This is a genomic window from Curtobacterium sp. 8I-2, from assembly GCF_902506155.1.
Classification (GTDB): domain Bacteria; phylum Actinomycetota; class Actinomycetes; order Actinomycetales; family Microbacteriaceae; genus Curtobacterium; species Curtobacterium poinsettiae.
Genome location: NZ_LR732827.1, coordinates 1,879,704 through 2,084,501 on the forward strand (window position 1 = coordinate 1,879,704; position 204,798 = coordinate 2,084,501).

Consider the following 204,798-nt stretch of genomic DNA (forward strand, 5'->3'; position numbering starts at 1 on the left):
GGACCTCAGCGGGCGTGTCCCGCGACCCCGCGACCCTGCGACTCCGCTGCTGGAGCGTCAGCGCGCGTCGACCGTCACCGTGTGCCAGCCCGTCGCCCCGTTCGGCGCCGGCGGCCGGTCCACGCTCGTCTGCACCTCGCCGTCCGCACTGGTCGCGCGCACCTCGATGCGGTGCGAGCCGGAGGTCGGCGTCCACCGCACCACCCACTGCCGCCAGGTGTCCGCGGAGACCGAGTCGGCGAGTTCGGCGCGCTGCCAGTCGCCGCCTCCGACGCGGACCTCGACGGCCTTCACGCCCTTGTGCGGCTGCCATGCGACCCCGGCGATCGCCACCGGCTTGCCCGCGGTCACGGTCGACCCGTTCCGCGGTGTGTCGATGCGCGACTCGAGCTTGACCGGGCCACGCTCCGACCAGCCGCGCGGGGTCCAGTAGCCCTGCGCGTCGGCGAAGCGGGTGACCTCGAGCTCGGTGACCCACTTCGTCGCCGAGACGTACCCGAACAGCCCCGGCACGACCATCCGCACGGGGAACCCGTGCTCGGTCGGCAGGGGTTCGCCGTTCATCCCGACCGCGAGGAGCGCCGCGGTGCCGTCGTCCTGCAGCACGTCGAGCGGGGTGCCGGCGGAGAACCCGTCGATGCTCCGTGAGAGCACCATGTCGGCGTCGCCCGTCGGACGCGCCCGGGCGAGGAGTTCGCGGATCGGGTAGCCCAGCCAGCGGGCCGTCCCGATGAGGTCACCGCCGACCTCGTTCGACACGCAGCTCAGCGTGGCGACGTGCTCCTCGAGCGGCAGGGCGAGCAGCTCGTCCCACGTCAGCGTGATCTCGTTCTCCACCGCTCCGTGGATCCGGAGCGACCAGTCGGCGGGGTCGACCATGGGCACGCGCAGGGCCGTGTCGATCCGGTAGAAGTCAGCGTTCGGCGTGATGTACGGGGTGATGCCGTCGACGTCGAGCGACGCACCGGCGGGGACCGCCGGTGCAGCGGTCGCCGCCGCGGGCAGCCGGATGGCCCGCCGGGCAGCAGCGGCCGCCTGCATCGCGGACGACCCCAGCCGGGAGGCGGTGCCCACCACGACCGCGAGGGTCGCCGTCGCGACACCCCAGATCAAGAACGTCCGGCGCTCCGCCGAGGCGGGTCGCGGGGCCGCTGACGGCACGGCAGCCGCTGCTTCCCACCGTCGCAGCCGCTGGAGCAGCAGGCGCAGGACGACCACGGCCGCGGCGATCCCGAGGACCGTCGGGGCGCCGTCCAGGCTCCCGCTGCCCGAGCGGGTGCTGACGGCCAACAGCGCCAGCACGCCACCGGCGGCGAACACGAGCGCACCGAAGGGCGGGCGTGCGCGCTCGACGACTCCGGCACCGGCACTGATCGCGATGACGATCACCGTCATGAGCACGAACAGGGCGACCTTGTCCCCGGTGCCGAACACGGCGACCATGAAGTCCTTCGCACCCGGGGGAGCGAGGTCGATGACCGCTGAACCGACGGCGACCAGGGGGCTGCCCGCCCCGCCGAGCAGCAGTGCGCCGAACTCGGCGACACCGAGGAACGCGGCGGCGGCCACGACGCCGACGATCGCGGCGATCAGCGTCCAACGTCGGTTCGAAGGTGCATCGGGCCCGCGCGTCCCGGAGGACGGATCCGCCGTCGGTCGGCCGATCGGTTCGTCCGTCGTCTCGGTGGTCACCGCCCGAGCGTAGGTCGTCAGGCCGCTCGTGGGCTGTGTGCGGGCTTCCCCGCGCGTTCACCGGGTCCGGCCAGCAGGTGGCGCGCGCCTCGTGGGAGGATCGGACCGTGCTGCAGCGTCCTGATGGTGTCCCGCGCTCCGGTCGTGCCCGCGGCGCCGCGCGGACACCGATGTCGCCGGCACGTCGACTCGCCACCCTGCGCTGGGTCATCGTCGCCGTCTGGCTGGCCCTCCTGATCACCCGGATCGTCGTCGTCTCGACGGCACCCGGCGTCGACCTGTCCTGGTACGGCATCGTCGAGTTCGGTGCGATCGGACTCGGTGTCGTGGTCATCGTGATCGCGGTGGTGCGGACCGCGACGGCACGGCGGCGGCAGGCGGACGAGGCGCTCGCGCTCGCCATCCGTCGGATCGACCCGACGGTGTGGCTGGTGCCGGCGGCGCCGACGCCCGAACTCCGCGGCGTCATCGACGAAGTCCGTCCGGACACCCACCTCGGTTCGCGCGTGACGTGGGCCTTCGGCGCCACCGAGGCCTCCCTGTGGGAACTCGACGAACGGCGGGCGACCCGGCTGCTCGTGATCCGGTGGAGTCGGGTCGTGCACGTCGGGCTCGAGGACGTGCCGGAACGGACGGACGGCTCGGGTGCCTCGCGCCGCTCGGGTGGCTCGGGTCGCGCTGGCGGCTCGGACGGTGCTCGCCGAGCCTGTGCGGTGGCGATCCACCACGTGCGGCCGGACGACACCCCGGCCGTCGCGACCTTCTTCGTCCGGACTGCACCGGGTTCGCGGCGGCTGCTCGGGCGTGGTCCGCGGCTGGACCGGCTCGTCGCCGACCTGGCACGGGAGCGCATCGTCGCCTGATGCGACGAAGGGCCCCGCGTTCGGCGAGGCCCTCCGTGCTGCGCACGCACCGACGTCGGTCGTCGGCGGGTGCGGTTCGTCAGTGCGTCGACGGCTCCTGCTCGACCTCGCGGCGGTCGTCGTCGGACCACAGCGTGTGGAAGGTGCCGTCCTTGTCGATGCGCTGGTAGGTGTGCGCTCCGAAGAAGTCGCGCTGGCCCTGGATCAGCGCTGCGGGCAGCCGGTCGGACGCGAGCGAGTCGAAGTACGACAGCGCGGACGAGAAGCCCGGCGCGGGGACACCGGATGCGGCGGCGATCCCGACGATGCGCCGCCAGGCTGCTTCGCCCTCGGCGACGGCGTTCGCGAAGTACGGGTCGACCAGCAGCGACTCGAGCTTCGGGTTCTCGTCGTACGCCTCGACGATGCGGTTCAGGAACTGCGCCCGGATGATGCAACCGCCTCGCCAGATCTTCGCGACGTTGCCGAGGTCGATGTCCCAGCCGTACTCCTTCGCCCCGGCGATGATGAGGTCGAACCCCTGCGCGTACGCGACGACCTTCGAGGCGTAGAGCGCCGCACGGACGTCGTCGGCGAAGGTGTCCGGCACCTCGGCGATCTGCGGACGGTTCTTGACCGACTGCTGCACGGCGGCACGCTGCGTCGGCTTGGACGACACCGCACGGGCGAACACGGCTTCGCCGATGCCCGACACCGGGATGCCCAGACCCACCGCGTTCTGCACGGTCCAGACGCCGGTGCCCTTCGAGCCGGCCGCGTCACGGATGACGTCGACGAGCGGCTTGCCGGTGTCGGCGTCGCGCTGCTTGAGGACCTCGCCGGTGATCTCGATCAGGTAGGACTCGAGGTCGCCCTTGTTCCACTCGTCGAAGACCTGCACCAGGTCCTCCACCGAGAGCCCGCCGACGCGACGGAGCAGGTCGTACGACTCGGCGATGAGCTGCATGTCGGCGTACTCGATGCCGTTGTGCACCATCTTGACGAAGTGCCCGGCGCCGTCGGTGCCGATGTGGGTCACGCACGGTTCACCTTCGGCCACCGCGGCGATCGACTTGAGGATCGGCCCGAGCGTCTCCCAGGCCTCCTTCGAGCCACCGGGCATGATCGACGGGCCCTTCAGCGCGCCCTCTTCACCACCGGAGATGCCGGTGCCGACGAAGTTCAGCCCCTGCTCGCGCAGATCGTGCTCACGGCGGATGGTGTCGTGGAAGTTCGCGTTGCCCCCGTCGACGATGATGTCGCCCGGCTCGAATCGTTCGGCGAGCTGCCCGATCACGGCGTCGGTGCCCTTGCCGGCCTGCACCATGATGATCGCGGTGCGGGGCTTCGACAGCGACGCGACGAACCCGTCGATGTCCTCGGACGCGATGAACCCTGCGTCGCCGTGCTCCTGGAGCAGTTCCTCGGTGCGGGCGTACGTGCGGTTGTAGACCGCCACCGTGTTGCCTTCGCGCGATGCGAGGTTGCGGGCAAGGTTCGAGCCCATCACTGCGAGTCCGACGACTCCGATGTTCGCCTGACCGTTGTTGTCTGCCACGAGGGTCTCCTTTGTCCTGACGTTGGCGCCCAACCTACGACCGGTGGTCTGGGACCGCACAGGAGTTCCGGGAACTGGGGACCAGAGTTCACCGGATCAATACTGTGGAGGGATGAGCGAGTTCGCTGTCCACCCGCCCGTCCTCGTCATGGGAGTCTCGGGCTCCGGCAAGTCCACCATCGGCCAGACCCTCACCGACGCACTGGTCGCGCAGGGCGAACCCTGTGTCTTCGTCGATGCCGACGACCTGCACCCGGCCGCCAACAAGGAGAAGATGCGGCAGGGCACGCCGCTCACCGACGAGGACCGCTGGCCGTGGCTCGACGCCTGCGCCGAGCGGATCGCCGCGGTCGAGGCCGACGGGTCCCGGTGCGTGATGGCGAACTCAGCGCTCAAGCGCGTCTACCGGGACCGTCTGCGCGCATCCGCACCGGGGCTCGTCATCGCCTTCCTCGACGGGTCCCGCGACCTCATCGCCGAGCGGCAGTCCCACCGTCACCACGAGTACATGCCGACGACCCTGCTCGACTCGCAGTTCGCGACCCTCGAGCGGCCGCAGCCCGACGAGGCGGCGGTCGCGGTGTCGATCGACGGATCGGTCGACGACACCGTGCGGGAGATCCTCGCCGCGCTCGCGGTCACCACCGACTGACGAACGTCGACGACCTGCGACGGATCCTGGCAGTTCCTCCACAGGGCGCAGCGCGGCCGTCGTCATCCCCATCCGACCCCTGGTCTCGTCTGCGTCGACGGGGACGCTCGTACCGTCGTTCCATGACCACGATCACTGGGGCCCGTTCAGGTACCACCGTTGATACCATCGACTCCATGGCCATGACCCTCCGACTCGACGATGCCGAGGCAGCGGCGTTGCGCAAGCGTGCTGACCTCGAGGAGCGCTCGATGCAGGACGTCGCCCGCGCCGCCATCCGCGAGTACGTCGAGCAGCACAGCCGCAGCGACCTGATCGACGGCATCCTCGACCGAGAACTCCCGCGCTACGCCGAGGCGCTCGAACGACTCGGCAAGTGATCCACCTCACGACCGACGAGGCGTTGCACATCGCTCGTCGGACCCTGGGGGCTGACTCCGTGATCCGCGACGTCGGACTGCTCGAGGCGGCGGTCGCGCGACCCGCCGCGTCGGTGGGCGGGAACGACGCCTACCCGGCACTGGTCGAGAAAGCGGCGGCGCTCGTCCACTCCGCCATCCGGAACCACGCCTTGGTCGACGGCAACAAGCGCCTCGGGCTGATGCTGCTCGTGGTCTTCCTCGGCGTGAACGGTGTCCGGCTCCACGCCTCGAACGATCAGGCGTACGACTTCATCGTCGCGATCGCGGAAGGGGAACTCGATGCCGTGACGGAGATCGCCGCTGCTCTGAGCGCGATGGTCTCGGACGCCTGACCGGCCGCTCGGACGGACGGCGGTCAGCGGTCAGCGATCAGCGATCAGCGGCGCACCGCACTGATCGCCCCGTGCGGCCGGTGCTCCGGAGCCGTGCGGGTGTGGACGTCCGCGACGTCGAACCCCGCTTCGTCCAGCAGCGCCGCCAGGGACGCGACCGGCCAGCGGTACGCGGTGACGACCGCGTGGTCGAAGGCCTCGACCGCGGCGCCCTCGAAGAACCCGAGCAACAGCCCACCGCCGGGGGCGAGCACCCGACAGAACTCGGCGAGTGCCCCACCGATCTGCGATGGGTCGTGGTGGATCACCGAGTACCACGCGAGGACCCCGTCGACGCTGCCGTCCACCAGCGGCAGCGCGTCGAGCGACCCGACCCGGAAGTCGAGGTCCGCGTCCACAGCGCCGTGCGTCCGTCGTGCGTGCTCGACGAACTGCGGCACCGCGTCGATGCCGGTGACGCGGTGCCCCTGCCGTTCGAGGTGCGCCGTCCAGTGCCCGGGACCGCACCCGGCGTCGACCAGGGGACCGCTGCGACCGGCTGCCCAGGCGTCGACGAGTCCGCGGTCGTCCGGGTGGACGGCGCTCATCGACCCGAGCAGTGCCGCGTACTCATCGGCCCGAGCGCCGTACGCCGCCGTCACCCGCTCCGTCATGTGCCCGACGGTACCGGCGCATCACCGAACCGTGCGAGGTTCCGTGTTCCGTGCGACCCGACAACCTCGCACCAGGCACGGAACCTCGCACCACGCGGCCACCAGCGCGCCGCTCAGAGCTTGAACGTCGCCTTCGGGATGTCGGACACGATGCGCCGTGCCGTGTGCACGGCGTCCTCCTCCGAGATCTGGTGCGTGACCACGAGTGACGCCAGGTACGCCGCGTCCGCCCGCCGAGCCATGTCGTGCCGCGCCGGGATCGAGCAGTACGCGCGGGTGTCGTCGATGAACCCGGAGGTCTTGGTGAACGACGCCGAGTCGGTGACGGCCGAGCGGTAGCGCCCGATGGCCGCCGGGGTGTCGATGAACCACCACGGCGCGCCCGCGTACACGGCGGGGTAGAAGCCCGCGAGCGGCCCGATCTCGCGCGAGAAGACGGTCTCGTCGACGGTGAAGAGCACGAGGTGGAACCCGGGAGCGGTGCCGAAGGACTCGAGCAGCGGCCGGAGCGGCTCGGTGAACGACCCGACGGCCGGCAGGTCGTGGCCGGTGTCCGGCCCGAAGCGCTCGAGCGTCGGGGTGTGGTGGTTCCGGATCACCCCGGGGTGCAGCTGCATGACGAGGCCGTCCTCGACGCTCATCTCGGCCCAGCGGTAGAGCATGTCGTGGCGGTACGCCGTCGCCTCGGCATCCGTGACCGAGGACGCATCCCGCAGCGCCGCCGCGTGGATGCGTTCCCGCTCGCTCGACGACAGTGGGGCGGAGCCCGCGTCGAGCACCCCGGTGTCCGTGGCGGTCGCGCCGTGCTCGATGAAGTGGTGGCGACGTGCGCGGAGCGCCGCCAACAGTCCTGCGTGGGTACCCGTGTCGATGCCTGCGGCCTCGCCGATCGACGCGACCACGGGCCTCCAGTCCGACCGCGTCGGGTCGAACACGGCGTCCGCGCGGAACGTGGGGAGCACCCGGCCGGTGAAGCCGGGGTCCGCGGCGAGCTGCGCGTGCGCAGCGAGGTCGTCCGCCGGGCCGTCCGTGGTGGCGAGGACCTCGATCCCGAAGGCGTCGAAGAGCGCGCGTGGCCGGAAGGCGGGGGATGCCAGCAGGCCGGCGATGTGGTCGTACTGGTCGTCCGCGTTCGCCGCGGACGGTGCCTGGTCGAGCCCGAACACGTCGTGGAGCTCCGTCTCGAACCAGTAGCGCACGGGGGTCCCGAGGAAGTCGTCCCAGTGCTCCGCCAGCTGCCGCCAGACGGCACGGCCTGGCGGCGTCGGCTCAGCGGCATCGCGCCAGCGATGCGCCGACGCCGCCGGGCGAGCCTGCGAGCCCGGGCGGGGCCCCGACAGGTCCGCGCGTCCCAGCGCGGCCAGGTCCACCCCGTTCGCGTGCAGCAGGCGGAGCACGTAGTGGTCGGGCGTGATGAGCAGCGACGCGGGGTCGCTGAACGGCTGGTCCGCAGCGATCAGTGCTGCATCGACGTGCCCGTGCGGCGAGATGATCGGGGCGTCCTTGACCGCCTCGTACACGGTGCGTGCCACGGCTCGGGCCCCGGGGTCGGCGGGGAACAGCCGGTCGGGGTGCGGCGCGAGCCGGGTGGGGGTGCTGGTGCGGGTCATCATCGACTCCTTCGGGGCGGCGAGTTCGGGGCGGTGAGTTCTGGGGGCGTGCGGGATCAGGCGGTGCCGGCCAGGGGCGCCGGCCCGGTCGACTCGCGCACGGTCAGGTGGGTGGGCAGGGCGACGGCGCCGGACATGTGCTCCCCCGGCAGCTCGTCGGCGGGCAGGGCACCGAGGCGTCCGAGCAGCATCCGGATCGCGACCCGGCCGGCCCGTTCGATCGGCGAGGTCATCGTGGTGAGCGGCGGGTTGCAGAAGTCGGCGCCGAAGATGTCGTCGCAGCCGACGATGCTCATGTCCCGGGGGACGCGGACCCCGCGCTCCCGCAGTCGGGCGAGCATCCCGATGGCGATCAGGTCGTTGAAGGCGATGCACGCGGTCGCCCCGGCGTGCACGGCGGCGTCGGCAGCGGCGGCACCGGAGTCCACGAAGGGCGCGTGCGGGCCGATCCGGGCGACGCGGACGCCCAGGCGCTTGGCGACCTGCACGAGTGCTCGCCACCGTCGCTCGTTCGACCACGAGCTGTCTGGCCCGGCGACGTACAGGATCTCCCGGTGTCCCAGCGACACCAGGTGCTGGACCGCCTGCTCGACGCCGCCGGGGGTGTCGATGAGCACCGAGGGCACGCCTGCGGGCCTGCGGTTCACGACGACCAGGGGGATCCGCTCGGCGAACCGGGCGATCTGCGCGTCGGACAGTCGTGACGCGGTGAGCACGACCCCGTCGGCCTTCGCCCCGACGGCGGTGAGCGCGGCCATCTCGGCGTCTGCGGACTCCTCGGTGTCGACGAGCAACTGGGTCCAGCCGGCCCCGGCGAGCTGGTGCTGCGTGCCGCGGATGACGTCGAAGTAGAACGGGTTCGTGATGTCGGACACGAGCACGGCGACGGCGCGGGTGCGGCCCGAGGTCAGTGCCCGGGCCTGCGAGTTGGCGACGTACCCGAGTTCGCGGGCCGCCTGCTGGATGCGCTCCTGGGTGACGGCGTTGACCCGGTCGGGCAGGGACAGGGCGCGGGAGACGGTGGAGGCGGCGACCCCGGTCGCGTCGGCGATGTCGCGGATGGTGACGCGACGCGCGGCACCAGCGGCGGCACCGGCACCGGCACCGGCAGCGCGAGCACCAGCGGCGCGAGTACCGGCAACGCGAGCACCAGCGTCGCCCGCGCCAGCGGCGCTACCAGCAGCGCCAGCGGCACCGCCCGTGCGCCCGCCGCCGTCCGTCGAGAGGTCCTTCACGAGGCCGAACGTATTCGCGTCTGGCAACAAGTGGCAACCGGTTGCCGCATGTTGCCAACGGCGGAACAGTGGTGCCACCGAGCAGCGCCGCTCGGAGGAGGTCTCGAGGAGGAAACCCCCGTGAAGACGCGAAGACTGCAAGTCCGCACCCTCGTCGGTGCCGTCGCCGTGGTCGCCCTCGCCGCACTGTCCCTGCAGGGATGCGCCGTGGTGAACGGCAGCGGCGACGACCCGAACACCCTCCGCGTGATGATGGGCGCGGACACCACCTACCCCAAGGAACGCAAGCAGTGGCAGCGGGACACCGCCGCCGAGTTCAAGCGCACCACCGGTGCGGACATCCAGTGGGAGACCTACTCGTCCGCGCAGGAGGAACTGACCGCGATCCAGACGAGCGTCATCTCCGGCCAGGGCCCTGACGTCTACGCGATCGGCACCACGTTCACCCCGACCGCCTACGCCACCGGCGCCTTCGTCGAGATGGGCACGAAGGAGTGGGACGCGATCGGCGGTAAGGACCAGTTCGACCCCGCGTCGTTCGGCATCTCCGGTCCGAGTGCGTCGAAGCAGATCGGGATCCCGTTCGCCAGCCGGCCGTTCGTGATGGCCGTGAACAAGGACCTGCTCGCGAAGGCCGGGATCACCGACATGCCCACCACCTGGGACGAGCTGACCGCCGACGCGAAGGCCACCACGGGTGACGGACGGTACGGCATGGCGATCGCCTACGCCGACGGCTTCGACCCGTGGAAGTTCGTGTGGGGGATGGCCCAGAACGCCGGCAACACGATCGTCGACGGCTCGAAGGCCGAGATCGACAGCAAGGCCGTCGAGAACGCCTACCGCACCTACTTCGACTGGGTCACCAAGGACGGTGTCGTCGACCCGGCCGCGATCGGCTGGAACAACGCCCAGGCCCTGGCGCAGTTCACCGAGGGCAAGGCGGCGTTCTTCCCGATGACCACCACCACCGCGATCAACTCGTTCAAGGGCACCAAGGTCGACGGCGACTACGAGTTCGCCCTGCTGCCCACCGTCCCCCCGGGTGCGACCGAGCGGCCGTCCGACGGCATCGAGGCCGCCAGCATCCTGTCCGGCGACAACTGGGTCGTCGCCGACTACGGCACCAAGCAGAAGCTGTCGTTCGCGTTCGTCAAGCAGCTCAGCGCCCCGAAGGCGCAGCTCGAGTACTACGACCTGTTCGGCAACCTGCCGACCAACGCATCGGCCGCCGCCGACCTGGCCGCCGACAACCCGCAGCTCAAGCCGATCATCGACGCCGGCCGCCTTTCCAAGCCGACCGCGTTCACCGGCGCCTGGTCCGACATCCAGCTCGCCCTGGTCGACGTGGTCGTGCAGTCGATCCCGTCGCTGAAGTCCGGCGAGGTCACCGACGACCAGCTCCGCAAGCGCCTGCAGGACGCCCAGAAGGACGCCCAGGCCACCCTCGACCGCCAGAAGAACGGAGGTCTGTGATGACCAGCACGCAGACCAGGCCCCGCACCGATTCGGCGCCGCCCCGCCCGGTCCGTCCGGCCGGCAAGACGCCCCTGTACAAACGCGAGCGCCCGCTGTGGATGCTCCTGCCCGGCGGGCTCCTCATGCTCGCCGTCATCGTGGTGCCGCTGGTGGTGGGCTTCTGGATCGCGATGCTCGACCTCGACCAGTACACGCTCCGCCAGTGGTTCAGTGCCCCGTTCGTCGGGTTCGCCAACTTCACCGAGGCGTTCACGAACTCGCCGCTGCTGCACTCGATCTGGATCTCGGTGTCGCTGTCGGTGCTCGTCACCGCGGTGACCGTGCCGATCGGCGTCGCCGCCGCGATCTCGACGCAGAACCGGTTCCCCGGTCGCGGGCTCGTCCGCTCGATCTACCTGATCCCGTACGTGCTCCCGGCATTCGTCGTCGGCACGTTCTTCCGCACGATGCTCCAGCCGCAGGGAGTCGTGAACTCGATCCTGCACACCGACGTGCTGTGGCTGAACGGCTCGGCGTCGTACTGGGCGCTCGCCGGCGTGATGATCTGGACGAGCTGGCCCTTCGTCTACCTGCTGTCCCTGGCCGGGCTGCAGGCCGTGGACAACGAGGTGCACGAGGCCGCCGCACTCGACGGGGTGACCTGGTGGGCGAAGCTGCGGTACATCATCTTCCCGTACCTGCGCGGCCCGCTGAGCCTCGCGGTGATCATCTCGATCCTGCACAACATCAACAACTTCACGCTGCCGTTCGTGCTGTTCGGCATCCCGCTGCCGTCCAGCGTCGAGGTGATGCCCGTCCTGACGTACATCGCGAGCTTCCAGTCGTTCCGCTTCGGCCTGTCCGCGGCGATGGCGATCTGCTCACTCGTGATCGTCGCGATCCCGCTGTTCGTCTACCTGCGGGCGGTCAAGCTCGACACCGGCGACGACGCCGGCCCCAACCGGAAGCAGCGTCGCGCCGACCGCGCCACGCTCGCCGCCGCCCCGACCGCCGCCGACATCGACGGAGCACGCGCATGACCACCCCGAGCACGTCCTTCAGCACCCGCACCCGCCCCACCGCGACGCTCACCGAGAGCATCACGACCGGCAGCGGCGGACGACGGACCAAACGTCCCTACGACACCGACGTCACCCGGCTGCTGCCGCGCTGGCTGCTCGTCACCGTCATCGCGGTGATCATCGCGTTCATCGCCGTCCCGGTGCTCTACATCCTGTTCGGCTCGGTCAACTCCGACGTCGCCGTCGCCCGCGGCGAGTACTTCCCGTCCGAGTTCACCCTGTCGAACTACGTCGAGATCTGGTCCACCGTCGCCCTCGGCGAGGGACTGGTGAACTCGATGCTCACCGCCGGAGCCGTCGCCGTCGCGAGTGCCGCGCTCGCCGTGTCCACGGCCTACGTGCTGGTGCGGTTCCGGTTCCTCGGCCGCCTGACGATCCTCCGCGGACTCCTCGCCCTGCAGTCGATCCCCGGCACGCTCCTGCTGCTGCCGGTCTTCGTGGTGTTCTCGAACATCGCCAGTGCCACCGGCGTGCAGATCATCGGCACCCGGTGGGGCCTGTTCGTCACCTACCTGACGTTCGCCCTGCCGTTCTCGACGTGGGTCATGGTCACGTACCTGCGCGGCCTGCCGAAGGAACTCGAGGAGGCGGCGCGCATCGACGGCGCCAGCTCGACGAAGATCCTGACCAAGATCGTGCTCCCGCTGTCGTGGCCGGGCATCGTCGTGTCCGCGATCTTCGCCTTCCTGCTCGGGTGGAACGACGTCCTGTTCTCCACGATCATGACGACCCCGAACACCCGGACGGTCGCCGTGGTGCTGCAGGTGCTCGGCACCACGCAAGAGGGCGGTGCCGTCCCCATCTACGGCCAGATGATGGCCGCCTCGATCGTGTGTGCCGTCCCCGTCGTCGCCCTGTACCTGATCTTCCAGCGCTACCTGGTCGGCGGTCTGACCGCCGGCTCCGTCAAGTAGGCCGCAACCCAGAACCGGACTGGAGGCCCGTGGCGGCCCCGCCACGCGCCTCCCGTCCGAACGAAAGGACACCATGACCGACCAGCCCACGTGGGAACTCTCCGGTTTCGGCGACGAGATCGACGCCGACCCGGTCGTCCAGGTCGCGGTCCTGCAGGCGCTCGGCGCGAGCGCCATCGAGGTCCGCAGCGCCTGGGGCGTCAACGTCGTCGACCTCGACGACGACCAGCTCGCCGGACTCCACCGGCTGCTCGACGAGCGTGGGCAGACCGTGTCCGCGATCGCCTCGCCGATCGGCAAGGTGCCCGTCGACGAACTCGTCGAGCACGAGGTCGCACGCCTCGCCCGCGCGATCCGTGCCGCGCACGCCCTCGGCACCACGAACATCCGGATCTTCTCGTTCTACTTCGAAGGTCGGCAGCCGGACGACGTCCGTGACGACGTCCTCGTCCGGATGCGGGCGCTCGCCGACCTCGCCGAGCGCGAAGGGGTGACCCTGCTGCACGAGAACGAGAAGGACATCTACGGCGACGTCCCCGCGCGCGTGCTCGACATCGTCGAGAGCGTCGGTTCGTCCGCGCTCCGACTGGCCTGGGACAACGCGAACTACGTGCAGTGCGGCGTCCGGCCCTTCACCGACGGCTGGGAGCAGCTCGCCCCGTACGTCGACTACCTGCAGGTCAAGGACGCCCTCGCCGCCGACTCGTCGGTGGTGCCGGCGGGCGAGGGCGACGGTGAACTGCTCCAGACCCTCACCGCGCTCCGCGACGCCGGCTACTCCGGGTACGCCTCGCTCGAGCCGCACCTCAGCGACTTCACCTCCCTCGGCGGGTTCTCCGGCCCCGCGGCCTTCGGTCGTGCCGGCCGGGCCTTCCGCACCCTCACCGACCAGATCGGAGTCACCCTGCGATGACCACCCCACTGAAGTTGGCAGTCGTCGGCGCCGGCGTCATCGGCCGCCACCACGCCACCGTCGCCGTGCACCACCCCGACCTGCAGGTCGTCGCCTTCGTCGACGCCGTGCCCGAAGCCGCCACGAGCGCGGCCGACGCGGTCGAGGCGATGGGCGTCGCCCGTCCGATCACGACGTCCACCATCGGAGAGGCGATCGACCAGTCCGACATCGACGTCGTCGCGATCTGCTCGCCCTCGGGCATGCACGTGCAGCTGGCCGAGGCCGCCCTGGCCGCCGGCAAGCACGTCGTCATCGAGAAGCCGCTCGACACCACGATGCCCCGGGCGCGGCAGATCGCCGCGCTCGCCGCAGCCGCTCGCGACCGCGGGCTCGTCACGAGCGTCATCAGCCAGCACCGTTTCGACCCGGCCTCGGCGGCCGTCGCCCGGGCGGCGCACGACGGCGGGTTCGGCACCGTGACCTCGGGCCTGGCGAGCGTGGCCTGGTACCGGTCGCAGGGGTACTACGACTCCGGTGACTGGCGCGGCACCTGGGCGCTCGACGGCGGCGGCGCGGTGATGAACCAGGGCGTGCACACCGTCGACCTGCTCGTCTGGGCGCTCGGCCGTCCGGTCGAGATCTCGGCCCAGACCGGGCTCCTCGCCCACGACCGCATCGAGGTCGAGGACACCGCGGTCGCCACCGTCCGGTTCGCCGGCGGGGCGCTCGGCGTCGTCCACTGCACGACCGCCGCGTACCCGGGGCTCTCCGCCCGGTACGCCGTGTACGGCACACACGGGTCCGCGATCGTCGACGACGACCGGCTCGCCTACTTCCACATCGCCCCGGACACCGCGACGCTCGAGTCCGCCGCGACCACGTCGAACGCCAGCGCGGTCGCCGGAGCCGTCGACCAGAAGGACGACGTCGTCCCGCCCGAGCACGTCGTCGGCGGCCCGGCCGAGCCCGACCACTTCGCCGCCGGGCACGCTCGGCAGTACACCGACATCGTCGACGCGATCCGGCAGGGCCGCGAACCGGGCGTCACCGTCGACGCCGCCCTGGTCTCGCTCGCCACCGTCCGCGGGCTCTACGTCAGCGCGACGCTCGGACACCCCGTGCGCATCGACGACGTGATCGAGGGCACGTACGACGACGTGGTGCCGGTCGTCGGCGGGGCTGACCGAGGGCAAGGCAGCGCCAGCCCAGCCGACGTGGTGCCGGTCGTCGGCACCCCCGCAACCGCCGCCGCGACCGAAGGAGCCACCCGATGAAGTTCTCCGTGTTCACCGCCTCCACTCCCGACTGGACCCCCGCCGAAGCCGCCGAGACCCTGGCGGCGCAGGGCTGGGACGGCATCGAGTGGCGCGTGGTCGACGACCGCCCGGCCGCCGGCGAAGCCATCCCCGCCGAGCGGTCGTTCTGGGCGGGCAACAACTCGACGTGGCAGTACACCGGCATCCGCGACCGGGTGGGCGACATCGCCCGGATCACCGACGGTGCCGGACTCGAGTACTCGGGCATCGGCGGCTACCAGCCGGCCGCGGACCACGACGGCGTCGAGACGATGCTCCGCGTGACGAGCGAACTCGGGGCCCGCCAGGTGCGGGTCACGATGCCGCACTACCGAGCCGAGAAGGAGCGCACGGGGGAGACGTACGGTCAGCTGTTCGACCGCACCCGGGCCGACCTCGAGTGGGTCGCGGCGCGTGCGTCGGAGCTCGGCGTGAAGGCACTCGTCGAGCTGCACCACATGACGATCACGCCGTCGGCCTCCGCAGCACTGCGGCTGATCGACGGTCTCGACCCCGCGCACGTCGGCGTCATCCACGACCTCGGCAACCTCGTGATCGAGGGGTACGAAGACCACCTCGCCGCCTTCGAACTGCTCGGGCCGTACCTGGCACACGCCCACGTGAAGAACGCCCGCTGGGTCGACACCGGCGACACCCGTGCCGACGGCAGCTCGATCTGGCAGCACGAGTGGGCACCCCTGCGCACCGGCCAGGCGTCGGTGTCCGAGTACCTCGACGCGCTCCGCCAGGTGGGCTACGACGGCTGGGTCACCATCGAGGACTTCTCCACCGACCTGCCGCTCGAGGCCCGCACCGCCGACAACCTCGCCTACCTCCGCTCGCTCGTCCCGGTGACCGCATGACCGATCGCCGACCGGGCATCGTCCACGTGGGGGTGGGCGCGTTCGCGCGCGCCCACCTCGCCTGGTACACCGCCCACACCGACGGCGAACCGTGGGGGATCACCGCCTTCACCGGGCGCTCGCCCGACGTCGCCGACGCCCTGACTGCCCAGGGCTGCCGGTACACGCTGGTCACCCGCGCCGCGTCCGGCGACAGCGCCGAGGTGGTCGACACGATCACGGCAGCCCACCCGGGCAGCGACGACACCGCCTGGAGGCACGTGGTCGCGTCCCCCGAGACGACCATCGTCACGCTGACGGTCACCGAGCAGGGCTACCGGCCCGGTTCCGACGTGCCGGCCCGGTTGGTCGCAGGGCTCGATGCCCGCCGCACCGCCGGCTCCGGGCGCATCGCGCTGGTCAGCCTCGACAACCTGACGCACAACGGGGCGGTCCTGCGCGACGCCGTGCTCGACGCCGTCACCGACGACGCCCTGCGCGACTGGATCGAGGCGAACGTCACGTTCCCGAGTTCGATGGTGGACCGGATCACCCCGGCCACCACCGACGACGACGTCGCGCACCTGCCGGAACTGCCGGGTGCGCTCGCCGGCGACCGGGTCCCCGTCGTCACCGAGCCGTTCGCGGAGTGGGTGCTCGAGGACGCCTTCGACGGGATCGACCGCCCGGCGTGGCAGACGGCGGGCGTCCGGATCGTCGACGACGTCACCCCGTACGAACAGCGGAAGCTCTGGCTGCTGAACGGCTCGCACTCGCTCCTGGCCTACCTGGGTCTGCAGCTCGGCCACGACACCGTGGCCGAGGCGATGGACGACCCCGTCTGCCGCACCGCCGTCGAGCAGCTCTGGGACGAAGCCGCGCTCGAGCTGCCCCTGCCCGAGGCCGAGGTCACCGACGCCCGCGCGGCCCTGGTCGAGCGGTTCGCCAACCCGCGCATCCGGCACACCCTGCGGCAGATCGCGTCCGGCGGCTCGCAGAAGCTGCCCGTCCGCATCGTCGACGTCGTGCGGCACCGGCTCAGCCGCGACCCCTCGGCCGGCATCGGCGCCGGGGCGGCCACCGCCCTCGCCGCGTGGTGGCTGCACGTCACGGGGCAGCCCGACCTGGTGGGCGACCCCGGCGCCCCCGGGCCAGACTCGGACGTGCACGACATCCTGGCCGTCGTCGCCCCCGAACTCGACACCACCCCCGTGGTCACTGCCGTGACGGCGGCGGCCCAGGGCATCCGCACCGCCGCGGCAGCAGCCCGCCAGAGCTCCAACGGAGGAGTCCACGCATGACCGACACGAACACCACGAACCCCGCGGCCCCGGTCCCCGGCGCCACCGACCGCGGGCCGGCCGAGACCACCGCCGGCCGTCCGGACACCTGGGCCTCGGCGGACCGCGGGCAGCTGATCGAGCGGGCCGAGGTCATCGTGACCAGCCCGAACCGGAACTTCGTGACGCTCAAGCTCACGACCGCCGACGGCGTCACCGGACTCGGCGACGCCACCCTGAACGGCCGGGAACTCGCCGTCTCCGCGTACCTGTCCGAGCACGTCGTCCCGCTGCTCGTCGGCCGTGATGCCAGCCGCATCGAGGACGCCTGGCAGTTCCTGTACCGGTCGTCGTACTGGCGCCGCGGACCGGTCACGATGGCCGCGATCGCCGCCGTCGACATGGCCCTCTGGGATATCAAGGCGAAGGTCGCCGGGATGCCGCTCTACCAGCTGCTCGGCGGGGCGTCGCGCACCGGGCTGATGGCGTACGGCCACGCCTCGGGCAAGGAACTGCCCGAGCTGTTCGACTCCATCCGAGAGCACCAGGAAGAGGGCTACCGCTCCATCCGTGTGCAGACCGGTGTCCCCGGCCTCGAGTCCATCTACGGCATCGCGTCGAACACGACCACCGAGGGCAACGCCGGCGTCCGCTACGACTTCGAACCCGCCCAGCGCGGTGCGTACCCGGCGATGGAGGACTGGGACACCCGTGCCTACCTGCGCCACGTGCCCACCGTGTTCGAGGCCGTCCGCAACGAGTTCGGCCCGGAGCTGCCCCTGCTGCACGACGGTCACCACCGGATGACCCCGCTGCAGGCCGCGAAGCTCGGCAAGTCGCTCGAGCCGTACGACCTGTTCTGGCTCGAGGACTGCACCCCCGCAGAGAACCAGGAGGCCCTGCAGCTCGTCCGGCAGCACACCACGACGCCGCTGGCGATCGGGGAGGTCTTCAACACCATCTGGGACTTCAAGGACATCATCCGCGACCAGCTCATCGACTACGTCCGCGGTGCCGTCACGCACATGGGCGGCGTCACCCCGCTCAAGAAGACGATGGAGTACGCGGCGCTGTACCAGGTCAAGTCCGGGTTCCACGGGCCGACCGACATCTCCCCGGTGGGGCTCGCCGCGCAGATGCACCTCGGGCTCGCGATCCACAACTTCGGCATCCAGGAGTACATGCAGCACGGACCGCAGACCAACCAGGTGTTCCACCAGACGTTCACGTTCACCGACGGCTACCTGCACCCGGGGGACGAGCCGGGTCTCGGGGTCAGCCTCGACGTCGACGAGGCCGGCAAATACCCCTACGAGCAGGCGTACCTGCCGTTCAACCGCCTGGCCGACGGCACCGTCCACGACTGGTAGTCCCCGAAGCCGCGGGCAGGGTGCTGCGCGGGCAGGGTGCTGCGCGGGCACGGTGCTGCGCGGGCACGGTGGTGAACGGGCACAGTGGTCGCATGGAGTTCGCCGACGTCGCCAGGGAGCTGCTGCTCGTCGCGCCGCCGGACTTCGTCGCCGAGCGCACCGCACGGCAGCGCGCGGTGCGGCCGGACGACCGTGCCCTCGCGACGGCGATCGGGAAGCTCCGGAAGCCCTCACCGGCCGCCTGGGTGATCGACCTGCTCGCCCACGACGGTGCCCTCGACGACGCCGTCGACCTCGGACCGGCGCTCCGCAAGGCCCAAGCCGACGCCGACCCCGACGCGATCCGGACCCTCCGTCGGCAGCGCGCCGAGGTCGTCGACGCCCTCGCGCAGGCCGGTGCGGACCTGGCGTCCGACGCCGGACATCCCGTCACCCCGGCGGTGCTCGAGCAGGTCCGGTCGACGATCGAGGCGGCGATGGCGGATCCGCACGCCGGCGCGGCCGTCCGGTCAGGGCTGCTCGTGACGGCGCTCGAGAGCGTGGGGTTCGACGCGGTCGACCTCGACGGGGCGCTCGCGGATCCGGACGCGGTGCCCGATGCCTGGTCCGGCAGCGATGCCCCACCCATCCCCATCTCCCAGGCGAGGGGTGCGCGGAAGGCGAGCCGTGCCTCCAGGCCCGCGCAGCGCGACGCCGCGGAACCGGACGCCGAACCCGAACCGGAACGCGACCCTGCCGCCGACCGCAAGGCGGCACGCCAGGCCGAGACCGCGGCGCGCACGGAGTCGCGCGACGCCGACGCAGCGCTCGACACCGCCGAGGCCGATCTCGAACGGGTGGAGGAGCGCCGCGCGGAGCTCCAGCGTGCCCTCGAGCAGGCCGAAGCCGAGATCACCCGGCTCGAAGCAGCCCGCGACCAGGCCGAGGCGGCGAGCGACCGGGCCCGCGACGTCCTCCACGCCGCGCAGGAGCACCGTCGGAAGGTCCGTCGCTGAGCGAACCGACGCGTCCTCATCACCTCGGATGAAAAGCGGTCGCGCGGCTCGGTCCCCGTGCAGCGCGGCCCATACGCTCGCGTCATGACCTCCTTCCTCCGCCGGTACCGGCACCTGCTGGCCCCGGCCGCCGGTGCCGTGTACCTCGTGCTCTGGATCGTCGCCGAAGCCGGACGTGCGGGACTCGCCGACCACGTCGTCGTGGTGTCGGCCTTCGCCGTCGCCATCGGCCTCGCCGCGTGGATGCCCGCGACCGCGCTCGGACTGGTCGTCGGCATCCCGCTCCTGCAGGCTGCCCGGCTGCTCACCCGGCCGACCGACACGACCTGGCCGGAGTACCTGGCGATCGCGATCGTCGTCGGCGTCGTCGGCGCCGGTCGGTCCGACCTGCTCCGCTACCTCGCGGTCCCCGTGCTCCTGCTCGCGAGTGCGGCGGCCGCCTGGGCGATGGCGGTCCCGACCGCTGCCGACCAGGACGTCTGGGGCAGCTGGGTGGGGAACGCGGGCGGGACCCGGTCGGACCTCGTCACGATCACGTTCGCGTTCGTCGGGGTCAGCGGTGTCGCCTGGGCCGTCGGCGTGGCCATCGGTGCCGCGTGGCGGATCGGCCTCGCCCGGGTCCGTGTGGTCGAGGCGCAGCGCCGCACCGAGGTGACCACGACCGAGCTCCGCGCCGAGCAGGACCGTGCCCGCATCGCCCGCGACGTGCACGACTCGCTGGCCCACTCGCTGGCGGTCGTCGTGTCCCAGGCCCAGGGGGCCGCAGCCATCGCCGTGCGGGACGAACACGCTGCCCGGGCGCTGGAGGACATCGCTGACGTGAGCCGCTCGGCACTGGGCGACGTCCGGGCCCTGGTCGAACGCATCCAGGCGAGCGACGACGCCGACCGTCACGGCTTGCTCGATGTCCCCGACCTGGTCGAGGACATGCGGGAGCTCGGGATGACCGCGACGTTCGAGGAGCACGGCGCAGCCGGTCAGGTCCCCGCGGGCAGCGCCAGCGCGGTGCACCGGATCGTCCAGGAGAGCCTGACGAACGTGCTGAAGCACCAGGGGCGGACAGCGACGGCCCGGGTGGCGCTCGACTGGCGCGGGCCGGGGCTCGGCGTCGTCGTGACGTCACGGGGCAGCGAACCGCTCGTCGAGCTCGACGGTTTCGGGTCCGGTGTCGCCGGGATGCAGGAGCGTGCACGACTGGCCGGCGGCTGGCTGCGTGCCGGTGTCGGCGACACCACGGACGAGTGGGTCGTCACCGCGTGGCTGCCGACGACCGCCGCCGTGCCGACGCACGACACCGACACCGACACCGCGGCCGTCCGGCCGGAGCGCGTCCGATGAGCGCCGTCCGCGTCGCCGTCGTCGACGACCAACGACTGTTCGCCACCGGGATGCAGATGCTCGTGGACGCCCAGGACGACATGACCTGTGTCGGGACCGCCGGCGACGGTGCCGCCGCCCTCGAACTCTGCGCCGCCGAACACCCCGACGTCCTGCTGCTCGACCTGCGGATGCCGGTCATGAACGGCATCGAGACCCTGACCCGGCTCGCCGCGTCGACCCAGGACCGCCCGCGGGTCGTCGCGCTCACGACCATCCGCCGCGACGACGCCGTGCTCGCCGCACTCCGCGCCGGCGCCGCAGCGTTCCTGACGAAGGACGCCCTGCCCGATGTCGTCACCGCGACCATCCGCGACGTGCACGCGGGCCGACCGGCACCGACGGAAGCGGAGGCGCTCGACCTGCTGCGCGCGCAGGGCACCCCGGCCGTCACCGATCGGCGTGACGAGGTGCTCGACTCGCTGACGGCTCGCGAGCGCGAGGTCTTCATGCTCGTCGCGAAGGGGCTCAGCAACGCCGAGATCGCCGAGTCGGTCTTCCTGAGCGACGCCACCGTGAAGACCCACGTCCGCGCCGTCCTGACGAAGCTCGGCCTCCGGAACCGGATCCAGGTCGTCATCACCGCACACGAACGCGGCCTCGTCCGCGCCTAGGGGGAACCATGCAGATCACGAACCGCGTCGCGAAGACCGGCACCCTCGTCGTCGTCCTCGCCGGACTGGCCACCGCGGTCGTCCACGGGTTGCCCGAACGCGCCGACGTCGCGGTCGCACCCACCGTCGAACAGGACAGCACCGCGTGGGCGATGCCGCTCGACGCCTTCGTCGCACCGGCCTCGTCGAAGACCACGTACGCAGAGGACCTCGTGGCCGAGCCCTGCCTGCGGAAGGCCGGCATCGACGATCCGGCGCCCTGGGCGACCGCGGCCGGGCTGCAGGCCGACGACGACGCGGCAGACACCGCCGCCCGGGCGAACCCGTCACCCGCACTCGCGACCACCCGGCCCCTCACCGCGGCGCTCGCCGAGACCCGCGGCTACCACGGGTCGTCCGTGGCCGGTGCGAACCAGGCGGGCATGCGGAAGTGGGGGTACGACCCCGACCGCCAGGCGGCGTTCGCGGCACTCCCGGACGACGTGGCCGCCCGCTGCTGGAAGGCCGCCCGGAAGACCCTCGGTACCACGCTGCGCGGCACCGAGCAGGCGGCCTCCGAGCTCGCCCAGCGCCTGACGTACCTGGCTGCGTTGGACGCACGTCAGGACGACACGGTCCGGACGGCGGCGGCCGAGTGGCGCACCTGCATGGCGCCGTCCGGTGTGCCGGACCTGCCGGAGGGGCCGGAGGGCATGCCGACCCCCTCGATGCACGTCAGCGTCCGTGACGGCGACCAGGTCGTCCTGTTCTCGGACGACCCGGGGAAGGCCGAGGTCGCCGTCGCCGAACGGGACGTCGCGTGCCAGGAGTCCTCCGGCTACCGCAGCGCGCTGTACGCGGCGGAGTGGGAACGGCTGCTGCACGTCACCGCGACCGACGCCGCCGTGCTCCGGAAGGGGTCGACCCAGCAACCGCAGGTGGATGCCCGCCTCGACCGGGTGATCGCGCGGCTCGCGCCGGCGGCGCCGGCCGGGATCGACTGACGCGGCGGTCGCGGGGAGCGGTCCTGGGGGGAGCGCCCCGCGCCCGTCGCATGGGGACGACGGACAGGAGGCCCGTGGCGGGACAGCCACGGGCCTCCTGTCCGTCCCGGTTGGCGTCCGGACCGTGCCGCGCGACACGCCCGGACGGTACTGCTAGACTCGGTCCCTGACTTCGGCGAGGGCTGCGTACGCGCGGCCGTGATCGACGCGGTGGGATACCCGGCAAGACCCTGGGATCGTTCCTCACGCGTGCACGCGTTCGAGTTGCAACACCACAGACCCCCACGATGCCGGCACCCCGGCGTCGTCCCCGACACCAGGAGGCACCATGGCCGACTACACCAAGCTCGCAGCGGAAGTCCGCACCAAGTTCGGCAAGGGCGCTGCTCGCAAGCTCCGCGCGGCCGACAAGATCCCCGCCGTCGTCTACGGCCACGGGACCGAGCCGAAGCACATCTCGCTGCCCGGTCACGAGACCATGCTGCTCGTCCGTACCGCCAACGCGGTCGTCGACCTCGACATCGAGGGTGCTGCCCAGCTCGCCCTCGTCAAGGACGTCCAGCGTGACCCGGTGCGTCAGATCATCGAGCACATCGACCTCGTGGTCCTCCGCCGTGGCGAGAAGGTCACGGTCGACGTGCCCGTCGTCATCGAGGGCGAGTCCTTCTCCGGCACCATCCACGTGCAGGACCTCAACACGATCTCGCTGCTCGTGCTCGCCACCGACATCCCGGAGCACGTCTCCGTGAACGTCGAGGGCCTCGAGGACGGCGTGCAGATCCACGCCTCGCAGCTCGAGCTCCCCGAGGGCGCCGAGCTCGAGACCGACCCCGAGGCGCTCGTCGTCGCGATCGTCACCCCGCGTGGCACCGCTGACGACGACGCTGCGGACGAAGCCTCGGCCGAGGCCGGCGCCGAGTCGGGTGCCGAGGGCGCCGCGGACTCCGAGTAACACCCCCTTCGAAGACATCTGGTCGACGCTGTGACGGACAACATCCTCGTGGTGGTCGGGCTCGGGAACCCCGGGCCCGACTACGCGGGCAACCGCCACAACGTCGGCCAGATGGTCCTCGACGAACTCGCGTCCCGCATGGGTGCGACGTTCAAGAAGCACAAGACGCCGAACCAGGTCGCCGAGGGGCGCCTGGTGCCCGGCGGCACACGACTCGTGCTGGCGAAGCCCGGGTCGTTCATGAACACCTCGGGCGGACCGGTCTCCTCGGTGCTCGGGTTCTACAGCGCCACCCCGGCCGACCTCGTCGTCGTGCACGACGAGCTCGACCTGCCGTTCGACACCGTCCGCCTGAAGGGCAGTGGCGGGCACGGCGGGCACAATGGGCTGCGCGACATCATCAAGGCCACCGGGACGAACGAGTTCATGCGCGTCCGGGTCGGCATCGGGCGTCCGCCCGGTCGGCAGGACCCGGCCGACTACGTGCTGCGTGACTTCTCCGCAGCCGAGAAGAAGACGCTCCCGATCTTGCTGGCCGACGCCGCCGACGCGGTCGAGGCGATCGCCGAGGTCGGCCTGCTCGCCGCACAGCAGCGCGTGCACGCTCCGTCCTGAGTGTTCCGCGCTGTTCGCCCGTCGCGCACGGCGCGGTCGGCGTCGGTGGTGGCCGGTACCATCTCCTGAGTGACGATCTCGGGCATCATCCCTGCGCTCTCGCGCGCCTCCGCCTTCGATCGCGTGCTGCGCGCCGCACCGCGCGACGCCGACTTCTCCGTCGTGGACGGCCTGCGCGTGCCGCTGCTCGGTGCGCTGCTCGCCGAGCGCAACGGTCCGCAGTGCGTCCTCGTCATCACGGCGACTGGGCGTGAAGCCGAAGCGGTCCGCGAAGCGTTCGGCAGCTACGTCCCCGACGCCGAGGTGCTCGAGTTCCCCGCGTGGGAGACCCTGCCGCACGAGCGTCTCAGCCCGAGCCCCCAGACCGTCGGCACACGCATCGCGACGCTCCGCAAGCTCGCTGCGTGGCAGGCGACGGACCCGACCGAGCGGCGCCAGACCGTCGTCGTCGCGAGCGTCCGAGCCGCGCTGCAGCCGATCGCGAGCAACCTGACGTCCCTGGCGCCGGTGGTGCTCCGGACCGACTCGCGGGGCAACGACCTGGCGGCGATCTCGGCGCAGCTGGTGGACCTCGCCTACTCGCGCGTCGACCTCGTCACCCGCCGTGGTGAGTTCGCGGTGCGCGGTGGCATCCTCGACGTCTTCCCGCCGGCGGCCGACCACCCGGCGCGTGTCGACTTCTTCGGCGACGAGATCGAGGCGATCAAGGCGTTCTCCGTCGCCGACCAGCGCACCACCGAGGACGACCTCGGTTCGGTCGAGCTGACCGCCTCGCGCGAGCTCCTGCTCAGCGACGAAGTCCGGCAGCGGGCCCGCGAGATGCTGCACGAGTTCCCGAACCTGTCGCAGATGCTCGCGAAGATCGCCGAGGGCATCCCGGTCGAGGGCATGGAGTCGCTCGCTCCGGCGCTCGTGCAGGACCTCGTTCCGATGACCTCCTACCTGCCGGACGACGCCACCATCGCGGTGTTCTCGCCCGAGCGGGTGAACGGCCGCGCGAACAGCCTGGCCGAGACGAACACCGAGTTCCTGCAGGCGGCCTGGAGCGCAGCGGTCGCCGGGGCACAGGCCCCGATCGACCTCGACGCGGGCAACTTCCTGACCGTGCAGCAGCTCAAGAACACCCGCGGGCAGCGCACCTGGTGGACGGTGTCGCCGTTCGACTCCGGCCTCGACGAAGGGGACACCGAGCGCGTCCTCACCGACGCCGAGGCCGCTGCCGAAGCCGGCGAGTACATCCGCGTCCGGGCCGAAGCGGTGCCGAGCTTCGCGGGCAGCGCCGACGGGGCGATCGCGCACGTCAAGTCGCTGACCGACGACGGGTGGGCGGTCGTGGTGACCGCGCAGGGGCAGGGCCTCGTCGAACGTGCGGTGCAGGTGCTGGCCGACGCCGGGGTCGCCGCCCATGCCGCAGCGGTCGACGCGCCGCCCGAGCCGGGGTTCGCCGTCGTGACGACCGCGACCGTCGAGCACGGCTTCGCCATCCCCGACCCCCGCATCGCGGTCCTGAGCGAGGCCGAGTTCTACGGCCGCAGCGTCCAGCAGGGGGCCCGCACCGTCAAGAAGCTCGCGAGCCGGCGCAAGAACGTCGTCGACCCGCTGCAGCTCAAGCCGGGCGACGTCGTCGTGCACGCGACCCACGGCATCGGCAAGTTCGTCGAGCTCGTCAGCCGCGAAGTGAGCTCGGGTGGACGCAACGCGGTGAAGACGCAGCGCGAGTACCTCGTGCTCGAGTACGCGCCGTCGAAGCGCAACTACCCGGGCGACAAGCTCTTCGTGCCGACCGACCAGCTCGACCAGCTGTCCCGCTACGTCGGTGGTGAGTCCCCGACCCTGTCGAAGATGGGCGGCTCGGACTGGTCCGCCGCCAAGTCGAAGGCGCGCAAGGCCGTCCGCGACATCGCCGTCGACCTGGTCAAGCTGTACTCGGCGCGGATGGCGTCGAAGGGGCACGCGTTCGGTCCCGACACCCCGTGGCAGCGCGAGCTGGAAGAGGCGTTCCCGTTCGCCGAGACCGCCGACCAGCTCACCACGATCGACGAGATCAAGCGCGACATGGAACGGCCGATCCCGATGGACCGCCTGCTCTCCGGCGACGTCGGCTACGGCAAGACCGAGGTCGCGATCCGCGCCGCGTTCAAGGCCGTGCAGGACGGCAAGCAGGTCGTCATGCTCGTCCCGACGACCCTGCTCGTCCGCCAGCACATGGAGACCTTCCAGGAGCGCTTCGCCGGGTTCCCGGTGCACCTGCGCGCCCTGAGCCGGTTCCAGACCGAGAAGGAGTCGAAGGAGACCATCGCCGGGCTCGCTGACGGCACGGTCGACATCGTCATCGCGACCCACCGGATCCTGTCGCAGGGCATCACCTTCAAGGACGTCGGTCTCGTCATCATCGACGAGGAACAGCGGTTCGGCGTCGAGCACAAGGACCAGCTCAAGAAGTTCAAGACGAACGTCGACGTGCTGGCGATGTCGGCGACCCCGATCCCGCGCTCGCTCGAGATGGCGGTCACGGGCATCCGCGAGATGTCGACCCTCGCCACCCCACCAGAGGACCGCCACCCGATCCTGACCTTCGTCGGGCCGCAGTCCGACTTGCAGGTGGCGGCGGCGATCCGTCGCGAGCTGCTGCGCGAGGGCCAGGTGTTCTACGTGCACAACCGGGTGAAGGACATCCAGTCGGTCGCCGCACACCTGGCCGAGATCGTGCCGGACGCCCGCATCGCCGTGGCGCACGGGCAGATGTCGGAGACCACCCTCGAGCAGGTCATGGTCGACTTCTGGGAGCGTCGCTTCGACGTCCTCGTCTCGACGACGATCATCGAGACCGGTCTCGACATCGCGAACGCCAACACGCTCATCATCGACAAGGCCGACAAGTACGGGCTGTCGCAGCTGCACCAGCTGCGCGGTCGGGTCGGCCGTGGCCGCGAGCGCGGGTACGCGTACTTCCTCTACGACTCCGACAAGCCGCTGTCCGAGACCGCGCAGGACCGCCTCGAGACCATCGCCGCGAACAACGAGCTCGGTGCGGGCATGCAGGTCGCCATGAAGGACCTCGAGATCCGCGGGGCGGGCAACCTGCTCGGTGGTGAGCAGTCCGGCCACATCGCGGGTGTCGGGTTCGACCTGTACCTCCGGATGATCGGCGAGGCGGTGTCGCAGTTCCGTGGCGACGTCGCCGAGGGGCAGACCGAGCTCCGCCTCGAGATCCCCGTCGACGCGCACATCCCCGAGGACTACGTCGAGTCCGAGCGGCTCCGGCTCGAGGCGTACCAGAAGCTGTCGGCGGCCTCGGCTCCGACGGCGCAGCCGAACGCGATCGACATGGTGCTCGACGAGCTCACCGACCGCTACGGGCAGCCGCCGCAGGCCGTGCAGACCCTGGTCGAGGTCTCCCGCCTGCGTCGGATGGCGCAGCAGGTCGGCTTGTCCGACGTCGTCGTGATGGGTTCCAACCTGCGGGTCGCCGGCACGGAGCTCGCCGACTCGTCGCAGGTGCGCCTGAAGCGCATGTTCCCGGGGGCGCGCTGGTTCCCGCAGCAGAACGCGTCGAGCATCCCCGTGCCGCGCCCGCACGACCAGGCGCTGCCGGACGACGCCCTCATCCAGTGGGTGGAGAGCATCCTCACCGCCGTGTACGGGGCGACGACCCCGGCGGAGGCGCCGGCCGCGTAGACGCGGCCCGTCGCGGCCACGTCCACGGCGCGCACGCCGCCCGCGACGATCCACGCGTCGAACGACGCGTGCCGTGTCGCGGAACGGGTGCGAAGCCGCTACTCGGTGTCCTCGGCCTCGGACAGCTCGCGGCGCGCGCGGTACGCCCGCGCACGCAGGGTGACGACGACCGCCGACGCGACGATGGCGATGCCCGATCCGACGAGCACGGCGAGGACGCCCTCGTCGAGGATTTCCTCGTTGCGGGCGAACGCCAGCTCGTTCATGAGCAGCGACACCGTGAACCCGATGCCGCCGAGCACGCCGACGGTGATGATCGAGAAGAACGACAGCGACGAGCGGCCGGGCGAGCGGAAGATCCGCGTGGCGATCGTGCCGAACAGCGTGATGCCGATGACCTTGCCGACCGGCAGGGCGAGGACGACCGCCCAGAACGTGGGCGAGAGCTCGCTGATGCCGACCGCGGGGATGATGACGGCGGCCGACGCGAACGCGAACACCGGCAGCACGATGGCGTTCGACCACGGCTCGACGTTCTCGTGCAGGGTGTGGCCCGGGCGGCGGGGCAGCACGAGCCCGAGGGCGACGCCGGCGATGGTGGCGTGGACGCCGGAGTGGTAGACGAGCCACCAGGTCAGGAGCCCGACGACGACCATCGCCACGATGATGAGCGTCTGTCCGGAGCGCCCCGGACGGAGCATCCGGCCGAGCAGCCAGAACGCCACGAGCGTGACGACGGCACCGGCGAGGGCCAGGAAGTCGGTGTCGTGGGCGAACACCACGGCGATGATGATGATCGCGATGAGGTCGTCGAGGACGGCCAGCGCGAGCAGGAACACCCGGATGCCGCTCGGCAGCCCGCGACCGAACATGGCGAGCACCCCGAGCGCGAACGCGATGTCCGTCGCCGTCGGGATCGGCCACCCGTGCGTGTACTGCGTGCCCGCGGTGACGAGCAGGAAGATGCCGGCCGGGACGAGCACGCCGCCGACCGCGGCGATGGCGGGGATGATCGCGGTCTTGGGGTTCGACAGCTCACCGTCGACGAGTTCCTGCTTCAGCTCGATCGCGACGAGCAGGAAGAAGACCGCGAGCAGGCCGTCGCTGATCCAGTGCGCGATCGACAGGTCGAGGCCCAGCGCACCGAGCGGCAGGTGCGCGTCGAGGAGCCGTTCGAGGCCGGGGCCGATCGGGGAGTTCGCCACGACCAGGCCGAGCACGGCGGCGGTGAGGAGCGCGATGGCGCTGAAGCGGGGGGAGCGGACGAGGGACGACATGGATCTCCGTCTCGAGGGGTCGGGTGAGTGTCCGTCGACCAGACTTCCCGACACACCACTGCCAGTCTACGGGAGTGGGACCATGGCCGGATGACCGCCGTACCGGACCTCGTGACCGTCGTCGACCGCCTGCTCGCCGAGGACGGCGGGTGCGTCTGGAACCGGGCGCAGACCCACGCCTCACTCGCCCGGTACGCCGTCGAGGAGTCGTACGAACTCGTCGACGCCATCGACGACGGCGACCCGGCCGACGTCCGCGAGGAACTCGGCGACCTGCTCTACCAGGTGGTCCTGCACGCGGGGATCGCCGCCCGGGCGGGGGACTTCACGCTCGAGGACGTCGCCGCCGGGGTGCGGGACAAGATGACCAGGCGGCACCCGCACGTGTTCGGTGACGAGACGGCGGACACCGTCGAGGACGTCGTGCGGGTCTGGCGTGCGGCGAAGGCGTCCGAGAAGGCGAGCCGGCGGAGTGCGTTCGACGGGGTGCCGCGGGCGATGCCGCCGCTGGAGCGTGCGGTGAAGCTGTTGGAACGGCTGCAGGAGCGTGGGGACGCCGACGCGGTCGTCGCCTCCGTCGTCGGGGCCGGTTCCGGCGTCGGCCTGGAGGCCCGTGGTGCGTCCGCCGCGCTGGCGGCGGACGACGGGGTGGGCACGGCCGACCCCGTGTGGGGGCGAGCGGTGCTCGGGGAGATCGCGGCTGCAGCGGGGCGCGGGGTGGACCCGGTCGCGAGTCTGCGGGCCGCGGTGACGGAGCTCGAGGAGGCCGGTCGCGCTGCAGAGTGATCCCCGGTGCGCGAGGTCGCTCCGGGCTCGGAGGATCCGGGCGGGAGAGAACGGGCGCCCTCCCAACCCGAAAAAGAGAGGGCGCCCGTGAGCGGGCGTCGGCTCCACCAGGGAGAGGGGCCGACAGGGAATCCCGCTCGAACCGCGGGACGCACTGCAGCACGTCGCCCCGCGAACGATCCGGAACGTGGATCAGGCACGATCCGGACCGAGGTTCTGCATGCAGTATGCCAGTGGATCGGAAGGCGCGCAAGCCGGGGACGGCCGTCTGCCAGAATTGGCCGCATGGCAACGACCGTGACGGCACCCCGTGGCATGCGTGACTTCCTCCCGGCGGACAAGGCCCGGCGCGAGCACGTGCTCGGTGTCGTGCGGGACGTCTACTCGCGGCACGGTTTCGACGAGATCGAGACCCCGGTGGTGGAGGACGCTGCGCGGCTGCACTCCGGGCTGGGTGGCGACAACGAGAAGCTGGCGTTCGCGGTGATGAAGCGCGGGCTGACCACCGAGGACCTGCAGGGCGCCGTGGCCCCGCTGGACCTCGCCGACCTCGGTCTGCGGTTCGACCTGACCGTTCCCCTCGCACGCTTCTACGCCTCGCACCGTGCGGAGCTGCCGTCGGTCTTCCGTTCCGTGCAGATCGCCCCGGTCTGGCGCGCTGAGCGCCCGCAGAAGGGCCGCTACCGCCAGTTCGTGCAGTGCGACATCGACATCCTGGGGGAGCCCGGGCAGCTCGCCGAGATCGAGCTCATCCGCGCGACGACGGCGGCCCTCGACGCCCTCGGTGTCAGTGGCACGACGATCCGGATCAACGACCGCCGGATCCTCCTGGCACTCCTCGCGTCGTGGGGGATCACCGAGCCCGCTGCTGCCGACCGCGCGCTCATCACGATCGACAAGCTCGACAAGATCGGCGCGGACGGCGTCGCGGCAGAGCTCCGCAGCACCGTGGGCGCCGACCTGCCCGGGCTCGAGGACACCATCCGCGCGCTCGAGGCCGCGGACTGGACGTCGGTCGAGGGCGCGCCGTGGCTGGACGCCGAGGCCTTCGCCGACCTGCTCCGCCTGCGCGAGGCGCTGCCCGGGGTGGACCTGCGGTTCGACCCGACGCTCGTGCGCGGCATGGGCTACTACACGGGCACGATCTTCGAGGTCGCGCACCCCGACTTCGGCTACAGCCTCGGTGGCGGTGGCCGGTACGACGGCATGATCGGCCGGTTCCTCGGGCAGGACGTCCCCGCCGTCGGGTTCTCGCTCGGCTTCGAACGGCTCGTCGACCTGGTGACCCTGCCGGAGTCCGCCGAGGCCGACGCCGTCGTGCTCGTGTACGACAAGGACGTCGACCCGGTCCGGCTCGCCGCGCTGAAGACCGAGGCGCTGGCGTCCCACCGGCGCGTCCGGCTCGAGCGCCGCACGAAGAACACGAAGAACCTGCTCGCCGGCCTCGCCGCGCAGGGCTTCACGGCGTTCGCGACCGTCTCGGCCGACACCGCGTCGCTCGAGGGCGTCGCGTTCCGCCCGCTCGACTGAGCACCCTGTCCCCGTTCCAGCACGGACTCGTCCACAGGTCGGCGTCACGGCCGACGTCGTGTTCACCTCCGCTCGCTAGGATCGACACCGCAATCACCACAACCAATGTGTAGGGAGTACCCCGTGGCCCTGATCGATGCCGTAGGCGCACGCGAAGTCCTCGATTCCCGAGGCAACCCGACGGTCGAGGTCGAGGTCCTCCTCGACGACGGCGTCGTGTCCCGCGCGCTCGTCCCGTCCGGTGCATCCACCGGCGCGTTCGAGGCGTACGAGCTGCGCGACGGCGACGCCTCGCGCTACGGCGGCAAGGGCGTGCTCAAGGCCGTCGACGCCGTCCTCGACGAGATCGGCCCGGCGCTCGAGGGCTTCGACGCCACCGACCAGCGCCTCGTCGACGCCGCGCTCATCGAGCTCGACGGCACCGAGAACAAGTCCCGCCTCGGCGCGAACGCGATCCTCGGTGCCTCGCTCGCCGTCGCCCGTGCCGCAGCCGACTCGGTCGACCTGCCGCTGTTCCGCTACCTCGGCGGCCCGAACGCGCACACGCTGCCCGTCCCGCTGATGAACGTCGTCAACGGCGGTGCCCACGCGGACACCAACGTCGACATCCAGGAGTTCTTCCTGGTGCCGTACGGCGCCGAGTCCTTCTCCGAGGCACTCCGCTGGGGCGTCGAGACCTACCACGCCCTCAAGGGCGAGCTGAAGAAGCAGGGCCTGGCCACCGGCCTCGGCGACGAGGGTGGCTTCGCGCCGGAGCTCGCGTCGAACCGCGCCGCGCTCGACTTCCTGCTCACCGCGATCGAGAAGGCCGGCTACACGCCCGGCAAGGACATCGCCGTCGGCCTCGACGTCGCGTCCACCGAGTTCTTCTCGGACGGCAAGTACCAGTTCGAGGGCAAGCAGCTCTCGAGCCAGGAGTTCACCTCCTACTTCGCCGAGCTCGTCGCGAACTACCCCCTCGTCACCATCGAGGACCCGCTGGCCGAGGACGACTGGGAAGGCTGGTCGCACCTGACCGCCGAACTCGGCGACAAGGTCCAGATCGTCGGCGACGACCTGTTCGTCACGAACCCGAAGCGTCTGCAGCGGGGCATCGACGAGAAGGCCGCGAACTCGATCCTCGTCAAGGTCAACCAGATCGGCACGCTCACCGAGACCCTCGACGCGGTCTCGCTCGCGCACCGTCACGGCCTGACCTCGATCCTGTCGCACCGCTCCGGCGAGACCGAGGACACCACGATCGCGGACATCGCGGTCGCGGTCGACGGTGGTCAGATCAAGACCGGCGCCCCGGCCCGCTCGGACCGCGTCGCGAAGTACAACCAGCTGCTCCGCATCGAGGAAGAGCTCGGCGACGCCGCGGTGTACGCCGGCCGCTCGGCCTTCCCGCGCGCCGCGTCGCTGTAACCAGCCGGGCCAGCAGCACCCGCACCACCGAGACGCCGTCCTCCTCCACGAGGACGGCGTCTCGTCGTGTGTGCGGCCCCGGACTGCCGAGCGGTCAGCATGCGCCGTGCGGTCAGCACGTGCCGCGCGCGCTGCGTCGAGTGGTCACGAGTCGTCGGCTGGCCCGGGCCCGGCCGACAGGACGTGACCACCGGACGTGCGTCGGGCGGTGTGTGGTGACCACTCCGAGTGCGGGGCGGACGGACGGGCCGGAGCCGTGCCTCCCGGCTGCCTCGATCGGACCCGGACCCGCCCGCCGCCGGCGTCACGCCGTCGTGTCAGCCTGACGCCGCGAAGTCCGTGAGACGCCGTCGAATCCGGAGGCGTCTCGACGAGACGACGGCGTCTTCTGCTGGGCAGCACCGTGGGACGCGAGACGCTGAGAGGGCGCCGAACGGCCGCGTGCCGGGCTGCCCGACCGACCAGCCCGGGTTATCGTCGGACCGTGCCCAGCCAGAAGCCCCGCGTCCGCCGCGTCCCCGTGGCGATGCCCGACGGCAGCACGCCCGCGCACCCCTGGTACCGCTCGATCCACTTCTCCGGGTTCAGCCTGCTCATGCTCGCGATCATCGTGCTGTTCGTGGTGGTGCTCGCGCCGTCGCTCCGGACGCTCATCCAGCAGCAGGAGCAGATCGCCCAGCAGCAGCAGGAGGTCGCCAACCAGAAGGCCGACGTCACGCAGAAGAAGCAGGACGTCGCGCGCTGGGACGACCCGGCCTACATCGAGGCGCAGGCCCGCGACCGGCTGCTCTACGTGTACCCGGGCGAGGAGAGCTACCTCGTGATGGGCACCGAGGACAAGCGGGCCGCGAAGACCCCGACCACCGAATCCGGCACCCCCGTGAGCGCCAAGGTGCAGACCCCCAAGGTCGACTGGGTGCAGGCGATGCTCTCGTCGGTGATGCAGTCCGGACTGACGGACGAGCGTGCTGCCGACCTCGTCGCCCCCGACGTCTCCGGTACGGGCGACAGCAAGTAGTCCGAGGCGCGGAGCCGTCCGGGCCGACGGTGCGCGGGGTTCCGCTTCTCCGGTAGGCTCACGTTCCCGTGACGACCCCTCCCTTCGACCCGCCCTCCGACCGCGACGTCCAGGTCGTGTCGGCGCAGCTCGGCCGACCGGCACGTGACGTCATCGGGATCGCGGCACGCTGCGTCTGTGGCAACCCCACCGTCGTCTCCACGAAGCCCCGGCTGTCGAACGGCACCCCGTTCCCGACGTTCTACTACCTGTGCCACCCCGCGGCCACCGCTGCGGTCAGCACCCTCGAGGCCAACCAGGTCATGCCCGAGCTGGCAGCCCTGCTCGAGGACCCCGCAGTCGCCGCGCAGTACCGCGCGGCCCACCAGGCCTACCTGGCCGACCGCGAGTCGATCGAACACGTCGACGAGATCGACGGCATCAGCGCCGGTGGCATGCCCACCCGCGTGAAGTGCCTGCACGCCCTCGTCGGACACGCCCTCGCCGCCGGACCCGGCGTCAACCCCATCGGCGACCTCGCGCTGGAGCGCGCGGACTGGTCGCCCTCCCGGTGCGTGTGCCGGGCGTATGATGACGGTGCAGACGCTGGAGTCGGGGCGGGTGGCGGCGAAGTCTGACCCGACTCCCGCACACCCCCCATCCAAGGAGATCATCCCCCGTGCCCAAGATCCTCGTCGTCGGCGGCGGTTACGCCGGTTTCTACACCGCATGGAAGCTCGAGAAGCACCTTCGCCAGGGCGAAGCCGAGGTCGTCATGGTGGACCCGCTGCCGTACATGACGTACCAGCCGTTCCTGCCCGAGGTCGCCGCCGGTTCGATCGAGCCGCGTCACGCGGTCGTCGCGCACCGCCGTCACCTCAAGAAGACGCGCGTCGTCACGGCGAAGGTCACCAAGGTCGACCACGCCACCAAGACGGCGACGATCACCCCCACCGAGGGCGAGGCGTGGGAGGAGTCCTACGACCAGATCGTCATGACCGCCGGCGCGGTGTCCCGCACGTTCCCGATCCCGGGCGTCGCGGACGAGGCCATCGGCCTGAAGACCATCGAGGAAGCCGCGTCCATCCGTGACCGCATCCTCAGCAACTTCCACAAGGCGGCGAACCTGCCGGCCGGTCCCGAGCGCGACCGCCTGCTCACCGTCGTCGTCGTCGGTGGTGGCTTCGCCGGCATCGAGGTGTTCGCCGAGCTCCGCTCCTTCGTCACCGACCTGCTGAAGAGCCACCCGCAGCTGTCCTTCGACGACACGCACTTCCACCTGGTCGAGGCGATGGGCCGCATCATGCCCGAGGTCTCGCTCGAGACCTCGCACTGGGTGCTCAAGAACCTCGCCGAGCGCGGCGCGACCGTGCACCTCGAGACGCAGCTGGCCTCGGCCGTCGGCGGCGTCTGCGAGCTCAAGACGAGCGACGGCGCGATCGAGACGATCCCGTCCGACCTCATCATCTGGACCGCCGGCGTCATGGCGAACCCGATGGTCAAGGGCACCGACTTCCCGCTCGAGCAGCGCGGTCGCATCCGCGTGCAGCCCGACCTGCGCGTGGTTGACGACAACGGCGTGATCGCCGACGCATGGGCCTGCGGCGACGTCGCAGCCGTGCCGGACCTGACCGGGGGCGGTGTCGGCGGGTTCTGCGTGCCGAACGCCCAGCACGCCGTGCGCCAGGCCAAGCAGCTCGCGAAGAACGTCGTCGCGACCATCCGTGGCGAGGCGACGACCGACTACAAGCACGAGAACCTCGGTGCCGTCGCGGGCCTCGGCCTGGGCACCGGTGTGTTCCAGTCCGGCAAGTTCGCCATGAAGGGCTTCCTGGCCTGGGGCGCACACCGCGGCTACCACGGCCTGGCCATGCCGTCGTGGGAGCGCAAGTGGCGCGTCATCGGCGACTGGGTCGGTGGCTTCTTCCTGGGCCGCGACATCGTGTCGCTCGACGACCGCGAGACACCGCGTGCCGCGTTCGAGGCGTTCGCGTCCCGTCCGAAGCCCGCTGCCGAGGCCCCGGCTGCGCCCGCCGCAGCCCCCGCTCCGGAAGAGGGCAAGGTCGCCGGTGCCGCCGGCCCCGTCTACGGCGAGCCCGCGAAGGACGTCTCGAACGCCCCCGAGTCGGTGACGGCCCCGGCCGACGCCAAGTAGCACCGCTCGCCACGAAGGCGGTCACCCCGTGCGGGGTGACCGCCTTCGTGCATCGGTAGGCTGTTGCGGCCCGCCCCCGTGGCCCAATCGGTAGAGGCACGCGACTTAAAATCGCTGAGTTGTGGGTTCGAGTCCCACCGGGGGTACCGAAGACCGAGCACCCCGCGGAACCCGCGGAATCCGCGGAACCCGCACGACCAGTAGCATCGACGATCGTGGTCGGACTCGGAAGCGCACTCGCCAACCTGCAGAACGCCCTCCGCCGACCGGAGGCCCACGTCGAGGTCGTCGACGGCGAGAGCGTCCCGGTCGGCATGCTCCTCGGCACCCTCGGTGCGCTGCTCCTGGACGCCGGTAGCTCCGTCACCGACGTCCGGTCGGCGCTCGAGAAGGCCCGGGATGCCGCCGGGGTCGGACCGACGCTCGCGATCGGCGTCCTGCCCGCCCTGGTGATGGTGAGCGAGGTCTCCACCGGCGCCGCCACCATCGTCAACGCCGAGGGCATCGAACTGTCCTCACGCCAGGCGGCTCGTGCGAACCGCGTGGTGCTCGGGCTCGAGAGCGGCTCCATCGCCCTCGCCGAGATCCCCGCCCGCGTCCGGGCCATCCGCGCCGGCACCGTCCCGCCGCCCGCCCTGCCGTGGATCCTCGGCAACGCCCTGACCTCGGCCGGCCTGGCCGTCGTGTTCCGCTGCCCGTGGTGGGCGATCGTCCTGGCGCTCGTCGTCGGTGGGCTGGTCGGGGTGATCGGCCTGGTCCTCCGGCGCTTCCGTGAGGCAGTGGCGATCATCCCGTTCCTGGCCGCGTTCGTGTCGACGGCCATCGTCGGCCTCGTCGCCGCGGGTGCCGGGTTCGAGCAGGTCCCGCTCTTCGCCGTGTGCGCTCCGGTGGCGGTGTTCGTCCCCGGCGCCCTCATCACCAATGCCCTGCTCGAACTCACCGCCGCGGACATCGTCACCGGGTCGTCGCGACTGGTGCAGGGCCTCATCATGCTCGGCTTCATGGCCGCCGGCATCGCGTCGGGCAGTGCCCTGACCGGGCTGCACGTGGACCCGTCGTCGGCAGCGCTCGTGGGCGAGGTCGCGGGCGTCGGCACGGACCTGGCCGGCTGGGAGGCCGTGCCGGTCTACTGGGTCTCGTGGGTGGCGGTCGTGGTGCTCGCGGTCGGACTCGGCCTGGTGTTCCGGTCCGGGTGGCGCCTGACGCTCGTGTCGGTGGCGGTCATGGTCACCGCCTACGCCGTGGTGAGCGGGACGACGCCGCTCTGGGGCAGTGTCGTCGCGACCGGCGCCGCAGCGGCGCTGCTCTTCGTCGCGACACGGTTGCTCGAGCGGCTGGTGCCGGCGATCCCGGCGACGGTGTCGTTCTTCCCGGCGTTCCTGCTGCTCGTGCCGGGGACGGTCGGTCTGGTGGCGGTGGCCACCTTCGACCCCGAGGCGCTCGCCACTCCGCTCGCGACCTTCGTCAGCCTGTGCATCGGGACGAAGATCGGCGGGCTCCTGCCCGGCCTCTTCGCCCGCAACGCGCCGCGGCGCGCGGTGGACGCGACCGGCTGACGGACGGCAGGCGCGGGGCGGCGTCACCACGGGCCTCCAGGCCGTCGCCGTCCGAGCACCGTAGTGACGCGACCAGTGGACCCGGTCGGGAGGCCCGGCTCGTTTCAGACGCGCGCCGCGCGCCGCTCGGTGCGCAGCCAGACCAGGGCCGCGATCGCGGCCGCCACGCACGCTGCGGCGATCCCGACGAGCAGTACCGGGGCAGCGTGCGTCCCGGTGGTCCCCGAGTAGACGGCCGTGGTCAGCGCCACGGCGACCACCGCGAGCGCGACGTACCGACCGCGCGAAGCGGCGAGCAGCGCGCTGCCGGCGGACCCGGTGACGGGCAGCAGGGTCGCGACCACGGCACCCAGGCCGCCGACGCACAGCGTGATGGCGAACTCCGACCCGAGCGACACCCAGAAGCCCCCGCCGGCGAGCAGGCTGTGCAGCACCCAGCCGACCGCCGCGAGACCGAGCAGGGCCAGCACCCGCCAGGTCGCTCCCCGGGCGCTCGCGGCGATCCCGGTGCCGAGGCGGAGCGGGCCGGTGCCCAGACCGGGCCTGCCCGACGGGACGAGGACGACGCCGACGATGAGGGCGGGGGAGAGGTCGGCCACGCGCGTGATGCCGCAGGCCACGAGCGCCGCGAGCACCAGCCACGGCGACACCCGGAAGCCGATGGTCCGGTGGTCGGTGCCCGCTGCCCACCGTGTGGCGAACACGACCGCGGCGGTCAGGACCGCGGTACCGGCGAGGACCGCGATCGCCAGACGGGCGTACCGGGCCTCGAGCTCGACACCGACGCCGAGCAGGGTGCAGAGGGCCGCGATGGACACCGCGATGGTGATGGATGCCCAGGTCGGCAGGACGTCGTCGCCCCGGGCACGGTCGGACCGGGAGCGGTTGCGGCCGAGGAGCCCGGCGAACGGCGACCGGAGACGGCCGCGGGCGACGGCGGCCACCAGCGCCAGCGGCGCGGCGATCAACAGGAGGAACCCGGCTGCGACGGCGGTGGCGACCAGGACGGTCCGCCACGAGAACGCGGCCTGGATGGTCGGGACGGTGCCGTCGTAGGAGGTCGCCGCGGTCCAGTCGCCGGCGGGGCCGGACCAGTCGGGGTGTCCTCCGGCGCTGCCGACGCCGGCCGGACTGCCGGTGCCGGAGCCACTGCCGCTGCCTGAGCCACCGCCGGCCGTGGGGCCGTTGCCACCGTTGCCGTGGTTGCCGCTGTTCGTTCCGGTTCCGGTGCCGCTGCCGGTGCCGGGCGTGCCAGCGCCGGGCGTGCCGTCGACGCCGGTGCCCGCCGTGCCGGGGGTGCCCGCCGTCGCGTCGGAGCCCGGCGTCGGCCCTCCGGGGCCCCCCGGGGTGTCCGTCGCGCCCGGGGTCGGTGTGCCGGTCGGCGCCGTCGTCGCGGATCCCGCCGTGACCCGCACGGCGGCCGAGGACCGGGAGTAGTTGCCCGCAGCGTCGTGCTGCGTCGCGGTGAGCCGGTGCTCGCCGGCGCGCAGGGTCGATCCCGCGGTGGAGCACGACCACGAGGCGTCCGTCCCCACCACCACGCCGCACACCGGAGCACGATCGACGTACACCGTCACGCGAGCGCCGGGCTCGCCGGTGCCGGTCACCGTCGTCGACCGGGTGCCGATCCGCTGGCCGTCGTCCGGCGTCGTGATGCGCGGGGCAGCCGGTGCGGTGCGGTCGACCGTGACCGTCGCGGGCGCCGATGCCGCGCTCCGCAGGTCGGACCGGTAGCCGCGCGCGGTACTGGCCGTCTGCGAGGCGGTCACGGTGAACCGGCCGTCCGCTCGGGTGCCGAGTGTTGCGACCCACCGACCGTCCGGGCCGACCGGGGCGGTCTGCTCGGTCGTGGACCCGGACACCGACAGCGTCACCGTCGATCCGGGGAACCCGGTGCCGGACACGGTGCCGCCGGTGGGGCCGGCAGCCTGCAGGGTCGGCGGGACGATGACGTCCGAGGCCGGAGCGTTCGCGACGGGGAGTCCGGTGGCGACGAGGTCACGCACCGTGAAGACCTGCTGCGGGCCGGACCGGACGGTGCCGAGGCATGCCCAGGATCCGTCGGACCCCACCCGAGCCGTGCACCCGGACGAACCGGTCGCGGTCGGACCGGACACCCGGACGCTGTGCCCCGGCGTGCCGGTGCCGTGGAAGCGGGTGGTGCCCGTCGTGACGTCACCGGGATCCGCGATCGTGGGCCGCACGGCCGGACGCGTGGGGGTCGGCAACGGATCGCCCGGTCGGCCCGTGCTCGGCGGCGCGATCTCGCTCGGATCGGGACTCGCCGTCGGCTCGGCGGCGGTCGGGGACGCGTCGGAGGGAGCCACGGCGGCTCGGGGTTCCGCAGCCGCGGCGGCCTGGGGCTCCGCAGTCACGGCGACCGCGACGGCCGGTGCTGCCGCGGCACCGAGGAGGGCCGCGACGAGGACCGTCGTCGCCGCTGCGAGCAGGGCGAAGCGGGGTCGACGACGAGGGCCGTCGCCCCCGACGGCCCCTTCGTCCACGTTGTCCCCGCGCGTGTTCACCGGACCCATCCCACGGGATCGAGCGCCTCTGGTCAATACACCTCGCGGATGAGGTTGCGGATCGGGCAGCAGTCCGAATGCGCGGTGTGCGTGACTCGGGAATCGGCCGTGAACACTGCTCAGCGAACGGAGCATGCAGACTGCCTCGATAGACTTCACGACGGCCGTTCAGGCCATCGCAGCACCGCGGATCCCGACGCGCAAAGGAGTACGCCCGCATGGACACCGGACTCGTCACGACGCTCATCGTCGTCGGGGTGGTGGTGGTCGTCCTGGTGATCATCGGGATCTACCTCTGGGTGACGTACAACGCGCTCGTCACGCTCAAGGTCCGGGTCGACGAAGCCTGGAGCGACATCTCGGTGCAGCTGAAGCGCCGCGCCGACCTCATCCCCACGATCGTCGACACCGTCAAGGGGTACGCCACGCACGAGAAGGCGGTCTTCGACGACGTGACGAAGGCCCGCGCCGAGACCCTGTCGGCCGGTGACGCCGACACGGCCTCCGCTGCCGAGGGACACATGCAGAAGGCACTGAAGAGCGTCTTCGCGGTGGCCGAGGGGTACCCGCAGTTGCAGTCGAGCCAGAACTTCCTGCAGCTGCAGTCCGAGCTCGTCGACACCGAGGACAAGATCCAGGCCGCTCGACGGTTCTACAACGGTGGCGTGCGCGAGCTGAACACGAAGATCCGGGTGTTCCCGAACTCCACGTTCGCGAAGAACCGCGGCTTCACCGAGGCCACGTTCTTCGAGACGAACGAGCCGGCGGCCATCGCCGAGCCGCCGCGCGTCCAGTTCTGACCCCAGCGTCGGAGCCGACGTGTACAGCGCCATCGCGCGGAACAAGCGGAACACCGTCGTCATCGTCCTGGTGTTCCTGCTGATCATCGGTGCGCTCGGGGTCCTCGGCGGGTACCTCGCCGGGAACGTCTCGATCGGGTTCATCGTCCTGGCGGTCGCACTGGGCTACGCCGTGCTGCAGTACTTCCTGGCGGCACGACAGGCCACCGCCATCGCGGGTGGGATCGAGATCGACCGGGCCGCCGAGCCGCGACTCTGGCGCACCGTCGAGAACCTGGCCATCTCGACCGGCATGCCGATGCCCCGGGTGTTCGTCATCCCCGACCCCGCCCCGAACGCCTTCGCCACCGGGCGGGACCCCGAGCACGCGGTCGTCGCGGCGACGACCGGGCTGCTCGAGCTCATGGACGACCAGGAGCTGCAGGGCGTGATGGCGCACGAGCTCGGGCACGTCCGCAACTACGACATCCGGGTGTCCACGATGGTCTTCGGTCTCGTCGTGGCCGTCGGATTCATCGCCGACATCCTGCTCCGCATCTCGGTCTTCAGCGGTCTGTCCGGCGGGCGGAACCGCAACTCGGACAACGGCGGCAGCGCCAACCCGGTCCTGTTGATCGCCGGCATCGCCGCCGTCGTCGTGGCCCCGATCGCCGCGGCGGGCGTGCAAGCCGCGGTGTCCCGGCAGCGCGAGTACCTGGCGGACGCGACGGGCGTGATGACCACGCGGTACCCCGAGGGCCTGGCGCGGGCGCTCGAGAAGCTCGGGGCGTACGGCCGTCCGGTGCAGACGCAGAACTCCTCGATGGCGCACCTGTGGATCGCCGACCCGATGCGCCCCGGGGTGATGGACCGGCTGTTCTCGACGCACCCGCCGCTGCCCGACCGCATCGCTCGTCTGCGCGCGAACGCCGAGCGGTTCTGACGGGTCAGCGAGCGTCACCAGCGTCGTCGACTGCCGCGTCCTGCTCGGCACGCGCGACCGGCTGAGCCGCATCCGTGTCGTCCGCGGACACGTGCGGCACCAGGGGGAGACCGAGCGCTCCGGCAACGGCAGGTGCTGCGGTGCCACGATCGGTCACCTCGATCGCCCCCAGGCCCTGCCAGCTCGCGGTCCGCCGCAGGGTCTCGGCGAGTCGCTCGGGGTCCAGGTGCTCGCCGGGTTCCTGCCACGCGGTCCGGACCCGGAGCACGCCCCGCTGCCGGTCGCTCTTCAGGTCGATCCGACCGACGAGCCGGTCGTCCTGCAGCACCGGGAGCACGTAGTAGCCGAACACCCGCTTCGGCGCCGGCGTGTAGATCTCGATCCGGTAGTGGAAGCCGTACATCCGCTCGGCCCGCCGTCGGAACCAGACGACCGGGTCGAAGGGGCTCAGCACCGCGTCCGCCGTCAGCTGCCGGGGTACCCGCGCATCGGCGTGGAGCCAGGCCCGCTCGCCCCAGCCCTCGACCCGCACCGGGACGAGTTCCCCGGCGGCGGCGAGTGCGGCGATCGCGGCGGCGGTGTCGTCGGAGCGCAGTCGGTAGTAGTCCGCGATGTCCGCTCGGGTGCCGACACCGAGCGCGCGCGATGCCCGACGCACGAGTTCGAGCACGGCGTCGGCGCGTGCCGGAGCGGTCTCGAGGAAGCCGTCGGGCAGCACCTGCTCGGGCAGGGCGTAGACGCGCTCGAACCCGGCGCGTCCGGCGCTGACCGTCTCGCCCCACCGGAACATCTGCTCGAGCCCGAGCTTCACGTCGCTCCACCCCCACCAGGGGCCACGTCGCACGTTCGACTCGTGCTCCACCGCGCTGGCGGGCATCGGCCCCTCGGCCCGCAGCAGGGCGTGCAGCTCGCGGCGGACGGCAGCGGTCCGGGTGACCCCGTCGATCCGGGTCGGTCCGGCGTCGCGCTCCCGCAGGGCATCCATCCGCCACCGGAACAGCCGCAGGTCGTCGCGGGGGATGAACGCGGCCTCGTGCGCCCAGTACTCGGTGTACGGGCCGGACCGCCCGAGCGTCAGCCGGTCGAGCGTCGACCGGTCGTAGGTGCCGAGCCGGGCGAAGAGCGGCAGGTAGTGGCTGCGTTCGAACACGTTGACGGAGTCGATCTGCAGCAGCCCGAGCCGCCCGAACGCGGCGTTCACCGCACGTGTCGACACCGCGTTGGCGGGTGGTCGTCCGAACCCCTGTGCGGCGAGTGCGACCCGACGGGCCTCGGCGGCGGAGAGCGTCGACCTGGGCATGCGGCGACGCTACCGAAGGCCGCCGACACGAGGATCCATGCACGTATGCCGCATCTGGCACCTGACCGGAAGCACGTCGGTACAATCAGGCCATGGCATGGGGAAGCAAGCAGACTCATCCCGACCCCGTGGTCGAGGAATCGGTCCCGATCGGCGTCCGCATCGCCGGTGCGTGGTCGTGGCGAGCGCTCGTCGTCGTGGGTGTGATCGCCGTCTTCATCTGGCTGGTCACGGTCTTCAGCGAGATCCTCATCCCCTTCCTGGTCGGGATCGTCGTCTCGGCGCTCCTGGTGCCGATCTCGAACTGGCTGCAGCGGCACCACGTGCCGAAGTGGCTCGCGGTCGTCATGAGCCTGCTCGGCGGCGTCGCGGCCCTGGGTGCCCTGGTCTGGCTCGTCGTCGACCAGGTGATCGCGTCGTACCCGTCCCTGCGTGACCGGACGATCGACCAGTACGCCAACATCAAGGACTTCGTCCTGAACTCCGGGTTCGGCATCAGCCAGACCGACGTCAACGGCTGGCTCGACGACGGCACGAAGTGGCTGCAGGACAACTCCGCGTCGATCCTGTCCGGTGTCGCCAGTGCCGGGTCGGGTGCAACCCATGCGTTCGCAGCGCTCTTCATCACCCTGTTCACCACGATCTTCCTGCTGATCGACGGCAAGAACGTCTGGCGCTGGTCCGTCCGGCTGTTCCCGAAGAAGGCGCGCGCAGCGGTCGACGGCGCCGGTGTCGCCGGCTGGATCACCCTGACGAGCTTCATCCGGGTGCAGATCTTCGTCGCCTTCGTCGACGCGGTCGGCATCGGCCTGGGGTCCTTCATCGTCGGGCTCTTCTTCGGTGGCATGCCGCTCGTGATCCCGATCGCGGCCTTCGTCTTCCTCGGCGCCTTCATCCCGGTCGTCGGCGCCATCGTCACGGGCTTCCTGGCGGTGTTCGTCGCACTGATCTTCAACGGCCCCCTCGCCGCCGTCCTGGTGCTCGGTGTCGTGCTCCTCGTGCAGCAGATCGAGGGGCACATCCTGCAGCCCCTCGTCATGGGCAACGCGGTCAAGGTCCACCCGCTCGCGGTCGTCCTCGGCGTCACCGCGGCGTCGGGTCTCGCCGGCATCGCCGGAGCCTTCTTCGCCGTGCCGCTGATCGCGACGCTGAACGCCATGGTCACCACCATCGCAAGCGGCCGCTGGCGCCGGCTCGACTCCGACCACGTGCTCGAAGCGACGCCGAAGCGCGGGCAGCACGGCCAGATCCAGTTGCTCCGGCGGCGCCGGCACAAGGTCGGCGACGACGTCCCGGCCCCGGGTGTCGACGCTGGTCCCTCGGCCGAAGAAGGCACCGCCAGCACCAACTGAGCGTCACACGAGTTCGCCGCCGCGGCTCGGAACGACGATGATGGGGGAGTGACCGACACCAGCGCATCCCCGCACACGCTCACCGCGATCCCGACCCTCGCGGACATCGAGGCGGCGCGCGAGACCATCAAGGGCGTCGCGCGAGTCACCCCGATGGAGACGTCGCAGTTCCTCGCCGAACTGCTCGGGTCCCCGGTGCACCTGAAGTGCGAGAACCTGCAGCGCACCGGTGCGTACAAGGTGCGCGGTGCCTACAACCGGCTCTCCACCCTGTCCGCCGAACAGCGCGCCAAGGGCGTCGTCGCCGCCAGTGCCGGCAACCACGCGCAGGGCGTCGCGCTCGCTGCGCGCGAGCTCGGGATCCCCGCGACGATCTTCACGCCGGTCGGGGTCGCCCTGCCGAAGCTGCAGGCCACCCGCCACTACGGCGCCGACGTCGTGCTGCGGGGCCACTCCGTGGAAGAAGCGTTGAGCGCCGCGAAGGACTTCGCCGCCCACACCGGTGCCGTGTTCATCCCGCCGTTCGACCACCCGGCCGTCATCGCGGGGCAGGGCACGCTCGGCCTCGAGATCATCGATCAGGTGCCGGACGTCGACACCGTGGTGGTGCCGATCGGTGGCGGCGGTGTCATCTCCGGCATCGCACTCGCGGTCAAGGGCATGGCCGAACGGCTCGGTCGGCCGATCCGGGTGATCGGCGTGCAGGCCGAGAACGCCGCTGCCTACCCGTCGTCGATCCGCGCCGGTGAACCCGTCACGATCACCACGAAGCCGACCATCTCCGACGGGATCGCGGTGGCGCGGCCCGGCGACCTGAACTTCCCGATCATCCGCGACCTGGTCGACGACATCGTCACCGTCTCGGACGACGACACCGCCCGCGCCCTGCTCGTCCTGCTCGAGCGCGCCAAGCTCGTGGTCGAGGCCGCGGGGGCCGTCGGCGTCGCCGCGATCATGTCCGGCGCCGTCCGCGACACCGGCCGCACCGTGGTGCTGCTGAGCGGCGGCAACATCGACCCGCTGATGATGGAGCGCGTGATCACCCGCGGTCTCGTGGCAGCGTCCCGGTACATCGGGATCCGCATCATGCTGCCGGACCGCCCGGGCCAGCTGTCCCGCGTCGCCCAGGTCATCTCGGACGCCGGCGCGAACGTGGTCGAGGTGCTGCACACCCGCCACGGGCAGGGCCTGGTCATCAACGAGGTCGCGCTCGACCTGTCGATCGAGGCCCGCGGCCCCGAGCACGCGCAAGAGGTCATCCAGCGTCTGCACGAGGTCGGGTTCCGCCCCGAGCTCCTGGAGCACTAGTCCGCGACGGGCTGACGCGACGATGAACGCTGTCGTGCGACAGCGTTCATGTCGTTCCGCGTCCGCCCCGCGCCCTGGGCGCGACCAGCGGACAGACAGGAGGCCCGTGGCGGTCTCGCCACGGGCCTCCTGTCTGCAGTGGGCCGGGTCTACGGCTCGTAGCGCTCGATCTTGACGACCTCGACGGCGATCTCCTTGCCGTTCGGCGCCGTGTAGGTGGCCTTGTCGCCGGCCTTGAGGCCGACGATGGCCGCGCCGACGGGGCTGACCGGGCTGTAGACCGTCAGGTCCGAGCCCTCGGCCACGATCTCGCGGCTGCCGACCAGGAAGGTGGACTCGTCGCCGGCGATGACCGCCGTGACGACGGTGCCCGGCTCGACGGTGCCGTCGAACTCGGCTTCGCTGACGGTGGCGTGCTTGAGGAGCTCGGTGAGGACGCGGATGCGGGCCTCGATCTTGCCCTGCTCGTCCTTGGCGGCGTGGTAGCCGCCGTTCTCCTTGAGGTCGCCCTCTTCGCGAGCGGCCTCGATGCGGCGCGCGATCTCGGCACGGCCCTCGCCGCTCAGCTCGTCGAGCTCCGCCTTGAGACGGTCGTGCGCCTCCTGGGTCAGCCAGGTGACCTGCGTGTCGTTGCTCATGTTCTGTCCCTTCGACCATGAAAAAACGAGACCGGCCGAGTGGTCGGTCTCGAGAGGCGAATCAGGACAGTCTAGGGAATCCAGCAGTCGTGGATCAACCCGGTCACGCCCCGCGTCGTCGTGGTGACCTGCGTGGAGATGCTCCGACTGCGCTGTTCGGACGCCGGCACGGTGATCTCCTTCCAGCCCACGATCGAGTAGCTCTTGTCGAGCACCTGGACGGCGCACTTCGCCTCGACGCCCGGATCGACGGACACCTGCGAGTGGACGACGGTGCTGTGCTCGGACAGGACCTCGTACCCGATGACGTCCTGGTCGAGGCCACGATCGGACTGGTCGAGCCCCGCCCAGATCACCCACGCCCCGAAGACCACGACGACCGCGATGGCCGCGACGATCGCGAAGAGGCGGCTGCGGCGCTTGCGGGCCGGGGTGCGGCCGTAGCGCTCGTCGAGCGTGGCGGTCTGGTGCTGTTCGGACAGTTCGGGGCTCCCGGGGTGGATATCCTGATCCCAGGGTAGTTCACGCGATGCTGTGCGCTGCCCGCGTCCGACGCCGCTCACCCGCAGTGAGGAACCCCACGTGCCCTACCGCCTGCTGGCAGTCCACGCCCACCCCGACGACGAGTCGAGCAAGGGTGCCGCGACCGCCGCGAAGTACGTGGCCGACGGGCACCAGGTGCTCGTCGTGTCCTGCACCGGCGGCGAGGCCGGCGACATCCTGAACAACCAGCTCGGCGAGCCGGCGACGAGCCGTGCGCACCGCGACATGGCCGGGTACCGCCGCACCGAGATGGCCGCGGCGCAGCAGGCACTCGGCATCGACCACCTGTGGCTCGGGTACCACGACTCGGGGTTGCCCGACGCCGAGAAGGGCGAGACGGTGCGGCCGGGCACGTTCTCGACGGTCCCGCTCGAGTACAGCACCGAGGCGCTGGTCCGCGTGATCCGCCGGTTCCGCCCCCACGTGCTCGTCACCTACGACGAGAACGGCGGCTACCCGCACCCCGACCACATCCGCACGCACGAGGTGTCGATGGCCGCGTGGTCCGCCGCCGCAGACCCGTCGGCGTACCCGACCGCCGGTGCACCCTGGTCGATCGCGAAGCTCTACTACGAGCGCACGATGAACCCGCGCCGCTTCAGCACGATCTTCGAAGCCCTGCAGGAGCGCGACCCGGACAGCCCCGCGGTCGAGCAGCTGCGCGAGTGGGTCGAGCGGTTCGCCGACCGGCCCGACCTCGCCACCACCCACGTGGACGTGCACGAGTACTTCGACCAGCGTGACGCCGCACTCCGCGCGCACGCCAGCCAGGTCGCACCGGACAGCGCCTTCTTCTACTGGCCGAACGACCTCCTCGCGACGGTGTGGCCGACCGAGGACTACCAGCTCGTGGAGGCACGCGTGCCGACCGAGCTCCCGGAGACCGACCTGTTCGCCGGGATCCCAGCCGACAAGGAACCGACCTCGTGAGCACCATCGCGGCGGCACTCGCCGCCACCCCCAGTCCCAGCCCCTCGGTCGTCCCCGACGTCGACGTCACCCCGGGTGTCGTCGGGTTCATCGCGATCGCGCTCGTCGCCGTCGTGACGATCCTGCTCGTGGTCGACATGACCCGGCGCATCCGCCGGACCCGCTACCGCGCCGAGGTGCGGGAGCGGCTCGAGGCCGAGGCGAACGGCACCGCGGGTGACGGCACCGCGACGGACGAGCCGGAGCGGCGGGCGGCCGAAGACGGCCGGGCCGACGTCGGCGACGACACCGAGCGCGGCTGACGCGACCGGGTAGGGACTGGAGGCCCGTGGCGGCATCGCCACGGGCCTCCCGTCCGCCTTGTGCGCGCGCCGACCGGAACCGGGCGCGGGCGCACCAGGAACGTGCGACGGTCAGCGCACGGGGTCCAGCGCGACGATGAGCACGCCGACCCACTGCGCACCGAACGCCACGACGGTCAGGGCGTGGAACACCTCGTGGAACCCGAACTGCGTCGGCACCGGGTTCGGCCGCTTGAAGCCGTAGACCAGCGCCCCGATGATGTACGCGACGCCGCCGGACAGGATGAGCACGGTCATCGGGACGCTCGCCGCGAAGAACTGCGGTAGCAGCGCCAGGGCAGCACACCCGAGCACCAGGTAGATCGGCACGTACAGCCAGCGGGGCGCGTTGATCCAGAGCACCCGGAACGCGATGCCGAGCGCTGCGCCCGACCACATCACCCACAGCACGACGACCATCAGCGTGTGCGGCAGGGCGCAGATCGCGATCGGTGTGTATGTGCCGGCGATGAGCAGCAGGATGTTCGTGTGGTCGATGCGCTTCAGCACGGCCTTCACCTTCGGTCCCCACGGGAACCGGTGGTAGGTCGCCGAGACGCCGAACATCGCCAGCGACGTCGCCATGAACACCGCACTGCCGACCTTCGCCGCGGTGCTGTCGGCGAGGGTGATCAGGACGACCCCCATCGCGATCGCGAACGGGAACGCGCCGAGGTGGATCCAGCCGCGCCAGGCGGGACGGGGCTCCGACGTGGGGGCCGTCGCCTCTTCCGTGAACGGGACGTGGGGGAGGGTGCCGGTCTCGTGCTCGTCCTGCATGGACCCGACCATAGGGCCTGATCCCGAACGACCGCCACGTGTCCGCAGAGCGGGCACCCCCAGGGCTCTCGTCCAGGTGGTGCACTACGCTCGGTGCGTGACCGGGACGGCGGGATGGACAGGGCGGGGGATCCTCTACCGCGCCTACCAGCGCCGGATCCGCCGCCAGCTCGAAGGGGCCGCGAAGCCCAAGCACGTCGCCATGATCGTGGACGGCAACCGCCGCTGGGCGAAGCAGCTCGGGCTCGAGTCCGCCGCACACGGCCACCGCGCCGGCGCCGCGAAGATCCCGGAGTTCCTGACCTGGTGCGACGACCTCGGCATCGAGGTCGTGACGCTCTACCTGCTGTCCGCCGACAACCTGACGGGTCGTGGCGGCGAAGAGCTCGAGGAACTCGTCGGGATCATCGCCGACCTCGCCGGGGTGCTGGCCGACAACCGTGACTGGCGCGTGCAGCACGTCGGCTCGAACGAGGGGCTGCCGGACAACCTGGTGACCGCGCTCGAACGGGCCGAGCAGCGCACCGCCGGACGCACGGGGCTGCACGTCAACCTGGCCGTCGGGTACGGGGGCCGTCGCGAGATCGCGGACGCCATGCGCAGCATCGTGCAGTCGCACGGCGCGGGTGGCGGCACCATCGACACCCTGGCCGAGGTGCTGACGCCGGAGCTCATCGGCGACCACCTGTACACGCAGGGCCAGCCGGACCCCGACCTGGTGATCCGGACCTCGGGCGAGCAGCGGCTGTCCGACTTCATGCTGTGGCAGAGCGCGCACAGCGAGTTCTACTTCGTCGAGGCGTTCTACCCCGACCTGCGCGAGGTCGACTTCCTTCGTGCGGTCCGCGACTTCGGGCTCCGCTCGCGTCGCTTCGGCGGCTGAGCGTCGCTTCGTCCGTTGAGCGTCGCTTCGGCGGCCGAGCGCGGCTGAGTGCGGTCGGGCGCGGCTGGTCGCCCAGCCACCTGCCGCACCGGGTTCGTCGGCGGAGCCACGTCCCAGTAGGCTCTCAGGGTTCAACCCTGTGAAAGGTGCACCACCTGTGAACATCGACGAGTACGCCGCCGGCTTCTCCGAAGACCCCGGTTACCTCGACCACGCTGCGTTCGGCCCCGTGCAGACCGCCGTGCTCGAGGAGCAGCGTGTGCTCGGCACGATCCAGGCTCACATGCGGTTCGGCGCGATGGAGACCCTCGACGAGCAGGACGCCCGCGTCCGCGCCGTCGCCGCGCGGCTGGTCGGCCGCCGCGAGGACCAGGTCGTCTCGCAGCCCGCCACGACCCCCGGCCTGCTGCACACCGCCTTCGGCCTGACCGGGGGTGTGCTCGTGTCCGCCGACGAGTACCCGTCGCTGCCGCTCGCACTGGCCAGCGCCGCGTCGGCCACCGGAGGACGGGTGCAGCCCGTCGTCATCGAGTCGGGTGCCGGCTGGGTGACGCCGGAGCTGATCCGTGAGCGCCTGACCGACGAGGTGACCGCCGTCGCGGTGTCGCTGGTCGACTGGCGCACCGGCTACCTGACCGACCTCGCCGCCATCCGCGAGGTCATCGGCGACCGCCTGCTCATCGTCGACGCCATCCAGGGTTTCGGTGTCGTCGACGCCCCGTACGAGGTCGCCGACGTGGTCGCCACCGGCGGGCAGAAGTGGCTGCACGCCGGGTGGGGCACCGGGTTCGTGGCCTTCAGCGACCGCGCCCTGAACCGGATCCGTCCGGCGCTGTCCGGTCCGCACGGCACGTCCGGCTGGCCGACCGAGGTCCCCGCCGTCCGTCCAGCAGCCGCCGGCTTCCAGATGTCCCGCATCGACCCGGTCGCGCAGGCCCGGCTCGCGGTGTCGCTCGAGCGCCTCACCGCCGTCGGTGTCGCCGCCGTGCAGGAGCGAGTCGCCGACCGCGTCGAGCGCGTCTTCGCGATCGCCGACGAGTTCGGGCTCGAGGTCGAGTCCAGCCGCGACCCGGCAGAGCGCGCCGGCATCGTGGTGCTGCGGCCGACGCAGGGTCGCGTGACCGCCTTGTCCGCGGCGATGCACAACCACGGCGTCACCGCGACCACGCGGCTCGGGGTCGCGCGCGTGTCGGTGTTCCCGTCGACCACCGACGAGACCCTCGACATGTTCCGCGACGCCTGCGTCTCGTACGCCACCATGCAGTAGCAGCGCGGCGCCGCGCTGCGGGTTCGCGGCCCGCGGGTGGTCACGACGCCCCGCTCACGTCCGCCGGGTGGTCACCACCTGTCGGCTGGCGCCGCAGCGGCCGACAGTTCGTGACCAGTCGACGTCGCGCGCGCGACGAGTCGCGACCAACGGACGGCCTGGAGGCGCGGTGCCAGGCCGCCACGGGCCTCCCGTCCGGCGTCTGCGCGCGGTCACGACACCCCGCTCACGTCCGCCGGGTGGTCACCACCTGTCGGCTGGCGCCGCAGCGGCCGACAGTTCGTGACCAGTCGACGTCGCGCGCGCGACGAGTCGCGACCAACGGACGGCCTGGAGGCGCGGTGCCGGGCCGCCACGGGCCTCCCGTCCGCCGCTCGCGCGCGGTCACGACACCCCGCTCACGTCCGCCGGGTGGTCACCACCTGTCGGCTGGAGCGGTCGCAACAGACAACTCGTGACCAGCCGCGTCACGAGCTGCGGTCGCGTTGTTCACGCGACCGTAACTCCAGAAACCGCGTGTCGCTGGCGGGGTGTCGGGGGCCGGACGTACGTTGTCCCCATCGGGCACCGCGCCCGATCGAAGCGGCCACAGTCGGTGCTTCGGGACCCGCTCCGTGGCCGCGTTCGAGGACAGGACCGGGCCCGTCGCGGCCCGGGGATGGAGTGGTCGTGACCTCTCAGAACGTCTCTCGCGGAACACAGGAACAGCACACCGCGGACTCGTCCACATCGGTCGCCCAGCGCACGTACGTGCTCGACACATCGGTGCTCCTCAGTGATCCGCGGGCCTTGTTCCGCTTCGCCGAGCACGCCGTGGTCCTGCCCGTGGTGGTCGTCAGCGAACTCGAAGCGAAGCGCAACGACCCGGAGATCGGGTACTTCGCCCGGCAGGCCCTCCGGCTGCTCGACGAACTGCGCATCGAACACGAGCGGCTCGACTTCCCGATCGCGATCGGCGACGGCGGCTCGTTCCGCGTCGAACTGAACCACTCCAACCAGTCCGTCCTGCCGTCGGGCCTGCAGCTCGGCGACAACGACTCCCGCATCCTCGCCGTCGCGTCGAACCTGAAGAACGACGGGCTCGACGTCGTCGTCGTGTCGAAGGACCTGCCGCTCCGGGTCAAGGCGTCGTCGATCGGCATGGCGGCCGAGGAGTACCGCGCCGAACTCGCGGTCGACTCTGGCTACACCGGCATCGCCGACCTGCAGGTGTCCGGCGAGCAGATGTCCGACCTGTACGAGAAAGAGGAGATCCGCTCCGCGAAGCTCGACGGCGTCCCCGTGAACACCGGGGTCGTGATCCACTCCGAGCGTGGATCGGCGCTCGGCCGTGTGCACGTCGCCGGAGCAGTCGCCCTGGTGCGCGGCGACCGTGAGGTCTTCGGCCTCCGCGGGCGCTCGGCCGAGCAGCGGCTCGCGATCGACGCGCTGCTCGACTCCGAGATCGGCATCGTCTCGCTCGGCGGCAGTGCCGGCACCGGCAAGTCGGCGCTCGCCCTGTGCGCCGGACTCGAAGCGGTGCTCGAACGGCAGCAGCACAAGAAGATCATGGTGTTCCGGCCGCTGTACGCCGTGGGCGGGCAGGACCTCGGCTTCCTGCCGGGTGACGCCGGCGAGAAGATGAACCCGTGGGCGCAGGCCGTCTACGACACCCTCGGTTCGGTGGTCTCGGACAACGTGCTCGACGAGGTGATCGAGCGCGGCCTGATCGAGGTGCTGCCCCTGACGCACATCCGTGGCCGCTCCCTGCACGACGCCTTCGTGATCGTCGACGAGGCGCAGTCGCTCGAACGGAACGTGCTCCTCACCATGCTCTCGCGCATCGGCCAGAACTCGCGGGTGGTGCTCACCCACGACGTCGCGCAACGCGACAACCTGCGGGTCGGCCGGCACGACGGGATCGCGTCGGTCATCGAGCGGCTCAAGGGGCACCCGCTCTTCGCGCACGTGACGCTGACGCGTTCCGAGCGCTCCGCGATCGCCGCTCTGGTCACGGACCTGCTGGACTCGCCCGATCTGGTGTAGCGCGCGTCGGGCCGCCACGTGACGGACGGGAGGCCCGGTGCCAGCTGGCACCGGGCCTCCCGTCCATCCTGGGGATGTGTCAGGAGCGTCGCGTCAGTTCGGGTGGGTCATGCTGAGGACGTCGAGCGCCTCGTCGAGCTGCGCCTCGGTGACCTCGCCGCGCTCCACGTGGCCGAGGGCCACGACGGCCTCGCGCACGGTGATGCCCTCGGCGACGGCGTACTTCGCGACCTTCGCCGCCGCCTCGTAGCCGATGACCCGGTTGAGCGGGGTGACGATCGACGGCGAGGACTCCGCGAAGGCGCGGGCACGCTCGAGGTTCGCCTGCAGCCCGTCGATGGTCTTGTCCGCGAGCACGCGCGAGCTGTTCGCCAGCAGGCGGATCGACTCGAGCAGCGCCGTGCCCATCACCGGGATGGCGACGTTCAGCTCGAACGCACCCGATGCGCCCGCCCAGGCGATGGTGGCGTCGTTGCCGATGACCCGGGCGCCGACCATCAGGGTGGCCTCGGGGATCACCGGGTTCACCTTGCCGGGCATGATCGAGGAACCGGGCTGCAGGTCGGGGATGTGCAGCTCGCCCAGCCCGGTGTTCGGACCGGAGCCCATCCAGCGCAGGTCGTTGTTGATCTTCGTCAGGCTGACGGCGAGCACCTTGAGGGCACCGGACGCCTCGACCAGGGCATCACGTGCGCCCTGTGCCTCGAAGTGGTCGACGGCCTCGGTGATCGGCAGGTCGGTGTCGCTCGCGAGCTGGGCGATGACCCGCTGCGGGAAGCCCTTGGGAGTGTTGATGCCGGTGCCGACCGCGGTGCCGCCGAGCGGGACCTCGGCGACGCGGGGGAGCGTCGCCTGCACCCGCTCGATGCCCAGGCGGATCTGGCGGGCGTAGCCGCCGAACTCCTGCCCGAGGGTGACGGGCGTGGCGTCCATCAGGTGCGTCCGGCCGGACTTGACGGCGTCGGCCCACAGGGTGGCCTTCGCCTCGAGCGATTCGGCGAGGTGCTCGAGCGCGGGCACGAGGGTGCGGATGAGCGCTTCCGTCACGGCGACGTGCACGGAGGTGGGGAAGACGTCGTTCGACGACTGCGAGGCGTTGACGTGATCGTTCGGGTGCACGGCGGAACCCGCGATGTCGGACGCCAGTGTCGCGAGCACCTCGTTCATGTTCATGTTCGACGACGTGCCGCTGCCGGTCTGGTAGACGTCGACCGGGAACTGGTCGTGGTGCTGCCCACCGATGATCAGGTCGGCCGCACCCGCGATGGCGTCGGCGACGGCGGGCTCGACGATGCCGAGCTCACCGTTCACGATGGCCGCGGCGCGCTTGATCCGCGCGAGCGCCACGATCTGCGCCGACTCGAGCCCGGTGCCCGAGATGGGGAAGTTCTCGACGGCGCGCTGGGTCTGGGCACGGTAGAGCGCCGACTTCGGCACCCGTACCTCGCCCATGGTGTCGTGCTCGATGCGGAACTCGGTCGGGGTGGTGTCGGTCACGTCGTCGTGGTCCTTCCTGGGGTGCTCGCCGGTCGCGGTCGCGCCGGCCCGTGCCTGCGCCCCGGGGTCGCCGGGGCGGTCGTCGTCGGGGTCGGTGTCGGCGTCGGTCAGACCTGGCCGACGACGGTGTCGATGGTGACCTCTCCGGTGGCGAGGTCGTAGGTCGCCCCGACGACGGCCAATCTACCCTCGGCCACTGCGTCGGAGACCGCGCCGGAGCGCTCGATCACCTGGCGGAGGGTCGCTTCGAGGTGTGCGGCGCCGACGGCTTCCTGCGGCAGCTCGGCGTCGGTGCGCCGGACCTTCTCGACGCTCGGGGCGATCGCGTCGACGAGGGCCTGCAGGTGCGGGGCGGGGACGGGCTCACCGGAGCGCGCGGCCGCGACGGCACCGCACCGGGTGTGCCGGAGCACGACGACCAGGGGGGTGCCCAGCGCGACCACCGCGAACTCGATCGAGCCGAGGACGACGTCGTCGACGATCTGGCCCGCGTTGCGGATGGCGAACAGGTCACCGATGCCGGCGTCGAAGACGTGCTCGAACGGCACCCGCGAGTCCGAGCAGCCGAGGACGGTCGCGAACGGCGACTGCGATCCTTCGAGTTCGGTGCGGCGGTCCGGGTCCACGCGGCCCATCCGGCGCTTGTCGGCGGCGAAGCGGGCGTTGCCGTCGACGAGCAGGCGCAGGGCGTCGGACGGGGTGGAGGCGGCGCGGTCGGGCATGGGACTCCTCGGTTCGGATGGGACGCAGCGGGGCGGGTGCGGTGGTGACGGGCGGCGGTCGTGCCGGTCGTTGGCTACTCGGTCAGTTGTCGGGAGACGGCGGTGGCCACGGTCCGGAAGGCCTTGTCGTCGGCGGTACCGGAGAGCACGATCGTGTCCTTGCCGAACGTCGAGACGAGCGAGTACGCGTGGTTGCCGGCGTCGGTGCCCTCGGCGCGGCGGTCGTAGACGGTCCACTCCGTGTCGCCGATGGTGCGGTCACCGGTGGACGGACGCTGGTCGAGCTGGTTCGACACCCACGAGGCGTTGGCGTCGATGCCCTGCTGCAGACCGAGGTACTGCTTGTCCGGGGTCACGAAGCCGACGGTCCAGACGTCCACACCGTCGGTGGTCTTGTTCGCGAAGTCCGCTCGGTTGGCGCTGTAGCCGTCGGGCAGCGGGGGCGCCACCAGGGTGACGTCGTCGACCTGGGCCTTGGCCGCGATCTGCTGGTAGTCGACGGTGCGGTCCACGGTGGTGTCGGGCCGGACGACGACGGCGACCAGGAACAGCACGATGCCGAGCGAGGCGATGAGCGCGATGACCAGGTTGAACGCGGTCTGGTGCTGCCGGCGGGCGGTCCGGGCGGCGTCCTTCCGCGCCCAGGTCTCCTCTGCCGTCTCGGGGCGACCGAGCTCGGCGACGATCGGACGGCCGTTCGGGTCGGTCATCGGCCGGAGCCGTCCTGGGCATCGCTGGCGGCACGGGCCGCGTCGAGTCGCGCGCGGGCACCGACGAGCCACTCTTCGCACCGGGCGGCGAGGGCTTCGCCCCGCTCCCACAGCGCCAGTGAACGTTCGAGGGTCGCGGAGCCCTGTTCGAGCTCGCTCACGACGCGCACGAGTTCGTCGCGGGCCGCTTCGTAGCTCAGCGACTGGACGTCGGTCTGCTCGGGTTCCTGCTGGGATGGCACGGGACGATCCTACCGAGCGTCCACCGACGATCCGCCGCCCGGACCCAGGCTGTGGAGAACACCCGTCGTGCTCAGGAGCCGTCCGGGCCGGGGCCGTCCGGTTCGAGCGTGCCCGTGGCCGTGCCGGCACCGAGCGTGACGTGCACCGGCGTCGCTCCGGACAGGTCGTCGGTGCCCCGGACGACACCCCCGTCGGCCCGCTGCACGATGGCGTACCCGCGGCGCAGGGTGTCGCGCGGCGAGAGCGCCCGGAGGCGAGCGGTCAGGTGCCCGACCTCGGAGTGTCCGCGCTCGAGCCGGCGGTCGAGCAGCTCGCGGGCGCGGGACAGGTCGCGCGCGACCTCTTCCGCACGGGTGTCGACGAGCCACGCGGTCGACGCCAGGGCCGGCCGCGACCGCAGCGCGGCGAGCCGGTCGGCCTCGACCGACAGCGTGTGCGAGAGCCGCAGCCCGAGCCGGGCGCGGGCGGCCCGCACGTTGGCGAGCTCCTCGGCGACGTCGGGCACGACCCGCTTGGCGGCGTCCGTGGGGGTGGAGGCGCGCAGGTCGGCGACCTCGTCGAGGATCGGGCGGTCGGCCTCGTGCCCGATCGCCGAGACGATCGGGGTCGACGCCGCCGCCGCCGCACGGACGAGTCCTTCGTCGCTGAAGCCGAGCAGGTTCTGGAAGTCGCCGCCGCCACGGGCGATGATGATGACGTCGACCTCGGGGTCGGCGTCGAGCTCGAGGATCGCCGCGGTGACCTCGGCGACGGTCCGTTCGCCCTGCACCGCGGTGTGCACGGTGCGGAACTCCACCTGGGGCCACCGCAGCTGCGCGTTCCGCTTGACGTCCTTCTCGGCGTCGGAGTCCTTGCCGGTGACCAGGCCGATGCGGTGCGGCAGGAACGGCAGACGCTGCTTGCGAGCCGGGTCGAACAGGCCTTCCTCGGCGAGGGTGCGACGGAGGCGCTCGAGGCGTTCGAGCAGGTCACCGAGCCCGACGTGCTTCATCTCGACGACCTGCATGGTCAGCGAGCCGCCCTTGACCCAGTAGTTCGGCTTGAGCGCCGCGACCACCCGGTCGCCCTGCTTGATGTCGGCCGGCACCCGGGAGCGCACACTCGACCAGATGGAGAACGACACGGTGGCGTCGACCTCGACGTCCTTGAGCTTGCCGTACACGTTGCCGCCGGCGACGTTCCACTGCGTGATCTCGCCCTCGACCCAGGCGGTGCCGAGCCGGTCGATCCAGTCGCGGAGCTTCGCGCCGAGGAGCGCCACCGGCCACGGGTTGTCGGCCGTCGGCGGGCCCTGTTCGATCGCCATGTCGCTCCTCGTCCTGCTGGGACGTCCATCGTGCCCGAGACCGGTGACAGGGGACGGACGTCGTGTTGTCCACAGGCACCGCACGCGCCCAGGTCGCGTGCGTGCCGCTCACCTATCATCGGGGACGTGACGATCACCAACGGCCACACGGTCCCGCTCGCCCCACCGCGTGTGCACGCGGCACGGGGCCGACTGCGTGACGAGCCGGTCGCCGGCCCCAAGAAGGTGCTGCTCGCCGCGCCCCGTGGCTACTGCGCCGGGGTCGACCGCGCGGTCGTCGCCGTCGAGAAGGCGTTGGAGCAGTACGGCGAGCCCGTCTACGTCCGCAAGCAGATCGTCCACAACGTGCACGTGGTCTCGACGCTCGAGCAGCGCGGCGCCGTCTTCGTCGACGACGTCGCCGAGGTCCCCCGCGGCTCGCACGTGGTCTTCAGCGCGCACGGTGTGTCGCCGGCCGTCGTCGCGGGTGCCGCAGACCGCGACCTGCACGCCATCGACGCCACCTGCCCCCTGGTCACCAAGGTCCACCGCGAAGCCACCCGGTTCGCCAAGGCCGAGCGCACCATCATCCTGATCGGGCACGCCGGTCACGAAGAGGTCGAGGGCACCATGGGACACGCCCCGGACCGCACGATCCTGGTGAGCGGCCCCGCCGACGTCGCGGCGCTCTCGGTGCCGGACCCGGACAACCTCGTCTGGCTGTCGCAGACCACGCTCAGCGTCGACGAGACGATGGAGACCGTGCGGCTGCTGCGCGAGAAGTTCCCGGCCATCCAGGACCCCCCGTCGGACGACATCTGCTACGCCACGCAGAACCGCCAGGTCGCGATCAAGAAGGTCGCGCCCGGTGCCGACCTGGTGATCGTGGTCGGCTCGGCGAACTCGTCGAACAGCGTCCGCCTGGTCGAGGTCGCGCTCGAGCACGGTGCCCGCGCCGCGCACCGCGTCGACTACGCCGAAGAGATCCAGCAGGAGTGGCTCGACGGCGTCGAGACGGTCGGCGTGACGAGCGGTGCGTCCGTGCCGGAAGAACTCGTGGCCGAGGTGCTCGAACAGCTCGCCGACGCCGGCTACGCCGCCGTCGAAGAAGTCGTCACCGCACACGAAGACCTGATGTTCTCGCTCCCCAAGGAACTCCGCACCGACGCATCGGGCAACCCGACGCGCGCGCTCGGCGGGCGTCGGGCATGAGCAGCGCGGACGGCTGGTCCTCGGTGCCGCGCCGCCACCCGGCGAACCACGGCGACGCCGGTGTCGGTTCCGGCCAGGAGGCCCGGGGAGCGTCCCCGACGTCGCCTGCCGGTCCCGCGAACGGTCGGCCACAGGGCCGTCCCGCCCCGGGCTACGGCGAGTACGCGCCCGAAGGCTGGGTGAACCCGGTCCTCGTCGAGCAGGAGCGGCAGGAGCGGCAGGACCGCGAGCGACAGGACCAGGCCAAGGCCGTCGGCGGGCGCGACGCTGCTCCGCGCGACAGCGTCCGCACCGACCACGCTCGTCCGGACGCTCGCTCCGGTGCGGCCCCTGCCGGGGTGCAGCGGACGATGCCACGGAGCCGGTTCGGTCGCACGCCGGCCGATTTCGTGCTCACCGTCGGGCTCCTGGCCTTCGGACTCGTCTCCGTGGTGCAGTCCCTGTCGGTCGGTGACGTCGCCTCGACCGTGCGGCGCACCCTCGAGACCCAGTACACGGCGCTGAACGACCCGAGTGCCCTGAGCACGGCCGCCGTCATCGCCGCGATCACCAACGTGGTCGTCTTCGCCCTGGTCGCCTGGTGGTCCATCCGCCGGCTCCGGGCACGGAAGCGGACGTTCTGGGTGCCGCTGGTCGGCGCGGTCGTCGCCACGGCCATCAGCACGATCGCGTTCGTCGTCGTGGTCCTGCAGGACCAGGCCTTCGTCGACTTCATGCTGCGACAGTCCGGCGCCTGACCGCCTGACCGCCTGACCGCCTGACCGCCTGACCGCCGGGCTGCTCGCCGCGCCCGCCCTCGGCCGTCGAGTGGTCGCAACGTGCCGCGTTCCCGCCGTCGAGTGGTCGCAAAGTGTCGTCCGGCATCGGCGCGACCGACACTTCATGACCCCTCGGCCTTGCGCGCGCGGGGAGTCGTGACCACTCGGCAGCTGGTCCGTCGGCCAGTCGGCCAGCCGCGGTGCCGGTGCCCTTCCGGCGATCGTCGTCAGCCTCGCGGACACGCGCAGCACCCACCGTCAACCGGTCGCAACACGCCGCGGGCCCGCCGTCGAGTGGCCAGGAAGTGTCGTCCGGCATCAGCGCAACCGACACTTCGTGACCCCTCGGCCTTGCGCGCGCGGGGAGTCGTGACCACTCGACCGCGGGCGCGGTCCCGCCGTCGAGTGGTCAGGAAGTGTCGTCCGGCATCGGCGCGACCGACACTTCGTGACCGCTCGGCGACACGAGCGCGGGAAGCCGCGACCACCCCGGCCCGCCGACGACGCCGCCCGGAGGTCAGCCGGCCAGGAAGGCCGCGACCGCGCCGTGCAGGGCGGCCAGGTCGTCGACGTGCACGAGCTCCCGGATCGAGTGCATCGACAGCAGCCCGACGCCGATGTCGATCGTCGGGATCCCGAGTCGGGTCGCCGCGATCGGGCCGATCGTCGAGCCGCCGGGGATCGTGTTCACGTTGACGAACGGCTGCCACGGCACACCGGCGGTCTCGCAGGCGGCGGCCCATACGGCCTCGCCCTTCGCCTCGGTCATGTAGCGCTGGTTCGCGCTGATCTTCAGCAGCGGACCGGCTCCGGGACGCGGACGGTTCGTCGGGTCGTGCTTCTCCGGCTGGTTCGGGTGCACCAGGTGCCCGGCGTCGCTCGACAGCAGCCAGGACGCACGGAACGCCCGGGCTGCTTCGGATCGGGTGGCGCCGAGGCCCTCCTGCACACGGCCGAGGACGTCCTCGAGGAACGGACCCCCGGCACCGGACGGCGTCGACGAGCCGATCTCCTCGTGGTCGAACGCCGCGAACACCGGGATGTGGTCACCGTCGGTGGGAGCGTCGACGATGCCCCGGAGTCCGGCGTGCACGCTCGTCAGGTTGTCCATCCGGCCGGACGCCAGGAACTCCCGCTCGATGCCGATCCGGGCCGGCGCCTGGGTGTCGGCGAGGAACAGGTCCCACGACACGGCACCCTCGCCGAGCCGGGCGAGCAGCCACTCCACGACAGAGGTCCCACCGGCGTCGCCGTCGACCCCGACGATCGGCAGGGTGTGGCGCTGGCGGTCGATCTCCTTGCCGTCGTTCACCCCACGGTCCAGGTGGATCGCCAGGTTGGGGATCCGGGCGACGGCATCGGTGCTGACGAGCCGCACGCTGCCGTCGGCGTCGACGACCCGGCCGGCGATCCGGAGGTCGCGGTCGAACCAGGTGGACAGGAGTGCGCCGCCGTAGACCTCCACGCCCAGCTGCTCCCAGCCCCCGGTGCGGACGCCGGGGTTCGGCTTGATGCGGAAGCCGGGGGAGTCGGTGTGGGCGCCGAGGATCCGGAACGGCGTCGTCGGGTCGGCACCGTCGGGCAGACGCCACGCGATGACGGCGCCGTCGCGGACCACCACGTACGCACCGGGTTCGGTCGGCCAGGCGTCGAGCTCGGACAGCTCGGTGAACCCGGCAGCGACGAGACGGTCACGGGTCGCCGCAGCCGCGTGGAACGCGGTCGGCGACTCGGTGACGAACTGGGCGAACTCGGAGGCGATGGCGTCGACGGTCACCCGACCATCGTGGCACGTGACGAGCGTGGCGGAGGCGAGCCGTGCCTCCAGGCCGTCCGTCGAGACGCCGGCGTCATCGCAAGACGCCCCCGGAAACGCGAGACGCCGCCGGAATCCGCGGTGTTTCGCGGACACGACGGCGTCTCGCGACGGGTCGGACGGGACGGACCTGCTCAGCCCTTGGCGTGACCGGCCGAGCCGAGGACCTTCGCGGCCTCGACGACGCGAGCCGCCATGGCGGTCTCGGCGACCTTGCCCCAGGCGCGGGGGTCGTACTGCTTCTTGTTCCCGACCTCGCCGTCGATCTTCAGCACGCCCTCGTAGTTGCGGAACATCGAGTCCGCGATCGAGCGGGTGAACGCGTACTGCGTGTCCGTGTCGATGTTCATCTTGATGACGCCGTTGCGGACGGCCTCGTGGATCTCGTCGTCGGTCGAGCCGGAGCCGCCGTGGAAGACGAGGTCGAGGGGGTTCTCGCCGGTGCCGTGCTTCGCCGCGACGGACGCCTGGATCTCGCCGAGGAGCTCGGGACGGAGCTTGACGTTGCCCGGCTTGTAGACGCCGTGCACGTTGCCGAAGGTGAGCGCCGCGATCCAGCGGCCCTTGTCGCCGAGGCCGAGCGCGTCGACGACCTTCTCGACGTCGTTCGGTGTGGTGTAGAGCGCGTCGTTCGTGCCCTCGTGCTGGACGCCGTCCTCTTCGCCGCCGACCACCCCGATCTCGACCTCGAGGATCGCGTTGATGTTCCGCGTCTTCTCGATCATCGTCTTCGCGATCTCGATGTTCTCGTCGAGCGGCACGGCCGAACCGTCCCACATGTGCGACTGGAAGATCGGGTTGCGTCCCTGCCGGACCTCTTCCTCGCTCGCGGCGATGAGCGGCAGGACGAAGCCGTCGAGGGCGTCCTTCGGGCAGTGGTCGGTGTGCAGGGCGACCGTGATGTCGTAGTTCTTCGCGACCTCGTGGGCGAACTTCGCCATCGCGAGGGCACCCGCAGCGCGGTTCTTGATGGTGTGGCCGGCGAAGTAGTCGGCACCGCCCGTCGTGACCTGGAGGATGCCGTCGGAACCGGCTTCCTGCAGGCCCTGGAGGACCGCGTTGATGGTCTGCGAGGAGGAGACGTTGACCGCGGGGTACGCGAACTTGCCCGCCTTCGCGCGTTCGATCATCTCGGCGTACTGTTCCGGCGTTGCGATGGGCACGTGGATCTCCTTCGACTTCGGTGATGTCCCCGCCGATCGTAGTCAGCCGGACTGGAGGCGCGGTCCGGGTTACGCGGTCGGCTCACGTCCGGCGTGCACATGCGTGCACGGGCCCGGTGTCCGGACCGTGGGTCGGCCGGCGGTCGGTAGGCTCGGGTCGTGACTCCCACGACTGAGACCGGCTCCCTGTTCCTCCAGCCCGACCGCAACCTCGCGCTCGAGCTCGTGCGTGCGACGGAGGCCGCCGCGATCCGTGCGCAGCCGTGGGTCGGGCGTGGTGAGAAGAACCTCGCCGACGGTGCCGCGGTCGACGCGATGCGCAAGTTCCTCGGCACGGTGAACTTCGACGGCGTCGTCGTCATCGGTGAGGGCGAGAAGGACAACGCCCCGATGCTCTACAACGGCGAGCACGTCGGCAACGGTCACGGCCCGGCCTGCGACATCGCTGTCGACCCGATCGACGGCACCTCGCTCACCGCCGCCGGCCGCCAGAACGCCATCTCCGTCATGGCCGTCTCGGACCGTGGCTCGATGTACGACCCGTCCGCCGTCTTCTACATGGACAAGATCGCCGCCGGCCCCGAGGGGCGCGGTGTCCTGGACCTCGAGAAGCCGATCGGTGACAACATCCGCGCGCTGGCGAAGGCCAAGGGCAAGGACCTCGAGGACATGGTCGTCGCCGTGCTCGACCGCCCGCGCCACGACGAGCTGATCCGCGCCATCCGCGCGACCGGTGCCGGCACGCGACTGCTGCTCGACGGTGACGTCGCCGGTGGCATCGCCGCCGCCCTGCCCGGCTCGACCATCGACATGTGCGTCGGTGTCGGCGGCACCCCCGAGGGCATCATCACGGCGTGCGCGATCAAGGCGCTCGGCGGCGTGATCCTCGGCAAGCTCCAGCCGAAGGACGACGAGGAGCGCGAGCGCGCCATCGCCGCCGGCCACGACCTGGACAAGGTCCTCGACCAGGACGACCTGGTCACGGGGGACAACACGTTCTTCGTCGCCACCGGCGTCACCGACGGCGTCCTGGTCGACGGCGTGCGTCGTTCGCGCGGCGTCATCCACACCGACTCGCTCGTGCTCCGCTCTCGCTCGAACACGATCCGCCGCATCCAGGCGGACCACCGTGCGGAGAAGTGGTTCTAGGCCGGACGATCGTCCGCCGCTTCGGGGCGTCGCCGGTCTTCCGGCGGCGCCCCGTTGTGCGAGCCCTTGCGTAGGCTCGACGCATGACTGCGACAACGGCACGGATCGTCGGACTGGACACCGCGGGCATCCGCACGCTGCACGCGCAGGCGGACGGCACGGCCGACCGGCTGCCGCACGTCGTGCCGGTGGCGCCCGACCTCGGCGTGATCCTGGCGGACGAGGACGGTGCGATCCTCACCGCGCCGGCGCTCGCCGAGATGGGCTGGGCGGACGACGACGTCCTGCGTGCAGCCGTCGCCGCCGCGCAGGAGCAGGCCGGAGGCGACGTGGCGGTGATCCAGCCGGGCACGATCGTCATCCAGGACCCCGACCTCGCGGTGGTGCTCGTACTCGCACCGCAGGCGTTCCAGGGCATCGAGTTCCACGGCAGCGCAGTGGTCTTCCCGGTCGCGCCGACGACGTTCATCGTCACTGGCGACCAGGACGAGGACGGGCTCCAGGTCGCGGCCGGTGTCGCCCAGCAGATCCTGGCCGACGACGAGGGCGAGGTCCTGAGCGGACCGCCCATGGTGCTGCGCGGTGACGGGTGGGTCCGGTTCGAGCACCCGTCGCTCGACGGCGAGCTCCGGACGATCCGCGCGCTCTGGACCGCGACCGCCGCCAACCTGCAGCAGGACGCCCTGCAGGAGTCGTTCGACCGTCGGGGCGAGGACGTCCAGGTCGGGACGGTCTCGGTCGCCCGACTCGCTGAGGACGACCCGGCCTTCTCGTACTCGTCGTGGACCGAGGACGTCGAGACCGTCGTCGCCGAAGTCGACACGATCGTGCTCGTGACCCTCGACGGGCAGACGCAGCCCGTGCCGTTCGGTCGGCTGCGGGAGCTGGCGTCCGGATTGATCGAGGAACTCGAGGTCCGGCCGACGCGCTACCGGCTCCGTGGGTTCCCGGATCTCGAGACGGTCCGCGCGGCCCTCTGACCACTCGACCCCGGTCGGTGGCACTCGTCCCCGTCGCTGCCCCCTGATATGGTCACACTCGCGCGCTTGTGGACAACGGCGCGAGAGACCGGACCTGGGGAGGAATGATGGGACGACCGTCGGGGTGGGACGTTGTCGATCAGGGTGACGATCCGGTCAAGGGTGATCCGTCGACGTTGCGGATGATGGCGCGGGAGTACCAGCGCATCTCCGACGCAGCCGATGACGCCTCGACCCGACTGAAGCGGCTCGTGGCGGATGCGAAGGGTGACTGGCAGGACGCGGAGCAGCGGACCGCGACGAAGATCGGTGAAGCTGCTGACGCGGGCCTCGGGAAGCAGTCCACGTGGGACAAGATCTTCGGGTCCGAGGCGTGGGAGACCATCGTGTCGGTGGCGAAGGTCGTCGTGGCGGTGGGTGGGATCATCGCGATGATCATCCCGGGGCCGTGGACGTTGGTCATCGCGGCGATCGCGCTCGTGGTGTTGGCGGACACGTTGTACAAGATGAGCAAGGGCGAAGCCGACGGGTGGGACCTCGCGTTCGCACTCGTTGATTGCGTGCCGGCCGCTGGTGCCTTGTCGGCAGGAGCCCGCACGGCAAAGTTCACGGGGATGCTGACCGCGGCCGGGGATGTCACGTCCGGCACCAGGGCAGTCCGTTCTCTGAATGCCGGTGTGCCGATGGTCCGCGACCTCGCAACCAGCGTTCCTCGCGGTCTCCGTCGGGCGATTCATGCTGACTCCGCAGACCCGCAAGTTCTCCGCTCAGTCTTCGAGCGGGAGTACGGACCACTGAAGATGGTCAACGCGGAGCGGCTCGCCCGGGGTGTGGACGGGTTCAGCATGAACTGCACGAGGTGTGTCATCGCGACGGAGCATGTGCTCGATGGGAAAGCCGTCTCGGCAATGCCCGTCTTCACGCGAGGCGCGAGCGTCGCCGACGTCGCTGAGCACTTCGGCAAGTCCATCCGAGACTTCCAACCGGTGCGGTCGTACGATTCGATCGTCGCTAGGCTCGAGTCCGCTGGTGAGGGGGCTCGTGGCGTTGTATTCGGGACCAGGGCGGGTACCAATCCAGTCGGCCACGTGTTCAACGTTGTTCACGATCGGAATGGTGTTGTGTTCCTCGACGGACAGTCAGGAACGTTTGCCAAGTTGGAGAACTTCGATCAACTCTTCCTACTCAAGACACGGTGATGGTGCATGCGAACTCTCAAAGATGCTCAGGATGAATTTGCGAAGGAAGTGCGCGCTGACGAAGACCTTATTTGGGATAGGGGATGGATCGAGACCGACGATTGGTGGATCGTTCTTTACAACAGCCGAGAGTATTACGAGACACAAAACCCGTTGTTTAGCCTAGCTGGAAATGGCCCCTTTGTTGTACCAAAAGACGGCAGTGCCTGTTTCACTCTTCAAACAAACACATCGGTTGAATCGCAAATAGAGGAACGGGGCCAGCGGGTCATCAGTCGGTCTCGGTGAAGCCAGTTCCGGCTCGAGCGGATGAGACGCTCGAGCGCGCAGTCATCAAGATCAGTCCGGACGGCTCGTGCCTGCCGCAACTGCTCGATGCGGCGGCACGTCTACGCTAAAAGATATGACTCCACGCGACAGCCGAGTGAGTGCGGCCTACTGGACCGATGCGATAGAAGTCTTGACGCGCGGCGTCGAGGGGTTCCGCCCGTTCAGTCATGTGTTCCGGGCCGACGACGTGCGAGCTGGGATTATTCGAACGACCGCGAACTTCGACAACGCGCTCTTTCTGCTGGGCGCGCGGTACTCGGCGGGCTTTCCGACGTCACTCCTCGCGGATGATCTCGAGTCGGTCGTCACTATCTGGGAGAACTGGAACCGCTACGCTGCCGTGTCCGACGGTGGCTTCCCGCTAGAAGCGCTGACGTTCAACGACAAGCAGCCGTACTACTACGCACTGTGGTTGGCGTCGGTAGCGCGGTGCATCGGCGTCAATTCGGCGTTGACGGATCGGTTGATCGAGATCGTTGCTGCTGCTGGAGGCGCTGACCCAGTGCTCGGGACGCTGTTGGGGGTCGAACCGGTGCGGGACACCGTGTGGCACAAGCGGCCGTTCCAGAACCTCGATACGGCCGCGACCGGGACGCCGGATCGCGCCATTTCTGCGCTGAACAGGTACGTGCAAGCCTGGCAGAAGAACATCTCGTTCATTTGGTGGGCCCCAGCGCTGAAGGCAGTGCAGGGGGATAACTTTGAAACGTACTTCGGGTACTGGGCTTGGGAGGCGGCTGGGCTCGTCGTGGCGCGCGGGCTCGACGACTCCGTGTTGCGGTCGTCGCCGTACTATCCAGTCGACCTCGTCGACGGCCAGCAGGACGGATGAGCCGCCCGGCTGCCCGAACGAGGACCTCTGGGAGGGGCCATGAGTGATTCGAAGGTGTACTGGGCGGCCATCGTGGAACCCGGGGCCGTTCGGTTCTCGCAGAAGTCCGTCTCCTGCAGACAAGACCGACCGACTTACCGGCGAACCCTACAACTACGACGACACATTCCGTCTCGCAAGGGGGTGCAGGATGAGAGCTCTTCGTCACCTCACCGTCGACGAACGCCTGGTCGTTATCCGGCTGATCCAGCCAGAGTTCTTCCTCTTCCCGAATCGCTTCCTGCACCTGGTCGCCGCTGATGATCTGCCGGCGGTCGAACCATGGTCGTGGCTTGTTAAGTATGAAGACGACTTGTACTTTTGGGCTGAAATCGTCGCGAAGCAGTATCCGACCCGTTCCCTCGTACCCTTCGCAAAGCACCAGGACACGGACGATGTGTTCTGCTTTGACGGTGGCGACCATTCGGGCGACCCTCCCGTGCTGATCATCCATACGTTTGCTTCACCTGGGACGGAGTACCGGGGGCAGTGGACGTCCTTCGACGTCTGGTGGGAGGAGATGGAGGAGCATGGAGCAGCGTGGCTCGCGGAGCAGGAAGAGGACTGAGACATGCCTCGTAGGGACACGTCGATCAGCAAGGCGATGTCGCGCGCGTTGCGGCACGAACCGGGTGCGTACGGGCTGGAACTCGGCGCTGACGGGAGCGCCCCGCTCGCAGATCTTGCCGACGCTTTGGATCGGTCGGGCATTCAGGCATCGTTGGAAGATCTGCGCCGCGTGGTCGCCGAGTCCGACAAGCAGCGCTTCGTCGTCGAAAGCGACCGGATCCGTGCTCAGTACGGGCACTCGACGGACGAGCGCATCGTGAAGCCGGCGATCGTTCCGCAGCCGGTGCTCTGGCATGCAACTTCCCCCGCTGCGGCTGAGTCGATCCTGCGCGACGGGCTCTTGCCGATGGGGCGCCAGTACGCGCATCTGACGACCGATCGCGAGCTGGCTATGCAGGCTGGGCGGCGCAAGTCCACCGCTCCCGTCCTGTTGCGAATCGATGCAGCTCACGCCCGCCTGGAGGGCGTGGAGTTCTCGGAGGGGCACGACCGGGTGACCCTGGCCTTGTTCGTTCCCGCGCAGTACATCTCGGCGGAAACCTCCCGATCCTGATGCCGCTGTTCCGACGGAATGCTGGGCTGCGCCAACGAGCGAGTGAGTTCAACGGTCGCTACTGGCGGAGTGCCATCCAAGTCACCTCAACCAACTGGGAGGGGCGCAGGGCAGCGGTGCACCGAGCAACGGATGCGGAGAAGCGACTGAGGGCGTTGCGCGGCGAATGGCACATGGGCCTCAAGCATCTGGTCGTGCAGTACTCCGCAGGTGTCAGCGTCGATGAGATCGGCGATGTAGCCGAGTCCGTCGCGGCCTCGTACCGTGCTTGGGTCACTTCCGCGCTCTCCCATGCCGGTCCTTCGCCCCGCCTCAGCGACGGGAACGAGTACTACATCAGCATCTTGCAACTTCTCGGGATCACGACGGGCTGTGGTCGGGACGACAGCGCGCGGACGATAGTCGAGTCCGTGATCAGGCAGGGCGCGGATCCGTTGTTCTCGGCTCTTGCTTCTGCACACCGGCTGGCCCTTCCCAGCGGATCCCCTGCGGCTTCGACGCCCAGGGTTGCGCGGCCTCTGCTGGCGGTTCTTCAACGGCCCGAAGAAGCGGACCGCACGATCCAGACCTATCTAACGGACTGGCCAACGCGTATGAAGTCGATGAGCTGGATGGGGTCCCTGGAACGGGTCAGACCCGGTGACTCGTACGGTCAAGGCTTCATCGGGTACTGGGCGATGGAACTGCCTGCGGTGGCCAGTGCCATCGATGCGCACCTCGATGACGTTGTGTCGCCCTTCCTCCCGGCGGATCTCTTGTGAAGTTCGACAGATCTTTGGTCGGGCAGCCCAGGCGAGGCAACGAGACGAACGAGTGTCGACGGGGCAATCGCGTGCACTCCTCCCAGCGAGACTCTCGGTGAAGGCGGTCAACTGGCGGTCGAGCAGCGCCCTGTCGCTGCGAAGGCTCCTGGTCGCTACACGTACGAAGGTGGTTCAAGGTGATCGACGTCGAAGTGCTCCGCAGGCGGATCGCAACGGAGTGGGACCGCAACGCCGAGGCCGTCCGCGCGCTCCCCGGGTACTCCGACGCATGAGCCGTCGCCCCGAGGGTGATCCTGTCGTGGTCAGGAGACCGACGCGTCGTCCTCGTCCGCCCACAGCGGGTCGCTGACGGTCCGGGGCAGCAGCACCCCCGGCGACGCCGGCCACGGCAGCCGCGTGATCGGCCAGTTCGAGGCGAAGAGCTCACGCCGCCCAGCATCGAACTCCTGCACCGTCTTGAGCTCGTCGTAGACCAGGGCGTACGCGGCCCGCAGGTTGTCGAAGTAGTCGTCCCACGAGTCGAACAGGGTGAAGGCGACATCGGAGACCAGGTCGATCGACGACCAGGCATCGTCCTCGTTCAGGAGCCCGGCGGCGTACGCACCTCTGACGGCGGTGACCGCGTTCTTGACGTCCATCGACCAGAGCAGCTTCGGCGGGCGGTCCGCTCGGCGTTCGAGCAGGCTCGACCCTGCCCACGGGTCGGTGCCGAGCAGTGAGGACAGCCGGGTGAGCCGGGTCTCACCCTCGGCGGATCGGCTCAGCGCGAGGAACTGCCACGACACGCTCTTCGGACCGAGCAGGTCGACGGCGAAGGCCTGTGCGTCCCGCCCGCTGGCGATCTTGTAGGTCCCGTCGAGTTCGCGGCGCAGGAACGTCAGCGGGGGCAGGGGGATGGTCACGAAGGGCGACGACGTGGTGTCCTGCAGGTACTCGCCGCCGAGCTCCACCCGCGAACCGTACGGGGCGAGCGACGCCGGCCACCATCCGTCGTGGAAGTCGCCGAACGAGGCGAGGGCCAGCTGCTGCAGTCGGCGGACGGGCAGCTCGCGGGCGCCGGTGCGCTCCCGGTACCGCCGCTGTTCCCGCACCGGCAGCCCGACGTCACGGAGCGAGGTGATGAAGGTCAGCACGAACCACACGACGACGGCGATCAGGAAGCAGCGCCACACCGCCTGGATGCCGTACCCGAAGTGCTGCCGGACGTCGTACGGGGCGAGGATCGAGATCAGGAGCACGACGAAGAACGCCACGATCGCGGTCGCCATGATGATCCACGCTGCGGCGCGGTCCCGTCGTCGCCCCGTCTGCTTCCGCGCCTTGGCGACCATCGCCCGGTGCCGCCAGCGTGGACGGACCGGGAACTCACGGGCGCCGGGAGGGTTCTGCAGTGCTTCCCCCCATGACGATCGATCGTAGCGAGCAGCTCAGTCCTCGTCGCCGGCGCCGACGAGCTCCGGCGCCGTGAGCAGCCGCGGCTCGTCCTCGATCGAGGACGGGTCCGCGATGACCTTCGACTCGTCGAGCAACGACAGCCGACGAGCGCTCGGCAGCACCTGGCGCTCGAGGGACCCGACGAACCGGTTGTAGTCGACGACGGAGCCCCGGATCGAGCGGCCGAGCTTGTCGACGTGCCCGGCCATCGTGGACAGCCGGCCGTAGAGCTCGCGGGAGACCTTGAAGAGCTCGTGCGCCTCTTGCGAGACGACGTCCTGCTGCCACGAGAACGCCACGGTCTTGAGCACGGACCACAGGGTCACGGGTGAAGCGAGCGCGATGCGCTTGCGGAAGGCGTGGTCGAGCAGGCCGGGGTCGGCGGCGAGGGCGCTCGAGATGAGCGACTCGGACGGGATGAAGGCGACGGTGAGCTCGGGGGAGGCGTCGTAGCCGGTCCAGTACTCCCGTGCGGCAAGGGCGTCGACGTGGGCTCGGAGCGCCTTGACGTGCTGGGCGATGAGCTGGTCGCGTCGGGCTGCCTCGGCACCGGTGGCGGTCGCCGGGATCTCGGCGGCCTGCAGGTAGGCGCTGAACGGCACCTTGGCGTCGACGGCGATGGTCTTGCCGCCGGGCAGGTGCACGACCATGTCCGGGCGGGCGGAGCCGACGGCGGTGGTGACGGAGGACTGCACGTCGAAGTCGACGCGTTCGAGCAGCCCGGCGGCCTCGACCACGTTGCGCAGCTGCGTCTCGCCCCAGACGCCGCGCGTGCTGTTCGACGACAGGGCGCTGGCCAGGGTGTCGGCGGTGGCGCGCAGGCGCTCTTCCGACTCGGCGGCCGACCGGAGCTGCGCCGACAGTGCGCCGTACTGCTCGCTCCGCGACTGCTCGAGCTCGGCGATCTTCGTGCGCATCACGTCGAGCGTCTGTGCCACGGGGCTGAGCGCGGAGAGCACCTTGGACTCGTTCTGGTTGCGCGCCGCGTCGACGCCGTGCATGCGCTGCACCAGGTGCTCGAGTTCGGCGGAGCGCCGTTCGAGCGAGTCGACCTGGCGGCGGTACTGCGTGTCCTGGGCGTCGAGGCGTTCCTCGGCGTCGCGTCGGGCCGCCTCGAGCTGGCCGCGGAGCGCCTCGGCCGTCGCGCGGGCCGACGCGGCGTCGACGCCCGCGCGCGAGCGGGCGAGCGACCAGGCGACGACCGCACCGACGGCGATGCCGATCACGAGACCGATGACCAGGGCGAGGATCTGCATGTCGCGACCCTGGCAGAACCCACCGACACCGCGCCTCCCGGCACACCGACGCGCCTCGCAGACCCGGCCTGACTGCCGCCACGGGACCAGCGTGGCGGACAGTGGAATCCATGTCATGACATTAGGGCAAACAGGGTGTACAGTCGTGATCGTCCGCCGATGAAGCCGCACGGAAGGTCCACCGCGTCGCATGACGAACCAAGCTCCCCACGCCTACGACGTGATCACGATGGGACGCGTCAGCGTCGACATCTACCCGCAGCAGACCGGCCCGCTCGAGGACGTCTCGACCTTCTCGAAGTCCGTCGGCGGCAGCGCCACGAACGTCGCCATCGCCGCTGCTCGCCACGGCGCGGACGCCGCGGTCATCACCCGGACGGGCAACGACCCCTTCGGCCGGTACATCGCCCGCACGTTGCCCGAGTTCGGCGTCGCGAACGCCTTCGTCGAGACGGTGGAGGGGCTGAACACCCCCGTCGCCTTCTGCGAGATCTTCCCGCCCGACGACTTCCCGCTCTACTTCTACCGGGCCCCGAAGGCGCCGGACCTGATGATCACGGCGAAGTCCCTGCCGCTGCACGAGATCGAGCGCGCGAAGATCTTCTGGACCACGGTGACCGGCCTCAGCGAGGAGCCGAGCCGACAGGCGCACCACGTGGCGTACGAAGCCCGGTCCGCCGCGCAGAACAGCACGAAGACCCACACCGTCTTGGACCTGGACTACCGGTCGATGTTCTGGTCGAGCCCCGAGGCCGCGACGCGCGAGGTCGCGATCGCCCTCGAGCACGCCACCGTCGCCGTCGGCAACCGCGAGGAGTGCGAGGTCGCGGTCGGCGAGACCGACCCGGTCCGTGCCGCCGACGCCCTGCTCGACCGCGGTGTCGAGATCGCGATCGTCAAGCAGGGACCGAAGGGCGTGCTCGCGAAGACCCGCGACGAGTTCGTCGAGTTCCGTCCGCACCACATCGACGTCGTGAACGGGCTCGGCTCGGGCGACGGTTTCGGCGGCGCGCTGACCCACGGCCTGCTGCAGGGCTGGAGCCTCGAACGGATCCTGGCGTTCTGCAACGCAGCCGGCGCGATCGTCGCGACGCGGTTCGAGTGCTCGACGGCGATGCCGACGAGCGACGAGATCGAGCAGTTCCTGACCGACAACCCGGCCGAGGGCACGAACCACACGGGTGAGACGCACACCGAGGAGAAGACCCATGCCTGAGCTCAGCCCCGCTGACTTCCAGCGCCTCCGCGACATCCGTGCCGGCCAGCCGGACCTGGTGCGTGCCACGCTCGATGCCCGCCGCAAGCGCTCCCTGCTCGCCGACGACGGCAAGCTCTTCATCGTCGCCGCCGACCACCCCGCCCGCGGTGCGCTGGCGGTGCGCGACGACGAGTCCGCTATGGCGGACCGCTACGACCTGCTCGAGCGGCTCGTCACGGCCCTCGGTCGTCCTGGGGTCGACGGCGTGCTCGGCACTCCCGACATCCTCGAGGACCTCGCACTGCTCGGCGCCCTCGACGGCAAGGTCGTCGTCGGCTCGATGAACCGCGGCGGACTCCGCGGCGCGACGTTCGAGATGGACGACCGGTACACGGCGTACTCGGCGCAGGCGATCAAGGACTCCGGGCTCGACTTCGCCAAGCTCCTGGTGCGCATCGCGCTGGAGGACTCGGGCACCGCGCCGACGCTCGAGGCCACGGCCCGCGCCGTCAGCGAGGCCGCGGCACTCCAGCTGCCGATCATGCTCGAGCCGTTCATGTCCGAGTGGCGGGACGGCCGGGTCGTCAACGACCTGTCGGCCGATGCCGTGATCACCTCGATGGCGATCGCTGCCGGCCTCGGCGAGTCCAGCGCCTACAGCTGGCTCAAGATCCCCGTCGTCGACGACATGGAGCGCGTGATGGCCGCGACGACGCTGCCGACGCTGCTGCTCGGCGGCGACCCGGCTTCGCGCCCGCTGGAGACGTACGCCAAGTGGGCTGACGCCCTGGCCCTGCCCGGCGTCCGTGGCCTGGTCGTCGGACGCACCCTGCTCTACCCCTCGGACGGCGACGTCGCCGCCGCCGTGGACGTCGCCGCCGGTCTCGTCCACAGCCAGGAGGCCCGGGCCGGGTTCTCCACAGATGCCCACGACCCAGCCGCTCGGCTCGCGGGCGCCACCACCATGGACTCGTCCATCTCGGAAGGAACCAACGCATGACGCTCACCGACACGACCACCACCACCGTCGGGCACTGGATCGACGGGGCTCGCGTCCCGTCCTCGTCGGGGCGGACGGCACCGGTGTACGACCCGGCGCTGGGCGTCGCGACCAAGCAGGTCGCGCTGGCCGACGAGTCCGAGATCCAGGCGGCCATCGGCAGCGCCAAGGCGGCGTTCCCCGGCTGGAGCAACCTGTCGCTGGCCAAGCGCCAGGCGATCCTGTTCTCGTTCCGCGAGATCCTGAACCGTGACAAGGCCGAGCTGGCCGAGATCATCACGAGCGAGCACGGCAAGGTCATCGACGACGCCATGGGTGAGATCGCCCGTGGGCAAGAGGTCGTGGAGCTCGCCACCAACATCCCGAGCCTGATGAAGGGCGAGTTCTCCGACCAGGTCTCGACCGGCATCGACGTCTACTCGATCCGCCAGCCGCTCGGCGTCGTGGGCATCATCAGCCCCTTCAACTTCCCCGCGATGGTGCCGCTCTGGTTCCTGCCGATCGCGATCGCCGCTGGCAACACCGTCGTGCTGAAGCCGAGCGAGAAGGACCCGTCGGCCGCCATCTGGCTCGCCGAGAAGTTCAAGGAGGCCGGGCTGCCCGACGGCGTCTTCAACGTGCTCAACGGCGACAAGCTGTCCGTCGACGGTCTGCTCACCAGCGACGACGTCGAGTCGATCTCGTTCGTCGGCTCCACGCCCATCGCGCAGTACGTCTACGAGACCGGCACGAAGCACGGCAAGCGCGTGCAGGCCCTCGGCGGCGCGAAGAACCACATGCTCGTCCTGCCCGACGCCGACCTCGACCTGGTCGCCGACAACGCGATCAACGCGGGCTTCGGTTCGGCCGGTGAACGCTGCATGGCGATCTCGGTCGTCGTCGCCGTCGAGCCGGTGGCCGACGAGCTCATCCAGAAGATCAAGGACCGCGCGGCGACCCTGCGCATCGGCGACGGTCGTCGCGGGTGCGACATGGGCCCGCTCGTCACGAAGCAGCACCGTGACAAGGTCGCCTCGTACATCGAGGTCGCAGAGCAGGACGGTGCGGTGGTTGTGGTGGACGGCCGCACCGTCCGACCCGACGGCGACGAGAACGGCTTCTGGCTGGGCCCGACGCTGATCGACCAGGTGCCCACCACCAGCCGCGTCTACACCGAGGAGATCTTCGGTCCGGTGCTGAGCGTCGTGCGCGTCGCCACCTACGAAGAGGGCCTCGAGCTCATCAACTCCGGCGCGTACGGCAACGGCACCGCCATCTTCACGAACGACGGCGGAGCAGCCCGACGGTTCCAGCGCGACGTGCAGGTCGGCATGATCGGCATCAACGTCCCGATCCCGGTGCCCGTCGCCTACTACTCGTTCGGTGGCTGGAAGAACTCGCTGTTCGGTGACCACAAGGCGTACGGGGCCGACGGCGTGAGCTTCTTCACCCGCCAGAAGGCGATCACGAGCCGGTGGCTCGACCCGTCGCACGGCGGCATCAACCTCGGCTTCCCGTCGAACGACTGAGCCGCAGCATGGCGAACGAACAGCACCAGCACGACCAGTGGTTCATCCCGGCGGGCTCCCGGCCCGAAGCGGGCTGGACCGACGTCGTCGACGGACGCATCGAGGGGTGGGCGCACACCGGGCTCCGGACCGGCGCGGTGGCCGACGGGGGCGAGCTGCGCCTCCCGGCCGACGCCGTGGAGCGCATCATCGTGCCGCTCGCCGGGTCGTTCCACGTGACTCACTCGGGCGCCGCCGGTGACGGCGAGCAGGACCTGCAGGGGCGGGGGAGCGTCTTCGACGGTCCCACCGACGTCCTGTACCTGGGCTCCGGTTCCGCGGCCACCATCACCGGCGACGGTCGGTTCGCCGTCGCGGAAGCCCCCACGGACATCGTCATGCCGACCACGTACGTGGCCCGGCCGGACGTGCCGGTGGAGCTCCGCGGCGCCGGGCAGTCGAGCCGCCAGGTGCACAACTTCGGCACCCCGGCCGCGCTCGACGCCGTCAAGTTCATCGTGTGCGAAGTGATCACGCCGGCCGGCAACTGGTCGTCGTACCCGCCGCACAAGCACGACACGAACGTGCCCGGGTCGGAGTCCAACCTGGAAGAGATCTACTACTACGAGGCAGCGGTGTCCCGCGGGCTCGAGTCGATCACTCCCGAGGCCGCAGACCCGTTCGCCCTGCACCGCACCTACGCCTCGGACGACCGCGCCATCGACGAGTTCCGGCAGGTCCGCACCGGTGACGTCGCTCTGGTGCCCTACGGCTGGCACGGACCCGCGGTCGCCGCTCCCGGCTACGACATGTACTACCTGAACGTGATGGCCGGGCCCGACCCGGAGCGCGTCTGGAACATCACCGACGACCCGGCCCACGGCTGGGTCCGCCGGGCGTGGGAGAGCGAGCAGCTCGACCCACGCCTGCCCTACCAGAAGGAGGACGCGTGACCACCACCACGCGCCAGGCCGGCGCGACGCGTCGGATGACCGTCGGACAGGCACTCGTCGAGTTCCTGGCCAACCAGTGGACCGTCGACGGTGACGTCCGCGAACGCACCATCCCGGGGATCTTCGGCATCTTCGGGCACGGCAACGTCGCCGGGGTCGGTCAGGCGATCAAGCAGCTCCACGTCGAGCAGCCCGGGTTGCTGCCGTACCACCAGGCCCGCAACGAGCAGGCGATGGTGCACGAGGCCGTCGGCTTCGCCCGCATGCACCGCCGCCGTGCGACGTTCGCGTCGACCGCGTCTGTGGGCCCGGGTGCCGCCAACATGCTGACCGCCGCAGCACTCGCCACGACGAACCGGTTGCCGGCACTGCTCCTGCCGTCGGACACCTTCGCCACGCGCACCACCGACCCGGTGCTCCAGCAGATCGAGCTGCCGCACGACACGTCGTTGCAGGTCACCGACGCCTTCCGTCCGCTGTCGCGCTACTTCGACCGCGTGGAGCGTCCGGAGCAGCTGTTCTCGATCGCGCTCGCCGCGATGCGGGTCCTGACCGACCCGGCCGAGACCGGTGCGGTGACGATCGCCCTGCCCGAGGACGTCCAGGCCGAGGAGTTCGACGTGCCCGTCGCGTTCCTGCAGCCGCGTGAGTGGCACATCCGCCGTCCGCTGCCCGAGCGTGGCCCGCTCGAGCGTGCCGTGGCCGCGATCCGTGCCGGCCGGCGTCCGGTCATCGTGGCCGGCGGCGGGGTCCTGTACTCCGACGCCGCCGACGAGCTCCGTGCCTTCGTCGAGGCCACGGGGATCCCGGTCGGCACGTCGCAGGCCGGCGGCGGATCCCTGGTCTGGGACCACCCGCAGTACCTCGGCGGGATCGGCGCGACCGGCACCGCCGCCGCCAACGCGATCGCCGCCCAGGCCGACGTCGTCATCGGGATCGGCACCCGCTACAGCGACTTCACCACGGCGTCGCGCACGGCGTTCCAGAACCCCGACGTCACGTTCGTCAACGTCAACGTGGCCGCGTTCGACGCCTACAAGCACGGATCGCAGCTGCCGCTGATCGCGGACGCCCGGGAGGCCCTGGTCGCCCTGACCGAGTCGCTCACCTCGGACACGGCGTACGTCGTCGAGCCCGGCTACGCGTCCGAGATCGCCTCGCTGAAGGCGGCGTGGGACGCTGCCGTCGACGGCGCGTTCGCGCCGTCCGGCGCGGATCTGCCCGGCCAGCCGGAGATCATCGGAGCCGTGCAGTCGGTCTCCGACCCGCGCGACGTCGTGATCCAGGCCGCGGGCTCGCTGCCCGGCGACCTGCACAAGCTCTGGCGGGTGCGCGACGAGCTCGGATACCACGTCGAGTACGCGTTCTCGTGCATGGGCTACGAGATCGCCGGCGGCATCGGGGTCCGGCGCGGGGCGCCGGACCGCGATGCGATCGTGATGGTCGGCGACGGCAGCTACCTCATGCTGCACACCGAGCTCGTCACCGCCGTGGCCGAGGGCATCAAGATCATCGTCGTGCTCATCCAGAACCACGGGTACGCGTCGATCGGGCACCTGTCCGAGACCGTCGGCTCCGAGCGCTTCGGCACGAAGTACCGCTACCTCGACGAGACCGAGTCGTTCGAGAACGGCGAGCCCCTGCCCGTCGACCTCGCCGCCAACGCCCGCTCGTACGGCGTCGACGTCATCGAGGTGCAGCCCGGTCCGGACAGCATCGAGGACCTGAAGGCCGCGCTGCGTCAGGCGAAGGCGAACGACCACACCACCCTGGTGCACATCAACTCCGACCCGCTGGTCTACGCCCCCGAGGGCGACGGCTGGTGGGACGTGCCGGTCGCGCAGACCTCCACCCTCCCCAGCACCCAGGCCGCCCGCGCCGAGTACGAGCAGCAGGTCGCCACGCAGCGTCCGCTGCTCGGCTGAACCGTTCACGAGACAGAAAGCGACAGCGACGTCATGACCGACACCGCCACCCCCATCGGCAGCCCCGCCACCGACGCGGCGCCCGCCTCGATCCGCATCGGCACCGCACCTGACTCGTGGGGCGTCTGGTTCCCGGACGACCCGAAGCAGGTGCCGTGGCAGCGCTTCCTCGACGAGGCCTCCGCTGCCGGGTACGAGTGGATCGAGCTCGGCCCGTACGGGTACCTGCCGACCGACCCGTCCCAGCTGTCCGACGAGCTCGAGTCCCGCGGCCTCAAGCTGTCGGCAGGCACGGTCTTCACCGGGTTCCACAAGGGCGAGGACCAGTTCCAGCGGGCGTGGGACCAGGCCGTCGCGGTCGCCGGCCTGGCCGCGAAGCTCGGTGCCGAGCACCTGGTGACGATCCCCGACCTGTGGCGCTCGGACGCCACCGAAGAGGTGCTCGAGGCGCGCACGCTCACCGACGAGCAGTGGGAGCGACTCGGCAAGGGACACGACCAGCTCGGCAAGGCGCTGCTCGAGGAGTACGGCGTCCACCAGCAGTTCCACACCCACGCGGACAGCCACGTCGGCACCTACAAGGAGACCGTGCGGTTCCTCGAGGTCACGAACCCCGAGTACACGAACCTCTGCCTCGACACCGGCCACTTCGCCTACTACGGCGGCGACAACCTCAAGCTCATCGCCGCCCACCCGGAGCGCATCGGCTACCTGCACCTGAAGCAGGTCGACACCGATCTGCTGTTCGACGTGCTCAAGAACGACGTGCCGTTCGCCACCGCCGTGTCGCAGGGCATCATGACCGAGCCGCCGCACGGCACCCCCGAGCTCGCCCCGATCATCGAGGCCGTCGCCGCGATCAACCCGGACGTCTTCGGCATCGTCGAGCAGGACATGTACGGCTGCTCCGTCGACGCCCCCGGCCCGATCGCCGAACGCACCTTCCAGCACATCTTCGGCTCGACCTCGGCCGCCCGCGCCTCCTGACGCGCCGTCCACGCAGCGTCAACAACCACCAGGAGAACACCACCATGACCACCACGCAGAACCTCCGCGTCGCCGTCGTCGGCGCCGGCATGATGGGCGCCGACCACGTCCGCCGCATCACCGCCAAGATCTCGAACGCCGACGTCGTCGCCGTCGTCGAGCCCGACCAGGCCCGTGCCGCTGCGGCAGCCGCCCTGGCGCCCGGTGCGATCACCGCCGCGTCCTTCGACGAGGCGCTCGAGCAGACCGAGATCGACGCCGTCATCATCGCGACGCCGGGTTTCCTGCACGAGCCGATCCTGGTGACCGCGCTCGAGCGCGGCCTCACCGTCCTGTGCGAGAAGCCGCTGACGACCAGCGCCGAGGACTCGCTGCGCATCGTCGAGCTCGAGCAGCAGCACGCCGCCCGGCCCGTCATCCAGGTCGGCTTCATGCGCCGGTTCGACGCCGGGTACCAGGAGCTCAAGGCCCTGCGCGAGTCGGGGGCGAACGGTGCCCTGCTCGCCCTGCACCACGCGCACCGCAACCCGACGACGCCGCCGAACTTCAGCGAGTCGATGCTCATCCACGACTCGGTGATCCACGAGATCGACATCATCCCGTTCCTGACCGGCGAAGCCATCACGAGCGTCGAGGTGAAGAAGCCGCGCAAGAACTCCCTCGCGCCGGCCGACCTGCCCGAGCCGCAGTTCGTCCTGTTCACCACCGAGTCCGGCACGATGGCGATCGTCGAGATCAACGTCAACGCCCAGTTCGGCTACCAGGTCACCACCGACGCCGTGTTCGAGTCCGGTGTCGCGTACATCGGCCGCGACACGTCGCTCTCGCTCGTCGCAGCCGGAGCGACCTCGCAGGGCGTCACGCCGTCCTTCAAGGAGCGCTTCGGTGCCGCCTACGACGAAGAGGTCCAGCGCTGGGTCGACGCGGCCCGGACCGGCGGCATCGACGGGCCGAGCGCCTGGGACGGCTACACCGCCTCCGTCGTCGCCGAGGTCGCGGTCCGGGCCCAGCAGTCCGGCGCGCACGAAGTGGTGGAGTACGCGGTCACGAAGCCGGCGTTCTACGACGAGACCAGCGACGCGACGAGCGACACCGCCGCGCTCGCCGGGGCCTGATCGATGCCGAAGATCGCGCTCGACCCCACCCCGTTCCACCACGACCTGTCGCTGCTCGAGTTCCCGCGCAAGGTCGCGGAGCTCGGGTACGAGTACCTGCAGCTCACCCCGCACAAGGACTTCATCCCCTTCTACCGACACCCCAAGGCCGACGACGACCTGGTCGACGCGTTCGCCGCGGCCTGCCGTGACGCCGGGGTCCAGGTGGCGAGCGTGCTGCCGGTGCTGCGCTGGTCGGGCCCGGACGAGGACGCCCGACAGGCTGCGGTGCAGAAGTGGAAGCGGGTCATCGAGATCACGAAGCGCCTCGGCGTGGACACCATCAACACGGAGTTCTCCGGCCGCCCCGAGCGCGCCGAGGAGTCCGAGGACCAGTTCTACCGGTCGATGGAGGAACTGCTGCCGATCATCGAGGACGCCGGCATCCGGGTGCTCATCGACCCGCACCCCGACGACTTCGTCGAGGACGGGCTCGAGGCGCTCCGGGTGATCCGCGGCCTGAACTCGAAGCACGTCGGCTTCGTGTACGTCGCCTGCCACACGTTCCACTACGGCGGCAACATGGACGAGATCATCGACGCCGCCGGTGACTCGCTGCAGCTGGTCCACGTCGCCGACGCGTACGACCACCGTCGCTCGCACGGCCTGCGCTACATCACGAACCCGCCCGGCAACCCGGTCCGCGTGCACCAGCACCTGCCGGCCGGGCAGGCGGACGTCGACTTCGACGCTTTCTGGGCGGCACTCGACCGGGTCGGTTTCTCGGCGCGCGCGGACACCGTCGCGGTCTCGAGCGTCTTCGCCGAGGACGAGAACGCCGACGCGGTGTCGCGGTTCCAGCTCGACACGATCACGAAGGGACTCCACCGATGACCACCACCCTCGAGACGCAGGCGTCCACCGACGCCGACTCCCGTCCCGTCACCCTGCAGGCCGCGGAACAGACCCCGACCGCCCTGTGGAACGACTCCGCCGACCCGCGGGAGCTGTCGACCGCGATCCACCAGTACGGTGCCGTCGGAGCGACATGCAACCCGGTGATCGCGTACACCTGCATCCAGCAGGACCCGGAGACCTGGGTCCCCCGCATCCGTGCGATCGCTGCCGAGCACCCGACGGCGGGGGAGTCCTGGATCGGCTGGAAGGCCGTCGAGGAGCTCTCCATCGCCGCCGCGGCGCAGCTGCTGCCCGCGTTCGAGGCGTCCGGCGGCCGCAACGGTCGACTGTCGATGCAGACCGATCCCCGGTTCCACCGCGACCAGGACGCGCTCGTCGAGCAGGCCGTGCGGTTCTCGCAGCTCGCGCCGAACATCATCGTGAAGATCCCCGCCACGAAGGTCGGCATCGCCGCGATCGAGGAAGCCGCCTACCGCGGGGTCTCGATCAACGCCACGGTGTCCTTCACCGTGCCGCAGGTCGTCGCCGTGGGCGAGGCCATCGAGCGTGCCCTCGACCGTCGTGCTGCCGAGGGCAAGCCGGAGCAGGAGTTCGGCCACGTCGTCACCCTGATGGCCGGCCGCTTCGACGACTGGCTGAAGACCGTCGTCAAGCGTGACCACGTGATGGTGGACCCGGGCATCCTCGAGTGGGCCGGTGTCGCGGCGGTGAAGAACGCCTACCGCGTCTTCCAGGAGCGGGGGTTCCGCTCGCGCGTGCTGGTCGCCGCGTTCCGCAACGCGCTGCAGTGGTCCGAGTTCCAGGGCGGTGACCTCGTCGTCTCGCCGCCGTTCCAGTGGACGAAGGACATCAACGACAACGCGTTCCCGTTCCGCCCGCACGCCATCGACGACGAGGTCCCCGTGCACGTCATCGAGGCGCTCCGGGCGGCGACGCCGGAGTTCGCCCGCGGCTACGACGTGGACGGCATGACCATCGACGAGTTCGACCGCTTCGGTGCGACCGTGACGACGCTCCGGCAGTTCCTGGACGCCGACGCGAAGCTCGATGCCCTGGTCCGCGACATCATCGTCCCCACGAACTGAGACGTGACCAGCTGCGCAGCGCGATCCCCGGTCGGAACCGTGGGTCGCGCCCCGCGCGCTGACGCACCAGCCTGGAGGCCCGGTGCCGGTCCCTGAGACCGGCACCGGGCCTCCAGGCGGTTGCGGCATGTGCTGACAAAGTCCGCAGCATCGGCTAGGGTCGTTGTCGCGCTCCAACGCGCGTCACCTGAACGAAGGAGTTCCCCATGGACAGCATCGGCGTCGGGCTGATCTCGGTCGGCTGGATGGGGCGGTTGCACTCGCGGGCCTACCGGGCGTTGCCGGACCACTTCCCGGAGCTCGGCGTCCAGCCGCGGCTCGTCGTCGCGGCCGACCCGGTCGAGGCGGCGCGCGACCAGGCGGTGACGCGGCTCGGGTACGAACGTGCCGTCGCCGACTACCAGGAGGTCCTCGCCGACCCGGCCGTCGACGTCGTGTCGATCTGTTCGCCGAACTTCTTGCACCGCGAGATGGCCGTCGCCGCGGCCGAGGCGGGCAAGCCGTTCTGGATCGAGAAGCCGATGGGGCGGTACGCCAGCGACTCCCGCGCCATCCACCAGGCGGTGCAACAGGCGGGCGTCATCACGAGCGTCGGGTTCAACTACCGGCACGCCCCGGCGATCGAGCGTGCCCGTGAACTCGTCCGCAGCGGGCGGCTCGGCCGGATCACGAACGTGCGCGGCTCGTTGCTCGCCGACTACTCGTCCGACCCGGCGGCCCCGCTGACCTGGCGCTTCGAGCGTGAGCGCGCAGGATCGGGCGTGCTCGGCGACCTGCTGTCACACGGGCTCGACCTGGCGCAGTACGTGGTCGGGCGGATCGCCTCGGTCAGTGCGCTCGCCGAGACGTTCATCGAGTCGCGGCCCCGGCCTGCTGCCGGCATCGTCGACCGCAGTGCGGCGGCGACCGGTGAACTGGGCGCTGTCGAGAACGAGGACTACGCCGCGCTGCTGTTCCGGTTCGAGGACGGTGCGGTCGGCACTATGGACTCGAGTCGGGTGATGCGTGGGCCGCACGCCGAGTACACGCTCGAGATCTACGGCACCCGCGGTTCGGTCCGGTGGGACTTCCAGCGCCTCAACGAGCTCGAGGTGTACCTCGACGGACAAGAGGTCGACGGGTACGCCACCCACTACGTCGCTCCCGGTGACGGCGACTTCGGTCGGTTCCAGCCCGGCGCCGGCACGGCGATGGGCTACGACGACCTGAAGACGATCGAGGCGGCGCAGTTCATCGCGAGTGTCCGGCGTGGAGAGCAGCTGGCGCCGTCGGTCGCGGACGGGCTCGCTGCCGCGTCGATCGTCGAGGCGGCGGAGGCCTCGCTGGTCGACGGTGCGTGGCACGATGTCGCCCTGGTCGACGGGCCGCTGACGTACGGGGCGCCGACGCCCAGGATCTAGACGCACGGTGCCGCTTTCTTGTTAGTATGTAAGGACAAAGTCCGAGCAACCAGGAGGCACCATGCCGCTCGTCCGAATCGACCTCACCACCGGCCGCACGCCCAAGGCCGTCCGTGGCATCGCCGACGCCATCCACCAGGCCATCGTCGACGTGTACGGGATCCCGGTGCGGGACCGGTTCCAGGTGATCACCGAGCACCCGGCCCAGCAGATCATCGCCGAGGACGCGGGCCTGGGGTTCGAGCGCACCGAGGGTGTCGTGATGATCCAGGTGTTCACGCAGCACGGACGGACCGACGAGGCGAAGGCGTCACTGTACCGGGCGATCCACGACGCCCTCGCGGCGATCGGTGTCGCGTCGGAGGACGTCTTCATCGGCTACGTCGAGAACGGGCCGCAGGACTGGTCGTTCGGCTTCGGACGGGCCCAGTACGTGACGGGCGAGCTCGGGGTGCCCGCGCTCGGTTGAGGCCGTGCGGGGGCGGGGCGGGGGCGGCGCGGTCACCACACCCCGCTCAGTTCCGTCGAGTGGTCAAGAAGTGTCGGTTGCCGGGTGCCCGGTCGACAGTTCGTGACCACTCGGCGCACTGCCGACAGCGAGTCGCGACCGCTCGACGAGCGACCTACTTGTCGACGAGCGTGACCTCGAACGAGTACCGGTCGGGGCGGTAGCAGTGCACGCCGTACTCGACCGCCCGGCCCGAGGCGTCGTACGCGGTACGGCTCATCGTGAGCACCGGGTCGCCGTCCTCGATCTCGAGCAGACCGGCCTCTTCGTCGGTGACCGCCCGGGCGCCGATCCGCTGCTTGGCCACCCGCATCGTGACGCCCCGGCCGCGGAGCAGCTGGTACAGCCCGTGCGCCTGCAGGTCATCGTCCGTCAGGTCGAGGAACTCCGGCGGCAGGTAGTTCTCGAGGATCGCCATCGGGACGTCCTCGGCGAACCGCACCCGTCGGATGTGCGCGACGATCGTGCCCGGCTCGACGCTCAGCGCTGCGGCCACGTCGTCGGGAGCGGGGACGTCGTCGCGCTGCAGCAGCTTCGTCGCCGGAGCCTGCGCACCCTGGGCCAGGTCGTCGTACAGGCTGGTCAGCTCGACCTTGCGCGTGACCGGGCCGTGCACGACCTGGGTCCCGATGCCGCGGCGGCGCACCAGCAGACCCTTGTCGACGAGGTCCTGGATCGCACGACGGATCGTCGGCCGCGACAGGCCCAGACGCTCACCGAGGGCGATCTCGTTCTCGAGCCGGGCCCCTGGCGGCATCGCGCCGGAGCGGATCGACTCCTCGATGCGCGAGGCAACCTGGAAGTAGAGGGGCATGGGACCCGACCGGTCCAGGTCCATGAACAGGTCGGACGGCAGCTGGCCTTCGTTGGTCATCGCGGTCCTTCACACGTGCGGAGATGCCGGCGACGGTGCCGACGGCATTGTCGTGACAATACCACCGGGGATGTGGCACCCCGGCTGAGCGCAACGGGCGTTGCGCCAGTCGGCGAACCCCGTCAGTCGGCGAAGACCATCGGTCGGTTCGACAGCCGCGGCTGGTTCGCGGCCTTCGGCTTCTCGGCACGAGCACGGACCGGGGCGATCGTCACCCGGGTGACCGCGCCGAGTGCCTCGACCGTCTCGACACCGTGGTGCCCGGCGGCGTGCACCACGATCGCAGCGCAGGCCTCGGCGTCGGCAGCGGCGTCGTGGTGCTGGAACCCCTCGAACCCGGCGGCCATCGCGGCGACCGGCAGGCGGTAGGAGTCGAGCGTGTAGGTCTTGCGGGCGACCGCCAGGGAGCACAGCGAGTGGTGCTCGGCCAGGTCGATCCCCGTCGCGGAGCACCCACCGGCGATGACGCCCATGTCGAAGCGGGCGTTGTGCGCCACCAGGACGTCGCCCTCGGCGAAGGCCACCAGGTCGGGGTACTGCTGCTCCCACGTCTTGGCGCGCGCGACGTCCTCGGCGACGATGCCGTGGATGCGGGTGTTCCACTCCAGGAACGCGTCGTGCCCGAACGGCGGGCGGATGAACCACGACGCCCGATCGACGACCCGGCCGGCGCGGACCTTCACCAGCCCGACGGAGCAGGCGCTGGCGGGCGAGCTGTTGGCGGTCTCGAAGTCGATCGCGGTGAAGTTCAACGGCACGGTTCCGATCGTCGCACGGGGTTCCGACATCGCCGTCCGTTCCCCTCGGCGTTGCGTGTGGCTACTCTCAGCGCATGGGGAACGACGCCGACCGACGTCCGCTCGTCCTGGTGCTCGCCGGGACCGGCTACGGGCAGCAGGCGCCGCTGCTCTGGTGGACGAGCGAGATCGCGCTCGCTGCGGGGTGCGAGGTCATCGCGCCACGATGGCAGGTCGACGACGCCGCCGGAGCCGATCCGGTCGGCTTCGTCGAGGCCGCTGTCGCCGCGGCGCTGGGGGACCGGCTGCCCGACCTCGTCGTCGCGAAGTCGTTCGGCTGCTTCGCCCTGCCATGGGCGATCCGCAACGACGTGCCCGGGGTCTGGCTCACCCCGGTGCTCACGCACGACGATGTGGCCACGGCGCTCGCCGCCGCGACTGACGCGCACGACGCGATCGGGGGTGGAGCCGACACCATGTGGCGGCCCGACCGTGTCTCGGGGACGGCTGCGCGCCTCCAGACCGTCGACCGTGCCGACCACTCGCTGCAGGTGCCTGGCGACTGGCGGCTCTCGCAGCGGCTGCAGGCCGACGTCTTCGACGTCGTCGAGCGCCGCATCACGGCCCTGCGGCCCCGTATGGCTGGGTCACGTCTGCTGGCCTGACGAACGGACTGGAGGCCCGGGTCGGCTCCGACAGGCCGCCGCCGGTAGGCTCTTCTTCCGTGGCTCTCACCATCGGAATCGTCGGTCTCCCGAACGTCGGCAAGTCGACCCTGTTCAACGCCCTGACCAAGAACCAGGTCCTCGCCGCGAACTACCCGTTCGCGACGATCGAGCCGAACGTCGGGGTGGTGAACCTGCCCGACTCGCGGCTCGACCAGCTCGCCGAGCTCTTCCACTCGGAGAAGACCGTGCCGGCGCCGGTGTCGTTCGTCGACATCGCGGGCATCGTCAAGGGCGCGAGCGAGGGCGAAGGCCTGGGCAACAAGTTCCTCGCCAACATCCGCGAGGCCGACGCCATCGCGCAGGTCGTCCGTGGCTTCACCGACGACGACGTCGTGCACGTCGCGAACAAGGTCTCCCCGAAGGACGACCTCGAGGTCATCAACACCGAGCTGATCCTCGCCGACATGGAGACCATCGACAAGGCGCTCCCGCGGTACGAGAAGATGCTCAAGCTCAAGCAGGCCGAGCCGGTCGTGCTCGAGACCGCTCGCGAGGCCCGTGCCGCGCTCGAGCAGGGCACCCTGCTCTCCGCCACGAAGATCGACCTGTCCCCGATCTCCGAGCTCGGGCTGCTCAGCGCCAAGCCCTTCATCTTCGTCTTCAACGTCGACGAGGCGATCCTGACGGACGAGTCCCGCAAAGCCGAACTGGCCGCGCTGGTCGCCCCCGCCCAGGCTGTCTTCCTCGACGCCCAGGTCGAGTCGGAGCTCATCGACCTCGACCCTGCCGACGCCGCCGAACTGCTCGAGTCGACCGGGCAGACCGAGTCGGGCCTCGACCAGCTCGCCCGCATCGGGTTCGACACCCTCGGGCTGCAGACCTACCTGACGGCCGGTCCGAAGGAAGCCCGTGCGTGGACGATCGGCAAGGGGTGGAAGGCTCCCCAGGCTGCCGGCGTCATCCACACCGACTTCGAGAAGGGCTTCATCAAGGCCGAGGTCATCTCGTTCGACGACCTGGTCGCGACCGGCTCGATCGCCGAGGCCCGCGCTGCCGGCAAGGCCCGCATCGAGGGCAAGGACTACGTCATGCAGGACGGCGACGTGGTGGAGTTCCGCTTCAACAACTAGTGTGTCACCGTAAAGGAGCAGGGGGATTCGATGCGTTGGTGGATCGAGGATTTCAAGGGTGTCGCTGCAGCTTCGGTAGATGTAAGTCCCGGCGCAGTGACAATTCTCTCTGGTGTAAATAGCAGTGGCAAATCGTCGCTGCTCCAATCCCTGCTCTTAACGGCGCAGAGCCACTATCACCGAGGGGCGATGGTGCTGAACGGACCGCTCACCCGGCTCGGAAGCGCTTCGGACTTGGTCAGGTCGGGTGCTCGACCTGAAATAACAAAGCTCGGGCTGTCGTTCTCGCGAGACAATCGGCGTTATTCGGGAAGGCGTGGGCGTCTGCAACGAGAAATGTGGGCGCAATTCCACCTCGCCCCGTCTCCGCAGGGTACAACTTTCGCTCTACAGGAGCTGGAAGTTGGATGGAATGGAGATGAACGAGCGTCCCGAATGGTGCTCAACAAGACGTACGCTCGAGCTGGTGACGTCGCTCTCATACGGGAGGCGCGCGGCGAAGGCGACGGGACCGATTATCTCCACCTGAAGCAGGCCATATCGCAGGGCACGCGAACCTTGCGCACGTACATCGCTGTGGTGGGACTTCGCCCCGTCGAGGTTGTCCAAGTTCGCGCGGCCGAGTACGTGACCCGGCAATATCGGCGGCAATTGCAGACGGTTTTCAGGGAGTTTGAGAGTGACTCGGATCGTTTGTACGAGTCTCGATACCCGCCGGTTATTAGTGAGTTTGTCGAGCTACTTTCCGAAGCCTACGCCGGAATTGACGGGGACTTGCCCACCATCATTGAAGAACTCCGCACGGCTAGATCCGGAAATCCTTACACATTTTCTCCAGTATGGCGAAATCTTAGCGCAGAGCAGCAGGGCGAATATATTGAGGCAGCTGCAGTACAGAGAGCCAAAAAGCCGCTAATCGTCGTGCCGCTAGAACACAACGTCCGGGGTAAGTACGGGTTTGGAAGTGAGGGCCTCCTTGAGGATCAGCTGGCCGAGACGCTAGGTCGCGCTCAGCTAGTTCTGTCGTCCCTTGGTGAGGCTTTGAATTCGGTCACCGATAGGGTTCAATATCTTGGACCGTTACGTGACGAGCCACGAGTGGTTTGGAACCAATGGAATGAGCTTGCCCGCGGACTACCGGTTGGAACACGGGGCGAGTACAGCGCGGTGGTTCTTTCACGAAATGGGCAGAAATATATCTCGTACGTCACTCCCGAAAAGGACCAACGTTCGGATAGGCTGATTGATGCGGTGAACACCTGGCTCTCCTATCTTGAAATCGGCGACAAAGTATGGGCAGAGAACCTTGGAAAGCTTGGGATTGGTCTTGAAGTTGAGGTCAACGGTCACCGCCGCGACCTAACGAGCGTTGGAGTCGGAGTCAGTCAGGCCCTGCCTATCGTGGTCGCAGTGCTGGCTGCTCCGCTGAACTCTCTGTTTTTAGTTGAGCAGCCGGAGCTGCACCTGCATCCTGCCGTCCAGTCGCGCCTTGCGGACTTCATTCTCCGCGCTAGACCAGACCTGGCGATCGTCTTGGAGACGCATAGCGAGGCGCTCCTGACGCGCGTCCGTCGGCGAATATCTGAAGACGACGTTGAGAGAGCAAAGGTGGCCGTCACCTTTGTGGAGTCCTCGAGGACGGGTTCGTTGTCTCGGGACTTGTTGTTCAATCAATTCGGCGACCTTAGTGATTGGCCGGAAGGATTCTTGTCTGGAATAGGTGAGGACACGGCTGCAATTGTTGAGGCCAACTTGCAGCGAATCCGGCGCCTTGGAAAAGATGCTTGAGCCGAAGGGGATATTGGACCCCGAACTGTTCGTCCCAGCTGGGCAGATGCGAAACTCCATTGAATATTGGTCTCGCCTGATGCCCTGGGTTAGTGATCGGTTCTTCCTCGTCGGTCCACGGTCCTACGAGAGGCTCTCGGAACTATGTGGAACGCCGCCCGGCGTCACAGGTATTCCTGCACCCGAGATCTGGCGCATCATCGGAGAGTTGGGCGCAAGGCCCTTCGTCGGAAGTGGAGACGGAGGTCGTGCCAGCGATGGGCTTAGTGATTACTCCCCGTTTTGGGGTGAGTTGGGAAATGGCGGCCTACTCGAAGCAGATATGCGCCCGATCGGCGACGATCAGGTTGTGGTCGTCGGTTCAGACGAGCGCGCTTGGAATGTTCCAGATCCCGGTTGGGGGACGACGCTAGTTGCTTTCGACCCCGCCGCGCCGAGGTCCAGCGCATGGCTCGAAGCTTGGCGGAGCGGAGGGGCGTCAGAGGAGCACCTCGCTCGTATGTCCGAGCATCTATTCCCGAACCTCGTCTTCCATGGAGGCGCGTGGTCCCATCTTGGGCGCATGAAGTTGGACGTGCAGGATCGCCCTGAGGCGATTGCGAAGGCACTCGCGGTGCTGGACGTCCACGCGGCCAGGATCTGGCGGGAGCTGGATCAGCCGCGAGATAGGCAATCGGCTTTAGGAAGCCGAGGGGCCGATGCGGCACCCGAGAATGGCAACACGCGCGGTGATTCGTCTGCAATGAAGCGCCGGCAGTTCACCTTTGACGGGCAGGTGCTGCGTTGTGAGTGGCACATCCGTCTTCAGCCCCACACCGATAGGATTTATTTCCGTGTGGAGGGAGATAAGGTTTATGTCGGCGATATGACAGACCACCTGTAACGCGTCACCCTCGATGGAGTGCGTATCGTTTCGAGGCTTACATGAAATTGCGTACCCTAATCGCCGGGTTCACTCCTCGGATCGCCTAGGATGCGCTTGCGAGAGTGCTCCATCAATGCGCTTATAGCTCAATCGCTTGGGCTGCTCCTCATCAAGTGTTTTATGTTGGACGTTCGGGGTGCGATGGAGTATCTGAGCCCGGCGCCCGAGGGTGCAGCTTCGAGGTCGAGGACCCTCAGCGTGTGCTAGTTCTCGGGTGCGAGCAGTGACACTGCTCCGTGCAGTCGGTCCGCCCAGCTCGGGTTGCTCCGCGACTGTAGGTGGACCGCGTCGGCTTTGGAAGGTGACCGAGGGGCTAGATTCAGACCGTCCGAGTGCCCGAGGAGGCCCCATGCCGTACATCGTCGACTTCGTGAACGTCTCCACGGTGGGGCTCGAGACCTCGCCGGTGGTGGATGCGCTCGCCGGCCTCCGTGCGAACGAGGCCCGCTACTTCAAGAACAAGTACGACCACGACCTCACCACACGTCCTGCCGTCGAGGCTCCCGAGCTGGTCGAGTACGTCGCCCGCGTGCTCGTGGAGGAGCGGGGGCTCGTGATCGCCTCCCCGCCGCTCGAGGCCACCGAAGCAGTGGTCGACGGCGTCCGCTGGACCTACGTCTTCTACGAGTCCGGCCTGGCGATCAACGTGCTCTACACACTCGAACCGGGCGGCAAGCGTGCGGTCGGGTTCAAGCTCTCCGACGGTATGGAAGTGCCGGAGGAACTCGCCGACAAGTTCAAGTTCGCCCGGCAGCGGTCGAAGCTCGCGGGCACGATCCGCGGCTCGTTCTTCGTGATCAAGGGCGAGTACTGACGCGTCGCACCGGGGCTGCCCCGGGAACGACGAAGCGCCGCCGAGCGAACTCGGCGGCGCTTCGTGGTGGTGCTGGTCGGACCTAGGCCGCGAGGGCCATCTCGCCCGCCTGCACGGACTGTGCCTGCAGCAGGGTGCGGCTGGCCTCGCCCGCCCAGGAACGGCCCGGGACGGTCCAGCCGGCCTCGCCGACGACGTCGAGCCGGGTGCCCCGGGTGACGAAGGTCCCCAGGTCGTCGGCCGCGATGCGGACGAGGTACTCGCGCTGCGAGCGGTCGTCGCGCACCGGGAACTCGGCGATGCGGTCGGGGGTGATCGTCGGGGCCGCGAGTGCGGTCCCGAACACGGTGATTCGTTCGTTGCTGGTCATGGTGCTGTACTTCCTGGTCATTCGGCGCCAGGGCGACTCGGTGTCGGCGGACGTCTCAGTCCAGCGCGACGCATCGAGTGCGGGGCGCGCACGTCGAGTTTCAACGTGCAGCTCGTCCGTTCGGATCAAGCGGTGTCTCGAGTGGAATGCGACTCGGGTGAGTCGGTGTCGAGAGGTTGGTGTGCGCGAGTCAGATGGGTTCGCTGCAGTGCACCAACCAGAGACTATACGCCCACCCCGCCGAGAAGTCCAGCGAGCGACCGGACCGAGCGTCAGGACGCCAGGAACGCCGTCCAGCGGTCTCCGCCGGCGGCCACGTTGCCCGACCCGTCGAGGCGGGCTGCGGCCGAAGACGGCTTGCGGTCAGCCTGCTCGTGGATCAGCCCGTCGAACGTCGCCGAGAAGTCCAGACGGGGCACCGCGGCCGTGACGTCCCGCAGGTCGTCCGACGACCACCTGTCGAAGCCCACGCCGGAGACGTCGAGCGAGGTCGCGACCTCGAGCAGGTGCCCCTCGGCGTCGAGCTCGGGGTCGACGGACCGCCACATGTGCCGCTCGATGATCTCCCCGACCCGACGGGCTCGCACGGCGTCCCACCCGGCACCGAGCGCGAAGACCGAACCGACGGCGCCGCCGGCGTCCTCGAAGGGCACCCGGTGGGCGTCGAACGACGTGGTCACACCGAGGTCGTGGAGCATCGTCGCGACGAAGAGCAGCTCGGGGTCCGGTTCGAGGTCGACCGTCGGGGCGAGCAGGACGGCCCAGGCCCACGAGCGCAGGCAGTGGTGCACGAGGGCGGGTTCGGACCATGCCCGCACGACGTCCAGTGCGCGCGCAGCCACGGGGGAGGGCGGGGTGAGCAGGGCTTCGACGTCGACCGACATGGCACGACAGTAGCGGCAGGAACGAGCCGTAACGGGGCGGAAACGTGCCGGGCCAGAACCGGAAACAGCGCCCCGTTAGCTTTCGGTTCACTGAGTACCCGCTCAGCACCCCTCCACCCCACCCGAAGGAACTGCGCCCATGCAGCACCGACCACGGCTGCGCCCACGCGCGACGATCGTCTCCTCGACGCTCGTCGCCGCCGGGGCGTTCGGCCTCGCCGTCCTGACGGCCGCTCCGGCCCAGGCAGCGCCCACCGCGACCACCGCCACCATCGACGCCCCGGCCACCGTGACCGTCGGCACGGCGTTGGACGTCGAGCTGACGATCCCGGACACCGCCGACGTCTACGCGTACGAGATCACGCTCGAGGCCGACTCGGTGGACTACCGGGACGACAGCGTCACCGGCCCGGACGGCGGCTTCGACAGTGTCGAGCAGGACGGTGACGCCCTGACGATCGTGCACACCCGCCTCGGCACCTCGCCGGCACTCGACGGTGACCTGGCCACCTCGATCTCGCTGACCCCGACGGCGGTCGGCAGCGTCGACCTCGACGTCACGAGCATCACCCTCGTCGGCTCCGACGGCACGTCGACGACCCTCGACGACCCGGCGAGCACCACCGTCGTGGTCGCCGCGGCCGCGACCACCGCCCCGACGGCCACCCCGACACCGGGTGCGACCACGCAGCCCGGCGCCGGTGGCGGCACGGGTGGCCCCAGCGCCCCCGGTGACCCGACTGCCCCGGGCACCGACCCGACCAGCGGCGCCACCGCCGTGGCGGGAGTCGGCGGGGGCGACCGTCCGACCGGCGGCGACCTCGCCTGGACCGGCGCCGACGTCGCGCCCTGGATCGCCGCGTCCATCGCCCTGCTCGCAGCCGGCGGCACCCTGATCACCCTGCGGGCCCGTCGTGCCCGCCGCGACCGCACCGGAGCCTCCGCATGACCGCCACGAAGCAGGCCGCCAGCAAGCAGGCCGCCACGAAGCACGCCGCCACGAAGCGGGCCTCCAGCAAGAAGCGCACCACCGTCGCCGGCGCATCGCTCATCGCCCTCGTCGGCACCGTCCTCGCCGCGACCCCCGCGATCACGGCCGCCGCAGCACCCGCAGCCGTCGACGCCAGCCCCGCCGCCATGCTCGCGCCGTACTACACGGACCTCGACCTGACCGGCGACGACCAGGTGACGAAGGCCGACCTCGCCGTGCTCACCGACCACCTCGGTGCGACGACCGCGAGCACCGGCTGGGCGACGGTCAGCGCCGCGGACACCGACGCCGACGGCACCATCACCGTCGCCGACCTGGCCGGGTTGTCCCAGCGGATGATCTACGACGACGGCCCGTTCCAGCTCGTCGAGGCGTCGACCATCGACATGCAGGCCGCGATGAACGCCGGGGTCACCACGTCGGTCGCGATCACCGAGGACTACCTCGACCGCATCGCCGCGTACGACCGCACGACGGTCGACACCGCGTCGACCGGGCGCGCGCTCAACTCGATCGTCACCACCAACGCCGACGCCCTGGCCGCCGCGAAGACCGCGGACGCCGAGCGCGCCGAGCACGGGATGACGAGCATGCTGCTCGGCGTGCCGATCGCGGTGAAGGACAACTACGACACGAAGGACATGCCGACCACCGGTGGCTGCGGCTGCTGGGACGACAACCAGACGGACACCGACGCCGCCATGGTCACCGGCCTCCGCGACGTCGGCGCCGTGATCCTGGCGAAGGCCAGCCTCGACGAGTTCGCCTTCGGCTTCGTCTCCGAGTTCTCGTCGAACCAGCCCGCCGGCTCGTCGCTCCTGGTCGCCAGTCCGTACAACACGGCGCAGACGGCCGGTGGCTCGAGCGGCGGCACCGGTGCGGCGATCTCCGCGAACCTCGCGGGGATCGGCTTCGGCACCGACACCGGCGGCTCGATCCGCGTGCCGTCGACGTACAACCAGCTCGTCGGCATCCGGCCCACGGTCGGACTGACCAGCCGTGACGGGATCATCCCGCTCGCCCTGTCGCAGGACACCGGCGGCCCGATCACGCGCTCGGTCACCGACGCGGCGGTCGCGCTCGACGCCGTCACCGGCGTGGACGCGGCGGACCCGGCGACGAGTGCGCAGGCCGGCAAGGTGCCGACGTCGTACACGTCGTCGCTCGACGCCGACTCACTGCAGGGTGCCCGCATCGGCTACGTGACGAGCATGGTCGGCACGAACGCCACGACGAAGCGCCTGTTCGACGCCTCCGTCGCGAAGCTCGAGGCCGCCGGTGCCACCGTCGTCCCGATCACCGCGACGACGGCCTTCAACCGGGTCCTGTCCGAGGGCAGCGGCAGCACGAACGAGTTCAAGCACGACCTGGACGAGTACGTCGCGAAGCACCTCGACCCCGACGTCACCGCGCGTTCCCTGCAGGGCATCCTGGCCTCGGGTGAGTACGTGCCGAGCCGGAAGAGCACCTACCAGTCGCGTGACCTGATCACCGACACGCAGTACCAGGCGTGGGCCGGACCGACGGGGTCGCACACGACACAGCTCGCCACCGGCAAGCAGCTCGTGACGCAGATGCTCGACGACCAGGACCTCGACGCGCTCGTCTACCCGTCGGGCACGCCGTACGGTACGCAGTCGACGAACATGCGCCTCAGCCCGAACACCGGCATGCCGGCGATCACCGTCCCGATGGGCCAGGCGACCGCTGCCGACAACACCATCACCGGTGCCGGTGTGAACCTGGAGTTCCTCGGCCGTTCGTTCGACGAGAGCACGGTCATCGGCCTCGGCTACGCCTTCGAGCAGGAGACGCACGCGCGCACCACGCCCGCGCTGTACCCGGCGCTCGGCTGAGCTGAGCGGGTCGCGTGACGTGACCACAGGACGGACGGGAGGCCCGTGGCGACACCGCCACGGGCCTCCCGTCCGTCTGCTCCGTCAGTTCAGGGTCGGGGTGTCCTCCGGCACGACGCCGTCGGCGTACAGGTCGGTCGCCAGGTCGCGGAGCGCGCGCAGCGCGACCCGCTGCGTGAGCGGGCCGTAGGAGATGCGGGCGACGCCGAGCGCCTCGTACTCGGCGGCGGGCAGTGCGCCGGGCAGGCCGATGACCGAGAGCTTGCCGCGGCCGAGACCGGCGACGAGTCGCTCGACCGCGGAACGCTCGATCGCGCCGGGCACGAAGACCAGGGCGGCGCCGTTGTCCAGGAACGCCTTGCCGCGGGCGATCGCGTCCTCGATGCTCTCGTCGATCGGGCGCTCGCCGCCCCGCACGATCGCGTCGGTGCGGGCGTTCAGCTGGAAGTCGACGCCCTCGGCCTGCGCCGCTGCGGTGATCGCGGCGACGCGGGCGACCGCCTCGTCGAAGGGACGCAGCCGGTCCTCGACGTTGGCGCCCACGATGCCCGAGCCGATGGCCCGGCGGATGGTCTCGGCGGGGTCCTGGTACCCGTCGTCTAGGTCGGCGGTGACCGGCAGGTCTGTCGCGGCGGCCACGATCGCGGCGCCCGACAGGGCGAGGTCGAGCGGCATGCCGCCGTCCTCGTACCCGTACGACGCGGCGATCGAGTGCCCGGCGGTCGCGATGGCCTTCGTGCCGGGCAGGTCGCTGACGACCTTCGCGGTGATCGCGTCCCACACGTTCACGACGCGCAGGATATCGGGGGCTTCGTGCAGCTGCTTGAGGGTGACGGCCTTGTCGGCGGTGCTCGTGCTCATGTCGCCGAGCGTAGGCCGACGGGGCGGCCCCCGGCCGTGACCCCACCCGAAGACGACGTGGGATGACGTCGGGAGTCGCGCCGGGCCTCCCGGCAGGGGCATGCTGGGACGCATGGCGAGCGACGAGCAGGACCCGGTCGGCACGCTCCGTGGGGTCCGGACGAGCATCAAGTGGACGCGGTACGCGCCCGACGTGCTGCCCCTGTTCGTCGCCGAGATGGACCACGACGTCGCGCCGGCGATCCGCCAGGCCCTGATCGAACGGGTCTCGCAGTCCGACCTCGGGTACCTCGACGGCCCCGGCCCGCTCGCACCGGCCTTCGCGCAGTTCGCGCTGGACCGCTGGGGCTGGCAGATCGACCCGTCGCGGATCCACCTGGCCACCGACGTCAGTGTCGGGATCGTCGAGTCGCTCCGGCTCGCGCTGCCCGACGGCGGCCGCGTCGCGATCACCCCGCCGGTGTACCCGCCGTTCTTCGAGCTCGTCGAAGAAGCTCGATGTCAGGTCGAGGAGGTCCCGCTGCTCGAGCAGTGGGGGCAGTACCGGCTCGACCTCGAGGGCCTCGAGCGGGCGTTCGCCGACGGGGTCGGCGTGTTCCTGCTCTGCAACCCGCACAACCCCGTCGGGCTCGTGCACGACCGGGCCGACCTCGTCGCGATCGCCGAACTGGCCGCGAAGTACGACGTCCTCGTCATCAGCGACGAGATCCACGCACCCCTGACCCACCCCGGCGTGCAGTTCACCCCGTTCGCCGCCGTCGCCGAGCCCGTCGGAGCCCGGAGCGTGTGCGTGACCTCGGCGAGCAAGGGCTGGAACCTCGCCGGCGTGAAGTGTTCGGTCATCGTCGCCGGCGATCCCCGGACCGCCGCGCTCCTCGACACCCTGTGGGAGGAGGTCGCCTGCCGTACAAGCATCCTCGGGCTGCACGCGAACCTGGCGGCGTTCACCCTGGCGACGGACTGGCTCGACGACGTCGTGGCGCGCATCGTGGCGAACGACCGACTGCTCGCCAAGCTCCTCGCCGAACACCTGCCCGGTGTGGTCTACACGCGGCCGCGCGCCGGGTACCTGGCGTGGCTCGACTTCCGGGGCATCGGCCTCGGCGACGACCCCGCGGTGCCGCTGCGCGAGAACGCGTACGTCGCGCTGAACTCCGGGCTGGGGTTCGGGTCCGAAGGGCGGGGGTTCGTCCGGCTCAACCTGGCCTGTTCTCCGGAGACCCTGCGCGAGGCCGTGTTCCGGATCGCGTCGGCGTACCCGTCGAGCGCACAGGAGGGGCTGGTCTGGCACGTCGCGTGACCGGTGGAACGGCGTCGTTGCCGGCTACACAGCACCGAGTGAACACAAGACGTCGGGTCGGCGCCACGCACTCGATGTCTTCTGCTCACTCGAGCCCGCCGGGGTCAGGCCACGTACTGGTTGCGGCCGACGACGCGGATGCGCAGGTCGTCGTCGCGGTCCATCGCGAGGAGTTCGCGGGCGACGAACCCGACGGACGGCCACCGGGAGACCTCGGTCACCATGAAGCCGTCGATGAACACCTGCCACGCGCCGGCCTCGCGGACCGCCTGCACCTCGTACATCGCCATGCCGTGAGCGTACCGGGACGGGGCCGCCGTCGGCGCAGGTCGAACGTCAGCGCAGGTCGAGCGTCATGTGCACGTCGGCCCGCACGTACGGGCTCGGGGCGATCTCATCCTCGTGCAGGTGCCGGAAGCCGAACGCCTCGTACAGGTGCACGGCGCTGGTGAGCTGCGCGTTGCTCTCCAGGTCGATGCGGTGTGCTCCGAGCTCGCGGGCCCGGTCGAGTGCCGCGGTGATGAGCTTCCGCCCGGTGCCGTGCCCCTGGTGGTCGGGGGAGACGGCCATCTTCACGAGTTCGAACACGCCGGGGGTGGTGGGCACGACCCCGATGCACCCGACGACCTGGTCGTCGAGCCGGGCGACCAGGACGGCACCGCCCTGCTCGACGACGCGGCCGACGGGGTCGGAGAGGAACACACGGTCCTCGTCCTCGAGGGTGAAGTACCGGGTGATCCAGGCCTCGTTGAGCGTGCGGAACGCCTCGGCGTCGGCGGGGGTGGCGAGGTCGGCGATGGTGACGGTGGAGGTCGCTTCGGGCATGTCTCCATCCTCGATCGACGATGCAGTCGCGTCCAATACTCGTTCGCGCTGATCGATACGCTGTGTGCATGGATCGAGAACCCGACGTCGACCTCCGTCACCTGCGGGCCTTCCTGGCCGTCGCCGACGAGTTGCACTTCGGCCGAGCAGCCGGACAGCTGCGGATGGCTCAGCCCGCACTGTCCCAGCAGATCCGGCGGACCGAGCGCGCGCTCGGCGTCGACCTGTTCGTCCGGACCAGCCGCAGCGTCGCCCTGACCGCCGCCGGCCGGGTGCTGCAGGGCCGTGCGCGGTCGTTGCTCGGGCAGGTGCGGCGCGACCTCGACGAGACGGTCCGGGTCGGTCGGGGCGAGGTCGGTCGGCTCGACGTCGGGTTCGTGGTCTCCGCGCTGCCCCTCGGGCCGATCGAACGGGTGCAGTCGTTCCGGGAGCGCTACCCCCTGGTCCGGGTGGAACTGACCGAGGGGTACTCGTCGACGCTGCTGGCGCGGATCGTCCGCGGCGAGCTCGACCTCGCCGTCGTCCGCGATGCCGACCCGGACCCCGCCGTGCGCCTGCTGCCGTTCCGGTCCGAGGCGTTCGTCGCCGCCGTCCCGCGCGGGCACCGACTGGCAGACCGCGAGCGCATCCGCGGTACCGAGCTGGTCGACGAACCGTTCGTGTTCTTCCCGGCGGTCGCCGGAGCATTGGCGACCGAGCGCAACCTGGCACCGGTCACCGCCGGTGGGCGCCGACCCGTCGTCGTGCAGGAGGCCACCACCTGGGCGACCGTGCTGCACCTGGTCGGGGTGGGCCTCGGCGTGACGGTGGTGCCGGAGAGCGCCGCGCTCGCCGCACCCGACACGGTGACGCTCCTGCCGCTCGAGGGCAGCGACCACCGCAGCGAGCTCGCGTGGGCGATGCGCGCCGACGACGACCGCGAGATCCTGCGCAACTTCGTCGTGAAAACTGGTCGGTGGGGCGGCGTCACGCACCCGGCGGACCGGTGAAGGGTCATTCAGGGTCGCGCTCGATCGCGTCGGTGACCTTGACCGCTCGCCGGCTGCGCCGCCATGCTGAAAGCACTCAACAATATCCTGAGGGGGACTCATGAAAATGAAGAAGATCATCGTGGCGATCGTCGGGCTCGTCGTCATCAGCGGTGGGATGTTCGTTGGTGCATCGCCGGCATCCGCGAAGGAGTGTGCTTACCTCAACGGCGCGCAGTGCACCGGTTGGTACGCGAACGCCGACACTTGCAAGGGCATTGCCTACTATGGCTCGCCTGCACACATCCGTGCGTGCGAGGCGTGGGCCGGGTTTGGATCGCACGGCTGATCCAGTAGGAGCCGGTGAGACGACGCTAGAACCGCTCGTGTGCTGCTGCACACGAGCGGTTTGTCCGTCGGCCAGTGACGTGCAAAGAAGCCCCGCTCCCTCGTTCAGCCGAGCGACAGGACGGGCGCCCGATGGTCACCGAGCTCGTCGATGCGCCACGGCCGGGCCCCGCGCAGCGTCAGGCCGAGCTGCACGAGCACGAACCCGACGTGCGGTTCGACATCGGGGTCCCACGGGCCCTCGACCCCCAGGCCGAACGCGCCGAGTTCATCGTCGGCTTCGTCCCGCAGGGTGAGTCGCCACCGTCCGTCGCCGAGTTCCTCGACCACGGCCCAGCGGGCGGTGCCGAACCGGCTCACGCCGTCTTCATGATGTCCGCGGTGAAGTTCTGCACGCGCTGGAGCAGGGACGCACCCCGCATCGCGATGGTCGCCGGCGGGTTCAGGTGCGGCGGTGCGGTGCGGATGAGCATCGGGCAGCCGAGGTCTTCGCAGATGTACGTGCCGATGGTGTTGCCGTTGCGGCCGGACTCGCCAGCACGTGCGGCGGAGAACAGCCGGACCTGGGTCGCGGGCTGCGGGGAGTGGCAGAACGAGCACATCGCGGCGATGCCGGGGCGCAGCGACCCACCGGCGGACCGGACGACGATGCCCACGGGGCGCTCGTCGATCCAGGACACGATGTACCCGCGGCGGGCGGCCTGCGGGTCGCGCCACCCCAGGAACTCGCGCTCGTCCCAGAGGGTCTCGTGCAGGCCGGGGATGGGCAGCTGTGCGAGTTCGTCGGCTGTGGCGTTCACGAACGACGATCGGATGTCGGCTTCGGTCAGTGGCTTCACGGTCCGATCACCATATGCCTCGCCCCCGACACGTGGTGCGTCACGACAGTCTGGAGGCGCGGATCGCGCCGAGCGCGCTGCTCCCGTCCGCCACCAGCACCGCCCGGCGCAGGGCGTCGCGTCCGACGCGACGGGCCGCCGCGTCGTCCGCGGCGAACTCCACGAGCACGCGCGTCGACCGCGCCATGGCGCGCGCACCGGGCACCCACGGGACCGCACGCTCGATCGATTCGGCGACCGCGACCGCAGCCGCGTGGTGCTGGGTCAGGTGGGCGCGTTCGTGGGCGACCACGGCCTCCAGTTCGTCGGTGCGCAACCGGTCTGCCAGGCCGGTGCTGACCAGGACCCCACCGCTCCGACCCGGCACGGCGCACGCCAGTGCGTGGTCGGCCTCGACGACGGCGACGGGGGTGCCGTCGATCTCGCGGTGCGGGGCGACCCCGGAACGCATCGCCTGCCGGACGGCCTCGTGTTCGGGGCCGGGGCGGACCCGGACCGCGACGACGAACGCCACGACCGCGAGCACCGCGACGCCCACGTTGAAGCCGTGCGTGGGGGAGTCGTCCCCGCCGAAGAGCTCGGTGACCGGACGGTCGGCGAGCACGACCAGGGCGATGCCGGCCACGAAGCCGACGACGCCGAGCAGGACCGCGATCGACCAGCAGACCAGCGCGGTGCGCGGCAGGTCGATCGTCCAGGCGGAACGGGTCAGGACCCGGGGCGCGAACACCACCACCGCGAGTGCGAGGACGATGAGCGCGATGCCGGCGACGACCACGGTGTGCGGCCGGTCAGGAGCGGGCGCGGGCGTCGAGGGCGCGGCGCAGGGCCTCGAGGTCGTCCGAGGCGAGCGACCCGGTGAACTGCAGCAGTGCGGCCTCGCGGTCGGTCGAGGCGGCCAGCGCACTCGACATCAGTGAGGCGGTCTGCTCGTCGCGACTGTGCACGGCGCGGAAGGTCAGGGGAGCGTCGTCGTGCTGCTCCCGTTCCACCTGGCCCTTGCGGCCGAGTCGGTCGAGCACGGTGAGCACGGTCGTCAGCGCGGGGCGGGGCTCGGGGAACGCGTCGAGGACCTGGCGTGCGGTGAGCCCGGCGTCGGCGGAGCGGAGCGCGTCGAGCACCGCCTGCTCCAGCTGCCCGCGGGGGCGCGATCGTTGTCCGGCCATCCCCGCATTCTACGAGATGTCGAAGGTTCGCTCGCGACACACGCCCGAAACGCGGCCTCGGTATGCTCGACGCGGACAACTGAACACACCGGCCGTTCATCCGTCGCGGGAGACGCCGTGCAGTACCTCTGGGTACATCGTGCCCTCGGGCGCGCGCACGGCACCGAAGGAGCAATCCCCCCGTCAATCTCTCAGGTCCCACACCGCAGCGGACAGGCCACTCTGAAAAGCAGACGCTCGGTCGTCTCGCCCACGGTGAAAGCCGCCGGACCTCACGGGCCGCGGTGAAACTCTCAGGCCCATGACAGAGGGGGAGTTCCACCCGGCGATCGTCGCCGGGCCCTGCCGATGCCAGGAGAACTCCGCCATGAGTCCGTCCCCACAGCCCACTCCGGGGCAGCGTTCGTCGCCGCTCGAAGCCGTGCACCAGGCCGCCGGTGCGACCTTCACCGACTTCGCCGGGTACCGCATGCCCGTGCGCTACTCGTCGGACCTCGCCGAGCACCACGCCGTGCGCCAGGCCGCCGGGGTCTTCGACCTGTCCCACATGGCCGAGATCGGGGTGACCGGCACCGACGCCGTCGCCTTCCTCGACCACGCGCTCGCCGGGTCCTTCGGGAAGATGCCGGTCGGTCGCGCCAAGTACTCGCTGCTGCTCGCCGAGAACGGCGGGATCCTCGACGACCTGGTCGTGTACCGGACCGACGACGACGTCTTCCTCGTCGTCGCGAACGCCTCCAACCGTGACGTCGCCGTCGCCGCGCTGACCGCCCGGGCCGACGGCTTCGACGTCGAGGTCTCCGACGACTCCGACACCACGGCCCTCGTCGCCATCCAGGGCCCCGCGGCGGCCGGCACGCTCGACGCCCTCGTCGTCGCCGACCGCCTGCAGCCCGAGACCCCGCTCGACGAGCTCGGCTACTACCGGGTGCTGCACGCGCTGTTCGACGGCGCCGACGTGCTCGTCGCGCGCACCGGGTACACCGGCGAGGACGGCTTCGAGGTCTACACCGACCCGGACACCGCCCCGGTGCTCTGGGACACGCTGCTCGAGGCCGGTGCCGACCGCGGGGTCGTCCCCGCCGGGCTCGCCGCACGCGACACCCTGCGGCTCGAGGCGGGCATGCCCCTGTACGGGCACGAGCTCGGCACCGACGTCCGTCCGGCCCAGGCAGGCCTGGGCCGCGTCGTCGCGAAGGACGGCGAGTTCGTCGGTGCTGCCGGCGTCACCCCGTCCGCGGACGCCCGCGTGCTCGTCGGCCTGGTGACCGAGGGCCGTCGTGCTCCCCGGGCCGGCTACGACGTCGTGCTCGACGGTGCGGTCGTCGGCACCGTGACCTCCGGCGCGCTCTCGCCGACGCTCGGTCACCCCGTCGCGATGGCCTTCGTCGACCCGGCTGCGCTCGCCGTCGCGTCGGACGGGGCACAGGTCCTCCACATCGACGTCCGCGGGACTGCCGTCCCCAGCACGGTCTCCGCGTTCCCCTTCTACCGCCGCGCCTCGAAAGGCTGACCCCATGACCGACCAGACCGCACTCCAGTACACGGCCGACCACGAGTGGCTGCTCGTCGAGGGCGACACCGTCACCGTCGGCATCACCGACCACGCCGCCGAGCAGCTCGGTGACGTCGTCTACGTCGAACTCCCCGCCGTCGGCACCGCCACCACCGCCGGCGACCAGATCGGCGAGATCGAGTCGACCAAGAGCGTCGGCGAGCTCTTCGCCCCGATCGAGGGCGAGGTCGTCGAGGTCAACGACGCCGTCGTCGACACCCCAGACACCGTCAACCAGGACCCCTTCGGTGCCGGCTGGCTCGTGAAGATCAAGGTCGACGGCACCTCGTTCCCCGAGGACCTGATGGACCACGACGCCTACCGGGCCTCCATCGCATGACCGCGTTCGAGAACCTCCAGACGTCCTTCGCCGACCGCCACATCGGCACCACCCCGGCCGACCAGCAGGAGATGCTCGACGTCGTCGGGCAGCCGTCGCTCGACGCCCTGGTCCGTGCCGCGATCCCGGAGTCCATCCACGTCGGGCCCGTCGCCGACTCGGTGATCCCGGCCGCCGTCGGCGAGACCGAGGCGCTCGCCGAACTCCGCGCGAAGGCCGGTCGCAACACCGTCCGACGCGCCATGATCGGTCTCGGCTACCACGGCACCCACACCCCCGCGGTGATCCAGCGGAACGTGCTCGAGAACCCGAGCTGGTACACGGCGTACACGCCCTACCAGCCCGAGATCTCGCAGGGCCGCCTCGAAGCGCTCATCAACTTCCAGACGATGGTGTCCGACCTGACCGGCATGGCCACCGCCGGCGCCTCGATGCTCGACGAGGGCACCGCCGTGGTCGAGGGCATGCTCCTCGCCCGCCGCGCCTCGAAGGTCAAGGGCGACGCGTTCCTCGTCGACGCCGACCTGCTGCCGCAGACCCGTGCGTTGCTCGACCACCGTGCCGACGCCGTAGGCATCACGCTGCGCGCGTTCGACGCCGTCGACGGCCCCAGCGACGAGCAGCTCGACGGGGCGTTCGGCGTCATCCTGCAGTACCCGGGCGCATCGGGCCGCATCGTCGACCCGTCGTCCGTCATCGAGCGCGTCCACGCCGGCGGTGGCATCGCCGTCGTCGCCGCCGACCTGCTCGCGATGACCCTGCTCGCCAGCCCCGGCGACCTGGGGGCCGACGTCGCCGTCGGCACCAGCCAGCGTTTCGGCGTCCCGCTCGGCTTCGGCGGCCCGCACGCCGGCTACCTCGCCGTGCGCGCCGGCCTGGAGCGCCAGCTGCCCGGTCGCCTGGTCGGGGTGTCCTTCGACGCCGACGGCCAGATGGCCTACCGCCTCAGCCTGCAGACCCGCGAGCAGCACATCCGCCGCGAGAAGGCGACGAGCAACATCTGCACCGCGCAGGTCCTGCTCGCCGTGATGGCGTCGATGTACGCGGTCTACCACGGGCCCGAAGGCCTGCGGTTCATCGCCGGTCGGGTCGCACGGACCACCGGTGCGCTCGCCGCCGTGGCACGCGACGCCGGGGTCGAGATCGTGCACGACGCGTACTTCGACACGCTCACCCTGCGGGCCGTCGGTCGCGCCGAGGCGATCGTCGCGGCAGCGCAGGACGCCGGCTACCTGCTGCACGTCGTGGACGCCGACACCTTCCAGCTCTCCGTCGACGAGACGACCACGCCCGACGACGTCGTGGCGCTGGCGGGCGTGCTCGGCGCGGTGGACGTGACGGTGCCCGCGACCGAAGCAGCCGTGCGCGACAAGGCCACGGGCCTCCCGTCCGCCCTGCAGCGCGAGAGCGACTACCTGACGCACCCCGTGTTCAGCGCACACCGCAGCGAGACCCGCATGATGCGGTACCTCAAGCACCTGTCCGACAAGGACTACGCGCTCGACCGCGGCATGATCCCGCTCGGCAGCTGCACGATGAAGCTCAACGCGGCGACCGAGATGGCCGCCGTGACCTGGCCGGAGTTCGCGAACATCCACCCGTTCGCACCGCGTGAGGACGTCGAGGGGTACCTCGACATGATCGGCGACCTCGAGTCGTGGCTCGCCGAGGTCACCGGGTACGACACCGTGTCCCTGCAGCCGAACGCCGGCAGCCAGGGCGAACTCGCCGGGCTGCTGGCCATCCGCGGGTACCACCAGGCTCGTGGCGACGAGGACCGGACGGTCTGCCTGATCCCGTCGAGCGCGCACGGCACGAACGCCGCATCCGCGGTGCTCGCCGGGATGAAGGTCGTCGTGGTGGCCTGCGACGAGAACGGCAACGTCGACCTCGAGGACCTCCGGGCCCGCGTCGCCGCCAACGCCGACACCCTCGCAGCGCTGATGATCACGTACCCGTCCACCCACGGCGTCTACGAGCACGACATCCGCGAGATCTGCGACGCCGTGCACGACGCCGGCGGCCAGGTCTACGTCGACGGCGCGAACCTCAACGCGCTGCTCGGGCACGCCCGCTTCGGCGACTTCGGCGGCGACGTGTCGCACCTCAACCTGCACAAGACCTTCTGCATCCCGCACGGTGGTGGCGGCCCCGGCGTGGGTCCCGTCGCCGCGAAGGCACACCTGGCGCCGTTCCTGCCCGGGCACCCGTTCGCGCAGCAGGCCGACCGGCGCTCCGGTGCGACGACGGCCGACGCCGACGACCGCCTGGCGCACGCCGGTGGGCCGGTCAGTGCGGCGCCGTACGGCAGCCCGAGCATCCTGCCCATCACGTGGACCTACGTCCGGATGATGGGGCTCGAGGGCCTCACCCGTGCGACCGAGGCTGCCGTGCTCGGGGCGAACTACATCGCGTCCCGCCTGCGCGAGGCGTTCCCGGTGCTGTACACGGGCGACGACGGGCTCGTCGCACACGAGTGCATCCTCGACCTCCGACCGCTGCGGGACACCACGGGGATCACGGTCGACGACGTCGCGAAGCGCCTGGTCGACTACGGGTTCCACGCGCCGACGATGTCGTTCCCGGTCGCGGGCACGCTCATGGTCGAACCGACCGAGAGCGAGGACCTCGCCGAGCTCGACCGCTTCGTCGACGCCATGCTCGCGATCCGGGCCGAGGCCGCAGCGGTCGAGCGCGGAGAGTGGCCGGCGGACGACAACCCGCTCGTGCACGCGCCGCACACCGCCTCGTCGGTGATCTCGGGGGAGTGGGCGCACGCCTACACCCGCGAGCAGGCCGTCTACCCGCTGCCGGGCATCAGCGGCCGGAAGTACTGGCCGCCGGTGCGCCGCATCGACCAGGCGTACGGCGACCGCAACCTGGTGTGCGCCTGCCCGCCAATCGAGGCGTTCGCGTAGGCATGACGAGACGATCCGGTCGAGCGCTCACGAGCAGCCGATGACGACCGGACGGACACGCGGGGCGGTCCGTTGCACGATGGCCACGGACCGCCCCGTCGCTGTACGACGGCGGCCGGGGCCCGATTCAGTGGGCGCGACTCGGTGCCTGTCGACTTGCACAAGCTGCACGCCGGTGCAAGGGGATCGTTGCACATGCAACAAATCGGCGAACGTCGCGGTACTGCGCCCGAAACTTGCATCATTTCGCAACGATCCTGCGATTTGGTTTCCGATTTGTAACCGATGTCCCCTGGACTTGGAGACGGCTCCTGACACTGCATACAGTGCAGAGGTCAAACGCTCCGGGGCACTCGTGTGCCCGGCGCGTCCCATGCACCAGGAGGAATCTTGATCAAGAAGCGCGCTGGGCTTGCAGCTCTCGCCGTGCTCGGGGCCACAGCAATCGCCCTGACCGGCTGCTCTGGCTCCGGGAGCTCCGGCAACGACGCCACCAAGTACGTCACCGCCAACGGGTCCGAACCGCAGAACCCCCTCATCCCGTCGAACACCACCGAGACCGGTGGCGGCAAGATCATCGACGCGATGTTCGCTGGCTTGAAGACCTACAAGCCGGACGGCACCGTCGTGAACGACCTCGCAAAGAGCGTCGAGTCGACCGACTCCAAGACGTACGACATCGTGCTCAAGTCGGGCCAGGAGTTCTCTAACGGCGAGAAGATCACCTCCGAGTCGTTCACCAAGGCGTGGGACTGGGCATCGCAGCTCAGCAACGCCCAGGGCGCGCGTGACTTCTTCAACAACATCGAGGGTTTCAACGAGAAGAAGGACTCCGAGCTCACCGGCCTCAAGGTCAAGAGCGACACCGAGTTCTCCGTCACATTGACCGGGCCCGACGCCGACTGGCCCGCCCGCCTTGGCTACTCGGCCTTCGTCCCGCTGCCGTCGGAGTTCTACAAGGACACTAAGGCCTTCGGTGAGAACCCGATCGGCAACGGCCCGTACAAGTTCGCCAGCAAGGACGCCTGGAAGCACAACCAGAAGGTCGACCTGGCGGTGAACAAGGACTACGACGGCTACCGCAAGGCGAAGAACAACGGCGTGGAGTTCGTGTTCTACACGAGCCTAGACACCGCGTACTCCGACGCGCAGGCCGGCAACCTCGACATCCTCGACACGGTGCCGGCGGCGAACTTCAAGACGTACAAGTCGGACTTCCCCGACCGCAACGTCAACCAGGACGCGGCGATCTTCCAGGGCTTCTACATGCCCTACTACCTCGACCACTGGAAGGGCGAGGAGGGCAAGCTCCGCCGTGCGGCGCTGTCCGAGGCGATCAACCGCGAGGAGATCACCAAGAAGATCTTCGACGGCACCCGCAAGCCCGCCACGGACTTCACCTCGCCGACGATCCCGGGGTACGACGACTCGCTCACCGGCGACGACGTCACGAAGTACAACCCGTCGGACGCGAAGAAGAAGTGGGCCGAGGCCGACAAGATCTCGCCGTGGAAGTCGAGCGACACCTTCACGCTCAGCTACAACGCCGACGGTGGGCACGAGGACTGGGTGACCGCGGTCGCGAACAGCATCTCGAACTCGCTCGGCATCAAGGCCGAGGGCAAGGCGTACGCAACCTTCCAGGAGTCCCTGGCCGCGCAGACGGACAACAAGCTCACCGGTGGCTCTCGCACCGGTTGGCAGGCCGACTACCCGTCGCTGTACAACTTCCTGCAGCCCAACTTCGAGACCGGCGCCGGCAACAACTACGCCCGCTACTCGTCCTCGGAGTTCGACAAGTCCCTCGCTGACGCGCAGGCGCAGACCGACGAGAAGTCCGCCGACGAGGGCTTCGCCAAGTCGCAGGAGATCCTGCTCCAGGACCTCCCGACCATCCCGCTCTGGTACGCGAACGAGGTCGGCGTCTGGTCCGACACCGTCTCGAACGTCCAGTTCGGCTGGAACACTGTGCCGGCCATCTACGCGGTGACCAAGAAGTAGTCCACGGACTCTTCACGAGCGGGGGCTCGAGGCGATCATTCGCTCTCTAGCCCCCGTCTCCGTGGGCGCAGCAGCGCCCACACCAGCGCACCAGCGCGACGAGTGCTCCTCGCGGTCGGGGACTGCGAGCAGGCTCGTGAAAAGCAGGACCTCCGGGTCCGACAACCCCCACGAAAAGACAATGATCGACATGCCAGCACCGAACCGGGCGATGATCTGATGCTCTGGTACCTCGGCAAACGCCTCCTACAACTGATCCCCGTGTTCTTCGGGGCGACGTTCCTCATCTATTTCATGGTCTTCTCTCTGCCCGGAGACCCGATCCGCGCGCTCTACGGCGACCACCAGCCGTCCGCCGCGGTCATCGACCAGATCCGCGCTCAGTACAACCTGGACAAGCCGTTCATCATCCAGTACCTGCTCTGGATAGGCGGTCTCTTCCGCGGGGACCTCGGTCAGACGTACAGCGGTGTCTCCGTGAGCACCCAGCTCGCCCAAGCATTCCCGATCACCGCACGCCTCGCGATCCTGTCGCTCGTGTTCGAGGCCGTCGCCGGTGTCGTGGTCGGTGTCGTCGCGGGTCTCCGCAAGGGCAAACTCTTCGACGCGACCGCCCTCGTGGTGAGCCTGCTGCTCATCTCGGTACCGACGTTCGTCATCGGCTTCGTGCTCCAGTACGTGTTCGGCATCAAGCTGGCGCTGTTCCGCGCGACCGTGAGCAGCGAGGCTCCGTGGTCCGAGCTCATCCTGCCCGCGATCGTGCTCGCGTCCGTGTCGTTCGCCTACATCGTTCGTCTGACCCGTGCCAGCGTCGCCGAGAACTCCACCGCGGACTTCGTGCGCACCGCGACGGCCAAGGGCCTGCCGCGACGACGCGTCGTGACCGTGCACATCTTCCGGAACTCGCTCATCCCGGTGGTGACCTACCTCGGTGTCGACGTTGGCAACCTGATGGTCGGTGCGATCGTCACCGAGGGCATCTTCAACATCAACGGTGTCGGTGGGACGGTCTTCCGGGCTGTGTCGCTGAGCCAGGGCCCGACGGTCGTGTCGTTCGTCGCCGTGATGGTCATCATCTTCATGCTCGCCAACCTTCTGGTCGACCTGCTTTACGCCGTCCTAGACCCGAGGATCCGCTATGCCAAGTAACGCCACGACGCACTACGTCGCCCCAATCGAGGAGACGCCGCTCCAGGCCGTCGACCAGGTCAACGAGGACGAGAAGACCCGTTCCGTCTGGACCGATGCCTGGCAGGCCATGCGCCGTCGCCCGACGTTCTGGGTGTCCGGCGTCCTCATCGTCATCATCGCGCTCGTCGCGATCGCTCCCGGCCTGTTCGCGCACGTCGACCCGCGTTCCTGCACGCTTGACAACGCGGCCGCCGGTCCGCGTGCCGGTCACATCCTCGGCTTCACCCGCCAGGGCTGCGACGTCTACTCGCGCGTTATCTACGGCACGCAGAACTCGCTCATCGTCGGCATCGTCGCCACTGTGCTCGTCGTCGTCATCGGCGTGATCATCGGCGCGCTGGCCGGCTTCTACGGCGGATGGCTCGATGCGGTCGTGTCTCGCGTCGGCGACATCTTCTTCTCGATCCCGACCGTCCTTGGTGCGATCGTGATCATGTCGGTGCTCCCGGCGCGCAACGCCATCTCGGTGGCGTTCATCCTCGCGATCTTCGCCTGGCCGCAGATCGCCCGCATCATGCGCGGCGCGGTGCTGAGCGCCCGGAACGCGGACTACGTGACCGCGTCGGCAGCGCTGGGCGTCAGCCGCTTCCGCACGCTCGTCCGGCACATCGTCCCGAACGCGATCACGCCTGTGATCGTCGTGGCGACCGTGTCGCTCGGCACGTTCATCGTCGCCGAGTCGACGCTGACGTTCCTCGGGATCGGCCTCCCGCCGTCGGCGCTCAGCTGGGGCTACGACATCAACGCCGCCCGACCCGGACTACGTACCAACCCGTCGATCATCTTCTGGCCGTCCGCCGCCCTGTCCATCACCGTGCTCGCGTTCCTCCTCCTCGGCGACGTGGTCCGCGACGCGCTCGACCCGAAGGCGAGGGCCCGTCGATGAGCGAAACCCTGACCCAAACCGGCCCCCGCGGCGCGCACCCCAAGGGCGCACCGCTGCTAGAAATCCGCGACCTCCAGGTGGGCTTCCGGACACAGAACGGCTTCGTCGAGGCGGTACGCAACACCACGTTCACCCTGGAGCAGGGTGAACGGCTGGCGATCGTCGGCGAGTCCGGTTCCGGCAAGTCGACCAGCGCCCAGGCGATCATCAAGCTGCTCCCCGGTACCGGTGAGGTCACCGGCGGCTCGATCAAGTTCAACGGGCGCGAGCTCGTCGGGCTGAGCGACAAGGAGATGTCGGAGATCCGCGGGAAGGAGATCGGCTACGTCCCCCAGGACCCGATGTCGAATCTCAACCCGCTGTGGTCGATCGGCTTCCAGGTCGAAGAGGCTGTCCGTGCGAACGGCATGGCGACCGGACGCAAGGCCGTGCGCGAGCGTGCGATCGAGGTGCTCAAGGAAGCCGGTCTCGGCGACGCTGCGAACCGCCTGAAGCAGTACCCGCACGAGTTCTCCGGCGGAATGCGGCAGCGCGTGCTCATCGGCATCGGTCTGTCGAGCCGCCCGCAGCTGCTCATCGCCGACGAGCCGACGAGTGCGCTCGACGTCACGGTCCAGCGCGTCATCCTCGACCACCTCGAGACCCTGACCCGCGACTTCGGCACCTCGGTGCTGTTCATCACGCACGACCTCGGCCTCGCTGCCGAGCGGGCCGAGAAGCTCGTCGTGATGTACAAGGGACAGGTCGTCGAGGCCGGCCCCTCCAAGGAGATCCTGGCCAACCCGCAGCACCCGTACACGCAGCGCCTCGTCGCGGCGGCCCCCTCGCTGGCCAGCCGTCGCATCCAGTCGAAGGTGCAGCACCAGCGGATCGACATCGCCGACACCGGCAGTGACGACGCCGAGCTCATCGCCCGCGCCCAGGAGCGCGAGCACCGTCCAGCCGAGGACCTCATCGTGGTGAAGAACCTCGAGAAGGTCTACAAGCTGCGCGGCAAGAGCCTCGCCACGCGGGAGCTCAAGGCCGTCGACGACGTGTCGTTCTCGATCCAGAAGGGCACCACCACGGCGCTCGTCGGCGAGTCCGGTTCGGGCAAGTCGACCGTCGCGAAGCTCGTCCTGCAGCTCGAGAGCATCACGAGCGGCACCGTGCAGTTCGACGGCATCGACATCGGCGCGCTGAAGGGCAAGGACCTCTTCGACTTCCGCCGCCGTGTGCAGCCGGTGTTCCAGGACCCGTACGGCTCCCTGGACCCGATGTACAACGTCGGGAACACGATCGCCGAGCCGCTCGCCACGCACAAGGTGGGCGACAAGGCCTCGCGCCGTGCCCGGGTGCTCGAGCTCCTCGACCAGGTCGCGCTCCCGAAATCGATGGTGAACCGCTACCCGAACGAGCTGTCCGGTGGTCAGCGACAGCGCATCGCCGTCGCTCGCGCGCTGGCGCTCAAGCCGGAGGTCATCGTCCTCGACGAGGCCGTCTCCGCGCTCGACGTGCTCGTGCAGGGCCAGATCCTCGACCTGCTCACCGAGCTGCAGACCGAGCTCGGCCTGACGTACCTGTTCATCACGCACGACCTCGCGGTCGTCCGCCTCGTCGCGGACAACGTGTGCGTCATGCGTCGTGGGCAGATCGTCGAGAAGGCGACGACCGACGAGGTCTTCGCCGCCCCGAAGGAGCAGTACACGAAGGACCTCCTGGCCGCCATCCCCGGCGCCGGGTTCGAGTTCGGACGCTGATCCCCCTGGACACGAACGAGGCCGGACGCCCCCTCGTCCTCCGCGCTGGTCGCGGGGGCGCGGTGGCGGCCGGCCTCGTCGCCGTCCTGGGCGTCTTCCTGCTGGGCGACGCCGCGTTCCGGGGGAGCTGGGACGTCGTGCTCCGCGCCGCCGGCCCGATCGCCGTGCTCGTCTGGGCGCTCTGGGTCCTGACCTTCCGCCCGTGCATCGTCATCGACGACCGTGCGGTCACGGTGCTCAACCCGCTCCGCCGCACCGTGGTGCCGTGGCACGCGGTCGCCGACGTCCGGCTCCGCTGGCAGATCGTGATCGAGACGGTCGCCGGACGCAAGGTCCAGTGCTGGGGCGGCCCGTCGCTGCCGCGGCCGAAACCCGCCCGACGCGGCGAGCGTGCCGTGATGCGCCAGCCCGACGAGATGACGGTCCTGCTCGACCGATGGTCTGAGCGCCGCGCCGCGACCGGCACCGGTGATGCCGTGCGCGGCTGGGACGCGCCGGCACTGGCGGTCGGCGCCGCTGCGCTGGCGCTGCTCGCCGCTTCGCTGCTCAGCCTGTGGCTGGGAGCCTGACGCGGCTCGCGATCGCGACCACACGACGGACGGGAGGCCCGGCGCACGACGTGCGTCGTCCCTCCCGTCACGGCCGTCGCCCCGCTGGCGCGGTGCGCCGGTACCGGCGGGATGGGCCCACCTCCCGTCACGGCCGTCGCCCCGCTGGCGCGGTGCGCCGGTACCGGCGGGATGGGCCCACCTCCCGTCACGGCCGTCGCCCCGCTGGCGCGGTGCGCCGGTACCGGCGGGATGGGCCCACCTCCCGTCCGTCTGCTGGTCACGACCGCTGCCGCGCTTGGTGAGCAGAAATGGTCGGGTCCGCGGGTGGGACCCGACCATTCCTGCTCACCATGCGGAGCGGTGAACGTGACCGTCGTCGTCAGACGACCGCGCCGACCCGCTCGGTGAGCAGGTGCTCCTGGTCGGTCTGGATGCAGGCGACGCCACGGCCGTGCACGGGCTCGAGGCCCGGGTCGATGGTGCGGCACTGCTCCTGCCGGCCCTCGTCGAGGAGCTGGTAGAGCGGGCAGCGCGTGCGGAACCGGCAGCCGTCGATGCGCTCCGTGGGGGAGGGCAGGTCGCCCTCGAGCAGGATGCGCCCGCGGGCGGCCTCGGCCATCGGGTCCGGCACCGGGACAGCCGACAGCAGGGCCCGCGTGTACGGGTGCTGCGGGTCCGAGAAGACCGCGTCCCCGTCGCCGTACTCGACGATGCGGCCGAGGTACATGACGGCGACGTCGTCGGCGATGTGCCGGACGACGGACAGGTCGTGCGCCACGAACAGGTAGGACAGGCCGAGACGGTGCTTGAGGTCCTCGAGCAGGTTGATCACACCTGCCTGCACCGAGACGTCGAGTGCGGACACCGGCTCGTCGAGCACCAGGATCTTCGGCTCCACGATCAGCGCGCGGGCGATGCCGATGCGCTGCCGCTGGCCACCCGAGAACTCGTGCGGGTACCGGTCGATGTAGGTCGGCTCGAGGCCGACCAGCTCGAGCACCTCGCGCACGCGCCGACGGATCTCGTCCTTCGCGACGCCGTGCACCGTGAGGGGTTCGCCGATCACCGAACCGATGTCGAGGCGCGGGTCGATCGACGCCATCGGGTCCTGGAAGACCACCTGGATGTCGCGGCGCAGGGCCAGACGGTCCTTCTTGGAGAGCGAGGCGGTGTCGACGCCGTTCACCCGGATGGTGCCGTGCTGGGCGCCGGCGAGTTCGAGGATCTCCATGATCGTCGTCGTCTTGCCGCAGCCGGACTCGCCGACCAGGCCGAGCACCTGCCCGCGCTTGAGCGTCAGGGAGATGCCGTCCACCGCGTGCACCTCGCCGATCTGCCGGCGGAACAGTGCGCCCTTGGTGAGCGGGAACGTCTTGACCACGTCGTCCAGTTCGAGCACGACGTCGTCGCCGTGGTCGACGCTGGCCTCGGGGACGTCCTCGGGGCGGGGGAAGATCTCCGAGCGCTCGAGGGTGCCCGCGGCGATCTCGTCGCGGCGGATGCACGCGGCGGTGTGCTCGTCGAGCAGGGTGCCGTTGCCGATCGTCTGCACGGCGCCGGTCATGACCGGGTTGTCGGCGCTCTGCGGCACCGTCGTCGCGACGAGGGCGGGTTCGCCGTCGCGGCAGGCGTCGAGGACGGCCGGGCAGCGGTCGGCGAACGGGCAGCCCGTCGGCTTCTGCGTCAGCAGGGGCGGGCGGCCGTCGAGCGGGACGAGCCGCTCGGTGCGGGCGGAGGTCATGTTCGGCATCGAGCGGAGCAGCCCGATCGTGTACGGCATCACCGGCTCGCGGAACAGCGGCAGGACCGGTGCCGTCTCGACGATCCGGCCGGCGTACATCACGGCGACGCGGTCGGCGTTGCCGGCGACGACGCCCAGGTCGTGCGTGATGAGCACGACGGCCGCACCGGTCATGTCCTTCGCGGTCTGCAGCACGTCGAGGATCTGCGCCTGGATCGTCACGTCGAGGGCGGTGGTCGGCTCGTCGGCGATGATCAGCTTCGGGTCGTTCGCGATGGCGATCGCGATCATCGCGCGCTGCCGCATGCCGCCGGAGAACTCGTGCGGGAACGCGTCGAGCCGTCGCGCCGGGTTCGGGATGCCGACGATGCGCAGCAGTTCCTCGGCGCGGGTGCGCGCGGCGTGTGCGGTCAGCGACCGGTCGTGCAGGCGCAGGCCCTCGACGATCTGCTGCCCGATCGTGTACACCGGCGTCAGGGCGGACAGCGGGTCCTGGAACACCATCGCGATGTCACGACCGCGCAGCGCCGACATCTCACGGTCGTTCTTGCCGACGAGCTCCTGCCCGTCGAAGCGGATGCTGCCCTGCACCTGGGCGGACGATGGCAGCAGGCCCATCACGGCCATCGAGGACACCGACTTGCCGGACCCCGATTCACCGACGATCCCGAGGAACTCGCCGGGGGCGACCGAGTAGTCGACACCCCGGACCGCGTAGACGGGCTTGGTCTTCGGGTTGAACGTGACCGACAGGTCGGACACGGTGAGCAGCGGCTCAGTCACGGTTGGCTCCGGAGGTGGGGTCGATGGCGTCGCGCAGGGCGTCGCCGAGCAGGCTGGTCGAGAGCACGGTCGCGACGAGGGTCGCTGCGGGCAGGACGAAGAGCCACGGGCGGGTGACGGCCGACTGGCTGCCGGCGGCGAGCAGGGTGCCGAGCGAGACGTCGGGGATCTGGATGCCGAAGCCGAAGTAGCTGAGGGCGCTCTCGGAGAGGATCATCGCCCCGACACCCAGCGTCGCGTCGATGATGAGCAGCGATGCCACGTTGGGCAGGATGTGCCGTCGGATGATGGTGAACGAGGGCACACCCATGAACCGGGCGGCCTTGACGTAGTCGCGCTCGCGCAGGGACATCGTCTGCCCCCGGATCACCCGGGCCATGATCATCCAGCCGAAGATCGCCAGCCCCACGATGAGTGCGAGCCAGCTGAGGTTCTTGAACAGCGGGCTGAGGAGCACGAGCGCGTAGAACGACGGGATCACCAGGAGCAGGTCGATGCCCCAGACGAGCGCACGGTCGACGAACCCACCGAAGTACCCGGCGACGGCGCCGACGATGCCGGCGATGAGGGTCGCGGCCGGTCCGGCGATGAGTCCGATGAGCAGCGACTTCTGCAGGCCGACCAGGGTCTGCGCGTAGATGTCCTGGCCGATGTCGTTCGTGCCGAACCAGTGCGCGGCGCTCGGCGGCATGCCGAACGCGAGCCCGTCGGAGTCGGAGGCGTTCCAGTGGTACAGGTGCGGGCCGACGAACGCCCAGAGGATGATGAGCAGCAGCGCACCGCCGCCGATGCGCGCGCGCCAGGTGCCGAACACCTTGCGCCAGAGCGGGGTGCGGCCGCCCTTCACCTCAATGACGTGCGCCGGCGTCCCGGCGTTGCCGTCGCCGGGGTCACCGGCGGTGGTCGTGGTCGTGGGGTCGAGAACAGACACGGGTCACACCCTCACTCGCGGGTCGAGCGCGGCGTACAGCAGGTCCGCGAGGGTCCCTGCGATGAGCACGAGGATCGCCGTGAAGAGGATCGTGCCCGCTGCCGCGTTGATGTCGTTGTTCGTGATGCTCTGGATGAAGTACTCACCCATGCCGTGCCAGCTGAAGACCAGCTCGGTGATGCTCGCACCCGTCAGGATCAACCCGAACGAGTAGGCGAAGAAGGTCGACATCGGGATGAGGGCGACCCGCACGCCGTGGCGCATGATCGCCGATCCGCGCGTGCGGCCCTTCGACCGGGCGGTCCGGATGAAGTCGTTCGACAGGACGTCGAGCATCGCGGAGCGCTGGTAGCGCGAGTACGACGCGACGGCGCCGACCGTCAGCGAGATCGTGGGTAACAACAGGTGCACGAGTCGGTCGCCGAGCACCGGGAAGAACCCGCTCACCCCCGGCGTGTACTCACCGGTGAAGCTGATCACCTGCGCGCCGACGCCCTGGTTGAGGGAGGTCGCCAGGATCATCAGCACGACCGCGATCACGAACGGCGGGGTCGCGAGCACCGTGAACGACGCGTAGGTCGAGACCTGGTCGGACACCTTGTACTGCCGGACTGCGTTCCAGACGCCGAGCAGCACGCCGAAGAGCGCACCGAGCAGCGTGCCGATCACGAGCAGCCGCAGGCTCGTCCCGGACCGGGCGATGATGTCGGCCGTCACCTCGGTGCCGCGCGAACTCACGCCGAGCGACCCGTGCGTGACCAGGCCGACCCACCAGTCCCAGGTGCGGACGAGGATGGGGGTGTTCGGATCGGCGCCGAGCTTGCGGAGCGACGCGTCGATGGTGCCCTGCGGCACGGCCGGGTTGCGCCCGAGGAACCGGGCGGCCGGGTTGAGCGTCGTGCTGGCGAGGATGTACCCGAGCGTGGTCGCCACGATCGTCAGGACGATGTAGTTGACGATCCGCTTTGCGATGAAGGCGAGCATGTGGTTGGTGACCTCTGGGTGCGGCCGTCCGTCCGGACGGCGTTGTCGGTGGCGACAGGCTAGCCGGTCCGGACGGCGGGGTGGGACAACGGAAGTGACGTTATGCAACATTCGTTACGAGCGTGTTTCGATTCCTCGCAGAGACCCTTGTGCAGCCTTCGGATGTGGCTAGGGTTCTCAACCAACAGACGCGACGGCGGGGCCGCCGCGGTCCAGCGCGAACTGCGCGAACCACAACGAAAGGGAATCCTCGCCATGCGAAAGAGGATCAAGGGCATCGCCGTCCTGGCCACCGCTGCGGCAGCTGCCGTCGTGCTGGCAGGCTGCTCCGGCGGCGGAGAAGCGGGCGGGAACAACTCCGCGGTCGCCGAGTCGTCACTGAAGTCGACCGGCTGGACCGTCGCGGACCGCGCTGACGTCAAGGACGGTGGGTCGATCACCCTGCCGATCGACACAGCTCCGGCGAACTGGCAGCTGCAGAACCTGGACTCGGGGACGGTCGACGACACGACGATCTCGCAGACCTACCTGCCGAGCTTCATCCAGTTCAAGGAGAACGGCGAGTGGGAGGCGAACAAGGACTACGCGACGTCCGTCGAGCTGACCAAGGACTCGCCCCAGACCGTCGAGATCAAGATCAACCCGAAGGCCGTGTGGTCGGACGGCACCCCGATCAGCGCGAAGGACGTCATCGCGAACTGGAAGGCGCTGAACGGCACGAACAAGGCGTTCGCGCCCCTCGCCACCAACGTGTGGGAAGACGTCGACTCGGTCAAGCAGGGCTCCGACGAGCGTGACGTCATCATGACGTTCTCGAAGACCAACGCCGACTGGGCGAGCGTCCTGACGGCCATCTACCCGTACTGGGCCGTCGACACCCCGGACCACTTCAACAAGGCCTGGGCCAAGGGTCCGTACGCCGCCGACGGCAAGACCTACGTCTCCGGTGGTCCGTACATCCTGAAGTCCTTCGACACCAACGGTGGCGTCGTGACCTTCGAGAAGAACTCCAAGTGGTGGGGCGACCCGGGCAAGCTCGACACGATCGTCTTCAAGACGGTCTCGCGTGACGGCGTCGCCCAGGCGTACGGCAACAAGGAGCTCGACGCGTTCAACCTGAACGGCAGCGCCGACAACCTCAAGACGGCGAACTCGCGGTCCGACTCGAAGATCGAGCGCTCGCTCGGCACCACGCAGCGTCAGATCACGCTGAACGGCACCTCGGACGTCTTCAAGGACCAGGACGTGCGCCAGGCGTTCGCACAGGCCATCAACCGCAAGGTCGTGGCCCAGGCGATCCTGTCGCCGGTGAAGAGCCCGGGCGACGTGCTCAACAACCTCGTCTACCTGCCCGGTCAGCAGGGCTACGAGGACGACGCGTCGAGCGTCTACGGCTACAGCACCGACAAGGCGAAGTCGAAGCTCGAGGACGCCGGCTGGAAGATCGGTTCGGACGGCTACGCGACCAAGGGCGGCAAGGAACTCGACGTCCGCTTCGTGATCCCGTCGGACAACCCGAACTCGGCGAACGTCGCGCAGCTCGTGCAGCAGCAGACGAAGCTCGCCGGCTTCAAGGTGACCATCGACACCGTCCCGACCGACGACTTCTTCACGAAGTACGTCACCACGTCGACGCGTGACTTCGACGCCACGTACTTCGCGTGGCAGGGCACCCCGTTCCCGATCTCGTCGCTGAAGTCGATCTACTACCCCGCCGACGCCGGCCAGAACTACAGCGGCGTGACGGACGACTCGCTCGGCGCCGCCTGGGACAAGGCGAACGGCGAACTCGACGCGGATGCCCGCATCAAGGACGCGCAGGCCATCGGCAAGAAGATCGTCGCGGTCGCCGGCACCATCCCGCTGTTCGCCGAGCCGTACGCCTGGGGCGTTCGCAAGGACCTGGTGAACTACGGTCCGGCGCAGTTCCAGCAGTCGTCGGTCAAGTGGCAGGACGTCGGCTACAAGAAGTAGCCACACCGCACGAGAACGACACCGCACACGAACGACACCCCCGACGTCGCACGACGTCGGGGGTGTCGTTCTGCGTCGGGGCGAGTCAGAACTGTGCCGCCGCGAGCGACGCGGCGAACCCGAGGACCACGAGCGCCAGGATCGTCCAGCCGTGGGTGCGGTGCGTGATCGGCGCAGCCGTCACGGACGACGGGGGCGGGCCGTCCTGCGTCACCGGAGCGGGCACGTGGGTCAGCATCAGCGCGGCCGCAGCGTCGACGTCCAGGCGATCCGGGCCTCCTGGCCGGTCACCGGTGTGCGCGGCGAGACGCGCCGTCGGGCGGGTCGCGATCCAGACGCGGCGGACGCCCTCGCTGGTGACCACCTCGATGCCGTACTTCGTGCGCACCTCGCTGACGCGCGACCAGGTGTAGGTGCTGGTGCGCCGGACGTCGACGATGCGCAGGTGCTCGGGCGTCAGCTCGAACCGCGGCCGCCACAGCACCGCCCACGCGACGAAGGCGACGGCGATGGTCGGGATCGGCACGAGCCACGGGGTTCTGCCGCCGATCAGGGCCAGCGGGACGAGCACGACGGCCACGACCCAGAGGACGAGGGCGAGGGCGCGCAGGCCCGGGGCGACGATGGTGGTGTGCACCGGACGAGGGTACGAGATGCCTCCCCGGAGACGCCCGGGGAGCGGGTGTGACACACCGGCGCGTATCTCCGGACGACCCGATTCCCCGGGGAGGCAGATCCTTGACGGACCCTCGTGCCGTCCATGGTCGTCGCCCCCGGTTGGGGTGTCAACACCCCGTTTCGACGAGTTCAGCGGACTCCCACGCCGGGGCTACGAAACGAGCAGTTCGATCTGTTCGCGGATCGTCTCGGCCTTCGGGAACCGCAGGCCGACCAGGCCGATGTGGCGCCATCGGAGCACGCCGTCGGGGCCGATCACGAACACGGATCGTCGCAGGCCGATCCCCGGTGCCTGGACGCCGTAGGCGCGGATGACCGAGCCCGCGGTGTCGCTGAGCAGGGGGAACGCGAGCGAGGAGCCGCGGGCAAACTCCTCGTGCGAGTCGAGTGCCTGGGGGCTGATGCCCCACACCGTGGCACCGAGGTCGGTGAACTCGTCGAGTTCGGCCTGGTAGCTGCAGAGCTGGGCCGTGCAGATCGCCGTCGCGTCGCCCGGGTAGAAGGCCAGCACGACCGTGCGGCCGATCTCGGCGGACAGGTCGTACTCGTCGTCGGAGCGGACGCCACGGCGCACGACCATCCCCGGCAGGGTGAACGACGGTGCGGACTCGCCGATCGCGGGGATGCTCATGCGCTCACCGTAGGGCTGCGGTTCGGCCCTCGGACCTCGGCGCGCTGTGCTGGGGCTGTGGATGCGCCCGGTGGCGCGCTGAACGGCCGACGGGCCAGCGAGCCGGCGGCCCCGCGACGCGGCGTTCCGCCAGCGGCCCCGCGGCCTACGCGAACAACTGCGGGAACGCGTGCGCCACCCAGGGGTACCCGACGAAGACCACCGCGTCGAGCAGGGCGTGCGTGATCACGAGCGGCAGCAGCCGACCCCACTTCGTGTAGATCCAGCCGAACACGACGCCCATCACCGCGTTGCCGATGAACGCCCCGAAGCCCTGGTACAGGTGGTAGCTGCCACGCAGCAGTGCGGTCGACAGGATCATCTGCCAGCGGCCCCACCCGAGGTCACCGAGCCGGGCGTAGAGGTACCCGATCACGATCACCTCCTCCTGCAGCCCCGAGCGGATCGCGGACAGCAGCAGGACCGGGATCGTCCACCAGTACGAGTTCAGTGCGGCGGGGTCGACGGCGACCGTGATGCCGAGCGCACGTCCGGCGAAGTACAGCGCGAGCCCCGGGATCCCGATGCAGAGCGCGATCAGGGCCGGGCCGCCCAGGTCCGGCTTCGCCCGGAACCGGTCGATGCCGAGCCGGCCGAGGTGCGGTCGCGAGGTGCTCCACAGCAGGTAGCAGACGAGTGCCACCGGGGCCAGGTCCACCGCGATGCCCAGGAGCTGCCGGGCGAGGTCGACGTACTGCACCGTCGTCGACGAGGTGTTCAGGGCCGTCGACTGCTCGCCGAGCGGCGTCGTCTGCGACAGGTCGTCGATGATCTGCAGGATCGAGTACAGGGCGCTGGCGCCGAGCGAGAGCAGCAGGACGATGGTGATCTCGACCCACGTTCGCCGACGGCTCATCGTCAGTACTCCTGTCTGTTGCGAACTACCGGTAGACTGGCGTGTCGGGCGTTCTGCCCGCGGGTGCGGTGCTGTGAAGACACTGGCCCGACACTCTCCCAGAAATTGAAGGATGTCCTGTATGGCGCTCGCCACCCGGTCCGACCTGCGCAACGTCGCCATCGTGGCACACGTCGACCACGGCAAGACCACCCTCGTCGACGCGATGCTCACGCAGACCAACTCGTTCGACGCCCACTTCGAGGGCGAAGACCGCATGATGGACTCGAACGACCTCGAGCGCGAGAAGGGCATCACGATCCTCGCGAAGAACACGTCGGTGCTCTACAACGGCAAGCACGCGACCGAGTTCGGCTCGGACGGCCCCATCACCATCAACGTGATCGACACCCCGGGTCACGCCGACTTCGGCGGCGAGGTCGAGCGCGGTCTGTCCATGGTCGACGGTGTCGTCCTGCTGGTCGACGCGTCCGAGGGCCCGCTGCCCCAGACCCGCTTCGTGCTCCGCAAGGCGCTCGCCGCGAAGCTCCCGGTGATCCTGCTCGTCAACAAGACGGACCGCCCCGACTCCCGCATCGACGAGGTCGTCTCCGAGTCGCAGGACCTGCTGCTCGGCCTGGCCTCCGACCTGTCGGACGAGGTCGACGACCTCGACCTCGACGCGATCCTCGACGTCCCGGTGGTCTACGCCTCGGGCCGCAACGGTGCCGCGTCGCGCAACAAGCCGAACGACGGCGAGCTGCCCGACAACGACGACCTCGAGCCCCTGTTCGAGGCCATCCTGCAGCACGTCCCGGCGCCGAAGTACGACGACCAGCACCCGCTGCAGGCCCACGTCACCAACCTCGACGCGTCGCCGTTCCTCGGTCGTCTCGCGCTGCTGCGCATCTTCCACGGCACGATGAAGAAGGGCCAGACGGTCGCGTGGGTCAAGCACGACGGCACCGTCGTCAACGCCCGCATCACCGAGCTCCTCATCACCAAGGCACTCGAGCGCTACCCGGCCGAGTCGGCCGGCCCCGGTGACATCGTCGCCGTCGCCGGGTTCGACACGATCACCATCGGTGAGACCCTGTCCGACCCCGAGGACGTCCGCCCGCTGCCGACCATCACGGTCGACGACCCGGCGATCTCGATGACGATCGGCACGAACACCAGCCCGCTCGTCGGCAAGGTCAAGGGCCACAAGCTGACCGCCCGCATGGTCAAGGAGCGCCTCGACCGCGAGCTCATCGGCAACGTCTCGCTCAAGGTCCTCGACATCGGTCGTCCGGACGCGTGGGAGGTCCAGGGTCGCGGCGAGCTCGCACTGGCCATCCTCGTCGAGCAGATGCGTCGTGAGGGCTTCGAGCTCACCGTCGGCAAGCCGCAGGTCGTCACCAAGCGTGACGAGAACGGCAAGCTGCAGGAGCCGTACGAGCACATGACGATCGACACGCCGGAGGAGTACCTCGGCGCGATCACGCAGCTCATGGCCGCTCGCAAGGGCCGCATGGAGAACATGACGAACCACGGCACCGGCTGGGTGCGCATGGAGTTCATCGTCCCGTCGCGTGGCCTGATCGGCTTCCGCACGTCGTTCCTGACCGAGACCCGCGGCACCGGCATCGCCAACGCGATCTCGCACGGCTACGACGAGTGGGCCGGCCCGATCCAGACCCGCATCAACGGCTCGATCGTGTCCGACCGTTCGGGTGTCGTCACGCCGTTCGCCATCACGAACCTCCAGGAGCGGATGACGTTCTTCGTCAACCCGACCGAAGAGGTCTACGAGGGCATGGTCATCGGCGAGAACTCGCGCGCCGACGACATGGACGTCAACATCACGAAGGAGAAGAAGCTCACGAACATGCGTTCGGCGAACGCCGACTCCTTCGAGTCGATGACGCCGTCGCGCCAACTCTCGCTCGAGGAGTGCCTGGAGTTCGCGCGCGAGGACGAGTGCGTCGAGGTCACCCCGGCCGTCGTCCGCATCCGCAAGGTGGAGCTCGACGCGCAGGCCCGCCAGCGCTCGTACGCCCGCCTGAAGCGCCAGGACGCGTAAGCACCAGCACGAGCAACACCCTCGGAGGCCCGTCCTCCGTCCGACGGCCCGGTCACCTGCAACAGGTGGTCGGGCCGTTCGCGGTTGTACCGTGGTCAGCGTGACTCTCGACCTGCTCTCGATCTACCAGGACCTGCACGCCCACCCGGAGCTCGGCTTCCAGGAGCACCGCACCGCCGGTGTCATCGCCGCGAAGCTCGCCGAGATCGGGGGGATCGACGTGACGACGGGCGTCGGCGGCACCGGCGTCGTCGGTGTCGTCGCGAACGGCGAGGGCCCCGTGGTGTGGCTCCGCGCCGACATGGACGGCCTGCCGGTGCAGGAGCGCACCGGCCTGTCGTACGCCAGCGAGCACGTCGGCACCGACGACGAGGGCCGGGACGTCCCGACCATGCACGCCTGCGGCCACGACATCCACGTCACGTGGCTGCTCGGCACCCTCGAGCGCCTCGTCGCGACCACGGGGGACTGGCGCGGCACGGTCGTCGCCGTCTTCCAGCCTGCTGAAGAGGTCATCTCCGGCGCACGCGCGATGGTCGAGGACGGCCTGGTCGAGCGGTTCCCGAAGCCGGACGTCGTGCTCGGGCAGCACTCCGCGCCCGCACCGGTCGGCATCGTCGCCGTCGGCACCGGCCCGGTGATGGCGTCGAGCGACCGGCTGACGGTGACGTTCAACGGCCGCGGGGCGCACGGCTCGGCGCCGCAGGCCTCGCTCGACCCGGTCGTCACCGCGGCGTCGGCCGTCGTGCGGCTGCAGACCGTCGTCGCGCGCGAGGTCTCGCCGAGCGACGCGGGTGTCGTCACCGTCGGCAGCTTCCACGCCGGCACACGGGCGAACATCATCCCCGACGAGGCCGTGATCGAGATCTCGACCCGTGCCCGCAACGAGGAGACCCGCCAGCGCATCATCGCCTCGATCGAACGCATCGTCCGTGCCGAGAGCGCGGCCGGTGGGCTGTCCGAGCCGACGATCATCCGTGCTCCGGGCGCCGAGGTCACCGTGAACGACGCCGAGGCCGCCGCCACCGTGCTCGACGCCATCCGTGCCGAGGTGCCGGGTGCTCGCGACCTGGAGATCGGGCTCGCCATGGCGTCGGAGGACGTCGGACAGCTGGCCACCGCCGCCGGCGCGCCGCTCGTGTACTGGTTCACGGGCATCACCGACCCGGAGCGCTTCCGCCGTGGCGAGGAGATCCCGAGCAACCACTCGCCGTTCTACGCGCCGCAGGCCGAGACGGCGATCCCGGTGGGTGTCGACGCCCTGGTGGCGGCGACGCGCGCCTACGTCGCCTGAACCGTCCGTCGGCACGGAGGCCCGGGGCGGCCCCGCCGCGCAGGTGACCGCCCCGGGGACGGCACGTTCACAGCCAACTCGCGCCGCGCCTCCCGGCTCGTCCGTTACGGTCACGCCATGCGTTCCCTCCGTACCCCGCTGATCGCCGCCGTCGCTGCCGGCATCGCCCTGGCCGGACTCACCGGCTGCTCGACCGAGGCCGTGCAGCAGGCCACCGACCTCGGGTCCTCCGTCGCCTCGAACGTGGCCGACGGGGTCGCCGGCATCGACGGCAAGGCGATCCAGGACGGCATGTCCTCGGTCGCCGGTGGCATCGACGGCGCGCTCGACACGGCGCTCAAGGGCGCCGACGTGACCTCCGACGGCAAGGTTCCGGACGGGTTCCCGTCGGCAGACGTCCCGCTCGTCGACGGCACGGTGCTGGGCGGCGGAGCCGGACCGAACGGCTCCGGGTGGGTCGCGCAGGTCCGGGCGGCCTCCGTCGACGACTTCCGGACGGCCGCGCAGCAGCTCACGGATGCCGGGTACACCGAGTCGGCGAAGCGCGCGGACTCGTCCAGCGCGTTCGGCATGTTCCGGAGCGACGGCTACCGTGTCGTGCTGACGTTCTCGGACAGCAAGGACAGCGGTGGCGTCACGGCGACCTACATCGTCACGCCCCGCTAGTCCCGTACCCTTGGGGACGATGTCCAAGGCCCCCGCCACGCGCCCGGAGCGCGTCCTGATCGTGCACGCCCACCCCGACGACGAGACGCTCTCGTCGGGTGGGACCATCGCCACCCTGCTCGAGCGCGGTGCCGAGGTGACCGTGCTCACCGCGACCCGGGGCGAGCGCGGCGAGATGCTCACGGAGCAGCTGGCTCCGCTCGCGGGCGACCCCGCGCGGGTGGCGCGGCACCGGGAGACCGAGATCGCCGCGGCCCTCGCCGCCCTCGGCGGGCCGCAGCACCTGTGGCTCGGTGGTCGCGGCGCGCGGCCGACCGACCTGCCCGAGCGTCGGTACGTCGACTCCGGCATGCAGTGGGGCCCGGACGGCCGGGCCACCGCTGCGGCCGACGCCCCGGCCGACTCGCTGACCGCGGCCGACCTGGGCGAGGTGGTCGACGACGTGCGCGCCGCCATCCGTTCCACCGGAGCCGACGCGGTGATCAGCTACGCCGACGACGGCGGCTACGGACACCCCGACCACGTGCGGATGCACCACGCGGCGCAGTACGCGGCCCGTGCCGAAGAGGTCCCGTTCTCGATGATCGTCGACCCCGACAGCGGGCAGGCCGACGTCACCGTCGACGTCCTGCCGGTCCGGGCCAAGGTGCGGGCGGCCGTCGAGCAGTACCGCTCCCAGGTCGCCGTCGACCCCGTCGACCCCGCCGACCCGGGCGCCCTGTCGTGGGTGATGCCGCACGGCGTCCGACAGCACGCCCCTGCGGTGGAGGCGTTCCGGCACGACGCGGCCCCGCAGCCGGGGGCGCCGCAGACCTACGGCGAGATGTCCGGTCAGGGCAAGGCCGCGGCGGTCGTGGTGTCGCTGCTGGTCGGGCTGCTCGCCGGCGGCCTCGGCACGGTGACGCACCAGCAGACGCTCGGCGCGTTCCCGATCGGACTCGTCGTCACCACCCTCATCGTGCTCGGCCTGACCGTGGGCGTGCGGCTCGTCTACCGCTCGCGGACGATGGTCGCCGCGATCGGCATCGGCATCCTCGTCGCGACGCAGGTGCTCGTGTCGGTCGGTGGCGAGAGCTCGCCGCTCGTCCTCGCCAACGCGGCCGGGTACGTGTGGACCTTCGCCCCCGCGGCCATCACCGCCCTCGTCCTCGCGTGGCCGGACCTGTCGGGGCTGCGGTCCCGGACGGCCCCGGGCCACGAGTAGACTCAAACCCGCTCGTCGAAGGGAGCACCCGAACCGTGACCTACGTGATCGCCCAGCCGTGTGTCGACGTCAAGGACCGCGCCTGCATCGACGAATGCCCGGTCGACTGCATCTACGAGGGCGACCGCTCGCTGTACATCCACCCCGACGAGTGCGTCGACTGCGGTGCGTGTGAGCCGGTCTGCCCCGTCGAGGCCATCTACTACGAGGACGACCTGCCCGACCAGTGGGCCGACTACTACAAGGCCAACGTCGAGTTCTTCGACGAGGTCGGGTCGCCCGGTGGCGCTGCGAAGGTCGGCGTGATCCACAAGGACCACCCCGTCGTCGCTGCCGAGCCCGTCCGCGGCTGACCGGACCCCTCGTGGCGCTCGACCTCCCCGAATTCCCCTGGGACCAGCTCGTCCCGTTCAAGCAGCGCGCCGCGGCGTACGAGGGCGGGATCGTCGACCTCAGCGTCGGCTCGCCCGTCGACCCCACGCCCGAGGTCGTTCGCACCGCCCTGGCCACCGCCACCGACGCGCACGCCTACCCGCAGGTGGCCGGCACCCCGGCGCTCCGGCAGGCCATCGCCGACTGGTACGGCCGGCGGCACGGTGTCGCCCTGACCGAGGCGAACGCGCTGCCGACGATCGGCTCCAAGGAGTTCATCGCGGGCCTGGCGCTCTGGCTCGGCATCGGCCCCGGCGACACCGTGGTGTTCCCGGCAGCGGCGTACCCGACGTACGAGCTCGGTGCCGCGCTGGTCCGGGCCGACGCCCTCGCCTCGGACGACCCCGCCGAGTGGCCGTCCACCACGAAGCTCGTCTGGCTGAACTCCCCGGGCAACCCGGACGGCCGCGTGCTCACCATCGACCAGCTTCGTGCCGCCGTGGTGCGCGCCCGCGAGCTCGGGGCCGTCATCGTCGGCGACGAGTGCTACGCCGAGCTCGGCTGGGACCCGGAGTACGCCACCACCCCGACCCCCACGATCCTCGACCCCCGGGTCGTCGGCGACTCGCTCGACGGCGTGCTCAGCGTGTACTCGCTGTCGAAGCAGTCGAACCTCGCCGGCTACCGTGCTGCCTTCGTCGCCGGTGACGCCGCGATCTTGGCCGACGTGCTGGCCGTCCGCAAGCACGCCGGGCTGATGCCACCGCTGCCCGTGCAGCAGGCGATGGTCGTCGCGCTGCAGGACGAGACCCACGTGCAGCAGCAGAAGGCCCGCTACCGTGCCCGTCGGAACATGCTCCGGCAGGCACTCGAGGGCGCGGGCTTCCGCATCGACCACAGCGAAGCCGGGCTCTACCTCTGGGCGACCCGCGGCGAGCCGGCGCTCGACACCGTCGCCTGGCTCGCCGACCGCGGGATCCTCGTCGCACCGGGCACGTTCTACGGTGCAGCCGGGGACGAACACGTCCGCGTGGCCCTGACGTCGACCGACGAACGGATCGCCGCAGCCTCCCAGCGACTGGCGAGCAGCCGGCGCCTCGGCACCGCGTAGCACGGACACGAGCACTCCCGCCGGCGCCCGCAATCCCTGGGAACCACCAAATCGTCACCTGGGATGTGTGCACGACCGACAGGTGCCGCGATTAGGCTGTCCTCGTGACTGACACTGCCAATGACGCTCAGAAGACGGCCACACCGCCCACCACGCCCGTCCCCGTGAGTCCCGCCGCCGAACAGCAGGGCGCGACCGCGACGCTGACGTTCCCGGGTGGCACGGCGGAGTTCCCGATCCTGCAGAGCGTCGACGGCGCGTCCGCGATCGACATCTCGACCTTCAAGAAGCAGACCGGGATGAACACGCTCGACTACGGGTTCGTGAACACCGGTGCGACGAAGAGCGCGATCACCTACATCGACGGCGACCAGGGGATCCTGCGCTACCGCGGGTACCCGATCGACCAGATCGCCGCGAACTGCACCTTCCTCGAGGTCGCGTGGCTCCTGATCTACGGCGAGCTGCCGACCCCCACCGAGCTCGAGCAGTTCGACGCCCGCATCCGTCGGCACACCCTGCTGCACGAGGACCTCCGTCGCCTGTTCGACGCCCTGCCGCACTCGGCGCACCCGATGTCGGTGCTGTCGAGCGCCGTGAGCGCCCTGTCCACGTACTACGAGGACGACATGGACGTCGACGACCCCGAGAAGGTCGAGCTGCAGACCGTCCGGCTCCTCGCCAAGCTCCCGGTCATCGCGGCCTACGCCCACAAGAAGGCCATCGGGCAGGCGTTCCTGTACCCGGACAACTCGCTGTCGTTCGTCGACAACTTCCTGCGGCTGAACTTCGGCACCATGGCCGAGACCTACAAGCCGAACCCGGTGCTCTCCAAGGCGCTGGAGCGGCTCCTCATCCTGCACGAGGACCACGAGCAGAACGCCTCGACCTCGACGGTGCGCATGGTGGGTTCGACGAAGGCGAACATGTTCGCCTCGATCTCGGCCGGCATCAACGCCCTGTACGGCCCGCTGCACGGCGGCGCGAACGAAGCCGTGCTCGAGATGCTCCAGCAGATCAAGGACTCGGGCGAGCCCGTCACGCGGTTCGTCGAGCGGGTGAAGAACAAGGAGCAGGGTGTCAAGCTCATGGGCTTCGGGCACCGCGTCTACAAGAACTACGACCCGCGCGCCAAGCTCGTCAAGGAGTCCGCGCACGAGGTCCTCGAGTCCCTCGGCGTGCAGGACGACCTGCTCGACATCGCGATGGAGCTCGAGCAGATCGCACTCGAGGACGAGTACTTCGTCAGCCGCAAGCTCTACCCGAACGTCGACTTCTACACCGGCATCATCTACAAGGCGATGGGCTTCCCGCCGCGGATGTTCACCGTCCTGTTCGCGATCGGTCGTCTGCCGGGCTGGATCGCCCAGTGGCGCGAGCTGAACAACGACCCGCTCAACAAGATCGGTCGCCCGCAGCAGCTCTACGTGGGTGCGCCCGAGCGCGACGTCCCCGAGCGCTGACCGACTCCGAACGCCCCGCCCCACGAACCCGTGGCGCGGGGCATTCGTGTGTCTGCGCCCGCCGTCACATCGAGCGGGCGGAACACCCGGGTGGCGCGGCGGGCGCACGCCGGCATTCCGCCCGCTCGTTGCGTTGCGTCGTGTCGTGTCGAGCCGGGGGAGGGGCGGCGGGGTGCGCTGCTGCGGATCGAACGGGCGGAATGCCACGGTGGGGCCGACCGCGCACCGCGGCATTTCGCCCGCTCGCGGGGCGGGGCGGGGGAGCGCTGGACGGGAGGGCATGGAGGCCCGGTGCCGGTCTCGTGGACCGGCGCCGGGCCTCCTGTGCGTGCGTCGGTGGGTGCGCGATCGTGGGACGCGCCGCTCACCTGCGCCGGGTGGTCGCGAACGGTCGTCCGGCGGGCGTCGAAACGACGGTTCGTGCGCCCTCGGCGCACGCGGACGGCGTGTTGTGACCACTCGCGGGGCACTGGAGGCGACGGCATGGAGGCCCGGTACCGGTCTCGTGGGCCGGCACCGGGCCTCCTGTGCGTGCGTCGGTGGGTGCGCGATCGTGGGACGCGCCGCTCACCTGCGCCGGGTGGTCGCGAACTGTCGTCTGGCGGGTGCCGGAGCGACGGTTCGTGCGCCCTCGGCACCCGCCGGCGACGTGTCGTGACCGCTCGCCGGGCGGGGCGCTACGCGTGCAGCGCGGTGTTCAGCTGGATGCCCTCGCCCTTGCGCTGCAGGGCTTCGACGGCGCCGCTGACGCTGTTGCGGCGGAACAGGATGTTCGGGGTGCCGGAGAGCTCGGCGGCCTTGACGGTCTTCGGGGTGCCGTCGGGGTTCGGGGCCGCACCGACGAGGACCACCTTCGTGCCGGCCGTCACGTAGAGGCCGGCCTCGACGACGGAGTCGTCACCGAGCGAGATGCCGAGGCCCGCGTTCGCGCCGAGGAGCGCACGTTCGCCGAGGGAGACACGGTGTGTGCCGCCGCCGGACAGGGTGCCCATGATCGAGGAGCCACCGCCGACGTCGGTGCCGTGCCCGACGACGACGCCCTGCGAGACGCGGCCCTCGATCATGGCGTCACCGAGGGTGCCGGCGTTGAAGTTGACGAAGCCCTCGTGCATGACCGTCGTACCTGGTGCCAGGTGTGCGCCGAGGCGGACGCGGCTCGCGTCGGCGATCCGGACGCGGTCCGGCACGACGTAGTCGAGCAGGCGCGGGAACTTGTCGATGCCGTGCACGGCGATGCCGGCGCGCTGCAGCGCGGGGCGCAGGCGCGTCAGCGACTCGGGGTGCACGGGGCCGGCGTTCGTCCACGCGACGATCGGCAGGTGGCCGAAGACGCCGTCCAGGGAGACCTCGTTCGGGCGGACGTGCAGGTGGCTCAGCAGGTGCAGGCGGAGGTACGCGTCCGGGGTGCTCGTCGGGCTCGCGTCGATCGTGATCTCGGTGGTGACGGCCTCGATCCGGACCTCGCGGCGGGGGTCGTCCCCGACGTGCGCCTGCAGCTCGGCGGGGAACACGGCGTCGGCGGGCAGGGCGCCGAGGTGGGTCTCCGGGTACCAGGTGTCGAGCGTCGTGCCGTCGGCGGCGATCGTCGCGAGGCCGTGGCCCCAGGCGTGGGTCGGGCGGTCGGAGGCAGTCGTGTCGGTCACGGCTCCAGGGTACCGAGCGGCCGTCGGAGGGACACCGTCCGGCCGGACGGCCGGGGCGGCGGGGATCCCGTCCGGCCGGACTGCCGGGGCGGTGCGAGGGTCGGCCGGTAGGCTGCCCGCATGCCGGAGCACCTCGACCTCACCGCCTCGTCCATCGACATCACCCGTGCCATCTGCGACATCGAGTCGGTGTCCGGCAACGAGCAGGCCCTCGCCGACGCGATCGAGGCCGTGCTCGCCCCGCTGCCGCACCTCGAGGTCATCCGCGACGGCGACGCGATCGTCGCGCGGACGAACCTGGGCCGCGACCGCCGGGTGGTCATCGCGGGGCACATCGACACCGTCCCGCTCAACGACAACCTGCCGACCGAGTTCCGCACCACCGAGGACGGCACCGAGATCCTCTGGGGCCGCGGCACCGTCGACATGAAGGCCGGCTGCGCGGTGCAGCTCAAGCTCGCGTACGATCTGGCCGACCCCTCGGTCGACGTCACGTGGGTCTGGTACGACCACGAGGAGGTCAGCGACGCCCTGAACGGCCTCGGTCGTCTGGCCCGCACGCGGCCCGAGCTCCTCGCCGCCGACTTCGCGATCCTCGGTGAGCCGTCCGGGGCGCAGATCGAGGGTGGCTGCAACGGCAACCTCCGCGCCGAGATCCGCACGTTCGGCAAGCGCTCGCACAGCGCCCGGAGCTGGATCGGCGACAACGCCATCCACAAGACCGCCCCGATCCTGGCCACCCTGGCCGCGTACGAGCCCCGCACCGTCACGGTCGACGGGCTCGAGTACCGCGAGGGTCTGAACGCCGTCGGCATCAGCGGCGGCATCGCGGGCAACATCATCCCGGACGAGGCGATGGTGCACGTGAACTACCGGTTCGCCCCGTCCCGTTCGGCCGACGAGGCCGTCGCCCACATCCGCGAGCTGTTCGACGGCTACGAGGTCGCGATCGTCGACCTCGCCGCCGGTGCACGTCCCGGGCTCGACGCTCCGCTCGCGCAGGACTTCGTGGCTGCCGTCGGTGGACCGGCACCCCGCCCGAAGTACGGCTGGACCGACGTCGCACGGTTCTCGGGCCTCGGCGTCCCCGCGGTCAACTACGGCCCCGGCGAACCGGTCTTCGCCCACCACGACGACGAGCAGGTCCCGGTCGCGCAGATCACCACGGTCGAGGCCGGGCTGCGTCGGTGGCTGACGGCCTGACGACGGCGGGGGCCACCCGGAGGACCCCTGCTCGGAACCGCTGGCGGGCCCGGTACCGGCTCGTGCCCTGGTGGGTGCGCATCACCGTCGTCTACGTGCTGGCGCGGCTCGTCACCGGCGCGATGATGCTCGTCTTCGCCGGCGTGCAGGCGGCGAACTCGTTCACCGTCCAGAGCCCCGGCTACCTGTCGTTCGCGTCCATCTGGGACGGCGCCTGGTACCGCGTGATCGCCACGGGTGGGTACCCGTCGACGCTGCCGGTCGACGCCGCGGGACACGTGACCGAGAACGCGTGGGCGTTCATGCCCGCCTACCCGTTCCTGGTGCGCGGGTTCATGCTGCTCACCGGAGCGCCGTTCGAGTTCGTCGCGGTCTCGGTGTCGTTGCTCGCCGGCCTCGGCGCCGCGCTGGTGTTCCGCCGGCTGATGGGCCGGTTCCTCGACCCCGCGCGGGCGACGTTCGCCACGGTGCTGTTCTGCGTCGCACCGGTGTCGGCGGTGTTCCAGGTGGCCTACGCGGAGTCGATGGGCCTGTTCCTGCTGCTCGTCGCGCTGCTGCTCATGGTGGATCGACGGTGGTGGGCGATGCTGCCCGTCGTCCTCCTGCTCGGCATGACCCGACCGACGGGGCTCGCCTTCGCGTTCCTGGTGGTGCTCTTCGTGGCCGCGTGGGCGATCCGCCCGGCGTGGGTGCGCTCGTCGGAACCGCTGACCCTCCGCCGGCTCGTCCCACCCGCGGTGGTCGCCACGGTGTCGGGTCTGGTCGGTCTGGCGTGGCCGGCCATCGCGTGGGCGGTCACCGGCGTGCCGAAGGCCTACACGGACACCGAGCTCGCCTGGCGCTCGTCGTACATCGGGTGGAAGGAACTCGTGCCGTTCGCGCCGTGGGTGCAGGGGTTCGGGTGGTGGTTCGGGCAGCCGGCCGGGACGGTGCTGCTCGTCGTCGTGCTCATCGGGTTCGCCGCGTTCGTGTGCATGCCCGCTGCGCGCCGGATCGGCATCGAGCTGCGACTCTGGGGCGTGGCGTACCTGGTGTACCTGCTGGCGGTGTTCTTCCCGCAGTCGAGCACCTGGCGCATCCTCGTGCCGATCGCGCCGCTGCTCGGCATCGTGGCGCTGCCGCGGTCGCGGGTGTACCGCGTGGCCGTCGTCGTCGCGTTCGTCGGGCTGCAGTGGGTCTGGCTGTACTACACGTGGTGGGTCGACGGCTACGACTGGACCCCGCCGTGATCGACGCGGAGCACCGGAAGGCCCGTGGATCCGCGTTCTGCGGAGCATCAGAACGGCACATCCGACACCCCCAACCTGGGCGGTTTCGCAGTTGCCCCCTCCATACGGGATAATGGGGCTGCATTTACTGCACGAAAGGGGACATCTGATGGCAGCCATGAAGCCGAGGACCGGTGACGGGCCGATGGAGGCTGTTAAGGAGGGTCGACTCATCATCGTGCGGGTTCCGCTCGAAGGTGGAGGCCGCCTGGTCGTCTCGGTCAACGATGCCGAGGCCAAGGAACTCCACGACGCACTCGCCGAGGTCGTCTCGGCCTAGTACGTCGAAGCACCAGAACGGGAAGCCCGGAGCGTGTACGCTCCGGGCTTCCCGTCTGTCTTCCGGGAGCGGGCAGCCCCCCTTGGTGTCGGTCGGCTCCGGCAGGATGAGGACGTGCCGAGGACCCACCTGCCCATCCGACGCGTCGACGAGTACCGCGACCCGGACCCGATGCCGCGCGACGCCTGGCCGGCCACGCTCCCGCCGATCCGGCAGCTGCTCGACGAAGGGCTCGACCTGGACCCGGTGACGGTGTTCGTCGGGGACAACGGTGTCGGCAAGTCGACCCTGATCGAGGCGATCGCGCTCGCGTTCGGCATGTCCCCGGAGGGCGGCTCGACCGGGGCGCACCACTCGACCCGCCCGTCCGAGTCGGACCTGTGGCAGCACATCGCCCTGCGACGTGACTTCGGTGCGCCCCGCGGTGGCTTCTTCCTGCGTGCTGAGACCATGCACGGCTTCTTCACCTACCTCGAGGAGCACCCGAACCGCAGTCGCCCCGAGCCGGTGTTCCACGAGCGCAGTCACGGCGAGGCGTTCCTGGACTTCGTCATCGACCGGGCGCGCTGGCCCGGGCTCTGGATCCTCGACGAGCCGGAGTCAGCCCTGTCGTTCTCGGGCTGCCTCACCCTGATCGCCCTGCTGCGGTCGATCGTCGAGAGCGGCGTCGGACAGGTCGTGCTCTCGACGCACTCACCCGTGCTGGCCGCGTTCCCGGGCGCGACGATCCACGAGGTCGGCGAATGGGGCCTGCGGCGCGCCGAGTGGAGCGAGCTCGACCTGGTGCGGAACCAGCGGGCATTCCTCGAGTCTCCGGAGCGGTACCTACGGCACCTCGACTGACCCGCGCGAGCGCCGGCGGGCCGAGGACTAGTTGGTGACCTTCGTCAGCTGCAGCAGCCCGTCACCGGCCGGCGACAGCGCGCTGCGCACCGCACCCGACGTCGACACCTCGGTCAGCAGCAGCCGGAAGTCCGTGGTGGCACGGTCGCGCTTGACCGGGTCGGCCACGCGTCCGCGCCACAGGGCGTGCGGTACCAGGACGGTGCCGCCCAGGCGTGCGAGGCGCAGCCCGTGCTCGACGTACTCGATGACGTGCTCCGGGTCGGCGTCGACGAGGACGACGTCGTACGAGGCCTCGTTCATGCGGGGGAGCACCTGGTTGGCCCGACCGGGGATGAGCCGGATCCGTGCGGGGGCGGTGCCGGCGCTGATGTAGGCGTCACGGGCGAACTGCTGGTGGTCGACCTCGACGTCGATCGTGGTCAGGGTCGCGTTCGGGGCACCGGCGAGCAGGTACAGGCCGGAGACGCCGAGACCGGTGCCGATCTCGATGATGCTCGTGGCTCGCGAGGCTGCGGCGATGACCCCGATCTGCGCACCGATCGCGGGCGAGATCGCTTCGACCCCGAGTTCCAGGGAGTGCTCACGAGCACGGGCGATCGCCTCGGTCTCCGAGACGATGTCCTCGGCGAACTTCCAGTTCGACTCTTTCTCTGACACGCACACTCCGTTCGGGAGACAACTCTAGAGGTGCAACGCAGCAGCACGCGTTAGGCTCGCTCGCGTGGACATCCCGCTCGACAAGATCCTGATCATCGGGGTCATCGGCGTCCTCTTGCTCGGGCCGCAGCGCCTGCCGATGTACGCCCAGAAGCTGGCCGAGTTCGTCAAGGCCGTCCGCCGGTTCGCCGACACCGCCAAGGAGCGGATGCGCGACGAGATGGGCCCCGAGTTCGACGACATCGAGTGGCAGAAGCTCGACCCGCGCCAGTACGACCCGCGACGCATCATCCGTGATGCCCTGCTCGACTCCGGTTCCAGTGCCGCAGCCGTGCAGACCGCACAGGTCTCCGCGTCCAAGGTGCGTGCGACGGCTCCCGTCGTGCCCCTGGCCGCCGGTGAGGCCGCGCCCTTCGACGCCGAGGCGACCTGACGCTCGTCGCGTCACCACCTGACGCTCGTCGCGTCACCACCTGACGGACTGGAGGCCCGTAGCGGATCCGCCACGGGCCTCCGGTCCGCCATGGTGTCGCGTCGTCAGTCGCGGGTGGCGACGATCGTGTAGGTCGTGGGGATGCGGTCGCGGTCGTGCTCCGGCCAGGCCCACGAACCGGTGCCGGTCTCGACCATGCGCGCGCTGAAGCGCCACGGCAGCGTGCGGCCCTCGTCGAGCCGGCGGAGCCGCAGCCCGGCGCCGAGCAGGGCGTTCACGATCTCGGACAGCGGGTGCGGCCACTCGAAGGTGCGGGTGTTCGCCACCGTGCCGTCGCCCGCGTAGGTGCCCGCGTCGTCCCACTGCTGGGCCGTGCCGTCGGGGAAGTACCGGTACCGGGTGACGAGTTCGTCCGCGTCCTCGTCGAGGGCGTACAGTGCCGGGTGGCCGTCGCGGATGAAGAACACCCCGCCGGGGCGCAGCAGTCCGGCGACCTGGGCGGCCCAGCGGTCGAGGTCGGGGAGCCAGCAGATCGTGCCGATGCTCGTGTACACGACGTCGAAGTCCCCGGAGACGGCGGCCCGGGCGTCGAGGACGTCGGACTCGACCCAGGTGACGTCGATGCCGAGTCGCGATGCGAGCCCACTGGCCGAGGTGAGTGCTGCGGGCGAGAAGTCGACGCCGGTCAGCCGGGCACCCTCGCGGGCGAGCGACACCGTGTCGGTGCCGATGTGGCACTGCAGGTGGCAGACGTCGAGGCCGTCGAGCGAGCCGTTCGGCAGCCACGGCGTCAGCGCCGGCAGGTCCTCACGCACGACGTCCGAGCGGTGGTCGGGGTCGACGAGGGCGTCGATCTCGTAGGCACCCTCGTGGATCGGCACCCGGTCGTCCCAGTTCGCCTGGTTCGTGGCGCGTGCGTGCTTCCAGTCGACGTCGACGTGATCCGTGCTCATGCCCCCGAGCCTAGGACAGTGAGAGCCCGAGCTTCCGGCCGGCGAGCCCGCGCCCCATCGTGGTGATCCGGTCGGCGATCGCGGTCAGGGCCACCGCGGCCGGGTCCTCCGGGCTGCCGAGCACCACCGGTACCCCTGCGTCGCCGCCCTCGCGCAGCGGTACCGACAGCGGCACGCTGCCGAGCACCGGGACGGGGGCGTCCTGCCCGCGGGAGAGCCGCGATGCGGTCTCCGCACCACCGCCCTCGCCGAACAGGTGCAGGATCGACCCGTCCGGCTGCACGAGCCCGGACATGTTCTCGACCACGCCGATGACCCGCTGCCCGGTCTGCCGGGCGACGATCCCGCTGCGCTCGGCGACGTCGGCGGCGGCGGCCTGCGGGGTCGTGACGACCAGCACCTCGGCGTGCGGCAGGAGCTGCCCCACCGAGATCGCGACGTCGCCGGTCCCTGGGGGCAGGTCGAGCAGCAGGACGTCGAGGTCGCCGAAGAACACGTCGGTCAGGAACTGGTTCACGGTGCGGTGCAGCATCGGTCCGCGCCACGACACCGCGGTCGAGACGTCGTCGACGAACATGCCGATCGACACGACCTTCACGTCGTGGGCCACCGGCGGCAGGATCATGCTGTCCACACGCGTCGGACGCGGCGCGACCCCGTGCTCGTCGGTCAGGCCCATCAGCCCGGGCACGCTGAAGCCGTGCACGTCGACGTCGACGACCCCGACGCGAAGGCCCCGGCGGGCGAGCGCGACGGCGAGGTTCACGGTGACGGTGGACTTGCCGACGCCGCCCTTGCCACTCGTGACGGCGATGACGCGGGTGAGGGAGTCCGCCGTGAACTGCACGCCCTTCGGCCGGCCGGCGCGGAGCCGCTCGGTCAGCGCGGCGCGTGTCGCCGGGTCCATCACGGACACGTCGACGTCGACGGCGGCGACCCCCGGGACGGACGCGGCGGCGACGCGGACGTCGCGCTCGATGGTGTCGGCGGCGGGGCACCCCACGATCGTGAGCTGCAGGTCGACGCGCACCGAGCCTCCAGGCTGCACGTCGACACCACGGATCATGTCGAGCTCCGTGACGGGGCGACGGATCTCGGGGTCGATGACGCGGCCGAGCGCAGCGAGGACCGCCGTGCCGAGCTGATCGTCGGTGGGGACGGGTTCAGCCACGGGTGGAGCTGTCGTGTTCGTCCGCGTAGCCGGCCTCGTCGGCGTCGCGGCGGTCGAGTTCCTCGAGCAGGGAGCGGAGCTCGGCACGGATGAAGTCCTTGGACGCCATGTCCCGCATCGCCAGGCGCAGGGCCACGACCTCGCGGGCCAGGTACTCCGTGTCGGCCAGGTTGCGCTCGGCACGCTGGCGGTCCTGTTCGAACTGCACGCGGTCGCGGTCGTCCTGCCGGTTCTGCGCGAGCAGGATCAGCGGGGCCGCGTACGAGGCCTGCAGCGAGAGCACGAGGGTCAGCGCCGTGAAGCCGATCGCGGCCGAGTCGAACTGCCACGGCTTCGGCGCCAGGGTGTTGTAGCCCATCCAGACCACGCAGAACAGCGTGAGGCCGATGAGGAACCACGGCGTACCCATACCCCGGGCGATGCCCTCGGTCGCGCGACCGAAGGTGTCCCCGCGACCACGGCGCCGGCTGGGGAGCACGCGCGTACGCATGCCCTTGGGGGAGTCGAGCCGGACCTCTTGGCGGTCACGGTCGCGACGGGTGTCATCCGTTCGGGCCACGGGTGGTCCTCCTTCCCGTCGTCACGGGTGTCCTGCGCGGGCGTTGGCGTGGAAGCGGTGAGGGTTCCCCCTCGCCCTGACTTCGCCAGTCGTCCGGCAGGACGTGGTCGAGGACATCGTCGATCGTCACCACCCCGACGAGACGGTGGGCGTCGTCGACCACGGGCACGGAGAGCAGGTTGTAGGTCGCCATGATGCGGGTGACCTCGGCGGCGCTCGCGTCGACCCGGACCGGTTCGGTCTGCTGGTCGATGAGCGTGCCGAGCCGCTCGTTCGGCGGGTAGCGGAGCATCCGCTGGAAGTGCACGAGCCCGAGGAACCGACCGGTCGGCGGCTCGTACGGCGGCAGGGTGACGCAGACGGCGGCGCCGAGCACCGGCGCGAGCTCGTGGCGGCGGACCAGGGCCAGGCCCTCGGCCACGGTGGCGTCGGCCGAGACGATCACCGGTTCGGTGGTCATCAGACCACCGGCGGTGTCCGGCTCGTACTCCAGGAGCATGCGGACGTCCTGCGCCTCTTCCGGCTCCATGAGCTGCAGGAGGGCTTCGCTCCGCTCGTCGGAGAACTGGGCCAGGACGTCGGCCGCGTCGTCGGGCTGCATCTGGTCGAGGACGTCGGCGGCACGGGCGTCCGTCAGCCGGGTGAGGATCTCGATGCGTTCCTGGTCCGGCATCTCCTCGAGCACGTCGGCGAGGCGGTCGTCCGGCAGTTCCTCGGAGACCTCGAACCGCCGCTCGGCGGGCAGGTCGAGGAGCGTCGACGCCAGGTCGGCGGGCAGCAGGTCGGAGTACGCGGCGATGACGTGCTCGGCGGACTGGGCCTCGCCGGGGAGCTCGTCCTCGGTGACCTCGTTCCACGTCGCGAAGGTCGTCGGGCCCTTGCCGAACGGCGACGGCGTGGTCTTCGGCTTGCGGAGGAAGAGCTGCGCGACCTCCCAGTCGCCCTGCCCGCGGTCCTCGATCGCGACGTCCTCGATGGTGGCGCGGATGCGCTGGTTCTTGATGAGCACCTTGCGGCCGAGCATCTCGGCGATGACGCGGACCTCGCCGCCGCGCTGCTCGAAGCGGCGCATGTTCACCAGGCCGGTCGTGATGACCTGCCCGGCACCGATCGAGGTGATGCGGCCGATGCTCACGAAGATGCGGCGTTTGCCGGGCACCTCGACGATGAGCCCGACGACGTGCGGGGGATCGGCCCGGCGGTAGACGACCAGGACGTCCCGGACCCGTCCGACGCGGTCGCCCGCGGGGTCGAAGACGGAGCACCCGGCGAGGCGGGCGACGAAGACCTTCGTGGCGCTCACCCGACCCAGCGTAGTCGCTCGGGTGTGCGCGTTCGCCCGCGCCGGTCGGCGGCTTCCCTGAGAGTGCACGTGCGATTGCAAGGTGTGCGGTGAATGATGGCTGGGTGAGCAATCAGAGCCCCTTCGCCGGCAGGACCGCCCAGGCGTTCCCGACGCTGCCCAAGGGCGACGTCCTGGGAACGTACGACAGCTACCCCGACGCGCAGCGCGTGGTGGCGAAGCTGGCCGAGGCCGACTTCCCCGTCAACCAGCTCTCCATCGTCGGCAACGACCTGAAGACGGTCGAACGGGTCACCGGCAAGATGACCTACGGCCGCGCCGCCATCGCCGGTGCGCTGTCCGGTCTGTGGCTCGGCATCTTCTTCGGCATCGTGCTCACGCTCTTCTCGCCGAGCGCCGGCGGCCTGATCCTCGCCGCGGCGATCATCGGTGCCGCGTTCGGCATGCTCTACGGCATCGCCTCGTTCGCCATCACCAAGCGGCAGCGTGACTTCACCAGCGTCCACCAGGTGCTCGCCACGAACTACCAGATCGTCGTCAACCCGCAGCTGACCGGGCAGGCCCAGCGGATCCTCGGTGAGCACGGGGCGACCCCGTCCACGCACTGGAACGACGCTCCCCAGCAGCAGCAGCAGCAGCAGCAGCAGCAGCAGCAGCAGTGGCGCCCGGGCCCCGGCGGGGTCCCGCCGCAGCAGCAGTCGCCGTACGGCGGGCACGCCACCCCGCACCAGCAGCCAGGAGGCCCGCAGCACCCCGGTACGTCGGCCCCCGGCGCGCAGACGGCCGCGCCCTCGGGCCCGCCGCGCTACGGCACGAACGACGGGCCCCGGTACGGGGAGACCCCGGAGACCGCTGCCGCCCCCGCGGCCCCGCCGGTTCCGGAGCGTCGGCCCGAGGAGCCGCCGCGCTACGGCGAGCGGGTCGCCGGTGCCACGCCGCCGGAGCCCTCGTCCTCGCCGGACGCCCAGCGTGACGGCGATGGCGACGGGAACAGCGACCGCCGCTAGCCGGGCTCCGGCTGGCGCGACCGGCGTCGTCCTCGGGTCGCGCGAGGTCGGGTCGCGCGAGTTCGGGTCGTGCGAGATCGCTCGACACGCCGTTCACGTCCGCCGAGGTCGCACGAACTGTCGCCGCCGAGCTGCACGGGCGGCACTTCGTGCGACCTCGCTGCCTGAGTCCGGACGGTCGGGCGGTCCGGGCGGTCGCAACACCCCGCACGCGAGGCCTCGAGCGGTCGGAGATCGTCGTTCGGCGCCGGCCCAGACGACGGTTCGCGACCGCTCGGCCTCGGGCCGACGGCACGTCGTGACCGAGAGCCGAGCGGGCTCGGGCGCGCGCGAGCCGGGCTTTCGCGCGGCGCGGTCCGGGCAGGCCCGGTCGGCGTCGCCGCGCTAGAGGACCTTCGAGTAGCAGATCGACAGGGGCGCACCGACGTAGGGCCCGAAGTTCGCGATCCGCCGGAAGCCCTCGCGCTGGTAGAACCCGACGGCGCGCTGCTGCTCCGTGCCCGTCTCGAGCACGAGCGCCGGGGAGCCCAGGTCGAGCGCGGCCTCTTCCAACCGACGCAACAGTTCGGCGGCGACACCCGACCCGCGTGACTCCGGCCGGACGTACATCCGCTTGATCTCGGCGATGCCGTCGTCGACGATGCGCAGGCCCCCGCACCCCAGGGGCGTGCCGGACTCGTCCCGCGCGACGAAGAACACAGAGATCGAGTCGGCGGTCGGCTTCTCGCCCGGTTCGGTGTCGCCGCCGTGCGCCCGGTCGATCTCCAGTCGCTGTGCGGCGCGGAGCCGTTGGGCGTCAGGTGAGTCGAAGTGCTCGACCTCGATCGAGAAGGTGGTCGGGGAGACCTCGGGCGTCGTCACCCGCTCACGCTAGCGGCCGGAACGGGCGATCCACCCCTCCACTTCCGAGGGGGTCCGGGGGATGCCGACGGACAGGTTCTCGGCGCCGTCCTCGGTGACCAGGATGTCGTCCTCGATGCGGACGCCGATGCCGCGGAACTCCTCGGGCACGGTCAGGTCGTCCTGCTGGAAGTACAGCCCGGGCTCGATCGTGAAGACCATGCCGGCCTGCACGGTGCCGTCGAGGTACATCTCGCGGCGGGCCTTCGCGCAGTCGTGCACGTCGAGGCCGAGGTGGTGGCTCGTACCGTGCACCATGTAGCGGCGGTGGAACTGGTTGTCCGGCTCGAGCGACTCGGCGGCCGAGACCGGCAGGAAGCCCCACTCGGCGGTCTTCCGCGCGATGACCTGCATCGCGGTGGCGTGCACCTGGCGGAACGTGATGCCCGGCTTGACGATCGCGAAGGCGGCGTCGGCGGCTTCGAGCACGGCTTCGTAGACCATGCGCTGCACGGGCGAGAACGTGCCGCTCACCGGCAGCGTGCGGGTGATGTCGGCGGTGTAGAACGAGTCGACCTCGACCCCCGCGTCGATGAGGATGAGGTCGCCGGGCTGCACGGCGCCGTCGTTGCGGGTCCAGTGCAGGATGCAGGCGTGGTGGCCCGAAGCGGCGATGGTGTCGTAGCCCACGGTGTTGCCGTCGGCGCGGGCCCGCCGGTTGAACGTCCCCTCGACGATGCGCTCCCCGCGCGGATGGGCGAGCACGGCGTCGAAGTCGGCGATGACGTCGTCGAACCCGTGCTTCGTGGCGTCGACGGCCTTGCGGAGCTCACGGACTTCGTACGCGTCCTTGACCAGTCGGAGCTCGGACAGGTCGCGGGCGAGCAGGTCGTCGGTCGCCGGGGAGTCGTCGGTCTCGTCGACGCCACCGATCGCCGCACCGATGCGGGTGTCGAGCGACCGGGTCAGGTCGTCGTCTGCTTCGCGCACCAGCAGCGCCGAGGCGTCGAGCGCGTCGGCGACGGCGGTGAACGCACCGAGGTCGGCCGTGGCCAGCCCCAGGTCGGCGGCGACGGCGTCGAGCGAGGGGCGTGGCCCGACCCAGAACTCGCCGATCTCGGGATTGGCGTAGAACTCTTCCGAGTCGCGGCCCGCGGTGGCGCGGAAGTACAGCGTGGCGTCGTGCCCGGAGCCGTTCGGCGTCATCACGAGCACGGAGCCGACGACGGTGTCGGTGCCCCAGCCGGTCAGGTGCGCGAAGGTGGAGTGCGGGCGGAACGGGTAGTCGCAGTCGTTCGAGCGGACCTTGGCCTGTCCGGCGGGCACCACGATCGTGCGGCCCGGGTGCAGCTCGGAGATGCGGGCGCGACGTTCGGCGGCGAACGCGGCCTGCTCGCGGGGTTCGGGCTGCGCTTCGTCGCGCTCGGCCCACTGCGACCCGATGAAGTCCTTGAAGGTCGAGGACCCGGGGGTCGTGGATCGGTTGCTCGTCGCGCGGGGAGTCGTGTCGGCCATGCGTCCATCATCGCACCGCCGGACGACACCCGGCCTGTGCGGCCGCTCACCTGTGGATAGCATTGGCCACGTGCCAGACCCGTTTATCGACCTGCACGCGCACTCCAGTGTCTCCGACGGCACCGAGCGTCCCGCGGAGCTCGTGCGAGCAGCCGCGGCCGCCGGACTCGACGCCGTCGCGCTGACCGACCACGACACGACGGCCGGGTGGGCGGACGCCACGGCCGCGGCACTCGAGCTGCCCCTGACCCTGCTGCCGGGGCTCGAGCTGAGCACGCGGATCGGGTACCGGAGCGTGCACGTGCTCGGCTACCTGGTCGACCCCGAGCACCCCGGTCTGGTCGAGGAGACGACCCGCATCCGCGACGGTCGGCTCTCGCGCGCGCACCGCATGGTCGACCGCATCGCCGAGGACCACCCGATCACCTGGGCCGACGTCCTGGCCCAGTCCAGCCCCGGCGCCACGATCGGCCGCCCGCACATCGCGGACGCCCTGGTCGCCCGTGGGCTCGAGTCCGACCGGTCGGCGGCGTTCCGCGGCATCCTGCACCCGGCGTCCGGCTACTACGAACCCCACGAGGCACCGTCGCCCCTGCGTGGCGTCGAGCTCATCCGGCAGGCAGGCGGCGTGCCCGTCATCGCGCACCCGGCGGCGTCGTCGCGCGGGATCGTCATCGACGAACCGATGCTCCGCTCCCTGGTCGACGCCGGGCTCGGCGGTCTCGAGGTCGACCACCGCGAGAACCTGGCGCACGGCAAGCGCACCCTGCTCGACTGGGCGACCCGCTACGACCTCTTCGTCACCGGTTCGAGCGACTACCACGGCACCGGCAAGCCGAACCGGCTGGGGGAGCACCGGACCGCGCGCGTGTCCTTCGACGCCATCGTCGCCCAGGCCACGGGCAGCGCCCCCGTGGTCGGCCCTGGCTCGCGCCTGTCCTGACCGAGGCTCGTCTCACCGAAGCGACAGATCTCGCTCGGGGCGGCCTGACCCCTCCGCGAAAGCGACAGATTCCCGCCGACGGTTCGCGGCGATCTGTCGCTTTCGCGGGGGCAGTCGGCAGGTGGGGACGACGAAGGGCCCGTCGCGTCAGCGACGGGCCCTTCGGTCTGGAGGCGCTACTCGCCGTCCGACGTGCCCTGCGGTGCCGAGGCGGTCGCCGAGGCATCGCCGGTGCCGGCGCCGCGACGGCGGCGACGGCGACGACGCTTCGCGGCGCCGTCGGTGGAACCACCCTCGGCGGCGGAGCCGTCCTCGGTGCCAGCCACGGGCGTGGGGGCGACCGACTCGGTTGCCGGAGCCTGCGGGGCGGACTGCTCCGAGCCTCCTGACCGGGTGCGGCTGCGCGACCGCGAACGCGACGCGTCACGTGAACCCGTCGCCGGGCGGTCGCTGCTGCGCTTCTCGGCGGGGGCACCGGCAGAAGCCGCGTGCGACGACGAGCCGGGCAGACGGCCCTTGGTGCCCTTGGGGATGTCGAGTTCCTCGAACAGGTGGGGCGACGACGAGTAGGTCTCGACGGGCTCGGGGATGCCGAACTCGAGGGCCTTGTCGATCAGCGTCCACTTGTGCAGGTCGTCCCAGTCGACGAACGTGACCGCGATGCCGGTCTTGCCGGCGCGGCCGGTGCGGCCAGCGCGGTGCAGGTACGTGTCCGGGTCGTCCGGGATCGTGTGGTTGATCACGTGCGTGACGTCGTCGACGTCGATGCCGCGGGCGGCGACGTCGGTGGCGATGAGCACGTCGCGCTTGCCGGCCTTGAACGCCGCCATGGCGCGCTCGCGCTGCTCCTGGTTGAGGTCACCGTGCACCGCTGCCGCGTTGAACCCGCGGTCCTTGAGTTCCTCGACCAGCTTCGCCGCGGCACGCTTCGTGCGCGTGAAGATCACGGTCTTGCCGCGACCCTCGGCCTGCAGGATGCGGGCGATGACCTCGTCCTTGTCCAGCGAGTGCGCGCGGTAGATGAGGTGCTTGATGTTGGCCTGCATGAGGCCCTCGTCCGGGTCGGTCGCCCGGATGTGCACCGGACGGCTCATGAACCGTCGTGCGAGCGCGACGATCGGCGCGGGCATCGTCGCCGAGAACAGCATCGTGTGCCGCACCTCGGGGACCGCCTGGAAGATCCGCTCGATGTCCGACAGGAACCCGAGGTCGAGCATGCGGTCGGCCTCGTCGAGCACGACCTCTTGCACGTGGGAGAGGTCGAGCAGACGCTGCCGCTGCAGGTCGATGAGTCGCCCGGGCGTGCCGACGACGATCTGGGCGCCGGCCTTGAGCTGTTCGACCTGGCCTTCGTAGGCCTTGCCGCCGTAGATCGAGACGACCGTGGTCGGGCGGTTGGACGCCGCGAGCTCGAGGTCCTCGGTGACCTGGACCGCGAGTTCACGGGTCGGGACGACGACGAGCGCCTTCACACCGTGGGCCGGGTCGGCACCGAGTCGCTGGATCAGCGGCAGGCCGAACCCGAGGGTCTTGCCGGTACCCGTCTTGGCCTGGCCGATGATGTCCTGGCCGGTCAGGCCGAGCGGGATGGTCTGTTCCTGGATCGGGAAGGGCTCGATGATGCCCTTGCCGGCCAGTGCATCGACGATGTCCTGGTCGATGTTGAGGTCTGAGAAAGTCAAAGAATCACCTTAGTTCTGGTGGAAGTCCGGGCCAGTCTACCGACGGGCGCGTGGTCCGGGGCACTCCGGGGTGCCGCTGGGCGTCGGGCCGGGCGCCCGGCGGGTGCCGCTGGACGTCGGGGCGGGCGCCCTGCGGGCGCCGCTGGGCGTCGGGCGGGTGACCGGCGGGTGCCCTCTATGCTGGTCGGGTGGTGTCGTGGTGGAACCGGAAGCGCGCGGCGCAGCTCGCTGCCGCATGGCTCGCGTCGCGGAACCCGCGCGGAGCAGCACAGGTCAAGCGGCTCGCGCTCGACGACGTCACCCCGGAGCTCGATGTCTACCTGGGGCAGGCCGCCTACCTGCAGCTCTCCGTCTACGAGACGATGGGACGAGCCGGTGCTTCGGCACCGACGCTCTCCGGCCGTCTGGTCACCGGGGTGCTCGCGACCACGGCGCTCGAGCGGCACCGCACGATCGTGGCCGAGATCGAGCGCACCGGCGGGGACCCGGCGGCGCTGATGGCACCGCACCGCGAGGCGATCGACCTGTTCCTCGAACGGACGAGCGGTGCCGACTGGTACGAGTCGATGCTCACCGGCTACGTGACGGCAGGCATCCTGAACGACCTGTTCGGCAACCTGCTCCGCTCGCTGCCGATCGACGTGCGGCAGCGGCTGCGTTCGGTGTTCGACGCGCGCGAGGAAGCGGCGGTCGTCGAGGAGCTCACTGCCCACATCGAGGACGACCCGCAGATCGGATCGCGCCTGGCGATGTGGGGACGGCGTCTGGTGGGCGACACCCTGCTCGTCGCCCGGTCCGCCCTGGCGTCGCACGCCCGTGAGGACCAGGAGCGACTGGAGCCGGTCTGGACCGAGCTCATCGCCGCGCACACCCGACGGATGGACGCGCTCGGCCTGACGGCTTGAGCGGCAGGCCCGCTCGAGCTTCACGCTTGCTCGGTTGTCGGGCTTGCTCGGGTGTCAGGCGCCGCGCGTCTTGAGCTGCTCGTAGTACGCGGCGTCGCCCTTGTCGCGCCGGGCTCCGAGGAGCCACTCGACCACGACTGCGACCACGCCGGCCCCCACGAGGGCCACGACCCAGATCCAGGTGCCGTCGTACCGCCACCCGGCCCAGGTCAGCGCTTCCCACAGGACGGCTGCGGCGATGCCGCCGGCAGCGGGGCCGACGAGCACGCCGCGGTTCGACCGCCACGGCAGGATCACATGCGCGACCGCGCCGATGATGATGCCGCCGAGGACGGCGAAGAGCAGTTCCACGTCGTCAGGCGACGAAGCCGATGCGCCGTGCCTCTTCCGCGCCGACCTCGACGTACGCCAGGGCCGAGACGGGGACGATGAAGCGACGGCCCTTGTCGTCCTGCAGCGACAGGTGCGTCGACTTCGCGGTGAGCGCCTCGGACACGGCCTTCTCGACCTCGTCCGCGGTCTGGGCGGTCTCGAACGCGATCTCGCGCGGGCTGTTGATGATGCCGATCTTGATGTCCACGAGCACAGCGTATCCGAGCGGTCCCGTGCGGCATCGGCCGTTCGCCGCGGGCGCACTCGGGCGGTCGGACGACCGGTGCCCCGCGCGTCCGGGGCGGTGCTGTCGGCGGTCCTCGGTACCGTACGAGCGTGCCGCAGACCACGCTGATGCCCGCTCCCGAAGACACCGGGTTCGCGCGCGCACTGGTCGACGACCCCTCGCAGGCTGCGGTGCTCGCCTTGCCGGACGGCCGCCACGGTGCGGTGATCGGCGCCCCGGGCAGCGGCAAGACGACCACGCTCGCTCGCCTGGTCGCCGACCGCCTGAACCGCCCCGATGCGATCACCCCGGACGGGCACGCGACGGTCCTGGCACTGACCTCTGCACGCACAGCGGCGACGGCGCTGCGCGACCGACTGGCGCGGACGGTCGACCGGGTCGTTCCCGGGGCCCTCGCACGCACCGTGAACTCCCTGGCGTTCCAGATCGTCACGCACGCGGCGGCGGTGCAGGGGCAGGAACCCCCGACGCTGCTGACCGGTGGCGAGCAGGACCGGATCATCGCCGACCTGCTCGCCGGGCACGAACTCGACGCAGCCGGTCCGGCCTGGCCCGACCCGATCACCGCGGTCGTCCGTGAACGCGCCGGGTTCCGCACCGCACTCCGCGACGTGATGATGCGCGCTGTCGCCGCTGGTGTCGAGCCCGACGACATGCGCGAACTCGGCGACGAGCTCGGTCGACCCGAGTGGCACGCCGTGGGTGACTTCGTCGACGACTACCGCGCCTCGGTCACCGCGTTCCGGCCGACCGGACTCGACTCCGGCGAGCTCGTGGCGTACGCCACCGCCGCGGTGCTGCGGCACGAGCTCCCCGCGAGCATCGCCGCCCTGCGGCTGGTCGTCGTCGACGACACGCAAGAACTGGTGGAGGGCGAGATCGCCCTGCTCGGAGCCCTCGCGCGTTCCGGGGTGCAGATCGTCGCGTTCGGCGACCCGGACATCGCTGCCTCGGCGTTCCGCGGCGCCGAACCGGACGTGCTCGGACGGCTCGCCGTGCGACTCGGGGTGGACCGCGTCGACGAGCTGTTCCTCGGCGCCGTGCACCGGCACCCCGCGCCGATCCGCGCCCTGGTCTCCGGCATCACGGGCCGCATCGGCACCGCGGCGGCCGGACGACAGAGAAGCGCCGCGGCGAGCCACCAGGACGCGCGGTCCGACGCCGTCGTCCACCTCGAAGCTGCCAGCCGGTCCGCCCTCGTGGTCGCGATCGCTCGTCGACTCCGCGAACACCGCCTGCTGGACGGCGTGCCGTGGCACAGGATGGCCGTGGTCACCCGGAGCGGCGCTGCCATCCCGGAACTCGTGCGGGCGCTCTCCGTGGCCGAGGTCCCTGCGACCGCCGGCGCGGCGCCCGTCCGTCCGCGCGACGACTCCGCGGCGCGGGCGCTGCTCGACGCGGCTGCGGTGGCGCTCGACGTCCTGCCGCTCGACGCCGCCCTGGCCACCGCGTTCGCCACGGGGCCCCTCGGCGGCCTCGACACCCTGGCGATGCGCAGACTCCGGCTCGCACTGCGGCGCGAGGAGCTCGCGGGCGACGGCAGCCGCACCGCCGACGAACTGCTGGTGGAGGCGCTGGGCGCACCGGAGCGACTGGCGACGGTCGACGCCGGGTTCGCGCGGCGTGCGACCCGACTTGCCCGGAGCCTGGTACAGGCGCGTGCCGACGCCGATGCGGGGTCGAGCATCGAGGAGATCCTCTGGGGGCTCTGGGAACGCAGTGGCCTCGCGAAGTCGTGGGGTGCCCAGTCCGCCGCCGGTGGTGTGGGTGCGGGGGAGGCCGACCGCCACCTGGACGCCGTCGTCGGCCTGTTCACCGCCGCCAAGCGCTTCGTCGAGCGCACGCCGGACGCCCCCGCGCGGGTCTTCGTCGACGACCTGCTCGGTGCCGACCTGCCCGAGGACTCGATCGGCCCCGACCGGACCGCCGGCCGTGTGCGGGTGCTGACCCCCTCGGCGACGATCGGACTCGAGTGCGACGTGGTCGTGGTGCTCGGCCTGCAGGACGGTGTCTGGCCGAACACCCGGGTGCGCGGCAGCCTGCTCGACCCGGACGGCCTGGTGCGCGCGGCCGCCGGTGTCGAGCGTTCGCCCATCGACGACCGCGCCGCCGTCGTCGCCGACGAACTCCGACTCTTCGCCCGGGCGGTGTCCCGCGCGACCACGAAGGTCGTCATCGGCACCGTCGCGAACGACGACGAGTCACCGTCGCCCTTCGTCCGTCTCGTCCCGGTCCCGCCGGACCGCCAGCCGACCGTTCATCCACTGTCGCTGCGCGGGCTCGCCGGGTCGCTGCGCCGACGGGTGGTGGGCTCCGGCGACCACGAAGCCGCGTCCGCGTTGGCCCGCCTGGCCGAGGCAGAGGTACCCGGGGCGGCTCCGGACGAGTGGTACGGACTCGCCGAGCCGACCACCGACGAACCCCTGGTCGACCTCGACGCCGAGCCCGTGCCCGAGGTCGAGGGCGGGGAGCCCGTCGCGCCGGCCGTGTCGGTGTCGCCGTCACGGATCGGCACCTTCGAGGAGTGCCCGGTGCACTGGTTCGCGCAGACCTTCGGTGGCGGTGCCCCGAGCCCGGCGATGGGCATCGGCACCATCGTGCACGAAGCGATGGAGCACGCCACCGAGATCGACGTCGAGTCGCTGTGGGAGCGGGTCGAGTCACGGTGGGACGAGCTCACGTTCGAGTCGCCCTGGGTCGCCGACCGCGAGCGCGCGCGGACGCGGCGGATGATCGAGGGACTGAGCGACTACCTCCGCACCTTCGCCAGCGCCGGGCGCCAGTTGCTCGGCGCCGAGACCTCGTTCGCGCTCGTGACCGGTCCAGCACGCATCCGGGGGAGCATCGACCGCATCGAGGTCGACCCCGACGGCCGTGTCAGCGTCGTCGACCTGAAGACCGGCCGCTCGATGCCCAGCGAGAAGAACGACATGCCGGAACACCCGCAGCTCGGTGCCTACCAACTCGCGGTCGAGGACGGCGCGGTCGACGGTGTACCCGCCGGCTCCCCGATGACCGATGCGCGGCTGGTCTTCGTCCAGAACCCCCGCGGTGGCCACGCCTTCTCGGAGCGGACGCAGCACGCGTTCGACGCCGAGGCGCGCGAGGCGTACCGCGAGCGCCTGCACGGTGTGGCGCGGGGCATGGCCGGCCGGACGTTCGTGGCGAACGTGGACGACCACTGCGAGAAGGCCCGGACCGGGGTCGAGTGCCGGATCCACGTGGTGGCGGAGGTGACCTGGTGAGCGACCCGACCGAGACGACCGACACGGCTGCTGCTGCGCCGCCCGTCATCCGGCACGGTGCCGACGCCATCGCCGACGCGCTGGGCCGCCCCCGTCCCACCGCCCAGCAGCGCGCCGTCATCGAGTCGCCGCTCGTGCCTGCGCTGGTCGTCGCCGGAGCGGGCAGCGGGAAGACCGAGACGATGGCCTCGCGCGTGGTCTGGCTGCTGGCCAACGGGCTCGTCCGCCCCGACGAGGTCCTCGGCCTGACCTTCACCCGCAAGGCCGCCGGCGAACTGTCGGTCCGCATCAACGACCGCATCCGCGCGCTCGAGGACGTCGGGCTGATCACCCCGGGGGACGCCTTCGAAGCGCCCACCGTCTCGACGTACAACGCCTTCGCGAACGCGGTCTTCCGCGAGAACGCCCTGCTCGTCGGCCGTGACGGCGAGTCCCAGGTGCTGACCGAACCCTCGGCCTGGCAGCTCGCCCGTCGGGTCGTGGTGGCCGCCCGCGACGACCGGCTCGCCGGACTCGACCGCGACGTCGACACGCTGACCGCCGCCGTGGTCGCGCTCGCCGGCGCCACCTCCGAACACCTCGTCGAACCAGAAGACCTGCGCCGGTTCGCCATCGAGTTCTCCGAGCTGCTCGAACTCCCCGGCAACCGGGGCAAGCCGTACAAGGCGATCACCGACGCGGTCGCTGCCATCGGCGCCCTCGAACCCCTGGCCGACCTGGTCGCCGAGTTCCGTCGACAGAAGGTCGACCGCGGGTTCGTGGAGTTCTCCGACCAGATCGCCCTGGCGCTCGCTGCGGCCGAGTCGGCACCGCGCGTCGTCGACGACCTGCGGAGTCGGTACGGCGTGGTGCTCCTCGACGAGTACCAGGACACCTCGGTGGTGCAGACCCGGTTCCTCGCCCGGCTGTTCCGCGGGCACTCGGTGATGGCGGTCGGCGACCCACACCAGTCGATCTACGGGTTCCGTGGGGCGAGTGCGGCGAACCTCGCCCGGTTCCCGCACGACTTCGGGGGCGACGAACCCGGCGTGGCCGAGCCGGTGACCTTCGCGCTGTCGACGAGCTGGCGGAACCCGGTCGACGTGCTCGCGGGGGCGAACGCGATCGTGGCGCCGCTGTCCGAGGCGTCCGAGGTCGACGTCGAACGGCTCTCGCCGCGACCGGGCGCCGACGCCGGCACGGTGCGTGTGGTGTTCCCCGAGACCCTGCCGGAAGAGGCCGACGAGGTCGCGGCGTGGTTCCAGGACCACCGTCGGCGGGCCCCGGCGGGCTCGATGGCGCTGCTGCTGCGGGCCCGGAAGGACCTCGCGGCGTTCACGGCGGCGCTCGGAGCACGTGGGGTGCCCTACCACGTGCTCGGGACCGGAGGACTGCTCCAGCGCCCGGAGATCGTCGACCTGGTGGCATGCCTGCGCGTGCTGCACGACCCGGCGGCCGGCAACGACCTGATCCGGCTGCTCGCGGGCTCGCGGTGGCGGGTCGGGGCGGCGGACATCGTGGCCCTGCACCAGCTCGCCCGGTGGCTGTTCCAGCGCGACCACACCCAGCAGCGTCTCGACGACGACCTGACCGCGGCGTTCCGGGCCTCGGTCGCCGCAGGGGAGCACGGGTCGATCGTCGACGCGCTCGACTTCGTCGCGACCGCGCCCGACGAGCACGGTGCGCTCGAGGGCATCACCGCCGCCGGTCGCAGCCGGATGCGCGCGCTCGGCGGGCAGCTCTCGATGCTCCGCTCACGCGCGGGGAGTGACCTGGTCGACTTCGTGACGCTCGTCGTGCAGGAGATGCGACTCGACATCGAGGTCGCCGCGCACGAACAGGGCAGCGGCGCGTACCTCGACGCCTTCATCGACGAGCTCGCCGGCTTCGTGTCGACCGACGACCGCGCCGACCTCGGCTCGTTCCTCGGCTGGATCGACGCCGCAGCCCGGCGTGACGACATGGGCCCGCGTTCCGAGGAGCCCGAGGCCGGCACCGTGCAGATCCTGACGATCCACGGGTCCAAGGGGCTCGAGTGGGACGCCGTCGCGGTGCCCCGGATGGTGGAGGGCGGTCTGCCCGCGCGTCCGCAGGAGGGCTCGTCCGGCTGGCTCGGGTTCGGCCGTTTGCCGTACCAGTTCCGCGGGGACGCCGCGGAGCTGCCCCGGCTCGCCTGGCGCGGACAGGAGACCCAGAAGGACGTCACCACGGCGATCGACGCCTTCAAGGAACAGGTGAAGGCCCGCAACGAGGACGAGGAACGCCGGCTCACCTACGTCGCCCTGACCCGCGCCAAGCACGACCTGCTGGTGTCCGGCTCGTTCTGGGCCGGCGGGGTCCGACCCACCGAACCGAGCCGCTACCTGCGCGACCTGGTGGACGCCGACGTCATCGACGGCGCGGCGATCCCGGAGACGACGGTGCACGACGAGAACCCGATGGGGGAGAGCGGCGCGACCCAGACCTGGCCGCACGTGCCGTTCGGGCAGCGGGCGCCGCGGGTCCTGGCCGCGGCCGAGCGGGTGCGGAACGCGAACCCCGGAGCCGCCGGGCGCTTCGCCGCCGACATCGACCTGCTGCTCGCCGAACGGCACGCCACCCGGAACGCGAAGCACGCGGTCGCCGTCCCGCACCGCGTCCCGGCGTCGGGCTTCAAGGACTACCTGACCGAACCCGACTCCGTGGCCGAGCGGCTCCGCCGGCCGATGCCCGAGCGACCGTACCGTGCCACCCGTCTCGGCACGCTCTTCCACCAGTGGGTGGAGCAGCGGGCGCGGAGCGGTGGCGGGCTCGAGACCCTCGACGTCTGGGACGGCGAGCTCGACCTCGACGCCGACGACCTCGTCGACGCATCGCCGGACGCCGTGGTCACCGACGACGACGCCCGCCGACTCGCGGACTTCCAGGCGACGTTCGCCCGCTCACGGTGGGCCGGGCTGACACCGATCGAGGTCGAACGCGAGATCCACATCCCGTTCCTCGGGCACAGCGTCGTGTGCAAGCTCGACGCCGTCTACGAGATCGACGGGCGTGCCGAGGTCGTCGACTGGAAGACGGGCAAGGCTCCCTCGGGGGCAGACGACCTGGCTCGTCGCACCCTGCAGCTCGCGTTGTACCGCGTCGCGTACGCCGAGTTCACCGGACGGCCGCTCGACCAGGTCGACGCGGTGTTCTACTTCGTCGCCGACGACCTCGAGGTCCGTCCGTCCGAGCTGCTGGACCGCGCCGGCCTGGAGCGCGCGTGGTCCGAGGCCATCGGCAGCTGACGTCCCGCGGCGGGCGGAAGGCGCGCGCGACCGCCCGCGGTGCGTCCGGCGCGGGCCGCGCCGGACCTGCCGAGCCTGCCGTGTCGCGCGCGGCGCCCGCCGCGGGACGCGCCTGACGGGACGTGCCGGAAGAACCGCACCTGCCGTGTCGCCGCCCTGCGCCTGCAGCGCGCTGTGCCGGTCGTGCTCCGCCCGGTTGTGCTCCGCCCAGTCGTGCTCCGCCGGTCGTGCTCCGCCCTGGAGGCCCGGTGCCGGTCCGCCGGACCGGCACCGGGCCTCCAGACGGTCGCGTCCCGGACGCGAGCCGACGACCGGAACCGGTCACGACACCCCGCCTTCGGCGCAGCGAGCGGTCACAGACCGTCGGATGGACGCGACGCAGCCGACGATCTGTGACCGCCCGGCGGAACCGAGCGGGGAGTCGTGACCGACGTGCGGCGGCGCGATCCGGGGTCAGCCGTGGCGACGCTCGGTGGAGGACAACAGCTGCTCCACCTCGCCGATCTCCATCGTCTCCGGCGACACGGACTGCAGTGGCTCCGCACTCGGGGCGTGCACCGCGTCGACCAGGCGGTGCATCATCGCGACGGCGTCGTCGACGACCTCGGTGCTCTTCGCCTGGACGCCGTGCAGCAGCCAGTGCGCTGTCTCGAGCTCGTGGTGCACACGTGCACGCTGTGCGAGCTGGCGGTCGCGACCGCCGCCGTTCGCTTCGTAGGCACTGAGGACGGTGTCGAACGCGTCGCGACGGCCGGCGAGCACCCAGGCGAGGTCCTTGGCCGGGTCGCCGAGCCGCAGCTCGCCCCAGTCGAGGATCCCCGTGACCGCGTCACCGTCGACGAGCAGGGCGCCGGTGCCGAGCGAGCCGTGCACGACGGTCGGCGTGAACTGCCAGAGCTGTTGGTCGCGTGCGGCGCCCTCCCAACGCTCGACGAGCGCGGCGGGGACGAGCTTGGTCGCGACGGCACGGTCCATCACCGAGACGGCGGACCGGAGCACCTCGAACGGCGTGAGCGAGGGCAGGCCCGCGTCGGAGACGAAGCTCGTCGGCAGCTGGTGGATCGCGGCGACGGCACGGCCGACGCTGGTGGCGAGGTCGGGGTGCTCGACGAGTGACGCGAGCGTCGGGTGGGTCCCGGTCAACCGTGTCGTGACGATGGCGCGCGTCGATCCGATCGGTGCCTGGCCGCGGTACTCGACGACCCCGAACGGCAGGCGGGTGCGGATCCCGGCGCTCAGCGCCCGGATTGCGACGAGGTCGGCCGACTGGCGGGCCTCGGCGCGCTGGTTCCGGGGGCGGCGGATGACGATCTCGGTGCCGTCGGCGTCGCGGAGGAGCGCCGACTCGTAGTCGCCGGCCGCGGCCGAGCCGAGCGTGCGCGTGCCCGTGACGAGGAGACCTGGAACGGCCGTCGTCGCCAACGCGGCTAGAGTGAACTGGGATCCCGCCATGCCCCTCAGGGTAGGCGCGTGACGCGTGCACGGCTGCACGCCACGCTGTTCGGCGGCCCGCACGCCCACCGCACGTCTCCTGCACGTCCGCACCCGATCCGAGGAGCTCTCCCGCCGTGACCGTCGAGTTCGCCGCCCGGCTCCCGCTCTCCCGCAACGAACTCGACCGCGACGCCGAGTTCCGCACGACCGACGACATCGAGCGCGTCCTGCGCCAGGACGAGCGCACCCGGTATCTGCCTGTCCGCGGCGCCGAGATGCTCCGGAACACCGACGGGACCCTGCGCTTCGTGACCGCGGCCCAGATCCCGGTCGAGACCGTCACCCTGTACCTCGGCCGAGCTGTCTCGGACGCCCCGGACGCCGCGGCGGGGACCCGTTTCGTCGCTGCGCTGATCGACAGCGCGACGGCAACCGCCATCGAACCCGACGATGACGCCTGGCAGAGCCTCCGGATGTTCGGCACCGAGCTCTCGCCGCGCGACCAGGGACTGGCGGTCGAAGCCGTCGCGATGGCCAACTGGCACGCAGTGCACGGCTTCTCCCCGCGCACCGGATCGCCCACCGCCGTCGTGAGCGGTGGATGGGTCCGTCGCGACCCGGAGGGGCACGACCTGTTCCCACGAACCGACGCGGCGATCATCGTCGGGGTGGTCGACGCCGACGACCGGATCCTGCTCGGTTCGAACGCCGCGTGGGACGCCGACCGGTACTCGCTCCTCGCCGGGTTCGTCGAGCCGGGGGAGTCGCTCGAGGACGCCGTCCGCCGCGAGGTCTGGGAGGAATCCGGCGTCCGCGTCGAGGAGCCCGAGTACCTCGGCTCGCAGCCGTGGCCGTTCCCCGCGTCGCTGATGGTGGGCTTCCGTGCGCGTGCAGCAGGCGGTGACCCGACGACCGCCCGCCCCGACGGTGTGGAGATCCTGGACGTGCGGTGGTTCTCGCGCGACGAGATCCGCGAGCGTGCCGGGGACACCCTGCTGCTGCCCGGACGCACCTCGATCGCCCGCGCCATCATCGAGGAGTGGTACGGCGGGCCGCTGGACCTGCCGTGAGCGTCGCCGGTCCGCGCGGCACAGCCGGCGCAGGGGCTGTCGAACCCCGTCCGCCGTCGCCCGACGAACTGCTCGCCGCGCTCGACACCGAGCAGCGGACGGTCGCCCGGACACTGCTCGGACCGGTCGCGGTGCTGGCCGGTGCCGGGACGGGCAAGACGCGTGCGATCACGCACCGCATCGCCTACGGGGTCGCCACGGGGACCTACGCCCCGAACCACGTCCTCGCGCTGACGTTCACGAGCCGTGCCGCTGGTGAGCTGCGGTCGCGACTGCGCGCGCTCGGTGCCGGGACGGTGCAGGCACGCACCTTCCACGCCGCAGCGATGGCGCAGCTCAGCTACTTCTGGCCGGACACCGTCGGCGGGCACGCCCCCAAGATCGTCGAGTCCAAGGGGCGGATGATCGCGCACGCCGCCGACACGGTCGGCATGCGCGTCGACACCCCGGTGCTCCGCGACCTGGCCGCCGAGGTCGAGTGGCGCAAGGTGCAGATGCTCTCGCTCGACGAGTACGAGGCCGCCGCCGCTGACCGGGTGATGCCGCGCGACACCACGCCGCGCCGGGTCATCGACCTGATGAAGGCGTACGAGCGGCTGAAGGACGACCGGCGGCAGCTCGACTTCGAGGACGTCCTGCTGGCGACCCTCGGCATGGTCGAGTCCGAGCCCCGTGTGGCGTCGTACGTGCGGCAGCAGTACCGGTTCTTCGTCGTCGACGAGTACCAGGACGTCTCGCCGGTGCAGCACGACCTGCTGCGCGCCTGGCTCGGGGGCCGCGACGACCTGTGCGTCGTCGGCGACGCCAGTCAGACCATCTACTCGTTCGCAGGGGCGTCGAGCGACTACCTGCTCGGGTTCGGGTCGGAGTTCCCGCGCGGATCGGTCCTGCGCCTCGAACGCAACTACCGCTCCACGCGCGAGGTGGTGTCCGCTGCGAACACGCTGATGCGCGGTCAGCCCGGGGCGCTCGACCTGGTGGCCCAGAGCCAGGAACCGGGCCCGGACCCGGTCGTGCTGGCCTGCGTCCACGACGGTGACGAGGCGCAGACCATCGCCCGCCGGATCGCGGAGCTCGTCGGGGCCGGCGCGTCCTTCGGGGACTGCGCCGTGCTCTTCCGCGTCGGGGCGCAGTCCGCCGCGCTCGAGTCCGCCCTCGGCCGGAACGGTATCCCGTACCGGGTGCAGGGCGGCACGCGGTTCTTCAACCGCCCGGAGGTCAAGCTCGCCGTCCACCACATGCGCGGTGAGGCGATCCGGCAGACCGACGACGAGCTGACCCGACGGGTCCGGCTCGTGCTGCAGGTCAGCGGCTGGACGGAGACGCCGCCCGAGGGCACGGGCGCAGTGCGTGAGCAGTGGGAGGCGCTGCAGGCCATCATGGGCCTGGCCGAGGACGCCCCCGCGGGCACGACGATGCAGCAGTTCACCCAGGACCTGGTCGATCGCGCGGCGACGCACCACGAACCCGAGGTCGACGCCGTCACGCTCGCGACGCTGCACTCGTCGAAGGGTCTGGAGTGGCCGCACGTGGTCATCGCCGGCGCCGCCGAGGGGCTGCTGCCCATCTCGCACGCGTCGACCGACACCGAGGTGGACGAGGAACGACGGCTGTTCTACGTCGGGCTGACCCGCGCCCGCCGATCCGTCACGATCACGTGGTCGCAACAGGGGTCCACGCGTGGGGGAGCCCGGGCTCCGAGTCGGTTCCTGGCAGCGCTCGGCACGCACATCGCGGATGGGGCCGGACCGGGGAACGGCTGACGGACAGGTCGTCCCGCTCGAAGACGACCTGGTCGGGCTCGGCACGTTGCGTCCGGAGCGGGAGCCGTTCCAGCAGCATCCGTGCCGTGGCTGCGGCCACCGCCGCCGACCGCCACGGCGACAGCGGCGCTGGGTGCCGACCCCAGACCTGGGCCGCGATGGCCGGCCAGGCCGGGTCGTCGTCGACGCGTGCGTACTCCGCGCACTGCAGGCAGGGGCCGGCTCCCGGCACGACGAACGGCCCGAGGCGGACCCGGCCGTCCCCCACCACGACCGCCAGGTGCGGCACGCCACGACGGGTCCACGCGGCACGGAGCGCCGGGTCGACCACGTGGTCGGCCACCACCACCGCGAGCCGGGGTTCCGGGTCGGGCAGTGTGATGGGACCCCCGGCCGGGGAGGTGGTTCGGCTGACCGTCACGCCCTCGCCGGTCAGGAACGTCGCCACGGTGTCGGCGAGCGTGCCGGGGCCGTGCACCTCGATGCGTTCGAGCGGCTCGGGCAGGACCTCGACCACAGCGGGCGACGCTGCGCCGAGCACCCCGGCCGCACGTTCCGGGGAGCAGCCCGACGCCACCGCGAGGCCGGACAGCACGTCGTGCCCGGTCTCGCGCCGGAGGCCGTTGAGGAACCGCTCTTCCCCGGTGGTGGGCACAGCGACGACGGCACGCGGGGGATCGACCCCGAGCTGGACCGTGGCGGGGTCACGCCAGACGAACTCGAGTGTCGGATCGATGCGGATGCCCATGACCCCACGGTGCCGGAGTGGGCGGCACGCGTGGGGTCAAGGAGCGGATCTGTGGAGAACTCAGCGGGGCTGGTCGCCCGTGTGGTCCCCTGGACCGTCGCCCGATCCGCCCTCGGGGTCGTCGGCCACGTGGCCGGATTCGTCCTCGTGCGGGCGTGCCCCGGTCGAGTCGTTCAGCAGGTCTTCGAGTGCCTTGTCGAACGCGTCGTCCTCGTCGGTCTGCGACGGGTTCCGCAGCCGTGCGACGAGGGCGTCGGGCGCGTCGACGTCGTTCGAGGTCGGCACGAGGTCGAAGTGTGCCCACAGGGCATCGCGCTGTTCGGCACCGAGTTCGTCGGTCACCCGCTGCCACATCGCCGCGGCCTCGCGCAGACGGCGCGGACGCAGCTCCAGGCCGACCAGCGTGGCGAACGCCGACTCGGCGGGGCCACCGGCGGCCCGACGACGCCGCACCATCTCCGCGATCGCTCCGGCCTTGGGGAGACGGACGGTCGCCGCGGCGGTCACCGTGTCCACCCAGCCCTCGACCAGCGCGAGCATCGTCTCGAGCCGCGCGAGTGCGGCGTCCTGCTCGGCAGTGCGCGGCGGGATGAGGGCACCCGAGGCGAGTGCGTCGCGCAGCTGCTCCTGGTTGGTCGGGTCGATGTCGGCCGCGAGCTCCTCGACGCGGTCGAACGGGATGTGGATGCCCCGCGCGTAGTCCGTGATCGACGAGATGATGTGCAGCCGGAGCCACCGTGCCGACCGGAAGAGCCGGGCGTGCGCGAGTTCGCGGACGGCGAGGTAGATGCGGACTTCGTCCTCGGAGACGTCGAGGCCCTCGGCGAACTCGGCGACGTTCTGCGGCAGGAGCGCGGCGACCTGCTCGTCGAGGAGCGGCACGCCGACGTCGCCGCCGGACACGACCTCCTTCGAGAGCTGCCCGACGACCTGGCCGAGCTGGATCGCGAAGAGTGCTCCGCCGATGCCGCGCATCGCCTTCGAGACGTCCCCGAGCATCGCCTTGAGCTGCTCGGGCGCACGCTGGTCGATCGCCTCGGTCAGGGCGTCGGCGATGCTGAAGGCGACGGGCTCGGCGATCTGCGTCCACACCGGGGTGGTGGCCTTCGCCCACTGCTCACGCGTGTAGAGGCTCGGGGCTGCGGTCAGTTCGGCGACCGTCGTCACCTCGTCGAGCCACAGTGCAGCGACCTGGAACGCCTGGTCGGCCGCCTGCGAGGTGGCCGGGTCGACTGCGTGGCCGCCGTCGCGGGCGATGGCGGTTGCACGTTCGGCGGTGGCCGAGAAGTCGATGCCGTCGCCGCCGGACTGCGCGGCGCGCTGGAGCTGGCTCATCAGGTTCGCCACGGAGGCCGGGTCGTTCGGCAGACCGGCGGCACCGGCGAGCTGCGACGGGTCGATCTGCCCCTCGCCCGAGAGCAGCTTGCGCAGCATCTCCTGGAAGTCGTCGTCCGGCCCCGGCTGTGGTTCATCAGGCATGCCGACTACGCTAATCGCTGCTCACGGGGCCGCACCTGGGATGCCCCCGTGGGAACGCCCGAAGTGCTGCGCCCAGGGCGAACAGCCCCGCTGCCAGGCGTGGGCGACCACCCTGCCGCCAGGCGCGGGTGCCCATCTGGAAGGACCCCGCGTGACCCTCTTCGCCCCCGCGCCCCGTCGTCGCTCGCGTGCCCGGAGGGTCGGGTGGGCGTTCCTGATCGGCGCCGTCGTGCTGGGCCTGCTGGCGAGCCTGCTGCCCAGTCCGTACCTCATCGAGGTGCCCGGACCGGTCTACAACACCATCGGCACGCAGCAGCAGGGCACCGGCAAGGACGCGAAGGACGTCAAGCTCATCCAGGTCTCCGGGCACGAGACGTACCCGACGGCGGGTGCCCTCGACATGCTCACCGTCGGCATCCAGGGCGACGCGACGAACCGCCCGTCGTGGACCAGCGTCATCCGCGCGATCTTCACCCGATCGCAGGCGGTGATCCCGGTCGAGGCGATCTACCCGAGCGGCACCACCACCGAGCAGGTCAACGAGCGTGACTCCGCGGACATGCAGGCGTCGCAGCAGTCGGCCGTCGCAGCCGCGCTCATCCAGCAGGGGAACGACCTGCCGACCGAGCTCGAGGTCAGCGCCGTGCAGGAGGGCTCGGCAGCGGACGGCGCGATCGAGAAGGGTGACGTGATCACGGCCTTCGACGGCAAGTCGCTCACGACCAACGCCGACGCCACGAGCCTGCGCGAAGCCGTCGCGCAGCACGGCACCTCGCGACCCGCGACCGTCACCGTCGAGCGGGACGGCGCGACGAAGGAGCTCCGGGTCACGCCCCGCAGCGAGCAGGGCACGGCGTTGCTCGGCGTCGGTGTCACCGAGCGCTACGACTTCCCGTTCAAGGTGTCGATCCGGCTGCAGGACGTCGGCGGGCCGTCCGCCGGCATGATGTTCGCGCTCGGGATCATCGACGAGATCACGCCGGGCAAGCTCAACGGCGGCAAGCACGTCGCGGGTACCGGAACGATCACCGCCGACGGCGAGGTCGGTCCCATCGGCGGCATCCGCCAGAAGCTCTACGGGGCGGCCGACGCGGGTGCGACGGTCTTCCTGGCCCCCGCGGACAACTGCGACGAGGTCGTCGGGCACGTGCCGGACGGACTCGACGTCTACAGCGTCGCAACCCTCGACCAGGCGGTCACCGACCTGCAGACGATCGCCGACGGCAAGAGCACCGCCAAGCTCGCCCGCTGCGGTTCCTGACCCGGCCCTGAGCCCCCGTACAGCTTCACGCCCGGTCCGGTCCCATAGGATCAGTGTCACTGACGGCCCGCCGCGAGCCGGGCCCGCCGGTCCGACACGTCTGGAGCACATCAAGTGACGACAACCTCGTCCACCTCGGGGCGGCGCTCGCCGCGGGTCCCGATCGTGGTCACGATCATCGTGCTGGCCGCACTGGTGATCGCCTTCTTCATCTTCGCCAGCCTGTACACCGACTACGCGTGGTTCGCGCAGCTCGGATTCCAGCAGGTCCTCACGACCCGGTGGATCGCCGGCACGCTGATGTTCGTGGCCGGCTTCCTCGGCATGGCGGTCCCGGTCTTCGTGAGCATCGCGCTCGCGTTCCGGTTCCGTCCGGTCTACGCGAAGCTCAACTCGCAGCTCGACCGCTACCAGCAGGTCATCGAGCCGCTGCGACGCGCCGTCATGATCGGCATCCCCGTGGTGCTCGGCATCTTCGCCGGGCTCTCGACGGCCGGCCGCTGGAGCATGGTCCTCGAGTACTTCAACCGGACGCCGTTCGGCAAGACCGATCCGCAGTTCGGCCTGGACATCGGGTTCTACGTGTTCGAGCTGCCCTTCTGGCGCTCGATCGTGGCCTACTCGTCGGCCGTCGTCCTGATCGCCGGACTCGCCGCGCTCGCCGCGAGCTACCTCTACGGCGCACTCCGCTTCGGTGGTCGTGAGGTCCGGATCTCCCGCGCTGCGCGCATCCAGCTCGCGGTCACTGCGGCGCTCTACATCGCGCTGCAGGCGGTCAGCCTCTGGCTCGACCAGTACGCGGCGCTGACGAAGTCGAACTCGCTCATCACCGGTGCCCAGTACACCGATGTCAACGCGGTGATCCCGGGTCGCGAGATCATGGCGGGCATCGCAGCGATCGTCGCGCTGCTCTTCATCCTGACGGCGGTCATCGGCCGCTGGCGCATCTCGATCGTCGGCACCGGCCTGCTGCTCGTCGCCGCGATCGTGATCGGCGGCATCTACCCGTGGGTCGTCCAGCGGCTGCAGGTGAAGCCCTCGGAGCGGACCTTCGAGTCCGCCTACATCGAGCGGAACATCAAGGCCACCCGTGACGCGTACGGGGTCGCCGGTGTCGAGGAGCAGAACTACGACGCCACGACCGAGGCGAGCTCGGGCGCACTGGCGCAGGACGCCCAGACGACGGCCAACATCCGCCTGATCGACCCGAAGATCGTCTCCGACACGTTCAGCCAGCTGCAGCAGTACCGGCAGTACTACCAGTTCCCGAAGGAGCTCGACGTCGACCGCTACGACGTCAAGGGCGAGACCGAGGACACCGTGATCGCGGTCCGCGACATCGACCTCGACGGCCTCAGCTCGGCCGCGAACACCCAGTACAACCGGGCGTTCGTCTACACCCACGGGTACGGCGTCACCGCGGCCTACGGCAACCAGCGCGCGAGTGACGGCAAGCCGGTGTTCCTCGAGTCCGGCATCCCGTCGAACGGTGCGCTGGGCGACTTCCAGCAGCGTGTGTACTTCGGTGAGACCTCGCCGCCGTACTCGATCGTCGGTGCGCCGAAGGGCACGAAGAACGTCGAGCTCGACTACCCGTCCGGCTCCGACGACGACAACGGCGGCAACGCCACCACCACGTACGCCGGGAACGGCGGGCCGAGCCTCGGCAACTTCTTCAACCGGCTCGTCTACGCCGCGAAGTTCCAGTCGGAGCAGATCCTGCTCTCGAACGCGGTGAACAAGGACTCGCAGATCCTCTACGACCGCGACCCGATCACCCGTGTGCAGAAGGCGGCGCCGTACCTGACCGTCGACAGCGACGCCTACCCGGCGATCGTCGACCACCGCATCCAGTGGGTCGTGGACGGCTACACCACGAGCGACGCCTACCCGTACTCGCAGAGCCAGAGCCTGTCGGACAGCATCGCGGGTGCCGAGTCCTCGACGTACCGCACCGACCAGGTGAACTACATCCGGAACTCGGTGAAGGCCACGGTCGACGCCTACACGGGCAAGGTGACCCTGTACACGTGGGACACGAAGGACCCGGTCCTGAAGACGTGGCAGAAGATCTTCCCGACGTCGATGAAGCCGGTGTCGAGCATGAGCGCCGAACTCCTCGACCACGTGCGGTACCCGACCGACCTGTTCAAGGTGCAGCGCTCGATCCTCGGCACGTACCACGTGACCAACGCCAACTCGTTCTACTCGGGTGACGACGCGTGGAACACCCCGCAGGAACCGACGAGCACGGCGACGTCCGACAGTGACGCCGACACCGCGGCGACGTCGACGAACGCGCTCGGGGCGCAGACCACGACGACGGCCAACCGCGCGAACCTGCAGGACCCGTACTACCTGACCATGAAGGTGCCGGGGCAGGGGACCGCCTACTCGCTGTACACGACGTACATCCCACAGCAGACCGCGGGCGCGAACAACCGCAACGTGTTGACCGGCTACCTGGCGGTGAACTCCGATGCAGGTGGTGCCGGCAAGGGCGAGAAGGGGTCGGGCTACGGCAAGCTCACGCTGTTGACGATGCCGAAGACCGACAACATCCCAGGGCCCGGACAGGTGCAGAGCCTGTTCAACGGTGACTCGAACGTGTCGCAGGAGCTGAACATCCTGAAGCGCGGCAACTCGACCGTGAAGCAGGGCAACCTGCTCACGCTCCCGGTCGGTGGTGGGTTCCTCTACGTCCAGCCCGTCTACGTCCAGTCGACCTCGAGTGGTTCCTACCCGCTGTTGCAGAAGGTCCTGGTGGCCTTCGGTGACAAGATCGCGTTCGAGGACACCCTCGACGAGGCCCTGAACTCGCTGTTCGGTGGTGACTCGGGCGCCGCAGCGGGTGACTCCGGTGCGAGCGGCAGCGGCAGCGGGTCCGGTTCTGGTTCCGGTTCTGGCAGCGGATCCGGCTCGGACGCGGGCTCCGGTTCGGGTTCGTCCGGGTCGGGCGAGGGCTCGGGCGAGGGTTCGACCGGTGGTTCGACGGGCTCCGGCTCGACAGACAACGACGCGCTGCAGAAGGCGCTGTCCGAGGCCAAGGCGGCCCTGCAGGACCGCCAGGAGGCCTACGCCGACAACGACCTGGTCGCTGCGGCGGAAGCCGACCAGCGCCTCCAGGACGCGATCGAGGCAGCGACAGCAGCCGAGAACGACAACTGACACACCGTGGCGGGGCACTCGATTTGTGTCCCGCCACGGCCCCGTGTAGGCTTCTAAACGTGCCGCGGGGTGGAGCAGTTCGGTAGCTCGCTGGGCTCATAACCCAGAGGTCGTAGGTTCAAATCCTGCCCCCGCAACCAAGCGTCACATGAAGGCCCCGGTCCAACAGGACCGGGGCCTTCTTCGTGTGCCGGCCCCCGGGTACGCTCGCCGCATGGCCACCCTCACGATCGCGGCGGCGCAGTTCGCCCCCGTGGACGATCCCGTCGCCAACCTCGCCACCGTGCGCACCGCCGCCGTCGACGCGGCAGCCCGGGGCGCGGACCTCCTCGTCACGCCGGAGTACACCTCGTACTTCTCCGCAGACATCGACGATCGGTTCGTGGCCGCCGCGCAGCCGTTGGACGGCCCGTTCGTCACGGGCCTCCGCGACATCGCCCGGGCGACGGGCATCGCCCTGGTCGTCGGGGTCGCCGAGTCGGCGGACACGCCACAGCGTTTCCGGAACACCCTGGTCGCGGTGCTCCCCTCGGGGGACCTGGCGGCGACGTACCGGAAGGTCCACCTCTACGACGCGTTCGGCTCGCGGGAGTCCGACCGCATCGAGTCCGGCGACCCGGAGCAGCTCCCGGTCTTCACGCTCGGCGGGCTCCGCATCGGTCTCGAGACCTGCTACGACCTGCGGTTCCCGGAGGTCACCCGTCGACTCGCCGCCCCGGAGACCGGTGCGGCCGACGTCGTCGTGCTCCCTGCCGAGTGGGTGCGTGGCCCCGGCAAGGAACACCACTGGCGAACGCTCCTCACCGCACGTGCGATCGAGAACACCGTCTGGGTCGTCGGGGTCGGCCAGACGCCGCCGATCGGGATCGGCGGTTCGGTCGTCCTCGACCCGTCGGGCGTCGCGGTCGCCTCGGCCGGCGCCGCGCCGGGCCTGCTCACCGCCACGATCGACACCACCGTCACGGACACCGTCCGTCGGGTGAACCCGTCGCTGTCGCTGCGGCGCTACGACGTGTCCGTGCGCACCCCGCCTGGAGGCCCGGGGCAGCGCTGACACGTCCGTCGCGTCCCGACGCGGTCGCGTCCCGACGCGGTCGCGTCTCAGGCGCGTGGGCGCGATCCGAGGGTCGCCAGACGTGCGGCGGCGTCCTCGAGCACGCTCCGACGCTTGCAGAACGCGAAGCGCACCAGGGACCGGTACCCGGCGACGTGGTCCGGGCGGACGAACGCCGAGACCGGCACCCCGGCGACCCCGGCCAGGGCGGGCAGCTCGAGGCAGAACGCGCGGGCGTCGTCGTACCCGAGGGGGGCGGCGTCGGCGAGGACGAAGTACCCGCCGTCCGGTCGCATCACGTCGAAGCCCGCTGCCGTCAGCCCGTCGGCGAGCAGTTCGTGCTTCGCGCGCAGGTCGGCGGCGATGCCGGTGAACACGGTGTCGGGCAGACGGAGGCCCACGGCGACGGCCGGCTGGAAGGGTGCGCCGTTCACGAACGTCAGGTACTGCTTGACCGTCGTGATCGCGTCGACGAGTGCCGGGGGAGCGGTGAGCCAGCCGATCTTCCAGCCGGTCGTGTTGAAGGTCTTGCCAGCGCTCGACAACGAGACGGTCCGCTCGGCGGCGCCCGGCAAGGTGGCGATGGGCGTGTGCGGAACGTCGAACGTCAGGTGCTCGTAGACCTCGTCGGTGATGATCACGGCGTCGCGTTCGGTGGCCAGGTCGACGATCGTCTGCAGGACCTCGGTGGGCAGGACCCGTCCGGTCGGGTTGTGCGGGGTGTTCACGAGCACGGCGCGGGTGCGGTCGGTGAAGGCCGCCCGGAGCGTCCGCTCGTCGGGCAGGAAGTCGGGTGCGGTGAGGGGGACCGTGACGTGCACGCCGCCGGCGAGCCGGACGAGTGCCCCGTAGGCGTCGTAGAACGGCTCGAAGGTGATCACCTCGTCGCCGGGCTCGACCAGGGCGAGGAGCGTCGCGGCCAGCGCCTCGGTCGCGCCGGCGGTGACCAGGACCTCGCGGTCGGGGTCGACCTGGAGGCCGTACCACCGCTGCTGGTGCTCGGCGATCGCCGCTCGCAGGTCGGGGGTACCGCGGCCCGGCGGGTACTGGTTCACGCCGTCGCGGATCGCCTGCACCGCGGCCTCGAGCACCGCGGCCGGACCGTCCTCGTCCGGGAAGCCCTGCCCCAGGTTGACCGCGCCGGTGGTGGCGGCGAGGGCGCTCATCTCGGCGAACACCGTCGGTGCGGGGACCCCGTCGGGGCCCAGCAGCATCGCTCCGTCGGCGGCTCGCAGCCACGGTCCTGCCTGGCGCATGTGGTTCCCTCCGGTGCGGGCGACGACGTGTCGCGCTGAACGGTCCCCAACCTAGCTGTCCGTCCCGCGGTGGACTGGGTCCCGTCGTTCAGCGCACGCATAAGATCGCCAGGGGTGGCTCGCAGCCTCGACAGAAGGACCGCTCAGGTGCTTGCGACAGACTGCACGAGCTTGAAAGGAGCACGTCCAGCATGACCGACACCACGCCCAACGGGCAGGGCGACGACCGCCGTCCGGACGATGCGGCTCCGCCTGCCGCCAGTGAGGACGCCGCAGCAGCGGCCACGAGAGGGAACACGTCGATGCCGAACGACTCCGACCAGCCGGACGAGACCCCTCGCCCGAACCAGGACGAGAACCACAACCAGAACCAGAACCGGAGCGACGAGACGTCCCCGGACAACACGGACGTGATCCCGTCGTCGACGGAGCACCCGACCGACCGCTACACCGCACCGTACCCGGCTGTCTCCGGTGACTCCTCGGGTGCGCAGCAGGGCGGATACGGGCAGCAGACGTCACCGTACGGCCAGTCGCAGTCGCAGCCGAGCCAGAACCCGTCCGGTCAGCAGGCTCCGCAGAGCCAGCACCCCTCCGCTCAGCAGCCCCAGTACGGCCAGCAGCCGCAGCAGAGCCAGAACCCGTACGGCCAGCAGAGCCAGTACGGCCAGCCGTCGCAGTACGGCCAGCCGTCGCAGTACAGCCAGCAGAGCCAGTACGGCCAGCAGCCCCAGAACCCCGCCGGCCAGCAGTCGCCGTACGGCCAGCAGTCGCCGTACGGCCAGCCGGTCGGCGACCGTCCCCGCTACGGCGAGTACGCCCAGCCGACGTCCTCGGCCGCGCCGAGCTCGTCCTCCGAGTACGCGACCGCGTCCGCACCGGCCCCGCAGTCGGCCACGAGCGGCTTCGGTGACGTCGACGGTTCGAACCAGCGCAACGGCCACTACTTCAGCGACGACGCCTCCGGCGCAGCCGCGACCACGCCGACGAAGGACCGCTCGGGCCGCAACAAGCTGCTCCTGCCGGTCATCGCCGGTGTCGTCGTTGCCGGGCTCGTGGGTGGCGGCGCCGGGTGGCTCGCCTCGTCGGCGACCAACGACGGGGGCAGCGTGGTGTCCTCCGGCTCGTCGCAGGGCGGCAACCTGACCGTCAACGACTACGACTCCGCCACCGTGGTCACCGCCGTCGCGGCACAGGCCACCCCGTCGGTCGTCACCATCAACGTGTCAGCGAGCAACGAGGCCGGCACTGGTTCCGGTGTGGTGATGAGCAAGGACGGCTACATCGTCACCAACACCCACGTGGTCACCCTCGACGGCGACAGCTCGAACGGCCGCATCACCGTGACGACCTCGAACGGCAAGATCTACGCGGGCAAGCTCATCGGCACCGACCCGACGGTCGACCTCGCGGTCATCAAGATCGACGCGACCGACCTCAAGCCGATGGAGTTCGCGGACTCGTCCAAGCTCAACGTCGGCGACACCGCCGTGGCGATCGGCGCTCCGCTCGGTCTGTCGAACACCGTCACCGACGGCATCGTCTCGACGCTGAACCGCAGCATCCAGGTCACCTCGAGCGCCCCCAGCGAGGGCGGCGACTCGAACGAGGGCGGCAACGGCGGCTCGGGTCCCTTCGACTTCTGGGGAAACGGGGACAACGGCAGCAGCTCGTCGGCGAACACCACGGTCTCGCTCCCGGTCATCCAGACCGACGCGTCGATCAACCCGGGCAACTCCGGCGGCGCACTGCTCGACTCGAAGGGCCGCCTGATCGGCATCAACGTGGCCATCGCCTCGGCCGGCAGCTCGTCGTCGTCGGAGTCGGCCGCCGGCAGCATCGGCGTCGGCTTCTCGATCCCGGCGAACCTGGTCAAGCGGGTCGCGAACGAGATCAAGGACAACGGTTCGGCGACCCACGGTCTCCTCGGCGCAACCGTCGGCGACGCCACCGACGAGGCCAGCGCCACGCAGGTGGGCGCTCTCATCAAGTCGGTCTCCAACGGCGGTGCCGCGGCGAAGGCCGGTCTGCAGAAGGGCGACGTCGTCACCAAGATCGGCTCGGCGTCCGTCTCGAACGCCACCGACCTGACCGCGCAGGTGCGCTTCTTCGCGGGTGGCGCCTCGACGACGATCAGCTTCATCCGCGACGGCCAGACCCGCCAGGCCGACGTGAAGCTGGGGACGTTCGACAGCAAGGGCTGACGCCACCACACGGCGGACAGGAGGCCCGGGGCACGTCGTGCGCCGGGCCTCCTGTCCGTCACGGGGTGCGTCCCGCGCCGACGCAGGTGAGCGGTTCGGCCTCTTGATAGGCTCATGGTCGCTCTGCGGGGCGGCACCGCTCCGGTGCGTCCCGTGCCGCCAGCCAGCACCCCGAGGTACGCATGCAGTCAGACGGACAGCCCCTGCCGGGCGTCTCGTACGTGATGCCCGTGCTCAACGAGGTCACCGAGGTCCGGTCCGCCGTGGGCAGTCTGCTCGACCAGGACTACACGGGCCCGTTCGAGGTCATCCTCGCGCTCGGACCGTCGATCGACGGCACGAACGAGCTCGTCGCCGAGATGAGCGCAGCCGACCCGCGGATCCGCGCGATCGACAACCCGGCCGGCTCGACGCCCGCCGGTCTGAACGTCGCGATCCGGGCGTCCGTGCACCCCGTCGTCATCCGTGTCGACGCGCACTCGGTCCTGCCCACCGACTACACGCGCATCGCGGTGCGCACGCTCCTGGACTCCGGTGCGGACAACGTCGGCGGCATCATGCGCGCCGAGGGCCGGACCCCCTTCGAACGGGCCGTCGCACTGGCGTACGGCAGTCGCGTCGGCTTGGGTGGTACGCCGCACCACGTCGGCGGCACCGCCGGCCCGGCCGAGACCGCCTACCTCGGCGTGTTCCGACGGGAGCGGCTGTTCGACGTCGGACTCTTCGACGAGGGCATCAAGCGCGGACAGGACTGGGAGCTCAACCGGCGGCTGCGGCAGACCGGCGGGACCGTCTGGTTCACGCCGGAGCTCGTCGTCACGTACCGCCCGCGGCCGAGCCTGAAGCGCCTGGTGCGGCAGTTCGTCGCCACCGGTCTCTGGCGTGGCGAGCTCGCCCGTCGGTTCCCGGCGAACAACGGGCTGCGGTACTTCGTGCCGCCGGCCATGGTCGCGGCGATGGCCCTGGGCATCGTCGCCGGGCTCGTCGGCGTCGTCGGCGCCGCGCTGGCCACCCCGCTCGCCTGGGCGCTGCTCGGGTTCGTGGTGCCCGTCGTCTACCTGCTCTTCGTCGTGCTCGGGTCGGTCGCGGTGGCGCGCCGTTCCGGGTTGCCGACGCTCCTCTGGCTGCTCGTCGTGCTGCCCTGCATCCACGTGGGATGGGGGCTCGGGTTCATCATCGGGTTCCTGACCCGCACGTCCGAGCTGACCACCCACACGGGACGGTGACCGAATGACCGACCAGCCCACGACCGGCCGCGGATCCGCACGGCCGACCTCGATCGCCGAACTCCGCGCCGTCGCCCAGCCGGACGAGGTCCGTGCGCGCGCCAACGCCGAGCACTGGACCGCATCGCTGTACCTGCGCGACGTCTCGCCGTACCTGACCTGGGTGCTCCTGAAGACCCGTGTCAGTGCGAACCAGGTCACCGGCCTGATGATCCTGGTCGGGTGGAGCGTCGCTGCCGCCCTGCTGATCCCGGGCATCTGGGGCGCGGCACTGGCGCTGGTGCTCGGCCAGCTGCAGATGCTCGTCGACTGCTCGGACGGCGAGGTCGCGCGGTGGCGTGGCACCAAGTCGCCCGCCGGTGTGTTCCTGGACAAGGTCGGGCACTACACGACCGAGGGGTTGATCCCGGTCGCGCTCGGCATCCGGGCCGCCACGTGGCCGATCCACGACGCGGACTGGATGTGGACCACCATCGGCTGCGCACTCGGCCTGGTCATCGTGCTGAACAAGGCCCTCAACGACATGGTGCACGTGGCCCGCGCGAACGCCGGGCTCGACAAGCTGGTCGACCGGCGGGACGCCTCCACCGCGCCGTCCGGCCGCAAGCTCGCCTCGCTCCGCCGACTGGCGAAGTTCCTGCCGTTCCACCGTCTGTACCACTCGGTCGAGCTGAGCATGCTCGCCTTCGTCTTCGCCCTGGTCGCCCTGGTGATCGGCGACCCGCTGGCCAGCCGGATCCTGGTCGGTGCACTGCTGCCGCTGGCCGTGCTCGCGACGGCCGGGCACTTCCTGGCGATCATCGCGTCGAAGCGGGTCAAGGCGTGACCGAGGGCACGACCGTCCCCGGCACCGGCCGTCGCCACGCGGTGGTGCACCGCGAACGACCGCGCGTCGCCGTCGTGAGCCTGTCGCAGGGCACCCGGCCGGACGACCTGCGCCGCGGTCTGGACAGTGTGCTCGCGCAGCAGGGTGTCGAGCTCGACGTCGTCTGCGTCGGCAACGGCTGGGCGCCGACCGGGCTGCCGGACGGCGTGCGCGCGCTGGCCCTGCCCGAGAACGTCGGGATCCCGGCGGGGCGGAACGCCGGGGCCGAGGCCGTCGACGGCGACTACGTGTTCTTCCTCGACGACGACGCATCCGTGCCGTCGCCGACGTTCCTGCGTGACGCGATCGCGCTGTTCGAGCACGACCCGTCGCTGGGCCTCGTGCAACCACGGGTCGTCGACCCCACGGGCGCCGCGAACCCGCGCCGGTGGGTGCCGCGCATCCGCAAGGGCGAACCGGACCACTCGTCGCCGGTCTTCTCGGTCTGGGAAGGCGCCGTCGTGCTGCCGATGGACGTGTACCGGGTCGTCGGTGGCTGGGGCGCCGAGTACTTCTACGCCCACGAGGGCATCGAGCTCGCCTGGCGCGTCTGGGACGCCGGGCGACGGACCTGGTACGCCGGGGACCTCGTCGCGCACCACCCCGCTATCGACCCGGCACGGCACGCCGAGTACTACCGGTTGAACGCCCGCAACCGGGTGTGGCTCGCTCGCCGGAACCTGCCGGCGGTGCTGCGGCCGCTGTACGTGGGGTCGTGGGCCGTGATCCAGGTCGCGCGTTGGTGGCGTCATCCCCGCCGGCTGGCCACCTGGTTCGGAGCGATCCGTGAAGGCTGGACGACCGACTGCGGACCGGCCCGCCCGATGGGCTGGCTCACAGTCGCACGGATGACCATCGCAGGGCGGCCACCGGTCGTCTGACCCGTCAGCCCCGTCCCGCCAGAGCAGACCCGGAAGAAGCACCATGTCGATCATCAGCGACCTACGGACCGCACTGCGGCTCGCCGAGCGACTCCTGACGTCACGCCGGAGCCGTCGTCAGCTCGCACAGCGACTGCCGTCCGCGCGGCAGCCGAAGCCCGGTTCGATCGAGATCGCCGTGTACTTCGCCGACGGCCCGGTCAACATGTACCAGGTGCGTCAGTGGTACGCACCGCTGGCCGAGCTCGCGAAGACGCACCCGGTGGCGATCATCTCGCGGAGCCCGGGGACCATGCTGACGCTGCTCGACGAGTCGCCCGTGCCCGCGGTCTACGCCCGGCAGGTGGTCGACCTCGAGCACTTCGTCGACACCCAGGCGCCGAAGGTGGTGCTGTACGTCAACCAGAACGCCCGCAACTTCCAGATGATGCGGTACGGGCGGATGTGGCACGTCTTCGTCAACCACGGCGAGAGCGACAAGATGTACATGACCACGAACCAGTTCAAGGCGTACGACTACGCCCTGGTCGCGGGCGATGCCGCGCGTGACCGACTGGCCGAGGCGCTGTGGGACTACGACCTGGACGCCCGGACGATCGCGATCGGACGCCCGCAGGCCGACCACTTCGCCGGAGCGGCTCCGTACCCGGACGACGACCGGACCGTCGTGCTCTACGCCCCGACGTGGGAGGGCGACCGCGGCACCGCGGCGTACGGGTCGATCGCGTCGCACGGCACGGTCATCGCGGACCAGGTGCTCGCGTCGCCCCGACACCGTCTGGTGTACCGCCCGCACCCGCGCAGCGGCGTGCTCGACCCGGCGTACCGCGCGGCGCACGAACGGATCGTCGCGGCGATCAGCGCCGCGAACACCGCCGACCCTGCGGCGCACCACCTGTACGACGACGGTGGTGACCTGGGCTGGCAGCTGGCGGACGCCGACGTGGCGATCACCGACATCAGCGCGATGATCTACGACCGGCTCGCGGTGGGCAAGCCGCTCATCGTCACGCGTCCGGTCTCGCCCGAGGCCGACGTCGACGAGCGTGGGTACCTGAGCGACGCGAACTGGTTGACCGCGGCCGACGCCACATCGGTGATCGCCCGCGTCGACGCCGCTGCGAGCGACGCCGAGGAGCTCGCACGTCTGCAGCACTGGGTCGCCCGGTACTTCGGCGACACGACGCCGGGCGCCGCCACGGAGCGGTTCCACGCCGCCGTGGAGTGGCTGCTGGAACGGTGGCGGACCGTCGCCGCCGAACGCGACGGGCGCTGACGCTCCGTCGTCACCCCGGACGTCCGGTGCCGGGTGCTCGGGCCGCGTCACGGCTGGAGGCCCGGCCCGACGAGCGACATCCGCCAGAGGTACTCGGAGCGGTCGGGTCGGCGCCACCGCACGATGACGACCCCGGTGTCCTCGGGGTCGGCACCGAAGACCGCCAGGGACAGCGAACGGCCCGGGTCGAGGCGACGCACCGCGAGCGGTGGGCAGTAGCCGTTGCCCAGATGGGTGAGGGAGAGCCCGTCGACCGGCTCGGAGCCGGTGTTGACGAGGTCGTACCGGCGCGGTGCGTGCGATCGGTCGACGGCGAACGGGACGGCGTACGCGGTTGGTGGGTGGTGCATGGGGGGAACGTTAGGGGGAGGGTCCGACGGCGGGACCCCGGTTGCGGCCACGAGGACCGGGGGCTGTGGAGGGGGCCACCGGTGCGCGCGTTCGTGCGGGGGAGTACCCCGGCCGGTCAGGAGCCGTAGTCCGCCGCGTACCGGGCGAGCGCGGCCTCGATGGTGCCGTCGAGCTGCAGACGACCCTTGTCGAGGTAGAGCCCGCGATCACAGAAACGACGGAGGTCCTTGTCGCTGTGGGAGACGAAGAACAGCGTCCGACCGCCGGCCAGGAGCTCCTCGATGCGCTTGTAGCACTTCTCGCGGAAGGCCTTGTCGCCCACGGCCAGGACCTCGTCGACCAGGATGACCGGTTCGTCGAGCCGGGAGATCACGGCGAACGCGATGCGGACCTTCATGCCGCTCGACAGGTGCTTGTACGGGGTGTCGACGAAGTCCGCGATCTCGGCGAACTCGATGATCTCGTCGAAGGCATCGCGGATCTCGGCCCGTGACATGCCGTGCAGACCGGCCGTCAGGTACACGTTGTCCCGGACCGTGAGGTCGCCGACGAACCCACCGGTGATCTCGATGAGCGGCGCGACGCCGGCGCCCACGTCGACGCGGCCCTCGTCGGGCAACATGACCTGGGCCACCAGCTTCAGCAGGGTCGACTTGCCCTGGCCGTTCCGTCCCACGACCCCGATCGCCTCGCCCGGGCGGACGTCGAACGACACGTTGCGCAGGGCCCAGAACTCGTCGGCGCGCTTGCGGCGTCCACGCCCGGCGAACAGGTCCTTGAAGTTCCGGCTCGCCCGACGGTTGCGTTTGAAGCAGATGCCGGCGCCGCGGACGGAGATGACCGGTGCGACGGTCTCGGTGCGCCGGGTCTGGTCGGTCGCGGTCATCACAGCTCCTTCAGCACGCGGTGCTCGCTGCGGCGGAACACCGCGAACCCGATCACGAGCACGATGCCGGTCACGACCACCGACGCGCAGACCTCGAGCCAGTCGAGCTGGCCCGGGAAGAACGCCGCACGGTACATGCCGAAGATGCCGGTGAGCGGGTTGACCGCGGCGATGTCGCGCAGTGCAGAGGGCAGCGCGTGGGTGCCGTAGATGATCGGGGACGCGTAGAACAGGAACCGCAGGACGAGCTTGGTGGCCCGCTCGAGGTCGCGGAAGAAGACCACGAGCGGCGCGACGATGAGCCCCAGGCCGTAGACCAGCGCGCACTGCAGCACGATCGCCAACGGGAAGAACACGACCTGCCAGTGCAGGTGCGCACCCGTCGCGATCGCGAAGGCCGCCAGGACCGGCAGGCTCAGCAGGAACTCGATGCCCTTCGACGCGTCGATCCGTGCCACCCAGATCGTGCGGGGGATGGTGGTGGAGCGGATGAGCTTCGATTCCTTGATGAACGCCCGGGTGGAGTCCGAGACCCCGCCGGTGAACCACATCCACGGCAGCAGCGCGGACAGCAGGAACACGATGTACGGATCTTCACCGACGGAACCGCGGTGGAAGACCTGCGTGAAGACGAACCAGTAGATCCCCGACATCACGAGCGGGTCGAGGATCGACCACACGTAGCCGAGCGCTGACGTCGAGTAGCGGACGCGGAGGTCGCGGACGGTCAGCAGCCAGAGGGCCTGACGATAGCGCCGACCGGCGCTCCGGGCGCTCGCAGGTGCGGCAGCCGCGGGCGCGGTCGGCGCACTCGCTGTGGTCACGGTTTCCCTTCGGGCGGAACCGCCGAGGGGTCCTGACGGGTGGTTCAGGCGAACAGGTTGTTCGCGCGCTCGAGGTCCTCGGCGAAGTCGATCTCGACCGCGTACAGGTCGGAGATGTCGATCGGCGTCCAGCGTAGCCCGTCCTCGGCGATGGCAGCTTCGATGCCGCCCTCGAAGTACTCCTGGTCGTCGACGCGACCGAGCTGACGGATGAGGGCCTGCTTGTCGGCCGCGGAGACGTAGTTGATCCCGACGGCTTCGCCGAGACCCCCGACGACCTGCTTGGACAGCTTGTGGATGAAGCCTTCGGCGTCGACCGTGTACTTGACCTCTTCGTCGGAGACCTTGTCGGTGTTGACGCTGACGAAGGAACGGCCTTCGTCGATCATGTCGGCCGCACGGACGAGCGCCATCGGGTCGAAGACCACGTCGCCGTTCATCCAGAGGACACCGCTCTTGCCGGTGGCCTTGAGCGCGCGCAGCAGGCTCTTCGAGGTGTTCGTGGAGTCGTACGACTCGTTGTAGACGAAGTTCGCTTCGGGGAAGGCCTCGACGATGTGCTCCGACTTGTAGCCGACGACGATCGTCACGCGGGCGCTCGAACCGAACGCGGCGCGGATGTTGTCGAACTGCTGCTGCATGATGGTGCGGCCGTCACTGAGCTCCGTGAGCGGCTTCGGCAGGCTGCGGCCGAGCCGGCTGCCCATCCCCGCTGCGAGGATCACGATCTGCGTGGTCATGCTGGTCCCTTCTGGTGTCCGCCCGCGCACCCTGGGGTACGGGCGGGCCTCGTCGAGTCTGCGCTTCCAACGTCCGAGTTGCCCGAGAACCGGTCGCGTCGACGTGGAAGTCGCTGCGAGGAGGCCGCCGGGATCGCCTGCTGGAGCAGGTTTCCAAGTGGTGAACACTCCTTCGTGCCCTGGTGAATGATACGGAAACACCCCCTCGCTGGGTACGGGTCGGCGCGCTTCGTACTCAATTCGTGACCCTGGCCGACTCGGTCCCCGCCGGTCGGAGACCGTTGGTACGGTGGGTCGATGCCAGCGCGAGCAGAGAACGAGGACGTGTACGCCACGGCCGACGCTGCCTGGATGACCGAGGCGGGGGACGCCGACGACGCGGACACCGCCGCGGCTGCGGAGGACGCAGCAGACGACGACACGGGGGACACGGATGCGGACGACACCGCCACTGATGACGCGATGACCGGCGAGACGACGGTCACCCGCACCGGGGAGACGACGGACGCCAGCACCGACGAGACGACGGGCACCCGCGCCGACGGCGTGACGGACGCCCGCTCCGACGAGGCTCCGGGCCCGGCAGACGCCCCGACCCCGGCAGCCGCGCCGCGCCCCGCGAAGGCGCGCGGCGGCAAGGGACGCACCAAGCGCCCGACGAAGGCCGCCCCGCGGACCGAGGCCGAGCCTCCCGCGCCGACGGCTGCCGACGACGCGACGGGCGACGCCGACCAGGCGACCACCGCCGCTTCGCCCGCGGCGAAGAAGCGTGCACCCCGCGCCGCCGCGCCGAAGCAACCCCAGACGCTCCAGCCCGTGGTGCTCGCGGCGAGCGGCCTGGTGAAGCGGTACGGACAGACCCTGGCCGTCGACGAGGTCGACCTCGAGATCCGGCAGGGCTCGATCTTCGGCGTGGTCGGCCCGAACGGCGCCGGCAAGACGACGACCCTCTCGATGATCACCGGACTGCTGCGCCCCGACGCCGGCTCGGTGACCGTGCTCGACCACGACGTGTGGGCCGACCCCACGGCCGCGAAGCGGAGCCTCGGGGTCCTGCCGGACCGGCTCCGCCTGTTCGACCGGCTGACCGGTGCGCAGCTGCTGTACTACTCGGCCACGCTCCGCGGGCTCGACGGCACCACCGCCCGGAAGCGCAGCGCCGACCTCGCCGAGGCCTTCGGGCTGGGCGAAGCGCTCGGACGCCAGGTCGCCGACTACTCCGTCGGCATGGCGAAGAAGATCGCCCTGGCCGCGACCCTCATCCACTCACCGCGGGTGCTCGTGCTCGACGAGCCGTTCGAGTCGGTCGACCCGGTGAGCGCCGCGACGATCACGGACATCCTGCGCCGCTACACCCGGGGCGGCGGCACCGTGGTGCTGTCGAGCCACTCGATGGAGCTCGTGCAGCGCACCTGCGACTCGGTCGCCATCATCGTCGGCGGCAAGGTCCTGGCGTCCGGCACCATGGCCCAGGTCCGCGGCCGCAAGAGCCTCGAGGACAAGTTCGTCGAACTCGCCGGCGGTCGTGTCGTCGCAGAGAGCATGGAATGGTTGCACAGCTTCTCCGGCTGAGGGCGGACCTGCTCGCGGGCGAGGTCCGCGGCACCGCCCGCCGTTCCGTCGCCGTCGTGCTCGCCAGCCTCGTCGGTCTCCTCGCCGCCGTGTTCGTCGCGTCGCGGACGATCGCGCTCGGCGACGCCGACCCGGACGTCGCACGCGCCGTGGTCGTGCCCGTCGGCACCCTGATCGCCTTCGGGTTCACGGTCGTGCCACTCGTCGTCGGGCGGAGCGACCAGCTCGACCCGCGGCGCTTCGCCGTGTTCGGGATCGAGCGACGTCGCCTGGCGATCGGGCTCGTGGTCGCCGGACTCGTCGGCATCCCCGTCATCGGTGTGGTCGTCGTCGCGGCCGGTCAGGTCGTCGCCTGGGCCCGTGACCCCGGGCTCGGACTGCTCGCGGTCGTCGGTGGTCTGCTCGGCGTCGCGACCTGCGCGTTGCTGATCCGGGTGTGCTGCACCGTCGGTTCGCGGCTGATCGGCCCGGACCGCTCCCGGGACGCCGGGTGGCTGGTGGCCCTCGTCATCGTCGTCCTCTCGATCCCGACGGTGGCGCTGTTGCTGCGCGTCGAGTGGCTCGACCCGCAGGGCGCCGAGATGCAGCGCGTCGCGGACGTCGCCGGGTGGACCCCCTGGGGCGCCGCCTGGGCCGTGCCGGCCGAGGTCGCGAGCGGCCACGTCGGTGCCGGCCTCCTGAAGCTCCTGATCGCGGTCGTCGTCGTCGCACTCCTCGCGTGGGCGTGGTGGTCGCTCGTCGGCCGTGCCCTCGAGACCGTCGACGACCGACCCCGCACTCGCCGGTACCAGGGCCTCGGCTGGTTCGACCGCTTCGGGTCGGCCCCGGTGTCCGCCGTCGCCGCCCGGGCGCTCACCTACTGGGTGCGCGACCCGCGGTACCGCACGTCGTACCTGATCATCCTGCTCGTGCCGATCGTCGTGATCCCGCTCGGTGTCGCCGGGGTGCCGTGGCAGTGGACCGCGCTCGTGCCGCTGCCGCTGATGGCCCTCATCGCCGGGTTCCTGCCGCACAACGACGTCTCCTACGACAACACGGCCGTGTGGCTGCACGTCGCCTCCGGTGCGCCCGGGTGGAGCGATCGGCTCGGTCGCGTCGTGCCCGTGCTGGTCGTGGGAGCGCCCGCGATCGTCGCCGGCGCCGCGCTCTCCGCACGGCTGTTCGGCGACTGGGCGGCGTTCCCGCTGCTCATCGGTGTGAGTGCGAGTGCACTGCTGTCCGGCCTCGGGCTGTCGAGCGTCCTGTCGGTGCTGATGCCGTACCCGACGGTGCGCCCGGGCGATCACCCGTTCCAGCAGCCGCAGGCCGCCGGCGTCACGGCGACGGTGGCGCAGGCCTCCATGGTGATCGGCATCGTGCTCTGCACGGTCCCCGCCGCCTGTCTCGCGGTGCTCGCCGTCGTGCAGGGTCCGGAGCCGTGGTCGGTGCTGACGCTCCTGGTGGGCATCGGGGTCGGTGCCGTCGTGCTCGTCATCGGTGTCTCCGTCGGCGGACGCCTGTTCGACCGACGCGGCCCCGACCTGCTCGCCGCGGCACAGCGCAACTAGCGGCACGACGCAACCAGCGGCACAGCGCGACTAACGGCCCAGCGGCACAGCGCGACGAGCGGGACGGGCGGCGCGCCCGAGGGCGGACCGTCGTACCCTGGAGCCATGAGCATGACGGAACCAGGCGGCGGCCTCGACGTGATGGACCGGGAGCTCGAGAAGCTCCTCGAAGAAGAAGCGATCGAACCCGGTGACCACGAGCGGTTCTCGCACTACGTCAAGAAGGACAAGATCCTGCAGTCGGCCCTGTCCGGCAAGCCGGTCAAGGCCCTGTGCGGCAAGAAGTGGATCCCGGGCCGCGACCCGGAGAAGTTCCCGGTCTGCCCGGACTGCAAGGCGATCTACGAGAAGATGAAGTCCGAGTAGACGCGACCGACAGGCGGACAGGAGGCCCGTGGCGACGCCGCCACGGGCCTCCTGTCCGTCTGCCGCGTCCGCCGGCTGCGCATCGTGAGCAGAAGCGGTCGGGTCGCCGTCGGGCAGGCGACCATTCCTGCTCACCAAGCGGGCACGCGACGCGACGCGACACGACGTGCGCGGCGCGCGCCGCGACGTCAGATCACGAGGGTCGGGATGGCGGGGTCGCCACGTCCGATGCGCGACGCGTCGGCTGGCAGCTCCGCCTTCGCGCGCTTGTGGTGCGCGCGTGCGGCCTCGACGCCCTGCGTGCCGAGGAACGCCGGGTCGACCTCGCCGCCGGTGACGACGGGGACGAGGAGCGGTCGCTCATCCGGACCGACCTGCGCTCCGGTGAGCACGACCTCGGCGGTGGCGACGCCGTTGCGGAGGCGTCGGCCCGCCTCCTTCCGGCCGCCGATCGACGCCTTGTCGGCTGACTTCTTGGCGACGGGGACCCAGTCACCACCGTCGGCGTCCCGGTGTGCCACGAGCTTGAACACCATGCCGGCGGCGGGGTGCCCCGAGCCGGAGACCACCGAGGTCCCGACGCCGTACGAGTCCACCGGGGCGGCTCGGAGTGCGGCGATCGTGTACTCGTCGAGGTCGTTCGTCACCGTGATCTTCGTGCTCGTCGCGCCGAGCCGGTCGAGCTGTGCGCGCACCGCGGCGACGACCGACGGCAGGTCACCGCTGTCGATCCGGACACCGCCGAGCTTGCCGTCGGTGAGCCGCACGGCGGTCTCCACGGCTGCCTCGATGTCGTAGGTGTCGACGAGCAGGGTCGTGGCGTTGCCGAGCGCGTCGAGCTGCGAGCGGAAGGCCTGCTCCTCGGAGTCGTGCAGCAGCGTGAAGGCGTGCGCGGCGGTGCCCATCGTCGGGATGCCCCAGGTGCGCCCGGCTTCGAGGTTGCTCGTCGCGCCGAACCCGGCGATGTACGCGGCACGGGCGGCGGCGACGGCGTTCCACTCGCCGGTGCGGCGGGAACCCATCTCGGCGAGCGGGCGGCCGTCTGCGGCGGAGACCATGCGGGCGGCGGCCGAGGCGATCGCGGAGTCCGCGTTGTAGATGCTCAGCGCGAGGGTCTCGAGCACGACTGCCTCGGCGAAGGTGCCCTCGATCTGCAGGATGGGGGAGTTCGGGAAGTACACCTCGCCCTCGCGGTACGCCCGGACGTCGCCGGTGAACCGGTAGTCGGCGAGCCACGCCGCGGTGCCGGCGTCGATGACGCCGCGGTCGCGCAGGAACCCGATCTCCTCGTCGCCGAAGCGGAAGTCGCCGAGGGCGGTGAGGAAGCGTCCGAGGCCGGCCGCGACACCGTAGCGGCGGCCGTCGGGCAGCCGCCGGGCGAACACCTCGAAGACGCATCGCCGGTCGGCGGTCCCGTCCTTCAGGGCCGCGTCGACCATGGTGAGTTCGTACTGGTCCGTCAGGAGCGCGCTGGTCACGTCTCCGACACTAGTGACGTGCCGGTGGGGAGGCCCGGATCACCCCGTGCGCCCGGCCAGCGTGGCGCGCGTGGTCGCGTCGGTGCTCGTCGGCGGGCGTCGGTACGCTGGTGCCGTGACGGATGCACCGATCGGAGTCTTCGACAGCGGGGTCGGTGGGCTCACGGTGGCCCGCGCCATCATCGACCAGCTCCCGCGCGAGAGCATCCGGTACGTCGGGGACACCGTGCACTCGCCCTACGGTCCGAAGCCCATCGCGGACGTCCGCCGCTACGCGCTCGAGGTCATGGACGACCTGGTCGAGCAGGGCGTCAAGGCGCTGGTGATCGCGTGCAACACCGCCTCGTCCGCCGTGCTCCGGGACGCCCGCGAACGCTACGAGCAGGCGTACGGCATCCCGGTGGTCGAGGTCATCCAGCCGGCTGCCCGCGCCGCCGTCAAGCAGACCCGGACGGGCCGCATCGGGGTCATCGGCACCGTCGGCACCATCGCGTCGCGCGCCTACGAGGACGCCTTCGTGGTCGCCGCCGACGTCAGGCTGACCACGGCCGCGTGCCCGCGGTTCGTCGAGTTCGTCGAGGCGGGTGACACCTCGTCGCCGTCGCTCCGTGCGGTCGCGGCCGGGTACCTCGACCCGATCCGCGCCGCCGACGTCGACACCCTGGTGCTCGGCTGCACCCACTACCCGCTGATGTCCGCCGCGATCCAGTTCGTCATGGGTCCGGAGGTCACGCTCGTCTCCAGCGCCGAGGAGACCGCGAACGACGTCTACCGCCGACTCGTGGAGCACGGGCTCGAGCGCACCGCGACCACCGCCCCGACCTACTCGTTCGAGGCGACGGGCGACGACAAGAACGGCTTCATCCGGCTCGCCCGGCGCTTCCTCGGACCCGAGGTCTCGAGCGTCGGCCACCTCCAGACGGGGGCCATCACGCTGCCCCGCACCGAAAGGACCCCATGACCGACACACTCCGCGTCGACGGCCGCACCGCCAACGACCACCGTCCCGTCACGATCGAGCGGGGGTGGAGCTCGCAGGCCGAGGGCAGCGCGCTCATCTCGTTCGGTGACACCAGGGTGCTCTGCACCGCCTCGTTCACCAACGGCGTGCCCCGCTGGCTCGCCGGCAAGGGCACCGGCTGGGTCACCGCCGAGTACTCGATGCTGCCGCGGTCGACGAACGAGCGCATGCAGCGCGAGTCCATCAAGGGCAAGGTCGGCGGCCGCACGCACGAGATCTCCCGCCTGATCGGCCGGTCGCTCCGGGCCGTCGTCGACACGAAGGCCCTGGGCGAGAACACCCTGGTCATCGACTGCGACGTGCTGCAGGCCGACGGCGGCACCCGCACGGCGTCGATCACGGGCGCGTACGTCGCGATGGTCGACGCGATCGAGTGGGGCCGCGCCAAGGGCTTCATCGCGAAGAAGGCGACGCCGCTCACCGACAGCGTGCAGGCGATCTCGGTCGGGATCGTGGGCGGCGAGCCGATGCTCGACCTGGCCTACACCGAGGACTCCGCCGCCGACACCGACATGAACATCGTCACGACGGGGTCGGGCAAGTTCATCGAGGTGCAGGGCACCGCCGAGCACGCGCCGTTCGACCGCGACGAGCTGAACGTCCTGCTCGACCTGGGCCTGGCCGGCAACCAGTCGCTCGCGGCGATCCAGCGTTCGGTCCTGGGCCTGGCGTGACGTCCCGCGAGGTGGTGCTGGCCACCCACAACCAGGGCAAGGTCGTCGAACTGCGCGAGATCCTCGGGTCGGCGTTGGGCGAGGGCGTCGAACTCGTCGGGTACGACGGTCCGGAGCCGGTCGAGGACGGCGACAGCTACGCGGCGAACGCCCTGATCAAGGCCCGTGCCGCGGTCGCCCACACGGGGCTGCCGGCGCTCGCCGACGACTCCGGCATCGCCGTCGACGCACTCGACGGCGCACCGGGCATCCACTCGGCTCGGTACGCCGGCACCCGGTCGGACGCCGACAACATCGCGCTGCTGCTGCAGAACCTGGACGGCGTCGTCGAGCGCACCGCTGCCTTCGTGTGCGCGGCCGCGTTCGTGACGCCCGACGGTCAGGAGCACGTGGTCGAGGCCGTCTGGAACGGCGAGGTCCTGACCGAACCCGTCGGCGACGGCGGCCACGGCTACGACCCGGTGTTCCGGCCGGACGACGCGGATCGTTCGTCGGCGGAGCTCACCCGCGACGAGAAGAACGCGCTGTCGCACCGCAGCAAGGCGTTCCGCGGGATCGCGCCGGTCGTCCGGGAGCACTTCGGCGTCTGAGCGCCGGCGCCCGTTCCGATCCGAACGACCGAAGTCGCCCCGGACCACGTGATCACGTGGTCCGGGGCGACTTCGTTGTCCGTCGACGCGCGGACGCGCCGGACAGTCGGTGCTGCGACTAGAGCGTCGGGTCGACCGTCGGGGTCGCGGCGGCCTCGGCCTCGTTCGCGTGCTTCGCCTTGCGGGCGTTGCGCAGGTACGTCAGCGCCATCGGCACGACGGTCACGACGACGGCGGCCAGCAGGATGATGTCGATGTACTCGCGGACGATGTGCGCCACGAAGGGGATGTGCCCGATGAAGTACCCGAGGAACGTCACCCCCACGCCCCAGACCACGGCGCCGATGGCGTTGTAGAGCGAGTACTTCTTGTAGTCCATCCGGCCGACGCCCGCGGCGATCGGCGCGAAGGTGCGGACGACCGGCACGAAGCGCGCCAGGATCACGGCCAGGGGGCCGAAGCGGTGGAAGAACGCGTTGGTGCGCTCGACGTTCGCCTTCGAGAAGAGCCCGCTGTCCTTGCGTTCGAAGATCGGTGGCCCGGCCTTCTTGCCGATGTAGTACCCGAGCTCGCCGCCGAGGAACGCGGCAGCGCCGATCATCAGCGCTGCGACCCAGATCGGGATGCCGCCGATCTCGCCGCCGCGGTCGAAGGCGAACAGACCGGTGATGACCAGCAGGCTGTCGCCCGGGAAGATGAAGCCGATGAGCAGACCGGTCTCGGCGAACACGATCGCGCAGACCACGAGCACGGCGATGGCCCCGAAGTGGTCGAGGATGTACTGCGGATCGAGCCACGGGATCAGGGCGAGTGCGACGGAGTGCATGGTTCTTCCGGTCGTGGAGGCGGGGGTCACGGGGAGGACACCCGCGGGACGAGGGTACCGCCCGGGAGTGGCCGGGCCATCCCTCGCGGGAATGACCTGCTCGAGGCGTGCGGATGACCGCAACCGTGTGGCAGGGGGGACTCGGTGCGGAAGGAGGGACTCGAACCCTCACGCCTGGGGCACAGGAACCTAAATCCTGCGTGTCTACCGATTCCACCACTCCCGCGAGCAGCGGCAGTCTACCGACCGCGGGGTGCGCGGCGGACGTGCACCGGGCCTCCAGGCCGTGGGACGCACTGTGCGCGATCCGCCACCCGGTGCGACCTTGGCGGCTGGGTGCGGCGCTGTGGATGCGCACGGTGCGGTCAACGGCGCACGGAGCGGAGGAGCACGCACGGTGCGCCACGAAGCGACAGCGCGCACGGTGCGCGCCGTGCGTCAGCGCAACGGGCGCGGCAGGTACCGGGGCACGTAGCGGAGCAGGATGCCCGCGCCGACCAGGCCGAGCACGCCCATGACACCGCTCGCGACCGCGATGGAGGCGACGGCGGTCACGCCGGAGATGAGGAGCGGTGCCGCCGCCGACCCGAAGTCGCCGGTGAACCGCCACGCCCCCAGGAACGGTGCCGGGGCGTCGCGCGGGGCGAGGTCCGCGCCGAGCGTCATGAGGATGCCGGAACCGACGCCGTTCGCCAGCGACATGCCCATCGCGATCGCGACGAACCAGCCGACCCGGGCGTCCAGGTGGCCACTCCAGGCGAGCAGGAAGTAGCTGATGCTCAGGCCGAGCATGCAGGGCAGGGCGCTCGCGAGCCGCCCCCAGCGGTCCATGATCTGCCCGCTCGTGTAGAACAGCGCGAAGTCGACCGCTCCGGCGATGCCGATCACCAGCGCCGCGGTCGAGTCGTCGAGGCCGACGCTCACCGCCCACAGCGGCAGGATCACCTGCCGCCCGGCGCGCATCGCGCCGATCAGGCCGGCGCCGCTGCCGAGCCGCAGCAGGACCGCCCCGTTCGCGCGGATGGTGCGGAAGAGCCCCTGCGCCTCCTGCTGGACGAACTGCGCGCCCGTGTCGGCGGGCGGTTCGGTCGCGTGGCCGCTCGCGTCCGCCCCGTGGCCGGTCGACCGCCTGGAGGCCCGTGGCGGCAACCGCAGACCGCGTGTGCCCGTCGCCGGGTCGCGCAGCACCAGGAGCACGACCGCTGCCGCCAGGCAGCAGACGACGTGGATCCAGAAGGCGCTGCTGGTGGTGCCGGTCAGGTGGATGACACCGGCGGCGATGAACGGCCCGACGAAGTAGCCGAAGCGGAAGACGCCGCCGAGGCTCGACAACGCCCGGGCGCGGATCCGCAGCGGGATCGCGGTGGTCATGTAGGCGTGCCGAGCGAGGGCGAAGACCGCGGTGGAGACACCGACCAGGAACACCCCGAGTGCCAGGACCCAGGCGTTCGTGGCCGTCGTGGCGACCACGAGCCCGACCACCGAGACGAGTGCGGCGCCGATCATCGCGTTCCGCTCACCGATGCGGGCGACGACGATACCGGACGGCACGTCGCCGATGAGCTCGCCGACCAGGATGAGCGAGGCGACGAAGCCCGCGAACGCCAGGCTGGCACCGAGCGAGTCGGCGGCGATCGGGATGATCGGGATGATCGCGCCCTCGCCGATCGCGAAGAGCGCTGCGGGCAGGAACCCGGACAGCAGGACGGACCGGAAGTCGAATGAGTCGTTCCCCGTCGTGGCCATCGCTCGACCAACCGTACGCCAGCGGTACCGCTTCGTCGGCGGGTTACCCTGGGGGCATGCGTGTTCTTGCGGCGATGAGCGGTGGTGTCGACTCGGCGGTGGCCGCAGCCCGGGCGGTCGACGCCGGCCACGACGTGGTGGGCGTGCACCTGGCCCTGAGCCGGATGCCCGGCACCCTGCGCACCGGCAGCCGCGGGTGCTGCACCATCGAGGACTCGATGGACGCCCAGCGCGCCGCGTCGGCCCTCGGGATCCCGTACTACGTGTGGGACTTCTCGGCCCGGTTCAAGGAAGACGTCGTCGACGACTTCGTGGCCGAGTACCAGGCCGGCCGCACCCCGAACCCCTGCATGCGCTGCAACGAGCGGATCAAGTTCGCGGCGCTGCTCGAGAAGGCCCTGGCCCTGGGCTTCGACGCCGTCGCGACCGGGCACTACGCCTCGATCGTCACCGGCCCGGACGGCTCCCGCGAGCTGCACCGGTCGGCCGCCTGGGCGAAGGACCAGTCGTACGTGCTCGGGGTCCTGACCGCCGAGCAGCTGCAGCACGCCATGTTCCCGCTCGGCGCGACCCCGTCGAAGGACGAGGTCCGGGCCGAGGCCGCCGAGCGCGGGCTGACGGTCGCCCAGAAGCCGGACTCGTACGACATCTGCTTCATCCCGGACGGCGACACCCGCGGCTGGCTGGCGGACCGCGTCGGCACGGCTCCCGGCGAGGTCGTCGAGCGGGACGGCACGGTCGTCGGCTCGCACGAGGGCGCGACCGGCTACACCGTCGGACAGCGTCGCGGCCTGGCCCTCGGTCGTCCGGCGCCGGACGGCAAGCCGCGGTTCGTGCTCGAGATCCGCCCGAAGGACAACACCGTCGTCGTCGGCCCGAAGGAAGCCCTCGCCGTCACCTCGATGTCGGGCTCGCGCTTCACCTGGGCGGGCACGGCGCCGGCTGACCCGGCCACGCCGTTCGCCTGCGACGTGCAGATCCGCGCGCACGCCGACCCGGTGCCGGCGACCGCCCGGGTGCAGGACGACGTGCTCGTGATCGACGTCGACGAGCCGCTGCACGGGGTCGCTCCCGGACAGACGGCCGTGGTCTACGTCGGCACGCGGGTGCTCGGCCAGTGCACGATCGACACCACGGTCAGCGCCGTCCCCGTCGACGCCTGACCCCGCCGCTCCCGGGGCACACGCCCGCTGCACGCCGCGTCGGTGGTGCACGGTAGAACTGATGCCATGAGCGAGACCGACGCGACGTTCGAGACCATCGACCCCGACGGGCTCGACGCCGCCCAGGCCGCGCGAGAAGTCGACCGGTTGCGCGCCCGCGTCAACGAGCTGCGGCACGACTACTACGAGGGCAACGCCTCGCCCCTGTCCGACGCCGACTACGACGCGCTGGTGCACCGCCTCGACGCGATCGAGCGGCGGTTCCCGGAACTCGTGACGCCCGACAGCCCGACGCAGACCGTGGGCGGGCAGGCACAGACGACGCAGTTCGCCCCCGTCGAGCACGCCGAACGCATGCTCTCGCTCGACAACGTGTTCAGCCCCGACGAACTGACCGAGTGGGGCGTCAAGGTGCAGCGGGACGCCGGCGCCGAGCGGGTGCGGTTCCTGACCGAGCTGAAGATCGACGGTCTGGCGATCAACCTGCGGTACGAGCACGGTCGGCTCGTCTCGGCGGCCACCCGCGGCGACGGCGTGGTCGGCGAGGACGTCACCGGCAACGTCCGCACGATGGGCACGATCCCGGACCGCCTGTCCGGCACCGGTCACCCGCCCCTGGTCGAGGTCCGGGGCGAGATCTTCTTCCCGGTCGCCGAGTTCGACGAGCTGAACGCCAACCAGCGCGAAGCGGGGGAGCGGGTGTTCGCCAACCCGCGCAACGCCGCCGCCGGGTCGCTCCGCCAGAAGGAAGAAGGCAAGTCCGAGGCGAAGCGGGCACTGATGGTCGACCGGTTGCGGCGTCTGCGGATGCTCGTGCACGGCATCGGCGCGTGGCCCGTCCGTGAACTCGAGCAGGGCACCGACGTCCGCAGCCAGTCCGAGGTGTACGAGCTCCTGCAGACCTGGGGACTGCCGACGAGCAGCCACTACCGGGTGTTCGACACCATCGACGAGGTCAACGGCTTCGTCCGCACCACGGGGGAACGCCGATCGTCGGTCGAGCACCAGATCGACGGCGTCGTCGTCAAGGTCGACGACCTCGCCCTGCACGAAGAACTCGGGTGGACCTCGCGTGCGCCGCGGTGGGCGATCGCGTACAAGTACCCGCCGGAAGAAGTCCACACGACGCTCACCGACATCGTGGTCAGCGTCGGTCGGACCGGCCGTGCCACCCCGTTCGCCGTGATGGCCCCGGCCGAGGTCGCGGGGTCCGTCGTCCGCCAGGCCACACTGCACAACCAGCAGGTCGTCAAGGCGAAGGGCGTGCTGATCGGGGACACCGTCGTGCTGCGGAAGGCCGGCGACGTCATCCCTGAGGTCCTGGGCCCGGTGGTCGAGCTCCGCGACGGCTCCGAGCGCGAGTTCGTGATGCCGACCCACTGCCCCGAGTGCGGCACGGAGCTCGCCCCGGCGAAGGAAGGCGACATCGACCTGCGCTGCCCGAACGCGAAGAGCTGCCCGGCGCAGGTGCGCGGCCGGGTCGAGCACATCGCCTCGCGCGGGTCGCTCGACATCGAGGGGCTCGGCGAGGTCGCGGCCGCGGCTCTGACGCAGCCGCTCCGCCCGGAGACCCCGCCGCTCGTGACCGAGGCCGGACTGTTCGACCTGACGATGCAGGACATCGTCCCGATCGAGGTCATCGTCCGCGACGCCGAGACCGGCATGGAGAAGGTCGACGACGACGGCACACCCAAGCGCGTCACGCCGTTCAGCCGGGCGCGCAAGAAGACCGACCCGCCGTTCGACCCCGGAGCACGCGGTGCCGACTACACCGGTGAGCCGAGCCGCTACCCGTCGAAGAACGCGTTCGAGATGCTCGCGAACATCGACGCCGCGAAGACGAAGCCGCTGTGGCGGATCCTGGTCGGCCTGAGCATCCGCCACGTCGGACCCGTCGCCGCCCGTGCCCTGGCGAACCACTTCGGCTCCCTCGACGCCATCCGGTCGGCCTCGCGCGAGGACCTCGCCGCCGTCGACGGGGTGGGCGGCATCATCGCCGACGCCCTGCTCGCCTGGTTCGAGGTCGACTGGCACCGCGAGATCATCGACCGGTGGACCGCGGCCGGCGTGCAGTTCACCACCCCGGGCCACCCCGGCCCCGGCAGCGCCGAGGTCGAGGGCGGCGTGCTGAGCGGCGTCACCGTCGTCGCGACCGGTTCACTCGAGGGCTACACGCGCGAAGGTGCGCTCGAGGCCATCATGACCGCCGGCGGCAAGGCGGCCTCGAGCGTGAGCAAGAAGACCGACTTCGTGGCCGCCGGACCGGGAGCCGGTTCGAAGCTCACGAAGGCCGAACAGCTCGGGGTCCGGATCATCGACGCCGAGCAGTTCCACCTGCTCGTCACCGAAGGGCCTGCGGCGCTCGCCGAGCCGGAGGCGCCCGCGACCGAGGACTGAGCGGGGCGCGAGCACACGGGATCCCATCCGCTGCGCGCGGCGCGGAGCCGACGGCGCCCAGTCCGGGGGACAAGTTGCATCACGCATGGATGATCCGCGGACATCTCCGTAGACTCGGCGGAGCATCACCCGTCGTCTGCAGGGGGACGTCGGGACGGCCTTCCCGGGGGAGATCCGATTGTTGCTCATCGCCGCGGCTCTGCTCACCGCCTCGATGCACTCGCTCGGAGTGATCGAGGCCCCGGGCGTGCCCCCGGTCCCGGTCGCCAGGGCCACCGCCGTCGCAACGGTCCCGTCACGCATCGTGCCGCTCGACGACCTCACCGTCGTCGCCACGTCGGCGTCGCTGCGACGGGTCGGGGTCGACGACCTCGCCGTCGCCCACGGGCGGGCGTTCGTCGAGGACCTCGGTGCACTCGGGCCCGCAGCCCTGCGCCGTGCGGCCACTGACCGCCGCGTCGTGGCAGCCGTGCAGGACGACCCCCCGCCCGCCCAGACCGTCGCGCAGTGGTGGTCGCACCTGCCCGCCGACGAGCAGGACCGCCTCCTCGTGCACGCACCGGCTCTGGTCGGCAACCTCGAGGGCGTGCCCTACGTCGTCCGTGACCAGGCGAACCGTGCGACGCTGCACTCCGGTCTCGCCGACGCCCACGTCGGTGCCGCCCGGGCCGCGATGCTCGGGCAGGTGCGGGACTCGCTGGTGCACGAACCGGGTGACCCGCGGCGCTTCCTCGTGACGCTGGACACCCGGGGCTCCGGGCGTGCGGCGATCAGCATCGGTGACCTCGACACGGCGGCCGACGTCACCGTCGTGGTGCCGGGCATGTTCTTCACGGTGACCGGACAGATGACCGACTTCACGAACACGGCGAACGACCTGTCCAGCGAGCAGGCCACCCTCGCCCCGCTCGCCGCGACCGGCAACGGGTCGGGTGTCGCCGTGGTCGCTTGGATGGGGTACCGCACGCCGGACCTGTCCAACATCATGTCGCTCGAACTCGCGCGGACCGGGGCCCAGCGGCTCGAACGGACCGTCGCCGGACTGCGTGCGCTCCGCGCGGACGACCGACCGCGGGTCAACATCGTCGCGCACTCGTACGGGTCGACGGCGGCGATGATGGCCCTGGCATCGGGCCGGATGACCGCGGACACCCTGACGGTCCTCGGGTCACCGGGCAGCGACGTCCGCTCCGCGTCCGACCTCGCCGTCGCCACCGGGCAGGTCTTCGTCGGCGGCGCGCACAGCGACCCCATCGCGGGCTCCGGGTACTTCGGCACCGACCCCGGCGGAGCCTCGTTCGGGTCCACCGTGCTCGACCTGGCCGGCGGCGCCGACGCTCTGTCCGCCGGGGACGTGTTCCGCCGACCGGTCGGGCACAACGACTACCTGAAGCCCGGAACGGCGTCGCTGCACGACGTCGCCCTGATCGGGATCGGGCGCGGCGACCTGGTGCGCGAGCAGATCCGGCGCGGCAGGTCGGGTGGTGACGGCATCGTCGGTGCCTCGCCGGACATGTACCTCGTGCGCCCGCAGGACCTGCAGCCCCGTGACTGACGGACCGCGTCCGACGGGCGGTGCCCTGCGGATCCTGACGACGCGGTGAGCGTGACCCGATCGTGACCGCCGGCCGACGTGCCGGGGCCGCCGCGGGCCTCCCGGCCGGATCGGTGCGCACGTGCGGATCGCGACGCCGCCTCGAAGGCCGCCTGGGTGGCAACCTGAACGCGACCGCAGCCTGCACTCGTTCCAGGGCAGAACCAGTACAGCCCTGCTGCCTACGGTTCCGTCATGCGTGTGGTGCGATGGCCTGGTGCTCTCCTGATGTTCGTGGTGATGTCCGTGCTCGCCGGCATGCTCGTCGCCGTCGCGGTGACCCCGGCGGTCGCCGTCGCGGGAGAGGGGACGTCGGGGGCGGTGTCGTTCTTCGAGGACCTGCCGACCTACCTCGACGTGCAGACCCCGCAGCAGGTGTCGTCCGTGTACGCGGAGCAGGGCGGGAAACAGGTCAAGATCGCCTCGTTCTACGCCGAGAACCGCACGAACGTGACGGCCGACCAGATGGCGGACACGCTCAAGGAAGCCGCGATCGACACCGAGGACCCGCGCTACTACGACGAGGGCGGCATCGACGTCCTCGGCACCCTGCGCGGTGTCGCCGCGACCGTCGTCGGCGGGGACGTGCAGGGCGGCTCGAGCATCACGCAGCAGTACGTCAAGAACGTCCTGGTGCAGCAGTGCGAACAGCTCACCGGCAAGGACCAGGCCGCGACCAAGAAGAAGATCGACGCGTGCTACCTGGACGTCGCCGGCGTCACCCCGCAGCGCAAGCTGCAGGAGATGCGGTACGCCATCGCCGTCAACAAGAAGTACTCGAAGGACGAGATCCTGACCGGGTACCTGAACCTCGTCGGGCTCGGCGGCCGGGTCTACGGTGCCGAGGCGGGGGCCGAGTACTACTTCGGCGTGCACGCCAAGGACCTGTCGCTCGTGCAGTCCGCCACGCTCGTCGCGATCCTGAACAACCCGTCGAACCTGCGCATCGACGTCCCGGGCGACAAAGAGAACGGCAAGGCGAACGGGTACGCGCTGACGAAGGAGCGCCGCGACTACGTGCTCCGCCGGATGCAGGTGCACGGCTCCATCACGAAGGCCGAGATGACGAAGGCGATCGCGACGCCCGTGACGCCGAAGATCACGGAGACCGCCAACGGGTGCTCGGCGGCCGCGACGAGCTACGACGCCGGGTACTTCTGCGACTACGTCCGCGATCAGGTGCTGCAGGACCCGGCGTTCGGCAAGACCGCAGCGGCACGCATCGCCACGCTCGACACCAAGGGCCTGCAGATCCACACCTCGCTCGACCTCGACCTGCAGGGCCAGGCGCAGAACGCCCTGTCGACCTACGTGCCGGCGACCATGGCCGGCGTCGACGTCGGTGGCTCGAACGTCACCGTCGAGCCGGGGACCGGGCGGATCATGTCGATGGTGCAGAACACCACGTACACGCAGGGCGACAACGCCGGCGCCGGTGCCACCGCGGTCAACTACAGCGCCGACTCCGGGTACGGCAACTCCGGCGGGTTCCAGACCGGCTCGACCTACAAGGTGTTCACCCTGGCCGAGTGGCTCGCCAGCGGCCACACCCTGTCCGAATCCGTCTCCACGACGGAGCACACGTTCCAGAACTCCGAGTTCACGAACTCGTGCCAGAACGTCAGCGGCGGGGTCTGGCCCGTCGCGAACGCCGAGACGGTGCCGGCGTCGATGACCGTGCAGGCCGCGACCGTCGAGTCGATCAACACGGCCTTCGGCGCGATGGGCAAGCAGCTCGACCTGTGCAAGATCGCCCAGCTCGCGCAGGCGATGGGGATCCACCGGGCCGACGGGGCCGCCCTCGGCCAGACGCCGTCGTCGATCCTCGGCGTGAACGAGCTGTCGCCGATCGACCTGGCCGAGGCCTACGCGGGCTTCGCCAACGACGGCGTCGTCTGCACGCCCACCGCGATCGACTCGGTCACCGAGGCCGACGGCACGAAGATCACCCCGACGCCGTCGTCCTGCACGCAGGGCGTCTCCGCCGACGTCGCGGGCACCGTCGACTACGCGCTGCAGGGTGTGCTGTCCGGATCGGGGACCGCCGCGACCGCGAACCCCGGGGACAGCGTGCCGAAGTTCGCGAAGACCGGCACCACCGACGGTGACGTGCAGAACTGGCTGGTGGCGTCGTCGACGAAGTACACGAACGCCACCTGGATCGGCAACGTCCAGGGCGGCGTGAGCCTGGCACACTGGCCGTTCCTGCAGGGCACGACCGGGTACAGCGCGAAGTTCGGGGTCGGGAAGTCGATGATGGCGTACCTGGACCAGACCGTCGGCGGGGGAGCGCTGCCGGCACCGAGCCAGGCGATGATCGGGCAGGCGAGCAAGTCGTCTTCGTCGTCGTCTTCCTCGTCGTCGGGCTCCTCGTCCGGGCAGGGGAACGCGCAGGACGACCAGGCGACACCGGCGCCGACGTCCGCGCCCGACGGGGGTGCTGCCGCGTCTCCCGCTCCGGCTGCTCCCGCTGCTCCCGCTGCTCCGGCGGCTCCGGGAGCGCCGGCCGCGCCGGCTGGCGGCGGCAAGGACGGGAAGTGACCGCTCGGGTCCACGCCGCCGGTTCCTGAACGACGCGCCAGCGTCGGGCAGGCCGTGCCCGTGGGGCGCGGCCCGCTGCCGGTCCGGACGCCCGGCACCGGGCCGGGCGTGCGTTGTCCACAGCCGCGCCTGCACGCTCGACGCAGCCAATAGACTGTTGGGCATTCCACGAACCGATCGACGGAGCACCATGCCTGACATCACGAGCGAGCAGGTCGCGCACCTGGCGAACCTCGCACGTATCGCACTCACGCCCGACGAGATCGAGAAGCTGACCGGGGAGCTGTCGCACATCGTCGAGAGCGTCGCCAAGGTCGCCGAGGTCGCGACCGACGACGTCCCGGCGACGAGCCACCCCGTGCCGCTCGGCAACGTCACCCGACCCGACGTGGTCGGCACGACGCTGACGCAGGAGCAGGCGCTCTCCGGGGCGCCCGACTCCGACGGCGAACGGTTCCGCGTGACCGCCATCCTCGGCGAAGAACAGTAGGGCGAAGAACAGTGACCGACGACATCACCAAGCTGAGCGCCGCGGCGCTCGCCGACGCCCTGGTGGCCCGCGACGTCTCGAGCGTCGAGGCCACCCAGGCCCACCTCGACCGGATCGCCGCCGTCGACGGCGACGTGCACGCGTTCCTGCACGTCAACCAGAACGCCCTGGCAGCCGCGAAGTCGATCGACTCGCGCCGTGCCGCCGGCGACGACCTCGGGCCGCTCGCGGGTGTGCCGATCGCCGTCAAGGACGTCCTGTGCACGCAGGACATGCCGACAACATCGGGGTCCAAGATCCTCGAAGGCTGGGTGCCGCCGTACGACGCGACCCCCGTCGCGAAGCTCCGCGCCGCCGGCCTCGTGCCGCTCGGCAAGACCAACATGGACGAGTTCGCGATGGGCTCGACCACCGAGTTCTCGGCCTACGGGCCCACCCGCAACCCGTGGGACCTCGACCGGATCCCCGGCGGATCCGGTGGTGGCTCGGCCGCTGCGGTCGCGGCGCACGAGGCACCGCTGGCCCTCGGGTCCGACACGGGTGGCTCCATCCGCCAGCCGGGTGCGGTGACGGGCACGGTCGGTGTGAAGCCGACCTACGGCGGGGTGAGCCGCTACGGCGCCATCGCCCTGGCGTCCAGCCTCGACCAGATCGGTCCGGTGTCCCGCACGGTCCTCGACGCCGCGCTCCTGCACGACGTCATCGGCGGGCACGACCCGAAGGACTCCACGTCCATCCCGGACGCCTGGCCCTCGATGGCCGCCGCCGCACGCGAAGGGCTGCAGGCGGACACGCTCCGCGGCCTGCGGGTCGGCGTGGTCAAGGAACTCGCCGGTGGTGACGGCTTCCAGGCCGGTGTCACGCAGCGTTTCCAGGAGACCGTCGCGCTGCTCGAGTCGGCCGGCGCGGTCGTCGTCGAGATCGATGCGCCGTCGTTCGCGTACGCCATCAGCGCGTACTACCTGATCCTCCCGGCCGAGGCGTCGTCGAACCTCGCCAAGTTCGACTCGGTGCGCTTCGGCCTCCGCGTCACGCCCGAGAACGGTGCCACCGTCGAGGACGTCATGGCCGCCACGCGTGAAGCCGGCTTCGGGCCCGAGGTCAAGCGGCGCATCATCCTCGGCACCTACGCCCTGAGCGCCGGGTACTACGACGCCTACTACGGCTCGGCGCAGAAGGTCCGCACGCTCGTGCAGCGCGACTTCCAGGCCGCGTTCGAGCAGGTCGACCTGCTCGTCAGCCCGTCCGCGCCGACGACCGCGTTCCCGATCGGTGAGCGCATCGACGACCCGCTGGCGATGTACCTCAACGACCTCACGACGATCCCGGCGAACCTGGCCGGCGTGCCCGGCATGAGCATCCCGAACGGTCTCGCGCCCGAGGACGGCCTGCCCGTCGGCGTGCAGCTCATGGCGCCCCAGCGCGAGGACGCCCGGCTGTACCGCTACGGTGCCGCGCTCGAGCGTCTGCTCGAACAGCAGTGGGGCGCACCGCTCATCGCGTCCGTCCCGGACCTCGACCAGAGTCAGCAGTCCGCTGCGCAGGAAGGTGTGATCTGATGGCGCAGAAGGACGCGCTGATGGACTTCGACGAGGCGCTCGAGCGCTACGAGCCGGTGCTCGGCTTCGAGGTCCACGTCGAACTCGCGACGAAGACCAAGATGTTCTCGGACGCCCCGAACTTCTTCGGCGGCGAACCCAACACGAACGTCACCCCGGTCGACCTCGGGCTGCCCGGGTCGCTGCCGGTCGTGAACGCGCAGGCCGTGCGGTACTCGATCCAGCTCGGGCTCGCGCTCGGCTGCTCGATCGCCGAGTCCTCGCGGTTCGCCCGGAAGAACTACTTCTACCCGGACAACCCGAAGAACTACCAGGTCTCGCAGTACGACGAGCCCATCGCCTACGAGGGCGAGGTCGAGGTCGAGCTCGCCGACGGCACGATCTACAACATCCCGATCGAGCGCGCCCACATGGAAGAGGACGCCGGCAAGCTGACCCACGTCGGTGGTGCCACCGGCCGCATCCAGGGTGCCGAGTACTCGCTCGTCGACTACAACCGTGCCGGTGTGCCGCTGGTCGAGATCGTCACGAAGCCGATCTTCGGTGCCGAGCACCGCGCCCCCGAGCTCGGTGCGGCGTACGTGCAGGTCATCCGCGACCTCGTCCGGGCGCTCGGTGTCTCCGAGGCGCGCATGGAGCGCGGCAACCTGCGGTGCGACGCGAACATCTCGCTGCGTCCCCGCGGGCAGGAGAAGCTCGGCACCCGCACCGAGACGAAGAACGTCAACTCGTTCCGCGCCGTCGAACGTGCGATCCGCTACGAGATCCAGCGTCAGGCCGCGATCCTCGCCGCCGGTGGCTCGATCACGCAGGAGACCCGCCACTGGCACGAGGACACCGGTCGCACCTCGGCCGGTCGCCCGAAGTCGGACGCCGACGACTACCGGTACTTCCCGGAGCCTGACCTGCTGCCCGTCGTGCCCGACCCGGCCGTCGTGGCGGAGCTCCGGGCCTCGCTGCCCGAGGCCCCGGTCGCACGTCGCCGTCGTCTGAAGGCGGACTGGGGCTTCGCCGACCTGGAGTTCCAGGACGTCGTCAACGGCGGGCTGCTCGACGAGGTCGAGGGCACCGTCGCCGCCGGCGCTGCACCGCAGGCCGCCCGCAAGTGGTGGACCGGTGAGATCAGCCGCGTCGCCAACGCGCAGGACGCCGCCCCCGGTGACCTGGTGTCGCCGAAGCACGTCGCCGAGGTCATCGCGCTCGTCGAGTCCGGTGACCTGACCGACCGCCTGGCGCGCCAGGTGCTCGAGGGCGTCATCGCGGGCGAGGGTTCGCCGGCCCAGGTCGTCGAGGCCCGGGGGCTCAAGGTCGTCTCGGACGACTCCGCCCTGACCGCCGCGGTCGACGAAGCGCTCGCGGCGCAGCCCGACGTGCTGGCCAAGATCCAGGACGGCAAGGTCCAGGCGGCCGGAGCCATCATCGGTGCCGTCATGAAGGCCATGAAGGGCCAGGCCGACGCCGCACGCGTGCGTGAACTCGTGCTCGAGCGCGCGCAGCAGTCGTAGGCGGTCCCACCTCGCAAGGGCACGGTACCGGTCGGTGCCGTGCCCTCCGTGCGTCCCGGTTGCCGTGTGCATCCTGGGGACACGTCAGCGATCGGGTGACAGGATGAACCGTGTCCGCAACGATCCGCGCCATCGGAACCGCCGTCCCCGAGACGACCCTCGACCAGCCCCGGGTGCGTGACCTCTTCTCTGCCCAACCCGACCTCGGGCGGCTCGGCCAGCGCCTGGTCCCCGCCGCGTTCGACGGGTCGGCGGTCGACCAGCGGCACACCGTCCTCGAGGAACTCGACTCCGCACGTGCCGGTGGTGCCTTCCGTGACGACGACGGCACCCTTCGCTCGCCGTCCACCGGTTCACGCAACGACCGGTACCGCGAACTCGCCCCGCCGTTGTTCGTCGGCGCCGCCCGTGACGCCGTCGAACGTGCCGGCATCGCGCCCGAGTCCGTCACGCACCTGGTGACCGTGTCCTGCACCGGGTTCACGCAGCCTGGGCCCGACATCGACGTCGTCGAGCAGCTCGGACTCCCCGCCGGGGTCTTCCGGCACCACATCGGCTTCATGGGATGCTGCGCCGCGTTCCCCGCGCTCCGGATCGCCGCCGCGTTCGTCGACCAGGACCCGGGCGCCGTCGTGCTCGTGGTGTGCGGTGAACTCTGCACCCTGCACGTCCGCGCCTCGAACGACCCCGACCAGATCGTCGCGAACAGCGTCTTCGGCGATGGTGCGGCAGCCGCGGTCGTCGCCCGGGACGGAGCCGGCCTGCGCTTCGACGACTTCACGACGGCCGTGGTGCCCGAGGGCTCGTCCGAGATGGCGTGGAACATCGGGGACGAGGGGTTCGAGATGGTCCTGTCCACCGCCGTGCCGAAGCTCGTCGGCCTGCACGTCCCGAGCGCCGTGCAACCGCTGCTCGACGGCGGGCCGGCGTCGGACGTGCCGGTGTGGGCGGTGCACCCGGGCGGCCGCGCCATCCTCGACCGCACCCAGGAGTCCCTCGGCCTGCCCGACAGCGCGATGGAGTCGAGCCGGCGGGTGCTGCGGGAACACGGCAACATGTCGAGCGCCACCGTGCTCTTCGTGCTCCGTGACGCCGTCGACGCCGGCATGGCTGACGGCAGCGCGGTCGTCGCGCTGGCCTTCGGTCCCGGCCTGACGGTGGAGAGCGCCCGGCTCACCGCGGTGCGGACCGAGGCGTCGCTCGCCGGAGAGCCGCTGCGCGTGCCCGTCGCGACCACGGGCGCGGCGTGAGCCGTCCGGACGGCGGCACCACGGGCCTCCCGGCCGTCGACCTGCGCACCCGCGCGCTCGACCTGACCGAGCTGATGGACGACCCGGACTGCGATCCGCGCGCGCTCGCCCGCACCTTCCGGCGCTTCGCCGTCGTGAACGCGCTCGTCAGCGGCTGGCGCGCGGCCTGGCGCTCGCACGTCGTGCCCGCGCTGCCCGCACAGGGGCGTGGCCGCGTGCTCGACCTGGGGTGCGGCGGCGGCGACCTGGCCCGGTCGCTGGTGCGGTGGGCGGCGAGTGACGGCTTCGACCTCGAGGTCGTCGGTGTCGACCCCGACGAACGCGCCATCGCCGCCGCACGGCGGTCCTCACCGGCCGGCGTCACGTTCCGGCAGCAGTCGAGCGGCGACCTGGTCGCGGCGGGCGAGCGGTTCGACGTCGTCGTCTCGAACCACGTGCTGCACCACCTGGGCGACGAGGAACGGCGGGGGTTCCTGGCCGATTCCGAGCTGCTCGCGAGCGGACGCAGCCTGCACTCCGACATCCGACGGTCGTCGGCCGCCTACCGCGCGTACGCGCTGGCGTCACCGCTCGTCGCGGCGGGGACCTTCGTCCGGGTCGACGGCCTGCGGTCCATCCGACGGAGCTTCACGGTGCCCGAACTCCGCGACGTGCTGCCCGGTGGGTGGCGGGCCGAGGCGGCTGCGCCGCACCGGGTGCTGGCGATCCGCGACGCGTGACCGGGCGGCGTCCGGTGGTCGGGACGCGACCAGACGACGGACGGGAGGCCCGTGGCGACGCCGCCACGGGCCTCCCGTCCGTCTACCGGTGCGTCCACGACGCACGTCGCTACGGGCGCAGCAGCACCTTGATGGCCCGGCGCTCGTCCATCGCGCGGTAGGCCTCGGCGGCCTCGTCGAGCGGCAGCTCCAGGTCGAAGACGCGACCGGGGTCGATCGCGCCGGAGAGCACGTCCGGCAGCAGCTCCGGGATGTACTTCCGGGCCGGGGCCATGCCGCCCGCGATCGCGATGTTCGTGTCGAAGAGGTAGCGCGTGCCGATCGTCGGCACCCCGTGCGGGACCCCGACGAAGCCGACGTTGCCGCCGGGCCTGACCGAGTGCAGCGCCTGGTCCATGCTCTCCTCGGTGCCGACGGCCTCGACCCCGCAGTCCGCCAGGTCGCCGCCGAGCAGCGCGCGGACCGCCGCGACGCCCTCGTCGCCGCGCTCCGCCACGATGTCGGTGGCACCGAACTCGCGGGCGAGCGCCTGACGGTCGGCGTGCCGGCTCATCGCGATGATGCGCTCCGCACCGAGCCGCTTCGACGCGAGGACGGCGGACAGGCCGACCGCGCCGTCGCCGACCACGACGACGGTCTTGCCGGGGCCGACCGCTGCCGACACGGCGGCGTGGTGGCCGGTCGAGAAGACGTCGGACAGGGTGAGCAGCGACGGCACCAGCGCCGGGTCGACCGGGCCGGGCACCACGACGAGCGTGGCGTCGGCGTCCGGGATCCGCACGTACTCGGCCTGCGCGCCGCCGACCGGGTCGCCGTGGGCGTCCGTGCTGCCGAACCCGGACAGGTGGTCGCAGCCGGTGGTCATGCCGTTGCGGCAGGCCTGGCACGTGCCGTCGTTCATGGTGAAGGGGGAGATGACGAAGTCGCCCTCGTGCAGGCCCGTGACGTCGTCACCGACGGCGACGACCTCGCCGACGAGCTCGTGCCCGATCGGCCGGGGCTGTTTCGTCTCGGTGACGCCGCGGTAGGGCCAGAGGTCCGACCCGCAGACACAGGCCGCGAGGACCTTGACGACGACGTCCTTGCCGGACAGGAGTCCGGGACGGTCGCGCTCCTCGACGCGGATGTCGTTCGGGGCGTGGATGATCGCTGCGCGCACGGGCGGGCCTTCCGTCGAGATGATGGGGAACCGGCGCGGTCGACGTCGTCCGGGCCGTCGTCGACAGTACCCTCGTGCGGGTGGACGACGACCGGTACGGCGGCGATGTGCTCTCGGGGGACTGGCGCTCGCGCGGGGTGAAGAAGGTGCGGCAGGTGCCGCTCGAACGGGACATGGTGCTCGAGGACCCGGACTCCGGGTGGGCCGGTGCCGTGGTGGGGCTCGAGGCGGGCAACATCGCGCTCGAGGACTGGAAGGGCCGCACGCGCTCCTTCCCCTTCACCGGGCAGTTCCTGCTCGAGGGTGAGTTGGTGACGCTGGGGCGGCCGTCGGCGCCGGTCGGTCGTTCTGCCGGGGGTGCCGCTGGCCGGGCTGGTGCTGCTGGTTCCGTCGGTGCCGTGCACGCGGACTGGAGGCCCGGGGCCGCGCCCGCCGTGCGGCAGGCGTCCGACGGTGGTCGCCTCCGCACCGCGTCCGGATCGTTCGCCGTGGAGTCGCAGCGTGCTCGGGTGGCGCTCCCCAGCCGCATCATGGTCGAGGGCAAGCACGACGCGGAACTCGTCGAGAAGGTCTGGGGCGCCGACCTGCGGGTCGAGGGCGTCGTGGTCGAGGAACTCTCCGGCGTCGACAACCTGGCCGCGGTGCTCGACGAGTTCCAGCCGACGCGGGAGCGGCGGGTCGGGGTGCTCGTCGACCACCTGGTGCCCGGGTCGAAGGAGTCCCGCTTCGCCGACGCCGTGATGCGTGGCAAGTGGGGCGCGCACGTGCTCGTCGTCGGGCACCCGTTCGTCGACGTCTGGCAGTCGGTCAAGCCGGCGCGGGTCGGGCTGCGGGCGTGGCCGACGATCCCGCGCTCGATCGAGTGGAAGGCGGGCATCTGCCAGGCGCTCGGGTGGCCGCACGCCGAGCAGGCCGACATCGCTCGGGCATGGCAGCGGATCCTCGGGCAGGTGCGTACCTTCGCCGACCTCGAGCCGGAGCTCCTCGGCCGTGTCGAGGAGCTGATCGACTTCGTGACGGAACCACAGGCCTGAGGACCGGCGGATTGCCCGACCGGCGCGGTGCGCCGGGGGTGATCCGCGCCTCCAGGCCTACTGTTGGGGGATGGACGGCATCGACGGGCGCGTGCGGGGCGCGGTCGACCTGTGGCTGCGCTGGCTGCCGCGCTGGCAGATCGGGACCGCCCGCCCGCGCACGCGCATCTGCCGGAAGTGCACCGGATCCCCGATCGCCGCGGCCGCGGGGTTCGGACCCGACGTGCCGCACGCCGTCCAGCACGCGCTGATCGGGCGGATCTCGACCATCGTCGAGGACGCCGTCGACGACTACACGGCGAAGAACCTGCCGTTGCTGCAGCGTGAGCTCGAGCGCGCGGCGGCCCGGAAGCGGCACGCGGGGTACCAGCCGGCCGAGGGGTTGTCGCCTGAGTTCCAGGGCCTCGACGTGGACCCCGAGCCGTCGCCGGGGTCGCCGTTCCTGTTCACGCTCGGCGAGCTGGCCGGCACCGGCGCGGGGGAGCAGACGCCGCGCGAGCCGTTGTCCGACGAGGCGAAGGCTGCGCTCCGGCACGAGATCGCGCTGTCCGACGAGTGCGCTCGGTCGACCGGTACCGCGGTGTGCCTGGCGCTCATCGACCACCGCCCGCGGATCGCCGAGGCCGTCGAACGCCTGGTCGAGCCGCAGATCGAGGCGCTCGTGTCCGACATGTTCCGCGGGTTCGACGGTCCGGAGGACGGGCCGCGCTCGGGCTTGTTCTAGGCGGGGGCGGGCGGCTGCGGGCGTGGCCGTGGGCGGAAGCCGCACGGTGCTGTCTGTGTCGGCCCGTGCGAGGTTGACCGCTCGGTGCGCGCTTGTAGCGCCGCACCGAGCCACCACGGTGGCACCGCTTGACGAGCCTCGCACCGTGCGTGCTTCTCGAACCTCGCACCGCATCACGAATCGTGCGCGGTTTGCGCGACCTCGCACCGTGCGCGGTGCCCGGAGCCTGCACGGGGTGAGTCGACGCGCACCGTGCGAGGTCAGCGGGCCGGCGTCAGCGGGGGAGCAGGGTGCGGCCGGGGATCACGGTGCCGCGCAGTGACCGGTGCTCGACCGGGCGCGTGGGGTCGTCGATGCGGCCGATGACCAGGTCGATGGCCTCGCGGCCGATGCGCTCGATCGGTTGCTCGAGTGTCGTGAAGCCGATCCAGTCGCTCGCCAGCGGGTAGACGCCGTCGAACCCGGTGACGGAGAGGTCGCGCGGGACCTCGACACCGCGGCGGGCGAGCGCCTCGCACACGTCGAGCATGAGCCGGTCGGTCGGACACATCACCGCGGTCACGCCCGACTCCTGCACGGCGTCCACCAGGTCGGCGGCGAGGTCGTCGGGTGGCCGCACGAAGCTCGCGTCGATGTCGAGCACCCGGACGCCACGTGCTCGGAGCCGCTCGACCATCGCCGATGATCGCGCGTGCTGCGTGATGGCGTCGTCGAGCGGGACCGTGAACACCACGGCCGTGGTGTGGCCGGCATCGGCGACGGCGTCCGCGATGGAAGCCCCACCGTCGACCTCGTCGCAGTAGACGCTCGAGAGCGCCGGGTGCAGCTCGGGCCGACCGGCGACGACGGTGGCGATGCGGGGCGCGAACTCGGCGATGTCGGCGGACGGCATCAGGCCGCTGCACACGACCAGGCCGTCGACGCGCATCGACACGAGGGCGGCGAGGGCGGACTTCTCGTCCTCGACCCGGCCGACGCCCGTCGTGGTGACGACGCGGTAGCCGAGCTCCGATGCGCGGCGCTCCATCACGGCGTGCAGTGCGGTGTAGACCATCGACGAGGCGTCACGGACGAGCATCCCGATCGTGTTCGTGCGCCCGCTGACCAGCCCGCGGGCCATCGCGTTCGCGACGTACCCGAGCTCGGTCGCGGCGCGTTCGACTCGCTCACGCGTCTCGTCGGAGAACCGACCTGTTCCGGAGAGGACCCGGCTCACCGCCGACTTCGAGACACCCGCACGTGCGGCGACGTCGAGGATGGTCGGCTGGGAACCGCGGCTGCCGTTCACGCGTCGGTCGCTGCAGCATCCTGCCGCGACCGCGACGAGGTGAACCGGAGCACACCGCGGACGATCGCCCGCCAACCGAGCAGGAACACCCCGAGCACGATCGTGGCGACGATGACGAACGAGATCGGCAGCGGGTTGCCGTCGACGTCGCCCTGGCCGGTGACGACACGGATCGCCAGACCGACGAAGACCGTCAGCACCCAGACCAGGACGCCGGTCGGCCACAAACGCAGTGGTCGTGCCCAGGCTCCGCTCGCCACGTACCCGATCGCCCAACCGGCCAGGAACGGATAGGCGGTCGTCCACAGCGCCAGCGCCGTGTTCGCCTCACCGTGGGACGAGCGCCCGATGAGCGCGAAGACAACGATGAGGACGACGTCGATGACGGCTGCGAGCCAACCCCAGATGCGTGCGTTCACCCGCTCATTCTCGCAGGCCTCGGGCTGCTCGCTCATTCCTCCACAAGGTGCTCGGCGCGGCTGCTCCTCCACAGCACGCCCACGCGGTGCCGCTCCGAAGGCGGAGGATCCGGAGCATCACGAGTATGTCGATGAACCTCAAGCTCGCACCGGTCCCTGAAGTCCTCACGTACCGAACCTCCGCCCAGCGCCCCGACGAGTCCGATGTCATCAGACGTCGGGCCGCTGCGGGGGAGCTCACACGGGTAGCACGCGGACTCTACGCGGAGTCTTCGGGATGGGCCGCACTCCACCCTACCGAACAGCACCACCTCCGGCTGCGCTCGTTCGCCGACCGGATCCGGCCAGGAGACCTGATCTCACACGTCTCCGCCGCCGTCGTGTTCGGTGTGCCCCTGCTCACCCCGCCACCGACCCGGATCCACGTGACCTCACGCGGTGCCGACCGGCGCACCACGAACGCGACCTTCGTGGTGCACGCCGACCTCGACCCCGAACGGAACGAGCGTCCGGTCGCCACGCTCGACGGGCTGCTGTTGTGCGGACTCGATCGGCTGGCGACCGACCTCGCACTCACACTGCCGTTCACCGACGCAGTCGTGTCCCTCGATGCGCTCCTGCGTCGCGAGGTCGAACGCGAGGACGTCCTATCGGCGATCGAGCGGCGCGGGCAGAAGGGACGACGTCGGGCACTCCGGGCGATCGGGTTCGCCGATGCCGCATCGGACTCACCGGGGGAGTCGTACGGACGAGCGCGGTTCGACCAGTTCGGGACACCACCGCCGGTCCTCCAGCACCGCTTCCGAGCACTCGGCGAGCCGGACATCGTGGTGGACTTCTGGTTCCCGGATGCCGGGGTCGTGGTCGAGTTCGACGGAGCCGTGAAGTACCGGAGCAGTGCGTACCTGCGGGGACGGACACCGGAGGAAGCGCTGTTCGACGAGAAGATCCGGGAAGACCGGCTCCGCGCGTTCCCCGAGGTGCGAACCGTGGTGCGGCTCACCTGGTCGGACCTGCGCAACGAGTGGGTCCTCCGCGCGAAGCTCCGCAAGGCCGGAGTCCGCATGTCGCGCTGAGGGCTATCAGTCACGCACCGTGCGAGATTGTTCGGCATCTTGCCGGTGCGCACGGTGCGCGGTTCGTCGCCCACCGCGGACCTGGCCGCTCGGTGCGGGGTCGTCGGCAGCGAACGGGGCCGCGCACCGTGCATCGTTCGCCGGTCGGGGGCGAGCAGCCCGCTCCGTGCGGGGTTGTAGCCGGGCACGAAGCCGTCAATCCCGCACGGGGCGGCGGAACTCGCAC

The 204,798-nt window shown here is 70.7% G+C and carries 181 protein-coding genes, 3 tRNA genes, 1 pseudogene and 2 riboswitches; of the genes and pseudogenes, 122 read left to right on the top strand and 63 right to left on the bottom strand.

Translation table 11 applies throughout. The features are described 5' to 3' along the window. Window positions 1-57: 57 nt before the first annotated feature. Window positions 58-1,692: a molybdopterin-dependent oxidoreductase gene (locus BOSE127_RS12710; protein ID WP_159557475.1), complete on the bottom strand. Its 1,635-nt coding sequence runs from the start codon at window positions 1,690-1,692 to the stop codon at window positions 58-60. A 107-nt stretch (window positions 1,693-1,799) separates the two neighbouring features. On the opposite strand from BOSE127_RS12710, the gene BOSE127_RS12715 reads away from it, so the two are divergent. Beyond that, window positions 1,800-2,555 carry a hypothetical protein gene (locus BOSE127_RS12715; protein ID WP_159557477.1) on the top strand — a complete coding sequence of 252 codons (756 nt, stop codon included), beginning with the start codon at window positions 1,800-1,802 and terminating at the stop codon, window positions 2,553-2,555. 79 nt (window positions 2,556-2,634) lie between these two features. Here BOSE127_RS12715 and gndA read toward each other — a convergent pair whose 3' ends face one another. Further along, the gene (gene gndA / locus BOSE127_RS12720; protein ID WP_082046825.1) at window positions 2,635-4,092 is read right to left on the bottom strand and encodes an NADP-dependent phosphogluconate dehydrogenase; all 1,458 of its coding nucleotides are present in this window, start codon (window positions 4,090-4,092) and stop codon (window positions 2,635-2,637) included. 112 nt (window positions 4,093-4,204) lie between these two features. Here gndA and BOSE127_RS12725 point away from each other — a divergent pair, with 112 nt between their 5' ends. From BOSE127_RS12725 to BOSE127_RS12735, 3 genes are all read left to right on the top strand, one after another. Beyond that, a complete protein-coding gene (locus BOSE127_RS12725; RefSeq protein ID WP_159557479.1) occupies window positions 4,205-4,744 on the top strand; it encodes a gluconokinase in 540 nt (179 codons plus the stop codon). A 176-nt stretch (window positions 4,745-4,920) separates the two neighbouring features. Beyond that, the gene (locus BOSE127_RS12730) at window positions 4,921-5,124 is read left to right on the top strand and encodes a ribbon-helix-helix protein, CopG family (RefSeq protein WP_017886769.1); all 204 of its coding nucleotides are present in this window, start codon (window positions 4,921-4,923) and stop codon (window positions 5,122-5,124) included. Next, entirely contained in the window at window positions 5,121-5,498 is a 378-nt protein-coding gene (locus tag BOSE127_RS12735; RefSeq protein ID WP_159557481.1) for a type II toxin-antitoxin system death-on-curing family toxin, read from the top strand. Before BOSE127_RS12730 ends, BOSE127_RS12735 begins: the two co-directional genes overlap by 4 nt. Before the next feature lie 44 nt (window positions 5,499-5,542). Here BOSE127_RS12735 and BOSE127_RS12740 read toward each other — a convergent pair whose 3' ends face one another. The 3 genes from BOSE127_RS12740 to BOSE127_RS12750 form a co-directional block, all read right to left on the bottom strand. Next, entirely contained in the window at window positions 5,543-6,151 is a 609-nt protein-coding gene (locus BOSE127_RS12740) for a class I SAM-dependent methyltransferase (protein WP_159557483.1), read from the bottom strand. Between the two features lie 113 nt (window positions 6,152-6,264). Further along, entirely contained in the window at window positions 6,265-7,761 is a 1,497-nt protein-coding gene (uxaC, locus tag BOSE127_RS12745; protein ID WP_071251658.1) for a glucuronate isomerase, read from the bottom strand. Window positions 7,762-7,817: 56 nt separating this feature from the next. After that, window positions 7,818-8,996 (bottom strand): LacI family DNA-binding transcriptional regulator, encoded by a 1,179-nt coding sequence (locus BOSE127_RS12750; RefSeq protein ID WP_201300452.1) that lies wholly within the window; start codon window positions 8,994-8,996, stop codon window positions 7,818-7,820. 120 nt (window positions 8,997-9,116) lie between these two features. Here BOSE127_RS12750 and BOSE127_RS12755 point away from each other — a divergent pair, with 120 nt between their 5' ends. From BOSE127_RS12755 to mfd, 15 genes are all read left to right on the top strand, one after another. Next, window positions 9,117-10,472: an ABC transporter substrate-binding protein gene (locus BOSE127_RS12755; RefSeq protein WP_175470753.1), complete on the top strand. Its 1,356-nt coding sequence runs from the start codon at window positions 9,117-9,119 to the stop codon at window positions 10,470-10,472. Then, on the top strand, window positions 10,472-11,494 hold the full coding sequence (locus BOSE127_RS12760; RefSeq protein WP_056072810.1) for a carbohydrate ABC transporter permease: 1,023 nt from the start codon (window positions 10,472-10,474) through the stop codon (window positions 11,492-11,494). Before BOSE127_RS12755 ends, BOSE127_RS12760 begins: the two co-directional genes overlap by 1 nt. Further along, window positions 11,491-12,450, top strand: coding sequence for a carbohydrate ABC transporter permease (locus BOSE127_RS12765; protein WP_175470752.1), 960 nt, complete (start codon window positions 11,491-11,493; stop codon window positions 12,448-12,450). Before BOSE127_RS12760 ends, BOSE127_RS12765 begins: the two co-directional genes overlap by 4 nt. Before the next feature lie 73 nt (window positions 12,451-12,523). Beyond that, on the top strand, window positions 12,524-13,363 hold the full coding sequence (locus BOSE127_RS12770; protein WP_159557485.1) for a sugar phosphate isomerase/epimerase family protein: 840 nt from the start codon (window positions 12,524-12,526) through the stop codon (window positions 13,361-13,363). After that, entirely contained in the window at window positions 13,360-14,619 is a 1,260-nt protein-coding gene (locus BOSE127_RS12775; RefSeq protein ID WP_159557487.1) for a Gfo/Idh/MocA family oxidoreductase, read from the top strand. The genes BOSE127_RS12770 and BOSE127_RS12775 overlap by 4 nt, the downstream gene beginning before the upstream one ends. Beyond that, a complete protein-coding gene (locus BOSE127_RS12780; protein ID WP_056072819.1) occupies window positions 14,616-15,503 on the top strand; it encodes a sugar phosphate isomerase/epimerase family protein in 888 nt (295 codons plus the stop codon). The genes BOSE127_RS12775 and BOSE127_RS12780 overlap by 4 nt, the downstream gene beginning before the upstream one ends. Continuing rightward, complete coding sequence (locus tag BOSE127_RS12785; RefSeq protein ID WP_159557489.1) at window positions 15,500-16,783, top strand: mannitol dehydrogenase family protein; 1,284 nt, start codon at window positions 15,500-15,502, stop codon at window positions 16,781-16,783. Before BOSE127_RS12780 ends, BOSE127_RS12785 begins: the two co-directional genes overlap by 4 nt. Further along, window positions 16,780-18,132 carry a D-mannonate dehydratase ManD gene (manD, locus tag BOSE127_RS12790; RefSeq protein ID WP_236559548.1) on the top strand — a complete coding sequence of 451 codons (1,353 nt, stop codon included), beginning with the start codon at window positions 16,780-16,782 and terminating at the stop codon, window positions 18,130-18,132. Before BOSE127_RS12785 ends, manD begins: the two co-directional genes overlap by 4 nt. A 92-nt stretch (window positions 18,133-18,224) precedes the next feature. Then, window positions 18,225-19,127, top strand: coding sequence for a hypothetical protein (locus BOSE127_RS12795; RefSeq protein WP_159557491.1), 903 nt, complete (start codon window positions 18,225-18,227; stop codon window positions 19,125-19,127). A gap of 84 nt (window positions 19,128-19,211) precedes the next feature. Beyond that, complete coding sequence (locus BOSE127_RS12800) at window positions 19,212-20,465, top strand: sensor histidine kinase (protein ID WP_159557493.1); 1,254 nt, start codon at window positions 19,212-19,214, stop codon at window positions 20,463-20,465. Next, complete coding sequence (locus tag BOSE127_RS12805) at window positions 20,462-21,118, top strand: response regulator transcription factor (protein ID WP_042537855.1); 657 nt, start codon at window positions 20,462-20,464, stop codon at window positions 21,116-21,118. Before BOSE127_RS12800 ends, BOSE127_RS12805 begins: the two co-directional genes overlap by 4 nt. An 8-nt stretch (window positions 21,119-21,126) precedes the next feature. Further along, window positions 21,127-22,101, top strand: coding sequence for a hypothetical protein (locus tag BOSE127_RS12810; protein WP_159557495.1), 975 nt, complete (start codon window positions 21,127-21,129; stop codon window positions 22,099-22,101). Window positions 22,102-22,429: 328 nt separating this feature from the next. Then, window positions 22,430-23,053, top strand: coding sequence for a 50S ribosomal protein L25/general stress protein Ctc (locus BOSE127_RS12815; RefSeq protein ID WP_042537722.1), 624 nt, complete (start codon window positions 22,430-22,432; stop codon window positions 23,051-23,053). A gap of 30 nt (window positions 23,054-23,083) precedes the next feature. Then, entirely contained in the window at window positions 23,084-23,668 is a 585-nt protein-coding gene (pth, locus tag BOSE127_RS12820) for an aminoacyl-tRNA hydrolase (protein WP_017886754.1), read from the top strand. 69 nt (window positions 23,669-23,737) lie between these two features. Further along, entirely contained in the window at window positions 23,738-27,346 is a 3,609-nt protein-coding gene (gene mfd / locus BOSE127_RS12825) for a transcription-repair coupling factor (RefSeq protein WP_042537720.1), read from the top strand. Between the two features lie 98 nt (window positions 27,347-27,444). Here the strand turns inward: mfd and nhaA are convergent, their stop codons facing one another. After that, the gene (nhaA, locus tag BOSE127_RS12830) at window positions 27,445-28,623 is read right to left on the bottom strand and encodes a Na+/H+ antiporter NhaA (protein ID WP_056072828.1); all 1,179 of its coding nucleotides are present in this window, start codon (window positions 28,621-28,623) and stop codon (window positions 27,445-27,447) included. 90 nt (window positions 28,624-28,713) lie between these two features. Between nhaA and BOSE127_RS12835 the strand changes: the two genes are divergently transcribed. The 8 genes from BOSE127_RS12835 (at window position 28,714) to BOSE127_RS12870 (ending at window position 37,054) form a co-directional block, all read left to right on the top strand. Further along, complete coding sequence (locus tag BOSE127_RS12835) at window positions 28,714-29,409, top strand: MazG family protein (protein WP_159557497.1); 696 nt, start codon at window positions 28,714-28,716, stop codon at window positions 29,407-29,409. Window positions 29,410-29,694: 285 nt separating this feature from the next. Then, complete coding sequence (hisS, locus tag BOSE127_RS12840; protein WP_159557499.1) at window positions 29,695-30,939, top strand: histidine--tRNA ligase; 1,245 nt, start codon at window positions 29,695-29,697, stop codon at window positions 30,937-30,939. A gap of 123 nt (window positions 30,940-31,062) precedes the next feature. Then, on the top strand, window positions 31,063-32,346 hold the full coding sequence (eno, locus tag BOSE127_RS12845; RefSeq protein ID WP_027464494.1) for a phosphopyruvate hydratase: 1,284 nt from the start codon (window positions 31,063-31,065) through the stop codon (window positions 32,344-32,346). A gap of 484 nt (window positions 32,347-32,830) precedes the next feature. Then, on the top strand, window positions 32,831-33,364 hold the full coding sequence (locus tag BOSE127_RS12850; RefSeq protein WP_052481662.1) for an FtsB family cell division protein: 534 nt from the start codon (window positions 32,831-32,833) through the stop codon (window positions 33,362-33,364). A 68-nt stretch (window positions 33,365-33,432) separates the two neighbouring features. Then, window positions 33,433-33,981, top strand: coding sequence for a DUF501 domain-containing protein (locus BOSE127_RS12855; RefSeq protein ID WP_042537715.1), 549 nt, complete (start codon window positions 33,433-33,435; stop codon window positions 33,979-33,981). 41 nt (window positions 33,982-34,022) lie between these two features. Continuing rightward, entirely contained in the window at window positions 34,023-35,498 is a 1,476-nt protein-coding gene (locus BOSE127_RS12860) for an NAD(P)/FAD-dependent oxidoreductase (RefSeq protein ID WP_140448412.1), read from the top strand. Window positions 35,499-35,570: 72 nt separating this feature from the next. Then, window positions 35,571-35,644: transfer RNA gene (locus BOSE127_RS12865), tRNA-Leu, on the top strand. Between the two features lie 69 nt (window positions 35,645-35,713). Further along, a complete protein-coding gene (locus BOSE127_RS12870; protein ID WP_017886745.1) occupies window positions 35,714-37,054 on the top strand; it encodes a threonine/serine exporter family protein in 1,341 nt (446 codons plus the stop codon). 104 nt (window positions 37,055-37,158) lie between these two features. Here BOSE127_RS12870 and BOSE127_RS12875 read toward each other — a convergent pair whose 3' ends face one another. Next, window positions 37,159-39,579, bottom strand: coding sequence for an Ig-like domain-containing protein (locus BOSE127_RS12875; protein WP_159557501.1), 2,421 nt, complete (start codon window positions 39,577-39,579; stop codon window positions 37,159-37,161). A gap of 218 nt (window positions 39,580-39,797) precedes the next feature. Here BOSE127_RS12875 and BOSE127_RS12880 point away from each other — a divergent pair, with 218 nt between their 5' ends. Next, entirely contained in the window at window positions 39,798-40,379 is a 582-nt protein-coding gene (locus BOSE127_RS12880; protein ID WP_056072837.1) for a LemA family protein, read from the top strand. A 19-nt stretch (window positions 40,380-40,398) separates the two neighbouring features. Further along, a complete protein-coding gene (locus BOSE127_RS12885) occupies window positions 40,399-41,301 on the top strand; it encodes a M48 family metalloprotease (protein WP_159557503.1) in 903 nt (300 codons plus the stop codon). Window positions 41,302-41,305: 4 nt separating this feature from the next. Here BOSE127_RS12885 and BOSE127_RS12890 read toward each other — a convergent pair whose 3' ends face one another. Continuing rightward, window positions 41,306-42,601 carry a winged helix-turn-helix domain-containing protein gene (locus BOSE127_RS12890; RefSeq protein ID WP_159557505.1) on the bottom strand — a complete coding sequence of 432 codons (1,296 nt, stop codon included), beginning with the start codon at window positions 42,599-42,601 and terminating at the stop codon, window positions 41,306-41,308. A 92-nt stretch (window positions 42,602-42,693) separates the two neighbouring features. Here BOSE127_RS12890 and BOSE127_RS12895 point away from each other — a divergent pair, with 92 nt between their 5' ends. Both BOSE127_RS12895 and ilvA read left to right on the top strand, forming a co-directional pair. Further along, window positions 42,694-43,953, top strand: coding sequence for an AI-2E family transporter (locus BOSE127_RS12895; protein WP_042537710.1), 1,260 nt, complete (start codon window positions 42,694-42,696; stop codon window positions 43,951-43,953). 48 nt (window positions 43,954-44,001) lie between these two features. After that, on the top strand, window positions 44,002-45,261 hold the full coding sequence (ilvA, locus tag BOSE127_RS12900; protein ID WP_017886740.1) for a threonine ammonia-lyase: 1,260 nt from the start codon (window positions 44,002-44,004) through the stop codon (window positions 45,259-45,261). Between the two features lie 149 nt (window positions 45,262-45,410). On the opposite strand, the gene greA is transcribed toward ilvA, so the two are convergent. Together greA and BOSE127_RS12910 are read right to left on the bottom strand one after the other, a co-directional pair. After that, complete coding sequence (gene greA, locus BOSE127_RS12905) at window positions 45,411-45,899, bottom strand: transcription elongation factor GreA (RefSeq protein WP_017886739.1); 489 nt, start codon at window positions 45,897-45,899, stop codon at window positions 45,411-45,413. A gap of 71 nt (window positions 45,900-45,970) precedes the next feature. Continuing rightward, the gene (locus tag BOSE127_RS12910; protein ID WP_017886738.1) at window positions 45,971-46,462 is read right to left on the bottom strand and encodes a DUF4307 domain-containing protein; all 492 of its coding nucleotides are present in this window, start codon (window positions 46,460-46,462) and stop codon (window positions 45,971-45,973) included. 19 nt (window positions 46,463-46,481) lie between these two features. On the opposite strand from BOSE127_RS12910, the gene mca reads away from it, so the two are divergent. Together mca and BOSE127_RS12920 are read left to right on the top strand one after the other, a co-directional pair. After that, a complete protein-coding gene (gene mca, locus BOSE127_RS12915; RefSeq protein WP_159557507.1) occupies window positions 46,482-47,372 on the top strand; it encodes a mycothiol conjugate amidase Mca in 891 nt (296 codons plus the stop codon). Beyond that, entirely contained in the window at window positions 47,369-47,674 is a 306-nt protein-coding gene (locus BOSE127_RS12920; protein ID WP_159557509.1) for a hypothetical protein, read from the top strand. Before mca ends, BOSE127_RS12920 begins: the two co-directional genes overlap by 4 nt. A gap of 111 nt (window positions 47,675-47,785) precedes the next feature. On the opposite strand, the gene trhA is transcribed toward BOSE127_RS12920, so the two are convergent. Further along, window positions 47,786-48,493: a PAQR family membrane homeostasis protein TrhA gene (gene trhA, locus BOSE127_RS12925; RefSeq protein ID WP_042537844.1), complete on the bottom strand. Its 708-nt coding sequence runs from the start codon at window positions 48,491-48,493 to the stop codon at window positions 47,786-47,788. Window positions 48,494-48,590: 97 nt separating this feature from the next. On the opposite strand from trhA, the gene BOSE127_RS12930 reads away from it, so the two are divergent. The 3 genes from BOSE127_RS12930 (at window position 48,591) to BOSE127_RS12940 (ending at window position 52,668) form a co-directional block, all read left to right on the top strand. Beyond that, window positions 48,591-49,376 carry an isoprenyl transferase gene (locus BOSE127_RS12930; protein ID WP_031259495.1) on the top strand — a complete coding sequence of 262 codons (786 nt, stop codon included), beginning with the start codon at window positions 48,591-48,593 and terminating at the stop codon, window positions 49,374-49,376. Window positions 49,377-49,533: 157 nt separating this feature from the next. Then, entirely contained in the window at window positions 49,534-50,643 is a 1,110-nt protein-coding gene (locus BOSE127_RS12935; protein WP_159557511.1) for an aminotransferase class V-fold PLP-dependent enzyme, read from the top strand. 663 nt (window positions 50,644-51,306) lie between these two features. Next, the gene (locus BOSE127_RS12940) at window positions 51,307-52,668 is read left to right on the top strand and encodes a PhoH family protein (RefSeq protein WP_175470777.1); all 1,362 of its coding nucleotides are present in this window, start codon (window positions 51,307-51,309) and stop codon (window positions 52,666-52,668) included. A 93-nt stretch (window positions 52,669-52,761) separates the two neighbouring features. Here BOSE127_RS12940 and BOSE127_RS12945 read toward each other — a convergent pair whose 3' ends face one another. From BOSE127_RS12945 to xseA, 5 genes are all read right to left on the bottom strand, one after another. After that, the gene (locus BOSE127_RS12945) at window positions 52,762-54,165 is read right to left on the bottom strand and encodes a class II fumarate hydratase (protein ID WP_017886731.1); all 1,404 of its coding nucleotides are present in this window, start codon (window positions 54,163-54,165) and stop codon (window positions 52,762-52,764) included. A 107-nt stretch (window positions 54,166-54,272) separates the two neighbouring features. After that, entirely contained in the window at window positions 54,273-54,887 is a 615-nt protein-coding gene (locus BOSE127_RS12950) for a carbonic anhydrase (RefSeq protein ID WP_017886730.1), read from the bottom strand. Between the two features lie 74 nt (window positions 54,888-54,961). Continuing rightward, a complete protein-coding gene (locus tag BOSE127_RS12955) occupies window positions 54,962-55,597 on the bottom strand; it encodes a DUF4245 domain-containing protein (protein WP_056072848.1) in 636 nt (211 codons plus the stop codon). Next, entirely contained in the window at window positions 55,594-55,839 is a 246-nt protein-coding gene (locus tag BOSE127_RS12960; RefSeq protein WP_017886728.1) for an exodeoxyribonuclease VII small subunit, read from the bottom strand. Before BOSE127_RS12960 ends, BOSE127_RS12955 begins: the two co-directional genes overlap by 4 nt. A 71-nt stretch (window positions 55,840-55,910) precedes the next feature. Continuing rightward, complete coding sequence (gene xseA / locus BOSE127_RS12965; protein ID WP_159557513.1) at window positions 55,911-57,146, bottom strand: exodeoxyribonuclease VII large subunit; 1,236 nt, start codon at window positions 57,144-57,146, stop codon at window positions 55,911-55,913. A 126-nt stretch (window positions 57,147-57,272) separates the two neighbouring features. Here xseA and BOSE127_RS12970 point away from each other — a divergent pair, with 126 nt between their 5' ends. Further along, window positions 57,273-58,337 carry a 4-hydroxy-3-methylbut-2-enyl diphosphate reductase gene (locus tag BOSE127_RS12970; protein ID WP_071251900.1) on the top strand — a complete coding sequence of 355 codons (1,065 nt, stop codon included), beginning with the start codon at window positions 57,273-57,275 and terminating at the stop codon, window positions 58,335-58,337. Further along, a complete protein-coding gene (locus tag BOSE127_RS12975) occupies window positions 58,334-59,074 on the top strand; it encodes a DUF6264 family protein (protein WP_159557515.1) in 741 nt (246 codons plus the stop codon). Before BOSE127_RS12970 ends, BOSE127_RS12975 begins: the two co-directional genes overlap by 4 nt. Window positions 59,075-59,612: 538 nt before the next feature. Here BOSE127_RS12975 and BOSE127_RS12980 read toward each other — a convergent pair. Together BOSE127_RS12980 and fbaA are read right to left on the bottom strand one after the other, a co-directional pair. Beyond that, window positions 59,613-60,872, bottom strand: a complete 1,260-nt coding sequence (locus BOSE127_RS12980) for a M18 family aminopeptidase (protein ID WP_017886724.1) — start codon at window positions 60,870-60,872, stop codon at window positions 59,613-59,615. 173 nt (window positions 60,873-61,045) lie between these two features. Further along, a complete protein-coding gene (gene fbaA / locus BOSE127_RS12985) occupies window positions 61,046-62,074 on the bottom strand; it encodes a class II fructose-bisphosphate aldolase (RefSeq protein WP_017886723.1) in 1,029 nt (342 codons plus the stop codon). Window positions 62,075-62,233: 159 nt separating this feature from the next. Between fbaA and glpX the strand changes: the two genes are divergently transcribed. The 8 genes from glpX (at window position 62,234) to BOSE127_RS13025 (ending at window position 68,487) form a co-directional block, all read left to right on the top strand. Then, complete coding sequence (gene glpX, locus BOSE127_RS12990) at window positions 62,234-63,223, top strand: class II fructose-bisphosphatase (RefSeq protein ID WP_017886722.1); 990 nt, start codon at window positions 62,234-62,236, stop codon at window positions 63,221-63,223. Between the two features lie 83 nt (window positions 63,224-63,306). Further along, entirely contained in the window at window positions 63,307-64,203 is an 897-nt protein-coding gene (locus tag BOSE127_RS12995) for a hypothetical protein (RefSeq protein ID WP_159557517.1), read from the top strand. Window positions 64,204-64,271: 68 nt separating this feature from the next. Beyond that, window positions 64,272-65,402 (top strand): toxin glutamine deamidase domain-containing protein, encoded by a 1,131-nt coding sequence (locus tag BOSE127_RS13000; protein WP_159557519.1) that lies wholly within the window; start codon window positions 64,272-64,274, stop codon window positions 65,400-65,402. Window positions 65,403-65,408: 6 nt separating this feature from the next. Continuing rightward, window positions 65,409-65,690 carry a YrhB domain-containing protein gene (locus BOSE127_RS17505; RefSeq protein WP_081612280.1) on the top strand — a complete coding sequence of 94 codons (282 nt, stop codon included), beginning with the start codon at window positions 65,409-65,411 and terminating at the stop codon, window positions 65,688-65,690. A 115-nt stretch (window positions 65,691-65,805) separates the two neighbouring features. Further along, window positions 65,806-66,564, top strand: coding sequence for a PoNe immunity protein domain-containing protein (locus tag BOSE127_RS13010; RefSeq protein WP_081612279.1), 759 nt, complete (start codon window positions 65,806-65,808; stop codon window positions 66,562-66,564). Window positions 66,565-66,754: 190 nt separating this feature from the next. Continuing rightward, complete coding sequence (locus tag BOSE127_RS13015; protein WP_159557521.1) at window positions 66,755-67,171, top strand: SMI1/KNR4 family protein; 417 nt, start codon at window positions 66,755-66,757, stop codon at window positions 67,169-67,171. A 3-nt stretch (window positions 67,172-67,174) separates the two neighbouring features. Beyond that, window positions 67,175-67,726, top strand: coding sequence for an RNA 2'-phosphotransferase (locus BOSE127_RS13020; protein ID WP_159557523.1), 552 nt, complete (start codon window positions 67,175-67,177; stop codon window positions 67,724-67,726). Between the two features lie 194 nt (window positions 67,727-67,920). Next, window positions 67,921-68,487: a PoNe immunity protein domain-containing protein gene (locus tag BOSE127_RS13025; RefSeq protein ID WP_236559549.1), complete on the top strand. Its 567-nt coding sequence runs from the start codon at window positions 67,921-67,923 to the stop codon at window positions 68,485-68,487. Window positions 68,488-68,792: 305 nt separating this feature from the next. Here the strand turns inward: BOSE127_RS13025 and BOSE127_RS13030 are convergent, their stop codons facing one another. Further along, complete coding sequence (locus BOSE127_RS13030) at window positions 68,793-69,758, bottom strand: DUF1266 domain-containing protein (RefSeq protein WP_159557527.1); 966 nt, start codon at window positions 69,756-69,758, stop codon at window positions 68,793-68,795. 159 nt (window positions 69,759-69,917) lie between these two features. Continuing rightward, window positions 69,918-71,180 carry a DNA recombination protein RmuC gene (locus tag BOSE127_RS13035; protein WP_159557529.1) on the bottom strand — a complete coding sequence of 421 codons (1,263 nt, stop codon included), beginning with the start codon at window positions 71,178-71,180 and terminating at the stop codon, window positions 69,918-69,920. A gap of 190 nt (window positions 71,181-71,370) precedes the next feature. Between BOSE127_RS13035 and iolC the strand changes: the two genes are divergently transcribed. From iolC to BOSE127_RS13090, 11 genes are all read left to right on the top strand, one after another. Further along, entirely contained in the window at window positions 71,371-72,396 is a 1,026-nt protein-coding gene (gene iolC, locus BOSE127_RS13040) for a 5-dehydro-2-deoxygluconokinase (RefSeq protein WP_017887108.1), read from the top strand. Then, window positions 72,389-73,378, top strand: a complete 990-nt coding sequence (locus BOSE127_RS13045) for a class I fructose-bisphosphate aldolase (RefSeq protein ID WP_017887107.1) — start codon at window positions 72,389-72,391, stop codon at window positions 73,376-73,378. Before iolC ends, BOSE127_RS13045 begins: the two co-directional genes overlap by 8 nt. Beyond that, entirely contained in the window at window positions 73,375-74,886 is a 1,512-nt protein-coding gene (locus BOSE127_RS13050; RefSeq protein WP_017887106.1) for a CoA-acylating methylmalonate-semialdehyde dehydrogenase, read from the top strand. Before BOSE127_RS13045 ends, BOSE127_RS13050 begins: the two co-directional genes overlap by 4 nt. Before the next feature lie 8 nt (window positions 74,887-74,894). Further along, a complete protein-coding gene (iolB, locus tag BOSE127_RS13055) occupies window positions 74,895-75,818 on the top strand; it encodes a 5-deoxy-glucuronate isomerase (protein ID WP_159557531.1) in 924 nt (307 codons plus the stop codon). Between the two features lie 35 nt (window positions 75,819-75,853). Next, window positions 75,854-77,743 carry a 3D-(3,5/4)-trihydroxycyclohexane-1,2-dione acylhydrolase (decyclizing) gene (iolD, locus tag BOSE127_RS13060; RefSeq protein ID WP_071251930.1) on the top strand — a complete coding sequence of 630 codons (1,890 nt, stop codon included), beginning with the start codon at window positions 75,854-75,856 and terminating at the stop codon, window positions 77,741-77,743. 33 nt (window positions 77,744-77,776) lie between these two features. Further along, window positions 77,777-78,730, top strand: coding sequence for a sugar phosphate isomerase/epimerase family protein (locus BOSE127_RS13065; protein ID WP_017887103.1), 954 nt, complete (start codon window positions 77,777-77,779; stop codon window positions 78,728-78,730). A 44-nt stretch (window positions 78,731-78,774) separates the two neighbouring features. Beyond that, complete coding sequence (locus BOSE127_RS13070; protein WP_042539397.1) at window positions 78,775-79,845, top strand: Gfo/Idh/MocA family protein; 1,071 nt, start codon at window positions 78,775-78,777, stop codon at window positions 79,843-79,845. A 3-nt stretch (window positions 79,846-79,848) separates the two neighbouring features. Then, window positions 79,849-80,718, top strand: a complete 870-nt coding sequence (locus BOSE127_RS13075; RefSeq protein ID WP_159557533.1) for a sugar phosphate isomerase/epimerase family protein — start codon at window positions 79,849-79,851, stop codon at window positions 80,716-80,718. Then, window positions 80,715-81,827, top strand: a complete 1,113-nt coding sequence (locus tag BOSE127_RS13080) for a transaldolase family protein (RefSeq protein ID WP_159557535.1) — start codon at window positions 80,715-80,717, stop codon at window positions 81,825-81,827. Before BOSE127_RS13075 ends, BOSE127_RS13080 begins: the two co-directional genes overlap by 4 nt. Before the next feature lie 206 nt (window positions 81,828-82,033). Further along, window positions 82,034-83,227, top strand: coding sequence for a Gfo/Idh/MocA family protein (locus BOSE127_RS13085; protein ID WP_159557537.1), 1,194 nt, complete (start codon window positions 82,034-82,036; stop codon window positions 83,225-83,227). Between the two features lie 61 nt (window positions 83,228-83,288). Beyond that, a complete protein-coding gene (locus tag BOSE127_RS13090) occupies window positions 83,289-83,696 on the top strand; it encodes a tautomerase family protein (RefSeq protein ID WP_159557539.1) in 408 nt (135 codons plus the stop codon). 154 nt (window positions 83,697-83,850) lie between these two features. Here BOSE127_RS13090 and BOSE127_RS13095 read toward each other — a convergent pair whose 3' ends face one another. Together BOSE127_RS13095 and BOSE127_RS13100 are read right to left on the bottom strand one after the other, a co-directional pair. Beyond that, window positions 83,851-84,609, bottom strand: coding sequence for a GntR family transcriptional regulator (locus BOSE127_RS13095; protein ID WP_017887097.1), 759 nt, complete (start codon window positions 84,607-84,609; stop codon window positions 83,851-83,853). A 122-nt stretch (window positions 84,610-84,731) separates the two neighbouring features. Then, window positions 84,732-85,397, bottom strand: coding sequence for an exonuclease domain-containing protein (locus BOSE127_RS13100; RefSeq protein WP_017887096.1), 666 nt, complete (start codon window positions 85,395-85,397; stop codon window positions 84,732-84,734). Window positions 85,398-85,441: 44 nt separating this feature from the next. Between BOSE127_RS13100 and BOSE127_RS13105 the strand changes: the two genes are divergently transcribed. From BOSE127_RS13105 to BOSE127_RS13125, 5 genes are all read left to right on the top strand, one after another. Beyond that, window positions 85,442-86,011 carry a hypothetical protein gene (locus BOSE127_RS13105; protein WP_159557541.1) on the top strand — a complete coding sequence of 190 codons (570 nt, stop codon included), beginning with the start codon at window positions 85,442-85,444 and terminating at the stop codon, window positions 86,009-86,011. 59 nt (window positions 86,012-86,070) lie between these two features. Continuing rightward, the gene (gene ychF / locus BOSE127_RS13110) at window positions 86,071-87,144 is read left to right on the top strand and encodes a redox-regulated ATPase YchF (RefSeq protein WP_042539389.1); all 1,074 of its coding nucleotides are present in this window, start codon (window positions 86,071-86,073) and stop codon (window positions 87,142-87,144) included. 435 nt (window positions 87,145-87,579) lie between these two features. Next, complete coding sequence (locus BOSE127_RS13115) at window positions 87,580-88,932, top strand: AAA family ATPase (RefSeq protein ID WP_159557543.1); 1,353 nt, start codon at window positions 87,580-87,582, stop codon at window positions 88,930-88,932. 562 nt (window positions 88,933-89,494) lie between these two features. After that, on the top strand, window positions 89,495-89,815 hold the full coding sequence (locus BOSE127_RS13120; protein ID WP_159557545.1) for a hypothetical protein: 321 nt from the start codon (window positions 89,495-89,497) through the stop codon (window positions 89,813-89,815). Window positions 89,816-90,206: 391 nt separating this feature from the next. Further along, on the top strand, window positions 90,207-90,671 hold the full coding sequence (locus BOSE127_RS13125; protein WP_159557547.1) for a phage tail protein: 465 nt from the start codon (window positions 90,207-90,209) through the stop codon (window positions 90,669-90,671). 82 nt (window positions 90,672-90,753) lie between these two features. On the opposite strand, the gene BOSE127_RS13130 is transcribed toward BOSE127_RS13125, so the two are convergent. Both BOSE127_RS13130 and BOSE127_RS13135 read right to left on the bottom strand, forming a co-directional pair. After that, a complete protein-coding gene (locus BOSE127_RS13130) occupies window positions 90,754-91,041 on the bottom strand; it encodes a hypothetical protein (protein WP_159557549.1) in 288 nt (95 codons plus the stop codon). Between the two features lie 272 nt (window positions 91,042-91,313). Further along, window positions 91,314-91,925 (bottom strand): HD domain-containing protein, encoded by a 612-nt coding sequence (locus BOSE127_RS13135; protein ID WP_159557551.1) that lies wholly within the window; start codon window positions 91,923-91,925, stop codon window positions 91,314-91,316. A gap of 139 nt (window positions 91,926-92,064) precedes the next feature. Here BOSE127_RS13135 and BOSE127_RS13140 point away from each other — a divergent pair, with 139 nt between their 5' ends. Then, window positions 92,065-92,874, top strand: a complete 810-nt coding sequence (locus BOSE127_RS13140; RefSeq protein WP_159557553.1) for a hypothetical protein — start codon at window positions 92,065-92,067, stop codon at window positions 92,872-92,874. After that, window positions 92,871-94,772, top strand: coding sequence for an amidase family protein (locus tag BOSE127_RS13145; RefSeq protein WP_159557555.1), 1,902 nt, complete (start codon window positions 92,871-92,873; stop codon window positions 94,770-94,772). Before BOSE127_RS13140 ends, BOSE127_RS13145 begins: the two co-directional genes overlap by 4 nt. A gap of 84 nt (window positions 94,773-94,856) precedes the next feature. Here the strand turns inward: BOSE127_RS13145 and BOSE127_RS13150 are convergent, their stop codons facing one another. Next, window positions 94,857-95,633, bottom strand: coding sequence for an isocitrate lyase/PEP mutase family protein (locus tag BOSE127_RS13150; protein ID WP_159557557.1), 777 nt, complete (start codon window positions 95,631-95,633; stop codon window positions 94,857-94,859). Between the two features lie 112 nt (window positions 95,634-95,745). On the opposite strand from BOSE127_RS13150, the gene BOSE127_RS13155 reads away from it, so the two are divergent. Further along, window positions 95,746-96,933, top strand: a complete 1,188-nt coding sequence (locus tag BOSE127_RS13155; RefSeq protein ID WP_236559550.1) for a MalY/PatB family protein — start codon at window positions 95,746-95,748, stop codon at window positions 96,931-96,933. 104 nt (window positions 96,934-97,037) lie between these two features. Here BOSE127_RS13155 and BOSE127_RS13160 read toward each other — a convergent pair whose 3' ends face one another. Together BOSE127_RS13160 and BOSE127_RS13165 are read right to left on the bottom strand one after the other, a co-directional pair. Continuing rightward, the gene (locus BOSE127_RS13160; RefSeq protein ID WP_042539381.1) at window positions 97,038-97,223 is read right to left on the bottom strand and encodes a hypothetical protein; all 186 of its coding nucleotides are present in this window, start codon (window positions 97,221-97,223) and stop codon (window positions 97,038-97,040) included. Window positions 97,224-97,269: 46 nt separating this feature from the next. Then, window positions 97,270-97,758, bottom strand: coding sequence for a GNAT family N-acetyltransferase (locus tag BOSE127_RS13165; protein WP_159557561.1), 489 nt, complete (start codon window positions 97,756-97,758; stop codon window positions 97,270-97,272). Window positions 97,759-97,826: 68 nt separating this feature from the next. Between BOSE127_RS13165 and BOSE127_RS13170 the strand changes: the two genes are divergently transcribed. Next, window positions 97,827-98,747, top strand: a complete 921-nt coding sequence (locus BOSE127_RS13170; RefSeq protein ID WP_159557563.1) for a LysR substrate-binding domain-containing protein — start codon at window positions 97,827-97,829, stop codon at window positions 98,745-98,747. A gap of 106 nt (window positions 98,748-98,853) precedes the next feature. After that, the gene (locus tag BOSE127_RS13175) at window positions 98,854-99,075 is read left to right on the top strand and encodes a hypothetical protein (protein ID WP_042539375.1); all 222 of its coding nucleotides are present in this window, start codon (window positions 98,854-98,856) and stop codon (window positions 99,073-99,075) included. A gap of 104 nt (window positions 99,076-99,179) precedes the next feature. Here BOSE127_RS13175 and BOSE127_RS13180 read toward each other — a convergent pair whose 3' ends face one another. Genes BOSE127_RS13180 through BOSE127_RS13195 form a run of 4 tightly spaced genes read right to left on the bottom strand, consistent with a single transcriptional unit; the run spans window position 99,180 to window position 101,079 of the window. Then, a complete protein-coding gene (locus tag BOSE127_RS13180; RefSeq protein ID WP_017887084.1) occupies window positions 99,180-99,434 on the bottom strand; it encodes a hypothetical protein in 255 nt (84 codons plus the stop codon). Beyond that, on the bottom strand, window positions 99,431-99,913 hold the full coding sequence (locus BOSE127_RS13185) for an FBP domain-containing protein (protein WP_017887083.1): 483 nt from the start codon (window positions 99,911-99,913) through the stop codon (window positions 99,431-99,433). Before BOSE127_RS13185 ends, BOSE127_RS13180 begins: the two co-directional genes overlap by 4 nt. 40 nt (window positions 99,914-99,953) lie before the next feature. Continuing rightward, entirely contained in the window at window positions 99,954-100,691 is a 738-nt protein-coding gene (locus BOSE127_RS13190) for a M48 family metalloprotease (protein ID WP_159557565.1), read from the bottom strand. Between the two features lie 13 nt (window positions 100,692-100,704). Beyond that, complete coding sequence (locus tag BOSE127_RS13195) at window positions 100,705-101,079, bottom strand: BlaI/MecI/CopY family transcriptional regulator (protein WP_031259691.1); 375 nt, start codon at window positions 101,077-101,079, stop codon at window positions 100,705-100,707. A 96-nt stretch (window positions 101,080-101,175) separates the two neighbouring features. Then, a riboswitch (glycine riboswitch) is annotated at window positions 101,176-101,295 on the top strand. Then, a riboswitch (glycine riboswitch) is annotated at window positions 101,296-101,397 on the top strand. Between the two features lie 49 nt (window positions 101,398-101,446). On the opposite strand from BOSE127_RS13195, the gene gcvT reads away from it, so the two are divergent. The 8 genes from gcvT (at window position 101,447) to BOSE127_RS13235 (ending at window position 112,278) form a co-directional block, all read left to right on the top strand. Further along, window positions 101,447-102,592 carry a glycine cleavage system aminomethyltransferase GcvT gene (gene gcvT / locus BOSE127_RS13200; protein ID WP_159557567.1) on the top strand — a complete coding sequence of 382 codons (1,146 nt, stop codon included), beginning with the start codon at window positions 101,447-101,449 and terminating at the stop codon, window positions 102,590-102,592. Window positions 102,593-102,596: 4 nt separating this feature from the next. Then, complete coding sequence (gene gcvH, locus BOSE127_RS13205; protein ID WP_017887079.1) at window positions 102,597-102,974, top strand: glycine cleavage system protein GcvH; 378 nt, start codon at window positions 102,597-102,599, stop codon at window positions 102,972-102,974. Then, window positions 102,971-105,892, top strand: a complete 2,922-nt coding sequence (gene gcvP, locus BOSE127_RS13210) for an aminomethyl-transferring glycine dehydrogenase (RefSeq protein ID WP_159557569.1) — start codon at window positions 102,971-102,973, stop codon at window positions 105,890-105,892. Before gcvH ends, gcvP begins: the two co-directional genes overlap by 4 nt. Before the next feature lie 390 nt (window positions 105,893-106,282). Beyond that, complete coding sequence (locus tag BOSE127_RS13215; protein WP_042539370.1) at window positions 106,283-107,893, top strand: peptide ABC transporter substrate-binding protein; 1,611 nt, start codon at window positions 106,283-106,285, stop codon at window positions 107,891-107,893. A 219-nt stretch (window positions 107,894-108,112) separates the two neighbouring features. Continuing rightward, window positions 108,113-109,042, top strand: coding sequence for an ABC transporter permease (locus tag BOSE127_RS13220; RefSeq protein ID WP_042539366.1), 930 nt, complete (start codon window positions 108,113-108,115; stop codon window positions 109,040-109,042). Continuing rightward, window positions 109,032-109,970 carry an ABC transporter permease gene (locus BOSE127_RS13225; RefSeq protein ID WP_042539365.1) on the top strand — a complete coding sequence of 313 codons (939 nt, stop codon included), beginning with the start codon at window positions 109,032-109,034 and terminating at the stop codon, window positions 109,968-109,970. The genes BOSE127_RS13220 and BOSE127_RS13225 overlap by 11 nt, the downstream gene beginning before the upstream one ends. After that, window positions 109,967-111,709, top strand: coding sequence for a dipeptide ABC transporter ATP-binding protein (locus tag BOSE127_RS13230; RefSeq protein ID WP_159557571.1), 1,743 nt, complete (start codon window positions 109,967-109,969; stop codon window positions 111,707-111,709). The genes BOSE127_RS13225 and BOSE127_RS13230 overlap by 4 nt, the downstream gene beginning before the upstream one ends. Window positions 111,710-111,771: 62 nt before the next feature. After that, window positions 111,772-112,278, top strand: a complete 507-nt coding sequence (locus tag BOSE127_RS13235; protein ID WP_042539361.1) for a PH domain-containing protein — start codon at window positions 111,772-111,774, stop codon at window positions 112,276-112,278. 361 nt (window positions 112,279-112,639) lie between these two features. Here BOSE127_RS13235 and BOSE127_RS13240 read toward each other — a convergent pair whose 3' ends face one another. From BOSE127_RS13240 to BOSE127_RS13250, 3 genes are read right to left on the bottom strand one after another with little or no spacing between them, the layout of a single operon-like run. Further along, complete coding sequence (locus BOSE127_RS13240; RefSeq protein WP_017887072.1) at window positions 112,640-114,784, bottom strand: ABC transporter ATP-binding protein; 2,145 nt, start codon at window positions 114,782-114,784, stop codon at window positions 112,640-112,642. Further along, on the bottom strand, window positions 114,777-115,715 hold the full coding sequence (locus tag BOSE127_RS13245) for an ABC transporter permease (RefSeq protein ID WP_017887071.1): 939 nt from the start codon (window positions 115,713-115,715) through the stop codon (window positions 114,777-114,779). Before BOSE127_RS13245 ends, BOSE127_RS13240 begins: the two co-directional genes overlap by 8 nt. Before the next feature lie 3 nt (window positions 115,716-115,718). After that, window positions 115,719-116,699 (bottom strand): ABC transporter permease, encoded by a 981-nt coding sequence (locus BOSE127_RS13250; RefSeq protein WP_159557573.1) that lies wholly within the window; start codon window positions 116,697-116,699, stop codon window positions 115,719-115,721. 255 nt (window positions 116,700-116,954) lie between these two features. Here BOSE127_RS13250 and BOSE127_RS13255 point away from each other — a divergent pair, with 255 nt between their 5' ends. Then, complete coding sequence (locus BOSE127_RS13255; protein ID WP_159557575.1) at window positions 116,955-118,673, top strand: ABC transporter family substrate-binding protein; 1,719 nt, start codon at window positions 116,955-116,957, stop codon at window positions 118,671-118,673. Window positions 118,674-118,758: 85 nt separating this feature from the next. Here BOSE127_RS13255 and BOSE127_RS13260 read toward each other — a convergent pair whose 3' ends face one another. The 3 genes from BOSE127_RS13260 to BOSE127_RS13270 all read right to left on the bottom strand — a co-directional run bounded on the left by BOSE127_RS13260 (window position 118,759) and on the right by BOSE127_RS13270 (window position 120,877). Beyond that, complete coding sequence (locus BOSE127_RS13260) at window positions 118,759-119,310, bottom strand: PH domain-containing protein (protein ID WP_159557577.1); 552 nt, start codon at window positions 119,308-119,310, stop codon at window positions 118,759-118,761. A gap of 192 nt (window positions 119,311-119,502) precedes the next feature. Then, window positions 119,503-119,982, bottom strand: coding sequence for a peroxiredoxin (locus tag BOSE127_RS13265; RefSeq protein WP_159557579.1), 480 nt, complete (start codon window positions 119,980-119,982; stop codon window positions 119,503-119,505). A 145-nt stretch (window positions 119,983-120,127) separates the two neighbouring features. Next, window positions 120,128-120,877: a CPBP family intramembrane glutamic endopeptidase gene (locus BOSE127_RS13270; protein ID WP_017887065.1), complete on the bottom strand. Its 750-nt coding sequence runs from the start codon at window positions 120,875-120,877 to the stop codon at window positions 120,128-120,130. A gap of 121 nt (window positions 120,878-120,998) precedes the next feature. Between BOSE127_RS13270 and typA the strand changes: the two genes are divergently transcribed. The 7 genes from typA (at window position 120,999) to BOSE127_RS13305 (ending at window position 129,031) form a co-directional block, all read left to right on the top strand. Beyond that, window positions 120,999-122,921, top strand: a complete 1,923-nt coding sequence (gene typA, locus BOSE127_RS13275) for a translational GTPase TypA (protein WP_017887064.1) — start codon at window positions 120,999-121,001, stop codon at window positions 122,919-122,921. A gap of 100 nt (window positions 122,922-123,021) precedes the next feature. Then, window positions 123,022-124,215, top strand: a complete 1,194-nt coding sequence (locus tag BOSE127_RS13280) for an amidohydrolase (protein ID WP_236559551.1) — start codon at window positions 123,022-123,024, stop codon at window positions 124,213-124,215. A gap of 117 nt (window positions 124,216-124,332) precedes the next feature. Next, window positions 124,333-124,881: a hypothetical protein gene (locus tag BOSE127_RS13285; RefSeq protein ID WP_017887062.1), complete on the top strand. Its 549-nt coding sequence runs from the start codon at window positions 124,333-124,335 to the stop codon at window positions 124,879-124,881. A gap of 19 nt (window positions 124,882-124,900) precedes the next feature. Continuing rightward, the gene (locus tag BOSE127_RS13290) at window positions 124,901-126,085 is read left to right on the top strand and encodes a PIG-L family deacetylase (protein ID WP_159557583.1); all 1,185 of its coding nucleotides are present in this window, start codon (window positions 124,901-124,903) and stop codon (window positions 126,083-126,085) included. Window positions 126,086-126,120: 35 nt separating this feature from the next. After that, the gene (fdxA, locus tag BOSE127_RS13295) at window positions 126,121-126,438 is read left to right on the top strand and encodes a ferredoxin (protein ID WP_017887060.1); all 318 of its coding nucleotides are present in this window, start codon (window positions 126,121-126,123) and stop codon (window positions 126,436-126,438) included. A gap of 11 nt (window positions 126,439-126,449) precedes the next feature. After that, window positions 126,450-127,568, top strand: a complete 1,119-nt coding sequence (gene dapC / locus BOSE127_RS13300) for a succinyldiaminopimelate transaminase (RefSeq protein ID WP_194590243.1) — start codon at window positions 126,450-126,452, stop codon at window positions 127,566-127,568. A gap of 164 nt (window positions 127,569-127,732) precedes the next feature. After that, entirely contained in the window at window positions 127,733-129,031 is a 1,299-nt protein-coding gene (locus BOSE127_RS13305; protein WP_017887058.1) for a citrate synthase, read from the top strand. 677 nt (window positions 129,032-129,708) lie between these two features. On the opposite strand, the gene dapD is transcribed toward BOSE127_RS13305, so the two are convergent. After that, a complete protein-coding gene (gene dapD, locus BOSE127_RS13310; RefSeq protein WP_017887057.1) occupies window positions 129,709-130,674 on the bottom strand; it encodes a 2,3,4,5-tetrahydropyridine-2,6-dicarboxylate N-succinyltransferase in 966 nt (321 codons plus the stop codon). A gap of 120 nt (window positions 130,675-130,794) precedes the next feature. Here dapD and dapE point away from each other — a divergent pair, with 120 nt between their 5' ends. From dapE to BOSE127_RS13330, 4 genes are all read left to right on the top strand, one after another. Next, window positions 130,795-131,877 (top strand): succinyl-diaminopimelate desuccinylase, encoded by a 1,083-nt coding sequence (gene dapE / locus BOSE127_RS13315; protein WP_159557585.1) that lies wholly within the window; start codon window positions 130,795-130,797, stop codon window positions 131,875-131,877. Then, window positions 131,862-133,106: a hypothetical protein gene (locus tag BOSE127_RS13320; protein ID WP_159557587.1), complete on the top strand. Its 1,245-nt coding sequence runs from the start codon at window positions 131,862-131,864 to the stop codon at window positions 133,104-133,106. Before dapE ends, BOSE127_RS13320 begins: the two co-directional genes overlap by 16 nt. Window positions 133,107-133,254: 148 nt before the next feature. Further along, window positions 133,255-133,425, top strand: a complete 171-nt coding sequence (locus BOSE127_RS13325; protein WP_017887054.1) for a DUF3117 domain-containing protein — start codon at window positions 133,255-133,257, stop codon at window positions 133,423-133,425. Window positions 133,426-133,539: 114 nt separating this feature from the next. Beyond that, window positions 133,540-134,268 carry an AAA family ATPase gene (locus tag BOSE127_RS13330; protein ID WP_082046935.1) on the top strand — a complete coding sequence of 243 codons (729 nt, stop codon included), beginning with the start codon at window positions 133,540-133,542 and terminating at the stop codon, window positions 134,266-134,268. 27 nt (window positions 134,269-134,295) lie between these two features. Here the strand turns inward: BOSE127_RS13330 and BOSE127_RS13335 are convergent, their stop codons facing one another. Continuing rightward, window positions 134,296-134,928: an O-methyltransferase gene (locus BOSE127_RS13335; RefSeq protein WP_017887052.1), complete on the bottom strand. Its 633-nt coding sequence runs from the start codon at window positions 134,926-134,928 to the stop codon at window positions 134,296-134,298. Between the two features lie 64 nt (window positions 134,929-134,992). Here BOSE127_RS13335 and BOSE127_RS13340 point away from each other — a divergent pair, with 64 nt between their 5' ends. Then, the gene (locus BOSE127_RS13340) at window positions 134,993-135,361 is read left to right on the top strand and encodes a twin-arginine translocase TatA/TatE family subunit (protein WP_017887051.1); all 369 of its coding nucleotides are present in this window, start codon (window positions 134,993-134,995) and stop codon (window positions 135,359-135,361) included. A gap of 104 nt (window positions 135,362-135,465) precedes the next feature. On the opposite strand, the gene BOSE127_RS13345 is transcribed toward BOSE127_RS13340, so the two are convergent. From BOSE127_RS13345 to BOSE127_RS13360, 4 genes are read right to left on the bottom strand one after another with little or no spacing between them, the layout of a single operon-like run. Continuing rightward, window positions 135,466-136,314, bottom strand: coding sequence for a class I SAM-dependent methyltransferase (locus BOSE127_RS13345; protein ID WP_071251924.1), 849 nt, complete (start codon window positions 136,312-136,314; stop codon window positions 135,466-135,468). A 10-nt stretch (window positions 136,315-136,324) separates the two neighbouring features. Next, entirely contained in the window at window positions 136,325-137,485 is a 1,161-nt protein-coding gene (locus tag BOSE127_RS13350) for a P-loop NTPase (RefSeq protein ID WP_140448446.1), read from the bottom strand. Beyond that, window positions 137,478-137,975, bottom strand: coding sequence for a DUF1003 domain-containing protein (locus tag BOSE127_RS13355; protein ID WP_042539423.1), 498 nt, complete (start codon window positions 137,973-137,975; stop codon window positions 137,478-137,480). Before BOSE127_RS13355 ends, BOSE127_RS13350 begins: the two co-directional genes overlap by 8 nt. Before the next feature lie 52 nt (window positions 137,976-138,027). Further along, window positions 138,028-139,347, bottom strand: a complete 1,320-nt coding sequence (locus tag BOSE127_RS13360; RefSeq protein ID WP_017887047.1) for a magnesium transporter MgtE N-terminal domain-containing protein — start codon at window positions 139,345-139,347, stop codon at window positions 138,028-138,030. A 104-nt stretch (window positions 139,348-139,451) separates the two neighbouring features. Between BOSE127_RS13360 and BOSE127_RS13365 the strand changes: the two genes are divergently transcribed. After that, a complete protein-coding gene (locus BOSE127_RS13365; RefSeq protein ID WP_159557589.1) occupies window positions 139,452-140,354 on the top strand; it encodes a general stress protein in 903 nt (300 codons plus the stop codon). Window positions 140,355-140,738: 384 nt separating this feature from the next. Here the strand turns inward: BOSE127_RS13365 and BOSE127_RS13370 are convergent, their stop codons facing one another. Both BOSE127_RS13370 and BOSE127_RS13375 read right to left on the bottom strand, forming a co-directional pair. Continuing rightward, entirely contained in the window at window positions 140,739-141,215 is a 477-nt protein-coding gene (locus tag BOSE127_RS13370; RefSeq protein WP_159557591.1) for a GNAT family N-acetyltransferase, read from the bottom strand. A 9-nt stretch (window positions 141,216-141,224) separates the two neighbouring features. Next, window positions 141,225-142,709, bottom strand: a complete 1,485-nt coding sequence (locus BOSE127_RS13375; RefSeq protein WP_159557593.1) for an aminopeptidase P family protein — start codon at window positions 142,707-142,709, stop codon at window positions 141,225-141,227. Window positions 142,710-142,779: 70 nt separating this feature from the next. Between BOSE127_RS13375 and BOSE127_RS13380 the strand changes: the two genes are divergently transcribed. Further along, window positions 142,780-143,652 carry a PHP domain-containing protein gene (locus BOSE127_RS13380; RefSeq protein WP_159557595.1) on the top strand — a complete coding sequence of 291 codons (873 nt, stop codon included), beginning with the start codon at window positions 142,780-142,782 and terminating at the stop codon, window positions 143,650-143,652. Window positions 143,653-143,828: 176 nt separating this feature from the next. Here the strand turns inward: BOSE127_RS13380 and BOSE127_RS13385 are convergent, their stop codons facing one another. Continuing rightward, a complete protein-coding gene (locus BOSE127_RS13385; RefSeq protein ID WP_159557597.1) occupies window positions 143,829-145,334 on the bottom strand; it encodes a DEAD/DEAH box helicase in 1,506 nt (501 codons plus the stop codon). A 191-nt stretch (window positions 145,335-145,525) separates the two neighbouring features. On the opposite strand from BOSE127_RS13385, the gene BOSE127_RS13390 reads away from it, so the two are divergent. Next, window positions 145,526-146,239, top strand: coding sequence for a ferritin-like fold-containing protein (locus tag BOSE127_RS13390; protein WP_231564082.1), 714 nt, complete (start codon window positions 145,526-145,528; stop codon window positions 146,237-146,239). Window positions 146,240-146,293: 54 nt separating this feature from the next. On the opposite strand, the gene BOSE127_RS13395 is transcribed toward BOSE127_RS13390, so the two are convergent. Next, window positions 146,294-146,590 carry a hypothetical protein gene (locus BOSE127_RS13395; protein WP_071251150.1) on the bottom strand — a complete coding sequence of 99 codons (297 nt, stop codon included), beginning with the start codon at window positions 146,588-146,590 and terminating at the stop codon, window positions 146,294-146,296. Window positions 146,591-146,594: 4 nt separating this feature from the next. Further along, window positions 146,595-146,819 (bottom strand): DUF3107 domain-containing protein, encoded by a 225-nt coding sequence (locus tag BOSE127_RS13400; protein ID WP_031259670.1) that lies wholly within the window; start codon window positions 146,817-146,819, stop codon window positions 146,595-146,597. A gap of 128 nt (window positions 146,820-146,947) precedes the next feature. On the opposite strand from BOSE127_RS13400, the gene BOSE127_RS13405 reads away from it, so the two are divergent. Then, on the top strand, window positions 146,948-150,103 hold the full coding sequence (locus BOSE127_RS13405) for a UrvD/REP family ATP-dependent DNA helicase (RefSeq protein ID WP_159557599.1): 3,156 nt from the start codon (window positions 146,948-146,950) through the stop codon (window positions 150,101-150,103). Next, a complete protein-coding gene (locus tag BOSE127_RS13410) occupies window positions 150,100-153,348 on the top strand; it encodes an ATP-dependent DNA helicase (protein ID WP_201300453.1) in 3,249 nt (1,082 codons plus the stop codon). Before BOSE127_RS13405 ends, BOSE127_RS13410 begins: the two co-directional genes overlap by 4 nt. 453 nt (window positions 153,349-153,801) lie before the next feature. On the opposite strand, the gene BOSE127_RS13415 is transcribed toward BOSE127_RS13410, so the two are convergent. Then, a complete protein-coding gene (locus BOSE127_RS13415) occupies window positions 153,802-154,800 on the bottom strand; it encodes a phosphotransferase (RefSeq protein ID WP_140448453.1) in 999 nt (332 codons plus the stop codon). A gap of 116 nt (window positions 154,801-154,916) precedes the next feature. Between BOSE127_RS13415 and nudC the strand changes: the two genes are divergently transcribed. Both nudC and BOSE127_RS13425 read left to right on the top strand, forming a co-directional pair. Beyond that, on the top strand, window positions 154,917-155,852 hold the full coding sequence (gene nudC / locus BOSE127_RS13420) for an NAD(+) diphosphatase (RefSeq protein WP_071251156.1): 936 nt from the start codon (window positions 154,917-154,919) through the stop codon (window positions 155,850-155,852). Next, the gene (locus BOSE127_RS13425; RefSeq protein ID WP_159557601.1) at window positions 155,849-157,615 is read left to right on the top strand and encodes an ATP-dependent helicase; all 1,767 of its coding nucleotides are present in this window, start codon (window positions 155,849-155,851) and stop codon (window positions 157,613-157,615) included. The genes nudC and BOSE127_RS13425 overlap by 4 nt, the downstream gene beginning before the upstream one ends. On the opposite strand, the gene BOSE127_RS13430 is transcribed toward BOSE127_RS13425, so the two are convergent. Beyond that, a complete protein-coding gene (locus BOSE127_RS13430; protein WP_052481803.1) occupies window positions 157,506-158,363 on the bottom strand; it encodes a TOMM precursor leader peptide-binding protein in 858 nt (285 codons plus the stop codon). The two genes, BOSE127_RS13425 and BOSE127_RS13430, sit on opposite strands and share 110 nt — an antisense overlap. Before the next feature lie 60 nt (window positions 158,364-158,423). Continuing rightward, entirely contained in the window at window positions 158,424-159,842 is a 1,419-nt protein-coding gene (locus BOSE127_RS13435; RefSeq protein ID WP_159557603.1) for a zinc-dependent metalloprotease, read from the bottom strand. Window positions 159,843-159,993: 151 nt separating this feature from the next. Between BOSE127_RS13435 and BOSE127_RS13440 the strand changes: the two genes are divergently transcribed. The 4 genes from BOSE127_RS13440 to BOSE127_RS13455 all read left to right on the top strand — a co-directional run bounded on the left by BOSE127_RS13440 (window position 159,994) and on the right by BOSE127_RS13455 (window position 165,325). Next, a complete protein-coding gene (locus BOSE127_RS13440) occupies window positions 159,994-161,103 on the top strand; it encodes a YlbL family protein (RefSeq protein WP_159557605.1) in 1,110 nt (369 codons plus the stop codon). Window positions 161,104-161,217: 114 nt separating this feature from the next. Continuing rightward, window positions 161,218-164,271, top strand: a complete 3,054-nt coding sequence (locus BOSE127_RS13445; RefSeq protein WP_236559552.1) for a UPF0182 family membrane protein — start codon at window positions 161,218-161,220, stop codon at window positions 164,269-164,271. Window positions 164,272-164,334: 63 nt separating this feature from the next. Continuing rightward, window positions 164,335-164,411: transfer RNA gene (locus tag BOSE127_RS13450), tRNA-Met, on the top strand. 74 nt (window positions 164,412-164,485) lie between these two features. Next, on the top strand, window positions 164,486-165,325 hold the full coding sequence (locus tag BOSE127_RS13455; RefSeq protein ID WP_031259658.1) for a carbon-nitrogen hydrolase family protein: 840 nt from the start codon (window positions 164,486-164,488) through the stop codon (window positions 165,323-165,325). Between the two features lie 47 nt (window positions 165,326-165,372). On the opposite strand, the gene BOSE127_RS13460 is transcribed toward BOSE127_RS13455, so the two are convergent. Next, window positions 165,373-166,581 (bottom strand): aminotransferase class I/II-fold pyridoxal phosphate-dependent enzyme, encoded by a 1,209-nt coding sequence (locus BOSE127_RS13460; RefSeq protein ID WP_159557607.1) that lies wholly within the window; start codon window positions 166,579-166,581, stop codon window positions 165,373-165,375. Window positions 166,582-166,772: 191 nt separating this feature from the next. Here BOSE127_RS13460 and BOSE127_RS13465 point away from each other — a divergent pair, with 191 nt between their 5' ends. From BOSE127_RS13465 to BOSE127_RS13485, 5 genes are all read left to right on the top strand, one after another. Next, window positions 166,773-168,785 (top strand): trypsin-like peptidase domain-containing protein, encoded by a 2,013-nt coding sequence (locus BOSE127_RS13465; RefSeq protein ID WP_236559553.1) that lies wholly within the window; start codon window positions 166,773-166,775, stop codon window positions 168,783-168,785. 182 nt (window positions 168,786-168,967) lie between these two features. After that, window positions 168,968-170,011 carry a glycosyltransferase family 2 protein gene (locus BOSE127_RS13470; RefSeq protein ID WP_159557609.1) on the top strand — a complete coding sequence of 348 codons (1,044 nt, stop codon included), beginning with the start codon at window positions 168,968-168,970 and terminating at the stop codon, window positions 170,009-170,011. Window positions 170,012-170,015: 4 nt separating this feature from the next. Further along, window positions 170,016-170,837: a CDP-alcohol phosphatidyltransferase family protein gene (locus tag BOSE127_RS13475; protein WP_071251162.1), complete on the top strand. Its 822-nt coding sequence runs from the start codon at window positions 170,016-170,018 to the stop codon at window positions 170,835-170,837. Next, window positions 170,834-171,757 (top strand): glycosyltransferase family 2 protein, encoded by a 924-nt coding sequence (locus BOSE127_RS13480; RefSeq protein WP_371830557.1) that lies wholly within the window; start codon window positions 170,834-170,836, stop codon window positions 171,755-171,757. Before BOSE127_RS13475 ends, BOSE127_RS13480 begins: the two co-directional genes overlap by 4 nt. A 43-nt stretch (window positions 171,758-171,800) precedes the next feature. Beyond that, the gene (locus BOSE127_RS13485) at window positions 171,801-173,033 is read left to right on the top strand and encodes a CDP-glycerol glycerophosphotransferase family protein (protein ID WP_159557611.1); all 1,233 of its coding nucleotides are present in this window, start codon (window positions 171,801-171,803) and stop codon (window positions 173,031-173,033) included. A gap of 47 nt (window positions 173,034-173,080) precedes the next feature. Here BOSE127_RS13485 and BOSE127_RS13490 read toward each other — a convergent pair whose 3' ends face one another. The 4 genes from BOSE127_RS13490 to BOSE127_RS13505 all read right to left on the bottom strand — a co-directional run bounded on the left by BOSE127_RS13490 (window position 173,081) and on the right by BOSE127_RS13505 (window position 175,834). Next, complete coding sequence (locus BOSE127_RS13490; RefSeq protein WP_017887022.1) at window positions 173,081-173,383, bottom strand: hypothetical protein; 303 nt, start codon at window positions 173,381-173,383, stop codon at window positions 173,081-173,083. Window positions 173,384-173,499: 116 nt separating this feature from the next. Continuing rightward, on the bottom strand, window positions 173,500-174,270 hold the full coding sequence (locus tag BOSE127_RS13495) for an ABC transporter ATP-binding protein (RefSeq protein WP_017887021.1): 771 nt from the start codon (window positions 174,268-174,270) through the stop codon (window positions 173,500-173,502). Beyond that, window positions 174,270-175,094, bottom strand: a complete 825-nt coding sequence (locus BOSE127_RS13500) for an ABC transporter permease (protein ID WP_017887020.1) — start codon at window positions 175,092-175,094, stop codon at window positions 174,270-174,272. The genes BOSE127_RS13495 and BOSE127_RS13500 overlap by 1 nt, the downstream gene beginning before the upstream one ends. Window positions 175,095-175,138: 44 nt before the next feature. Then, complete coding sequence (locus BOSE127_RS13505) at window positions 175,139-175,834, bottom strand: phosphocholine cytidylyltransferase family protein (RefSeq protein WP_017887019.1); 696 nt, start codon at window positions 175,832-175,834, stop codon at window positions 175,139-175,141. Between the two features lie 297 nt (window positions 175,835-176,131). Here BOSE127_RS13505 and BOSE127_RS13510 point away from each other — a divergent pair, with 297 nt between their 5' ends. The 3 genes from BOSE127_RS13510 (at window position 176,132) to BOSE127_RS13520 (ending at window position 179,319) form a co-directional block, all read left to right on the top strand. Next, window positions 176,132-177,406 carry an ABC transporter ATP-binding protein gene (locus BOSE127_RS13510; RefSeq protein ID WP_235517723.1) on the top strand — a complete coding sequence of 425 codons (1,275 nt, stop codon included), beginning with the start codon at window positions 176,132-176,134 and terminating at the stop codon, window positions 177,404-177,406. After that, the gene (locus BOSE127_RS13515; RefSeq protein ID WP_140448456.1) at window positions 177,382-178,953 is read left to right on the top strand and encodes an ABC transporter permease; all 1,572 of its coding nucleotides are present in this window, start codon (window positions 177,382-177,384) and stop codon (window positions 178,951-178,953) included. Before BOSE127_RS13510 ends, BOSE127_RS13515 begins: the two co-directional genes overlap by 25 nt. A gap of 105 nt (window positions 178,954-179,058) precedes the next feature. Beyond that, window positions 179,059-179,319, top strand: coding sequence for a DUF3039 domain-containing protein (locus BOSE127_RS13520; protein ID WP_017887016.1), 261 nt, complete (start codon window positions 179,059-179,061; stop codon window positions 179,317-179,319). A gap of 188 nt (window positions 179,320-179,507) precedes the next feature. Here BOSE127_RS13520 and BOSE127_RS13525 read toward each other — a convergent pair. Beyond that, window positions 179,508-180,800: pseudogene (locus tag BOSE127_RS13525) on the bottom strand (nicotinate phosphoribosyltransferase); the annotation flags it as partial. Window positions 180,801-180,912: 112 nt separating this feature from the next. On the opposite strand from BOSE127_RS13525, the gene murI reads away from it, so the two are divergent. From murI to rdgB, 3 genes are read left to right on the top strand one after another with little or no spacing between them, the layout of a single operon-like run. Then, window positions 180,913-181,758: a glutamate racemase gene (murI, locus tag BOSE127_RS13530; RefSeq protein ID WP_140448457.1), complete on the top strand. Its 846-nt coding sequence runs from the start codon at window positions 180,913-180,915 to the stop codon at window positions 181,756-181,758. Further along, a complete protein-coding gene (gene rph, locus BOSE127_RS13535) occupies window positions 181,755-182,492 on the top strand; it encodes a ribonuclease PH (protein ID WP_071251170.1) in 738 nt (245 codons plus the stop codon). Before murI ends, rph begins: the two co-directional genes overlap by 4 nt. Further along, window positions 182,489-183,082: an RdgB/HAM1 family non-canonical purine NTP pyrophosphatase gene (gene rdgB / locus BOSE127_RS13540; protein WP_042539203.1), complete on the top strand. Its 594-nt coding sequence runs from the start codon at window positions 182,489-182,491 to the stop codon at window positions 183,080-183,082. The genes rph and rdgB overlap by 4 nt, the downstream gene beginning before the upstream one ends. A 118-nt stretch (window positions 183,083-183,200) precedes the next feature. Here the strand turns inward: rdgB and BOSE127_RS13545 are convergent, their stop codons facing one another. The 3 genes from BOSE127_RS13545 to BOSE127_RS13555 all read right to left on the bottom strand — a co-directional run bounded on the left by BOSE127_RS13545 (window position 183,201) and on the right by BOSE127_RS13555 (window position 185,654). Further along, the gene (locus tag BOSE127_RS13545) at window positions 183,201-183,908 is read right to left on the bottom strand and encodes a DedA family protein (protein WP_017887011.1); all 708 of its coding nucleotides are present in this window, start codon (window positions 183,906-183,908) and stop codon (window positions 183,201-183,203) included. A 145-nt stretch (window positions 183,909-184,053) separates the two neighbouring features. Continuing rightward, window positions 184,054-184,134, bottom strand: a tRNA-Leu gene (locus tag BOSE127_RS13550). Window positions 184,135-184,346: 212 nt separating this feature from the next. Then, window positions 184,347-185,654: an MFS transporter gene (locus BOSE127_RS13555; RefSeq protein WP_140448458.1), complete on the bottom strand. Its 1,308-nt coding sequence runs from the start codon at window positions 185,652-185,654 to the stop codon at window positions 184,347-184,349. 56 nt (window positions 185,655-185,710) lie between these two features. Between BOSE127_RS13555 and mnmA the strand changes: the two genes are divergently transcribed. The 9 genes from mnmA to BOSE127_RS13600 all read left to right on the top strand — a co-directional run bounded on the left by mnmA (window position 185,711) and on the right by BOSE127_RS13600 (window position 198,872). Continuing rightward, the gene (mnmA, locus tag BOSE127_RS13560; protein ID WP_031259645.1) at window positions 185,711-186,817 is read left to right on the top strand and encodes a tRNA 2-thiouridine(34) synthase MnmA; all 1,107 of its coding nucleotides are present in this window, start codon (window positions 185,711-185,713) and stop codon (window positions 186,815-186,817) included. Between the two features lie 66 nt (window positions 186,818-186,883). Continuing rightward, window positions 186,884-189,214 carry an NAD-dependent DNA ligase LigA gene (gene ligA, locus BOSE127_RS13565; protein ID WP_159557613.1) on the top strand — a complete coding sequence of 777 codons (2,331 nt, stop codon included), beginning with the start codon at window positions 186,884-186,886 and terminating at the stop codon, window positions 189,212-189,214. Window positions 189,215-189,392: 178 nt separating this feature from the next. After that, window positions 189,393-190,769 carry an alpha/beta hydrolase gene (locus BOSE127_RS13570; protein ID WP_140448460.1) on the top strand — a complete coding sequence of 459 codons (1,377 nt, stop codon included), beginning with the start codon at window positions 189,393-189,395 and terminating at the stop codon, window positions 190,767-190,769. Between the two features lie 234 nt (window positions 190,770-191,003). Further along, complete coding sequence (locus BOSE127_RS13575) at window positions 191,004-193,349, top strand: transglycosylase domain-containing protein (protein WP_159557615.1); 2,346 nt, start codon at window positions 191,004-191,006, stop codon at window positions 193,347-193,349. A gap of 190 nt (window positions 193,350-193,539) precedes the next feature. Next, window positions 193,540-193,839, top strand: a complete 300-nt coding sequence (gene gatC, locus BOSE127_RS13580; protein ID WP_017887005.1) for an Asp-tRNA(Asn)/Glu-tRNA(Gln) amidotransferase subunit GatC — start codon at window positions 193,540-193,542, stop codon at window positions 193,837-193,839. Between the two features lie 11 nt (window positions 193,840-193,850). Further along, on the top strand, window positions 193,851-195,398 hold the full coding sequence (gene gatA / locus BOSE127_RS13585; RefSeq protein WP_017887004.1) for an Asp-tRNA(Asn)/Glu-tRNA(Gln) amidotransferase subunit GatA: 1,548 nt from the start codon (window positions 193,851-193,853) through the stop codon (window positions 195,396-195,398). Then, window positions 195,398-196,903 (top strand): Asp-tRNA(Asn)/Glu-tRNA(Gln) amidotransferase subunit GatB, encoded by a 1,506-nt coding sequence (gatB, locus tag BOSE127_RS13590; protein ID WP_017887003.1) that lies wholly within the window; start codon window positions 195,398-195,400, stop codon window positions 196,901-196,903. Before gatA ends, gatB begins: the two co-directional genes overlap by 1 nt. A gap of 110 nt (window positions 196,904-197,013) precedes the next feature. Next, window positions 197,014-198,153 carry a type III polyketide synthase gene (locus BOSE127_RS13595; RefSeq protein WP_159557617.1) on the top strand — a complete coding sequence of 380 codons (1,140 nt, stop codon included), beginning with the start codon at window positions 197,014-197,016 and terminating at the stop codon, window positions 198,151-198,153. After that, on the top strand, window positions 198,150-198,872 hold the full coding sequence (locus BOSE127_RS13600) for a methyltransferase domain-containing protein (protein ID WP_159557619.1): 723 nt from the start codon (window positions 198,150-198,152) through the stop codon (window positions 198,870-198,872). Before BOSE127_RS13595 ends, BOSE127_RS13600 begins: the two co-directional genes overlap by 4 nt. Before the next feature lie 109 nt (window positions 198,873-198,981). Here the strand turns inward: BOSE127_RS13600 and BOSE127_RS13605 are convergent, their stop codons facing one another. After that, window positions 198,982-200,031: a zinc-dependent alcohol dehydrogenase family protein gene (locus tag BOSE127_RS13605; protein WP_017887000.1), complete on the bottom strand. Its 1,050-nt coding sequence runs from the start codon at window positions 200,029-200,031 to the stop codon at window positions 198,982-198,984. 80 nt (window positions 200,032-200,111) lie between these two features. On the opposite strand from BOSE127_RS13605, the gene BOSE127_RS13610 reads away from it, so the two are divergent. Both BOSE127_RS13610 and BOSE127_RS13615 read left to right on the top strand, forming a co-directional pair. After that, the gene (locus BOSE127_RS13610) at window positions 200,112-201,065 is read left to right on the top strand and encodes a DUF3097 domain-containing protein (RefSeq protein ID WP_017886999.1); all 954 of its coding nucleotides are present in this window, start codon (window positions 200,112-200,114) and stop codon (window positions 201,063-201,065) included. A gap of 70 nt (window positions 201,066-201,135) precedes the next feature. Continuing rightward, window positions 201,136-201,789 (top strand): hypothetical protein, encoded by a 654-nt coding sequence (locus BOSE127_RS13615; RefSeq protein WP_017886998.1) that lies wholly within the window; start codon window positions 201,136-201,138, stop codon window positions 201,787-201,789. 274 nt (window positions 201,790-202,063) lie between these two features. On the opposite strand, the gene BOSE127_RS13620 is transcribed toward BOSE127_RS13615, so the two are convergent. Continuing rightward, window positions 202,064-203,077, bottom strand: a complete 1,014-nt coding sequence (locus BOSE127_RS13620; RefSeq protein ID WP_017886997.1) for a LacI family DNA-binding transcriptional regulator — start codon at window positions 203,075-203,077, stop codon at window positions 202,064-202,066. Further along, on the bottom strand, window positions 203,074-203,496 hold the full coding sequence (locus tag BOSE127_RS13625; RefSeq protein WP_236559554.1) for a DUF3054 domain-containing protein: 423 nt from the start codon (window positions 203,494-203,496) through the stop codon (window positions 203,074-203,076). Before BOSE127_RS13625 ends, BOSE127_RS13620 begins: the two co-directional genes overlap by 4 nt. 425 nt (window positions 203,497-203,921) lie before the next feature. On the opposite strand from BOSE127_RS13625, the gene BOSE127_RS13630 reads away from it, so the two are divergent. Next, window positions 203,922-204,572 (top strand): hypothetical protein, encoded by a 651-nt coding sequence (locus BOSE127_RS13630; RefSeq protein ID WP_159557623.1) that lies wholly within the window; start codon window positions 203,922-203,924, stop codon window positions 204,570-204,572. Window positions 204,573-204,798 lie beyond the last annotated feature (226 nt).

Coding starts and splice junctions, on each gene's coding strand:
- BOSE127_RS12725 (WP_159557479.1), top strand. CDS start 4,205: ATGAGCGAGTTCGCTGTCCACCCGCCCGTCCTCGTCATGGGAGTCTCG.
- BOSE127_RS12730 (WP_017886769.1), top strand. CDS start 4,921: ATGGCCATGACCCTCCGACTCGACGATGCCGAGGCAGCGGCGTTGCGC.
- BOSE127_RS12740 (WP_159557483.1), bottom strand. CDS start 6,151: ATGACGGAGCGGGTGACGGCGGCGTACGGCGCTCGGGCCGATGAGTAC.
- uxaC (WP_071251658.1), bottom strand. CDS start 7,761: ATGACCCGCACCAGCACCCCCACCCGGCTCGCGCCGCACCCCGACCGG.
- BOSE127_RS12760 (WP_056072810.1), top strand. CDS start 10,472: ATGACCAGCACGCAGACCAGGCCCCGCACCGATTCGGCGCCGCCCCGC.
- BOSE127_RS12765 (WP_175470752.1), top strand. CDS start 11,491: ATGACCACCCCGAGCACGTCCTTCAGCACCCGCACCCGCCCCACCGCG.
- BOSE127_RS12770 (WP_159557485.1), top strand. CDS start 12,524: ATGACCGACCAGCCCACGTGGGAACTCTCCGGTTTCGGCGACGAGATC.
- BOSE127_RS12775 (WP_159557487.1), top strand. CDS start 13,360: ATGACCACCCCACTGAAGTTGGCAGTCGTCGGCGCCGGCGTCATCGGC.
- BOSE127_RS12780 (WP_056072819.1), top strand. CDS start 14,616: ATGAAGTTCTCCGTGTTCACCGCCTCCACTCCCGACTGGACCCCCGCC.
- BOSE127_RS12785 (WP_159557489.1), top strand. CDS start 15,500: ATGACCGATCGCCGACCGGGCATCGTCCACGTGGGGGTGGGCGCGTTC.
- manD (WP_236559548.1), top strand. CDS start 16,780: ATGACCGACACGAACACCACGAACCCCGCGGCCCCGGTCCCCGGCGCC.
- BOSE127_RS12795 (WP_159557491.1), top strand. CDS start 18,225: ATGGAGTTCGCCGACGTCGCCAGGGAGCTGCTGCTCGTCGCGCCGCCG.
- BOSE127_RS12800 (WP_159557493.1), top strand. CDS start 19,212: ATGACCTCCTTCCTCCGCCGGTACCGGCACCTGCTGGCCCCGGCCGCC.
- BOSE127_RS12805 (WP_042537855.1), top strand. CDS start 20,462: ATGAGCGCCGTCCGCGTCGCCGTCGTCGACGACCAACGACTGTTCGCC.
- BOSE127_RS12810 (WP_159557495.1), top strand. CDS start 21,127: ATGCAGATCACGAACCGCGTCGCGAAGACCGGCACCCTCGTCGTCGTC.
- BOSE127_RS12815 (WP_042537722.1), top strand. CDS start 22,430: ATGGCCGACTACACCAAGCTCGCAGCGGAAGTCCGCACCAAGTTCGGC.
- nhaA (WP_056072828.1), bottom strand. CDS start 28,623: ATGTCGTCCCTCGTCCGCTCCCCCCGCTTCAGCGCCATCGCGCTCCTC.
- BOSE127_RS12835 (WP_159557497.1), top strand. CDS start 28,714: ATGACCGCCGTACCGGACCTCGTGACCGTCGTCGACCGCCTGCTCGCC.
- hisS (WP_159557499.1), top strand. CDS start 29,695: ATGGCAACGACCGTGACGGCACCCCGTGGCATGCGTGACTTCCTCCCG.
- BOSE127_RS12880 (WP_056072837.1), top strand. CDS start 39,798: ATGGACACCGGACTCGTCACGACGCTCATCGTCGTCGGGGTGGTGGTG.
- BOSE127_RS12890 (WP_159557505.1), bottom strand. CDS start 42,601: ATGCCCAGGTCGACGCTCTCCGCCGCCGAGGCCCGTCGGGTCGCACTC.
- BOSE127_RS12895 (WP_042537710.1), top strand. CDS start 42,694: ATGGCATGGGGAAGCAAGCAGACTCATCCCGACCCCGTGGTCGAGGAA.
- greA (WP_017886739.1), bottom strand. CDS start 45,899: ATGAGCAACGACACGCAGGTCACCTGGCTGACCCAGGAGGCGCACGAC.
- trhA (WP_042537844.1), bottom strand. CDS start 48,493: ATGCAGGACGAGCACGAGACCGGCACCCTCCCCCACGTCCCGTTCACG.
- BOSE127_RS12950 (WP_017886730.1), bottom strand. CDS start 54,887: ATGCCCGACCGCGCCGCCTCCACCCCGTCCGACGCCCTGCGCCTGCTC.
- BOSE127_RS12955 (WP_056072848.1), bottom strand. CDS start 55,597: ATGACCGACCCGAACGGCCGTCCGATCGTCGCCGAGCTCGGTCGCCCC.
- xseA (WP_159557513.1), bottom strand. CDS start 57,146: ATGGCGATCGAACAGGGCCCGCCGACGGCCGACAACCCGTGGCCGGTG.
- BOSE127_RS12975 (WP_159557515.1), top strand. CDS start 58,334: ATGAGCAGCGCGGACGGCTGGTCCTCGGTGCCGCGCCGCCACCCGGCG.
- BOSE127_RS12995 (WP_159557517.1), top strand. CDS start 63,307: ATGACTGCGACAACGGCACGGATCGTCGGACTGGACACCGCGGGCATC.
- BOSE127_RS17505 (WP_081612280.1), top strand. CDS start 65,409: ATGCGAACTCTCAAAGATGCTCAGGATGAATTTGCGAAGGAAGTGCGC.
- BOSE127_RS13010 (WP_081612279.1), top strand. CDS start 65,806: ATGACTCCACGCGACAGCCGAGTGAGTGCGGCCTACTGGACCGATGCG.
- BOSE127_RS13015 (WP_159557521.1), top strand. CDS start 66,755: ATGAGAGCTCTTCGTCACCTCACCGTCGACGAACGCCTGGTCGTTATC.
- BOSE127_RS13020 (WP_159557523.1), top strand. CDS start 67,175: ATGCCTCGTAGGGACACGTCGATCAGCAAGGCGATGTCGCGCGCGTTG.
- BOSE127_RS13030 (WP_159557527.1), bottom strand. CDS start 69,758: ATGGCGACCGCGATCGTGGCGTTCTTCGTCGTGCTCCTGATCTCGATC.
- BOSE127_RS13035 (WP_159557529.1), bottom strand. CDS start 71,180: ATGCAGATCCTCGCCCTGGTCATCGGTCTCGTGATCGGCATCGCCGTC.
- iolC (WP_017887108.1), top strand. CDS start 71,371: ATGACGAACCAAGCTCCCCACGCCTACGACGTGATCACGATGGGACGC.
- BOSE127_RS13045 (WP_017887107.1), top strand. CDS start 72,389: ATGCCTGAGCTCAGCCCCGCTGACTTCCAGCGCCTCCGCGACATCCGT.
- BOSE127_RS13050 (WP_017887106.1), top strand. CDS start 73,375: ATGACGCTCACCGACACGACCACCACCACCGTCGGGCACTGGATCGAC.
- iolB (WP_159557531.1), top strand. CDS start 74,895: ATGGCGAACGAACAGCACCAGCACGACCAGTGGTTCATCCCGGCGGGC.
- iolD (WP_071251930.1), top strand. CDS start 75,854: ATGACCGTCGGACAGGCACTCGTCGAGTTCCTGGCCAACCAGTGGACC.
- BOSE127_RS13065 (WP_017887103.1), top strand. CDS start 77,777: ATGACCGACACCGCCACCCCCATCGGCAGCCCCGCCACCGACGCGGCG.
- BOSE127_RS13070 (WP_042539397.1), top strand. CDS start 78,775: ATGACCACCACGCAGAACCTCCGCGTCGCCGTCGTCGGCGCCGGCATG.
- BOSE127_RS13075 (WP_159557533.1), top strand. CDS start 79,849: ATGCCGAAGATCGCGCTCGACCCCACCCCGTTCCACCACGACCTGTCG.
- BOSE127_RS13080 (WP_159557535.1), top strand. CDS start 80,715: ATGACCACCACCCTCGAGACGCAGGCGTCCACCGACGCCGACTCCCGT.
- BOSE127_RS13085 (WP_159557537.1), top strand. CDS start 82,034: ATGGACAGCATCGGCGTCGGGCTGATCTCGGTCGGCTGGATGGGGCGG.
- BOSE127_RS13090 (WP_159557539.1), top strand. CDS start 83,289: ATGCCGCTCGTCCGAATCGACCTCACCACCGGCCGCACGCCCAAGGCC.
- BOSE127_RS13095 (WP_017887097.1), bottom strand. CDS start 84,609: ATGACCAACGAAGGCCAGCTGCCGTCCGACCTGTTCATGGACCTGGAC.
- BOSE127_RS13100 (WP_017887096.1), bottom strand. CDS start 85,397: ATGTCGGAACCCCGTGCGACGATCGGAACCGTGCCGTTGAACTTCACC.
- BOSE127_RS13105 (WP_159557541.1), top strand. CDS start 85,442: ATGGGGAACGACGCCGACCGACGTCCGCTCGTCCTGGTGCTCGCCGGG.
- BOSE127_RS13115 (WP_159557543.1), top strand. CDS start 87,580: ATGGTGCTCAACAAGACGTACGCTCGAGCTGGTGACGTCGCTCTCATA.
- BOSE127_RS13120 (WP_159557545.1), top strand. CDS start 89,495: ATGAAGTTGGACGTGCAGGATCGCCCTGAGGCGATTGCGAAGGCACTC.
- BOSE127_RS13125 (WP_159557547.1), top strand. CDS start 90,207: ATGCCGTACATCGTCGACTTCGTGAACGTCTCCACGGTGGGGCTCGAG.
- BOSE127_RS13130 (WP_159557549.1), bottom strand. CDS start 91,041: ATGACCAGCAACGAACGAATCACCGTGTTCGGGACCGCACTCGCGGCC.
- BOSE127_RS13135 (WP_159557551.1), bottom strand. CDS start 91,925: ATGTCGGTCGACGTCGAAGCCCTGCTCACCCCGCCCTCCCCCGTGGCT.
- BOSE127_RS13140 (WP_159557553.1), top strand. CDS start 92,065: ATGCAGCACCGACCACGGCTGCGCCCACGCGCGACGATCGTCTCCTCG.
- BOSE127_RS13145 (WP_159557555.1), top strand. CDS start 92,871: ATGACCGCCACGAAGCAGGCCGCCAGCAAGCAGGCCGCCACGAAGCAC.
- BOSE127_RS13150 (WP_159557557.1), bottom strand. CDS start 95,633: ATGAGCACGAGCACCGCCGACAAGGCCGTCACCCTCAAGCAGCTGCAC.
- BOSE127_RS13155 (WP_236559550.1), top strand. CDS start 95,746: ATGGCGAGCGACGAGCAGGACCCGGTCGGCACGCTCCGTGGGGTCCGG.
- BOSE127_RS13160 (WP_042539381.1), bottom strand. CDS start 97,223: ATGGCGATGTACGAGGTGCAGGCGGTCCGCGAGGCCGGCGCGTGGCAG.
- BOSE127_RS13165 (WP_159557561.1), bottom strand. CDS start 97,758: ATGCCCGAAGCGACCTCCACCGTCACCATCGCCGACCTCGCCACCCCC.
- BOSE127_RS13170 (WP_159557563.1), top strand. CDS start 97,827: ATGGATCGAGAACCCGACGTCGACCTCCGTCACCTGCGGGCCTTCCTG.
- BOSE127_RS13175 (WP_042539375.1), top strand. CDS start 98,854: ATGAAGAAGATCATCGTGGCGATCGTCGGGCTCGTCGTCATCAGCGGT.
- BOSE127_RS13195 (WP_031259691.1), bottom strand. CDS start 101,079: ATGGCCGGACAACGATCGCGCCCCCGCGGGCAGCTGGAGCAGGCGGTG.
- gcvT (WP_159557567.1), top strand. CDS start 101,447: ATGAGTCCGTCCCCACAGCCCACTCCGGGGCAGCGTTCGTCGCCGCTC.
- gcvH (WP_017887079.1), top strand. CDS start 102,597: ATGACCGACCAGACCGCACTCCAGTACACGGCCGACCACGAGTGGCTG.
- gcvP (WP_159557569.1), top strand. CDS start 102,971: ATGACCGCGTTCGAGAACCTCCAGACGTCCTTCGCCGACCGCCACATC.
- BOSE127_RS13220 (WP_042539366.1), top strand. CDS start 108,113: ATGCTCTGGTACCTCGGCAAACGCCTCCTACAACTGATCCCCGTGTTC.
- BOSE127_RS13225 (WP_042539365.1), top strand. CDS start 109,032: ATGCCAAGTAACGCCACGACGCACTACGTCGCCCCAATCGAGGAGACG.
- BOSE127_RS13230 (WP_159557571.1), top strand. CDS start 109,967: ATGAGCGAAACCCTGACCCAAACCGGCCCCCGCGGCGCGCACCCCAAG.
- BOSE127_RS13250 (WP_159557573.1), bottom strand. CDS start 116,699: ATGCTCGCCTTCATCGCAAAGCGGATCGTCAACTACATCGTCCTGACG.
- BOSE127_RS13255 (WP_159557575.1), top strand. CDS start 116,955: ATGCGAAAGAGGATCAAGGGCATCGCCGTCCTGGCCACCGCTGCGGCA.
- BOSE127_RS13265 (WP_159557579.1), bottom strand. CDS start 119,982: ATGAGCATCCCCGCGATCGGCGAGTCCGCACCGTCGTTCACCCTGCCG.
- BOSE127_RS13270 (WP_017887065.1), bottom strand. CDS start 120,877: ATGAGCCGTCGGCGAACGTGGGTCGAGATCACCATCGTCCTGCTGCTC.
- typA (WP_017887064.1), top strand. CDS start 120,999: ATGGCGCTCGCCACCCGGTCCGACCTGCGCAACGTCGCCATCGTGGCA.
- BOSE127_RS13285 (WP_017887062.1), top strand. CDS start 124,333: ATGCGTTCCCTCCGTACCCCGCTGATCGCCGCCGTCGCTGCCGGCATC.
- BOSE127_RS13290 (WP_159557583.1), top strand. CDS start 124,901: ATGTCCAAGGCCCCCGCCACGCGCCCGGAGCGCGTCCTGATCGTGCAC.
- dapE (WP_159557585.1), top strand. CDS start 130,795: ATGCCGGAGCACCTCGACCTCACCGCCTCGTCCATCGACATCACCCGT.
- BOSE127_RS13325 (WP_017887054.1), top strand. CDS start 133,255: ATGGCAGCCATGAAGCCGAGGACCGGTGACGGGCCGATGGAGGCTGTT.
- BOSE127_RS13345 (WP_071251924.1), bottom strand. CDS start 136,314: ATGAGCACGGATCACGTCGACGTCGACTGGAAGCACGCACGCGCCACG.
- BOSE127_RS13355 (WP_042539423.1), bottom strand. CDS start 137,975: ATGCGTACGCGCGTGCTCCCCAGCCGGCGCCGTGGTCGCGGGGACACC.
- BOSE127_RS13375 (WP_159557593.1), bottom strand. CDS start 142,709: ATGGCCGACACGACTCCCCGCGCGACGAGCAACCGATCCACGACCCCC.
- BOSE127_RS13415 (WP_140448453.1), bottom strand. CDS start 154,800: ATGGCGGGATCCCAGTTCACTCTAGCCGCGTTGGCGACGACGGCCGTT.
- BOSE127_RS13430 (WP_052481803.1), bottom strand. CDS start 158,363: ATGGGCATCCGCATCGATCCGACACTCGAGTTCGTCTGGCGTGACCCC.
- BOSE127_RS13435 (WP_159557603.1), bottom strand. CDS start 159,842: ATGCCTGATGAACCACAGCCGGGGCCGGACGACGACTTCCAGGAGATG.
- BOSE127_RS13455 (WP_031259658.1), top strand. CDS start 164,486: ATGGCCACCCTCACGATCGCGGCGGCGCAGTTCGCCCCCGTGGACGAT.
- BOSE127_RS13460 (WP_159557607.1), bottom strand. CDS start 166,581: ATGCGCCAGGCAGGACCGTGGCTGCGAGCCGCCGACGGAGCGATGCTG.
- BOSE127_RS13465 (WP_236559553.1), top strand. CDS start 166,773: ATGACCGACACCACGCCCAACGGGCAGGGCGACGACCGCCGTCCGGAC.
- BOSE127_RS13470 (WP_159557609.1), top strand. CDS start 168,968: ATGCAGTCAGACGGACAGCCCCTGCCGGGCGTCTCGTACGTGATGCCC.
- BOSE127_RS13475 (WP_071251162.1), top strand. CDS start 170,016: ATGACCGACCAGCCCACGACCGGCCGCGGATCCGCACGGCCGACCTCG.
- BOSE127_RS13485 (WP_159557611.1), top strand. CDS start 171,801: ATGTCGATCATCAGCGACCTACGGACCGCACTGCGGCTCGCCGAGCGA.
- BOSE127_RS13490 (WP_017887022.1), bottom strand. CDS start 173,383: ATGCACCACCCACCAACCGCGTACGCCGTCCCGTTCGCCGTCGACCGA.
- BOSE127_RS13495 (WP_017887021.1), bottom strand. CDS start 174,270: ATGACCGCGACCGACCAGACCCGGCGCACCGAGACCGTCGCACCGGTC.
- BOSE127_RS13505 (WP_017887019.1), bottom strand. CDS start 175,834: ATGACCACGCAGATCGTGATCCTCGCAGCGGGGATGGGCAGCCGGCTC.
- BOSE127_RS13510 (WP_235517723.1), top strand. CDS start 176,132: ATGCCAGCGCGAGCAGAGAACGAGGACGTGTACGCCACGGCCGACGCT.
- BOSE127_RS13515 (WP_140448456.1), top strand. CDS start 177,382: ATGGTTGCACAGCTTCTCCGGCTGAGGGCGGACCTGCTCGCGGGCGAG.
- BOSE127_RS13520 (WP_017887016.1), top strand. CDS start 179,059: ATGAGCATGACGGAACCAGGCGGCGGCCTCGACGTGATGGACCGGGAG.
- rph (WP_071251170.1), top strand. CDS start 181,755: ATGACCGACACACTCCGCGTCGACGGCCGCACCGCCAACGACCACCGT.
- BOSE127_RS13545 (WP_017887011.1), bottom strand. CDS start 183,908: ATGCACTCCGTCGCACTCGCCCTGATCCCGTGGCTCGATCCGCAGTAC.
- BOSE127_RS13555 (WP_140448458.1), bottom strand. CDS start 185,654: ATGGCCACGACGGGGAACGACTCATTCGACTTCCGGTCCGTCCTGCTG.
- mnmA (WP_031259645.1), top strand. CDS start 185,711: ATGCGTGTTCTTGCGGCGATGAGCGGTGGTGTCGACTCGGCGGTGGCC.
- ligA (WP_159557613.1), top strand. CDS start 186,884: ATGAGCGAGACCGACGCGACGTTCGAGACCATCGACCCCGACGGGCTC.
- BOSE127_RS13575 (WP_159557615.1), top strand. CDS start 191,004: ATGCGTGTGGTGCGATGGCCTGGTGCTCTCCTGATGTTCGTGGTGATG.
- gatC (WP_017887005.1), top strand. CDS start 193,540: ATGCCTGACATCACGAGCGAGCAGGTCGCGCACCTGGCGAACCTCGCA.
- gatB (WP_017887003.1), top strand. CDS start 195,398: ATGGCGCAGAAGGACGCGCTGATGGACTTCGACGAGGCGCTCGAGCGC.
- BOSE127_RS13615 (WP_017886998.1), top strand. CDS start 201,136: ATGGACGGCATCGACGGGCGCGTGCGGGGCGCGGTCGACCTGTGGCTG.